This window comes from Arcicella rigui, assembly GCF_034929435.1.
GTDB classification, from domain to species: Bacteria; Bacteroidota; Bacteroidia; order Cytophagales; family Spirosomataceae; genus Arcicella; species Arcicella rigui.
In genome coordinates this window covers 115,343-306,011 of record NZ_JAYFUM010000007.1, presented here as the reverse complement: position 1 = coordinate 306,011, position 190,669 = coordinate 115,343, and the positions used below count along the sequence as shown (strand labels likewise).

Sequence of the window (190,669 nt, the reverse complement as noted above, 5' to 3'; positions counted from 1 at the left end):
GGTGTCATAGAACAGGAAATCGGTACCGAAGTACTTCGATACCGATTTACAGATTAAGAATAGCCATTTACAATATCCTATGGATAAGCTTTGCCCAAAATTCGGGATGACTCATGTTTGTATTTTGATGGTAAAATTTACCTTTGTTTTGAAAACAGAGTTTTTTTAAGTTTTTTGAGAGACTGGTTTTATCATTTATTTTAGGCTCTCTATTTCTTCTTTTGTCAATCCAGTAATTTCAATTATGAAATCAGTATCCATTCCTTTCTCCTTGAGCTTTTTTGCAATTTCAAAAGCCTTTTTTAACTGTCCATTATCAAAGGCTGTATCAATTACGTTTTTCAAATCTCTTGATACTTCCAACTTTTGCTTAGATACTTGAAGTTCATGTTGGGTATTTTCTGCCTTCATATTCTTTAAATTTATTCTACAAATTCACCAATTATTTTATTAGTATTGAACTTGTTAGTCTATTTCTGATACTGAATCTGTTTAAACATTTGAAAAGTATTCCCAAATAAGCGAGAATTTTGTGGTACTAAATCATAAAATATCACAAAATGGGAATACTTAGTAATAATACAATTGATACGTGGATTATCCTACATTTAACTGTTGGAAGTAGAGGGTTTGACCCCACAGTACCAATTCATGAGATAGTTAAAGCATTTCTTCATCGCTTAAAGACGGGTTGTCAATGGCGTGAATTACCCACGAAACAATTTTTTAGTAGTACAATTTTAAACCGGAATACCGTGTTACCGTAAAATATAAAATATTTTTATATTTTACATTTTACAAAATAATCTTTCATTCTATTTAGTATTAAAATAAAAGATTACTACTATTTAATGATAAACCAAAGCTATTTTATGAATTTAAAAAAATACTCAATTGTATTATACTACATTTTACTAACATTATGTTCGGTTAAAAGTAATATATCATTTGCTCAAACGAAGGTTGTAGCTTCTAATGTAGAATTACAAAATGAGATGCTGAAAATAAGCTTTAATATTTCTACTAATTCTATGTGTTTAAACTTGTTTAAAGTCGAATTAATTGAAACCAAAAGCAAAAAGAAAACAGTAATTAATCATATTAGCGGTGAATTGAATAATTTAAATTCTGGTAACCACACGGTATTTTGGGATTTCAAACAAGATGGCATTTTTGTTGATAGTGAGTTTGAGGTAATTATTCAATTAGAACCTTGTGGCGAAACAGAACCTAAACCAAGCCAAAATGAGAATAAATTTGTTTATAAACCTCACAGTGTAGGTATGAAAATTGGAGTCTTAGGAGTCGGAATCTTGTCAGGTTTTTTTGCAAATTCTATTAAAAGAAATTTTGATTCTAAAGTTGAAATTCTGAAGTCGATAGAGAGTAGTTTCCCATTGGTAGACGGATATTTTATTTCAAAAAATGGCATAAATACTTGGAATACAGCTTATACCGACGCTCAGAATGCACAAAAGACAGCTTTATTAAATACAATGGTGGCTGTAAGTGTACTATCTCTTGGTTATGAAGTTCTGTTGCTGACAACAAAAGTAAAAGTACCAGAAAGCAAATTTAGTCTGCAGTTACCATCAAATTCATCAGGATTGTCACTAATATATAAATTTTGATAAAATGAAGCATAAATATTTACAGATTTTATTTTATTTTATTTTCCCAATTGCTGTTTTGGGACAGATTAAAATTAATACGATTCAATTAAAAGAAGTGAAATGGTTTCAGCCAGTATTACTAGATGCTAATAATATTTATATAACAAATGTGAATCAAATTACTGTAGAGTGCAAAGCTATTTGTTTAGTTACTTTACAAAAAGAGGATTTTAGTGTATGGGTAGATAATAAGTTAATAAAAGGTGAATCCGAATGTTTAAATAATCAGTTTAAAGCAGTAATAGAAATCAGTAAAGATGAAAATCATGAAATTTATATTGCTGTAACAAAAGGACAAACGACTGTAAAAACCAGTATATTAAATATCAGTCGTCCTCCTAAGAAGAAACGTATTGCATTGCTTATTGGTAATTCAAAATATCAATATGGTACATCTCTTGGCAACAATCCGATTAATGATGCAAATGATATGGGAGAGAGACTAAAATCATTAGGATTTGAAGCCACAGTAATAATTAATGCGAATTTGCAAACAATCAAAGAATCTATCAAATTATTTCAAATAAAAGTGAAAGATGCTGAAATTGCAACCTTTTTTTATGCTGGGCATGGAGTGGAAATTGATGGGAAAAAATATATAATTCCAGTTGATGCAGAACTAAAATCTCCAATTGATGCAAGAGATGATGCATATAATATTGAGACTCTTTTTGATCGCTTACAATCAGGTGGAGCAATTCATAATTTAATTATTTTAGATGCTTGTAGAGATGATCCATTTCGAGCACAAGAACTATCATATAGTAATACCTCAAGAGGATGGAGTAATGTTAGCCGTGGCTTCACTCCTATAGAGTTAGAAAAAACGGATAATGGAAACACTTATTTGGCAATGGCAACGAGTTGGGGTAAAAAAGCTCAAAATGGGGATGGACGTAATGGTGTGTACACAGCCAACTTACTAAAAAATCTAAGAGCCGGAGAAAGGTTGGAAAAAGTTTTTGATAAAACAGGAATAAATGTCAAGGAAGAAACTCAACAAAAACAAAATCCTCAATTTATCAAAGAAATATCATTAGATAGAGAATTTACTTTTTAGAATTAATAGGAACTATTTAAATTGACTACAATGAATAAACAAATTAGAATCTTCATTTATTTTACATTGATATTGACCAATTTAGGCTGTTCTCTGGAATTACCAATTAACAGAAGTTTTAAACAATGTACTAAGACAGCTAATATAACGTCTGTATCTACTCCATTAACACCACTTGATTTAAGTTTAAATATTATTGGTAATACAACGGATATAGATACTGTTGTGTGGTTCATTACAAAAGGGGGAATGGAAATTTTTCGTAGTAATGCCTTAGCTAATAGTCCTTTTTCTCTTACTACTCCAACATTAACTGAAGACGGTAATTTTACCATTACAGCGAGAATAACAGATAAATGTAGCGATAGATATGAAATTACTACAACTTATAGTTATTTTTCTCCTACAGTGTTGAATATCTCAATGGTTCAAGTGGAAGGTGGAACTTTTCAGATGGGAAGTAGTAGTGGGGAAGCTGACGAAAAGCCTACACATCCTGTTACTTTAAGCAGTTTTAGCATAGGGAAGTATGAAATTACTCAAGCACAATGGAGAGCGGTAATGGGAACAAATCCAAGTGGATTTCCTAATTGTGATAATTGTCCAGTTGAACAAGTCCTATGGGATGAAATACAAGTTTTCATATCTAAGCTAAATAGATTAACAGGGAAAAAATATCGCTTACCAACTGAAGCTGAATGGGAATTCGCTGCAATAGGAGGACTTTTAAGTAAAGGATATACATATTCTGGGAGTAATTTAATTGATGAAGTCGCATGGCATGGTGCAAATAGCGGAAAAAAGACTCATGAGGTAGGACAAAAGAATAAAACTAATGAATTAGGTATTTACGATATGACGGGTAATGTTTGGGAATGGTGTAGCGATTGGTATAGTCCTTATCCAAAAGACCCGAGTACAAACCCTACTGGTCCAAGTTCTGGGACTGTACATGTTTTGCGAGGAGGTGGATGGGATAGTGGACTTCCTAATTCACGTGTACTCAACCGTGAAGGATCAGTTCAAACGGTTTTACGAGATAGTGATTATGGTTTCCGTTTAGTTATGAGTCAAAATTAAAACATAATCAATAATATGACAAATTTGAATATTCAATATGGGACATCCATGATTTTAGGATTGTATCATCCTTAAAAAGCTATGCTAAAAAAAATCTCAAGGCTTACAGCTTAAAAGCTATTTCCCAAACTTCCCTCCAAAGAAATCACCTTTGTTCCATGTTGGGGCGGTGTTTTCGTTGGCGGTAAAATAACCGATTAGGAAATTTACTTTTACGTGTGTTGCCGCTGCTTGGAAGTCGAAAGGCTGATTCATGTCGTCTTGTGGCGTGTGATAAATGGTACTTCGCCAAGCTACGTCCGATTTACTTCTGTCAACGCTATCTTCTGGCACAGTCATAAAGCCACTTTTGATAAATAATGCTGGAATACCTTTTTTGATAAAACTAAAATGGTCGCTTCTTACAAAAACCACTTGCTCAGGGAACGGGTCGGGACTTACCTTTAAATTCAGTACTTTCGTAGCCTGTGCTACTTGTTTTGAAAGACTTGAATGTTGTGCTCCATAAGGCACAATATCTAAAATCGGGTGAAAGAAAAATGGCATATCAATCGCTAAATTGGCTACCATTTTAGCATCTTTGATAGGAAGATTATTAGCGAAATAATCAGAACCTAACAAGCCGTATTCTTCGCCCGTTACCACCGCAATAATAATAGAACGCTTGGGAGCTTTGGGCAAGGCACGATAAGCATGAGCAATTTCTAAAAGAATAGAAACTCCAGAAGCGTTGTCGTGAGCTCCATTATAAATTGAATCATTTTTCACGGCTGCACCAATACCGAAGTGGTCGAGATGGGCGGCATACACTACGTACTCATCTTTTAATTTCGGGTCGCTTCCTTCGATTACTCCTACTAAATTTGAACCTTGCACAAACTGATAAGCCGTTTTTACTTTCAGTTTTGCAGAGATATTTAGCGGAAAAGATTGAGCTTTATTGGCTTTGGCATTGGCGTAAATTTCCTCCGCTTTTTTGCCTGAATTACTGAATAGTTTTTCGGCATATTCATTGTTTAGAGTAACGATTCCTTTCAATTCGGGGAAACCGTCTTTGGCAATATTGTTTTCGTCCAACCATTTAAAAGAGCCTTGTTTCGAGCGACGCACTGTGGCATCCCAAGTACTTCTTTTGTCGGTTGGTACGCTGAAAGTAATTGCTCCAACAGCTCCACGCTTGATTGCCTCGTTGAATTTTACGGTATTGTTGGTAAAGTATGCACGCTCGTTTGAACCAAAAGATTCTGGTGCGGCATTGAGCATTACTACAATCTTACCTTTTACATCAATGTTTTGGTAATCGTCATAATTCAATTCGGGAGCATGAACGCCAAAGCCTACAAAAACCAAAGGAGCTTCGATTTCAGAATTTTCATTAATAAAATTCGGACTGAAAATAAAGTGTTTGTTGTAGTCTAAAACCTCCTCTTTTCCGTTGACGAACAAAGATAAAGTACTTTCTTTTTCTCGAACGATGCCTTTTCTAAGCGGTACTTTTTGCAAATAAGAATTGCCGTTGATGGCGGGCTTCAAACCCAAAGCCATAAATTGTGTTTCGATATACTTTGAAGCCAAAGCAAAACCACGTGTTCCGGGCTGGCGACCTTCCAATAAATCATCTGAAAGATAGGTCATTGTGGCTTTAATCGCATCAGGATTGATGGCTTGAAGGGCTTTTTTAGGAACAGATTGCCCGAATATTTGGGATTGAATACTCAAAAAGCATAAACAAAGCCCAAGAAGTACTTTTGTTTTCATATTGAATGATTGATAAATGTTGATGAATACTACAAAACAAAAACTTATTAGTCAGTTTTCAAAGCTATTCTTTTGTAGTTAATTCAATCTGCGTATTTCGTGGCATCGGCAGTTAGCTTTATCTCAACTACTTTTTTTCATTAAAAAGACTGACAAATCTCATATTTTCCTGTAAAAATGGGGCTTAGTTTTGAATAAAAATAAAGAATATGAACTGGGGTAAATCAATTATATTAAGTTTCGTCGTGTTTGCTGGTTTTATTGGTACGATGGTCTATAAAATGGCTACTGCCAAAGTAGATTTAGTGAACAAAGATTATTATCAAAAAGAGCTAAATTATCAAGAGCAGATTAATAAACGTCAGAATTCCTCTCATTTCAATACGCAAAAAACAATGACTTATTCCTCTGAAAACCAAACGCTAAGAATTGGGTTTCCAACGCACGTTAGTAAAGGAAGTGTTACTTTTTTTCGCCCTTCCGACAAACGTTTAGACTTTACCGTACCTGTACCCAAGTCTTCTATTTTTGATTATTCTACGGAGAAATTAGCAAAAGGCAAGTGGAAAGTACAAGCTACTTGGACAGACGGCATCCGTGAGTATTATTTAGAAGATGATGTAGAAATTAAATAAACCATATTGCCACTTTACACACAAACCATTTTTATGCTTTCCGTAACACGGAATTTCATTTCGTGAAACAAAATTTTTATAATGAACATTCTTTTTTCAATAGCTTTTATGACAGGTCTGGCAGGCAGTTTTCACTGTGTTGGAATGTGCGGCCCGATTGCCCTCGCCTTACCTGTCGGGAAGCTAAGTTATGTTCAAGCTACCCTATCTCGGATTTTATACAACCTTGGTCGAATTATCACTTACAGTACTTTTGGTTATGTTTTTGGCTATTTCGGAAGTCAGCTTTTTGTGGCTGGATTTCAGCAACAGCTATCTATTTCAATAGGATTGTTGATGATACTTTTTATCATTCCAAGCAAATTAGCGGCTTTTAATCCTTTTCTAAAAATTGCACATATTTTACAAAAAAGTCTGGGAGGTTTCTTGTCATCAAAGAGTCTCATTGGTTTTCTGATGCTTGGCATACTGAACGGACTTTTACCTTGTGGGATGGTTTATATCGCTTTAGCAAGTGCAATGGCTACTTCTTCGCCTTTTGAAGGAGCAATTTTTATGGCACTTTTTGGCTTAGGAACAGCTCCGCTGATGTTTTCTGTAAGTATTTTACCCAAATTTTTGAGTTTGAATGCACGCAAAAAAATCAATAAATATTTGCCCGTGTATTCGTTCTTATTGGCTGTTTTTTTTATCGTTAGAGGTTTGAATTTAGGCGTACCATATATTAGTCCTAAATTTGAAAAAACACCTACCAGCCAAAACTTATCGGTTTGTCATGGAAAGATAAATCCATAGTAAATCATAATAATTTCAAATTACAACGTTGTTATTATCCAGAACTATTTGGGAATAATCCTAAAAAACTCAAGCCATGAAAAAGATTCTTGTTCCAACAGATTTCTCAAATCTATCGCTTCTTGCTTTAGATGCTGCCGTAGAAATTGCCAGTCAATCAAACGCAGAAATATTGCTTTTCCATTCACAAGCATTGCATTACTTAATCAGCTCTGACCCATTTCCCGTAACGATGTTACCAAATGTTGATTTAGATTTGTATAAGTATGAATTGGACGAAGCCACCAAAAAATTAAATAATATCGCAGAAGCACCGATTTACAATGGTGTAAAAATTACGCCAGTACTATCGGATAGTTATACGCCTATCGAAGACGTTATTGCTGAAAAATCATTTGAAGTAGATTTAATCGTAATGGGTTCGGCAGGTGCTGATGGATGGAAAGAGCTATTCAGTCGCTCGAATGCTGAATCAGTAATCAGAAATGCTCATTGCCCAGTTTTGATTGTGAAGGAGTCTGATAAAAAATTCAAAATGAAGCGTGTAATGATAGCCGTTGATTTTGAAACCAGAATCAACCCTAATTTTATCACTAAATTACTGAATACTAAAACCAAAATCACTTTTGTATATATCAATACTCCTGATGGTTTTGAAGACAGCCACACTACTACAAGCAAAATGTATAAGCTTGCCGACGAATTAGGCATCAAAGAAGTAGATTTCTTGATTTATAATTATTATGGCATTGCGAAAGGAATTATTGCTTGTGCGAAAGATTTAAAATCCGACATGATTGTCCTAACCACCAATAGCAGAAAGGGCTTGAGCCTACTTTTTGCAGGAAGTGTTACCGAAGACGTAGCTAATCATTCAGAAATTCCTGTTTTAGCTTTAGTTTAAGTAACCTTCCACTTTTTCCCCAAGAGTATTTAAGTAGTGATTTGAAAAAGTAATGGGTGATTAGTTTTTAATCATTAGCTATTTACAAATTCAAAAACGTAGTCTAAATTTCATTCATTACTTAATAAAAAAGGTGGTCAGAAATTAATTTTCTGACCACCTTTTTTATTAAGACAATAAAGACATTACTTAACAGCCTCAACAGATTTCTTTCTGAAATACTTATCTCTGATTCTTTCATTGATGTAATACATACAAGGTACGATTACCAAAGTAAGAATAGTTGAGAAAGTAAGACCATAAATGATTGTCCAAGCCAAAATATTCCAGAACGCTGCACTGTCTGAACCAGTATGAATATGTGGATTCAGTTCAGTAAACATCGCTACGAAGTCGATACTTAAACCAATCGCCAAAGGTACTAAACCTAATACTGCGGCTGCGGCTGTAAGAATTACCGGCGTTAAACGAGTACTTCCTGCTTCAACGATAGCTTGCTTCAATGGATAACCTCTGTGTAATAATTCATCGGTAAATTCTATCAAAAGAATACCATTTTTTACCACAATACCCGCCAAAGCAATAATACCAACACCCGACATAATTACTGAGAAGGTTTGTCCGAATGCCATAAAACCTAACAATACACCGATGAACGAAAGTAAAATAGTAACGAAAATGATAATTGGTTTAGAAATAGAGTTGAACTGCATTACTAAAACCAAGAAAATCAAGATGACTGCCGCTAACAAAGCACCGCCCAAGAAAGTACCTGTTTCTTGCTGGTCTTCTTGCTCGCCACCCATACGAATGGTATAGCCACTTGGTACGTCCATATCGTCAACCAAACTTTGAATATCTGCCACAATTTCATTGGCGTTATAACCTTGTACAACGTTTGAACTTAAAGTAACTACACGTTCTTGGTTCTTACGGTTGATTTGGCTAAATGAAGTTGAATACGAAATATTAGCAATTGAATTTAAAGGTACTTCACGAAGTACGCCACCCATTACCATATCTCTATACACAATATTCATACTCAATAATTTTTCAATCTGATTTCTATCTTCAGATTTGATTCTTAACTGAATTGGATACTCATCCTTATCATCTCTAAATTTAGAAATCTCAGTACCAAACAAAGCAGTACGCACAGCTAATGCTACTTGTGATGAAGAAATACCTTCACGTTGAGCTTTTTCTTTATCAACATCAATGATAATTTCTGGTTTGTTGGTAATCAAATCTGATTTTAATTCTTCAATTCCTTGAATACCAGATTTGTCGATAGCACTACGTACTACTTTTTCTAATCTTGCCAATTCTTTGAAATCATCCCCTGCAATTTCAATCGCAATCGGAGCTCCAGTTGGTGGTCCGTTGTTTTCTCTATCTACCGAAATAGTTGAACCTGGCAATGGCAAGGCTTTAATCGCTTTACGTACTTTATCTAAAATTACTTCTGAAGAAATACCTCCACGATTAATTTTACTTACGAATGCTACTGTTACTTTAGATTTTTGTGGAGTTGGAGCTCTGTCTGGATTGGTAGGGTCACCCGCATTTTTACCTACGTTAGAAATCACCGAGTTTACAATTCCTTCAGCATTTTCTCTTTTCAATACTGCAAAAACCTCTTTCTCAATCACTTTCGTTACAGAATCCGTTACTCTGGCATCTGTACCAATCGGCATATTGTTGTAGATATAGATATAATCTGGGTCGCCACTTGGGAAGAAAATCACTTTTGGTTTCACAATTCCCATCAACACAAATGTGAAAACCAATAAACCAATCATGGCAATTACCGCAAAAACGGGTCTGTAACCTGTAATTACCCAAGAGATTAATTTTTGATAATTATTCTTGAAAGCAGGTAAAGATTTTTCTTGGAATGGAATAATGATTTTTGGCGTTAGGATAAAGTGATTGAAAACATACAAGGCAAGTATAAATACAAAGAAGTTTCCTAAACCAATATTTACTAAATAGCCCAAACCTGCACAAACTGCTAAAATAATAGCTGGTTTTTTCAAGGATTGTACACTTGTATCAACGTGTTCGTTTTCGTCGTGGCGTTCCATGAACGATACTGCAAAGACAGGGTTCATCACATAAGCCACAATCAAAGAAGCAATCAAAGTACAAATCAAGGTAATCGGTAAGAATTTCATAAATTCACCCACAATACCCGGCCAGAAAAGTAATGGCACAAATGGCATTACAGTCGTTACTGTTCCTGATAATACTGGTACAAATACTTCGGAAGCTGCCAACTGTACGGCATCCACAATTGAAATATGACGATAACGGTTGAAAATACGGTGAGAGTTTTCGATTACCACAATGGCATCATCTACCACAATTCCAAGCCCCAAAAGGAAGGCAAAAAGTACAATGGTATTCAGCGTAAAGCCTAAAAAATACAATGGAATAAATGCCAACAAAGCTGATAGAGGTACTGATAAACCTACGAAAATAGCATCACGAACACCCATGAAGAACATCAATACCAATACTACGAAGATAAAACCTAAGATAACGGTATTAATCAAATCGTTGATGTCGCCTTTTGTTCTTTCAGATGAATCGGCTGTGATTTTTACTTCTAAACCTTGTGGTAAACGTGTTTCTTTTGCTTCTTCGATAATTTGTTCAATTTTTTCAGAAGCCGCAATCAAGTTAGCACCACCACGTTTGATAACGTTCAGCGTAACTACTTTTTTGTTGTTCAAACGAGCGAAGTCTTGTTGTTCTTCGCTACTGTCGATGATTTCGGCAACATCGCCCAAACGAATCATTGCACCAGAAGAAGAACGAAGTCTGATGTTTTGAATTTGTTCCATCGACTTAAATTCTCCTTTTACTCTTAGCGTTCTACGAATGCCTTCAACGTTCAGTTCACCGCCCGAAATGTTTACGTTTTCGCCTTGAATAGCCGTCTGAACATCATAGAAAGTAAGTCCAGAAGATTGTGCTTTGTATAAATCAAGGTTTATCTGGATTTCACGAGTTAAAGCACCAACAATATCCACACGAGTAATTTCTGGTAAACCTTCGATTTCGTCTTGTAAATCTTCAGCGAAATCTTTCAATTTTGCCAAAGGAAAATTACCTGCCAAGTTGATGTTCATAATCGGAAACTCCGAGAAGTTTACATCTTGTACAACTGGCTTTTTGGTTAAATCTTTTGGCAACTGAACGATGTCAACTTTGTCTTTTACTTTACGCAAAGCATCATCAACTTTTACGTCAGGATTAAATTCAACCAAAATGATTGAGAAATCTTGTAATGAATTTGATTTTACTCTTTTTACCCCAGCAATCGTCTTGATTTGCTTTTCAATTGGTTTTGTAATGGTGTTTTCAATATCACCGGGAGTTGTTCCAGCATAAATCGTTTGCACATAAATCTGTGGTACTTTAATGTCTGGAAATTGTTCTTTTGGCAAAATATTGTAAATCACAATACCTACCACAAACAATACAACGGTAAAGAGATAAACAGTTTTTTGGTTGGAAGCGAGCCAGCCAATCATATTAAATATAGCCCCAGAACCATGCTTTTCGTTGGTGAGGGCTTCGTTTTCTTCTTGCTCTTTCATGATAAGATTTTGAGTGATGGTAAGGAAAAATGGGTTTAGCTTGCTTGATTAAATATTAATAAGCTACTGGTGTTCCATCTACCAATTCTTGATAACCTTGTGTAATTACCAAATCTCCTGCACTAAGTCCTTCTAAAATTTCAATACTTCCGTTATAAGAAATACCTGTTTTAACTACTTTGCTACGAGCTATTTTTTTACCATTTTCAGTAACAGCTACGTAAACAATATCTCCTAATTCAGTTTTTTGAATGATATTTTGGCTTACAACCAAAGTATTAGGTTTTGTTAAATCATTGATGTTGATTACAGCCAATTGATTTGGTTTTAATGAACCTCCCAAATTTGGAATATTCGCTTCGATACCGAATGTTCTTGAAGCAGGGTCAACTAAGGCATTTACTACCGAAATTTTTGTAGTAATTTCTTTGTTGATGTCTGGGAATTTTACCGTCAAGCTTGCTCCTTGTTTTACAGAACCTACATAAGTATCTGCAACTTTAGCTGTGATTTTCAAATCACCAAGGTTCACAATTTGTCCAATAGCAAAACCTGGAGAACCAATTTCGCCTACTTTCTGATTCACTTTTTCGATAGTTCCCGAAATCGGAGCATATACTTTACTCATCGCCAACTGTGTTTCCATCGTAGCCATGCGTTTCTCCAAAGATTCTTTATTCGCTTTTGCTTGAAGAAACTGTACTTCTGTGCCGATTTGTTGTTCCCAAAGGGCTTTTTGTTTGTTGAAAAGCGTAACGGCTAATTCATGTTGGTTTTTGATTTCAGCCAAAGTTTCTTTCAAAACGGCATTATCAAGCGTAGCTACCAATTGTCCTTTTTTCACAGCTTGGCCTTCTACTACAAAAATTCCAGTAATAGCACCACCCATTTGTGGTGTTATTTGTACAATATTTTTAGAAGTAACTACCCCTTGTGATTCGATGAAGTGTTTGAAATTTTCAGCTTGAATTGGCGAAACAGCTACCGTAATTACTTTCGCTTCTGCTTTTTGTTCGCTTTTGCCTAATTCTTTTTCAAGAGCTTTGATTTTCGTTTCAAGTGCTTTTTGCTCAGATTTCAAGGCTGCTAATTCAGCTTTTTTATCTGGTTTACTGCATGAAGTAAAGAATAAAGAGCTTGTCAGTACGCTTCCGATGAGCAATAATTGAAGCCCCTTTAGTTGAGAGGTATTGTGTGTTTTCTGTAAAGATTTCATGTCGATATGATTATAAATGTCTTGAGTGATGTCGTTTAAAATTATTCGTTGTAAAGTCTTCCCAAAGCTTTGTCTAAATCTACTTTTGCTACTAAAGCATTATAGAAAGTAGTGAAGTAATTGGTTTGAGCTTCCTTGTAAGCAATTTCTGCATTTACTACTTCCAAATTAGAACCAACGCCTTGTTGATACTTTATTTTTGAAACTCTTACTACTTCTTTCGCCAATTCCATATTTGCTTTTTGTTCTTGTAAAGTTTCAAAAGCGTTTTTCAAAGTAATTTGTCCTTGTGAAATTTGTAAGTCGATAGAGTTTTCTAACAATTCAAAACCGTTTTTAACTTTTTGTAAAGTGTTTTGCGACTGTACAATTTTGAATTTCTTCTGGAAACCATCAAAAATCGGAATCTGAATAGAAAAACCTAACGTAGCAGCATTGAACCAAGGTTTTGAAACTAAATCAGAGAATTTCGGACGACCAGCCGAGTAATTATAGCCACCGTTCAACAGTACTCTTGGCAAGTAAGCAACTTTCTGATTTTTCAAATCCAATTCTGCCAAGTGTTTCTGTGTTTCTAAAATAGAGTACTCGATTCGGTTAGCATATTTAAACTCTCCTTGGGTTTCAGGAAGTACCTCTCCTAACTTGATGTCTTCGAGTTTGTCTGTCAATTTAATAACATCACTTACTTTTTTACCCATTTGGAATTTTAGCAATTGGTAGCTCAAGTCTTGTAAACGTTCCACATTTTTTGTTTCAGTTTTCAAGTTACTCATCTGTACTTCAAGGCGTTGCACATCTATTTTTTCAGCAAAACCTTGTACATTCAAAGCTCTTGTATCTTTCAAAAGAGAATCCAAACGACCAATGTTCAACTTCAACAATTTGATTCGTTCGTCATTTACCAAAATGCTATAATAAGCTTTGGTCACATTTTCAGCCGCTTGTTGCTTAGTTTGCGTTAATGTTTTTTTCGATAATTCTTTATAAACATCAGCCGCTTTCAAGCCCAACAAGTACGAGCCATCAAATAAAATTTGGCTAAGGTTTAAGCCCGCTTGTCCACTATTAGCAACCCCAAATTCAGCAGCGATTACGTCGCCTTCTTTAGCAGTTGGGTCAAAAGTTTTAGCAGGAATAAATACTTTTTGGATGATTAAGTTATTGGTATAGTTTACATTACCACTTACTTGTGGCAAGCCAATACCTTTCAATTCGCTCACTCTTGCTTCAGCATTTAGAATATCAATCTGAGCATTTTTGATTGAGATATGATTTTTTATCGTGTAGTCCACTGCTTCACGTAGCGTATAACTTTCTTGAGCTTTTACGTTTAGAGAAGTAAGGAATATACTTAAAATCAGCAGGTTAATCGTAAGGAGTTTTTTCATTGCTTATTACTTTTGTTGGTATTCATTGTACGTTAGAGTTCCTTTTTCTGTCAATACTCCCCTGATAAAATGGTCTAAAAGCTCAAGCTGAACTTCTACCAGTGAGAATTGACTTGGTGAAAATATGTTGGGGTCGAAGCCCATTTCTATTTGTTCTAAGTGCATTCTTGACAAAACTTCTACATTAATGGAAGCCCTGAAAACACCTTGCTTAATTCCCTCAGTTAGGTCGTTTTTGATTTTCTCTAAGATGAAATTTTGCTTATGTTCCAGAAATAAATTCCAAGCTCTTGGATGATATTTCTTAATGTCAAAAAATGTAGAGGGATTGATTTCCGCAAATGCCTGTTTAAACAACTCCATCGACTTTACCATGCGGTCGATAACATCTTTTGAGCTATTTTCCAACTCTTCCCATTCGCATTTGTCTTCGGATATTTCGTTTGAAATCAATTGAAATACAATGTCGTCTTTATCGACAAAGTGTAAGTAAATTGTTTTTTTAGAAATGCCCAGTGCATTGGCAATATCATCCATCGTTACAGATTTTACTCCATAGCGAAAAAATAATTCTCTTGCTTTGCTGATGATTCTTTCTTTTATCTCCAATTGAATTGTTGAATTATTTGTAGTTAGGAAACTTTCGAAACTTTTAAAGTTCTTCTTTTACAAAACTATGGAAACTTTCGTTTCGTTCAAAGTTTTTTATAATTTTTTTGAGAAATGGTTCTATGCTTTGATAAATGGTAGGAATATCCGAGTAGTATTATTGCTTATTACAGTGATGTTTAAGCAGAAAAATAGCCTCAAAGCTGGCTTTGGTATAGAAAAAAATTTTGTATTTTTTTTAGTTACAGTCAAAAAAGACTTAAACAATTAAACAAGATTTCATGTAAAAAGGTTTCTAAAATTTTAAATTAAAGGGATTTTTTTTCATCATTTATTTTTGATAAAACATAGATAACCTTTTTTTAATACTTCACTAACAAGAGGTGGTATAAAACAAAAAGCTCCTACACAAAACGTGTAGGAGCTTTTCAGAAGACAATTTAAAGTACTTTACCAAGGAAATGATACAAGTGACTTTTGTGTAAAGTGAAGTCTTTTTCAAGCACCTCGAAGGCTGAACGCTGGCGTTCATGAATTAGCTCCATTTGCTCGTCAAACAAAAATCGTTTGTCTTGTGCATAATCAGCAAAAAGCTGTTCTTGGATTTGAATGCCAATCGTCAGGTTATCTATCACTTCACCCGTATAAGTAAACTGATGTTCAAAATCTACCAATGTTTTTAGTAGGTCTTCGTCTGTATTTTTCTCTTTTACTTCATTCAACAGCTTCTTAAAATACTGTACTTCGCCTGCATAAAATCTTAGAGATTCCATCCACTTGTTGTTTTCATGATGACATACATCAAATTTCATTTCCTTATTGGTTAAAGTACTTTTGATAAAAACTTATAAAACTCGTGTTTGGTAGTAATAAATTCGTTTTCAAATGCCTGATAACGCTCACGGATTGTGTTGTGATGGTCGTAGATTTCTTCGCCCAAAAGGAAATCTCTTCCTAAAGCATCATCTTCAAAACTCCATTCTTCTTGATTAATGTGTAATAAAAGTTCTTCAGATTCTTTTTGAAGATTGCCTAATCTTACATCAAAAACAAAAACAGGATTAAGCACTTCCAAGGAAGTATTTTTACTTTTAACGTTATCTTGCAATGTTAGAAAATAAGTCAACTCTTCACGATAAAAAGCTAAATTTTGCAACCATTTTACGTTTTCTCTGTGATAAACTCCATACTTAAACACCTGAGTATCATAAATTGCATTTTCTGTAATTTCCATGTTTGTATTAGTTTGATTTTGAATTATTTATATACAAAGCTGGCAATAATTATGACAATTTTATAGCACGAAAATCATATTTAAGTATGAGATATGTCAAGATTTATTTCTTCCTATTAAGCAAATTTGTACCTTTATTTACACAAATAGTAAATCCATGGACTTTCCTTTTAATAAGATTCTTCTAAAAACTATTTTAGAAGATACTTCGGCCTTTATGGGCGTATATAATTTTTCGGAACATCGCTACGAATTTATCAATCAGGTTGGCTTAAAAATGCTTGATGTTTCTGATTTGGATGCTTTTACAGAAAAGTATCCACATGGATTTAGAAAAGATAAACTCAATATTCGTAATCATGATGCTATTTCTACGCATTTAGCAACAGAACATACTTGGATTGAGGAAACGCTTTTTGAAACCCACAATCAAACTCAGTTTTGGGGTACTTTGCAGATTTCAATGTTTGAAGACAGCAACGTCGTTTATTACTTGGTTCGTATTGATGACATTTCTTTCCAGAAAAAAACCGAACAGGAACTCAAAGAAGGCAACGACCGCTTTGAAGCCTTGTTTATGCACGCTGCCATTGGCTTAATTATGGTTGACCTCACGGGCAATATTGTTTTGTCTAACCGATACGCCAATGTAATGTTTGGGTACGAGTACGGCGAATTGGAAGGGAAAAAATTAGAAATACTTATTCCGCAAAATATTCGAGAAAAGCATAAAGTTACTTACAACAAATATACTCAATCCCCGCAGGCTCGTCCGATGGGGATTGGACTCGACTTGAAAGCTCGTAAAAAAGACGGTACACTTTTTCCTGTCGAAATTAGTTTAAGCCATTTTAAGTCTGGCGACCAGCCTTATTTTATCTCATTTATCAACGACGCCACTTTCAAGAAAAAAGCTGAAATGGATTTGTTGATAAAAACCACTGAAATTCAAAAATTGAACGACAGCCTTGAGAAAGAAGTAATCAATCGTACCAATGCTTTGGTAGAAACACTCAAGAATTTAGAGCAGAAGAAAAAAGAGTTGGAAGTAGCCTTGAACAAAGAAAAAGAATTGGGTGAACTGAAATCACGCTTTGTTTCTATGGCTTCACACGAATTTCGTACTCCGCTCACAGCAATACTTTCGGCGGCTTCTTTGATTGAAAAGTACAGCAAAACCGAAGACCAACCCAAACGTGAGCGACATACCCAAAGAATTATGAATGCCGTTGGGAATCTTACGGATATTTTAGAGGAATTTCTGTCGGTTGGGAAACTTGAAGAAGGAAAAATTGAAGCCAAAATGGACATTTTTGATATTCCAAAACTGATTCAAGAAACGATTACTGACCTCAACACGATGGTTAAAAACAACCAACAGTTTGATTATCATCATATTGGCGACCACCACGTTTGTCTCGACAAATCACTTTTCAGGAAAATTGTGCTTAATCTTGGCTCAAATGCCGTAAAGTTTTCAAATGACAGTTCTATCATAAAAATAACGACAGAAAAACTGAAAAATATGTTGATTCTGAGGGTTTCAGACCAAGGAATTGGTATTTCGGAAGAAGATCAAAAGCATCTTTTCGACCGTTTTTTCAGAGGTGCAAATGCCATCAACATTCAAGGCACAGGCTTGGGCTTACATATAGTAGCCCGTTATGCCGAATTACTGAATGGTAAAGTGGTAGTAGAAAGCCAATTAAATTCGGGAACAACTTTCAGTATTCGATTTAGATTGTAATAAATTACGTTGATTTGTTGAAACGGACAAAAATTATTGTCATCTTTAACCTAAAATAGCTATTTTAGCCTGTTCTAATCAATTAGGCTCAACGAAGATTGATTAGAATAGGACATCAACGAGGTCAAAATACAATCACATGAAAACAATACTCTTAATCGAAGATAGTGACGATATTAGAGAAACTACTGCTGAAATTCTGGAGCTTGCCAGTTATAACGTATTAAAAGCTGAAAATGGAAAGATTGGGGTAGAAATAGCCCAGCAAACTAAACCAGATTTAGTAATTTGTGATATTATGATGCCTATCCTTGATGGTTATGGTGTCTTGCATATCTTTAGTCAAAATCCAAGTTTACAAAATATTCCATTTATTTTCCTGACAGCCAAAGCCGAACGCTCTGACCATAGAAAAGGTATGGAAATGGGGGCTGATGACTATCTGACAAAGCCATTTCAAGAAATTGAACTACTCAATGCGATAGAAAGCCGTTTCAAAAAAATTGAAAATCTTTCAAAATCGTTCCAAAATACACAAGAACAACTCGAAGAATTATATCAACAAGCCAAAGAGTATGTGGATATAAATTCGTTGTCAAAAGATAGAAAAGTATCTTCTATCAAGAAAAAACAGCTTATTTATGCCGAAGGAGACGAACCTATCAAGTTTTATTTCTTGAAAACGGGGAAAATCAAAACCTTTCAGTCGAACAGAGATGGCAAAGAGTTCGTCACAGGATTGTACAATTCTGGTGATTTCTTTGGACACATCGCTATTGTAGAAGCAAGCGAATATCAGGAATCAGCAGAGGCTTTAGAAGATTCTGAAATCATTGGTATTCCGAAAAATGATTTTTTAGAGTTAATTACTCGTAATCAATCAGTTGCGAATAAGTTTATCAAAATGCTCGCAAATGACATTCAGGAAAAAGAAAAGCAATTGACACAAATGGCGTATAATTCCCTACGGAAGCGAACAGCCGATGCTTTGGTAATGCTCTCAAAAAAATACAAAACAGAAAATCAGCATAAATTTTCAATTAGAATCTCCAGAGATGATTTGGCTTCATTAGTTGGCACTGCCACTGAATCCTTAATTCGTACTTTAAGCGACTTCAAAGCCGACAAACTTATTGAAGTAAATGGAAGTGAAATTACGATTATTGAAGAACAAAAATTGGCGAATTTGAGAGGTTAAGAGCAATTTGTGCGATGAAGTGCTATTCAATTTATTATTACTAATCTGAATAATACAATGGGAAAGGTAATTAGCAAGAAAGATAAAATTGAAAAAAAAATATCAATTGATATTCATATCGCTCCAGTGCTTGAATATATGTTGAAAAAAGCAAATCTGGATTTAAGTGAATTAAATGATACTTTTATTAAGGTTTGGATAAATCAGAACTTAGATTTATTGACTGACATTGAAAAGGAAAAATTCAATATTTCTTAACGATGGGAGAAGCTATTCTAACAAATGTATTTCTTGATACGAATGTGCTGATTAACGACTTTTTCTATCGGTGCAAACAGCGTAAAGAAAGTAAGTACTCGTCAATGGCAATCCAATTTTTAAAGGCAAACCCAAAAATAACCTTGTACATTGCCAGTTTTTCATTGATTCAACTAATTTCTACTTTAGACAAAGCTAAAGTATCCAAAAATGATATTAATCTTGAAGTAAGTAGAATTATCAGTCGTTACAAGTTGATTGATTTAACGGCGAATGACTTTCAAAAGGCATTATCTATTGAGAGTAAAGATACAGAAGATGCGATTCAATATACTTTGTGTAGAAAAGTGAGATGTTTTTATATTGTTACTGAAAATATAAAAGACTTTAATCTCTTCAAGTTTGTAACAACTATAAAACCTAAGCACATTCGGAAAATTATTGTCTAATCCTTCTCAAAAAAGTAAGTCATTTTTTCGCCTTCGATGTCGTCGTAAGTAAACATTTGTTTAGCTCGGTTTTTCCAGTAATACTTTATCAGAATAAAATCGCCTAAACAACCGTAAGTATGAAAGACTAAAGCACTGACAAACATTGTTTTGTATGAAGGCAGAACGAAAATGCCAAGTATTAAAGCCATAGTAATGATTAAAAAAGGCATCACTGCTACAATGGCGTTTTCTTTGAGTGTCATTACAAATTTCTGAGAATAAGCATAAACCATAAAGCTTTTAGGAGTCCAGCCAAAACCTACTTTTTCTGCTCCTAAAAGCTTGAATACCAATCCATGAATTCCCTCGTGTATCGGTAATAATACTACAAGTAAAAATAAAAACGCCCAACTGATTTGTATCAAAGGAATATCAAATTCTTTAAGTTTCCCTCCAAGTGTATAGCCAACAAAAGCACCAGCACAAGCCATTAGAGCAATTACAATCACTTTCATAACTAATGATTGATTAGTTTTAGGCTTGCTGTTTAGTTCTTTCATCAAGAAAACCATCATCTCGTCTATCTTGAAAGATTCAACGAGGGAGTAAAAATTGGGATTATGCAATTCGTCGATGCTTGGCTTTTTCATAGAAAAGAAAAATGGTCATTAATTTTACAACTAACGACCATCTGGTAATGTTTATAAACTTAATAATTCTTTAAAGCGAATGGCTTGACGACGAGAAATCTCGATTTTATCGCCACTTTCACGCAAAGTAACCTGCAACCCGCCCGAAAACCACGGCTCAATTTTCTGTATATATTTTAAATTAATAATATGTTTACGGTTGGCTCTAAAAAATGTTTTGGGGTCGAGTCTGTCTTCTAAAGCATTCAATGATTTCAAAACCAATGGTTTTTGGTCATCAAAGTACAAGCGTACATAATTGCCCATCGATTCAAACAAACGCACATTTCCCAGACGCACAAACCAACATTTTTCGCCATCTTTTACAAAAACTTGGTCGTTTTCAGTCAGTACTGTCGTACTGTCTTTGGTTGTTTCTGTCAGTTGTTTTTGTCTGTCAAACTCCTCCTCTACTTTTTGTATTGCTTCGCTGAGTCTGTGTAATTCAATTGGTTTTAGCAAATAATCTAAAGCATTAAATTCAAATGCTTTGATGGCGTACTCGTCATAAGCCGTAGTAAAAATCACTTCTGGAACGTTGCCTTCAAGGTCGGAAAGTAAATCAAATCCTGTTTTTCCGGGCATCTGAATATCCAAAAACAACAAATCGGGATGTAATTCATCAATCAATACCACTGCTTCATCAGCATTTGCGGCTTCACCAACGATATTAATTTTTGGAAAATTTTCGAGCAAGCGTTTTAGTTCGTTTCTTGCCAAACGTTCATCATCTACAATTATGGCTTTCATGGTATTATTTAGGATTTGCGACTGACACCAATCTTTACTCCGTTAGATTGTTACTTTAGGTTTTACAATATTGCTTATTTTAGAAAATGGTGTTTCTTTTTCTGGCTCAATAGATGGAATTGGAATCGTAATTTCAGCCGTTACCACATCTTTGGAAGCTTGATAAATTTTAAATTTAGATTCTGGGCCAAAGAGTAATTCTAAACGATGGGCTGTGTTTTCTAAACCAAAACCACCCGAATCTGTACTTTCTAAAACACCTGTATTACTAATAATAATTAATAAATTTTTACCTACCATTTTGGTCTCCAAACTCACAAAACCACCTTTTACAGGTTTTGAAACACCGTGTTTGATGGCATTTTCCACCAATGTTTGTAATAACATCGGTGGAACTTGCACGTGCATTGTTTCTGGATAAATATTTTTACGGACTTGAAGACGTTCTTCGTAACGAATTTTCTCTAAAGCCAAATAATCTTCTACGGTTCTTAGTTCTTCCGAAAGTGAAACAGTTTTGCGTCTGTCCGCCAAAAGTGAGCTTCTCAGAATATTAGAAAGTTGTGTAACTGCTTTTTGAGCTTTGTCAGGTTCTTCTAAAATCAAAGCTCTAATACTATTGAGGGCATTGAACATAAAGTGCGGGTTCATCTGAGCCCGAAGTACTTTAGATTCAGTTTCACGAACAGAAGATTCTAAACGGATTTTATCTACTTCAACTTCTGATTTTCTTTCAAAATAATGAGAAGCATAGTAAAAGAGCGTCCAAATCATAATGGGTTTAGCCCAATTGAAAATGAACTGAATAATAAAAAACAAAGACCACAAATCAGCGTCTTCTTTATCTTTTAGTAGATAACTATCTAAAGGAATGTTTACAAATGCCATAAAAACAGACATCGCTCCCACAGCAATTAATATTCTGGGAATTACTCTGTTGATTGACAACTCTACCCAGCCATATCTTTTAATGACTTTCCGGAAATTATGCGTTACAACGATAACAATCACAAAATTCAATAACGCTGCACCTAACCAATCTAAGATTCCTTCGTAGTGGCTGTCATACAACAAAGCTTCGTTGGCAAGCCAAGCCGACCAACCAAATATTTGTAGTAACCAATATACTTTAGCTCTGGACATATTTCAATACCTTATTCCTCTGTAAGGAAATTTTATTTTCTCTTACTTTCTTTAACGACAAATTAAGGCAATGTAATGAAAACATAGGGAATTATTCAGTAAACGGAAGGTGAACATGATAAACGGACAAAAGAAGGAATGGAAAAAAGGCATTTTAACAAGGGGAAATATTAAAGTTCATGAAGATTGATATTTCCCCTTTGTTCTTTAGTCAATATTCAATTCTGAAAGATGTGAAAGGTCATTTTCAAGCTCTACAAAAAACTTAGCCTTTTCATAATCATAAACCAATTTATACAAACACAAGTTGGCGTGTTCAAAAGTATCCATTTCATGCAATCCCCGTTCGAGCAACAAAGTAAGTAAAATACGAATCGCACGACCGTGCATCGCTACTAAAATTGTTTCTTCGTGTGGGCGTGAAATAATTAAATCAATAACAGGTTTCTGACGATTAATAACATCAATCGGGCTTTCGCCACCTTCAGAAGGCATATCTACTTTCCCCGAAACCCAGCTATCAATTAAAATTTTGTAATACTCATTATCAATATCATTGGGTACTTTTCCTTCACGAACACCCCAGCTAATCTCATTAAGTCCTTCGTGTTGCTCCCAAGGAAGTCCTTTTTCAAGAAATTTTCTTACAGACTGATGCGTTCTTTTTAATGCAGAAGTATAAACTTTGTCGAAAGTAATGTGATGATATTGCTTAAAAAAAGCTTCAGCTTGTGCTTGACCGAGTTCATTTAGGTCTGAATCTACTCCGCTACCCTGTACGATACCCTGACGGTTGAAATCAGTTTCTCCATGACGGATTAAATAAATAGTCTTTGTTTTGGGAATGCTTTGTTGGTCCTTAGACATTGATTCGGATGATTTTATTTTACTTGGCAATTACTTCAATTCTAAAGGTAATTTTTTAGATTTAAAGAAATTATGTAAAATGTAAGGATTATATACTCAATTGTTTGACTAATTTTCCGCAAAAATACAGTTTTTAAAGAATAAACAAACCATAAGAGATGATAAAAACACGCTTAACACTCGAACAACTTAATGCAAGCAGTACTGGAAACATGGTTGGTTTTTTAGGAATCGTATTTACCGAGATTTCAGAAGGTTATATCTGTGCTAAAATGCCCGTTGATGAGCGTACTAAACAACCTATGGGCTTACTTCACGGTGGAGCTTCGGTGGTTTTGGCAGAGTCTATCGGAAGTATTGCTTCGTGGATGACTTTGGAAAATCCTGAAAAGCAAGCTGCCGTCGGAATTGAAATTAATGCTAATCATATTAAATCTGCTCGTGAGGGATTTGTGTATGCCAAATGTACTCCTTTGAAGATTGGAAGAACGCTTCATATTTGGGACATAAAAATCACCGACGAAAAAGGCGATTTAGTTTGTGTAAGTAGATTAACGACTGCTATTATCGACAAAAGAAGTTAAATTAATTGCTTTAAAACACATTTATTTTTAATTTTCTGAAACCGCATTTCTAAACAGAATGTTGATTTATCAAGCGTTTATATTTTCCACCAAAATCATCAGGATATGACCCCGACTTCGGAATTTCATATTTCCCAACAAACTGAAAAACTTGAAAGGCTTTGGCAGATTGCCTTTTCTGAAGGCTTCCCTTTGGCTCTTTGGCAATTGCCTCAAAGTACTGAGAAACAACTCATCATTGACCTTTCTGGAAGTACTTTACGTACCAAAACAGACTTAGAGGAACTCCCTTCGGGCTTCGTAATGAGTCCTTTTCAAGGAGAATCCCTGTTTTTGAGGGGTGATTTATATTATCGTTTCGATAGCAATAACCAAGAAATTGAAGATGAATTACAGGGAAATTCGCTTCAAGCGAGCATTTTCGAGAAAAAATATATTGATTATTCAAAGCCTTTATCAGCGATAAAAGCAAGCAAGGCTAACAAAAGCCAAACCCGTAAAAGTACAATTTCAAAATCAGAGCAAGGTTTTGAAAGTATTTATTCTGAAAGTATTTTTTCAAAAATGGTTTCTGAAGCCATTGAAGTAATTGAAGGTGGTGCTTTACAAAAAGTAGTATTATCAAGAACCAAAACCCATACACTTCCCGAATCTTTTGAAGTAATTGAAGCTTTTCAAAAGCTTTGTCGTGCCTATCCAAACGCTTTTATTTCCTTGGTTTATTTACCCGAATTTGAAGCCATTTGGTTGGGTGCTACGCCCGAAACTTTGGTCAGTGTAGATGCACAGGGAATGTTTAAAACCATGTCTTTGGCAGGTACGCAGTCGGCAATTGCAGAAAATGGAACAATGCTTTCGCCAAACGATATTCGTTGGTCAGGCAAAGAAATTGAAGAACAAGCCTTTGTAAGTCGCTATATTATTGAATGTTTCAAGAAAATTCGTTTGAGAGAGTACTTCGAGCGTGGGCCTAAAACCGTTCAAGCTGGCAATTTGATGCACTTACGCACAGATTACAAAGTAGATACTAAAGCCGTAAATTTTCCTCAGTTAGGTACTGTTATGTTAGAGTTACTTCATCCCACTTCGGCAGTTTGTGGAATGCCCAAACCTTTGGCATTAGAAGTGATTGCTCAACAAGAATTACATCAGCGTGAATTTTACAGTGGTTTCTTAGGGCCAGTAAACATTCAGCAAGAAAGTCATCTTTTTGTCAATCTCAGAACGGTAAAAATTGAAGGCAGTCATGCTACATTTTTTGCAGGTTGTGGCATTACAGGTGATTCAAATCCTTCAAAAGAATGGTTTGAAACCGAAATGAAATGCCAAACCCTAATGAATGTCATTTTATAAAACGATTAGTGCTTCATTGTGAATGATTCGGTTTTCTTCTCAATGTCACCGATGATTATCAACTTCACTGTGTCGATTCTGGCATCCGTCATTTCAATAATTTGAAAACTGAACGGATGCAAAATAATCGTTTCGTTGATTTCAGGAATATCTTCATTCACACTGATAATCATTCCACCTAAAGTATCGTAGTCTCCTTCTGGTAAATTCCATTCGTATTTATCATTCAAATAATCAATTTCTAATCTTCCCGAAAGCAAGTAGGTTTTATCTTCAATGCGTTTTTCGGTGAGGTTCTCATTATCATCGTATTCGTCTTCAATATCACCAAAAATCTGCTCCATTACGTCTTCCATACTTACCAAACCAGCAGTACTTCCGAACTCATCCACTACCAAAGCCAGAGATTTATGTTCTTTAGAAAAACGGAAAAGCAAATCTTTTGCAGGCATTGCTTCCGGAACAATCGGAATCGGCGTTAGAATCGCTTGTATTTCTTTAGGTTTTTTAAACAAAGCCAAAGAGTGACAATAGCCCAAAACGTCTTCCATGGTTTCTTTATAAACCAATACTCTTGAATGACCACTTTCTACAAATACTTTTTTCAGTTCTTCTACGCCACCTTCAATATCCACCGCCACAATGTCTGTTCTCGGAATCATACAATCACGCACTTTTACTTGTTTAAATTCAAGAGCATTATTGAAAATCTTGGTATCTACTTCGGCTTCTTCTTCTGTGGATACTTTTCGATTGAGGTTTTGTAGATAATTATTCAAATCCGTCAAACCAAAAGCGGGTCTTTCTTCTGAATACTCCAAGCGTAATACATTATTGATAAACCATTTAGATAAACCAACAATTGCCCAAACTAATGGGTACATTAAAGTATAGATAATCAGAATTGGAATGGCCAATACTTCTAAAAAGCCGTCGGGATTTAATAAAAAAATACTTTTTGGCGTAAATTCAGAAGTAGCTAAAATGATAATTGTACCAATAAATGAAGCAATTAGCCCAGCCGCAATCCCCGAAATGGGCAAGTAAGCTTCGATTTCATGGTGTAAATATCCTTCCATAAAAATACCGTAAGCCACCAAAGAAAGCGTGTTTCCGATGAGCATTGTACCGATAAATTTTGAAGGATTTTTTAGATAATTAGAAATAATTTGCCCTGTTATTACTCCTTGTTTGGCTTGGAGTTCAAAATAGAGCTTATTAGCAGAAACAAAAGCCATTTCTACGCCCGAAAAAAAGGCAGATGCTACAATGGCAATGATTATACTTAGTGCTTGTTGGGAGTCCATATTTTGGGTTAGGAGCTTAGAGAAATACCTAACAAATTGTGTTTACTTTCTCAAATATAGAAATAAATCTTTAATTATAATTATTTCTTCCCTTTCAATAATGCTTTTCTTTGTGCCTGTTTGTCTTCTTTTTCAGTCACAATTGTTTTCTTTTTTGCCTCCTCTTCTTCTTTTTTCAAACGAATTTGTTTGCTATACTGAAAGTAGAACAGGCAAACCACCGCAAACATTAAGAAAGAATAATGATAAAAAATTTTGTTCCAAACGGTAGGCTCAAGCCCAGCAGGTAAACCAGCACGAAGGTCCAAAATCCACATAATAATAAAACCAACCGCTGCAAAAAGGAGAAGTACTTCTTTCTTACTCATAATTATTCGTGTTTTAATGGTAACAAAAGCGTTACTGGATTGTTCGCAGTAACGCTTTTGTTTATTAAAAACCTTTGTCTCTCATTAATCTAAATTCTCGGTAACGTCTGATTATGGCTAAAGTAAAACCAATAATTAGTACAAAAGTACCCAACCACAATAAGTTGATGAGTGGTTTTTCGATGGCTTTCAATACGATAAAATCACGCTGAGTAGTATTGATAGCAAAAGCGAATTGACCAGTTTTAGGGTCGATAGAAGTGAATTTTGCTCTCACGCCAATTTCATCATTTTCTACGGCTGGCATCGCTACTAAACCATCTTTTATCACAAATATTGGTCTGATTTCGTAAGGTCTAAAATCTTTTCCCATTACTTTAATGGTAGCTTCAACGGCTGCATCATTCGGGCCAAGAGGTTTTCCTTCATAAGTATCAATACGAGTTACTGCATCCAAAACTGCTACGTAATCGTTCAAAAAGAAGGTGTCTTTTACAGCTACATTATAGTTTTCTGTTTTACTCCACTCCTTTTCTTCTAAATTCGGTGCAAGTGCCACATAAGTATAAAGGTCACCACCAGCAGTATGTTTCAAAGCAGGCGAAGGAGCATTTCCCATTTTTTTGTTAATCTGAAATCTTGGGAAGAGTGTCGTAATTTTTCCTTCTTTATCTCTGAAATCAATTTCGTAATATTTATTTTCAGGGAAAACGGGTAAAGTATCACCTTTTGAATAATACTTTTTGCCTTGCTGAACGATGTCTTCTAAAGCAACGGCATGAAAATCATTTTCAATTAATTCAACCTGTTTTGGATGAAGATACTCTGGTAATTCTCTTCCTTCAACTCGTACTCCTTTGTAAGTAAGGGTGTAATCACTCATTTCAGAAGGCGTATTTAACCACAGAATTACGTTTTCTTTATTTTCTTTATCGTCATTCTTGGTAAAAGCTTCGTCTTTATTTGAAATAGCAAAACCACTTTTGTTGATTGAAACTACTTTTGAATAACCCGAAGAAAACAAAATACCAAGCAACATCATTGCTACGCCAATGTGTGTAATGGCTCCGCCAGACAATTTATAATTTCCCTTGAAAATATCTAACAAAATAGAACCATTGGTTATAACCGAGAAAATACTGGCAAAGAGTAAAGTAATATAAGTTGGATTTGAGAAGAAATCGCCAACCTGAGATTTTGTTGTGAAGAAAATTCCCACGAATGTCAATATCAAACTCAATAATAATGGCGTAAGTAAATGCTTACTAACGGTTTCCTTTTTTATTTTTCTCCACCAAAACGCCTGACCAATACCTGAGAAAATAGCAATACCTACTGCAAACCATAATTGGAATTTTGAATAATAAGCAGGGGCGTCAGCAGGCGGAGCTAATTTTGAAATAAAGCCTAAACCTTGTACAATTTTGTTGTAAACAGGTAATGAAGTAGCAGCAATAATCTGGAATGCAGACAAACAAAGTGTAGTTGCTCCCATAAAAATCCAGAATTCACGGCTATAAGTAGATACTTCTTTTTCGTCCGAGGGAATCTCTTTCCATCTGATAATTAAAAAGACAATCGCCACTAACAAGAAAAATAACATATATACCAACAACTGTCCCGAAAGTCCCAAATCTGTAAAAGAGTGAACAGAGGCTTCGCCCAAAATTCCGCTTCTATTCAAGAACGTTGAATATAAAACCAAAATAAAAGTAGCCACTACCAAAATAAATGAAGTACGCAAAGCCGCACCATTATTTTTATAGATAATCATACAGTGAATGGTTGCTACTAATACCAACCACGGCACAAATGAAGCGTTTTCTACGGGGTCCCAGTTCCAATATCCACCAAAATTCAATGTTTCATAAGCCCAATATCCACCCATGATAATACCTACACCCAGTACCAATGCTGATACTAAAGACCAAGGTAAAGCTGGTCGAATCCATTCGCTGTATTCTTTTCTCCAAAGCCCAGCAATGGCATAAGCAAAAGGAATAAGCGTAGTAGCAAAACCTAAGAAAAGGGTTGGCGGGTGAATAACCATCCAATAGTTTTGAAGTAATGGGTTCAAACCATTTCCATCTTCTGGAATAAAGTCTGGTTTCATTGCCCATACTGGTAAATCTGGCATGGCTTCACGCATTAACAAGAATGGAGAAGAACCGATTTTCAAATCAATAATGGGAAGTACAACGCCCAAAATCATTGAGCATAAAAATACTTGTACTGCCCCAAAAACAGCCATTAATGGAGCTTCCCAATGTTTATTGGTATTGATTAGAATTACACCGAGGAATGCGTGCCAAAATATCCAAAGTAAGAAACTGCCTTCTTGCCCTTCCCAAAAACATGAAATGATATAATAAACAGGCAATGCCCTTGATGAGTGCGACCAAGCATAGTGGTACTCGAAGTAATGATTATAGATAATCGTGTACAAAGTAACAATAACACCTACTACGGCTGCTCCGTGTATATAAAAGGCATATCTGGAAAAACGCTTCCAAGATTCTTGTTCTGCTAAATCCGTCGTTTGTACAGATTTGAAGTAGCCAAAAGTTGAAATCAATGATGCCACAAACGACAAAATGATAAACAAATGACCGATATTTCCAATGTTTGTATGTAACATAAAGGGATTGGGGATTTTGGATTTCGGATTTCGGACTAATCTTTCCGAAGCGTTCTTTCCAAAATCTTTAATATAAACTATCGTAATGTTGAATAAGTAGTCTTTATAAGTATGAATGCTGAATTATGAATGACAATTATCGAACTTAAAACGCTGATTTTTTAGCACGTTATAATGTTTAAAATTTAAAATAATTCTACCTGATTACTTAAAATGATGTTTGTATTAAATTATGACAATTATTATAATTCATCATTCAACACAATAGCAAACTACTCATAATTCATAATTCAAAACTCATAAATCAAAAGAGGCTTATGACTGTTTCTCTGGTTTTGCTTCTTTGAATTCTACTTTGCCATCTTGGTATTTAGAAGGACATTTCAAAAGAATTTTTTCACATTTGAACACATTTCCATCCATATTACCAATGATAACCATTTGCTCGGCTCTGCCCATATCTTGTGGTTTTGGAGCATTATAAATTACTTTTTGTTCACGTCCATTGTTATCAATTAGTTTAAATTCTAAGTGATTTGCATCAATGGCAGGATTATAAACCAAGTCTTGAATATTTCCAGCAGCATCTTTTTTCAATTTTCCAACTACGTGTACTTGGTTATTGTCGCCTGCTTTCGCCATATTTTCAGCCACAGAAAAATCAACATAAGTACTTGCTTCTGTACCTGTTGAAACAAGGATTGCAACGGCAATGGCAATCACGATAAGTCCGATGATATGTGTCTTTTTCATATTTATTATTGGTGATTGAGTGAATTGTGAATGAGTGATTTTTGTATTAACAATACTAAAATCTAAAACTCTTAATTACTCATGACTTAAAAGCTCAAAGCTGGAGGCTCAAAGCTTTCCTTATTTTTTTAATTGTTTTTCTAATTTTGAAATTTTACTGTCAAGGTTTATTAAATAAACGATGATTCCTGTAAAAATAGTTGCTACCACAGCTACAACCACATAAATTCTTCCATCCGCAAAAAGTTTATCGGCCATTTCAGGCTCTCCAGCGGCATTATCTTGTGCAAAAAGGCTCACCGAAACCAGCAAGCAAATAAGTAACGAAAGTGCTTTTTTCATGTTATTAATCTTGATTCAATGCTATCAATTTTCTAATTCTTAATCTTAAACTGGTAATCCAAAAGCCCAGACAAATCCAACCGATACAAGCTGGATAAAATACAATTCGCATCGTATGTTCTGTATCCATTGGCTTAAAACCCGGATTACCGCCATTGCCCGGGTGCAACGAGTCCGTCATTCTTGGTAAAATAATCAAGAGGGGTATCAACAAAGCCACTGCAAAGATGTTGTAGATGGCTGAAATTCTTGCCCTTTGCTGTTCATCTGTAAACGAACCTCTGAGAATAATGTAGGCAAAGTAAATTAATAAACCAATGGCTGCACCGTTGAGTTTTACGTCGTTTGTCCACCAAGTTCCCCAAGTATATCTTGCCCAAATACTTCCTGTGGCAATACCAACGATACCAAACATAATTCCAGTATTGGCATATTCAGAAGCTTTGTCATCAAAATCAATTTCGGGTTTACGCAAATATTGAATAGAATTCCAAACCGAAACACTTAACATCGCAAACATAGAAAACCACATCGGCACATGAAAATAAAGATTTCGGGCAGTTTCGTGAAGGACAGGCTGACGAGGAATTCTTCCAAGAAATCCCCAAGTAACCACATAAGCCAATAATACAACGGCTAAAATTTTGTACCAGTTTTGTTTCATTATTTATTTGTGATTGAGTGAATTGTGAATGAGTGAATATTAACTCCCTCCTATTTTAGCACCCAGCTTACTACTATTTATTTTTGATTGAATTTTAAGAATAATTCTACCACTCTTCAATCATCATTTATTTAATTTCAATTTTATGAATCTTCAAAGTAAAATCTTGAATCTTAACTTCTTCTTTCTAAAATCCTAAAGTCCATAATCCTAAAGTCACCAAGTCTAAAATCTTGCTTCTTGCCTCTTTTTTCTTACAGTCCTAAAATCCAAAGTCTTGTATCTTGCTTCTTGTCTCTAAACGTCTATTTCAACTTCTCCACAAAAAAGGAAAAAGAATCACACTCAGCACCAACACGATAGCGTCGATAGCCAAAAGCATCATTACTTCGTCCCAGCTACTACTTCTGTCTAAGCCATCCAAAGCGTTTTTTGAAACTTTTAGTAACATCAACAACATCGGAAGAATAACTGGAAAACTCAAAATAGCCATCAATGTTGCACTATTTTCTGCTTTTGAGGCAATCCCTGCAATCATGGTAAGCGTACTGGCAAAGCCCACCGCCCCCAATACAATACTTAGCAAGTACAAGCCCATGTCGCCTACTGGATTACCCATAATTACAGCATAAACCCCGAAACCAGCCAAAGACAAAACCAACATTAAAAGGGTGTTATAGACAATTTTCGAGAGAATAATACCGACTGGACTGGCTAAAGTGTAGTAATACAACAATCTTCCGTAACGCTCTTGAGTAAAACTCTTGGCGATGGCATTCATGGCTGTAAAAAGTAAAATAATCCAAAAGAGTGTATTCCAAGTGATTTTGTCGATGTGATTCGATTTTAAGCGAAAAGACAAATAACAAACATAAACTGTACTAACAATATATAGCAACATACCGTTAAGTGCATATTTCTGCCGTAATTCAAGGGTAATTTCTTTTTCTATTAAAGCCTTAATCTCTTTGAACATTCCTCTGGATAGGCAAAAGCCTACAATGCGTTGTAATTTTTTTTGCAAAGTTACGACACAAACAAAACGCTTGGTTATGAAACAAAATAATAATTTGACTATCCAAAATGATTTTAGTCATTTATTGTTTCTAATGAAGGAACTCTTTGTTAATTTGCATTTGTTTTGAATAAGTCTAAATAAATCTATAAACTGTAATGATTTTTTTGATTTAGGTGTTATTCAAAAATATAAAAAAGCAAAGCCATGAAAACCATTGCAGATTTAAAAATAGGAGAACGAGGTATTATTGTTAATTTCACGGACGAAGATTTATCTTTGAAATTGCTTGAAATGGGTTGTTTGCCCGGAACACAAGTAACCATGACGCACATTGCTCCTTTCGGTGACCCAGTTGCGGTGAAAGTTTCTGGATACGTACTTTCGATGCGAAAAGACGAAGCCTCAACGATTATTGTTGCTTAATTGAAGCCTTACATTGATTTGTGTTAAATTATGTTGATTGCTCAATAACCTGAGCTTTTGAACTAATAAATTAAAAAATTGAAAAAATCTCCAAAAATAGCTCTCATCGGAAATCCAAACGCTGGGAAATCATCTTTATTCAATTCATTAACAGGACTCCGCCAAAAAACGGGAAATTTCCCTGGAGTGACCATGGATAAACTTATTGGAAAATGGAAATTAGAAACTGGGGACGAAGCAGAAATTCTTGATTTACCCGGAATTTATAGTATTTATCCAAAATCCATGGATGAGCAAGTGGTTATCAATATTTTGGCTAACCCCAAGCATCCTGATTATCCTGATTTAGCCATTGTTGTTGTTGACGCTTCTAACCTAAAGCGTAATTTGTTGCTTTTCAGCCAAGTACGTGACTTGGGCATTCCTACGGTTTTGGCATTGAACATGATTGACGTTGCTGAAAATCAAGGAATTGTGATTAATTCCGTTAAGCTTTCTCGTGAATTAAATGTAGAAATTGCCGAAGTAAATGCCAAAAAAGGCATCGGACTAAACGGCTTACGTTTGGCTGTAAACAAAACTTTGGAGTCGGGCTATAATTCAAATGATACGCTACCGATGAATTACTCTAAAGAATTGGTAGAAGAAATCAAACAAAAATATGGCGAAACCGACGACTACCACGCTTTACTTTGGTTGGCAGAACATGATAATTTACGTCAATTCGATACACAACAAAGAGTAGGTTTTGATGAACTTCAAATAAAGTACGGCTGGAAAACGCAAGAGGCACAGTCGAAAGAAACGATGGCAAGGTATGCACAATTGAATGAAATTGTGGATAACTGTTTGCACGAAATGCCCGTAGAAGAAGAACCTATCAATACTTGGACAGACCGATTGGATAAAATCTTCCTACATCGTTTTTGGGGTTACTTTATCTTCTTAGGCATTTTATTCATTGTTTTTCAAGCCATTTTTACTTGGGCAACTTACCCAATGGATTTGATTGACGGCGGAGTAGCTTCACTAAACGATTTCTTGAAATCAGAATTGCCCAATTCAAAACTGACTGATTTATTAACCGATGGTTTGGTTTCAGGAATTGGTGGTGTACTGATTTTTATTCCACAGATTGCTTTCTTGTTCTTGTTTATTTCTATGTTGGAAGAAACAGGTTACATGTCGAGAGTAATGTTTATCATGGATAAACTAATGCGTCGTTTCGGTTTGAGTGGAAAATCAGTTGTGCCACTTATTTCGGGAATCGCTTGTGCAGTGCCAGCCATTATGAGTACCAGAAGTATCAGTTCTTGGAAAGATAGGCTTATCACCATCATGGTTACGCCCTTGATGTCTTGTTCGGCACGTTTGCCCATTTACACTGTTCTGATTGCCTTGGTTGTTCCTGAAAAAAGTACTTTGTTTGGTATTTTCAATTTACAAGGAGTAGCTCTTTTTGCTTTGTACTTATTGGGCTTTTTTATGGCTTTATTTTCAGCATGGATTATGAAATTATTGCTAAAAGTAAAAGAAAGAAGCTACTTTATTATGGAGTTGCCGTCTTATAAAGGTCCAAGATTTGCCCACGTAGCCCTTACGATTCTAAATTCAACAAAAGCTTTTGTATTTGAAGCAGGGAAAATTATCGTGGCAATTTCTATCGTACTTTGGGTGTTGGCAAGCTATGGCCCGGGCGATGCAATGATTGAAGCCGAAAAGAAAGTAAAAACAGAAAATCCAACCTTAACAGGTATTGATTTAGAAAATAAAATTGCTTCGCAAAAACTTGAAAACTCTTATGCAGGCGTTTTCGGAAAAACGATTGAGCCAGCCATTAAACCCCTTGGCTACGACTGGAAAATCGGTATTGCCCTCATTACTTCTTTTGCTGCTCGTGAAGTATTCGTAGGTACGATGTCCACCATTTATAGTTTAGGTGGCGAAGTAGATGACGAAAACTCAACTGTTATGAACAGAATGCGAGCAGAAATCAACCCAGATACAGGCAAACCCATGTACGATTCAGCACTTGGCTTTTCTTTGCTGATATTTTACGCTTTTGCAATGCAATGTATGAGTACACTGGCAACAACCTACCGTGAAACAAAATCGTGGAGATACCCAGCTATTCAATTATTTTATATGACTGGCTTGGCTTATATTTCTGCTTTTATCGTGTATCAGATTTTGAAATAATTTCACGGGAAATAATGAAATTGAATTTTTAAAGATTAAAATAGATATCGACAAACAAAAAGGCTTCTGAAATCAGAAGCCTTTTTAATGAATACACACCCTAAACTATTATAATATCTCGTCCAAAGCAGCTACTTTACCGATTTTTGAGTTACATTCTTTGTAATATTCATGTTCCCAATCACTCAAATTTTCGATAGTTTTATCTGCAATATTTGTCAAAGCTTCTTGTGTTAAGAAAGCCTGATGTCCTGTTACTAACACATTCTGAAAAGAAAGTAACTCCAACAATAATGGGTCTTTTACTTCATCTTCAGTGTGTTTTTTAAAGAAAATACCTCTTTCATTTTCGTACACATCCAACCCCAAATAGCCTATTTTCCCTGTTTTTAATCCTTCAATAGCATCTTTTGTATTCACGATTCCGCCACGACTGGTGTTGATTAACATTACTCCGTCTTTCATTTGAGCAATCGTTTCTTGATTAATCAAATACTTCGTTTGTGGCGTAAATGGCAGATGTAAACTGATGATGTCTGATTCTGCTAAAAGTTTTTCTAAAGAAACATACGCAAAATGTAGATGTAAAGCTTTTTTGTAATCTTTCACCACATCATATACCAACACTTTACAACCGAAACCATTCAATATTTTGGTAACAATAGAACCTATTTCACCCAAACCAATAATACCTACGGTTTTTCCGTGCATATCATAGCCAATAAGTGGAGCGAGGTCAAATTGATATTGATGTGCGTTCTGATTCGCAAGTATCAATTTTCTATTCAATGTCAGCATCATTCCGATACTGTGCTCGGCAATGGAATAAGGCGAGTACGAAGGCACATTGCCTACTGTTATACTTAACTGTTTAGCTACGGCTAAATCTATATGGTCTGTTCCAACCGAACGAGTGGCGATATGACGTACACCATTTTCTCTGAGTACTTCCAACACTTCTGCTGAGGCATCGTCGTTGGTGAAAACTGAAATGGCGTCATAACCAGCAGCTAAAATGGCTGTATCTATATTCAACGATAAATGACTGTAAGTAACTTCGTGTTGGTCTTGGTTGGCATTTATCAAATACTCTTTTTCAAATTCTTTAATGCTATAAAAAAAGGTTTTCATTATTTCGGAGGTTTTGATTTAGGATATGTTTTTTTGTTGGTTCAAAATTACTTTCCTAAAAGCTCCAAAACTATGACATTTGTCAGCCTAATATTTGAGAGAAAGCATCATTCTGAAGAAGTGCTGAATGATGCTTTCTGAGTTTTGAATACAATCTAAAAATTGTTCTAAATAGGTGATTATACAAGACAAAATGCTAATCACCAATCACTTTTTACTAATCGTTACTTAATTGATAAATTCCCAAGCACTTTGGTAAGCGTTAAGCCGCTCGGCATACTCGATAAAATCAGCATAGAAAGGAAACTGTGCCAGTGTAGCACTATCGCCGATGATGACTAATTTTTTTCTGGCACGAGTCATCGCTACGTTCATTCTGCGGATGTCTGAAAGGAAACCAATCATTCCTTCAGCATTACTTCGGGTCATACTGATATACACAATGTCTCGTTCTTGCCCTTGAAAACTATCAATCGTATTCACCGAAATTTTGTCTGAGTACAATTGTAATGCTGGGCTATGCTCTAATTGTTCTTTGAGTAAATTGATTTGTTGTTTATAAGGAGAAATAATGGCTACCGTCGGGAAGTTTTCGGGGCTATACTCCAATGCCAGTTCATCACTGAACAAACAGAGATGACGCATCAAAAGAGCCGCTTCTTCTGGATTGGTGGAACTTGTACCTTCAATTTTTTCTTCAAATCCACAACCCGCAGTATCAATAAATAATAGTGGCGTAGTATCACTTTTCAGCGTATGATTTGCCACCGAAGTATGTGCTTTGAGTTTATTCTGATAAAATACTTGTGAAGAATAACCCATAATTTGCTCGTGCATACGGTATTGTTCAGCTAATAAAGTAACAGATGCTGGATGTAGAGCGATACATTTTTCAAATAAAGTAACGTTTAACCCATCTTTTGCGGCTTCGTTTGATTTAATCGTTGGCGATAATTGGCAATGGTCACCAGCCAAAATTACTTTCTGTGCTTTTAAAATCGGAATCCAACAAGCAGGTTCTAAAGCTTGCCCAGCTTCGTCGATAATGACGGTATCAAACTTTAAATTTCTTACAGTATAATGCGTAGCTCCGACCAAAGTTGCGGTAATTACTTGAGCTTTCGCCACCAAATCGTCGATGATGTACTGCTCGGTATTGCCGACTTCTTTCATAATTTTATGGGCTTCATCAAAAAGTAATTTGCGTTGGTCACGTTCCGATTTCCCAAAACTTCGCTTATACTTATGAGCCATATTTTTATATTCCTGAGCTTGCTTTTTAAGCCTTTTTGCCTCACGAATCATCGAATGGTCAGCCATTTTATAGTCCAAAGTCAAAGCCATTTGCTTTTCATTTACTTTGGCTGGATTTCCCACACGCAATACATTCAAACCTTCTTCATTCAGTTTTTCACTCAATAAATCAACAGCAGTATTACTCGGAGCAACCACTAAAATTTTCTGATTATCTCTTTGAATCAAGGCTTTTATCGCTTGAATCAAAGTAGTAGTTTTTCCCGTGCCGGGAGGGCCGTGAACGATAGCTAATTCGTTGGCAGATAAAATTTTATCGACCGCTTCATTTTGCCAAGTATTCAAACTGGGAATAGAAACGGTAGTTTTTTGCTCTTGGAAAGTTGGCTGTTTTTCGCCAATCAATACTTGAACTAAATTATTTTCGGATTTTTCAGCCAAGGCAGCGGCTTGTTTGAGTGCCGACTGCATTTCGTCAAAACTGTTGTCGTCAAACAAAACATCAATACCTAATTTGCCATCTCTACTCCACTCAGGCAACTCATCGGTTTTCAACGTAATTTTTAAACGATTGCCGTTTTGATGCGAAATCGTTCCTTCAATTCTATCATTCTGTGGGTCGTGATTACTGAAAAGTACTGCTGGCATTCCAAACCTAAATTGATGAGGAAGGTCTTGATGAGTAGTGCGTTCGATTTCGACCGAAAGATAATCTCCACGACCAATTTCTGAACCTCGAATCGCAATCGGATACCACGTAAGTCCGTTCGCTCGGCGTTCGCTAACGGATGATTTTTCAGTAAGTTGGATGTACTGATTCAGACTTTCGTCTCTTTCTGTTTTTAGTAAGTTGAGTAGTTTTTTGAAATAATCCATACACAAAGGTAATGGATTATTCACTTTTCAGAGAAACGACTTATACAGAAGCTCAAGCAAATTTCTTTTTATGGAGTTTTCGGGCGTATAAATAGGGAAGTATCAACAATGAAGTTAAATAAGTTCCTATACAATAAAGTACATAGTTCAAAGGTAAAAGCAAGACTAAAAAGATTGTAATTAATGCTCCGAAAAACTGAACTTTACCCAAGAATCTCTTCGTCTTTTTTTGAATAATTTCATCTTCAAAAAAAGCACTAAGAGTATCTTCAACAACGATAATATTAGCACGAAAATTTCCAATAATTGCCATTGTTAAAAGATAGAAAGTAAGCATAATTTTAGGGTTTTCAATAGTTTGGTTTGTATATAAGACCAATAAAACCAAGTTGCCCAAACTAATAGTGAGCATTATGTATTGCCAAATTTCAATAGATTTCTCGGCATTAGACTGTTCAGTAAGTTTTAGGTCTCGTTTTGCTCCCCAAAAAATAAAATATGGAGCTAATAATGCACCAGAAGCCGCACCAATTATAAAATCCATTCCTTTACCAAGTCCCCCTTCATAAGTAAAAGAAACATAAAAAGACCCAGCTATAAAAAGTACAATCAAGATTTCGAGCAATACAGATTTAAGTTTCATGTTTTGTTAAATTTAGAAATTGTTATAGAATGAATAGCTTTTAAGCGATATTCCATTTTTTATAAATACCTGATAGTAAGGAGATTAAAATACTAATCACCAATCACTACTTATTGATTTGTAAACGAATACGTGGTTTTTCAACTTTGGGCAAAGCTATTTCTTCTTTCTTTACAGATGATTTGAATTGAACAAACCAAGCCAATACTTCGTCCATAACTGTCATATTCAGAGAGTAAGTAATAAACTGCCCTTGTTTTACAGCCACTACCAAATCGGCTTGTTTCAACAAATCTAAATGATGCGAAATGCTGGGTTTACTCATGTTGAATTTATCCGCAATCTCACCTGCCGTCATATCTCCATCTTTCAGCATCTCCAAAATTTCTCGTCGGGTAGCATCATTAAAGGCTTTAAAAAGAGTATTCATTTTTCTTGATTTTTACTCGTTGATAAATATTTAGACAAATATCTAAATAAAATCAAACATACAAAATTATTTTAAATAAATATTTAGACAAACTTCTAAATACTCATCAAAAATAAAGGCTATCTTTATGCCAGACAGCCTTTATTATGATTTAATCTATCATTTTCTAAGCAGCAATTTCCGTCAATGCCTTCACAAAAGCGTCTAATTCTGCTGTTGTTGTATATAAATGTGGCGTTACTCTTACGCCCATTACATCAGCTTTGGGGTTTGCAATCGCTACCGTGAAGATTTTGTATTTATCAAAAAGTAATTTAGATAATTCTGGAGGTGTTTTTCCTTTTACGCCCACATTGGCAATGCCACAGCAACGGAAAGCTTCTTTTGGCGTATTCAGAATAATATTTGGGTTGTCCCTTACTTTATCTGTCCAGTATTTTTGAAGGAATCGCAAGCGTGCTTCTTTGCGTTGAATACCAATTTTTTGGTGAAATTTAATGGCATCTTGTATCGCCAAATCCGTTGCTACGGGAATTGTTCCTGTATGATTGAGCTTACGAATATCATCATCGGCAAAACCCATATCGCCGTACAGTTGCCAAATTTGTTTGATTTTATCTTTCCTTACATATAAAATTCCAGCTCCAAGCGGATTGCCGAGCCATTTATGCAAACTACTTCCATAATAATCACAACCGCCAAGGTCTTCTATTTTAAAATCTAAATGTCCGAAAGCGTGAGCTCCATCCACCATTACTTCTACACCGTGGCGATGTGCCATTTCCACGATTTTTTTTACTGGCAAAATTTGTCCTGTAATATTGATTAGGTGACAAATCATCAACAAACGAGTTTTAGACGTAATGGCTTTTTCGTAAACCTCCACAATTTCTTCGTCCGATTTTGGATGATTTGGAACAGAAACCATTTTATTGACGATGCCATATCTGCGAGCTTGCAACTTGAACATATCTAACATCGCACCATAATCTTGCTCTGCCATGACGGCTTCGTCGCCTTCTTTCCAAGAAAATCCTGCGATAATCGTGTCCAGAGATTCAGTGGTGTTTCTGGTAATAATCAATTCTTCATGTGAACAGCCCAATAATTCCGCCAACTGTTTTCTGGAAACCAATTTATCATCAAACTGACGAGTACGCATATAATAAGAAGAAACCTTATTTACGTCACGAATATGCTGAATGTAAGCTTCTAATACTTCGTTGGAAGCCAAAGAATAATAGCCATTTTCGAGATGAATAAAATCATGCGTGAAATTGTAGGCAGTTCTGATTTGTTGCCAAAAAGCCTCATCTTCCGCCAATTTTTGGGCTGGAATCTGTGCTGTTTTGGCTAAAAGGTTTTCAATATCAAGCATTGAAACCGCAGAAATACCTGTGAATGTTTTAAGAAACTGACGTTTGGAGAGATTTGGCATTGTTTGAAGTGAAGGATTTTTGGAATTATGAGTTATGAATTTTGAATTATGAGCAGTTTGCCGCTGCGATGATGAAATCAAAGCATTAGGAAATAAATGCCTCTCTTGAAATTACAGAATTTATGTAAGAAGACAAAATAAGTAATCTATGTAAAAAGACTTGATTGTATTGATTCAGCATTTTATAGAGATGTCTAAATTCATAAACGCAACGGCGGACCGCTCATAATTCATAACTCATCATTCATAATTAGCACAAGCTTTCAATAAAAGCGTCGTAAATTGCAGGAATATTTTGTAACCTTATTCTGAATGTCCCAAGAATTTCCGCCACTTCCCATACTTTTTCAAGACGAACATTTTGTTGCTATTAACAAACCGCATAATTTATTAGTCCATCGTTCTTCTATCGCTGCCGATGAAAGTGTTTTTGCCTTGCAATTACTCCGTGACCAATTGAATTGTTGGGTAAGTCCATGTCATAGATTAGACCGTAAAACTTCGGGCGTTTTACTTTTTGCTCTTTCTTCTGAAGCCGACAAAGAAGTAAAAAAACAGTTTGAAGCCCATACCATTCAGAAAAAATACTTGGCTTTGGTAAGAGGTTATTTGCCTGAATCGGGCATGACCGACCGACCATTGGAACGAGAAAAAGGAGGTTTTCAAGATGCCATTACGCACTTTAAATGTTTGCAACAAGTAGAATTGCCGATTATGGTAAGTAGATACCCTACTTCTCGGTATTCATTGGCAGAAATTTCGCCAGAAACGGGAAGAATGCACCAAATCAGAAGGCATTTTGCACAATTGAGGCATTATTTAATTGGTGATAAAACTTACGGGGAATGCAAGCAAAATAAAATGTTTGAAGAGAAATTTGATTTACACACCATGCTACTGCACGCCAGAGAATTGGTTTTTGAACATCCTTTTACCAAAGAAAGTACCCGAATTATTGCTCCGATGAACGAAGAATTTATCCGAGTACTTTCAGCAATTGGTATGGATACCGCAGGACTGTAAGAAAATTTAGATATTCCCGCTTACTTCTTGAATGGTTGCAGCCAAACGAGTGTAGTACAAAGTCGTAGTGGCTTCAAAACCAGAATCAGTTCCCAAAATCATCCAAATGTTACCATTTGCGTCTGTTTTAGCAGAAACTACCCCTGTTTTTCTGATTAATTTGTATTCGCTTTTATCAGTGCCATTAGCAATATTGCCGAATACTTTCATATCATCACCATTAGTAGCTTGTTGCATTTTTTTAATATTCATGGTATAATGCTTTGAAGTACTGTCAAGCACTTTTTTAGGTTCAATGCCCGTAAAGCCTAAACCAAAATAAACACTTTCGCCCGGTGACCCACCTACTCCCATAGCATTTGAAGGAGCATTAGAAGCAAGTTCCACTTCAAAGCTAATGGCATATTTCTGATTTGCTTTCAGCCCCGAATACTTACGTGTGATGAACATAAACAAGTCGTCACTGTGGTTATTGCCCGAAATTCTGAGTGCTTTTTTAGTTGTATCCAAAGGCATTGGTAACTTGGCTTGGCTGAACTTTAATTCATAAAAATTCTCTTCACCAACAGGATAATCAGCGAAGTCACCCTTCCACCCTTCTACTGAAGTATTGAAGTTTTCATTGATATAAAAGGTTGGAATGTAAGGTGTATTTTCCAAGGCACATGAAGATAGAATAGAGGCTACGAATAAACTTAAAATGATTTTTTTCATGGTATTTTTTTAAAGTTTGTTTCACCAATGACCCTACTCTTGTAGAAATAGTTGGAAAATATTTTTATCTTTTTTTAAAAAAAATAGCTATCTTTATGATAATCAACAATATATAAAATATTAATTTTCATACAAATACTGAATTATGGGTAAGCGTCCTTCAATGCACAGTAAATACTTTTAGCGTAGTAATGTCATGTTGTATCTGATTATTCTTTCAAAATAAAGGTATGTTTTACAAAGTTTTTCAGCCACATCCAGCTCTGCGAGAGTTTGTTAATAACATCATGGTTTTTCAATTAGACATTCCTCTACATGAAAAACCACCTACTATTTCGTTTCCTCCTTTGGCTGAACAATGCCTTTATTTTTATCCTTTTGAAGTACCTGAAAGTGAATATTTAACCAGCCACAAAAAAGTAATTCTCCCACAAAGTATTTTGGTTGGGCCGCAAGTAAATCGGATAAAATTGAAAATGCCTCATCGGAATTTTACGATTAAAGTAGGTTTTCAGCCGGGCGGATTATATCGTTTATTGGGAATACCGATGAACGAAATGATTATGGATGAATCTTTAGAAAGTACTTATTTTTTAGACAAAAATATCAAGTTCATAATTGAACAATTACAAGAAACGGATTCTTTAGAAAAGTCACTCGAAATTGTCCAAAACTTCCTTTTGAGCAAGTTGAAAGTGCTAAAACCCAAACTTCCGCTCGACGATGTTTTACCGCTGATAAGTAAAAATGGAGGCTTAGTAAATATTGATACTGTTGCTTCGCAAGCTTGTGTGAGTACTCGTCAGTTAGAACGTTTGTTTTTACAACGCTTGGGACTTCAACCTAAATTTTTTGCCCGAATGACACGCTTCGCAAAGGCTTGGACATTAAAAGAAAAATTCCCTGACACAAAGTGGACAACAATTGCATACCAATGTGGCTATTTTGACCAAATGCACTTAATTCGAGACTTTAAAGCTTTTTGTGGAATATCGCCTTCAGTTATTGAAGATGAATTCAAATACTCTCCATACTATCTCGGAAGTCAATTTTATGACGATTAGCTTATCGCCAAAGATGTCGCATTTGTACTATTCTTAGGCAAAGCCTCAGCCTAATTTTGTAATCATAAACTTAAAAATATGATTATGAAATCTTTACTCCTCTCCTTTTTCTGGGTTGCAAGTCTATCTTTTGGCTTTGCTCAAGACCGTTCACAAGATAAAATTGCTATCGAAAAACAAGTCGATGCCGTAATTAATAGTTGGAATAATCACAATTACGACGACATGAAAGAGTACGCTACCGAAGATGCCGACTGGGTAAATGTGGTAGGAATGTGGTGGAAAAACCGAAAAGAAGTACAATATGCCCATCAGGTTTTTCATAAAGTAATGTTTCAGAACACGCCTTTGAGCAAAACAAGTGTACATACCCGATTTATTACCAACGACGTAGCCGTTGTTCATCTATATTGGCATATTGGAGCTTATACTTCGCCCAATGGTAATTACTACAAAGAAGCTGAAAACTTAGCCCTGATGGTTTTCGTGAATAAAGCTGGTAAATGGCTTTTAAGCTCCGCTGAAAATGTAATTATCAACGAAGCCGCACAACAAAGTAATCCTACCAATAAAATGCCTAAAGAATAATTCAGAATATTTTTTAACCTTATCGTTCTGAATATTAATAAATTCACTAATTTTGCAGTCCCGAAAATGAAGCTAATGGTACTTTCGTTGCGGGAATTACAAATTTTAACGTACCAATACAATGAATCAAAAAATCAGAATCAAATTGAAGTCATTTGACCACACTTTAGTGGACAAATCGGCTGAGAAAATCGTGAAAGCGGTTAAAGCTACAGGTGCAGTAGTTTCAGGTCCAATTCCTTTGCCTACTAAAATTGAGAAATTCACAGTTTTGCGTTCACCACACGTAAACAAAAAAGCTCGTGAGCAATTCCAATTATGTACTTATAAGCGTTTAATTGACATTTTCTCATCATCTCCAAAAACAGTTGATGCGTTAATGAAATTAGAATTGCCTTCAGGTGTTGATGTTGAAATCAAGGTGTAGTTTTCCTTGCTTAGAACATAAAAAAATCCCTTCTAACGCTGTTAGAAGGGATTTTTTAGTTTTAGTCGATTCTTATTTCTTCAAAATCGCTAATTCAGCTTGAACGAAATTCATCAATGAGGCAATATGTTCTTTCGAGAAATCAAAAGGAATATTGGCTGCCGCATAAATTTCTTTCATCGGTTTGGTATAACCCAGTTTCAAAGCGTTTAAATAACCTTCCAAACCTTTTTGCGGATTTTCTTTATAATTTTTCCACACGCCAATCGCTCCTAACTGAGCAATTCCGTATTCGATATAATAGAAAGGCAATTCAAAAATATGCAATTGACGATGCCACATCCAAGATTTATAGTTTTCTAAACCCGACCAGTCCGTTACAGAATCAGCAAATTTCTCATAAATATTTATCCACGCCGCTGTGCGTTCTTCTACGCTATGCGTTGGGTTTTCGTAAATCCAATGTTGGAATTTATCCACCGTTGCTACCCACGGAAGTGTACTGAGAATATCCTCTAAATGTTGAATTTTAGCACGCTTCAATTCTTCTTCGTTATCAAAATACACATTCCAGAAATCCATCGAAATCAATTCCATCGACATCGAAGCCAATTCTGCTACTTCCGAAGGAAAATTACGGAAAGTATTCAACATCAAATCTTTCGTTACGATTGAATGCACCGCATGACCGCCCTCGTGAAGCATCGTAATGACATCACGCATCAGCGATGAAGCATTCATAAAAATGAATGGGAAACCTGTTTCTTCTAAAGGATAATTGTATCCACCAGGTGCTTTGCCAACTCTTGATTCCAAATCCAAACGACCCATTTCTTTCATAATACTTAGGCATTCACCTAAAAATGGATCTAACTGAGTGAAACATTCAATGGTTTTGTTCAATAAATCTTCGCCACCATTGAAAGGATGTAGAGCCGCACGACCTTTTGCATCCACAGATTTATCCCACGGACGTAACTCGCTTACTTGTAAAGCATTTTTACGCTCAGTTGCTACATTGTTTAAAATCGGAACAATGGTTTCAGCCACCGCTTCGTGGAAATTGAAACAATCGGCAGGAGTATAATCAAAGCGTTTTAATGCGGCAAAAGAGTAATCACGATAATTTTCAAAACCTGCATTCAAAGCAATTTGATGACGCAAAGCTGTTAATTTATTGAAAATTTCGTCCATCTTTTCATGGTCTTGAAAACGACGTTCCTGAATTTTTCTATAAACAGATTCTCTTAAAGCACGGTCGGTATTTTCCAAGAAAACGCCCGCTTGTTGAAGCGTTTTAGTTTGTCCATCCAATTCAACCGTCATTGCTCCTACCGTTGCTTGGTATTGGCTTGAAAGATTTTGGATTTCTGTAAAAAGAGCAATGTTTTCATTTCTAAAAATCTCAGTCGATTTTTTCATTCCTCTAATCGTGATGTCAAAACCTGTTTCGGTTAATTCATCCAAGAACGGACTTTCGAGTGTTTTTTTGTTCAACACATCGTCGTACTCAGCCAAATGTGGTTGAATTTCAGTCACAAATTGGTCGAAATGAGCTTTTATTTCCTTATCGCCCGTATCGCAAGTCATTTTGATATAACGCCAAGCGAAGTTTTCAGAAAGGTAACTTTCCAATTCAGAGCGGTCGGTAAAAAATTTGCGTAAATCGTCCACGTCATTAATAGAACGTTCTACCAAATTATCGAATAAAGGTTTTACACTTTCCCAAGTGCTTAATTGAAAATCAGCCGCCAAAAACTTACGAACTGGCGGATTAATGTTTATCGTTTTTGTCATTGTGTTTTATAAAGAAGTAAGCAGCTTTTTCATCACCTTTCAAGCTACACGTATTGAAAATTTTGTTTATCAAAAGTAATAGAACTTTGCTTGATTGCCCCCAATCTTAGCTAAAAATCGCCCGAAAAATGTAAATTGCATTAAAAATGAAATTTAAAATAATCCCTACGTTTCCACAAAATTCATGTCACTCACCAAAGAACAAATCTTAAAACAATATTACGGCTACAATGCCTTTCGTCCATTACAAGCTGAAATTATCGACTGGGTACTTTACGGGCAAGATGCGATGGTATTGATGCCAACGGGTGGTGGAAAATCACTTTGCTTTCAGATTCCAGCTTTAGTGATGCAAGGTTTAACGCTGGTTATATCGCCATTAATTGCCCTGATGCACGACCAAGTACAAGCCCTAAAAGCAAACGGCATTGCAGCAGAGTATATTAATTCTTCCCTGAGTACGCAAGAGCAAAATTTGATAGAACGCCAATGCAGAAACGGCGAGCTAAAACTTTTATATATTTCTCCTGAAAAACTTTTTACACAAGGATATTTAGACTGGATTCTTTCTTTGAACATCAGCCTTTTTGCCGTTGATGAATCTCACTGTGTTTCTACTTGGGGGCATGATTTTCGCCCTGAATACACCAAGCTGAATGTGTTGAAACAAGCTTTGCCTGATGTGCCAATGATTGCTTTGACCGCCACAGCCGACAAAGTAACTCGAAAAGATATTTTGGCTCAATTAGGTATTCCAGAAGCTAAAGTTTTTATTTCTTCTTTTGATAGACCCAACCTTTCACTTTCCGTTCAGGCAGGACGAAATCGTATTAAAATCATTCAGAATTTTATAGCAGAGCGTCCACGACAATGTGGAATTATTTACTGTTTGAGTCGAAAAAATACTGAAACAGTAGCCGAGGCTCTTCGGAAAGTTGGCATCAATGCCAAGTATTATCATGCGGGAATGCCTGCACAAGAGCGTTCGGAAGTACAAAATCAATTTATTCAAGATGATATTCAAGTAATTGTAGCCACAATTGCCTTCGGAATGGGTATTGATAAATCCAATGTGCGTTGGGTAATTCATTATTCGATGCCCTCGAATGTAGAAAGTTTTTATCAAGAAATTGGTCGTGCCGGACGTGATGGGTTAAAATCAGATACGCTGCTTTTTTATTCTTATAATGACCTATTGGTCAGAAAAGAAATGATTGCAGATTCTGGTCTTCCACCCGAAATGAAGGAAGTACAAGTAGCCAAACTTGAACGAATGAAGCAGTATGCCGAAGCAGAAATTTGTCGCAGACGCATCCTTTTGAGCTATTTTAACGAAGAGGTTGTAAACGACTGTGGTAATTGTGACGTTTGCAAAAATCCGCCTATCCGTTTTGATGCTACGCTGATTGCCCAAAAAGCTCTTTCAGCCATTGCCAGAACAGGTGAAAATGTAGCAATGGGGATGCTGATAGATATTCTGAGAGGCTCGAACAACAGACGTATCATAGAGCATAAGTATCACGAAATCAAAACCTTTGGTGCTGGTAAAGAGTTAAAAGCTGACGAGTGGGCAGATTATTTACAGCAAATGTTGAATTCGGGCGTGATGGACATTGCTTACGATGAAGCCCATGCTTATAAACTTAACAATGCGTCTTGGGCGATTTTGAAGGAAGGTAGAAAAGTACAGTTGGTACGTTACAGACCTTTTGAAGAAAAACAAGCTGAACGTGAAGCCAATATTCCGAAAGAAAAATCAAAAAGAGAAATCATTAAAGATGAACTTTTTGAAAGACTACGAGTACTCAGAAAACAAATTGCTGATGAAAAAAATATTCCGCCATTTGTGGTTTTCTCGGATGCTACACTTTCGGATATGGCACAGAAAAAGCCCTTGAATCAGTTAGAAATGTTTAACGTTTCGGGCGTTGGTGAACAAAAGTATCGACAATTCGGAGAAGTATTTTTAAAAGAAATTCGAGATTTTCTGAAAACCGTCGCAAAAAGTTCGGCAGTAAGTACCAAAAATAGTGATACAATTCAAACTACGTATCAGTTGTACAAAGAAGGTTTTTCGGTAGAGGAAATTGCTGAACAAAGGAAACTGAATCCTGCTACAATTTTTTCACATCTATCAAAACTCTATGAAGAAGGCGAAGAAATAAATATTTCAGCTTTCCTTAGCCAAGCCGAATTCAAAGAAATTATTCAAGCCGCAAAAGCCATGAATATCAAAAATGGCGACCCCGTAAAACCTCTATTTGAAGCAATGGATGCTAAGTTTGAATACCATAAAATAAGAATTGCTTTATTGATTGCGGAAAAAGAAGAAAATAGAAGCTAATTGTTACTGTTATTTTAAAAAAAAGACCAACTTTGTTATTTATTCACCGAGTACTCAATTGAGTATTTATCCATATATTCAAAAAAAAGGCTAAATTTCATTGATTTATCAAACAAATCAATTTTTGGAATATTTATTGCGGCAAATAAAATTAGCTTATCAGTGTTTAGATAAATATTTTAATCTTTTGAATACAATTTTCATCATTTTTCTACAAAAAGTAAAAATGATAAATCTCAAAACAAGTATATTTCAGTATTAATATATTTTTTTCGGCCTTTAACATTCCAAAATTCTCTAAATTACTATTAAAAGAATTAGTCAATGTAGTATTTGAATATAGCCCTTTTTGACTGTAAAGTAGGTTAAACGAGAGTATAATACATGTTTATACATATAGATTGGCAAAATAGTACTATATTTAAAAAAGCTATTGATTATTAAAAGATAAAAAAATAGCTGCTTTAAGCAACGACCTTTTTTACCAAATGATAATGCGAGGGTAATACAATTTTGATAGTTAAACAGAATATGGAAGAGATAGAACTCCTCAGACGCCAAGTTGAACAAGAAAAGAAAGCTCATCAAGAAACCGAGATTATCTTGGAAAAAAAGGCATTGGAACTCTATGAGGCCAGTGAACAATTACGACAACTCAATCAAAATTTAGAAAAACAAGTAAAAGCATCAGTGTCAGAATTACAAAAAACCGAAAGAAAATACCGCCAATTGATTGAATCGGTTCAGGATATTATCTACCAAATTTCTGTTGATGGCTATTTTACCTACGTAAACCCCGTAGTAAAAGAGCGTTTGGGCTATTCAGAAGAAGAAATTATTGGGCAGCACTTTACCTTCTTGATTTTACCAGAGTACCAAGAATCTATATTGAATTTTTATTGGGAAATGGTTCAAAACAAGGAAGAAAGTACTTATAATGAATTTCCTGTAAGAGCTAAAGATGGCTCAACCGTTTGGATTGGTCAAACCGTAAGAAGAATAGAAACCGAGGACAATGGCGTAGAATTAGTAGCCGTTGCTCGTGTTATTACAGAACATAAATTAATTCAAGATTCTCTCAAAACCACCGAAGCACGCCTAAGTAACTTAATTGCTAATTTGCAAAAAGGAATACTTGTTGAAGATGAAAATCATAAAATCATCTTAACCAACCAGTTGTTTTGCGATTTATTCGGTGTGACAGCCTCTCCAGAATCACTTGTTGGAATAGATTGTGTTCCACTGGCTGAACAGTCGAAACATCTTTTCAAAGAACCAGAACTTTTTGTGAGCCGAATCAGCAATTTACTTGAAAAAAGAGAAATTGTGGTTGATGAACAAATTGAAATGGCCGATGGAAGAGTGTTAGAGAGAGATTATATTCCGATTTATTTAGACGGCGATTATAAAGGACATCTTTATAAATATTCTGACGTTACCGATAAATTCAAAGCCATTGAGCAACTAAGAAAAAGCGAAGAAAAGTACCGAGGAATCATGGACAATATGGAACTTGGGCTTTTGGAAGTAGATAATAATCATCGCATTATTAGGGCTTATGATAGATTTTGTAAAATGCTCGGCTATGAAAAAGAAGAGCTTATCGGTCAGATTGCCACAGAATTATTCTTGCCTGAAACTGATAAAGAGATTGTTCAAGTACAACAAGAAGTACGTGAAAAGGGAGTTGCCAGTTCTTATGAATTATGCTTAATCAAAAAAGATGGTACACCTATTTGGGTACTTATCAGTGGTGCTCCTATCATGGACGAAAACGGTGAAGTAATAGCTTCAATGGGTATCCATTATGATATTACCGAAAGAAAATTACTGGAAAAAGAACTGGAAAAAGCCAAAGAAATAGCCGAAGAAGCCCGACAAGCTGAAAAGCAATTCTTGGCAAATATGAGTCACGAGATACGAACGCCACTCAATGCCATCATTGGTATGACGCACCTGATGTTCGATACTCGCCCAACCAAACAGCAGTTTGAATACTTGGATATTCTGAAAACCTCTGCTGATTTTTTACACAGTCTCATTTCAGATTTATTAGACATGGCAAAAATAGAAGCAGGACGCATAGAAATCCAAAAACATCCTTTTGACTTGGTTGGTTTACTAAGAACCGTTCAAAGGGTGTTCCAAATTAAACTTGACAGTCGCCCAGTAGAAATAAATCTACTTACCGATGTAAAAATTTCAGGTAATTATTTGGGAGACGACCTTCTGCTCAATCAAATCTTGTTGAACATTATCGGAAATGCAGATAAGTTTACCGAAGAAGGAAGTATTGATGTATATGTAAAACTGAAAAAAGAAGAGTTGGATGTTTGTTGGATTGAATTCAAAATTTCAGATACAGGTATTGGTATTCCAGAGGAGAAATTAGACCTCATTTTCCAAAAATTCAAACAAATTGATTCAGAACAAGGACATAAACATAAAGGAACAGGCTTAGGTTTGGCCATTACCAAACAATTGGTTGAATTGCAAGAAGGTACAATCTCTGTTCAAAGTAAAGAAGGAGAAGGTACAACCTTTACCATTTTGCTACCTTTCCAAAAATCTGATACTGAGGTAGTAAATAATACGCACATTATCCATGAAGCTGACCAGACGATTCAGGCTTGTAAAGTGTTGGTAGCCGAAGATAATGCCATGAATCAGAAGTACATCAGTAGTTTATTGAACAAATGGAATTTTGAATTTACCATTGCCTCAGATGGTAAAAAAGCTGTTGAAAAAGCCCAAAAAGAGCATTTTGATATTATCTTAATGGATATTCAAATGCCAAATATGGATGGTTATGAGGCTACTATTAGCATCAGAAATACGCAGAATCTCAACCAACACACGCCAATTATTGCTCTGACGGCATCGGCATTGCTCGACCAAAAGAACAAAGCTTTCAGTGTGGGAATGAATAATTTCGTAACAAAACCTTTTGCTCCAAATCATTTATTGAGTGTTATTCAGAACTATTTGCCAAAGAAATCTGATAAAGCAGTAGCTCCAGTGATTGAAAAAGAAGTAATACCTACGCCAATAAGCGTAGCAGAAGACACACCACAAAAGCCAATCCAGACCGAAAATGAGATTCAGATTACGATAGATAAAGAACGAATTCTTGAACTCTACGGCAATGATAAAGAATACATGACCGATATTTTTCAAACTTTTTTAGAAGACGTACTTCCCGACTTTGACGAAATTCAAGTACTGATTGATGCTAAAAATTTAGATGGTTTGAAAAAGCTTGCTCATAAATTAAAGCCAACTTTAGGAATGGTTGGATTAACAGATTTAGAAAAAGAGATTATTGCTTTTGAACATCATGTGAAAGACGGTATAGATTTTGAAGAGTTAGATAAACAATGGAAAAGACTCTATCAAGGAATTAAAGCTGGCGTACCAGTTTTACAGCGAGAGTTAGAAAGAGTTCAGAATTTATAAATACAAAAGCGGCGAATGAATTGATTCATTCGCCGCTTTTGTATTTATACTTATGGAAAAATTATCTTCCAAAATCATCTTGTAATCTAACAATATCTTCTTCATCCGAAGGGTTCTCTGGGTCGGTATGTTGCCAAATTTCAGCTACAATTCCCCAACCTGATAAGCCAATTAAACGGTGACGTTCGCCAGTATCCATTTGAATAAAACTTCCAGATTCTAATACTTTCACTTCTTCCGACTCCTCATCTGTATCGCTTATCTTCACGCCTACGGTTGTTCCTGCAATTACTTTCCAGATTTCAGCACGGCGGAAATGATATTGCCACGACAAACGTTTTTCTGGAGCTACTACTAAAATCTTAGGAGATAATTTATTAGTAATCTGAATTTCAGACATTTCCAAATGTGGGAAATATTTCGCTGCAAAGGCAGGAGCTTGTGCTTCATCAATAACAAAGAAACCACCCCACGGACGAGTTTGGTCTTGCTTAACTACTGTAAAATTGTCTTCCGCTAAAGCAAGAGCTATTTGTTCAAAGATAGATGCTTTGTCAGCATCTTGAGAAAGAGTAATATTCATAAGTTTTTACAGATATGTGAAGAACAAATTTAACGAAATTGCATAAAAATTAAGCATTTAAAATCCTTGTTGGCTTAAAGTCTTGATAATATTTAATATTCTATTGTTTTTAACATAAAAAAGAGGTCAATTTTTTAATCGACCTCTTTTTATTTTTTTACTTGGCTGCAAATTTAGCTTTCCCTTCTTCTAGAAAAGCTATAAAGTTATCAACATTCGAATCAAAAGCTTTTGGTGTAGCCAATGTTCCTTTGTCGTCGTTAGGATTTACCAAACAGTAATAAGGCTGTGCATTTCCGTTGAATCTTACAATTTGGAAATCCAAATTTTGGTCACCCATTGAAGTCTTCTCTTGTCCGTCATCCTTTGAAATGTACCATTTTTCTTTTGGTAATTCCGACTTATCATCCACATACAAAGCTACAACTACATAATCTTCTTTCAGACGCTTGAGTACTTCTGGATGAGACCAAACGTTTTCTTCCATTTTTCTACAATTTACACAACCATGTCCTGTAAAATCTATGAAGATTGGTTTATTTACTTTTTTGGCATAAGCCACGGCTTCTTCATAATCGAAAAATCCTTTGATGCCATGTGGCAAAGTCAGGAATTCACTATACTTAGGTTTTGCTGGAAAACCAGCATCAGCAGTTTCTTCCACTTTTCCAGCACCCGACGAAACAAAATCTTGGGTGGTAAGTGGCGGCAACCAACCAGAAAGGGCTTTCAGTGGTGCTCCAAACATTCCCGGAATCATGTAAACAACAAAGGCAAATACCAAAATTGCCAATAACATTCTCGGTACGTTTACTTTTTCCGTTTTACTATCGTGTGGTAATTGTATTTTTCCTAATAAATAAAAACCTATCAAAGAGAAAATCACAATCCAAAGAGCTAAATATACTTCTCTGTCCAAGATTCCCCAGTGATATACTTGGTCGGCTGTACTCAAGAACTTCAAAGCCAAAGCTAACTCTAAGAAACCTAAAATTACTTTGACAGAATTCATCCAACCTCCAGATTTTGGTAGGTTTTTTAACCATTGTGGGAAAATTGCAAACAAAGTAAAGGGAATAGCAAAAGCTAATGAAAAACCTAACATTCCGATAACTGGTTTGATAATTTCGCCTTGTGCCGAAGCAATCAAGATAGAACCTGCCACTGGCCCAGTACAAGAAAATGATACCAACACCAATGTAAATGCCATAAAGAATACGCCAATAATACCTCCTCTGTCTGACTGTGCATCTATTTTATTCACAAAATCGGAAGGAAGAACGATTTCAAACCAGCCCAAAAATGAAATACCAAAAAAGACAAAAATAACAAAGAAGAGAAGATTGGGAAACCAGTGCGTACTTAACCAATTGGCAAAGCCCGGTCCAGCCAAAGCGGCAATTAATGTTCCGAACAAAACATAAATGGCTACAATTGAAAAACCATAAAGAAATGCCAACTTTCTACCTCCTTTTTGTTTGGTAAAAAAGCTAACTGTCATTGGGATTAATGGATAAACGCAAGGTGTTAGCAATGCCAACAACCCAGCCCCGAAAGCAACCCAAAAGAATGCAAAAAGCGATTGTTCGGGAACGGCAGGAGTACTTGTTTCTGAGATTTCTTCTTTGGGAGCTGATGTAGAATCTACAAGTGGAGTACTTGTTACTGCAACAGCGGTATCTTTTGCGGTTGATTTAGTAGCGAGCGTATCTTGTGGTGTTTGTTCGGTTTTTAAAGCTACTTCTTCGGTTTTCTTTTTCTCGGTAGAGGCAGATTCTAACTTGAATACACCACTTACCATCACGCATTGTCCCGTAATATCCGAACAAGACTGGCTTGTGTAAGCACCATCTACAAGTAATTTTTCTTTTAAAACTTTTACAGTCTGACGAAATTCTGCATTGTGTTTGAAGTAAGTGTATTCGCCATTCCAAATTTCTTTATCGAATTTTTTAGAAGGATTAATAGCCTTCAAACCTCCTACGGCTTCAAAACTACTATTGGGATTAAGCTTTATAGAAGTAACCGTTGGGCCTAAATCTTCACTAAAGTCTGAAGAGTATAAATACCAATCGTCAATGATACTTACTTTGAAAATAATATCAACAGTTTGACCAACCGCTGGATTGGCCTTTGAAAACGACCAAGACCATTTAGCAGGAACTATTTTTTGGGCATTAACAGCTATTGAAAATATAAAGAGGGAAAATAGACTTAAAAATATCTTTTTCATCTGAAGATTGATTGTAAAGGATGCGTGTTTTAGTAAACAGAATTTGTTTTCTATGGGTTCTACTCAGCAAATAAAAATACACTAATTGGTATCTTTTTATTGCCTGTTGGTCAAATATAAAAGAAACCCATTGAAGGTGTAGCTAATTGTGCTAATTTTTCAGATGGGTTTCTCTGTTAGGATTAATGTGTTTTCTTCAAATTGTCTTTGAATACTTTTAAAAATTTATCCAATTTAGGTTTTATTACTACTTGGCAATAAGGATTATGTCCGTTTAGCTCATAGTAATCTTGGTGATAGTCCTCAGCAGGATAAAAAACCTTAAATGGTGTAATTTCAGTAACAATCGGATTCGGGAAAACGTGTTCGGCATTCAATTTTGCTTTCCAAGCTTCGGCAGTTGCTTTCTGTGCTTCATTATGGTAAAAAACAGCCGAACGGTATTGTGGGCCTTCGTCAGCACCTTGTCGGTTAAGCGTAGTAGGGTCGTGAGTTTTCCAGAAAATTTCTAAAATTTTATCAAAAGATATTTTCTTCGGGTCATAACTTACCTGAACGACTTCAGCATGTCCTGTCATTCCTGTACACACTTCTTTATACGTTGGGTTTTTCACAAGACCACCCGAATATCCCGATTCTACCTGTAATACTCCCTCTACTTGTTGAAAAATGGCTTCAACACACCAAAAGCAACCAGCACCTAAAGTAATTACTTCTGCTCCTTCAAGATTGTTTTTTTTATTGCTCATTTTATTAGTACTTTTCTGATTATCAGTATTTTGACCACACGAAACATTCACAAATAATGTAAATATTCCAAGAATAAGAAGATTGATTTTTGATTTCATTGTTGATAACATTTAAAACTTAATGTAAGTTTGCATTTTTATTCTGAATCATTTTCAGAACGCCCTTTAATAAAATTTATTCTGAATTAATATCCAAAATTAATACTCTTTAAAAGTACCATTTGTCTGATGAACGACATAGCTACAAAAACAAAACCTCGAATGATTAAAGAAAGTTATACAGCAAGCATCAAAAAACGTTGGCAAACTTCCTTAGCTTCAAGTGAATTTACCATAAAGCTCCTAACTTCTATCATTATCTTTATCATTGGAGCAGTTCAATTATCTACTTATTTCAAAAATATTCAAAAAAGAGAAGGCATTGAACTTTCAGATTTTGTTCTAAATCATATTCCCGCTCTTGATGTTTCAACACCCATTTTTACTACTATTTATGGTATGTTGATTTACATGCTTTGTAAGGTTTTTACAAAACCACAAGTACTCCTGCTGTTTACTTATACATTCGTGATAGAAACTATCTTTCGGATGAGTACGATTTATCTTTTCCCGCTAAATCCGCCTGCAAATTTAGTAATCCTGCATGATACCTTCGCAGAAATAGCGATTTATGGAAATTCAGAACCTATCACCAAAGATTTATTTTTCTCTGGTCATACCTCAACGATGGTAATGATTTGGCTATTCTTAGAAACGCCTCGTGAAAAAGTAATTTCAGCAATTGCCGCCGTAGTGTTGGCTGTTTTATTATTGATTCAGCACGTTCATTATACCATAGATGTTTTAGGAGCTGTATTTTTTACAGTTTTAGCATATTTCTTGGCTCGTTACATTTTGCAGCTTCGTTGGCAAATATCTTGTGTGATTATGGCAGGCTTCTACGCAATCATGCAAATAGTTTTTATTTTGGCTGGAAAAATTATTTAAGTCCAATAATGATAATGCTTTGTATTTTAAGTCATTAATTAAAAAATATACAGGAATCCTTTTAATTTTGTTTCATAAAAAGGTAATTTTATGGTTCTTGTTCATACAAGCAATTCTACTCTTTGTGAATTATAAAGGTAAATTGTAAATTTTCTAATAAAAAATTTACAATTTGATTACATTCTTTTAATTTGCATTGTTTTACCAGAATTGAAAACTAAAAATTATTGATTTTGGTTATTTGTAAAAGTAGTTCTGCCCAACTGCTTCTACGAAACGGTTTAAAAGCCGTCAACTTTATTTTGTACAATTTTTTATAAGCCTGATTTGTATGCACAAATTAGTCTTGTACCAAGAACTTTTAAACAATTTGTTCTTGCAAACCACTTTTAATTTAGGGTAAAAATATGGTAAAGTTTGAGTACAAAACCTTCCAGTTGGGAGATAAGCTAACCCCAGAGCAGAAAGAATATTTCCGCAAGTATGGAGTAATTCAATTTAAAAATTTCATTAGCGCCGAAACTATCAAAACGTTTATCAGCGAATTAGATAAAATTGAAAAGAAATGGTTAGCGGATGGCATTGATAAAATCAACGGCATTCCTTTAAAGTTTGGGAAAGACGAACACGGCAACAAAATGATTCAAAGAATGTGTTTTACTAACAAGTACAGCACAATCTTAGGCGAGTTTTTGAAAGACCCTCGCTTGCAATTATTAGTTGAATTATTAGCTCCTTATGATGGGCGTATTAGCGAAGACGAAAAAGACGGTTTGGTATTCAATCACTATGTAAATGCACCTAATAGCAAGTTTACACAAATGGGATGGCATACAGACAGCCCTCGTGATTTATTCTTAGGACAAAAAATCCTTCCGATGCTAAACGTTGGTGTACATTTGGATACTTGCCCAGTTTCAAACGGTGGATTGAGAGTATTACCAGGAACGCAAAATCAAAGTGTATTGAAATTATTGTTTGGCAAAAAACAATTTATCGACCATACACCAGACGCACGTGAAGTTGGTTTTGAAATTGAAGCAGGAGATTTAACAGTACATGATGGTCGTTTATGGCATCGTGTTGAAGTATCGCCAAATTTTGGTGAAGCTTCTCGCCGTAGAGTGATGTATGTGCCAATTATTACAGGCAAGTATATGCCTAAAAATGAAAATAGTAAAACACCATTCTATCATCGCTTTGCAAAAGTGGTTCAGAAATAATTTTCTGACTCGCTCTCATATAAAAAGGCTATCTCAACCAAGTGTTCAGATAGCCTTTTTTATGTTTTATGGGATTACTTATTTTAAAACTATGATTTTCTTAATCTTCTCAAAACTGTCGGTTTTAAGTTTTACGATATAAGCATTTCCCGTTGAACCCGAAAGGGTTACTTTCTTTGGTCCATCGAATTTATCTATTTTAAATTCTTCTACTAATTTTCCTTCCATTGTGAAAACTTGTAAAGTAGAACCTACCAAATCTTCCACCACTTCAATCGTAACGTCGCCTGTAATACTTGGGTTTGGATAGATGCTCATGCCATCGAAACTTACATCTTGTTTATACTTGAATACCGACGAAGCATTTGAATAACAAACTAATTTACCACTTGGCAACGAAGCAATCGAGTAAGTAATGCTGGCTTGTACTTGGTAGTCGCCATCTTTTTTTACTTTGATTACTCTTGAAGTAAATGCTTTCTGAACTTCGCTATTGTATTTCCATACATAGCCGTTTTCGTCGCCATTGCTTTGGGCATCCAAAGTATAAGTTCCTGCCTGACTCACTTCTGGCACTGTTGGAAGCGGACGAACATCAACAGCAATGGAATTAGACGGAGCAGACAAACAAGTATTCTTGTCTTGAACTCTTGCAAAATAATTGCCCGACACCGAAGCCGTGAGAGAAGTATTGCTATCGCCTACGCCCAATGAATCTGTACTACTTTTCCACCAATAAGCCTTATTGGTACTTGATGAAGTAAAGCGTACTTTGTTTCCATCACAAAATACGGTACTGCCCGATGTTACTGAAATTTGTGGAGCAGCAGGCAAAGGATAAGTACTTAGTGTAATGGCAGGCGAAGGTTTTGATAAACAGCCCAAAGCACTTACCGACTGCACAGTTACATTCCCTGCTTTATTTACTGAAATTGTACTTTTATCACTATTTGAAATACTCCATTTATAAGTGCTGGCTTCTACACCAATTGCATTCAGAATAATGTTTCTGTCGGCACAGAATGGATTTGCTCCAATAATTGTAATAGAAGGCGTAGCTGGTAAAGGATTCACAACGGTAGTCACTACGTCTGAACTACTCACCGCCTTACAACCGTTGGTATCTGTAATGGCTACGGTAATGTTACTGGCTTTCTTCCAAGTGAGTACTCTTACATTGCCTGTTTGAAAAACCTTTCCATCAATCGACCACTGGTACACGTTCTTGTTCTTTGTATCATTTGGCGTTGTATTCGGAAGGCTGGCTTCTAAAACAGTACTGTCTTCGTCGCAGAAATTCACAGGACGCACCAAACGAATAGTTGGTTTGGTTGGTAATGGGTTTACTGTTACTTTGGTTACTTTTGAATAAGCCGAAAAACAACCAAAAGAATCTCGCACTTTTACTGAGAATTTACCCGAAGATTTCACAGTAAATTCCTGAGCAGTGGCTACTTCTAATTTGGTATCTTCATTTCGCCAACTATATTTCTCAACATTTCCGTTGGCAAAAAGTGCTTTTAAGGTAACAGAACCCCCTTCACAAAAAATTGCCGTTGGCGAAGCCAAAATACTGGCAGGTTGAGGGGCTTCACGCACTGATACCGTTACACTTGTTGAAACTTTAGAGATACATTTTTTAGCACTGATTACTTGTAAAGCATACACGCCGGGGTCGCCAACGACTAATGATTTAGTGCTGTCTAATACTGTTTTTGAGGTAAGTTCTGTCCAAACATATTTACTCTGTGTTGCTGATGAAGTTAATGTTACTGTTGAATCAGGACAGAATTTCAGCGGACCATTTGCCACAATTGAAGGCGTTGCAGGCAAAGGATTGGAAATAACCGTTACGACATCCGAAGAATCTTTTGATTTACAACCTTTGTCCGAAACTACTCTAAGAGTGATACTTGCAGAAGAAGTTACCGTTATTTCAGAAGTAGTTGCTCCATTACTCCAAATATATCCCGAAGCCGTTGACCCTCTTAATGTGGTAAAATCACCTGCACAAAACTCTACTGGTCGCACGGCTGTTACTGTTGGTTTGGCAGGTAAAGGATTCACTTTCAATACGGTAAGTGCTGAAGTAGGCGACACACAAGTATTACTATCGGTATAAGCAACGCTGTAATTACCAGCAGTTTTCACATAAATACTTCTTGTTTTTGCCCCAGTATTCCATAAATAAGAACCTGTTCCTTTATTATTAGCATTCAACTTAATACTATCAAGCTGACAAACACTTACAGAAGTACCTTCTGCAATAATTGGAGCAGTTGGATTTGCATTTACCGTTACTTTCACTGAATCTGAAGCTAAGGACAAACAGCCATTTGCATCTTTTGCTTTTACAATAAAAGTATTGGTTTTAAGGACTTTTATTCCAGTAGTCAACACAGTTGTAGTATCAGCACCCGAAGTTCTCGACCATACGTTGCTACTGGCTGTATAAGAAGACGTAAGTGTAACGCTTCCACCTTCACAGAAAGTAGTTTTTCCGCTGGCTGTGATATTAGGTTTTGAAGGCACTGTTGGATATAACTGTAAAGTAACACCCGTAGAATAATCAGAAGCACAACCTACCGAGTTTTGTAAAGCTACGGTAAAAGTATAATTTCCACCTACGGTAGTGTCTCTTCCTGTTACGGTAATGGCACTGCTCGTACTTTTCAGTAATTTATCGCCTCTGTACCAAATATAGGCTGCCCCTCCGCTACTGGCTGTAAGTGTTCTTGAATCTGTTCCACAAACCAATGGTTTAGTAATTGGCGAAATCGTTGGGGTAGCTGGTTTTGGAGATACTTTCAAGGCAACAGCAGATGATTCATCTGAAACGCAACCGAAACTATTTTCCAAAGTAACACTATAATTATAAGTACCTGCCAGAAGTACATCATTTCCTTTTACTAATAAAGTACTGATAGTATCACTCAATACCGTAGTGTTTCTTTTCCAAGTATAATACGCTCCTCCGCTTGTTGCCGTAAGTGTTTTTGTACCTACTCCACAAATCGGGTCTGTAATATTCAAGGCATCAATCACTGGTTTAGCTGGTTTTGGAGAAAGTACAACTTTTACCGTTGCCGATTCGTCTGAAAGACAGCCTACTGAATTTTGAGCAATAACCGAGTATGAATATATTCCTGCCGTGGCTACATCAGCTAAGGCAATCGTTAGTGTATTGGTTGTATTGGCAAGGCTTGTACCGCTACGTTTCCAAGTATAAGCAGTTGCTCCGCTGGTAGCTGTGAGTGTCTTTGTCTCAGTTCCGCACAATAAATTGGATGTCAACGGAGCAATCACTGGCGTAGTAGGTTTTGGCGATAACTTCAAACTTACTACGGCAGATTCATCCGAAGTACAACCGACTGAGTTTTGCAAAACAACTGTAAAATCATATACTCCTGCCGTACTTACATCTGTACCTTTTACGCTAAGGCTATTGGTCGTTGAAGTATTCAAGCTTGTTCCTTCTCGTTTCCAAGTATAGCTTGTACCTCCGCTGGTGGCTGTTAAAGTTTGCGTAGCTGTTCCACAAACTAAATCATTACTTACAGAAGCAATCACTGGCGTAGTAGGTTTTGGCGATAACTTCAAACTAACTACGGCAGATTCGTCAGAAGTACAACCGACAGCGTTTTGCGAAACAACCGTAAAATCATATACTCCTGCAGTACTTACGTCTGTACCTTTTACGCTAAGGCTATTAGTGGTTGAAGTATTCAAACTTGTTCCTTCTCGTTTCCAAGTATAGCTTGTTCCTCCGCTGGTGGCGGTTAAAGTTTGTGTAGCTGTTCCACAAACCAAATCATTACTTACAGAAGCAATCACTGGCGTAGTAGGTTTTGGCGAAACTTTCAAACTTACGGAACTGCTACTAAGCGTGCTACAACCTGTAACACTATTCGTTGAAGAAACAGTATAAACATAAGTACCTGCTGTACTTACAGATGTACCTGTAACATTCAGCGTACTTGTGCTTACGCCCAAAGATACGTTATCTCTAAACCATGTATAATTGCTACCGCCACTGGCTGTTAGGCTTCTGCTGGCAGTGGCACAAACGGGACTAACGATGTCTGAAGGTGCTGTCAGAACGGGTGCTGTGGGTACTATCGAAGTGACAGTAAATGCCGCTACATTAGTAAAGGAAGCATCGCCCACATTTTTCTTGACTTTGGCTGTATATGTGCCGGGCGAAGCAAGATAAGTTTGTGAACTACCTACCGCAACATTATTAGCATCAAGCCATTGATATACAGCATAGCCAGTAGGTAAAGTAAGTTGAGAAGTGCCTTGTCCAGTACAAGTATAAACGCCTGTGGCAGTAATTGTGGGTGTCGTTTGAGCTGATGTTATCGAGTACGATAAAATTAACCAAACCAAAAGAAGAGAAGTACAGATTCTTTTCATTATGTATTGTATTCAGTGCTTGGGTTTGCTACTTAAAACAAAAAATAGATTAAACAGGTAAGTTTGAGTATTGAATTGTGAGATTAGTGTGTACGAAAGTTGAAAGGCTATTACAGATTTAGGATTTCTAATGTTGGAAATTGGATAAAATTATAAAACATTTAATTACCTCATCATAAATTCCAAATCTAAAATTTTCACAGTCTTTCGTACACTACTATTGTGAATGCTAAGTTGTGAATTAAAATTCATAACTCAGTACTCTTGTTATTCTGAATCGAGTTCTTCCTGCGTGGATTCCTCTGAAATATTCGCTGGTTGAGCATTCTGTAAGGTTTTCCAAAGCAAATCTTTTAATTCAACCAAACCTTGTTGCATTACCGACGAAATCAATACATACGGTAAACCTGCTGGAATTTGTTGAATGATTTTTTCTTTATCCTCTTCAGAATTGACTAAATCCATTTTTGAAACTGCCAAAATTCTTTCTTTATCCAACAAAGCTGGATTGTATTTTTTCAGTTCATTCAAAAGGATGAGGTACTCTTCTTCGATATTTTCTACCGAAGCAGGTACAAGAAATAATAAAATTGAATTTCTTTCGATATGGCGTAAAAATCTTGTTCCCAAGCCTTTACCTTCAGCAGCTCCCTCGATAATACCCGGAATATCTGCCATAATAAATGATTTGAAATTTCGGTAAGCCACAACGCCCAAATTAGGTGTTAGGGTGGTAAATGGATAATCCGCAATTTCTGGTGTAGCCGCCGACAATACCGAAAGTAAAGTTGACTTTCCTGCATTTGGGAAGCCCACCAAACCTACGTCTGCCAGTACTTTTAGTTCCAAAATCACCCACATATCTTCTCCCCTTTCGCCGGGTTGTGCATAATGGGGTGCTTGGTTGGTTGAAGACTTAAAATTGGTATTGCCCAAACCGCCTCTTCCGCCTTTCAAAAGGATTACTTCTTCGCCGTCTTTGGTCACTTCTGCCAAAACTTCTCCTGTTTCGGGGTCTTTTACAATCGTTCCGAGTGGAACTTCAATGATAGCATCTTCGCCTTGAAGCCCAGAGCGTCGTCCGCCCTCGCCTCCTTTTCCGTCTTTAGCAAAGATATGTTTTTGATATTTTAAATGCAGTAAAGTCCAGTGCTGAGAATTTCCCTTTAGCACAACGTGACCTCCACGACCGCCATCACCACCATCTGGGCCACCTTTGGGGACGTGCTTTTCACGACGGAAATGGCTTGAACCGCTTCCTCCGTGGCCCGAACGGACGTTAATTTTTACGTAGTCAATGAAGTTGGATGCCATGATATTATTTGGTAATGATTGATTTAAAAAAGGGTAATTTATGTTGGATGTTAAGTAAAACCCAACATAAACTACCCATTTCTTAAATTATTTTACTGCATCAATTGCAGTACAGATATTAGTAAAAATTTCTTCGATATTGCCAATTCCATTTACTTTAGCTACTTTGCCCTGAGCATCATAATAAGGTAATACATGAACTGTTTTAGAGAAGTATTCGTCGATACGCTTCAATAATTTATCCGCATCGTCGTCTGCACGACCCGACACTTTCTGTCTTTCAGCAATTCTGTTTTTGATTTCTTCTTCGTTTACATCCAACTGAACAACGCCATTAATCTTTTGTCCATTTTTACTTAAATAAGCATCTAAAGCCTCAGCTTGTGGTACTGTACGAGGAAATCCATCAAAAATAAAGCCTTTTGCCTCTGGATTATTTTTCACTTCTTCTTCCAACATATCAATCGTAACTGAATCTGGCACTAAAAGCCCATCAGCTAAAATTTGCTTTACTCTTTGCCCAAGCTCAGTGTTGTTGGAAATGTGCATACGGAACATATCACCTGTGGAAATATGAACTAACTGGTACTTCTCAATTAATTTAGCAGATTGTGTTCCTTTACCTGCACCCGGAGGGCCGAATAAGACGAGATTTAACATTGTTACACGGTTATTTTAAAAGTTCTTGATTATTGTTTTGTTATAAGATTACAAATTTACGAGAACCACAGTGAATTATGTGATAAATGTCTGAGAATTTAGTAAATGAGTTGAAGATTAAGTTTATGCCATATTCTTATGCAAGCATACTATTTTGTATTAATTTTACAAAAAACAAAACTTTTCTAAGTCAACATTCATCATTGAAGCATTATGGAAGAACTTTTTGCCACCGAAAAAACTCGTAAAATCTTACCTATCATCAAAGATTTTTTAGTCAATGAAATTTATCCTTTAGAAAATGCTGAAAACCTAACGGGTAAATTCTCTAAAGTGGCGAAAGTATTGGATGAAAAAAGAGCTTTAGTAAAGTCGCTCGGACTTTGGGGTTTACAACATTCCGAAGAAGAAGGCGGACTCGGACTAACACTTTGTGAATTCGGGCAAGTCTCCGAATTACTTGCCTCCACTCCTTTCGGGCATTATACTTTCAATTGCCAAGCTCCCGACATTGGCAACATGGAACTAATCGCTCGTTATGCTTCTGACGACATCAAAAAACGTTTTTTACATCCTTTAATAGAAGGTAAAATTCGTTCTTGCTTTTCGATGACCGAACCCGAATTTGCAGGTTCAAATCCTATCAATTTAGGAACAACCGCCGTTCGTGAAGGCGACGAGTACGTCATCAACGGTCATAAATGGTTTACTTCATCTGCCGACGGTGCGGCCTTTGCGGTAGTCATGGCAATTACAAATCCAGACGCAGCCCCGCACCAAAGGGCGAGCCAAATCATTGTGCCGACAGATACTAAAGGCTTTACTTTGGTCAGAAATATTTCTATTATGGGCGAGGCATCAGACCATTGGGCAAGCCATGCAGAAGTACGATACGAAAATGTACGAGTACCTATCACGAACCTAATAGACGAAGAAGGCATGGGTTTTAAGTTGGCACAAGAACGCTTAGGGCCAGGTAGAATCCACCACTGTATGCGATGGATTGGCATTGCCGAACGTGCTTTTGATTTAATGTGTAAATACGCAGCCAGCAGAAGTATGGGCGACGGCACAGTACTGGGCGAAAAGCAAGCCATTCAATTTTGGATTGCAGAAAGTAGAGCAGAAATTGATGCAGCCCGTTTGTTGGTATTAAGAACAGCCCAAAATATTGATAATTTCGGAGCATCGGCAGTACGGAATCAGATTTCTGAAATCAAATTTTTCTGTGCCAAAATGATGCTTCAAGTACTTGACCACGCCATTCAAATTCATGGAGCGTATGGCATGACGGATGATTTACTTCTTTCATTCTGGTATCGTCATGAACGTGCCGCCAGAATCTACGACGGAGCAGACGAAGTACATAAATCTGCTTTAGCTCGTTCGATTCTTTCAAATTATGGTTTGAATAAAAAGAAAAAATAAGCTCAAATTCTACCAAACAAGAGTAGAATTTGAACGATTTTGGTTTAGCTTTGATAGTTGAAAATTAGCTTTAGGCTGTATGCTATATCCTTTATGCGTAAGCTTTAGGCAAGCACATTTTTTTGCATAAAGCATACAGCTTATAGCCTAAAGCAACCTTACCATAAACAAATTTAAAATGCTCAACGTCGCCCTTATTGGTTTTGGTTTGTCAGGCAGATACCTCCAAGCCCCATTTTATGAAGCCAACCCCAACTTCAATCTAAAAACGATTGTTTCAAATAGCCAGAATCCTAAAGCGTACTTTCCAGCGGTTGAAGTAATGAAAAGTTTGGAAGAAGTATTAGCCGACGATTCTATCGACTTGGTAAGTATTTGTTCGCCAAATGATACGCATTACGATTTTGCCAAAAAATGTTTATTGGCAAACAAACACGTTTTAGTAGAAAAACCATTTACGGCAACTGTAAGCCAAGCGGAGGAATTAATTCAATTAGCTAAAACGCAAGGGAAAGTAATATCCATTTTTCAAAATCGCCGTTTTGATAGCGATTTTATGACCGTACAAAAAATCATCAATGAAGGTTTTATTGGCGAAGTACTCTCTTGTGAAATACTTTTCAACCGCTACAAACCTGTATTGAATGCAAAAAAATGGAAAGAAGTAATGACTCCAGCCAATGGCATTTTGTATGATTTGGGAGCTCACATTATCGACCAGTCGATTGTACTTTTTGGTATTCCGCAAAGTGTTTGGGGGGAAACTTTTACCCAAAGAGAAGGCTCAGAAATTGATGATGCTTTTGATATAAGACTGGATTATGGAAAATTAAAAGTGACGCTAAAGTCCAGTTTAATGGTGCGAGAAGAAGGGCCAAGATATATTTTACACGGTACAAAAGGCTCGTTTGTAAAGTATGGCATTGATGTACAAGAAGACCATTTGAAAGCAGGAATTTTGCCCAACATGGAGGGTTTTGGCATTGAACCTGCCAGTAATCAAGGAATTTTAAACAGCGATGTAAATGGTTTACATTTCAGAGGAACGATAGAGACGCTAAAAGGAGATTGGGGAATACTTTTCCAAAATCTCTACGAAGCCATTACTGGTAAAGCTGAACTTTTGGTAAAACCAGAAGAAGTATTGGAACAAATAAAAATCATGGAACAAGTAAAGCAGCGATAGGTTTTGATAGATTTTCGGTTTTAGTAAGTACAAAAGCAGATCAAACAGATGTCTCATATTGTAAAAAATCCTCACTCACAATTCAGCACTCTTACTTAACATTCTCTTTTTTCAGATTTATATATCAAAAAAGGTCAGGTGTAAAATCCTGACCTTTTTTGATAATTGATATTTATTCTATTGGAATAATGAGTCGCTCGCCTCTTTCTGTAATATCTTTTGTTTTTTTGTTAGCTTCCATAATGGCTTGTTTACTTACGCCATACTTCTGTGCTACTACTCTCAAAATATCTCCCGGCCCAACAGTATGAATAGCTTTTACTTTAACCTTTAATTTTGTAATTCCTACCTTTATTCCTTCTGGTTCAACATCAGGATTTAGTTTTTGAAGAGCCGATTTTCCTAAACGATAACGATTAGCAATGCCATAAAAAGTTTCACCAGCTTGTACAGTATGAATATAAGTTTCGCCTTTGGTCGTAATTACTTCTACTTTTTTCTCAGGTTCTTTCTTTTTTTCTTCTACTTTTTTGGTTTCTTTTTCTTTTTTGCTTTCGGTTACATCTTCGTTTTCAGCCTTAGCGGCGTTTTTTTCTTCATTTTCATCCGACGTTGTTTCTGTGGATGGAGCAGCAACAACATCTTCGTCATTCTGTCCTTTTATCGCAACGGCATCTGGTGGAGTACTTAGTACAATGTCTGTTTTTTCAACGTCATTACTCATCGACTGCCAACCAACATAAAGTAAAGCAATCACCATAGCGATTAACACCATCAGCGTAATCATCGGGACGTTTGAATTTTCTTCTACGGGTTTTGGGTTACGATAGTCTTCCATAATTTTGTAATATTTGGTGAGGATTATTCAATCAAGAAATTTAAAGTTATGTTCTACAAATGCGGAGTTATAATTGCTAATATATATTTTAAATGTTTGCTTTTCAATAATTTATACTAAAAATATTAAAAATAAAATCGCTATGATTAAATTAAATGATTAAGCATAGCGATTTTCAAGAGTACTTTTAAGCCTATTTTTTTAAAGTGTTTTGTGCAAATCGCTCACCATTTCTGCCACTTTATCACTAAGCTCAGTTTTATAAACTTCTAATTTTTCTGCTACTTCTTTGTTTTCAATACCAATCATTTGAACCGCCAAAATGCCCGCATTTTTTGCTCCGTTCAAGGCAACAGTGGCTACTGGCACACCCGAAGGCATTTGTAAAATTGACAGTACAGAATCCCAACCGTCAATAGAGTTAGACGATTTTACAGGCACACCAATAACAGGCAATGTCGTTACCGAAGCAACCATTCCCGGCAAATGAGCCGCCCCGCCAGCACCTGCTATAATTACTTTAATCCCTTTCTCACGAGCAGTTGTGGCGTACTCAATCATTTTCAAAGGTGTTCTATGAGCCGAAACGATGTCAATCTCATAAGCTACTCCAAATTGTTTACAAACTTCGGCAGCTTCTTGCATGACTTTCAAGTCTGAAATACTGCCCATAATGATTCCTACCATTGTAATGGGTTAATTTAATTTTAATAAAATATTCAATTTAGCTTTTCTAAAAGAATGCTATTGAAAGTATGCCGAATAGGATGACTTGAAATTTCATTGTGAAAAGCCACAAAAACTTAGCCAAAAATCAAGAAAATCCATTTTTTAGGAATACTTTACCCTTATTCAATCACAAAAAACTTATGAAATTACTTTCAAAGTCTCTTTTACAGCTTGTACTTTCGCTTTGAGAGAGGTTAAATCTTCATCCACAACCGTAACGTGACCCATTTTACGGAATGGTTTTGTGATTTTCTTTCCATATAAAAATGGAAATACTCCCGAAATTGCCAAAGCTTCTGGCATTCCTACGTACTTGGCTTCGCCAGAGTAACCATCTTCGCCCAATAAATTTACCATTGCGGCTTTAGAATGTGCGGTAGTATCGCCCAAAGGCAAGCCTAAAACTGCTCGCAAATGTTGTTCAAATTGTGAAGTATGATTGGCTCTAATTGTGTGATGTCCGCTATTGTGCGTGCGTGGAGCTACTTCGTTGATTAAGATTTTCCCGTCTTTCGTCAAGAACATTTCTACTGCCAACAAACCTACAATTCCCAATTTTTCAGCCGTTTCAATCGCAATTTTCTTCGCTTCTTCGTGTATTTTTTCACTTACTTCGGCAGGGGCAAATAAGTACTCCACTAAATTATGCACAGGATGGAAAACGCATTCAACCGTTGGGAAAGTTTTCACTTCTCCTTGTTCGTTTCTGGCTACTATTACTGCAATTTCTTTGTCGAAATCAATTGCTTTTTCTAATAAGCTTGGAGCAGTGAACGCCAAAGGCAAATCTGCTGCCGAACTGAGTTTTTGTACGCCTCTTCCGTCATAGCCACCTTTACCCAATTTGTTGAAAGCAGGTAAAAAATCAAGGTTTTGGGCAATATCTTCAACGGTGTCAGTCAAAATAAAATCAGAAGTAGGCAAATTATTATCTGCATAAAACTGTTTCTGAACACGCTTATCTTGAATAATTTCTAATACTTCTGGTTGTGGGAAAACTTTTTTTCCTTCTGAACGAAGTTTTTTTAAAGCCTCCAAATTTACGTTTTCAATTTCAATCGTAATTACCTCGCAGTCTTGTCCGAATTGATACACTGTATCAAAATCCAGAAACGAACCTACTACAAATTCTGGGGCAATTTTAGCACAAGGAGCATCAGGGTCTGGGTCGAGGGCTTTTACGTGTATATCTAAATCAATGGCGGCTTGGAGGAGCATTCTTCCTAACTGACCACCACCTAATAAACCTAATTTGAAGTCTTTTGAAAACATTTGATATTGGAAGTAAATGATTGGGGCTTTAAGATTTTGAGATTTAGGACTTTCAAGAAAAATTCGTCAATGTTCTTTATCCCACAGATTTTCACCTATTTTAAATTTACAACAAAATTACGCTGAAATCTGTAAACCTTAGTAAATTTGTGTATTGATAAATAATAAAAGGACATATTTAGGGAAATACATTCATGAAAAATTCAATAAATCTTCGTTTTGGCTTGTTAGTAGGGATTGTTTTATTGGCGGCAGGAAGCCGTTTCTTAGCAGTTTTATCACCTTCAATGTCCAATTTTTCTCCAGTAGGCACAATGGCTTTGTTTGGCGGAGCGTATTTTACTAAAAAATACTGGGCTTTTGCTGTGCCTATGCTTGCTCTTTGGTTATCTAATTTAGTGTTGAATAATGTTTTTTATAAACAATGGTATCCAACTTTTTCATTTGGTTTTGAAACAGCCGTGTTCATCAGCTTTGCTTTAGTAGTAGCAGTAGGAATTGTTTTCTTGAAAAAAGTGAATCTTACAAATTTACTTTTGGCAAATTTGTTGGGAACATTGGTATTTTTCATCGTATCAAACTTTTTTGTGTGGACAGGCGGAACGATGTATCCACAAACTACTGAAGGATTAGTTTCTTGCTATACAATGGCTTTACCATTTTTGAAAAACACTTTAGTAAGTAATTTACTTTTCTCAGCTATTATGTTCGGGGCATTTGAATATGCAACCGCCAACAACAAGGCTTTACAATTACAGTAATCGCACAAATTTTTAGGAAAAATAGTGTAGGCAAACCTGCACTATTTTTTTATTTCAAGTTCAAAAAGGAGTTTAGCACACCGTTAGTTTACCTAAAAATTCGGTACAAATAATATTTGGTTTTGTTTTCTTTTTGTTCAGAGCCTTGTTAGATTTGCAAAGCAACCTTTATATCAATCTAATCTGATGTATCGAAGCATCAAGTTGGGTCATCGAGGCTAATAATTAATACTTCTACTAAGCATTTTGGCGATGAAGTATTTCGTTTTTTTCTCCTCTTCAATTCACTATGACAGAAATACCTGCTTTTAAAAAAGGTTTACCCACACAAATTGCTGTATTGGGCGGTGGTAGTTGGGCAACGGCTATTATAAAGATTTTAACAGAAAACAATGTTAAAATAAAGTGGTGGCTTCGCCGAAAATCGGACGTTGATTTTATTAAAAAGTATAATCATAATCCAAGTTATTTGACCGACGCACTGCTAAATCCAAGAAAAGTAAAGGCTTATTACAAAATGTATGATGCACTTTATGGGGTCGATTATGTGATTTTGGCAGTACCTGCCGCATTTATTCCTGATGCACTCAAGAACCTTACCCGCAATCATTTTGCAGGGAAAAAGGTGGTTTCTGCCATTAAAGGGATGATTCCAGACGAAAATATGCTGGTGACAGACTGGATGGAAAAAGTATTTGGCGTACCTCTTACGCAAATGTGCGTAATTGCTGGCCCTTGCCATGCCGAAGAAGTAGCTTTAGAAAAACAATCTTACCTGACGATTGGCTCACCCAACATTCATTTAGCACAAGAGTTTTCAAATTTGTTGAGTTGTAGGTACATACAAGCCAACCCGATTGCGGATTTGTACGGCGTAGAATACTGTGCTGTAATAAAAAACGTCGTAGCAATGGCTTGTGGTATTACACATGGCTTAGGTTTCGGCGACAACTTTCAGGCAGTAATGGTTTCTAATGCCATGCAGGAAATTAAACGCTTTTTAGATTTTGCTTATCCACAAGTTTCAAGAGATTTGAATAATTCGGGATACTTGGGCGACTTGTTGGTGACAGCTTATTCTCAGTTTTCAAGAAATCGTACTTTTGGAAACATGATTGGGCGTGGTTACTCTGTAAAATCTGCCCAAATAGAAATGAATATGATTGCCGAAGGCTATTATGCTGTGAAAAGTATTTATCAAATCAATCAAAAATATGGCGTAGAAATGCCAATTATTGATGCGGTATATAAAATTCTCTACGAAAGAGCCGTCCCAATTGCTGAAATTAATATTCTAAAAACGCATTTGAAGTAGATTTTGCAATTTGAAGATATGGTAATTTGAAAATTTGAAGATATTGCTAAGTATAACATTGCTTATTTGAAAATGAGTTGATTATTTTCAAATAAGCAATGTTATTTATACACTTTTCAAAATTTACTTAGATTCAAATCGGAAAACTCTCTAAGTACAACATTTTTAAATTTTCAAATCATCAAATTTTCAAATTTGAAAGCAAAACCTTCAAATTATAAATACCCCTTAATCTTATCTGCCGTAGCCTTCAACTCTTCTTGCGAAGGTTTTAATTTTTCACGGGTAAAATTAATATCGTTCATCGTATTCAGCGGAATTAAATGCACGTGAGCGTGTGGTACTTCTAAGCCAATTACCGACACACCGATTCTTTTACAAGGAACAGCTTGCTGTAAAGCTGGAGCAATTTTTTTGGCAAAAAGCATTAAACCTGCAAGTAAATCGTCGTCTAAATCAAAAATATAATCAATTTCTTTTTTCGGAATAACCAAAGTATGTCCTTCGGCAAGCGGCATGATGTCTAAGAAAGCAAGAAAGTTTTCATCTTCTGCAATTTTGTGACAAGGGATTTCTCCATTAATAATTCTTGTGAATATAGTTGGCATGAGAAAGTTTGTTTAAGCTGTTTAGCTTTTAGCTGTGAGCTATGAGCTAAAAGCTGTAAGTTTAATTAATTGTGATTTCATTTATAAGTAACCATCTAATACAAAAAGCTCAAAGCTCATGGCTCACAGCTAAAAGCTAACAGCTACTTCAACCATTCAGCATACATAATATAATTATTGGCTGTTCGCATAAATACTTCGGCAGCTTCTGGCGATACATTTTTCAGAAATTTTGCTGGATTTCCTGCATAAATTGAACCCGAAGGTACACGAGTATTCTGAGTAACGATTGCTCCTGCGGCAATAATTGAACCTGTTTCTATCACTGCACCATCCATTACGATTGCCCCCATTCCAATCAAAACTTTGTCTTCAATAGTACAGCCATGAACGATAGCATTATGGGCAATTGATACATAATTACCGATGGTCGTTTTAGTTTTTTGATAAGTACAATGAATAACGGCACCATCTTGAATATTAGAATTGTCGCCAATTACTACCGAATTTACATCGCCTCTGACTACTGCATTAAACCAAATTGTACAGTTTTTACCCAGTTTTACATCGCCAACAAGGGTAGCATTTTCCGCAATCCAACAATTTTCACCAACACTTGGCGAGATTCCTTTCACTGGTTTTATTAAAGGCATTTTGATAAAAATGATTAAAAAATGAATATTTCTCCGAGCAACAAATATACAAAATGAAGCAAAGAAGCTACTCCTAAAAACGGGGAAAAGAGCTTTTATTTTGCTTAAAAAGAGATAGTTTTTCTAAAAAATATTTTCCGAAATTATTTGTGCTAATCTATTGATAATCAAATAAAAATCTGTAATTTTGCAAGCTAATTGAAACAATATCAAATCTCAATTAGTTTTTTAAGGTAATTATTTCCGAAACACATCCTTTTTTCGTAGGAAGAATGCAAAGGGGAATAATTTACTCACTTCTACGAGGCTTCATTTTTGCACTTACGCTAACTTGCTGTAAGTCATAGATTTAAAGAATTTTTTAGGTATGATTTTGACTGTAATTGAAAAAGAATTTCAATGTACAAAGCCCAATTATCGGTGCTTATTTAGCACTCAGATAGCTGTGCTTTAATTTTTTTAATTACGGTACAAAAAATACAGATTGTAAACTTCAAAACAGTAACAGCCTTGACACAGATGACAAAAACGGGCAGAATTTCTTTTGCCAAAGTCAAAAACTTACTTGAGTACCCAGATTTCTTGGATATTCAGGTTAAGTCGTTTCAGGATTTCTTCCAGTTGGAAACCGCAGCGGAGAATCGTACTGACGAAGGTCTTTTCAAAGTATTTGCTGAGAACTTCCCAATTGCCGATTCTCGTGAAAACTTTGTCCTTCACTTTATTGATTACTCAGTAGATCCACCGAAATACTCTGTTGATGAGTGTATCGACCGTGGTCTTACGTATTCAGTACCTTTGAAAGCAAAGTTACGCCTTATCTGTAATGATACAGACAACGAAGATTTCGAAACTATCGAACAGGAAGTGTTCTTAGGAAATATTCCTTACATGACTGAGCGTGGTTCTTTCGTAATTAATGGTGCTGAACGTGTAATCGTTTCTCAATTACACCGTTCACCAGGTGTGTTCTTCTCGCAGAGCCGCCACACTAATGGTACGAAATTATATTCAGCTCGTATCATTCCATTCAAAGGTTCTTGGATTGAATTTGCTACTGACGTAAACAACGTAATGTATGCTTATATCGACCGTAAGAAGAAGTTCCCAGTAACGACTCTTTTACGTGCGATTGGTTATGGTTCGGATAAAGACATTTTAGATTTATTCGGTCTTTCAGAAGAAATTAAAGTTGACCGTGCTAATTTGAATAAAGCTGTTGGTCGCCGTTTGGCTGCAAGGGTTTTAAGAACTTGGCAAGAAGACTTCGTAGATGAAGATACAGGTGAAGTAGTTTCTATCGACCGTAACGAAGTATTATTAGAGCGTGATTCTACTATTACTTCTGACGACATCGATACTATCATTGATGCTGATTTAGACACTATCATTCTTCATAAAGAAGATATGAACGTGAATGATTACAACATCATTTATAATACTTTACAGAAAGATTCATCGAACTCAGAAAAAGAAGCGGTTGAGCAAATTTACCGTCAGTTGCGTAATACAGAAGCACCTGATGAGCAGACTGCTCGTGATATTATCCAAAACTTGTTCTTCTCTGACAAACGTTATGATTTAGGTGAAGTAGGTCGTTATAGAATTAACAAGAAATTGGGACATGATATTCCGATGGAAACAAAAGTATTAACGAAAGCAGATATTATCTCTATCGTGAAATACTTAATCGGATTGATTAACTCAAAAGCACTAATTGATGATATTGACCACTTGTCTAACCGTCGTGTTCGTACAGTAGGTGAGCAATTATATGCACAATTTGGTGTTGGTTTGGCTCGTATGGCTCGTACAATCAAAGAACGTATGAACGTTCGTGATAACGAAGACTTCAAACCAGTTGATTTGATTAATGCTCGTACACTTTCGTCGGTAATCAACTCATTCTTTGGTACAAACCAGCTTTCACAATTCATGGACCAAACCAACCCATTGGCAGAGATTACGCACAAGCGTCGTCTTTCAGCTCTTGGACCAGGTGGTTTATCTCGTGAACGTGCAGGTTTTGAGGTTCGTGACGTTCACTATACGCACTACGGTCGTTTGTGTACTATCGAAACGCCAGAAGGACCAAACATCGGTTTGATTTCATCACTTTGTGTGCATGCAAAAATCAACTCGATGGGCTTCATCGAAACGCCTTATCGTACTATCGAAGACGGTGTAGTGCAAGTAGATAAAATTACTTTCTTTACTGCTGAAGAAGAAGACGGCAAAAACATTGTACAGGCAAATGCTCAGTACGACGAAAATGGTGTTTTCTTTTCAAACAGAGTAAAAGCACGTTTTGAAGGTGACTTCCCATTAGTTGACCCTAAGGAAGCTCAATTAATGGATATTGCACCAAACCAAATTGTATCGGTAGCGGCTTCATTGATTCCATTCTTAGAGCATGATGATGCTAACCGTGCCTTGATGGGTTCAAACATGCAACGTCAGGCTGTGCCTTTGTTGCGTCCTGAAAACCCAATTGTAGGTACTGGTCTTGAAGCAAGCGTTGCTTTAGATTCACGTACTTTGGTAGTTGCTGAAGCAGATGGTGTAATTGAATATGTTGACAGTATCAAAATCGTAGTAAAATACGATATGACACCAGAAGAGTACTTAGTAAGTTTTGACGGAGATACTAAAGAGTATAAACTCATCAAGTTCCGTAGAACTAACCAAGATACTACTATCAACTTAAAGCCAATCGTTCGTAAAGGACAGCGAGTTACGAAAGGACAAGCACTTTGTGAAGGATACGCTACTCAGCAAGGAGAATTAGCCTTAGGTCGTAACATGAAAGTGGCCTTCATGCCATGGCAAGGTTACAACTTCGAGGATGCGATTGTAATTTCTGAGAAAGTTGTTCGTGATGATATCTTTACTTCTATTCACATTGAAGAATTTGAGTTAGAAGTACGTGATACAAAACGTGGTGAAGAAGAATTAACGGCTGAAATCCCGAACGTAGCAGAAGAAACTGTGAAAAACTTGGATGAAAACGGTGTAATTCGTGTAGGTTCTGAAGTAAAAGAAGGAGACATCTTGATTGGTAAAATCACACCAAAAGGAGAATCTGACCCTACTCCAGAAGAAAAATTATTACGTGCTATCTTCGGTGATAAAGCAGGTGATGTGAAAGATGCTTCTAAAAAAGCACCTCCATCATTGAAAGGTGTAGTAATTGATACTAAACTTTTCAGCCGTCCTAAGAAAGATAAAGACGAACGTGAGAAAGCGAAAAAAGAAATTGCTTCTTTATCGAAACAATTATCTAAAGATTTGACGGCCATCCGTGCTACGATGATTAGAAAGATGATTGAATTGTTAGAAGGTAAAATTTCTGCTGGTATCAAACATAAATTCGGAACGGTAATTGTCGAAGCTGGCACTAAGTTTACAGGTCGTATTATCGAAGAAGCTTTATTCCCAGCGAAAAACTTGTACCGTGATGATAGTTCATACAGCGTTCCAGAAGAAGCTAACTTATTAGCTGACTTAATTCTTGAAAACGCTACTGAAGAATCAGAAACAAATCTTCTTTTATTACAAATGGTGAAAAACTATAACGTTCGTCGTAACGAAGTAGTAGGTCGCTACAAACGTGAGAAGTTTGTTCTTGAAGTAGGTGATGAATTACCAGCAGGTATCGTGAAATTAGCGAAAGTATATATCGCTAAAAAACGTAAGTTGAAAGTAGGTGATAAAATGGCGGGTCGTCACGGTAACAAAGGGGTTGTAGCCCGTATCGTTCGTGATGAAGATATGCCATTCTTAGAAGACGGAACCCCAGTTGAAATCGTGTTGAACCCACTGGGTGTACCTTCACGTATGAACATCGGTCAGATTTACGAAACCGTATTAGCATGGGCAGGTGAAAAACTTGGTCGTAAATACGCTTCACCAATCTTCGACGGTGGTACTGAGGCAGAAGTTGCTAAAGAATTAGAAGAAGCAGGCTTACCAGCATGGGGACGTACTTACTTATACAATGGTTTAACAGGTGAAATGTTCGACCAACCAGTAACAGTAGGTATTATCTATATGTTGAAATTAGGTCACTTGGTTGATGATAAAATGCACGCTCGTTCAATCGGACCATACTCATTAATTACACAACAACCATTGGGTGGTAAAGCTCAATTCGGTGGTCAGCGTTTTGGTGAGATGGAGGTTTGGGCATTAGAAGCCTTCGGTGCTGCTAACATCTTACAAGAAATTTTAACAGTAAAATCTGATGACGTGATTGGTAGAGCGAAAGCCTACGAAGCTATCGTTAAAGGAGAAAGTATGCCAAAACCAGGTATTCCAGAATCATTCAACGTATTGATTCACGAATTAAGAGGTTTAGCATTAGAAATCACTTTAGAGTAATCTATAAAAATCGGCACACGGTCATCGTGTGCCGATTTCAAAGATAAATGTAAAGGCAAATTGTTTATTTATGACTCAATATTCAAAAAAGACTTCCGTATGGGCTGCTTGGATGTGGATGTTTTTAATGCTTTTGCCATCATTTCAAAATGTACAAGAGTACACCAAAGGACTCGACCCCTCGTGGTGTATTGCACTAAAGGTAGCAATTGAAGATAAATTACTTTTTGGTCAGGATTTTCTGTTTACTTACGGCCCACTGGGTTTTTTGAATACAGGTTATGCCCCAAAAGGTTTTGCTTATCAGCTTGTTGCATTCTTAGTTCATTTATTAATACAAGTCGGTTTTGTTGTATTAATTATTGAAATCGTAAAAAAGTCAGCCTCAAAAGTGATGGCTCTATTTTTTGCGGGACTGTGTTTTTTTCCTTACCGTTTTGTAGGAGATTTATCCTTTTCCTTATTGATACTTCAAGTAGGATTTTTATTTCTCTTCTTACAAAACAAGAAAATTTACAGTTTAGGAATCGTTTCAATTATTACAATTATTGCCTTTTTTATCAAACTAAATTTGAGCCTCGCAATGCTCGTAATATGGTTTGGTTCTTTATCGTTCTTTGGTTTAAGGCGTTATTTATTAGCCAAAAGTGTCGTCACTTTAGCAAGTATAAGTATTCTTTTATTATTGCTTTTGGCATATATCTTACAAACCAATTTAGCTATTTACGTTTCGTCGGGAGTTAAATTGATTGATGGATACATTGATGCTCAGGCAGTAATGAATGATATTTATGGTATTAGACTCGTATTAGCTTTTGGAGTAGTACTTACAGTAATTCTATTTTTTTTATGGATAGCTTGGGACTATTTCTTGGCTCAGAAAAATAAAAATGCAAAAGCCAATCAGTTATATGTATTCTGTTTGGTAGCTCTTTCTTTATTTCTGAGTTATAAACAAAGCTTTTCGTCTTTGTCTTCTACCAATTTGTACGGTTTTCTTTTATTTTTCCCAGTAATCATTTCACTGATTTTACTGGTAGAAAATACTAAAAAAGTACAAGCAAAAGTAATTGTACTTGTATTATTAGGCTTTTTGTTCAGAAATGGACTTCATTGGTATTGGTCAGACGGTACTTTACAAGGTTATGCTTTTTCAGCCTTGCCAACTGCTAAAAAAGATTTAGACAATTGGCAAAACCGAAAATCAAATGTTGAAGGCATTCAGACTTTTATCGGTAGTTCATCATCCATCGGTTTTTTCACGAATGCGTTTAATGAACAAGAAGTTACTTATACAAAGCAAGACGCTCTTGTAAGACAATTTCCAGATGAAGTAAATGCTTATTTGAGAAAAGGAACAGTTGATATTTTGCCTTGGGAAATAGCTTATGTCATGGTGAATAAACTACCATATAATCCAAGACCCATTGTGCAGACTTATCAGGCTTATTCTGGTTATTTAGATAGTTTGAATGCTCAGAAATACAAATCTCAAACAGCACCAGATTATTTACTTTATCAAGAATTACCTTACCGAGAACAGTTTTTCTTCTTTTATGAAGGAGCGACGAAAAGAGCAATTTTAACAAGATTTGATGTTCAAAACTTGATAAAAGTAAAACAAGAAGAAGGCAATGTGGATACTTTGATGGTTTTGAAAAAATCAAACAGAGTAAAAAAAGAAGTCATAATTTCAAAAAGTAGTAAAACCATTGATACTTTTTCAAAGCTTGATTTGCCTCCAACACAAAATATATTACTTATAAAATGGCATTTGAAATACAGTATCTTAGGACAAGCTTCTAAAATACTTTTTCAGCCGCCTTATTTATTTGGTGTTTTTGAATATACTGATGGAAGTTCAGAAAAATTTAGGCTTGTGCCTAATGTACTAAACGGAGGAGTAATTGCTAATAAAAGAGTGAGAAATAATGCTGAAGCTTTTACTTTCTTTAGTACACAAGGACAGAAAAACGTAGGCATTCGTTCCATAAAATTAGTATCTCCTTATCCAAAAGGTTATGAAAAAGCAACCTCAATTGAATTGACAGAGATACAAATTCAGTAAAAATGAAAGCCTACAACCTCTTGCCTGTTTTGTTGGGATTTATTCCTTTGAGCTTATTTATGGGTTTTTACATTTATTTTAGTCAAAACCTTTTCATTTTAGATGATTACAACATGATTGGTACTCCATTTATCGAGAGTATAAAATCACCAAGTATATCAGGAAAATTGAAAGCGGTTTTTTCTCAACAAAATGAATATAGATTTCCATTATTGGCACTGATTAGTTTGATTCAGTATAAATTGTTTGGGCAACTAAACTTTACCTATTATATATTTCTTGGCAACTTGATTATATACAGTATTTGTTTTTTGCTCTTGTTTGTGTGGCGTAAAAAAGTGAAAATAAGTACGTTTTTACCAGTTTTATATTTGGTATTTCCACTGCATATTTTCATTATAATTACTTGGGCAAATGCCTCATGCCAATATTTATGTGCTTTAGGTTTTACGATTTTCACCATTTTTCTTTTATTGAATGAAGGTAAAATCAAATACTTAGCATTTTTAACGGCATTTTTAGCAGTATTTTCTTTTGGAAGTGGTTTGCTGGCTTTGCCTTTTGCCATTATTATTTTAGCCACAAAAGCCAATTACAAACTAATGGCAATTTGGGTTTTGTATGCAGTGGGTATTTATATGTTTTACTTCACTGGCTACATCAAAGGAGATGGCATTGTTACTTTTGCTCTACAATCTATCCAACACAGTGTTTTAAATATTCCGAAAGGATTTTTATGGATACATGGCGGATGGAGCGACCTTTTTATGAATGAAGATAACCCATTGAGATTGAAAGTAGTAGGTTTTTTCGGATTCATTACTTTTCTGTCGTCAGTGTATGTTATCTACCAAAGTTTTTGGAAACTAAAAGAATCTAAAGACTATTTACAAAATGCTTTTTTGTTCTTTGTTTTATTACTGTTAATGGTTGTAATCAGTATGGTTGCAATTGGAAGGGCTGGAATTAATCCAGAAATAAGTTCAATGGTTTCAAATCATCGTTATTACGGTTTTTTAGAGCTATCACTTATTTATTTATACTTTTCATCGAATTTAAACCAAAAAACACAAGGTTTTATTACTATCTGTGCAATGGTTTTATTCTTTTGTGGGTTTTATAAGTACTCAATTTACATGTCTGACAGAGCGAAAGTTGTCGCAGCGGATAGAGCAAATCATTACTTAAACCCCGTACTTGGAACGGATAATGCCTTTCAAAATTTCCAGAATTCAATAGATAAGGATTTGAGCCACTTAGGTGCTTACTCATTTCCAAGTACTGATTTACACCGTGAGTGGAAAGTGATTTCAGGTAAGCGTAATATTGAAGGCGATTTAAAAGTAAATCAAGTACTTGAGTTACAAAAAAATACCTTTATTACCATTACTGATGATAGCTTTGACCAACAGCCAATTAATTATTTAGGGTTAAATGGTATTTATTTTGTATTAAAATCTGATAATAAAACCTTTGTTTTCTCAACAAAGAATATGTTCAGAAACTTTAAATTTTGGCATTCATCCAGAAACAAAGTTTTTACCAATATTGAAAAAGAACTGTTGGGAAAAGGTACATACAAAGTTTATTTATGTTTATATCAAAATAATAGAATCCAGTATTTTACAACGAATAAGATAATTAAAGTTTAGGACTCGTTTAATAAATCAAATATGTCATTCAAAAAGAATAGAAAATTAAACAGTGAGTTCTCTAAGGTAACGATTTCATTAGCGTCACCTGAGTCGATTCTTGAAGGATCACACGGAGAAGTTACACAACCCGAAACAATCAACTATAGAACTTACAAACCAGAAATGGGAGGTTTGTTCTGTGAGCGTATTTTCGGCCCTACAAAAGACTGGGAATGTCATTGTGGGAAATACAAACGTATTCGTTACAAAGGAATTATCTGCGACCGTTGTGGTGTAGAAGTTACGGAGAAAAAAGTACGTCGTGAGCGTATGGGACACATCGAATTGGTTGTGCCTGTTGCACACATTTGGTACTTCCGTAGCTTACCTAACAAAATTGGTTACTTGTTAGGGCTTTCTACTAAAAAACTTGACCAAGTAATCTATTACGAAAGATACGTGGTTGTTCAAGCGGGTATCAAAGCTGAGGATGGTGTAAACAAAATGGACTTCTTAACAGAAGACGAATATTTGGACATCATCGACAAGTTGCCTCGTGAAAACCAATTATTACCAGACGAAGACCCTCAGAAATTCATTGCTAAAATGGGTGCAGAGGCTTTGGATATGTTGTTGAAGCGTACTGAATTAGATAATTTATCTTATGATTTACGTCACTCAGCAGCAAACGATACTTCTCAACAACGTAAGGCTGAAGCCTTAAAACGTTTGAAAGTAGTGGAAGCTTTCCGTGAGGCGGGTACTCGTATCGAGAACAAGCCAGAATGGATGATTATCAAAATGGTACCAGTAATTCCACCAGAATTGCGTCCGCTTGTACCTTTAGATGGTGGTCGTTTTGCGACTTCGGATTTGAACGACCTTTACCGTCGTGTAATTATCCGTAACAACCGTTTGAAACGTTTGATTGAAATCAAAGCTCCAGAAGTAATCTTACGTAACGAAAAGCGTATGTTGCAAGAGGCTGTCGATTCATTATTCGATAACTCACGTAAAATCAACGCTGTTCGTTCAGAAGGTAACCGTGCTCTGAAATCACTTTCAGATATGTTGAAAGGTAAGCAAGGACGTTTCCGTCAGAACTTATTAGGTAAGCGTGTCGATTACTCTGGTCGTTCGGTAATTGTGGTTGGGCCTGAATTGAAAATGCACGAATGTGGTTTGCCAAAAGATATGGCTGCCGAGCTTTTCAAACCATTTGTTATCAGAAAATTGATTGAAAGAGGTATCGTGAAAACGGTAAAATCTGCCAAGAAAATTGTTGATAGAAAAGACCCAGTAGTTTGGGATATTTTGGAAAACGTAATGAAAGGACATCCAGTTCTTCTAAACCGTGCCCCTACGCTTCACCGTTTGGGTATCCAAGCATTCCAACCTAAATTGATTGAAGGAAAAGCAATCCAATTGCACCCATTAACTTGTACGGCATTCAACGCCGACTTTGATGGTGACCAAATGGCGGTACACGTACCACTTGGACAAGAAGCAATTTTGGAAGCATCTTTATTGATGTTAGGTTCACACAATATCTTGAACCCAGCCAATGGTGCTCCTATTACTGTACCTTCACAAGACATGGTTCTTGGTTTGTATTACGTAACAAAAGGACGTAGAAATACACCAGAATATCCAGTTTTAGGAGAAGGTATGAAGTTCTATGGCTTCGAGGAGGTAGTAATCGGTATGAACGAAGGAAAAGTATCGAAACATGCAAATATCGAAGTAAAAGCGAAAGTACGTAAAGAAGATGGTTCATTGGTTGAAGAAATGGTGAAAACTGTTGCTGGCCGTGTATTATTCAACCTTTGCGTTCCTGAAGAAGTAGGATATATTAATGAATTGTTGACTAAAAAGAAATTGCAACAAATCATTGCTACGGTATTTAAAATCTCTGGAGTTGCTCGTACAGCGAAATTCTTAGATGATATTAAAGACTTAGGATACCAAATGGCATTCAGAGGAGGTCTTTCAATGGGTATCGGTGACATCATCGTTCCAGAAGAAAAAGCTGCTTTGGTTGCTCAAGCGAAAGAAAGAGTAGCAGAAGTAACTGACAACTATTTGATGGGTTTAATTACAGATAACGAACGTTACAATGCTGTAATTGACATCTGGACATCAGTAAACAAGAAAATTACTGATACTTTGATGAATCAAATGGAGAACGACAGACAAGGTTTCAATGCTATCTATATGATGATGCACTCTGGAGCTCGTGGTTCTCGTGAACAGATTCGTCAGTTAGGTGGTATGCGTGGTTTGATGGCGAAACCTCAGAAGAACTTACAAGGTTCGGTTGGTGAAATCATCGAAAACCCAATCCTTTCTAACTTTAAAGAAGGTCTTGACGTACTTGAGTACTTTATCTCTACGCACGGTGCTCGTAAAGGTTTGGCCGATACAGCCTTGAAAACTGCCGATGCGGGTTACTTAACTCGTCGTTTGCATGACGTTGCTCAAGATGTAATCGTAAATGAAGAAGATTGTGGTACTTTAAGAGGTATTCAAACTTCTGCATTGAAAGATAACGAAGAAATCATTGAACCTTTATCAGAACGTATCTTAGGTCGTGTATCTATCCATGATGTTTATGACCCAGTTACTGGTAAATTATTAATCAAAGCAGGTGAAGAAATCAGCGAAGAGGCAGCTCTTTCTGTTGATGATACTGCGATTGATTCAATCGAAATTCGTTCGGTATTAACTTGCGAAACTCGTTATGGAGTATGTGCTAAATGTTATGGACGTAACCTTTCAACAGGTAGAATGGTAAGTATCGGTGAAGCTGTGGGTGTAATTGCATCTCAGTCAATCGGTGAGCCAGGTACACAGCTTACGCTTCGTACATTCCACGTTGGGGGTACTGCTCAAAACGTAACATTGGATGCTGCTATCAAAGCTAAATTTGATGGTATCATTAAATTTGAAGAGATGCGTACAGTTTCTTCGGTTGACCCAGAAGGTAAGCCAGTTGAAATCGTAATGGGTCGTTCGGGTGAGGTTCAAATCTTAAATCCAAACAATCCTCAACAAGTATTTATCGCTAATAACGTACCTTATGGTGCTTATTTAAGAGTTAAAGACGGACAAACGATTACAAAAGGAGAAGAGATTTGTGCTTGGGATCCATACAACGCTGTAATCTTATCGGAAGTTGAAGGTACTATTCAATTCGATGCTATCGAAGAAAATGTTACTTACAAAGAAGAAGCCGATGAGCAAACAGGTTTGCGTGAGAAAGTAATTATCGAATCTAAAGATAAAACTAAAAACCCTGCTATCTTGGTTGTTGTGAAAGGTTCTGATGAACCAGTAGCTTACAACGTACCAGTAGCGGCACGTTTATCAGTTGAAAACAAAGCGAAAATTAAACCGGGACAAATCTTGGCGAAAATTCCTCGTGCTGCTGGTAAAACTCGTGACATTACGGGTGGTCTTCCACGTGTAACTGAATTATTTGAAGCTCGTAACCCTTCTAACCCAGCAGTAGTTTCTGAGATTGACGGTGTTATTACTTTAGGTGGTATCAAACGTGGTAACCGTGAAATTTATGTACGTGCAAAAGATGGTGGCGAACGTAAATACTTAGTACCATTATCTAAACATATCCTTGTTCAGAATAATGACTTTGTGCGTGCGGGTGTACCTCTTTCAGATGGTGCTATTACGCCTTCAGATATTTTGGCTATCAAAGGACCAACTGCTGTACAAGAGTACTTAGTAAATGAAATCCAAGACGTTTACCGTTTGCAAGGTGTGAAAATTAACGATAAGCACATCGAGGCTATCGTTCGTCAGATGATGCAAAAAGTAATCATCGTTGAGTCGGGAGATACAATGTTCTTGAACGGACAAAGTGTTGACAGATTCTTGTTCCGTGAGGAAAACGATAAAATCATGGATAAGAAAGTTGTTGTAGATGCTGGTGATTCTGAGAAAATGAAAGTGGGTATGATTGTTTCTGCTCGTGCTTTACGTGATGAAAACTCTTCATTGAAACGTCGTGATATGAAGATTGTTACTGTTCGTGATGCACAACCAGCGGTTTCTCAACCAAACTTACAAGGTATCACTCAAGCATCTTTAGGAACTGACTCATTCATTTCTGCGGCTTCTTTCCAAGAAACAACGAAAGTATTATCTGAAGCATCTATCCGTGCTAAAGCAGATACTTTAGATGGCTTGAAAGAAAACGTAATTGTTGGTCACTTAATCCCAGCAGGTACTGGTATCCGCAAGTATGCTGATTATGTAATTACTTCAAAAGAAGAATTACAACAAGTAGAAACAGCTAAAGAAGCTAAGGCCCAAGAAAAGGTTGGTGGCTATCGTAAAGCTCGTTGGATTGTTTAGTAATGAATATTCAACATATACAAAAAAAGCCCTTAGTTAATTCTGAGGGCTTTTTTTATTGGAATTTTAGAATAGTGGTTAGAAACAAGAGGCAAGAAGAAAGAGACAAGACGTTATGACTTTAGACTTTAGAGACAAGAGACAAGAAGCAAGACGTTAGTAAAATACTTTAGACTTTAGATTAAGGCAAAATAAAAAGGTCAGGTTTTAAAGCCTGACCTTATTTATAAAAAACTTTAAATCTTATACCAAACTTACGCCTGTCATAATTGCTGGTTTTTCGATACCCATCAAATCCAAAATAGTTGGAGCGATGTCTCCCAATTTACCATTTTTGATTGCTTTTTTGTCTTTGTCAATCAAAATACAAGGCACAAGATTTAAACTGTGTTGCGTATTTGGTGAACCATCGTCATTAATCATATAATCAGCATTTCCGTGGTCGGCCAATACAATTACAGAATAACCATGTTCAACACCTGTCGTTACAACTGCTTCTAATGATTTATCAACCGCTTCGCAAGCATCAACTACTGCTTGGAAATCGCCAGTATGCCCAACCATGTCTGGGTTAGCAAAGTTCAAACATACGAAATCTGCTTTTTCATCTGCTAAAGCAGGTACTAAGCTGTCACGTACTTCATAGACTGACATTTCTGGTTGTAAGTCATAAGTAGCCACTTTCGGAGAATTACAAAGAATGCGGCTTTCACCTGCAAACTCTTCGTTACGACCACCCGAAAAGAAGAAAGTAACGTGTGGATATTTCTCAGTTTCAGCAATTCTGATTTGTTTTTTACCTGCTTCAGATAATACTTCACCCAAAGTAGCAGGCAAGTTGCTATCATCAAAAATTACATTTACTCCTACAAAAGATTTGTTGTAATTTGTTAAAGTATAGTACTGAATATCCAATTTCTTCATACCATTTTCAGGGAAATCTTGTTGCGTTAAAGCCTTCGTGATTTCCTGTGGACGGTCTGTACGATAATTGAAACATAATACTACATCACCTTCTTCGATAGTAGCAACAGGTTTTCCGTTTTCAGTTACTAAAAGCGGTTCAATGAATTCGTCCGTTACTCCTGCTTCATAAGAAGCGGCAATTGAAGCCAATACATCTTCTGTTTCAGTTCCGATTCCTTTAACCATTACGTCGTAAGCCTTTTGAATACGCTCCCAACGATTGTCTCTGTCCATGGCAAAATAACGACCTGTTACACTCGCAATTTTACCCACAGAAGTAGTTAAAAAAGAAGATAAATCTTCGATATACCCTTTTCCAGATTTAGGGTCAGTATCACGTCCATCTGTAAAAGCATGGATATATACTTTATCTAAATCATTATCTTTCAATACATTACATAATGCTTTTACGTGATTGATGTGTGCGTGTACGCCACCGTCCGACACTAAACCAATCAAATGAAAAGGCTTGTTATTATCTTTAGCATACTTAATCGCTTTTACTAAAACAGGTTCATGGCGAAGCGTATCTTGTTCAATGGCATCATTTAAGCGAACCAAACTTTGTTTTACAGTACGACCAGCCCCTAAATTCATGTGACCAACCTCTGAGTTACCAAACTGACCTTCTGGCAAACCCACTTCTGGGCCGAAAGTCACTAAAGTACTATTTGGATTATTCGCCAAAATAGAATCATAAAATGGCGTTTTTGCTGCAATGATTGCCGAACGGTCTTCATAACCCTTCTGAGCTATTCCCCAACCGTCAAGGATGATTAAAATTACTTTTTTGTCCACGTGTATTGCTTGATTTATTTTATTAGCGTTAGAAATTAGCTGTAAGCTTTGAGCATTTATTTTTTAAGTAACTTCTGTAAATAAGAGATTTCTGAGTATTAAAATGCTGTTTATCAATATTTTAAATTCATAACTCTTTCCTAATGTTCTTTTCCGAAAGTCTTCTCCCCTGCTTCAATCGTCACCGCTAAGTGGTTTTCTTTGGGTGGAATCGGGCAAGAATATCCATTACTGAAAGCACAATAAGGGTTGTATGCTTTATTAAAGTCTAAAATTACGCTATCATTTTGAATATCGGTAGTTTCAAGGTCTAAATAACGCCCTCCACCATAAGTTTCTTTACCGTTCGTCATGTCTTTGAAAGGAACGAACAAGTAATTTCTATACTTTGGCACTCGCATCAAAGCTAAACTTCGATAAACGTTAAGTATCACAGCTTTTCCCTTTACTTCAAAAATGAAAACACCATATTTGAAATACTCCTGCTTTTGTCCGTCGGAGGTAGCAAAAAACAAAGTACTGGCATCTTCAGCTTTTTTAAAAATTGCTTTTACTCGATAATTGGTATCTGGCTCATAAAATCGTAAGTACTCCAAATCCTTCTTTTTCAAAGGTCCACCGTTTGTCAGAAACTCTTTTTTATAATGTTCACGGTGTTTTGCAATACTTTCTTGGTAGTTCTGAGCCAAAGTTTGTATTGAAATTAGCGTAAGTAATATTAAGCTTAATCTTTTCATTTACAAATGATGTTTATCAACTAAGTAATCTAAAAATGACTCTGCACAACGATTTACAATTTGATAAACCTCCTCAAAATCTTCTGAATTTCCATAGTAAGGGTCTGGTACTTCCAAGCGTTTTCCCTGAGCCAGCGGGTCAAATTTTCTGTATAAAAAACAAATATCTTCGTGTTGATGAATACCTGTTGAGCGAGCACTTATGGTTTGGATATTCTCCATATTATAATTGTCCATCGCAACGATATAATCAAAAACCGAAAAATCTTCTCCCGAAAGTTTTCTACAATGATGGGTAAGTTTCAAGCCATGCGACTCTGCATTTTTACGAGTACGAGGGTCGGGCAAATCGCCAATATGATAGGCATGAGTAGCGGCTGAATCACATTGGATGACACGTTGTAAATCACGAGCCTTTACGGCTCTTCTAAAAGTTTCCTCCGCTATGGGCGAACGACAAATATTACCAGTACAAACAAATAAAATTTTTAACATCATAATTTTAAAACATCATACAACTCGTTTGAGCGGTATGTAATAAGCTTTTTACAAATTTCACAAAAAAACCTGTAAAACACGCTGGTTCGTACAGGTTCAAATGATTTTATTCACCATTTAGAGTGTTTTACTTCTCAATTGGTTGGTTTTCTTCGTCCACAATTACATAAATTTCTTCTTGTGGCTTTTTCATCAAGTACTTTTCACGGGCAAATTTTTCAACCAATTTTGGCGTTCCCATTACTTCTACTTTTTCTTTCTCTACTTCTTTTAGTTTTTCAGCGTAATATGCCGTTTCACTTTCCAAACGGCTAAGTTCACGGTACATTTTGAATTGTACGAAAATATTATTGTCATCAAAAAAAAGCATCCATACCAACAACACCGAAAAAGTAAGGGTATAAAAACGGTATTTTCCTAAAAGTAAATTTTTCATGGCTAAGTAATTAGTAAACTATCTTTAACAGAATAATGACCCTCATAAATTTTTAATGGATCTATGTCCATCTCATCATCGCCCCAGACCAATACTCCAAAATCATCTATCTCTACATGATAAAACTTATCAGTATCTAAGAACTGTTTAATCTGAGGATTAGCACTTTTAGTCAAAAAATCCTCTAAATCTGCAACAACAAACTTACCATCATCAAAGAGTACTTCTATTTGATAAGGCTTAATAATATGAAATGATGAAATTATCATAAGCATTCACACAGAATAACATCCATATTCTTATTCTCCTCGTCAGTACGGGTACTTCAATGTCATTCTTTGCACAAACAGTATCTAAAAAACGTTCAACGCCCCATTGCTTAATATCTTCTGGGCGATAGCTATTGTATTGTCCTTTCTTTAGAAGAGGAATTGGATTATCGTTTTTCTTATGTGACAATTTTTGTGTCATAACTAAAGCTTTTTTACAAATATACTCAATTTGAGCATTCCATGTAGAATTACAAAAAACAAAAAGAGCCTTGCAAAAAACTCTGCAAGGCTCTTTTTATATATGATTTCCAATTAGAAATTCAATCCTGGGAAGTAAGCGTTTGAGCCTAATTCTTCTTCGATACGAAGTAATTGGTTGTATTTAGCCATACGGTCTGAACGAGAAGCCGAACCAGTTTTGATTTGACCTGTGTTCAATGCTACTGCTAAGTCAGCAATTGTAGCATCTTCAGTTTCACCTGAACGGTGCGACATGATGTTTTTGTATGAATTACGTTTTGCTAAGTTGATAGTATCAATTGTTTCAGTTAAAGAACCAATTTGGTTTACTTTTACTAATACAGCGTTAGCAACGCCTTTTTCGATACCCATTTGTAAACGTTTCACGTTAGTTACAAATAAATCGTCACCTACTAATTGGCATTTGCTACCGATTAATTTAGTCTGTTCTGCCCAACCAGCCCAGTCATCTTCAGCCATACCATCTTCAATAGAAATAATTGGATATTTATCAACCCAAGTTTTCCAGTAAGCAGCCATTTCTAAAGAATTCAATTGCTTGCCATCAGATTTCTTGAATGTATAAAGACCAGTTTCTTCGTTATAGAATTCAGAAGAAGCAGCATCCATAGCGATGAAAATTTCTTCACCTGGTTTGTAACCTGCTTTTTCGATTGATTGTAAAACGATTTCGATAGCCTCTTCGTTAGACTTGATGTTTGGTGCAAAACCACCTTCATCACCTACGTTAGTTGAATATCCTTTAGATTTCAATACGCCTTTCAAAGCATGGAATACTTCAGTACCCATACGCAAAGCGTGTGAGAATGACTCAGCTTTTGCTGGCATTACCATGAACTCTTGGAAGTCGATTGAGTTATCAGCATGAGAACCACCGTTCAAGATATTCATCATTGGTACTGGTAAAGTGTTTGCGTTCACACCACCAATATAACGATATAAAGATAAACCTGACTCTTGAGCCGCTGCTTTAGCTACTGCCAAAGAAACCCCCAAAATAGCGTTTGCTCCTAAATTACCTTTGTTAGCAGTTCCGTCTAATTCAATCATCAAACGGTCAATTAAATTTTGCTCAGAAACTTCTAAGCCCCACAATTCTTGAGCAATTTTAGTATTTACGTTTTCAACGGCTTTCAAAACACCTTTTCCTACGTAAACGCTTTTATCTTCATCACGTAATTCAACGGCCTCGTGAATACCTGTCGAAGCTCCAGATGGCACAGCGGCACGTCCGAAAGCACCGTCTTCGGTACGGATATCTACTTCAATTGTTGGATTTCCACGAGAATCCAAAATTTGTCTTGCGTGTACATGTTGAATTGCACTCATTTTGCGTAAATTTTGTTTTTGGTTATAAACGGAGGGAATTATTGTAAATTAGATAATAACTATCGGCATTGTTTGAACAAAATACCAACAATAATAGCCAAGTTTTCGCATTTTATCGTTGATTTCAATACTTTGCTCTAATTATGAGAACAAATTTAAGCCTTTTTTCAAGATTGCTTGTACTTTTCTAATACTTTCACAGTTACTTAACTTTAATACTCAAAAAAATGAAACATATTATTCGCACATTTATATTTTTCACCATACTTTCTTTTGCAAATATAAACATTAGCCTCTCACAAGTTTTGTCGGCTGACGAATTTGAGAAAAAATATTCTGAAAAACCAAATGCTCAACTTCTTGACGTTCGTACAAGTGGCGAATATGGCGGAGGACATTTGCCCAAAGCCACAAATATCGACTATCGCAGCCCTGAATTTATTCAAAAAATCAGTACTTTAGATAAAACCAAACCAACCTTTGTCTATTGTCTTGCTGGCGGACGAAGCAAAGCTGCCGTAGAAGTACTCAAGCAAAATGGCTTTACAGAAGTATATGACTTACAAGGTGGTTATTTAAAATGGTCGGCTGGGAAAAAACCTGTGGAGGGTTCAAAAGAAAATAACGAAGCAAAAGGATATTCTAAATCAGAAATTGATGCACTTCTTAATACCAAAGGTTTGGTAATTTTAGATTTTTTCGCTTCGTGGTGTGGCCCTTGTTTGAAAATGATGCCAACCGTAGATAAACTTAGCCAAGAATTAACAGGTTCAGTAAAGTTTATTAAAGTAGATGCCGATGCCAGCAAAGCAGTTGTAGAGGAGTATAAAGTAGATGAAATTCCTACTTTTATCATTTTTAAAGATGGCAAACAAGTAAAACGCTCTACGGGCTATTTAGAAGAAAAAGCCTTACGCAAAATGATTGACAACCAACTTTAACCGCAAAATCGGTAATATAAGAATACCTTTTCTGATAAAAACATGATTGTACATGATTATAATGATAGTATTTTGTGTAAAATTGTTTGCTAAAAGTCTCTCAGTTGAGTCCTTTCAAAAACACAATCTCAAAATACTATCATTATGATTAAATCACGCTACTGTTTACTTTTTTCATTGCTCCTCAGTTCCTCTGCTTTCTCGCAGGAAGTCACCAAATTGTATGCAGGCAAAGCCCCAGGTTCTGAAAACTGGACTTGGTCGGAAGCCGAAAGTACGAATAACATCTTCAAAACAAGAATAGTCTATAACGTAGCCGAACCAACCATCACGGCTTTTTTACCCGACAAAGACAAAGCGACAGGAACGGCAATGTTGATTGCACCGGGCGGAGCATTTCATACACTTTCAATCGACAGCGAAGGCATTGAAGTAGCCAAGTACTTAAACTCAAAAGGGATTGCCGCATTTGTCTTGAAGTACAGAGTAGCCAGAAGTTTCACCGACGACCCAGTGAAAGAATTGATGGGAAAAATGGGTAACTTCAAAACTTTGGATGAAGAAAACGCTCCAGTGATTCCTTTAGCCATTCAAGATGCTTCAACAGCGATTAAATACATCCGAAAAAATGCAGAAAAGTACGACATCGACCCAAACAAAATTGGGATGATTGGCTTTTCGGCTGGTGCAACCCTTACTTTAGGGGCAACTTACAAGGCGACCGAAGAAAGCAAACCTAATTTTATCGCTCCTATTTACGCTTACACAAAAGCCGTAGAGGAAATCAAAAATATTCCTAAAGAAAAAACGCCCATCTTTATCGCTTTGGCTTCCGACGACCAATTGGGTTTTGCACCAGCAAATGCACAATTATATTTAGATTGGAAAGCCGCAGGACAACCCGTAGAAATGCACATTTACGAAAGAGGTGGACATGGTTTTGGTATGAATAAACAAAAAATCCCGACTGATACTTGGTACGAACGTTTTGGCGATTGGTTGAAACTACAAGGTTATCTCAAGAAACGTTATCCTAATAAATGGGAACAACAATTTAGCGAAGAACAATTAGAGACTTTTGCTAAACAAAATGCTGAAAGAGAAAGAAGAGATTGGGCAAATTTGGTAAAATACAAAAAAGCCAATGCCGAAATCGGTGAGCCAAAACAAGGACAAACAAGAGTAGTTTTTACGGGAGATTCTATCACAGAAGGCTGGGTTGGTGCTGACGCTGACTTTTTTAATAGCAATAATTATGTAGGAAGAGGCATCAGCGGACAAACTTCTCCACAAACTTTATTGCGTTTTCGTCAAGATGTGGTGGATTTGAAACCTAAAGTAGTCATTATCAACATCGGTATCAACGACATTGCAGAAAACACGGGCGATTATATGCAAGAATATACTTTGGCAAACTATAAATCTATGATTGAAATCGCCAAAGCAAATAATATTAAAGTAATTTTGGCTTCGGTGATGCCAGCGGCGGCTTTTCCGTGGAGAAAAGAAATTAAAGATGTACCAAGCAAAGTAATGGCTTTGAACGAAGGCATCAAACAATTGGCGAAACAATACAACTTGGTGTATCTTGATTACTTCACGCCTTTGAAAGATGAAAGAAATGGTTTGAGCAAAGAAATGGCAGAAGACGGCGTACATCCAACAATTGCTTGCTATAAAATCATGGAAAAACTGGCGAAAGAAGCTATTGCAAAAGCTTTGAAGTAGTTTTTTGATTTGAAGATTTGAGATGATTTGAAGATTTGAAAATGAGGTAATTTGAAGATTTGAAAATAATTTTGGGCAATTATCTATCTATGCTATAAGTAATTTTCAAATTACCACATTTTCAAATCTTCAAATTATCATTTTCCCACCATAGAAACAGGTCTGCCACGCAAAGCAGACCAAGTTTCATCAATGGCTACTTGTGAAACCGCTTGAAGTCCGATTAAATCAAAAGCCTTCCAAACAGTTTCACGCTTAATATCACTTTTTATTTTACCTGTTCCTTTCGGATAACAAGCCCAAAATACACAATCAAATTTCCCTGCTTTACTTACAGACTGCATCAAAGTTTCTAACTCAGCTTGCTGAATGGCAAATACTTGTACAAAATCATAGATTCCCCCCGCTTTTGGTTCAGTATCATAATTAGAGCCTGCCAATAACGATAAGTAACTTTCAGGAGCATTCACAATCAAAAGCTGTTTGTCGCTATCCAAACGAAGTTTTTTGAATATCTTTTCAGCAGACATAAGTAATACGTTATTAGTTAAAAGTATATCCGTTATCAGTATTTCTAAAAAATCAGATAATTAAAACCTAATCACTCAATCACAATTCACTAACTCACTAATTATTCAACCCCGCACGAATTTCTTTCAAAATTCTATCTCCGCCTAAACTCAAAATCTTTTCTGCTAAAATTTCGCCTACTTCAATGGCATCAGTTCCTGAAACTCTTTCTTTCAACACTTCTTGTCCATCTAAACTGATAATTCCGCCTGTCATCGTCAATTCACCATTTTCAGCAGTTTGTGCCAAGCCAAAAACAGGAATGCTACAACCACCTTGCAAGCGTCTCAAGTAAGCACGTTCTGCCAATAATTGTTGTTCCGTTTCAGCATGATTACACAATTCACGAATCTTTGCTTTCTTTTCAGCATCCAACGAAACGGCACATTCTATCGCCACAGAACCTTGTCCGACAGCAGGTGTAAATTTATCTAAGGAAATCAATTCTGCAATATGTTCTTCGTAGCCCATGCGATGTACTCCTGCATAAGCCAATAACAAAGCATCGCAAACGCCACTTTCTAATTTGCCCATACGAGTTTGCAAGTTTCCACGCATATCTACTGTTTTGATGTGCGGATAAAAATGCTTCAACATCGCTACTCTTCGGGTCGAAGAAGTACCAACCACAAAAGGTTTTCCACTTTCGAGCGACAAACTTTTATCATAACTGACCAAAACGTCGTTTACTTTTTCACGCTCGGTAAAGGCAATTAATTCTAAATCTTCCGCCAATTCCGATTGTAAATCTTTGGCTGAATGCTGTGCAATATCTATTTCGCCAGAACGAAGTTTTTCTTCTAATTCTTCCGTAAATACTCCTTTTGAGCCAATTTTCGACAAGGAACGGTCTAAGATTTGGTCTCCTTTGGTATTGATAATGACGATTTCAACTGATAAACCGCCTTTTTCTAATGTTTCTTTGATGAAGTACGCTTGCCAAAGTGCTAATTTTGACCCTCTCGTTCCTAATTTTATTGTACTCATGGTTGGATGATTATTAGCTCTGAGCTATAAGCCTTGAGCTGTAAGCTTTTAGTTTTTTGGATAATTCCGTTTAAGTATCGGAAAATATTAAATATCTGTTTACTGAGAAAATACAGATAACTGATATACTGTTAACGAATAACGTCTTTTTTACTTAACTTTTGAACAATCGGGCGATGCTTAGTGATAAATCTAAATGTAATATTTTCGCCCTTGCGTTGCGTTCTAAATAATAGTATACTTGACTGAATTCTTGTACAATCAGTTCAATGGCTTCAACTTTTACGGCTTTTGAAAAATTCTGTACAAAAGTAAGCTCCTCTCCTTCTAATCTTACCAAAACTTCTGCTCCATTTTTCCAAAGTAATAAATCTCTGAAAATATTCAAGCCGTACTCCATCATGCCTTTTTGGTCTTCTTTCGACATTCCGTCAAATTCATCAGCCAATTTTATCAAGGCTGGCACATTGGGTTTGTACGCCATTCGCATCCAATTGGCAAACCATTCGTGCTGTACTTGTCCTTCGTGGGTGGTTAAAGCAACTGCTTTTGAAATATTTCCTTCAGATAAGTACGCAATTTGTTTGGCTCTTTCTGTTGTTACTCCTGTTTTTTCGGTAAGGTATTCAACCGTATTTTCATCTGAAAAAGCAGGAATCATTACTCTTTGCGTTCTGGAAAGTATCGTTGTTAATAACTTGTTGGTATCGTTACATACGAGAATAAACAGCGTTTTGGTAGGCGGCTCTTCTAAAATTTTCAATAAAGAGTTCGCCGACTCGATGTTCATTAATTCTGGTTGCCAAATAATCAGGATTTTGTACTCCGCTTCAAAAGCCTTGAGCGAAATTTTCTCAATAATATTATGAGCTTCCTTGATAGGAATAATTCCTTGCTTATTGCCAGTTGCACCCGTAAACTCCAACCAATCTGTTAAACTTCTGTACGGACTTTCAATCAAAAACTTACGCCAAGTGGGCAATAATTCCAAAATGGTTTCCTTCGCACTCGGAGTCGGGAAAATATGGTGAATATCAGGATGCACCATTTTTGCCATTTTGATACAAGACGCACAACGTCCACAAGCATCAGCTTCGGTCTTATCCTCGCAATTGATATAAGTAGAATATGCCCAAGCCAAAGCCAAGTTTGCTCCACCAACTGCTCCATGAAACAGTTGTGCATGAGCCACATGGTTCATTTGCACCGAACGAATCAGCGTATTTTTGATGGCATTTAAACCTGGGATTTCTTTAAATAACATTAATTTCTAATTTGAAAATTTGAAAATGTGGGAGAATTTGAAGATTTGAAAAAGTAAAAGAATTTGAAAATTTGATGATTTGAAAATAAGTAGCTTACTCATTTTTATTTTCAAATTACCACACTTTCAAACCTTCAAATTAATTTAATGAAATTTCATTTTCAAATTTCCAAATCATCAAATCTTCTCAAAAATTGCTTTTAAAATTTGTTCTTCGACAGCATCAAATTCTTTTCCCCTACGTTCCAAAACAGCACGGGCTACTTGGTTTGCTTTACGCAAATGATAGGTTTTGAAAGTACCATTTCCATTACTCCACGAAAACGAAGGAATATGCTTTGGTTGAAAATCTGCTCCGAAAATATTACAATTCACACCCACAACTGTTCCAGTGTTAAACATCGTATTGATACCACATTTAGAATGGTCGCCCATGATTAAACCCACAAATTGCGAACCTGTATTTTCGTAGCGGTTACTTACATAACTCCACAATTCTACTTTTGAATAGTCATTTTTTAAGTTAGAATTATTGGTATCAGCTCCCCAATTACACCACTCGCCAATCACAGAATTACCCATGAAGCCTTCGTGTCCTTTGTTTGAATTGCCAAAGATAACGGAATTACTGATTTCTCCGCCTACCTTACAATGCGGGCCAATGGTTGTATTTCTACGCATTTTTGCTCCCATATTCACCACAGAATTTTCGCAAATCGCAAAAGGACCTTGAATTAAAGCACCAATACTTAGGCTTACGCCTTTGCCAATATAAATTGGGCCATGTGTAGCATCGAGTACAACAGATTTTAAATCAACGCCTTCTTCAATAAAAATCTGTGATTCATTATAAAAAGCCGTAAAGCGGTCGTTGATGGGTTGCGAGATTCTTCCTGCGGTGATTCTCTGAAAATCATTGATGATTTGCTCGCCGTTGTGTGTATAAATATCTATTGCATGGCGGATGATTCGGACAGTTCCCTCAAAGGTAATCGTATTTTCAAAAGTATCTTTGGCTTCTTTACTTCTGTAAGCAAGAATGGTTTCTCCTTGAAGTAAAGCCGTTTCGGGTGCTAATTGCTGAATGGCTTCTACTAAAGTTTCTGTCGGACAAACGGCACAATTAATAAATACATTGTCGTCTGCCACAATGACGGGGAACTTAGTCTGTAAATAATCTTGCGTATAAAATGAAGTTTCGCTTTGCAAGTAGGCTTGCCATTTTTCGCTGATGGTTTGTATTCCGATACGAATTTCACCGACAGGACGAGTAAAAGTAAGAGGTAACAAAGACTGACGAATCTGGGGGTCATCAAAGAGTATAAAATTCATACATTTAATACGGAGTATCCCATCCGCTGGGCAAGAATATTTAATAATTGATTAGCATACAAAATTAATGAATGTACTACATTTCACTAATTTCCAGTATTATCTGTTAGTAAGTAATCGTACAAAATTATTTTTTACCATTTTGTATTAGGCTGTAAGCTTTAGGCAATAGGGAAAATATTTATTTTTTACGATAAAAAGTATTTCTGCTTACAGCTTATTGTCTAAAGCATTACCATTAATTTAATGTCTCATGATTACTAACAAACAAATAATTGTCACAAATATAAGTTATATATTACCGATAATTAGGCATAAAAAAACCTTTCAGATTGCTCTAAAAGGTTTTTTTTCAAATTTCGACACCTTTGGGTAGAAGAATTATTTCTTGCCACCGAAACGTTTGTAGAATTTATCAACACGACCCGCAGTATCCAACAATACGTTTTTACCTGTATAGAATGGGTGTGATTGAGAAGAAACCTCGATTTTGAATACTGGATAAGTTTCTCCTTCAAATTCAGTAGTTTCAGTAGTTTTAACACAAGATTGTGTTAAAAACTTGTAATCAGCAGACAAATCGTGGAAAACCACTGGTCTGTAATCTGGATGAATTCCTTGTTTCATGATAATATTTTGATTTTGAGACGATTCCCCGCCGTCTCTGAGTTGGTATATAATGAGTCAATGATTCAATTGGGAGATACAGTAATCGAGCTGACTAAAGGTAATCATCGAAATACTGGAAACTATCGACAAAGCACTTTTCTTATTTGAGGGTGCAAAATTACATTTTTTTTGGCGGTTTCAAAAACTTTTTTAAGGTAATTTGCTCAAGCTTTTTCAGAAAAAGTATTCTTAATTTTTCTGAAAAAATTTCAGTATGATTATTCCAAGTTCGATACTTCGTGAAGTGGCATCAGACTAAAAGTACTATTGTACATAACGAAGTAAATGATATTTTTTTAGTTTTTTCATTGCGGATTAGTCATTGCGAATAGATTAAGAAATTGTTATCTTTGAATTACATATCTCAACCACCACAAAAGTCTTTAAGTAATTTGAAGATTTTACTTGTACAAACACGCTCACTTCCTTAGCGGAAATTGTTCTCATAAATTTTCAATATTTTGGACTGAATTTTGCTTCATTTTTCCTCATTGTTATTAACAGTAAATGTAGAAGTTTGAGAAAATTTTGTGGAATTAGTGGAATGAAAAACATATACTTGGTGTTGAACCAAACACTGTGTATTCAAGTTTTAATACGAGTACTTAAACCTTAATTCTTGAATTTCTTAGAAAGGTTATAAAACATCATTCTTCGTTTTTATTTTTGAATTGATCACCCCCCAAAACCCGAGTTATTATGTACGTTATCAAAAGAGATGGCAGACGTGAGTCTGTAAAGTTTGACAAGATTACCGCCAGAATCGAAAAACTTTGCTATAGCCTCGACCCATTCTTTGTGCAGCCCCTCGAAGTAGCCAAAAAGGTTATTACAGGACTTTATGATGGAGTAACCACGAGCGAATTAGACAATTTGGCAGCTGAAACTGCCGCTTCGATGACGACCAAGCACCCAGACTATGCTGTGCTTGCAGCCAGAATTGCTGTTTCCAATTTGCATAAAGAGACTATGAAATCGTTCTCGGCAACGATGAAGCGTCTATATAATTATACTGACCCTAAAACTGGTGAAAATGCTTCTCTTTTATCGAAAGAAGTATATGATGTCATCAAGAAAAACGCTGCTGAATTAGACGCTGCGATTATCTATGACCGTGATTTTGGCTATGACTACTTCGGTTTCAAGACTTTAGAGAAATCTTATCTTTTGAAAATGGAAGGAAAAATTGCCGAGCGTCCACAGCACATGTTGATGCGTGTAGCGATTGGTATTCATGGGGCAGACGTAGAAAGTGCTATCGAAACTTACCATTTGCTCTCTGAGCGTTGGTTTACTCATGCTACTCCTACGCTTTTCAATGCAGGTACACAAAAGCCACAAATGTCTTCTTGTTTCTTATTAACGATGCAAGACGATTCTATCGAAGGCATTTATGATACTTTAAAACAATGTGCTAAAATCTCGCAGTCGGCTGGTGGAATTGGTTTATCAATTCACAATGTTCGTGCTACGGGTTCATATATCAAAGGAACAAATGGTACTTCAAACGGTATCGTACCGATGTTGAAAGTATTCAACGATACCGCTCGTTACGTTGACCAAGGCGGTGGAAAAAGAAAAGGTTCTTTCGCTGTTTATTTAGAACCTTGGCACGCTGATATTTTTGATTTCTTGTCATTAAAGAAAAATCACGGTAAAGAAGAAATGCGTGCAAGAGATTTATTCTACGCATTATGGATTCCTGATTTATTCATGAAACGTGTGAAAGACAATGATACTTGGTCATTGCTTTGTCCACACGAATGCCCAGGTTTGGCTGATACTTATGGCGAAGAATTTGAGAAACTTTATACAAGCTACGAATTAGCAGGAAAAGCACGTAAAGTAATCAAGGCTCAGGATTTGTGGTTCGAGATTTTGGAATCGCAAACTGAAACTGGAACGCCTTATATGTTATTCAAAGACCATGCAAACCGTAAATCAAACCAAAAGAATTTAGGTACAATCAAGTCTTCAAACTTGTGTACTGAAATCATGGAATATACTTCAAAAGACGAAGTAGCGGTTTGTAATTTGGCTTCTTTGGCTTTACCAAAATTCTTGAAAACAAATGCCAAGGGCTATCAAGAATTTGACCACCAAGCACTTTATAAAGTAACGAAAGTAGCAGCCAAGAACTTAAATAAAATCATCGACCGCAACTATTACCCAGTAGAGGAAGCCAGACGTTCAAATATGCGTCATCGTCCGATTGGTTTGGGTGTTCAAGGTTTGGCAGATGTATTTATTTTGTTAAGAATGCCTTTCGAGTCGGCAGAAGCGAAACAATTGAATAAAGATATTTTTGAAACCATCTATTATGCTGCAATGGAAGCATCAATGGAATTGGCAATTCAAGAAGGACCTTATGAAACTTGGGCGGGTTCTCCAATCTCGCAAGGTATTTTCCAATTTGATATGTGGGGCGTAAAACCAGAATCAGGACGTTGGGACTGGGAAGCTTTAAGAGAAAAAGTAAAAACACATGGTGTGAGAAACTCATTGTTGGTAGCTCCTATGCCTACGGCTTCTACTTCACAAATTTTGGGTAACAACGAATGTTTTGAGCCTTATACTTCAAACATTTATGCACGTAGAGTACTTTCTGGAGAATTTGCCGTAGTCAACAAACACCTTCTTCGTGATTTGGTGAAGTTGAATTTATGGAATGATTCAATGAAAAATAAATTGATTTCTGCTAATGGTTCAGTACAAAATATCGCTGAGATTCCACAAGATTTGAAGGATTTGTACAAAACTGTTTGGGAAATCAAGCAAAAAGTAATTATTGAAATGGCTGCCGACAGAGGTGCTTATATTTGCCAGTCGCAATCATTAAATATCCACATTCAAGACCCGAACTTTGGTAAACTTACTTCGATGCACTTCTACGCATGGGAAAAAGGCTTGAAAACTGGGATGTATTATCTCAGAACGAAAGCCGCAGCCGATGCTATCAAGTTTACAGTCGAGAAACAAGCCGAAGTGGCCATTGAGCAAGCAAATGTTGTGCAAGAACATGAGATGAGTTATGAAGCTTATGCCGCACAAGCAGCACAAGCGAAATCATCAGCAGCCTCACTCGTTGTAGGAGGTTTAGACAGCGTAGTCGAACAAAACTGGTCGGCGATGCAATGCTCAATTGATGATCCAGATGGATGCGAAGCCTGCGGGTCTTAATTATTGTAAACCTAAAAAGCCCTCTTTTCTACGAATTGAGGGCTTTTTTTGTGATTCTTCAAAAAATAAGTACTTTCGTTTTAATTTATTTGAACGATGAGTATTACAAATACTTGTCATTTTTCTATTCTAAAATCAAATCATTCAATTATAGAAAATCTTTAGCAATGAAATCTAAACAAAATTTCTTTTTTTCATTTTTACTCAGTCTATTCTTTTTGATAATAGCTCATACAAGCCAAGCACAGTACGGTTACGGAGCTGGCGGTTATGGATATGGCCGTGGTTACGGACGAAGTGCCATTCCTGATGCAGGAGCAAATACACCAAGAAAAGAAGAAAGCTTCGACCCCGAAAAAGTAGCCACCGAAGAAACTCGCTGGATGACGAAAAAGCTAAAACTTACAGAAGAGCAAATTCCAAAAATTGAAACGATTAATATCAATTACGCTTTCAAAAGAATGGATTTTAATGAAGAAGTAAAAAAATTACAGCCTCCGTTTACAGAAGAAATGCGAGTAAAAGTAAGAGAAAAAGCTCTTGCTATTCGAGAAGAAAGAAATAAAGCCATCAAAGCAGTACTTACGGAAGAACAATACCAGACTTTTCTGAAAAAGAAAGAAAATTATTAAGGATGATTCATAAAAAAGCCATCGAAAGTAAATATTCGATGGCTTTTTTTATGAATGAAAAATTATTTGCTAATCTCCAACATCGCTTTTAAGGCTTTCAAGGCTGGTACTCTTACTTCTTCTGGTACTTGAATTTCTGGTAATTCATAAAACATAGCGTTGTATAATTTTTCCATTGTATTCATTTTCATATAAGGACATTCCGAGCAAGCACATGAATTTTTCTCATTGGCTGGTGCTGGAATAATCTTTTTGTTCGGTACTGCCAATTTCATTTTGTGCAGGATTCCCGCTTCGGTAGCTACAATAAATTCCTGGCAATCAGAATTTTGTACAAAACTCAACAAAGCTGTTGTTGAACCTACAAAATCAGCTTGTGAAAGAATTACTTCTTTACATTCTGGGTGAGCAATCAACAAAGCATTAGGATTTTCTTCTTTAGCTTTTTTCAATTTTTCTAAAGAAATATCAATGTGAACGATACAAGCACCGTCCCAAAGTATTAAATCTCTTCCTGTTTTTTTAGCGACGTATTTTCCTAAATTGGCATCAGGAGCAAAAATAATTTGCTTGTCGGCAGGAATTGCTTCTACAATTTTTACCGCATTCGACGAAGTACAAATAATGTCCGTCATCGCTTTAATATCAGCCGTACAGTTGATGTAACTAACCACCACAGCTTCTGGATACTGAGCCTTGAAAGCTGCAAATGCTTCTTTCGGAGCAGCGTCTGCCAACGAACAACCTGCATTCAAATCAGGTAAAACTACTTTTTTATTTGGGTTCAGGATTTTTGCTGTTTCTCCCATAAAATGTACTCCACAGAATACAATCATATCGGCATCAGTTTGTTCTGCGGCCTGAGCCAAGCCTAAACTATCTCCTAAAAAATCAGCAATATCTTGAATCTCAGCATCAACATAATAATGAGCCAAAATAACTGCGTTTTTTTCTTTTTTCAGTTTTAAAATTTGTTCTTTTAAATCTTCTCCTTTAAAAGGAACAGAGCGACTCACGTAGCCTACTCTTTGCGATTCTTCTAATAAATTCATGTTTGAAATTTTAATCGTTTAGATAAAATTATGAATTGTGAAATTGTTGATTTTGGCTTTCTGATGTCAGAATTCGGTTTTGTAAAATACTTTATTTTAAAATATTTTATAAAAACGAAAGTGTTAAAGAGTGATTCGTATTTCAAAAACAAATTAGCAATCACTTTTTACTAATCCCTCTAATAAGCTTTTAAGCTCAAATCTAAGCTACTTACGTGGTGGGTCAAAGCTCCACAAGAAATATAATCTACGCCACAGTCGGCATAAGCACGAATGGTCGTTTCGTTGATACCTCCAGATGCTTCGGTAGCATATTTTCCATCTATTAAGCGAATGGCTTCACGCAAGTTTTCATAAGAAAAATTATCTAACATAATTCTGTGAACTTGCCCGATTGCCAATACTTCTTGAAGTTCAGTTAAATTTCTTACCTCAATTTCAATTTGTAAATCTCGTCCTGTTTGTTTGAGGTACTCATTGGCTTGGTTGATGGCATTTTGAATCCCTCCGGCATAATCGACATGATTGTCTTTTATCAAAATCATATCAAACAAAGCATAGCGATGATTTTCTGCTCCACCGATTTTACAAGCCCATTTTTCACAAAGTCGGAAATTAGGCGTTGTTTTACGAGTGTCCAACAATTTAGTATTTGTCCCTTCCAAGAGTTTTACCATCGAATGTGTATAAGTAGCAATGCCCGACATCCTTTGCATACAATTCAATACCAAGCGTTCGGCTTTTAAAATAGATTGTGAAGAACCTTCAACTGTTAATACGATTTCGCCTTTTTTAATTACTGCTCCATCTTCAAGGATTGTTTTTACCGTCAACTGCTTATCTACTTCTTCAAAAATGAGCTTTGCTAAGGCTACTCCTGCCAAAATGCCATCGTCTTTCACAAGCAATTTTGCTCGCCCTTGAGCAGACGGCGGAATGGTTGACAAAGAAGTATGGTCGCCATCACCAACGTCTTCGGTAAGTGCCGTTTGAATGAAGTTTTTGATGTATGTAGGTTCTAAATAATTGAACATTGTTCTGGGTTTTATTAAGGGCATACTTTATAAGTAGCCGTTGTATCTTTTTGCCAAGCTGGTTTCACTTGGCTGAGACTGTTTACACAAATGGTTTGGATATTATTGTTATTGCAATACAAAGTAGTCAGATCCTTAATATAACTTACATCCAAACTATTAAGTTGATTACCAATACAATTCAACACATCAATTGAGGTGTTTTTTTGAAGCTCTAAATTAACTAATTTATTATCATAACAATTTAGATATCCTAATGCACTATTTTTACTTAAATCGAGCGTTGTCAGATCGTTTGAACTACAATCTAAATATACTAATGCTGTATTGCTACTAAGATCAAGTGCTGCCAATTTATTCAAAGAACAGCTAAGATACATTAGTTCGCTATTGTGACTGATATCTAAGTTTTTAAACTTATTATATTCGCAATTTAACCGCTTTAGAGACGTATTTTGGCTAATATCAAGAAGAGTCAATTTATTAACACCACAACTTAACTCTTTTAATGCTTTATTTTTAGTAATATCTAAGTTTGCTAACTGATTATCTCCACAACGTAATACTTCTAATGCTGTTTGATTACTGACGTCAATATCGACTAATTGGTTACTAGAACACCATAATTCAGTCAGAGCAGTATTTTTACTAATGTCTAATTTTGTTAATTCGTTATGAATACATTTTAGTGATTTCAGATTAACAAATGCTTCGATGCCAGTTAAATCCTTTATTTTTCCATAAGAATTTTTACTATCTTCAAGGGAAGAAGACATATAAAGCGATGTTACTTTAAGTACGTTACTTCTTAGTACTTTACCATCTTGCTCAGAATCAATTTTAAATTGAATTAAGGCTTTTTCAAAATTCACATCAGGTATATCTACATAATCCAAGTCTGGACTTGGGTTTTCAACAGTAGTACAGCTATTCAACAGGTTTACTATTAAAATAAAGCAAAATAGGGACAAAAACATTTTTATTGAACGATTCATACAGTTAATGAGGCTTAATTTTGTATTTGAAAGCCAAAGATAATAATAGAATATTTGAGTTTGTAGGTGTTCTTCATAAATTCACATTAATCAATCATTATACAACTTAGAGCCAAGAACACCAATGAATCACCCAAATTACTAAAGCCAAATACCCAACTCTCTAATTATTTTAAATAAGAATTTGGATTTACCAAACAAAAAGTGATAGTTTTGTAATTCAAAATGCAAAAAAATACTCACATATCTCGTCTCTTTAGCGTCTTTTTGATGTCGCTTGTAATGCTTTTTACTGTTTTCGGTAAAAACATTCATGCTTCGCAAAACCGCCACCAAGAGCTTGGAAAGGTAAAAACAGAGCAATCGCAGGATTCAAAAGCTCCTAAACAATGCTCAGTTTCAGAACTTTCAGTGATGCAGGTTTCAGTACCTATCAATATTGATTTTGCACAAGATTTTATCTTCAAAGTATGCGAATTTGCCTTTTTGAAAGCTGAACCCAACATTCAAGCCGTTCAAAATTTAAGCTTTCGCCTTCCTCATCTCGAAGTACTCTTCGAGCATTTTATCGTTACCAACGCCCCTTAATTTTCTTGTATTTTCTTCTTTTTAGATAGCAATTTTTGTTATCCAAAACCCTTATTTCATATCCTTTGGTATTAAGAATACACTGTTCTTGACCAAGCATTCATTTTTCACAATTTATTTTCTCAAAAAATGCGTTATAAAAGTGCCATTATTTGGCTGACTGGAATTATTTCAGCCTTATGTTTATTTTTCCTTTCATTTACGTGGAAAGCCAATTCGATTCGTGAGGAAGCACTTGCTTATGCTACTTCTTCAACTGGTAAACTTGACCCAGCTAAAAAGACTCATTACATCGACTCTTTGTGGAAACAACCAGTTTACTTAGGTTTTACTTTACAAGAAGTAACTACTTATGCCCTTCATAAAGGTTTGGACTTAGAGGGTGGTCTTCATGCAGTATTAGAAGTATCGCCAGTAGAAATTCTTCGTGCATTATCTGGAAAAAGTAATGACCCGAATTTTGAAAAAGCTATTCAAGAAGCTTCTTTAGCTCAAGCTACTTCAACAAAACCATTCAATGAATTATTCTTTGAAGCTTTTGCGAAAGTTGCTCCAAACCAAAAGTTAGCTACTATTTTCGCTAACTCTGTAAACCGTGACAAACTGAATTCATCTTCATCTGATTCACAAGTAAAGAAAGTAATCAATGAAGAAATTGAAGCAGCCGTTGACCGTGTTTATAAAATTATTCAAGCTCGTATTGACAAATTTGGTGTGGCAAACCCAAATATCCAACGTTTGCCAGGAACAAACCGTATCCAAGTAGAATTACCGGGTATTGATAATCCTGAGCGTGCAAGAAAATTATTATCAGGTGCTGCGAAATTAGAATTTATTGAAGTAGCTGAAATTACTGAGTGGGGTCCGGGCTTAAATGCTTTAGGTGAATACTTAGCAGCAGAAGAAAAAGCGAAGAAAATTTCGGCAGCGACTCCAGCAGCTTCAACAGATACAACAAAAGCTTCTGGATTGGCAGGACAATTATCAGGTGCAGCAAAAGTTGCTAAAAAAGATTCAGCGGCAAAAGATACAACTGCTGGTTCGGCTTTGACAAAATTATTCTTACCATTAGACCAACAAGGTAGAGCTTGGGGTGTATTCCGTAAAGATACTGCTCGTGTAAATGAATTATTCCGTCGTGAAGAAGTAAAATTAATGTTCCCTTCAGGACTTCAATTTACTTGGAACGCCAAAGGAATTCCGGCAAATAATGGTGACGAAATCATCTCTTTTGAATTTTTGAAGAAAGCAGAAGGACAAACTGCACCATTAGAAGGTGATGTAATTACAGACGCTGCACAAGACTATGACCAAAACGGTCGCCCAGAAGTAACCATGAACATGAATGGTACGGGTGCAAGAATCTGGAAAAACTTAACTGCTGCCAATGTTGGTAAGCGTATTGCTATTGTTTTGGATAACTATATTTATTCTGCTCCAAACATCAACGGCGAAATCGCAGGAGGACGTTCTTCAATTTCTGGTTCATTCACAGTTGAAGAAGCAAAAGACTTAGCCAATGTATTGAAAGCTGGTAAATTACCTGCTCCTACTCGTATTGTTGAAGATGCTTTCATCGGGCCTTCTTTAGGTGCTGAGGCAATCAACCAAGGATACTTCTCAATGGCTCTTGGTTTGTTATTAGTAGTAGTATTTATGATTGGTTACTACGGAAACCCAGGTTGGATGGCAAACGCTGCACTTTTATTCAACGTGTTTTTCATTGCTGGTGTATTAGTACAAATTCAAGCGGCTTTAACATTGCCAGGTATCGCAGGTATCGTACTTACTTTAGGGATGGCTGTCGATGCCAACGTATTGATTAACGAGCGTATTCGTGAAGAACTTCATCAAGGAAAAGGTTTGTTAGATGCCATTAAAGCAGGTTATGAAAAAGCACTTTCTGCGATTATTGATGGTAACGTTACTACAATCATCATTGGGGTTATCTTAATTATTTTCGGTTCTGGTTCTGTAAAAGGTTTCGGAGTTACACTTTGTATTGGTTTAGTTACTTCTGTATTTACTGCTGTATTTATTTCACACGTATTGGTAGAGTGGATGGCAAAACGTGCTATCAAAGCAGGAAAAGAAAAGAATGTTACTTTTGAAACCTTTATTTCAAAAGACTTATTCAAAGGAATGAACTTCGACTTTATCGGAAAACGTAAATATTCTTACTGGTTCTCGTGGGGATTAATCGCTTTAGGTGCAATCGTTTTGACAATTCAAGGTGGTTTCAACTTAGGTGTTGACTTCAAAGGAGGTCGTTCGTATGTAGTAGAATTGAGCAAACCAATTCCAGCAGGTACAATTAAAGACGGTTTAGCGGGTAGTTTTGATGGGAAAGGCGTAGAAGTAAAAACATTCAACGGCGATACTAAATTAAAAATCACAACCGCTTACTTAGTAGAAGACGAAAGTATCCAAGCTAACCAAAAAGTACGTAAAGCTTTAGAAACAGGTTTACAGAAATTTGCTGATGCCAAACCAACAATTCTTTCAGAATCTAAAGTAGGAGCAACTATTGCCGATGATATTCTTACACAATCGTTTGTTTCTATTCTTTATGCCTTAGTTGGTATTTTCATTTACATCTTGATTCGTTTCCGTAAATGGCAATACTCATTAGGAGGTATCGTAGCACTTTTACACGATGCTTTGGTAGTATTAGGCATGGTTGGTATTACTCGCCTTTTCGGTTTTGAATTAGAAGTTGACCAAATCTTTATTGCGGCGGTATTAACCGTAATTGGTTACTCTATCAACGATACTGTGGTAGTATTCGACCGTATTCGTGAAGAAATTGGTATTGATGCAGATTTAAGTAATAAAGAATTGATGATTAAAACCATCAACCAATCTATCAACCACACAATGAGCCGTACAGTAATGACGGCAACCACAGTATTCTTAGTAGTAACAGTACTATTAATTTTCGGTGGAGATATTCTAAGAGGCTTCTCTTTTGCGATGTTCATCGGTGTTGTTTTTGGTGCTTACTCTTCAATTTTCGTAGCTGCTCCTATCGTAATTGATTTAGGAACTGGTAAGAAAAAAGTAGAACCAGCAACAAAAGCTTAATAAATAAAAAAAAAGGCCTGTAAGTTTTAACCGACTTACAGGTCTTTTTTTGTTTTAAGACAAAATTTTCAGTATCTTGAAAGATGATAATCCAAAATATATTTTGAATTATCGCTAATGAGTTTCTTTTTGTACCCTAAAACTAAAATTTCTAAAAAGACACGAATTATTTAAAAGCTAAAATTTCACTTCAAATTTACAAAAAACTAAAACCCTATGAGCAACAGTATTTGGCGTAAAAAACCAATGGCAGCCTACGAAGCTGACATGAAAAAATCTGAACTAAAACGAGTTCTGACCAAGTGGGGACTTACTTCTCTTGGTATTGGGGCTATCATCGGTGGAGGGATTTTTACTCTTACAGGTATCGCCGCACACAACCACGCTGGGCCAGCTTTAGCTATTGCCTTCGTTATTGCGGCTATCGGTTGTACATTTGCCTCGCTATGTTATGCTGAATTTTCTTCCATTCTTCCAGTAGAAGGCTCTGCTTATGCCTATTCTTATGGAACTGTCGGAGAAGCTTTCGCATGGTTGATTGGTTGGAACTTAATCCTTGAATACATGATGGGTGCTACTACGGTAGCCGTAGCGTGGTCGGGGTATTTTGAAAAACTTGTCCATCTTTTCGGCATAGAATTACCCGTCAGATTAATGAACGACCCTTACACGGCAGGCGAAAAATTAGGTTTAGAAGGCCCAGTACCAGCTTTCAACCTTGCTGCCTTCTTAATTACTTGGGGGGTAACTTCTGTCTTAGTAAAAGGTATTCAAGAGTCAGCAAAAGCCAACAATGCCATTGTAATCATCAAATTATCTGTTGTATTGTTCGTAATTATTGCAGGAGCATTTTATATTAAAATTGAGAACTGGACGCCTTTCATTCCTCCAGTACAAGTAGGTGCTGATGGCGTTGAACACTTCGGATGGGCTGGTGTAAGAACTGCCGCAACGGTTGTATTTTTCGCTTATATCGGTTTCGATGCTGTTTCTACGCAAGCTGGCGAAGCCATCAATCCTCGTAAAGACGTTCCTTTCGCTATCGTAGCTTCTTTGATTGTATGTACTGTTTTGTACATCTTGGTATCATTGGTTTTAACAGGTATGGTAAAATACGATACACTTGATTTGAAAGCACCAGTAGCCGCAGCATTTGCAGACGTTGGCTTACCATGGGCTGTATTTATTATCACTATTGCAGCAGTAGCAGGTCTTACTTCGGTAATGTTGGTAATGATGCTTGGTCAAACTCGTATTTTCTTAGGAATGGCAAAAGATGGTTTATTACCTGCTTTCTTCAAAGCTATTCACCCAGAATTCAAAACACCGTGGAAAAGTACTATTTTAGTAGGCTTCATCGTATCGGTGGTATCAGCATTAACGCCAATTGATAAAGTATCTGAAATGTGTTCAATGGGAACATTATTGGCTTTCGCTATGATTTCGGGTGCAGTACTATTGTTACGTTACCAACAGCCAGACATCGAACGTCCTTACAAAGCACCACTTATTTGGTTTGTAGCTCCAATGGGCGTTTTCTTTAACTTATACTTGATGACACAAACACAAGCCGCTACTTGGAGAGCATTCCTTATCTGGAGTACGCTGGGTATTATTGTGTATTTTATTTATAGTAGAGGCAAAAGTAATCTAAATCAAAACGACTAATATCACACGCTGATATTTTAAAAAACCTCACAGAAAACAAAATTCTGTGAGGTTTCTTTTTTTATGAGTAATTTTGCAAATTGATTCAAATCCTTTTCAGCATTGAGTAATATTTTGATACTCAATCATTCATTTTTAGATTGACAATGGCAACCATACAAGACGAAATACATAAACGCCGTACTTTCGGTATCATCTCTCACCCCGATGCGGGAAAAACTACACTTACTGAAAAATTACTTTTATTTGGGGGTGCTATCCAAACGGCGGGTGCGGTAAAATCAAATAAAATCAAAAAAGGAGCAACTTCCGATTTCATGGAAATTGAACGCCAGAGAGGTATTTCGGTGGCTACTTCTGTAATGACTTTCGAGTACAATAACTTGAAAATCAATATTCTTGATACACCCGGTCACAAAGATTTTGCCGAAGATACTTATAGAACTTTAACGGCTGTCGATTCGGTAATTTTGGTTATCGACTGCGTAAAAGGCGTAGAAGAGCAAACGGAACGTTTGATGGAAGTTTGTAGAATGAGAAACACACCAGTAATCGTATTCATTAACAAAATGGATAGAGAAGGTCAAAATCCTTTCGACTTATTGGATGAATTAGAACAAAAACTAAACATCAAAGTACGTCCGCTTACTTGGCCAATCAACATTGGTTCAAACTTCAAAGGTGTTTATAATATTTATGAAAAATCTTTGAATTTGTTCAATGCCAACAAAACTAAAATTGAAAAAGAAGTAGTAGCCGTTGATATTTGGTCGGAAGAATTAGATAAAAAAGTAGGCGAAAAAGATGCCAATCAATTGCGTGAAGATATTGAATTGATAGAAGGCGTTTACGGAGATTTTGATAGAAGTGTTTATCTTTCTGGCGAAGTAGCTCCAGTTTTCTTTGGTTCAGCTGTGAATAATTTTGGAGTACAAGAATTGTTAGATACTTTCACCGAAATCGCCCCAAGTACCCAAGCACGCAAAACTGATGTAAGAATTGTAGAACCAGACGAAAAGAAATTCACAGGTTTTATCTTTAAAATCCACGCCAACCTCGACCCAAAACACAGAGATAGAATTGCTTTCTTGAGAGTATGTTCGGGAACATTCGAGCGAAATAAATTTTACAAACACGTTCGTTTAGATAAAAATCTTCGTTTCAACAATCCATATAATTTTATGGCTCAAGAAAAAGAAGTAATTGAAGAAGGCTTCCCAGGCGATGTAGTAGGTTTGTACGATACTGGTAACTTTAAAATTGGTGATACTTTATCCGAAGGAGAAGTATTACAATATCAAGGTATTCCAAGTTTCTCTCCTGAGATTTTTAAAGAATTGATGAACCTCGACCCAATGAAATCAAAACAATTGGAAAAAGGAATTCAACAATTGACCGACGAAGGAGTAGCTCAATTATTTGTTCAGCCACATTTAGGGAACAGAAAAATTGTAGGTACAGTAGGCGAACTTCAGTATGAAGTAATTCAATATCGTTTGGAACATGAGTACGGAGCGAAATGCCGTTTCGACCACCGTGATATTGCCAAAGCTTGTTGGGTAACCTCAGACGACGAGAAAAAACTGACAGAATTTGTAAGATTAAAAGCCCAAAATATCGCACAAGACAAAGACGGGAACTTTGTATTTTTGGCAGAATCAGAATGGATTTTAAGAATGAATATCCAAAATAATCCAGATATTCAATTCCACTTTACCTCTGAATTTAAGCGAGCTGTGGAGGTATAATTGCACTCATAAAAAAAGTTTACCGTAAAATAAGTTTTTGGAGGGGTGTGAGACCAAGAGTTTGTTTTTATCAGTATCTTGTTGAGGATTAATAAATTCTTAGTACTCACTTTAAAACCCCCTTTTTTATGAAAAAGATTTTCATTTTATCCTCTATGCTGTTCTTAACAGTATGCACAAAATCCTTTGCATCAAGCGAATATGAAGTAGATGATGTAGCGATTGAGGCAACCTTAAACAAAGGTGTGGAAGTAGCAAGTATTCAACTCAATGAAACAGCAACTCCATCTTCTGCCAACCTATTAACTGGTACTTCAAACGGTTTACCAACAGCTACTTTGGCTGGAGGAAAAGACCCTGCCGTTGCATTTGTGCTATCATGGTTATTAGGAGCATTAGGTGTTCACCGTTTTTATATGGGAACTGCTACATTGACTGGTGTTGGCTATATCCTAACATTAGGAGGTTGCGGTATCGTTGCCACAGTTGACTGGGTTGTTTTGTTAATTGCCTTGATTAACAAAGAAGGTATTTCCAAATATGAAGATAATCCTAAATTCTTCATGTGGAGCGGGAAATAATATTGCTCTAAAATAGTAAAAGCCGAACTCTATGAAAGGGTTCGGCTTTTTTATTACTGTTATTATAATTACTCTTCTAATTTCATAATCACTTTTGCCATATCCTGAGCATACTTATCTGTTAAGTTTTTGTTGCGTTGCTCTACCAATACTCCAGTTCTTTTTATTCCACCAAAATAAAATGCTTGAAAAAGCCCAAAACCCGAAAAAAAGCCTGAAAAGTAATATCCTTTCCAAATACTATATCCTCCGTAACCCAAAGTTGCTAATTGTAATATTAACGAAGTAACGCCTTCTTTCACTTTCCCCGAATAAATCATACCTGCTCCGGGTAAGAAAGTGGCAAGAGCCTCAGCCTTTTTAGGATTACGAAAACCTGTCTTTTTTTCAAATGAAAATACTTCATCAACATCCATAGAAATATGCTTACGTTCGAGATACTTTTTGAAAATCACTTTAGCTTCTGCATATCTTTTAAGATGGACTAATGATAATATTTCCCAAATATCTGTTTGCTGAGTTAGCGTTGAATCCTTTATAAAAAAACGAATTTGCTGAATTTGACTAAGAGCATCTTCATAAAATCCTGATAAAAAATAACAGACCACGATTTCATTTCTCAACAGCAACTGCCTTGAGTCTGATAAATTATTTAATTCAAAGCGTTGGGCTGTTTTGCTTGCCTCCTCAAATTTTCCCATTGTCTTCAAACAATAGACCTTACGAAGTACACAATTATTTTTTGCTTCTTGCAATGAATTTGAAGACAAGGTGGTGTCGGAGAATTCAGTTATTTCAAAGTAAACTCGTTCATAAGCTAATAAAGCTAAATCATATTGTTTACGCTTCAATAAACTATCTCCTTCTTGAAAATTTTGACCAAATGTTTTAGTTAAAAATGGTACGCAAAGGAATGTGCATATCAAATAGAATCTGTTCATCTATTTTATCGTTAAATTCTTGTCTTTTAATTTTTACACTCAAAGCACTTCCCCAAATATTGCCAAGGTAAAATACACTAAATAAACCTCCATAAATAATAAATCTGGGACTTGATACTCCATCTTTTCGTAAGGCTTCATAAGCCTGTAAGCCTAAAATCGTATTTTGTAAGAAAGTAGAAATTCCTTGTCCTAATTGCCCCCCTACATATAATTTTCCCATACCAGGTACAATGGCAGAAAGCAAGGCGGCTTTAAAGGCAGATTTACTTTGCTGTTTTTTGATAATATCTCGATAAGAATCAAAATTACTTTGTTGTTTTTGTAATGGATAATACTGCGTAGAGAAGTGATTTTTGAGAGAATCAAAACGATACAAATCTCTTTTTAGTAAAGCTATACCTGCCAATTCAAAAGTGCGGGTAGCCAAGTGAATGCTATCGTCTTTGCTGAATATTTTTAATAAAGTATTTTCAGCTTGATTGAAACGACGAAGATAACTGTGGGAGATTCCTGTTAAGAATAATGATTTTTTATAGTATGGACTACTTTGGCTCACTTTAGCCAAGTAATATGAACAGGAGTCTAAACTTCTTAAAGAGTAAAACGATAAGCCTTTCCAATAAGGTATTTCAAATCGGCTTTGAGTAGAGTCGGCATAGCGATTTTGCAACAGTGACAAAAAGGTGATTACATCTCGGTGTTCATCTTTTGCGACTAAGTATTGTAGGAATAAGCTATCTCTTTGAACTTGAGAAAAAGCAAAAACAGGATTAAGAGAAATTATCAAAAATAAAACTAAGCCTTTGAAATTCAATTGTTGTTTGTATAATTTCATTCTTTTATTTTATACATCTTGGGGTCGTCTATTACTTTACCTTGTTCTGTAATTCTCACAGGATTTATAGTGGTAGCACTGATACGATTACACCTTGCCAGTCTGTCTGCGGTAAGTGCTATTCCTTTAAGAACGCCAAACTCTTGAATAGCTCCTTGGCTAAACCTTGAACAGGAAACTTCAAATAAGCAATTAGCTGAAATTTGCGGTGAGATAGTATTTTGATAAAACTTTAATGAACCACCAAGAAACAAAGTAATTGGATTGAATTTTCTCTTCGTACTTACTTTCGAATTTGTGGAAGTAGAGGCTACTAAACTATCTCTTTGAGCTAAGTAAGCAAGGTCGATTTTATGACTTTGAGCTTGGCAATTAAAAACAAAAAGACACAAACACACGAAACCTGTGAGTTTTACACGAAGGCTATTTAAGGATTTTTGCATTGGCGGGTATGGTAAAATCAGCAAGTTTATTACTTACGGCTTCGTTTACTTTAATATCAGAATAAGTAGTCTTAGCAATCACAGAATCTTTTGCAGAGAAGTAATCAATCTGTGTAACTGTTAAAGGGAAATCAAGTCCATTGATGGTTTGATAATTGTAATAGTACACTTTTTTGATGAGCTGTCCATTACTACCAATATATTTTGTGTAAATCGGGTTTGCACCATTATGGACCAATTCAACTTGTTTAATGTCTTTCGCCAATCGAAGCGGTGCAATCCATGTACTTATCATCAGGTTTTTCTCAAACTTTGTATCTCTATTAGTAAAGCCCATAGCTCTTAGTCCTAAATCTACTTTTTGATTATTCAAGAAATAATAAAACTGCGTTGTTTCTGTACTGAATAAATAATTTACTTGCTGGATTACGGTATTTTTTTCTGGATTGTAAATGCTGATTTCCCCTTTAGAAGTATTGACGATATATTGTTCTGTGGGTTGGGTGTAATGACTAATCATTTTTCCACCCGCCAATTGATAAAAAAGTTCAGCTTTAACCGTTAAGGTTTTTCCATTTCTTACAGAACGAGAAAGCATTGAAGCACTAATCTTTTTCGTGTTAGTGGACGAAGTAAAAGCAGTAGCCAAAAGTGTAAGAATAGCGATAAATCTTAATACCGTAGTTTTTTTATACATAGTTTAGCAAGTTAAGAGTAACAAATATAATTGCTCAATAAATATAAGCAAGAGTAAAGCTATATTAAAGCAAAATCCCTACAAAATAATTGTAGGGAAAGCTATCAATCAGCAATGGAAACTACTAAAATTTAAATGCAATCCCCCCTTGCATCCATGAACCTCCATAACCCAATTCAACATAAGCTTTTAGGTTTTGTGTCAATTCCATGGCAGCACCAAATCTTGGATTAAAAAATGGTAATACTCTTTTATTGTACTCAATTTCTAAAGTATTAGCATTAAAATTTATGTCTGTTCTATCAACTACTACCCCAATACTTAAAGCAATATAAGGGTCTATTTTATCATCTTTTATTTTAAATGTTTCTCCTAAATGATAGGCACCTCTTGCCCCAACTCTGTATTGTCCATAACCGTAATCACCATAATAACCGCTTAATAAGCCCGTATTATAATAAGTATAACCAACAATAGGACCAACACCTATATTATTATCCACACCAAATTCTGCACTGGCATAAGCTCCGACAAATAATAGCCCCACTCCTGCATTGAATTGTTTAAAACCCTTTTTATAAGCCTGAGAAAAACTGTTCAACGATGTGAATAACAAAAGAGTAACAATAATTGAATACATTACTTTCTTTTTCATAATGGGAAATGTTAAGGTTTAATATTTGATTTCAACCAAAGTAAATCTTTTTCCCAGTTCTTTTAAAATAAACTTATTTTACGGCTAAAATATAACTTTACAAATATTTAGTTAAACAAAAAAGGACTCACCATTTGAAATGATAAGTCCTTTTACATAAAATTAGTTGAAAAATAACGCTTATTTCAAACCTAAATCTTCTTGAATAGCCGATACTTTTTGTTTCAAGCTTTCTAAAGTATCATCAAAATCTTCTGCTTTTGTCAACGGTGCGTTTACTGAAACATAGAATTTGATTTTCGGCTCTGTTCCTGACGGACGAGCTGATACTTTTGTGCCATCTGCTAATACTAATTGTATTACATTTGAAGATTCCATTCCCAAGCCTGTTGGAATACTGGTTACCGCTCCTGTTTTCAAATCAGTTGAAGTAAGATTTGTATAGTCGAGTACAGTTACTGGCTCTGAACCTGCTACGGTTGCTGGTACATTACTACGTAAATCTGCCATCATTTTTTGGATTTCTTCTGCTCCAGCTTTTCCTTTTTTAGTTAAAGAAATTAAGCCTTCGTAGTAGAAATTATTTTCCATGTACATTGTCGTTAGGAAATCAAACAATGATTTACCGTTGTCTTTTGCATAAGCAGTCAATTCAGCAATCATCGCACAAGAAGCTACTGCATCTTTATCACGTACAGCATCACCGATGAGGTATCCATAAGATTCTTCACCGCCGCCGATAAATGTTTCTTTCCCTTCTAATTCACGAATTACAGCAGCGATAAATTTAAAGCCTGTCAAAGTATTATAACATTTCACGCCTTGTGTTTCACACATTTTGTCGATAATGTTAGTCGTTACGATGGTCTTCGCTACAAACTCTTTACCTGTTAGTTTACCTGCTTTTTTCCAAGCATCTAATAAGTAATAGATAATCAAGCTTGCCATTTGGTTACCGTTGAGCAATACCCACTCTCCTTTTGGATTTTTTACAGCCGCACCTACACGGTCTGCATCAGGGTCGGTAGCAATTACCAAGTCAGCATCAAGGTCTTTTGCCAAATTTACGGCCAAAGTCATGGCTTCTTTTTCCTCTGGGTTCGGATATACTACCGTTGGGAAATCGCCATTGGGTTCAGCTTGTGCTTCTACTACGTGTACATTTTCAAAGCCCAAAAGTGCTAAAGCTTTTGGCACTAAAGTAATACCTGTTCCGTGAATAGATGAGTAAACAATTTTAAGGTCTTTCTGACGAGCAATCACATCAGGATTGATAGAGTTTACTTGAATGGTTTTCAAATATTCTGTATCAATTTCTTCACCGATAAGGGTAATCAAATCAGGATTTCCAGTAAAGTTGATTTCATCTACCGATTGAATTTTATTTACTTCTGCTACAATATTTTTATCGTGCGGAGCAACTACCTGAGAACCATCATTCCAATAAGCTTTGTAACCATTATACTCACGTGGGTTGTGTGAAGCCGTAACTACCAAACCTGCATTACAACCTAAATGACGAACGGCAAAAGAAAGTTCTGGCGTCGGGCGAAGTGCCGAGAATAAGTAAACTTTAATACCATTAGCAGAAAAAATATCTGCTGCTACACGAGCAAAAAATGGTGAATTATTACGAGAATCGTGTGCGATGGCTACGCTAATACTTTCACCAGAAAAATTTGCTTTCAAATAATTGGCGAATCCTTGTGTTGCCGACCCAACGGTGTACTTGTTCATTCGGTTGCAACCTACTCCCATTTCACCACGCATTCCACCCGTTCCAAACTCTAAGTCTTTGTAAAAAGAATCTGTCAATTCTGTTTCTTTCCCTTCGTCTAAAAGCTGTTGGATTTTAGCTTTTGTGTCGGCATCGTAATTTCCAGATAGCCATAAATTGATTTTTTCTTGGGTAAGAGCGTCGAAGCTTGCTGCCATAATTATTTTTAATTTAGTTAAAGTCTGAGATTTTTAGACGAGCAAATATAAAAATTATTTATTGTATTAAACAAAGATAGAAGGCTTTAGTGCTTCTCAAATTATTGAGCGGTATCACTTTCAAAAATATGAATAAAAAATAACGTTTTAAGACAAATTCTTGTCTTAGTAATAAATGAGTTCCCTAAAGTTGATTATGAAAATAATCCAATATTTACTTATTTTAATACCTTTACAAGTATCTAAGTTAATCTATTTTACAAAATAAGATAATTATTTTTCATATAAATTCTATGAAACGAATGTTTCATAGACAAGTTGTGGGCGAAAGCTATACAAGCGGAGGTACTTTTATCGTTAATAATTCAATGATTGTACTTCTATGAAGAATAGTTATTATCTTGTATTCCAAAACTTTCATACTTTAATCCTGTTGAGTCAGTCTGCTAAAATGTTCATAATATGAGAAAAATACTACTTACTACTTTTTTACTTATTGGGAGTTTTTTGGGGTTTTCCCAAAGACTAAAACAAGGCTCTACAAAGGGTAACCAAATTGTGGATTATTCCCCCACACCCGAACAAGCCAAAGAGCGTGTGCTACCAATGGGTTATACCCAAATGATAGAAGCACAGTTGGCGGCAGCCCGAAAACTCTCAGGTAATACTCGCCAAGCAAGTACCAATGCCAACAAAGCCAAGTTTGAAGTGACTTTTGAAAATGCCAATGGCGTAAGTGCTGAAGTAAAACAAATATTTGAAAACGCAGCAGCCATTTGGGCAGACGCTCTCAATTCTGATGTACCCATCCGTATTTATGTGCAATGGAAAAGCCTTGCCACAGGCGTACTTGGTTCGGCAGGTGCTTCTACTTACTATCACGACTTTCAGGGAGCAGCCAAGGCTGGTACTTGGTATCCTGTGGCTTTAGCAGAGAAAATGGCTCGTCAGGAACTAAATGGTGCAAGTGAATATGACATTTATGCAAGTTTTAATTCAGACCGTAACGACTGGAACTACGGAGCAACTGCCCCTACTAAAAACCAATATGATTTACTTTCGGTAGTATTGCACGAGTTCGGTCATGGACTTGGCTTTATTGGTACTTTTGCTGCCAACGAAACCATTGCGGGCTGGGGCGATGGCTCTTATGCAGGTTATGCAGGAATATTTGATAATTATATTGAAAACAATGCAGGACTTTCGCTGATAGATACAAGCCAAATTGAAAATTTCTCGACGGCTCTTCGTAGTTACATTACCAGTAATAGACTGTTTTTGAATAGCCCTTCGGTAGTCAGAGCAAAGCTTTATGCACCGAGTACTTATAGTTCTGGTTCAAGTATTTATCACGTTGACCAAGCTACTTATCCAGTTGGAAACCCAAATGCCTTAATGACACCCACTATTGCCGCTGGCGAAGTTACTCGTGAAATTGGGCCAATCGTTTTAAATTTCTTTAACGACATCGGTTGGGCGAGTAGTTCTATTATCCATACGCCTCTTAAAGACAATGAAGATACCAACAAAGATTATGTACTGACTGCCACCGTTTACAGTGATGCTGGAATTAAAGATGGTACTGTAAAACTTTTTGTAAGTACAACCAATATTTTAGGTGCTACCGAAGTACCCCTAACGAAGGTTGGAAACCAATATTCTTATACTTTACCAAAATCGACAAATAGAAGATTGATTCAGTATTATTGGGCAGGCGAAGACCTTGCTGGTAACAAAATTGCCAGTCCAGCAGAAGCCCCAAGAAGTACAAAAGGCTTTTATAATTATTATAATTTCACCATTGGAGCTGATACGGTAAAACCTGTATTGTCATATCAAAATAATATTTACAATATTTTCAATACAGACACTAAAGTTACCATTCCTACAGGATATACTTATGACAACATTGGTATTGATAGCGTGTACATTGAATACTTGATTAACGGTGTTAAACAAGCCCCTATCATGCTAACAACTGTAACTCAAAATAGTATCGTCGCTTTTGATGGTAGTTTTAATTTTAGTGCAGGGAAAATTAAAAAAGGAGATATTATCACTTATCGTATTGTTGTAAAAGACAAAGCAAAAATCAAAAATGTAAGGTACTCGCCAGAATCTGGTTATTACGAAATTAAAGTAATCCAGTTGTTGAGTGCTGTAAAAACCTATTCAAACAATTTTGATGCGGTTACTTCGCCACCAGAGGATTTCTATCTTAAAGGTTTCTCTTTTACTCAACCTTCGGGCTTTAATAATATTTCTTTAAATTCTGACCACCCATATAAAAATGGTTCGGAAGAAACCTTCCCAGAAGATGGTAATTTGTTTTCTAACTATATTGCTCAATTGCTAAGACCTGTTACGTTGAAAAGTGATAGTGCAAAAATTTACTTCAACGAAATCGTATTAGTTGAACCAGGAGCAGATGGTGCTACTTTTCCAGACCGTGAATTTTTTGATTATGTTGTGGTTGAAGGCTCAAAAGATAATGGAAAAACTTGGCAGTGGTTTCAGGACGGTTGGGATTCAAACGCTGACCCAACTTGGTTGAACGCATGGCAAGGGAATAATATTGACAAAGACCAAAACTCTAAAGTAGTAGGCTCTACTTCTCTTTATAGAAAAAGAGAAATTGATATGCTGAAATCAGGCGATTTTAAGGCTGGAGACAATGTTTTAATTCGATTCAGATTATTAGCTGACCCACTTGCTTATGGCTGGGGCTGGTCTATTGACGATTTGAATATCCAAGTTGCTCCGAAAGTAACCGTTTTAGCCAACGAACCTATCGCTACCATTGACGTAAATATTTCTCCCAATCCTTCTTCGGGTGAATTTCTGTTGAAGGCATCTTTCCAGAAAAACACAAAAGAAATCAATATCAACGTGCATGATATGATTGGCAGAGCGGTATTATCTGAACATCACCTTAATTCTGGAACAGAGTTTTCAAGCTCAATTAACCTTTCGCATCTTCAAAGTGGAGCATATATTTTAAAACTCCAAACTGAAAACGGCGTACTTTTCAAGAAAATAATTTTAACAAAATAATTTATTTCGACGAGTCTCTATGAAAAACATAGAGGCTCGTTTGCTTTTACTCTGACAATTTTTTACAAAAATGTTATAAGTCGAAAAGCATTATCTTATCTTTGCAAAGTTTTTCTCTAAAAAAGAGAAGCAAAACCACGTTATTCATTGCAACTTGATAGTTTCAATTTTTATTAATTGCATTAAGAAATCATAAAATATGTCTTGGTTTACCAGAAAAGATAAGGGTATCTTAACCCCCACAGAATCAAAACGTGAAGCTCCAGATGGGCTTTGGTATCAATGCCCTTCATGTAAAAAAGCAATGCACACTCGTGAACATCGTTTGTTCGCTTATACTTGTTCAAACTGTAATTATCATGAAAAAATTGGCTCACAAGAGTATTTCGAGCTACTTTTCGACCAAACACGATATACAGAATTGGATGCAATGCTTTCTTCTGGTGACCCTTTGAACTTTGTCGATACAAAACGTTATCCAGACCGTATCAAGGCAACAGAAAAGAAAACAGGTTTGAAAGATGCCGTTAGAACTGCCCATGGCAAAATCAATGGCATTGATATTGTTATTTCAGCGATGGATTTTTCATTTATTGGTGGCTCGATGGGTTCGGTAGTAGGTGAAAAAATCGCAAGAGGTATCGACTACGCTCTTCAACACAAAATTCCATTCTTGATGATTTCACGCTCGGGTGGTGCAAGAATGATGGAAGCAGGTTTTTCTTTGATGCAAATGGCAAAAACTTCTGCCAAATTAGCTTTGTTGGCTGAGGCAGGAATTCCATACATTTCATTATTAACAGACCCTACTACTGGTGGTGTTACGGCTTCTTATGCCATGCTTGGCGATTTCAATATCTCTGAACCAGGTGCTTTGATTGGTTTCGCTGGGCCAAGAGTAATTCGTGAAACTATTGGTAAAGATTTGCCAAAAGGTTTCCAAAGTGCAGAGTTCGTATTAGAACACGGTTTCCTTGATTTTATCGTAGATAGAAAAGATTTAAAAGATAAACTTACTTCGCTGTTAAGTATGATAGCGTAATAGCTTTGAGCAATGAGCTTTGAGATTACAAAAGGGTTGTTGATTTTGCATCAGCAACCCTTTTGTATTTTTTGCTATAAAAAAACTCATGCCATGAACTTGATTCATGGCATGAGTAATGACTAATTAACAAATAACGGGTATCGCTTAGTGAGCCGAGCCTCCTTTTTTACAGCAAGAAGGTAATTTTTCATAACCTTTTGCATCTGCTGCTACTTCTTCTGCATCGTAACCTACTTCCGAAATCGCTTTCTTGATTTTGTCAACAGATGTTTTCTTTGGATTGAATGTTACTGTAACCACTTTGTCTTTACTTTCTACGTTCAAGTTCGACTCTGTTACGCCTTTTGTAAAAGCTAATTTTTTCTCAATACGTTCTTTGCACATTTCACAAATGGCAGAAGTTTTGATTTTCACGGTTTCTTTCTTTGGTGTTTCTGCAAAAGTGAACACTGAAACCAATAAAAGGACGAATACTAAAATGCTCTTTTTCATGTTGTTGTTTGTTTAATTGTTTATTATGTTGTTTAAAATTTGTTTCTATTTTATTTCCAGATTTGACAAATTTTAAAATTTGTCAAATCAATTCGAGTATTTAAGCTCTCGCTTTTAGAATATAAGCACCTTCTCGGAGAATATGACCCCCCACTCGAAGAATATAGCCACCCGCTCGAAGAATATAAGCACCTTCTCGGAGAAAATAGCCATCCGCTCGAAGAATGTAAGCACCTCCTCGGAGAATATGACCACCCGCTCGAAGAATATGACCACCCGCTCGAAGAATGTAAGCACCTGCTCGGAGAATATGACCACCCGCTCGAAGAATGTAAGCACCTGCTCGGAGAATATAGCAACTCGCTCAAGGAATGTAAGTATCCGATTGTTAGATTTAACTAAATCTTTTGAAAGTTGATATATCTAACTTGAAATACTAATCGCCAATTACTATTTACCAATCACTCTCTAAATCGCATCAATGGCTTTTCTTTTATGGTGTTGCAGTTCTTTAAAATTACTGGGCGTTAGTCCCGTTACTTTTTTGAACTGATTCGATAAATGCTGAACGCTACTATAATGTAATTGGTCGGCAATTTGGCTTAATGTCAGTTCATCATAAATCAACAACTCCTTTACTTTCTCTATCTTCTGGAAAATCAAATATTGTTCAATCGTCTTTCCTTCTACTTCCGAAAACAGCGTACTTAAATACTTATAATCTCTACCAACTCGCTCAGATATTAGAAAAGAAGGCGTAATTTTATCGACATCCGTACCTGACTGATGTACCATTTCAATCACTACATTCTTTATCTTTTCAACAATCTTTTTACGTTTATCATCCAACAATTCAAAGCCAATACTTGCCAATTGTTTCGCCAAAGTACTTTGGGTATTTTCGTCTAAATCCTGATTGAGTTCTACTTCTCCCAGTTCCATTTGACGTACTTCAATATTGAGCTGAGTAAGTATTTGACTAACCGCCATTTTGCAGCGGTCACAAACCATATTTTTGATGTATAATTTCATGACAGCCTATTTAATTTTATAACGCATTCCCACATAAACCATTCGTCCGATAACTGGCCCCCAAACCATTGAGGCATCGAAATATTTCCCGAAAGGGTCATTAGCCGCTACAATCGGATTACTTTGGGTAAAATTATTTAAGTTTTCACCACCCACATACATTTCCCATTTCAAGAAAGCCTTCGTAACCTGTGCGTTAATATTTGAAAAAGCAGGAGCGAAAACTGACGGTGGTGTAGTGCCATGAAGGTGTTCTATCATATTAGGGATTCTACGCTTGCCGTTCCATTGCCAAGTAAAATCAAATTTCCATTTATTATAAGGCAAAGCATAAGCAATATTGAATAAAACACGCTCACGATTGACAAACTGTTTGGGCAATAAAGTAAGTTCACCACTTGGATTAAGCATATCGTTTTGAACATCAAAAAGGCGATAAGCCAATTTAGTTTCGATACGTTTGCTCGGTGCATAATTCACCTCTGCTTGAAAACTGTTTGAGAACGAACGACCTTTCAGATTATAGAAACGAACATAATTAACACTTTCCATATCGACAATTAATTGATTCTGGAAATTGGTTCTGTACACATCTAAAATGACTGTTCCTTTTTTACCCAAAAGATAAAAATCGTTGCTCAAACTCGCCCCAAAATTCCAAGATTCTTCTGGACGAATCACATCTAACACAGCAAGTTCTCTGGAATTAACCAACATTCCGAAGTTTTCGGCAATGGCATTGGGCATTCTCCAACCTTTTCCTGCACTTAAACGAAGATGTATTTCAGAAGTAATATCATATTTTAAATGTACTCGAGGCGTAAATCGTGTTCCGTAAAGATTATGAAAATCTACTCTTCCGCCCAATACAAGTGTTAGTTTATCAGGAATTGTCTCGGTATATTCTACAAAAGCCCCCGGCACAGATTCAGTTCTTTTGAAAGTAGAATCAATATACTTTTCGTTATAATCGTCTAACAAATAACTTACCCCAGCTTTGTATTGATGATTAGTATTGCCCAAAATGTTTTGATAAATCAAATTGGCATACAGACCTTTTTGAGTTCCAGCATAGTTTTTTAATCCAAAATAAGAAACATTATCATGATAAACACCATTGAGGATAAAGCCCAAACCTTGATAAGGCTTTGTTTGATAGAGTTTGGCGGTTTTACTAAAAAATTCGTAGCGTTTGGTAGTACTTCCGAAACCATACGCTTTGGTGGTATTACGGTCGGTATCAGCATTAAAATTTACCTGTCCACCCAAACGGTCTTCATACAATGCCTTTATCCCAAAAGAAGCCATCATTTTATCACTTTGGTACTTCCAACGATTGATGGCATTGTATTGAGTGTAAAGCGGTAAATCTAAAAAACCATCTTTGTTTTGGTCTAACTTCGTTTGTAAAGTACTGGCGTGCGTCAGTAAACCAACTGACCATTTTTCATTGATTTTATTAGCTAAATTCAAATTGATTTCTCCCCTACCCTGACTATTCAAGTAAGTATTCAAGTACAGTTTTTCAGCTACGTCGGGTTTGGCTAATTCAACATTCAAAGCACCCGTCATCGACTCGTAGCCGCTTACTACCGAACCAGCACCCTTGCCCACATCAATCGAAGAAATCCAAGTACCGGGAATATAATTCAAACCAAAAGTGCTGTTTAATCCACGAATGGCAGGAATGTTTTCGACATTGGTTTGGATATAATTACCCGATAAACCTAATAATTGAATTTGCTTTGCTCCCGTTACGGCATCCGAATAACTTACAGAAACAGAAGCGTTGGTTTCAAAACTTTCGGATAAATTACAGCAAGCCGCTTTGGCAAGAGCCTTTGAAGTAATAATTTCGGTATGAATAGGATTCATTCTATCCATAGAAGTAGCTTCGGCTTTTACAACAACTTCTGCCAAAGCTGCATTTTCTGGAGTGAGATAAATCTCTAAAAATGCTAAGGAATGGACCATCAAAGTATCAGTTCTGTAACCTACCGAACTAACAATTAATTGATGATTTTGTGGGGTTTTTGACAAAGAAAATTCTCCTTTTTCGTCAGATGAAGTACCTCTTTGTGCATTCTGCCAACGGAGTGTTGCACCAATAATGGCTTCTTTTTTTCCGTCAGATTTTTTTTCTAAAACGATTCCACGAACAATTTCTCCATTTTGAGAAAAAGTTTGAAAACTAAATATTATATTACTGATTATAAGGATAGTAAGTCCAGAGAGTCTTTTTAAAACAACAGTAGAATTCATGATTTTAAATGTTAAAATGTTAAAACGAATAGGTATTTTGCTTGAATTCCCAAAAGGTTCGACAAGCCAATCACCTGAAAAAATCGTTCGAGATTTTAACTAAAATCAAATTAAGAAAGACTGAATGAAAATAAGGCGTTCACGCCCAAACAAAGGCGGTGCGGTATTGTAGTAATGAGGAATTTTAAATGAAACAGACTGTGCAACCCAAGAAAATGTAGGCAAAACAGGTGTTTCTGCCAGCCAAGCGAAGGCAGGAAAATGGAAATCTATATTTACTCCTTGTGAAGCATTCGGCGTAATTTTATAATGCGTAACTGCATCAGAACAACACTTCGCTCTTTTGATGGTAGTCTTAGAAGAACCATTGGTCATCTTAGCTTTGCTTGCACAACAAGAGCGTTTGGGCTGAGTATAAGTAATTTTACTTTTGCCACTAATTTTACAAAGATGCTCATACATAGCAAATCCAACGCTTGCGAAAAGCACTTGGAAGGCCATCAAAAGGCAAAATATGCGTATGAGTGTTTTTTTCATTTTAGCTTTGAGCTTTGAGAAGTGAGCTATGAGCTATGAGCTATATTGTGAAATAGTAACTGGTAGCTGAAATCTCAAAATTTACTGCTTTGAGATTTATGTTAAAATAGTAATTTGTAGCTGACAGCTCAAAGCTCATTGCTCATAGCTGATAGCTTCCACAAAGATACACATTTACAACATTACAAGTATTTATATTTGTTTCAGATAATGTTGCATAATTTTCTGATTTATATTTTCATCCTTCAAAACGAAGTATTCACCCATGAAAAAGACAATTGGTGTATAATTATAGTCAATATTCAGAAAATCAATCAACCTTTGATTCACAATGAAACACAAATTCAATATCGAACTTATTTTCTGGCTGGGTGCTTTAATCTGGTTGTTTTTGGATAATCCTCTGGAAAATCATTTTACATTTTGTCCGATAAAAAACTTAGGTTTTTCATTTTGTCCGGGTTGTGGCATTGGGCATTCAATTTCGTTTTTATTACACGGAAATCTAAAACAATCATTTGATAATCATCCACTTGGCGTGTTTGCCTTGATTGTCATCATTCACAGAATTATTACTTTAATAAAAAATACTTACCAACATTTAAACATACAAAACTATGAATCCGAACTTAATGATGATGCTTGCTAACCTTGAAGCTGAGGAAGCCATGTTTATCCAAAATTTAATCAAAGATTATTCAGAAGACCAACAAAAAACCTTTGTGATGATGTACCAAAACAAACGCCGTGACAGCACACTTATTTTGGTAACAACCGTGATTGGCTTCTTTGGTTTTGCAGGTATTCAAAGATTCTTGACAGACCAAATCGGAATGGGAATACTTTATTTCTTTACGGGTGGTTTGTGTTTTATCGGAACTATCGTCGATTTAGTAAACTATAAAAGTCTGGCTTTTGAGTATAATCAAAAAGCTGCTTACGAGACTTTACAGTTGATGAAAACTTGGAATCCCTAAGACATTCCTTATTCAGCCGAAGTAATAATTTCTACTTTCTGATTTTGCAAAACACTTAGTGGAAAAATCGTAGTAGAATCTCCAGTTCTCAGCGTTAGCGAAGTAGTATCTAAGGCAATGATTTCGCCTTGGATACCTTCCAAAACAATTATTTGCCCTTCTCTAAATTTATTTTTACTGTAAAAACTTGATAAAATATTAGAAAGTACATCTTTAGAAGCTACACCATAACCCACAGCAAAAGCGAAAATTACACCTCCAATAATTAAATTAAAGCTGGACTCAAGCAAGCTGGTTTCAATGCCCGATTGTTTCAAAGCGGCAATGAGGGCTATTACCAAAAAGAAAAAGAAAACGATATTTCCCAAAAGTTTGCCCGAATCAATTTTAAATGATTTACAAATATTGACAACCGAGTTTTTGAGTGCATCCGCAATCATTACTCCTGCCAAAAGCATTACAGCCGAAGCAATCAATTTAGGAATCAAGTTTACCAATGAAGAAACCATATCGGTAAGTACTTTCATGCCAAGTGTTTCGGTGGCAGCCGTGATAAAAACCAACATGATAAAATAGTAGAGCGTTTTGGCAACGATAATACTAAGTTTTAGTTCGCCAAAACGTTTGATAACGTCTATCTCGTTGAGTTTATCACCTAATTTATCAAAACCAGCTTTGGCAAGTGCCTTTTGAAGAAGATTGGTAACAATTTTGGCAACAATGACACCTATTAACAGTAGTACGATTGCTCCGACCAATTTGGGTGTAAATAGAAAAAGTTGTTCAATAAGTCGTTGAAAAGTTTGTAATAGAATATCCTGAATATTTGGCATATTTTTATTATTTAAGCTTTGGTAAAGGTAATTTAATCTGTAAAATCTTTTGGTTCGTCAATAGAGATGGCACGAACGATGGTGTCGATAAAACTTCCGATATATAATTCTACAATGACAGAAGTATTACGGATGGTTTCAATCTCAGAGACCAATTCGTTTTTTAAATGCTCGGGGGCGTTCCCTTCAAACTCAATTTGTTTAAATGGATTGTTTTCAGGTACTTTATCGTTAGTCATTGTTTGTAAATAAGACACTCAGCATTTTCGTAATAATGATTCCCCAGAATAATGCACTTTCGATATAGACTTTTTTGAGTCGTTCTTTTGCTCTGAGCAAACGCATTTTCACGGCACTTTCAGAAATAGCCAAAGTACTGGCAATTTCTTTGATACTGAGTTCATCTTGATATTTCATCAATAAGATTGACTTCTCTTCAGGCACAATCTGTTGTAAAGCCTTGCGTAATCGTTGTTCTTCCAACTCAGCGAATTCAGAGTCATCATCTTCGACTAAGTCGAAATCGTAGTCTAATGGATACTCAACATATTTTTTTGAAAGCCGCACTTGGTCGATACAGTAATTATATGTGATGGAATACAACCAAGTAGAAAACTTAGCCGTGGCTTTATAAGTACTGATATTCAAGACCAACTTCATGAAAATATCATGTGTAAAATCTTCCGCTTTGGCTTCATCTTTTACAAAAGACATACATTTTCGATACACTTTATCGGCGTAGCGGTCGTATAGGTGTTCGAAATAAAGATTTTTTTGGGTTTCTATAAATAAAGTAACCAATTGTTCATCACTAAGGCTTTTAGAATTCATTATATCAATTGCTAAATTGGAGAGCATTTTAAAGCCTCAAATCTTGAGCCAAAAAGCTAAAATTTGAAGGCATTCAATATAATTTTAAAAAGGGATTTTGGTGGGCGTGATGCGATGTGTTTGTTCAGAATGCGAAATTAGCGAAAAAAAAATTACTTCTAACTATATTTTTCAAAAGCTAAAAATCCTAAATTAGCTAAATCACAAGGTTTTATATAATATTTTTTATACGAGTGCCGTTCATTTTTTGAATGACTTACCTACATATTCCATGAAAAAATATATTCTGATATTCATAAGTCTCTTTATGATAGGAGCTTGCAAAAGCCAAAAAAAGATAAGTAACTCTGAGCAAAATCAACACTCGGCAATCGCTATTAGTCAACCAAAAATTATTTTTACTTTGGCAACTACTGCTTGTTATGGTACTTGTCCAGTTTTTGAAATGAGTGTTTTTGAGAATGATAGTTTGGTGTACAACGGAGAAAATTATGTAAAAGTAAAAGGACAAATTTCTAAAAAGTTAGCCAAAGGAACAGTTGAAAAACTGCAAAAACAGTTTAGAAACGCTAACTTTTTTGAATTGAAGAATGTTTATGAAATGAACGTCTCGGATTTGCCTACTACTTATATTTCATTTACTGATAATGAAAAAACAAAAAAAATAAAAGACTATGCCGGTAGTCCGGAAACATTGAAGCAGTTAGAAGCCCTTCTTCGAGCTTTAGTTGAAGAAGAAGTGATTTTACAACGTTGAACTATCTTTAATTTAACAATTTTATAATTAGGATTCATCCTGATTCGTTTAACTTTGTTGTAATATGAACGGATTTACTTCCAAATATAAAAAACGTAGCAGAGCCAAGGATTCTCTTATCGGGAATCTTTTTTCCTTTCTAAACAATTTTATGAACACTAAGCAAACGCCAGAGGAGAAACGCCGTCTTGAAAAAGTCATCAATAAATCGTATGATGTAATTGAAAAATCAGACTATATCAGTCGTGATTTAAGTTGGTTGAAGTTTGATGAAAGAGTACTCGACCAAGCACGAGATGTTCGTAGAAATATATTTGACCGCCTAAAGTTTTTGGCAATTACGTCTTCAAATTTAGATGAGTTTTTTACTATTCGTGTGGGTTCACTGTACAATTACATCGACTACGGTAAAGAACGCACCGATTATTCAGGCTTACGAGAATTACCTTTCAAGAAAACCTTAATGGCTACTTCTCAGTCATTTGTATTAGAAACTCAAAGACTGTATAAGGAAGAAATTTTTCCAGAATTTGAAGAAAACGGTTTTAGAGTAATCGGCTTGAGCGACTTGAATGAGGATGAAATGGAGCAAATCCTCGACTACTTCAACCGCACAATTTACCCGATGCTTACGCCGATGGTTTTCGACCATACGCATACTTTCCCAAGCTTATTAGGCAAAACGTTGATTTTCGGTGTTGTTACTAAAAGCGAAGGTGAACGTACAGAAACTAACATCAACGAAAGTCGTAAAATTAGTTTTGTACAAATTCCACAAAATCTAAAACGCTTTTATGTAGTTGAGCGTGAAGATGAAATTCTCTTTTTACCGATTGAAGAAATCATTCGTCACGAAATCTGGAAACTTTATAAAAACGTAGAAATTGAATCTGTTTCTTTGTTCAGAATTACCCGAAATGGTGACTTTGATGTAGTAGAACATGAAGATTCTGAAACCGATTTTATCGACGAAATCAAAAAGAAAATCAAAGACCGCCGTCTCGGACGAGTAACTCGTATCGAAATGGAGGTAGGTTGTTCGGAATGGATGCTTCAAATGATGCTAAAAAGATGGAAATTAGAAAAAAATGACATCTTCTTTAGCGATACTTTAATAGACTTTTCGGCTTTTTGGCAAATCATCAAACATCCAGAATTTAAGGCTAAACAAGCTGCCCCAAGAGCTTCTGTACCAGCTTTGGGACAAGTGACTCAAAAGCCCGAAAATATTTTTGAAACGATGAAGCAAGGTGACATTCTTTTGCATCATCCTTTCAATAATTTTGAACCTGTACTTCAGTTGTTGGAACAAGCTGCCGAAGACCAAAACGTACTGGCTATCAAAATTACTTTATACAGAATTTCAAAACATTCACGTATTGCCGAGGCTTTGCTTAGAGCCGCAGAAAATGGCAAACACGTTTCGGTATTGTTTGAAGTAAAAGCACGTTTTGACGAAGAAAACAACATTCGTGAGGCTCTTCGTTTACAAAAAGCTGGCTGTTTTGTGATTTATGGAATTCCGGGCTTGAAAACCCATACTAAACTTTTGCAAATCATCAGGAACGAAGGCGATAGAGTAGTGAGTTACGCCCACTTATCGTCAGGGAACTACAATGAAGATACAGCAAAACTTTATACTGACATTGGCTTATTAACTACCGATGAAGTATTGACCAGAGATATTTCAGAATTTTTCAATGTTATCACTGGACACTCTCAGCCATATTCTTACGAAAGGTTGATTACTGCTCCGAGAGACATGAGAAAGAGTTTAGTAGCCATGATTAGAAACGAAGCAGAAAATGCTCGTGCAGGTTTACCAAGTGGCATTTGTCTGAAAATCAATTCACTACAAGATAAAATTACGATTGATGAATTGTATAAAGCTTCGCAAGCTGGTGTAAAAATTCAATTGATTGTCAGAGGAATTTGCTGTTTACGTCCGCAAAGAAAAGGTTTGTCCGAAAATATTACAGTACGTTCTATCGTCGGCGATTTCTTAGAACATACCCGTATTTATTACTTCCACAACAACGGCAATCCTAAAGTATATGGTGGTTCGGCGGATGTAATGGTAAGAAGTTTCGACCGTAGAATTGAATCTCTTTTTGAAATTTACGGTACACAAGTAAAACAACAAGCCATTAATATTTTAGCTTGGAACTTAAAAGACAACGTGAATGCCTATACCATGCAAGAAGATGGCTCGTTCAAGCGTTGTGCTTCACCCGTTGAATGCGGAGATGCTACTTTTGATATTCATAAAAAATTCTTTGAAGTAACGATGGCAGACATTATGGATGCTAAATTATTTGAAGAACAAGAAGAAACAATCGACAAAGAGGAAACCGCAGAAGTGTAGCTTTTTGCAAATAAATCTCAGAAAACACGAATAAACTCAAGTTTTGTTCGTGTTTTTTTGCGTCCTTTAAGGTCGCTATGTGTCTTTCATCAAAAAAGGTATTACTATGGTTTTGATTCCTGCTTCCAACAAAGTAAAGTTTAATGATATTTGGCTCAATTTTAGTCGCCCTGTGAAAGAATTCATTCGTAATCAAACGCATAATTCAGACATTACCGACGACCTCCTTCAAGAAGTATTTATCAAAATACATCAACATTTATCACAACTTCAAGACGAAGAAAGGCTGGCTGGTTGGGTTTTTCAAATTGCCCGTAATACGGTTTTGAATTATTTCAGGGCCAAGAAAAACCATTTGGCAGAAGACAACGACGAATACTTGAATGGTTTGGAAGAGACCTATTTCAATGAAAATGAGCTAAATACTTTGGTAGCCAATTGGTTGGAATCGTTCAGAAAAGAACTTGACCCTAAGTATGAAGAAGCCTTGCGTTTGGTGGACATTGAGGGACTTTCGCAAGTACAATTGGCTGAAAAATTGGGTATTTCTGTTTCTGGGGCAAAATCAAGAGTACAGCGTGGTCGTGAACAATTGAAGCAAAAACTCATGGATTGTTGCCCCGTAAAAGTAGATACTTATGGTAATATCGTAGAAGTAAGAAGACAATCTGGCGAATGTCTTTGTATCTAATTTTTTAATTCAAAGAGGCCTGATACCAATTTTTCAACATATTGGTCGTTTTGGCAGCCAATATTTTGTACTGTTCTGTTTTGGCAAAAGAAGGCGTTTTTTCTAATTTCCGTATCAAAAACTTCAAAGGTGTTTCTCTCGAAACAAAGACCAAAGAAATCAGCCAGTCGCCCGACTGTGCATCTATTAAGTATCCAACCAACGATTCCCCAAGCCATTTTTCTTCAAAAACACCCAAATCTCTTTTAGCTCCTTGATAGTTTTCCTGAAAATTGTAATCAAAATGATAGATTTCCATGTGCGTATCGACGTTTAAATTTTATTTTTCCAAGAATATTTTTAAATATAATGATAAATATCATTTTTTGAAATGATTTCTTAAAAAACCTGCGTCCTTTTTCAGACTTTGGGTTCTTTCATATAAAAACAACAAGATTATGAAAACGCAAGAAGAAAATTTAAAAGAAATTGTTAAAGAAAAATATGGCGAAATAGCCCTTCAATCAGCTGAATATAATGCTTCTACTTGTTGCGGTGCTGGGCCTTCGGCTGGTTCATACACCATCATGTCGGAAAGCTACGAGCATTTAAAAGGTTATAATCCTGATGCTGATTTAAGCTTAGGCTGTGGTTTGCCAACACAATTTGCCAATATTCAAGCAGGCGATACTGTGATAGATTTAGGCTCTGGTGCAGGAAACGATTGTTTCATTGCTCGTGCTGAAACTGGTGCAACGGGTAAAGTAATCGGTATTGATTTTACCAAAGCCATGATTGAAAAAGCAAGAAAAAATGCCGAGAAATTGGGCTACAACAATGTTGAATTTCGTGAAGGCGACATCGAAAATATGCCTGTGAACGACAATATTGCAGATGTAATTGTGAGTAACTGTGTGTTGAATTTAGTGCCAAATAAAAGAAATGTTATTCAAGAAATTTTTAGAGTACTGAAACCAAGCGGACATTTTAGTATTTCGGATATTGTTTTGGAAGGCGACCTTCCAGAAGCTTTAAAAACTGCCGCAGAAATGTACGCAGGTTGTGTTTCGGGAGCTATTCAAAAATTAGAATATTTGCAGTTAATCAAAGAAGCAGGTTTTACCAACATTACAGTTCAGAAAGAAAAACCTATCTTTTTACCTGACAATATTTTGATGGAATACCTTTCTATTGATGCCTTGAAAGAATTTTTAGCATCGGGTACTGGTATTTATAGCGTAACGGTTTATGCAGAAAAACCAGCAGTAGAAGGTACGAAAAAAGAAAAAATTAGAATTAATTTAGCTGATGTAGCCAATAGTACTTCTTGTTGTACTCCCGGAAGTGGCTGTTGCTAATTGGTCATAGATAAGTATCAGTTTTACTCAATGATAAAAGATTTGTCATTGAGTAAAACTGATATTTTTGATTTACAAACAACGTATTGAATACAATTCTATTGACTTTTCTATTTTTTACAAATAACTGATAATTAAACAATTAAAATACTAATCACCAATTACTATTGACCAATCACTCCCTAAATGATGAAAATTGCTTTATTCTCAGACATTCACGCTAATTTACCTGCTTTCCATGCTTTTTTAAAAGATGTAGAAAGTAGAGACATCGACGCAATGTATTGTCTCGGAGATTTAGTCGGTTACAATATTTGGCCGAATGAAATTATTAATGAAATCAGAAAGCGGAAAATACCAACTTTAGCAGGCAATCATGATTTTGACATTGCACGTATGAGTCCGATAACTGAGTGGACAAGTGACTATGAACAATCGGGGAAGGTTTCTACTTTATACACCAATTTCTTGGTGAAAGCAGAAGAAAGAAAGTACCTCAGAACTTTGCCTGCACATATTAGATTAAACTTTCAATTGAATGAGGATTCGCTTACTTTATTGCTGGTGCATGGAAGTCCAAGAAAGATTAATGAATATCTTTTAGAAGATAAAGAAGAAGCCTCGATGCTTGAAATCATGGAAGAAGCCGACGCTGATATTTTATGTTTTGGGCATTCGCACAAGCCTTATCACAGAATTTTGTCAACTGAACTTGAAGGTAAAAAGCAGTTTCGTCATGCTATCAATATTGGTTCTGTGGGTAAACCTAAAGACAATGACGCTCGTGGCTGTTATGTGATTTTGAGTATCAACGAAAACAGTACTAAACTTAATGCTGAAAGTATTCAAGTGGAATTTATTCGATTTGAGTATGATATAGAAACGGCAGCAAAAGCCATTGAAAACAGTCCTTTACCCAATAATTTAGCAGAAATGCTCAGAAAAGGTTTTTAAGCCCAAACTCAATATATAAAAATATGTCTCAACCCAAAAAACTTTCATTTTTAGACCAATACCTTACGCTTTGGATTTTCTTAGCGATGGCAATTGGTGTTGCGATTGGCTACTTTTTTCCGCAAACCGAAGCCTTCGTTAATCAATTTAATTCGGGTTCGACCAACGTTCCGCTTGCGATTGGTTTAGTCCTGATGATGTACCCTCCATTGGCAAAAGTAAAGTATGCCGAACTTCCTAAAGTATTTAATAATGTTAAAATTTTAGGTTTATCGCTTGTGCAGAACTGGCTCGTTGGGCCAGTTTTGATGTTTATATTGGCAATTGTTTTCTTGCCAGATAAACCAGAATACATGACGGGACTAATCATGATTGGGATTGCTCGTTGTATTGCCATGGTAATTGTTTGGAACGACTTGGCCAACGGCGACCGCCTTTATGCCGCTGGTTTAGTCGCTTTCAACAGTATTTTCCAAGTACTGTTTTATTCGGTGTATGCTTGGTTTTTTATTACTATTTTGCCTCCGCTTTTTGGTTTACAAGGTTTTGAAGTAAACATTACCATCACTGAAGTAGCCAAAAGTGTATTTATTTACTTGGGAGTACCCTTTTTAGCAGGCTTATTTTCTCGCATAATTCTATCAAAAATATTCAGTACAGCATGGTATGAAGAGAAGTTTTTACCAGCCATCAGTCCTATCACATTGATAGCTTTATTGTTTACCATTGTGGTAATGTTTAGTTTGAAAGGACAATTAATTGTTTCCATTCCTTTAGATGTCCTACGCATTGCTTTACCACTGACAGCATACTTTGCCATCATGTTTTTTTCGGCATTTTACTTATCCAAACGAGCAGGAGCGAATTATGCCAAATCTACTTCTTTGGCATTTACAGCCGCAGGAAATAATTTTGAATTAGGCATTGCCGTAGCCATTGCTGTTTTTGGTGTTAATTCGGGTGCTGCTTTTGCGGCAGTAGTTGGGCCACTGATTGAAGTACCTGTATTGATTTTAATGGTAAACTTTGCCTTGAAACAAGAAAGAAAATTTAGTAATCAATAAGAATATTGTTCTCTTAAATTCATAGTCAAAAAATGAAAAAAGTATTAGTTCTCTGCACAGGTAACTCTTGCAGAAGTCAGATAGCCGATGGTTATTTAAAATTCTTTGCTGGCGAAAAAGCAGCAGTATATTCAGCAGGCGTAGAAACGCACGGAGTAAACCCAAAAGCGATAGCGACAATGGCAGAAGATGGCATTGATATTTCAAAAAACACTTCTAACAATGTATTAGAATACGAAAGTATCGACTTCGACTTTGTGATTACCGTTTGTGACAATGCCCGTGAACGTTGTCCATACTTCCCCACAAAAGCCGTGAAATTTCATTATAATTTTCCAGACCCAGCCAAATTTGTAGGAACAGAAGAAGAAACCAAAGCAGAATTTGCCCGAGTTCGTGAAATGATTAAAAAGTACTGTGAAGACTTTGTTCAGACGAATTTGTAGGGAAAAGTAAAGCCCCAATAACACGTCTGAAGAAGGCTGTGGTATTGGGGCTTTGCTACTCTACTAATCTTCAATCAAAGGAAAATCAGTAAAGTCGGATACATATTTGGAAAAATCAATGCCTGAACACTCTACCCTATCTTCCATATATGAAAAATATAAGGTTAAGTTCCCATTATGCTCAGTACCTATTTTGAAATTTTGTAAATAGTCAAGCAAATAATCCTGTCTAATGATGAGTGGCTTAGTCCATTGTTCATTATTTCTAACAATAAAAACATAGTGAACAGGAATATTAGCAATATTTCTTAATTGAGGAAGAGGAACGTTAAACTTTGCACTAAAACTGTTTTGTCTTTGAGTTGAAGTAGAGGTTTTTACTTGTACTCTTCTCAAAGTTCCATTATCATCTTGAACAACAAAAATATCATCGCCAATATCCACCTCTGGAATAGCAACATTCCAACCACGGGTTAAAAACTCAGACATTACCGTCAGATGTCCTGCTTTTCCTAAATAGAGATGATAATTTTTCTTTACGCTGGTACTTTGTGTGAGTGCAAAATATTACCCGTGTGCGAATCCACAAATTGAATAAAATCTACCTTTTTATTTAATTCGCTTTGATTATCCATACCCAATAACGCTGGATAAATATAAGATTCAAGTTTATTGTAATAAACTTCAAAGTCGCTCTTTGTATCATAAGCAACAAAAATATTGTTGGCTGGATGAGAGTTAGGAAACCAACTCTTAATCAACTGTCTAATAGATGGAGCAATACTGAAAGTATAGCCATCCATTTGTTTACTTACATTAATTCTGATTGCTTCCATTGTACTTATTTTTTATCTATACAAAAATACAAAAAAGCTATTGGCTTTGTAATACCCATTTTACTTTTAGAGTATTAGCATATCATAAAAGGCAGGACAAATTTAACTTCGTCCTGCCTTTATTATTTATGAGAAATACTTGGTCTTACCGGGAATGGCTACCGGATAATTGCCGTTTGCATCGGGTTTCAGAGGCATATCTGCGTCCCAAGCAAAGGTTTTTGGCATAATATCAATGCCCGAGTTAATGGCTTTGTCCCATTCTATTACTTGTCCTGAATAGGTTGCCATTCTTCCTAAAATAGAAGTCATGGTTGACTTTGCTCCGTTTTCTGCATCAGCAAATTTGTATTCGCCTTTGGCTATGGCTGCAAACAATTCGTCGTGTTCAGTTTGGTAAGGCTGATTTTCTTTGGTCTTTTTATCAAAAGCATACAAAGGCTTTCCTTTGTGGTCGGTGATTTTGGCAGCATCGAACTGAATTTTCCCTTTTGTTCCCACTACCAATTCGTCAACTTTTGCCCAAGTACCTTTGATATGTCGGCATTGTGAATTTAAAATTGTACCGTCGGCATATTCAAATTCAACAATGTGGTGGTCGAAAATCTCTCCTGTATCTTTTCCTTTTCTCACTTCACGTCCACCAGTACCTCTGGCTCTTACTGGATAACCATTTTTCGCCCAGTTGATTACGTCGATATTATGAATGTGTTGTTCGGTAATATGGTCGCCACAAAGCCAGTTAAAATAATACCAGTTTCGCATTTGGTACTCCATTTCTGTTTGTCCTGCTACTCTTGGTTTAGTCCAAACGCCATCATTATTCCACCAAGCCGAAGCCGAAACAATATCGCCAACCATGCCATCTTGCAAACGCTTCATTAATTCTCTATAAGAATTTTGATAATGTCTTTGCAAACCTACCACTACATTCAACTTTTTAGCTTTTGCTTTTTCAGCCGCCACTAATACTCTTTGAATACCAGCCGGGTCAGTTGCCACAGGTTTTTCCATAAAAATATGTTTGCCTGCATTCACTGCTGCTTCAAAATGGATAGGACGAAAACCGGGAGGAGTAGTCAGAATCACCACATCAGCCAAAGGAATAGCTTTTTGATACGCATCAAAACCTGTAAATTTATGGTCGTTCGGAACATCAATTTTAGCTTTTAAATGAGCTTGTTCATCACTTGTAATTTCTTCATAGCAACTATCCAGACGGTCTTTGAATGCGTCTGCCATCGCTACTAATTTTACATTTTGCTTGGTACTTAAAGCCTGTACAATCGCACCAGTTCCTCTACCGCCACAGCCAATGAGGGCTACTTTGATAGTATCGTCGGTGTTGCTATTGAAAAAAGAAGCCTCCGATAAAAACGGAGTAGTAAGTATTCCACCTGTAATGATAGAAGTACTTTTCACAAAATCACGTCTATTTAAGTTCATAGTTGTTTAGTTAATTGTTTATTATTTTGATGTCGGATTTCGGATGTCGGTCTTCGGATGTCAGATTTAAGATGATGGTTCTTAGTTCACTTACCATTACATTAAATTGATGTGATGTCAAAGTCTGAAATCCGATGACCGACATCCGAAATCACCAATCCGAAATCTATTTTAACACTTTCTCAAAAAACGCCTCCACTTCTTCTTTGGTTGGCTGTTTTACAGGGCGAATAATTCTGAAACCTACAAAAGGAGAATCGGCATTCCACCATTTACTTTTAGGAATTTGTGGGTCTCTTCTATTCCAAACAGCATCTGATTTCAGACGATTGGCACTTCTTAGTTGCGTAGCCACATCTTGGTAATTGCCACCTTTTACGGTACTTGGATAACGTTTTAGTTTTGTATTATAAGGATTGGTTTCGCCTGCTTGAATTTTCTGATAAAAAGTTTCGTCGTATTGGTCGAGTGTCCATTCTGCTACGTTGCCAAGCATATCATACAAACCCCAAGCATTTGGTTTCTTTTCGCCTACATGATGATACCTATCGCCCGAATTATCTTTAAACCAAGCATATTCCGAGAGTTTTGAAGCATCATTTCCAAAAAAGTACGCCGTATTACTTCCTGCACGACAAGCGTATTCCCATTCGGCTTCGGTGGCTAATCGGTGAAAAATTCCTGTTTTATAATACAACCATTTGCAGTACATCAAAGCAGCGTATTGTTGCATAGAGTTGGCAGGGAAACCGCCTACTTTTCCCATACCCAAAGTAAAATCTATGTACGGAGGACTCGGACGAGTAATGGCATCGGGCTTTGGTTCTGGGTCTCTTTCTTCTTCAAAAAATAATTGATATTCGTCGTAAGTAACTTCATAAGCACCCATCCAAAAGGCTTCAATTTTTACTTTTACTTGTGGGCTTTCGTCTGCTTCATGTCCTTGTTCTGTCTCTGGACTTCCCAAAGTAAATTCACCCGCAGGAATGGGCATCATTTTAAACTTTACAGAGGTATTCGGAATGGTTTGCTCATAAGCTTTGAAATCCTGAGCAATGATATGTTGTGAAAGAATCGTTAAAAAGATTAAGAGTATTTTTCGCATTGTTTTTGTTTTGTGAGCTTTACCAAATTTATAGTAATGTATTTTTTCTTATGTCCTGTTCAATACGACAATTGAGGTACCGTAAATAATAAATCTTGAAATTAAACGATTGATAGACAGAACCTTCATGCAAAAAAATCTTATCAGTCTTCGTTTTGAAAGTACTTTTGAAAGCCTTTTGATTGCCATTGTAAGATTTTACCATCTTTGATTTCAGCAATTAATACTTCACAATTGGGCATAGATTTGATGAGTTTCAAGGCTTTTTTGACTGATAAAACACTACAAGCCGTAGCGAGCCAGTCGGCAGTAGCTCCGTCTGTGGCGATGACGGTCACATTTTTTCTTTCTGTTAAACCCATTCCAGTTTTAGGATTTACGATATGCGAATAATACTTCCCGTTCAATGCTACATACTGATACATATCGCCAGAAGTAGCTACGGATTGGTTTTGTAAGATTAAAAACTTCTGTAATAATTCTTCTGAATCAGGTACATTGATACCGATTTTCCAGCCAGATGTTCCTTCCCAGTGCATTGCCAAATCTCCACCAGCATCTACCAATACTTTCTGAAAACCATTTTTTCGATAAAAATCCACAATTACTTGAGCAATATAGCCTTTGGCAATACCGCCTAAATCCAACAAAGTATTGGCATTTGTAAGCTTTACACCTTTGCATTTTTCATCTAAAATAATGGTTCGATAGCCTACACTTTTGATGGCTTCATTCAAGATAGATACTTCGGGAAGTACTTTTTCTTTGCGAGTTTTCCGCCAAAGTTTTACTACTCTACCGATACTTATGTCAAAAGCACCATTACTTTTTTCTGCTGCTTTTAATGATTGTTGTAAAATATCCCACAAAGCAGGCGATACTTTGGTAAAAGTATTTTGTCCAGATTTAGTACTCAGTAAGTTAAGTTCGCTGTTAGGCAGATAGTCGCTATAAATTAGATTGAGTGAATCTACGATTTGAAAAGCCTGTTGCGTAAGTTGGTAGATTTTTGCAGAGTCTTGTGCATAAACACTAATATTAAAAGGCGAACCCATTTTGGGTTGCGAGAAGTTGAACTTTCGGGTTTGAGCAAAAGAAGAAATGTTAGAAAATAATAAAAAAGCCAAGAGCCATCTCATAGAATTAGAATTTTACAATCATTTAATAAGAATTTTTTCACGAATCTTTTAAAAGTACAAAAAAGGTAGTAATTTTGTCTTGCAAATAACAATATCAACGATATTTGCCATGTTAGATACATCCAAGTTCCTTTTCGAAGCCCTCACTTATGATGATGTGCTTCTTCTTCCCGCTTATTCTGAAGTCCTTCCACGAGATACAAGTACGAAATCAAAACTTACTCGTAACATTATTTTAAATACTCCAATTGTTTCTGCTGCAATGGATACTGTTACTGAAGCTGAATTAGCAATTGCTATGGCTCAGGAAGGTGGTATCGGAATTATTCATAAAAATATGACGATTGCCCAACAGGCAGCCCAAGTAAGAAAAGTAAAACGTTCGGAATCAGGAATGATTATCGACCCAATTACACTTACAGAAGGACAAACTTTGGGAGACGCTCACCGTATCATGCGTGATTTCAAAATTGGAGGTATTCCAGTAGTGAATGATGCAGGAAAACTAATTGGTATTCTTACTAATAGAGACTTACGTTTTCAGAAAGATTTGAACAAATTGGTAACTGAGATTATGACTAAAAATAATCTTATTACTGCCAAAGAAGGTATTTCGCTTGAAGATGCAGAAAGCATTTTACAAGAATATAAAATCGAAAAATTACCAATTATTGATAAAAATGAAACATTAATTGGTTTGATTACTTACAAAGATATTTTAAAGCGAAAAAGTCATCCGAATGCTTCTAAAGATTCATTAGGTCGTTTAAGAGTAGGTGCTGCCGTAGGTGTTACTTATGACTTATTAGACAGAGTTGAAGCTTTAGTAAAAGTTGGCGTTGACGTAGTAAGTATTGATACTGCACACGGGCATTCAAAAGGTGTAATTGATGCTTTGAAATCTGTAAAAGCAAAATTCCCAAATCTTGATGTAATCGTTGGAAACGTAGCTACTGGCGAAGGTGCAAGAGCTTTAGCCGAAGCAGGTGCTGATGCTGTAAAAGTAGGTGTTGGGCCGGGAAGTATTTGTACAACTCGTATCATTGCTGGTGTAGGGATGCCACAATTAACTGCCGTTTATGAAGCGGCTCAAGCGGTGGCAGATTTAGGCGTACCGATTATTGCTGATGGTGGTATTCGTTTCTCTGGTGATATTGTAAAAGCTATCGCTGGCGGTGCAAGTACTGTAATGATTGGTTCAATGTTGGCTGGTACAGACGAAGCACCAGGCGAAATGATTCTTTTTGAAGGACGTAAATTCAAAACATACCGTGGAATGGGTTCGGTGGAAGCAATGGAAGATGGTTCAAAAGACCGTTATTTCCAAGATGCAGAAGACGACATCAAGAAATTAGTTCCAGAAGGTATCGTAGGTCGTGTACCATTCAAAGGTGCTGTGGCTGAAATCATTTACCAAATGGTGGGTGGCTTAAAAGCAGGTATGGGTTACTGCGGTGCAGCGAACATCGAAGCTATGCAAAAAGCTAAATTTGTAAAAATTACTGCGGCTGGTTCAAGAGAGAGCCATCCACACGATGTTACGATTTCTAAAGAAGCACCTAATTACAGTGCCAAATAAGAATGTTTAAATTTAGTCCGTTATTTGCAGAATAACGGACTAAATATTTAAATCAGTTTATGAGAACAAAGATTTCAATCCTATCACTCTTAACCTTGCTATACACTTTTGTAAGTGTAGCTCAAGATGTAAAACCTACACAAGAAGTAAAAAAAGATACTACTTACTGGAAAAAGAAAACCCAATACGGGGCAAATTTTAGCAACGCTGGGTTTAACAACTGGAGTCCGGGCGGACAAAATGCCACAGGTTTTACTATTTTTTTCAATACCAGAGGAGAATACGCCAGAGCCAAAACGACTTGGGTAAACGATTTGCAAATGCAATACGGTTTATTAGACAATGGAAATGGTTTTAGAAAAAGTATCGACCGTTTATTTTTTGACTCAAAAGTTGGTCACAAATTATCGCCAAAAGGTGCTTTAGTAGGAGTATTCAACTTCCAATCTCAGTTTACGTCGGGATATAAATATGGTGATGTACCTGCCAACGACGTAAAAATTTCCAATTTTCTTTCTCCTGCTTTTCTGACCGAATCTATCGGATTTGAATGGAAACCCAAACCTTTCTTTGGTATGGTTTTCTCGCCGGGTGCTATTCGCCAAACCATCGTAACTGATGATGGTGTAAGAGAAAAAAATGCTACTACTGGCGAGTTGCAGAGTGCTTATGGAGTACGTGTAGGTTCTAAGTTTAGAAATGATTTTGCCCTTATTCAAATTGTTTCAAACTTCGATAAAGACATTGCTAAAAATATCAATCTCAAACTTCGTCATCAAGTTTTTATCAATGCCAATTCTTTGGCTCATATTGATAATAGAATTGATGCCAAAGTAGCCGCAAAAATCAATAAGTATGTCAGTGCTACTTTTGATTTAATCGTACTTTATGACGACGATTTAAGTACAAAAATTCAGCAAGCTCGCAATTTAGGTTTAGGTTTTTTATATACTTTTTAAAAGAAATCATTCAGCTAAAAGCCCATTTTTCAGCTAAAGCCCGAAGCGTAATACCTTTGGGCTTTTATTTTTCCATCAAAAATATAAAAAGAGGGCAGAGATTTTGATTACTTTGCATTGTTGAATTCATTGAGATTATTTAAAGGCTGGAATATGAAAAAAATCGCAATTTTAGGCGGAGGTGAAAGTGGCGTTGGTGCTGCATTATTGGCAAAAGCAAAAGGCTTTAAAGTTTTTTTATCGGATAAAGGTGCTTTGTCGGATAAATACAAAGAAATTCTTGCTGAAAACGAAATCCCTTTTGAAGAAGGACAACATACCGAGAGTGAAATTTTGGATGCCGACGAAATCGTGAAAAGTCCGGGAATTCCTGATAAAGTGGCTTTAATTCAGAAATTAAAATCTTTAAAGAAACCCATTATTTCAGAAATTGAACTGGCAGCCCGTTATACTAAAGCAAAAATTGTAGCCATTACAGGCAGTAACGGAAAAACTACTACTACGCTCCTCACCTATCATTTACTCAAAAATGCAGGTTTGAATGTTGGGCTTGCGGGCAACGTCGGCGAAAGTTTTGCCAAACAAGTAATCAATGATACTTTCGATTATTTTGTGTTGGAATTGAGCAGTTTTCAATTAGACAATTGCTTCGATTTCAAAGCGGATATTGCCATACTTCTTAATATTACGCCCGACCATTTGGATAGATATAATTATGAATTTCAAAATTATATCGACTCTAAATTCAGAATTTTACAAAATATGAATTCTGCCGACCACTTTATTTTTTATCAAGAAAGTGAAGCCGTAGCGACAGAATTAGTCAAAAAATCTTTCCCTGTACATTACTTACCAGTTTCATTACTTGAAAAAGTAACAGAAGGTGCTTCTTTGGAAAATGGACAATTGGAAGTAAATTTTCAAGGACAACATTTCTCTTTTCCACAAGCATCATTACCTATCAAAGGCTCGCACAATGCTATTAATGCCATGTCGGCAATTTTGGTGGCTAAAGCTTTGGGTATCGAAAACGAAAAAATTGCAGAGGGATTAGCATCATTCCAAAGCGTAGAACATCGCCTCGAACCTTGTGGCGTAATTGATGGCGTAAAATTTGTAAATGATTCAAAAGCTACCAACGTAGATTCTGTGTTTTATGCTTTAGGGAGTTTCGACGACCCAATCGTTTTAATCATGGGCGGTGTGGATAAAGGCAATGATTATACACAAATTGAACCTTTGGTAAAACAAAAAGTAAAAGCTTTGATTTGTATGGGAACAGACAACCAAAAATTATTAGATTTTTTTGGTGAAAAAGTACCCGCTATTTACTCGGTCGATAGCCTGCTGAAAGCCGTAGAGATGAGTAAACAAGTAGCCGTAGAAGGCGATGTAGTATTGCTTTCGCCTGCTTGTGCAAGTTTTGATTTATTCAAAAATTATGAAGACCGTGGACGACAATTCAAAGCGGCTGTTCAGGCACTCATTGGATAAATTTTAAATGTTTATAAAATGACAACAAATTGGTTAAAAGATAATCTTAAAGGAGACCACCAAATCTGGACGATTGTGGCTACTTTGTCGATGATAAGTATTATCGTAGTATCAAGTGCTTCTGGAAAACTTGCCGTAATGCAAGGTGGCGGAGGTATTTTCATTCACATCTTTAAACATATTATTCTGGTATCGCTCGGTTTGGGTTCAATGTGGTTTTTTCACCGCTTAGACTACCACCGTTTTGCGATGTACTCCAATGCGGGCGTAATTCTTTCGTTTGCGATGCTATTGTATGCCTACAAATTCGAGCAGGGAATCAACCACGCCAACCGTTGGATTCACGTAGGAGGTCTAACTTTTATGCCTTCCGATTTAGCAAAACTTTCCTTAATTACCAATTTGGCAGCCATGTTGGCAAAACGCCAGCACGTGAGTTATTCTTTTGGTGAGATTTTACCGATGATTATCAAAATTATTTTAATCTGTGCAGCCATTGCTCTTACCAACGTTTCTACTTCATTACTACTTTTTGCTACTTGTTTTTTATTGATGTTTTTCGGAAGAGTACCCAGCCAATACTTACTATTGGCTTTGGTCGGGATTTTTATTACTGCTACGCTATTGGTAATGACTGGTACTGGTAGCCGTATCGAAACCGCCCGAAACCGTATCATCAACTTTGTGAGTGGTATAAAAGGCACAAAAATGAAAGATGCTTCACAAACTACAGATTATCAAGTAGAACGAAGTTTTTATGCCATTGCCAACGGTGGAGTAATGGGAAAAGGCCCAGGGAAAAGCCAACAGCGATACTTTCTAACACAATCTGAATCCGATTTTATTTATGCCATCATCATTGAAGAATGGGGAATGGTCGGCGGTGTGTTTGTCTTGAGTTTGTATTTATGGTTTCTGTATCGAGGGATGAAAGCCGTCGATAGCTCCGGACGAGCCTTCGGTGGTTTGCTTTCGGCAGGGCTTACTTTTAGTTTGGTCATACAAGCGATGGTCCACATGGGCGTTGCTACTGGACTTGGGCCCGTAACTGGTCAAAACTTACCACTTTTGAGTATGGGGGGAAGTTCGCTTTTGTTTACAGGTGCAATGGTGGGCATTATTATTTCAGTAAGCCAAGATAAAGTAAAAGACCCTGTACTTTAAATATGAATTATGAATTAGGGGATTTGGGGTTTGGGATGTTGGATTTCAGATGTCAGCTTTCGGATTTCAGCTTTATCAAAAAAGTCAACTTATTTCAGGACAAGACATAATCCTAATCACCAATCACTTTTTACTAATTACTACTTCAATACCACTGTAAGTTTTTAAAAATTTATTGCTTAATAATCAATCAAATGACTAAAGTCATCATCTCGGGTGGAGGAACAGGCGGACATATTTATCCAGCCATTGCTATCGCCAATGCGTTAAAAGAAATCAATCCTGACATTGAAGTACTTTTTGTAGGTGCAGAAGGAAAAATGGAAATGGAAAAAGTACCGAAGGCGGGTTATCCGATTATTGGTTTGCCAATTGCGGGTATCAACCGTTCTAATTTATTTGCCAACATTGGTTTCCCAAAAAAATTAATCACAAGTCTTACAGAAGCTCGTCAAATCATCAAAGATTTCAAACCTGACGTAGCCGTAGGCGTGGGTGGTTATGCTTCGGGGCCATTATTATTGGCAGCTTCAATGATGGGCATTCCTTATTTGATTCAAGAACAAAACTCTTATGCAGGAATTACCAATAAATTATTGGCAAAAAAAGCCCAAAAAATCTGTGTGGCGTATCCTAAAATGGAAACGTTTTTTTCGGCAGATAAAATAAAAATGACGGGCAATCCTGTAAGAAAAGATATTTTAGAAGTACAGTCAAAAAAACAAGAAGCCTTAGCTTTTTTTGGTTTACAAGCTGATAAAAAAACAGTACTTGTCATCGGCGGAAGTCAGGGAGCAAGAACTATCAATGAAGCCATTGACGGCGGACTTACACAATTAGTTGACGCTGGCTATCAAGTAGTTTGGCAAACGGGTAAACTCTATATCGAAAGAGCAAAAACAAGTGCCAGTGTTTTCAAAGGACAAGTATTTGTTTCAGATTTTATTTATCAAATGGATTTGGCATACTCTATTGCCGATGTGGTGGTTTCCAGAGCTGGAGCATTATCTGTTTCAGAATTATGCTTGGCTGCCAAACCTGCTATTTTAGTACCATTGCCCACAGCAGCCGAAGACCACCAAACCATGAACGCCATGAGCTTGGTAAACAACGATGCCGCCATTTTGGTAAAAGATATTAGTGCCAAAGAAAGCTTGGTAAAAGCAACGATTGAACTTTTGAAAGACGAAGCCAAACAAGCTGTGTTGAGTAAAAATATTCATCAATTAGCCAAGCCAGAAGCCGCTAATGAAATTGCCAACGAAGTATTGAAACTCATTGCAAAAGCTTAGTTTCACCAATATCATTCCCAATACATGAATAAAATCTTTGCTTTTTTACTGCTTTTATGTAGTCTTTCGGCTCATGCAGAATCGCCCTTGAAAGGTACTTGGCAACAAAAATTTCCAGACGGACGCACTGCTACTTTGCTATGTTCTGAAAATTATTTGATGCTGGCGGAGTATCATTTTATTCAAAAAAAGTACTTTCGCTCGGCTGGCGGTACGTATCAATTATCAAAAATTGGTCAAAAAAAGGTAATTTCTTTCAAAAAAGATTTCAATACTCAAGACCCCATGACGGCAGGCACAACCATTGCCACACTTTATACTTTGGTCAATAATGTACTGAGTGTTCAGCAAGGGCCATTGGCTGGTACGTGGCAAAAAGTAGTAGAAACAGGTACTTCAAATTTGGCAGGAAACTGGCGACTAAAAGCCAAAGAAGATGCCAATTTTGTGATGCAAACGCAATTGAAAGGTTCGTTGAAGACCATTAAATTACTGACCAAACAGTATTTTCACGAAGTATCTTTTAATATTGATACACAACAGTTTTTTACTTCTTTTGGCGGAACGTATTCACAGAAAAATAAGAAGTATTATGAAAAAATCAATTTCAATGCGATGATTCCTAAACAAGCTGGACAAAGTTTTGAGTATGATTTTATCTTAAACGGCACAGATTGGCTTCATGCCAGACAAAGCAACAAAGGCGAAAGAGTAAACGAAGTATGGGAAAGAATTGAGTAAAAGTATTTGTAAAATTCATTATCAGAGAATCTCCTAAGCGATAGGATTCTCTTTTTTTTATATTTTTTTGAAAGTTACCAATCCAACACGAAAAGCCTTGCGTAGATATGTTAAAATAAGTTGAAAAAGAGATTTAACAAACAAAGCAATGCAAACGCTCAGAAAAATATTCAAGACAAGTGTCATTACTTTTTTGGCTTTATTTACCGCCTTTATGATTTACGCCAATTGGGAAAAGCCGCCACTTTCCGACCAGTTGAATCTAAAACCAATCGCTCTTTCAGTATATAATCTCGACAGAGCGATTACGGTAAATGACAGCATCGAAATTGCTAATATATTATCCATCCAAAAAGGTATCACTGCCGCCACAGTAAACCGATTGGGACAAACCATCAGTATTACGTATCATCCCGACGAGATAGCAGAAACTGATTTAATGAAAACTGTTTCGTTGGGAAATTTAAAAGCTAAGAAAATAGACTTTACAGCCTTCAAAGGACCGCAGTGTCCTGTTCCTTCATCGTACATCGACTTTATATTGAATGCCAAAAAAACATTGTGTTTTAGATAATTACGCTCAATTCCTTTTTGCTCGAATATTCCAAAAAGAATCGTAAAAGTCATTATTTCGAGCATATATGACTTTTACAACCATCTTCATATTTAATTAATTTAACTCGAATCATGAAAAAATCAACACAACTGTGGGGAAGTTTCCTCATGGCAGGAATGCTATTGTTCAGTTCTTGCAAAAAAGACGAAGAAGTAATGCCAGCCAAATCGCTTTACGAACGTTTGGGCGGCAACACAGCTATTTCGGCTGTTATTGACCAATTTATCACCAATGTAGCAGGCGATACTCGTATCAATGCCTTTTTTGCAGATGCCGCTGCCGACCCTGCCCGCTTGACTCGTCTTCGCAACAACCTCATCAACCAAGTAGGTATGGCAACGGGTGGAATGGAAAAGTACTCTGGTCTCGACATGAAAACAGCCCACAAAGGCATGGGTATCGAAGACACACACTTCACCGCTTTAGTAGAAGATTTATCAATGGCATTGGATAAATTTAGCGTACCTGCCACCGAAAAAACGGAATTATTAACAGCTTTGGGAGCAATGAAAGCCGACATCGTAGAAGGCCCAACAACGGTTTATGCACGTTTGGGTGGCAACGCTGCGATTACTGCTGTCATCGACGATTTTATCGGAAAAGTAGCGGCTGATGCTCGTATCAATGCCTTTTTTGCGGCGGCAGCGGCTGACCCTGCTCGTTTGAATCGCTTGAAAATGAACCTTGTCAATCAAGTTGGTCAGGCTTCTGGAGGACCAGAAAAATATACAGGTTTGGATATGAAAACTGCCCACAAAGGCATGAACATCACCGATGCACAATTCAATGCTTTGGTAGAAGACCTAACGGCTTCGTTGGTAAAATATAAAGTAGAATCACGCACAAAAATTCAATTATTAACCGTTTTAGCAAGCCTAAAAGGTGACATTGTTGGTCAGTAATTTTTGGATATTTTAGGTAAAAGGGAGTGAACAAAGATTCAAAACCTTTTACCTTTTTTTAGCACCCTTGTTATAGTTTTTCATTATAATCAAATACAAAATATCAATTTTTATGATAAATATATTTGTCGTAAATTTGATTTTAAAGTTCATCTACGCCAACAACGCTAACAATGTTTAGCTATGAAATTGATAAAAGTCAGTTTTTAAGTTTGAAATCTCTAATACCTTAGAGCCAAATTCAGAGAACCCTAAATGCACAATAAAATTGTACATTTTCAAGAAGTATCAAAGAAAAAAAGCTCTGTTATTTATACGTATTCTAAATTGATGTGAAGTATAAATAATTAGCCAATATTAGAGGCAATCATAATCATTCGTGTTGTAATTTTGCATACTTAAATTTTTTGTAAAATTCGACACCCAGCATATTACAAATAATTTAAATTTTTAGCTCAAGAAGAAAGATTACAAACTTTTTTGTAAGCGAACAGGAATTGTAAGGAGTTATGAAAAATATTTTCAAAGCATTTAGTTTATCATATAAATCTGCTCCCTTAGCGGTGCGTGAACAAGTTGCTCTTAATGAGGATGAAATCAAGAATTTTTCTTTGAAAATCAAAGATTTATTTGGCATTCAAGAAATCCTTGTGGTATCTACTTGCAATCGTACAGAAGTATATTATGTAGCTAAACAAAATCATACTGCCGAATTAATTAAAGTATTATTAATCGACAAAGGAATCACGAATACAGAAATGTATGTGGATTATTTCGAGCAAATGAATACGCAAGCCGAAGCAGTACAACACCTTTTTGAAGTAGCTACGGGTTTACATTCAAAAGTTGTTGGCGATTTACAAATTCCAAATCAAGTAAAACAAGCTTACCAAATTGCAGCCGATTTAAACATGGCTGGGCCTTTTCTTCACCGTTTGATGCACACGATTTTCTTTGCCAACAAACGTGTAGCTCAGGAAACTTCTTTCCGTGACGGTGCCGCTTCTACCTCTTATGCAGCCGTTGCTCTGACGGAAGAAGTAACTCGCAACATCAAAAATCCAAAAGTATTAATTTTAGGTTTAGGTGAAATCGGTATTGATGTTTGCAAAAACATGGCCGACCAAGAATTTGCCGAAATTACGGTAATGAACCGTACTCGTGCAAAAGCTGAAAAAATTGCTGCTGGTCGCAATTTCAGAGTAGCAGATTTAGCGAATTTAGAAAGAGAAGTAAAAAGAGCCGATGTAATTATTTCATCAGTAATGATTGATAAACCAATTGTTACAAAAGCTTTGATTGAAAAAATCGGAATTCTTACTTTCAAATATTTCATTGATTTATCTGTTCCAAGAAGTGTTGAAGACAACGTTGAAGACATTCCGGGAGCATTGGTTTATAATATTGACAGCCTTCGTGAACGTGCCGACGAAGCTTTGAAAACTCGTTTGGCGTCTATTCCACACGTAGAAAGAATCATTGCCGAAGCGATTGTAGGTTTTGATGATTGGTCGAAAGAAATGGTAGTTTCTCCAACGATTAATAAATTGAAAAATGCTCTTGAGCAAATTCGTAAAGAAGAGATGGCTCGTCATTTGAAGAATCTTTCACCAGAAGAATCTGAAAAAGTAGAGAAAATCACGATGGGAATTGTTCAGAAAATTATGAAATTACCCGTAATTCAGTTGAAAGCCGCTTGTAAACGTGGCGATGCCGACCAATTGGTGGACGTACTTACTGAATTATTTGATCTAGAAAAACAAGAAAATCCTTCTGGATATAGTCATTAATAAATAAGAAAAGTCTTTCAAAAACCTGCGAATCATTTCGTAGGTTTTTTGTTTTTAAAAGAATCCTAAACGCTGGCATAACTGTAAAAGCATCTTCTTTTCACTTTTAGATTATACACTACTTAATATCATAGAATATTTTCAAAGTATTGATTCAGAAAGCTAAAAGTTTTATATTTTTAGATGAATGAATAGAATCTATCTTGAAAACATCAATCATTATGAAAAAGCTATCCTATCTGATATTTTTCTTCTCATGCTGTTTTTTGGCTTGCAAAAAGACACTTGAAGAACCTGAATATATATGTAACAATGTTGTTTTAGAAAAGGTAGATTGGACTTACTGTATTATTAATACAGAGTATAATATCTGGACAAAATGTAATGACAGTAGGGATTCTTTAATAATGCCTATAAAACAACATATTGAAAATATTCAAGGACAAGTTTATGAAGAGGAGAAAGGTATTGCTTATTGTTTGATACCAAACTCAGGAGCAAAATTAGGTAGTTTAACACCTATAAATTTACCTTCTTGCTTTAAAAAAAATGGATTAAAAGTGCAATTTAGTGGTGATATCAGAACTCCTCCAAGGCTCAATGAGGCAAACTGTGGAGATTTATTTGAGCTTACAAAAATAGAGATTAGCCAATGATAAAATAAATATTCACAGATTTTAGCCAAAAATAGTCTATTTTTCTAAAAAGGAAATTGTATATAAAATACAGTTTCCTTTTTGTTTTACGCATTTTGCTGACCTTATAAATTCGCTTCTCTATTCCGTTGGAACATCTTTCAAGAAAATCTCTATTTGTTTTCTGGATGTTTTAAAATGCGGTTGCAGGGCATTTGAAGTAATGAAATTTCCTTTGTGGTCAAAAATCATGTATTTCGGTATCGACAAAGATGTTTTTTCATTCTCTCTTCTGGTATATAGAAAATTCTGAAACTTTGTTTTATTCCCTAACCAATAAGCTTGTATTCCATCGCCCGACAATTTGTATTTTGCCAAAGCTTTTTTCCACACTTTTATAGATTTATCCGAACTTATCGAAATAAATACGATAGGTTTGTCTTTCAACGCTTTAGCGTGTTCTTTTACATAAGGTGTCAAGAATATGCAAGGCGGACACCAGCTGGCATAAAAATCAAAGTATATCAGTTTGCCTTTATTTTGTGCTAATAAATCTTTCCAAGTAGTCGTTTGTCCATTTTCATGAATGAGTTTTTGTGTCAACATAAACTCAGGAAAAGTAAAATTTGTATCATCAATTTTATCTTTGACATACTTTAAAAAAGTTTCGTTTTGACAATTCGCATAGAAAATGCCCACGTAATCATAAAAATCTGGCAGGTTCTCAATTTTGTATTTATTCAACAAATAAGCCATCAAAAAGTCTCGATGCTCGCCTTTGAAATTCAGCATGGCTGAGTTAAACTGAACATAAAAGTCTTTAGAACCATTAAGCGAATCTCGACAAAGAAATTGATTATAATAAAATAAAGCACGACGGTACTCTGCTCCTTTGATGAGCGTGTCTGCTCCAAAGATTTCTTCCTTAAATAACTTTACCGAATCGACATACCATTGTGGAAACTTCCGCCAATCTGTACTGCCACTTACAAAAGGTATTAAAACCGAAGACAAAGCAATACTTTTTACTTCCTGAACAGTGCTACGCAACAAAGAACTATCTACGGAAGGATGATAGGTAAAAATGGTAGAAAGCAAACGATTCATTTTCGCTTTAATATCATGAATAACAACAAGATGCTCGCTTTTTGACATATTTTGAATAGAATAGCCTGACACTTGAATCTCAGAGCCATATTGTCTATCAAAATTGGCAAGAGCATTTCTTAAAGAATCCTGTGGAAAAGTACAAGTAATATATCCTTCTTTAGATTTTTCAAGCTCAATACTATCATTTGGGAAAATTAGTATTGGATTTGCTTTTCTTTCTCTGCCCCAAGGATAAATAAAAGTTGGGAAATGATGATTAAAAACATACTTTTCCCCTCCTTTATTCGGCAATATTTTACGTACAGAACCTACATTTTCTAATAAATCATCATAATAATTCATGTGCATGATGAGAGAAGTATCTTTCGTAGTAACAACAGACCTTTGAGCTTTGGTAGCGAAAGAAAGGAATAGGAAAAAACAGAGGTACAGTAAGTTGTTTTTCATATAGATTTTGAGTTTTAAATGTGTAAAAAATTTATTGCTAAAGCATGACGATTTATCAATATTCCATGTAAAAGGCTAATTTGTAAATGATGAATTGCCTTGATTTATTGTGCTTAGATTACAACCTTTAGTTATATTTTTACTTCTGTTACTTTTAGTTTAAGAAGGCATTCAACAAACCAAATAATCAGAAAATGAATTTCAGTAAGTACCTCTCCAGCATCATAAAAAATATTTTTATCAACCTCATTGTATTCAGTGTTTTTATTCTGAATCAAGCGAATGCTCAACATGGATTTGCCAAATGGACAAAAGATGAATTAATACTTAACAATGGTTTGGTTCAAAGAGTAATTAGTCTTCCGAATACTTCATCGGGCAAAATTGGTACTACTCTGTACAAACCAGTTACAGGCGATTTCAACTATTTTGAAAAGTGCAGTCCAGAATTTCAATTTGAGATAAATGGAAAAGTATATTCTGGTGAAGAATCTTGGCAATTAGTCAATATCCAAACTATTACAGATGCCAAACAAGGCGAAGGCGTAGCGGTAAAAATTATCAGCCAAGACCAGCAAATTGAACTTACAATCAAGTACTTACTTTATCCTCACTTGCCTGTAATTCGTAAAAACTTGTTGATAAAAAATTTATCAGAAAAGACGGTCAGGGTAGAATCTGTGGATGTAGAAAAATTTAAAGTACCCAATTATTATGCTACTACTTATAGTTGGATTTGTCATGATTACGGAAGAAGGCGTTCTATCGGGCCTTATGATGGCAATATGCAAGACGCTTTGCTGACGATTCACAACAGCGATTGGCAGCAAGGTTTGGTAATTGGCAACGAAGCCTCTGGGATTATTAAACATACTTCTGCTTTTTGGCAAGAACCCAGTATTTGTAGCGGACTTACCCATAAAGACGCACGTTATCCGTTCAGAAAGTACCTTCAAGAAGGCGAGAGTTTTGAAACGCCACAAGTATTTACCATTGTGTATAATCAACAAAAAGACCCCGATGAAGTACTGAATACAAGCGTAGCCGATTTTACACGTAAACATTTAGGGATTCGACTGTTTGAATTGGTACAAAAACCTACTTTTGTTTATAATACTTGGGAGCCTTTCAATAAAAATATCAATGAAAAATTAGTCATGGAATTGGCGAAATCTGCCGCCGAAGCTGGCATGAAAGAATTTATTATTGATGATGGTTGGAGTGATAATTATGGCGATTGGACCATCGACAAAAAGAAATTTCCGAACGGACTAAAACCTGTTTTCGACTACATCAAATCATTGGGAATGAAACCCGGTTTGTGGGTAAGTGTAGGAAGTGCTTCCACCGAAAGTAAAGTGTATCGTGAACATCCAGAATGGTTTGTTTTAGACGAAAAACAACAACCTTACAATCTTCACTGGGAAGATTCTACGATGGTAACGGCTTGTTTTAGTACAGGTTGGAGCGAATATATTAAAAAAGTATTGATGAAAATGGCTTTGGAGTACGGTTTGGAATACATGAAACTCGACTTTACGGTTGTGACAAGTCCTTATAAATTTGGAAGTAAAAATGCAGGCTGTTTTGCTACAAATCATCCCAGTCATAAAGACCAACAAGCATCTTTTTATGTGAATTATGAAGCCGTTTGGAAACTGTTCGATGAGTTGCACGCAGCCAAACCCAACCTTTTTATCGACTGTACTTTTGAAACAATGGGAGGTTTACAATTGATAGACTACGCCATGCTGAAACACGCAGAAGGCAATTGGCTTTCAAACTTTTCGGGGCCACCGCACGAAAACGTAGATTTAAGAGTACGCAATATGGCTTGGTGGCGTTCGCCTGCTATTCCAGCTACGGCTTTGGTGATTGGAAATCCTGCGATGCAAGATGAAGGTTGGGAAATGCACATCAAATCTTTAGCTGGAGCTTTACCCATCATGCTTGGTGACCCAAGAAAATTGGTCACAAAAGATTTCAACAAGTATAGAATCTATGCCGATTGGTTGCAATCTATGGAAAACAAGTACCAAATTATGGCTTTCCGACAAGACTTAGCGGGTTTTGATGAACCCAAAGAAGGTTTATGGGATGGTTTCCAACGTATCAATACAGATACAAAATCGGGAGGCATTATTGGCGTTTTCAAACATGGTAGCTTAGAAAACGAAAGAAAAGTATTCGTTAAGTATCTACAAAACGATAAAAAGTACATCATCAAAGAAGCGATTTCTGGTAGAATCATTTGCCAAATGACGGGAAAACAATTAGCAACCATAGGCTTTAAAGTAAGGCTTGATGAAAAATATAGCGGAGAGCTTTTTGAAGTGATTGGACAGAAGTGATGGTAGAAACGAATTATTTCCCCAAACTTTTGTTTTTAGAGTAATACAAAACATTCAAATACGTGAATATACTTCGTAAAATCATTCGCCTAATTCCTTTGGTTTTGGTGATACTCTTTGCACTTTGGGCTTGGGAAAAATTCAGAACGTTTAAAAATCCTTTTTTAGAAGCTGAACCCGAAGTATCGCACAATGTGGTATTAGAAAAAATTACTTCAATGGGAAAACTGGAATTGGTGAAATACAATTTCAGAGATGTGGTAGAAAGTAGCATCAAAAAACAAGTATTGCCCGATGCCAAAGCTTTGTTGATTGTGACGGGCGAAGCAACGGGTTGTATTGATTTAACCAAAATTCGACTTGGCGATATTAGTGAAGAAGACAGTATTTTGGTGGTACATCTCCCCGACCCTGAAATTTGTAGTTTTAAAATAGACCATTCAAAATCAAGAGTGTATAATACTGAATATGCTTTTTTAGACGAAGCTCAATTGATTGATGAAGCATTCAAAAAAGCGGAAATACAAGTACAGCAATCAGCTTTGTCAATCGGTATTTTAGAACAAACCAAAGTATCGGCAGAACAGATTTTGAAACCTTTTCTGGAAGAAGTATCTAAGAAAAAAGTAGTGTTAAAGTTTCAAATGAAGGATACAAAACGAGAATTGAAATAAGTAATTGCAAGGCAGGTTTAATTGCCTTGCAATTATTTTGCATTTATGAAGAATAGCGTTCTGACACAACTCCTCATTCCACACTCAAAACCCATCACTCAAAAATTATCGGTGTCCAAAAATAGCTGAACCTACTCTTACCAAAGTAGAACCTTCTTCGGCTGCAATCAGAAAGTCACCAGACATTCCCATTGAAATTTCTTTTAACTGAAAATTATGGGTTTCGCTTCTTTCCGCTTTTAGTTTTTCAAAAAAGGTTTTCAAACTTCTAAACTCCAATCTGATTTGCTCTTGGTCGTCGGTATTGGTTGCCATTCCCATTAAGCCTACAATCTTGATATTGTTCAAATTCTTGAAAGTATTAGTATCTAATAATTCTTCAGCTTCTTCGGGCGACAAACCAAATTTTGTATCTTCTTGAGCAATGTAAATTTGTAACAAACAATCAATCACTCTTTCGTTTTTTGCAGCTTGTTTGTTGATTTCTTGCAAAAGTTTCAAAGAATCCACCGAGTGAATCATGGCTACGAAACTCGCCATATACTTTACTTTGTTGGTTTGTAGATGTCCAATCAAATGCCATTGAATATCTTTGGGAAGAATTTCCCATTTTTCCACCATTTCTTGTACTTTGTTTTCCCCAAAAGTTTTGCAACCAGCATTATACGCTTCTTGCAAATCCGCAATGGGTTTTGTTTTGGTTACAGCGATTAATTTGGCAGAAGTGCCCCTTAATTGCTGATTGATTGTATCTAAATTTTGTCCTATATTCATAAATTTCCGAAAAAGTGACTTTAAGTTCCTCTAATTTTGTGTTATCAAGCTCAATCACTTAGTTTTGCAAAATTAAAGTAATCTTCTAACGTTTGATTTAATAATAAACATAAATTATCAAATACCAGCCAATGGAGCATAATCCAAATAGACAAAGTGAAAATAAGCTTAAAATTGCCGTTGCTGTTTTGATTTTTTTAGTAGCAGCATTGGGATTTTTGTATTTTCGAGAACGCCAACATAATCATGCAAATGAGGAATTGAGTATCGCCCAAGCAAAGGATTTATTGCAAGCCAACACAAAATTAGATTCTATTGAAATCCAATTGAATCAAAAAATTGTAGAAATCAAGCGATTGGGAGGAAGTGTTGAGGAGCTAATTCGTGCTAAAAAACAATTACAAAAAGACAAATTAGCTTTACAGAAAACAGAAGATTTTTCGATGAAAAAATATGAGTCGAAAATCAAAAAGTATTTGGCTTTACTGGGCGAAAAAGATAATGAATTATTGAGGCTCAGAAAAGAAAACGGTATTCTCACGGCAATGAATGATTCTTTGAGCAAAGAAGCACAGGCTTTGTTAGAAGATATTTCTTATGCTAAAAAAGCTTTGAGTGACTCGTCGGTAAATTACACCGTGCGTCAGAAGGAATTAGCAGAACGCAACCGAGAATTATCCGAAAAAGTAAGTTTGGCATCAGCCTTGCGTGCTGAGAGTATTAATGTGTATGCTATTTCTCCGAAAGGAAAAGAAAGTGATGGCGGTGTGTATAAATCTAAGAAAGTGGATAAAGTAAGAATACTTTTCTATTTGCAAGAAAACCAACTGACAACTCGTGAAGCTAAAACTATTTATTTAAGAATTATCGACCCTTCTGGAGCTACCGTAGCTGATATGAGTACTGGTTCTGGCAATTTTACTTTCAAAAATAAAGAGATTACTTACACGGCTAAACAAAAAATTGTTTACGACAACACGCATCAATCCGTTGAATTTGTGTACAGCCGTGGACAAGCCTACAAAGAAGGTAAACATATTATCGAATTATATTCTGAGGGCTTTAAAATTGGCGAAGGTTCGTTTGAAGTAAAATAGATATGAGCTGTGAGCTATCAGCTTTGAGATTTTAGATTTTAGTCATTATCAATAAAAAAAGACTCTGGAGAAATCCAAAGTCTTTTTTTATTGATATTAAAGCTCATGGCTCATAACTCACAGCTTATAGCTACTTCAAACTCGCAATCATTTCTTCCAAAGCTTTAATTTTAGCTTCTGCATCTGCCAGTTTCTGGCGTTCTCTGGCTACTAATTCTGGTTTGGCATTGGCTACAAAACGTTCGTTGGCTAATTTCGCTTCTGTCGATTTCTTGAATCCTAAGTTATACTCTAACTCTTTTTTGGCATTGGCTAATTCTGCTTCTACGTCAATTTCACCTGCAAGATTGATGAAAAATTCATCCGCTTTTACTACAAATGAAATAGCATTCGCCACTTTATCACTTACATATTCAATCGTTTCAGTATTGGCTAATTTTTGAATAATGCCTTCTAAAGTTTGATAACGAGCTTTTTCTTCTGTTTTGATAGACAAAGGCAAAGCTGTTTTCGGAGATATTTGTTTAGCATTACGTATCTCACGGATTTTTGTTACAACGGTAAACATTGCATCAAAGTCCGCTAACAAAGTAGCATTTACTTCGCCTGCCAATGGATATTCAGCTCTACAAATACTTTCATTTGCTCCACGTTCGCTGATTGCCTGCCAAATTTCTTCGGTAATGAATGGCATATATGGATGAGCCAAACACATCAATTTTTCAAAGATAGAAATCGTTGCTTCAAAAGTCGCTTTGTCGATTGGTTGTTCGTAAGCTGGCTTAATCATTTCTAAGTACTTGCCACAGAAATCATCCCAAATCAAATTGTAAATCGACAACAATGCATCTGAAATACGGAACTTCACAAAGTGTTCTTGTACTTCATTAATCGTCTGGCTCAAACGTGATTCAAACCATTTTACCGACAATTCATTTTCTTGCTTTTGTGGAGTATCAGTCGTTGTCCAACCTTCTACCAAACGATAAGCATTCCATACTTTGTTACAGAAATTACGTCCTTGTTCAACCAATTTCTCGTCAAACATCAAGTCGTTTCCTGCTGGCGAACTGAAAAGCATACCAGTACGCACGCCGTCTGCACCGTACTTCGCAATCAAATCTAATGGGTCTGGCGAGTTTCCTAATGATTTAGACATTTTTCTGCCTAATTTATCACGAACGATACCTGTTAAATATACATTTCTGAAAGGTAATTCGCCTCTCCATTCATAACCAGCGATAATCATACGAGCTACCCAGAAGAATAAAATTTCTGGAGCAGTTACTAAATCGTTGGTTGGATAATAATATTTAATGTCTTCGTTATCAGGATTTTCGATACCATCAAAAACAGAAATTGGCCATAACCACGACGAGAACCAAGTATCCAAAACGTCTGGGTCTTGGGTTAAGTCTTCTTCTGTTAAAGCAAATAATTGTAATTCATGTTGAGCTTTGTGCAAAGCCTCACGCTTACTTCTGGCTACGATAACCGTTCCGTCTTGCAAGTAATAAGCAGGAATTTGCTGTCCCCACCACAATTGTCTTGAAATACACCAATCTCTCACATTTTCCATCCAAGAAGAGTACATATTCTTGAATTTTGGTGGATACAATTTGATGTTGTCATTCATTACGTTCTCTAAAGCAGGCTGAGAAATCTCTTTCATTTCCAAGAACCACTGTAAAGATAATTTCGGCTCGATAACCGCACCAGTACGCTCAGATGTTTTAACGATAGATTTGTACTCTTCTACCTTTACTAAATGTCCTGCTTCTTCTAAATCTTTCACGATATTTCTACGAGCCGCAAAACGGTCTTGCCCTACATACAATACCGCTTTTTCGTTCAAGAAACCTGCATCGTCTAAGATGTCTATTACTGGCAATTTATGTTTTAAACCTAATTCATAGTCATTCAAATCATGGGCAGGCGTTACTTTCAAACAGCCCGTTCCGAAGTCCATCGTTACGTACTCGTCCAAAATCACAGGAATTTCACGACCTAACAATGGAATCGTTACAGTTTTGCCATGAAGATGTGTATAACGTTCGTCGTTCGGGTTAATACAAACAGCAGAGTCCGCCATAATCGTTTCAGGACGAGAAGTAGCAATCGTTAAACTTCCTTCTTCCCCAACAACATTATAAGTAATATAATAAAGCTTCGCTTGAATATCTTTGTCGATTACTTCTTCGTCTGATAAAGCCGTTTTCCCTTGTGGATCCCAGTTTACCATTCTTACACCACGGTAAATTTTACCTTTTTCGTACAAACGAACGAAAGTATCAATTACGGCTTGGTACAAAGAAGGTTCCATGGTAAAACGAGTTCTGTCCCAATCGCAAGAAGCACCCAGCTTTTTCAATTGTTCCAGAATAATCCCGCCATACTTGTCTTTCCATTCCATCGCATAAGCCAAGAATTCGTCACGAGTCAAATCCTTTTTCTCGATGCCTCTTTCTTTCAACATCGCCACCACTTTTGCTTCCGTTGCGATAGACGCATGGTCAGTACCCGGCACCCAACAAGCCTCTTTACCTTCCATTCTTGCCTTACGAATCAATACATCTTGAATAGTATTGTTCAACATGTGACCCATGTGGAGTACACCCGTTACGTTTGGCGGAGGAATTACGATAGAGTAAGGTTCTTTGTCTGGATTTGGTTTTGAAGCAAAGAATTTATTTTCGAGCCAATATTGATACCATTTGGCTTCAATGTCTTGTGGAGCGTATGTTTTTGAAATCATTTTATAAGAATTGTGGGTCAGTTTTCAGTCCTGACGAAATTTGTTGCAAAGATACGGATTTTGAAGGAAAGGAATTAATGGAATGAAAAGAGATATTGGAATAGTTGTGGGGAGATTTTTCAAACATCAAAAGCCAACAGAGCAGATTTACTCTTATTCTAAACTTGAAAATCAAAAAAATATCACCGTTAAATAAATAATATTCAGCACTTTACAGAAAATTAATTATTTTTAAATCATTAAATAGCTTCTACCCCTGTCTGAGAAAAGGCATTGTTCTAAACTTTTCTCATGCCCTGAGTAGAACTCTTTAATTATTTTTAATATTTCTACTTAAACCTCCTCGTATCATGGAAAATCGCATCGCTTTCTCCCTGACCGAAGCTGAACAAACTCAGCTCACCCAACATCTCAACGCTATTTTGCAGATTATTGTCCCCAAAAGCATTGTACTAAGTGCTGAGGAAAGACATGATATGCCCAAAATGGCAGATGGCAACTTACCTTTTACCGAAAAAGCCATAGCTTATATGGCATCTGCCCCACAGTTTAAGCCTTACTTTATTGATACAGCAGATGCTGAAATAGATTTAGCAGGCTACAAACTGATTAAACCTCTTTTAACCAGTACGCTACAAATTGCAAAAGCCGTCGAAGACATCTTTATGCTTTCAGGTTCAGAAGCCTACATGGCAGCCTTAGCTTATTACAAAAACGTTAAGTTTTGTGCAAACGCCAAACAACCCGGAGCAAAAGAAATCTACGATGATTTATCTAAACGATTTGTGGGTGGTAACAAACCTAAAAAACCTTAGTAAAACAACACGGTCAGGCAAAATGCCTGACCGTGTATTTCAGTATGTCGAGTTTGCAAACGGCTAAAAATGGTTAGGAATTATTTCTGTCACTATATCTTTTGTAAGCTTTGCTAAAGGTCTTTTATTATGGTCTTTTTCATCAAGATAATTCCCAAAATAAAATTGATACAATTCAGAGTCATTAGTACTTAAAGCTTGATAAAATTGTCTAATATTTTCTTGTTGAGCCTTAAACACCTCTGCTTTTACAACCAACTCCCCTACTAAATCTCTGTGAACTTGGTATATTTTTTCAAGCTTGAAAATGTTTACATTTCCTTCATTTGGATTATCACCAAATATCTGCCTTTGCTTTTCTTTATCTACTTGTTTTTGTTTATTAGAATCTAAAATAATTTTATAATTATCGGGATGACTTTTTTGAGACTGAACTTCAGTGAATTCAAAACTAAATTTAGCATCATCTCCGAAGCCATCAATATATGGGTTTAAGTGTGTTTTAGGAGTAATTATTACCTTATTCTTTTTACCTTCATTATCTTTATCCTTATCTTCATCCTTTTCGCCACCTTTTAAACTTGAATTACAGAAGTAACAAGATGGTATTAAATTATAAAAACTCAAAGCTAAAAAAGGATACTTAGCTTTGGGATAAAAATGGTCTAAAGTGGGTCTAATTAAACCTTTCTGATTCGCTGAATTATCAAAAACAGTTTGAATTGGAGAACGATTACAATATGGGCAAGTATTTACATTTAATCGTTCTGTTAACCAATAAGCAATTAGTTTCTCTGTTTTTTCATTTGGCACAGTATTTTTTAAAATATCATAATCTATTATTTTATTAATTAACAAATGACTCTCTTTATCTTTAGTGGGATTATCTTTATCTTTAGTGAGATTAAATGAATTATTAACCTCAATCACAAAACAATTTACATCTTTATCAGAAGCACTTGCCAAAATAATACGCTTGACTTTATCCTCATTTGATAGAGATTGACACAACTGTAGAACATCATCATTTACCCAATCTTTTTTTTTCCCTTGTTTTAATTTATTTTCTAATTCTTGTCTTCGTTCTTTTTCACCATTCAGCTCATCCGCTTTAAGTAAATTTATTTTATTTTTAAATAGTAATTTTGTAAAGCTTTTAATTGTCCCCCAGTTTTTTTTTGCTAACTCATCCAAGTTATCCCTCTGATTGAGTATTTGCTCTAATATCATCTTAAATATTTTAGCACGATCTGTAATGGTTTCTTTTATAAAGTCAAAGTACTCTTCTGCAATTTTATCAAGTTCTGGATGCTCAATCTTTATCATTTGTTTCCTTCTTTTAAACGTCTTAATTTTTCAATTTCACTTTCTCTATCTTCAATGATTGAATCTATGATTTGTGTATCATTCTTTGATTTTGAAATAATCAATTCCGTAATCTTTTTCCTTAAAAAAGGCTCTCCAATAATATTAATCTTCTTTTGATACTTTTCTTTGAAAGTTGAGAAAGAAATACTTTCCTTTTCATCATTAATATCCTTGATGAGTTTGTTTATTTTTTTCCTCGAAAACTCACCCATCAATCCATCTTGGAGAAAAAAAGAATCTGTAAATAACTCATGAATATTTGTACCAAAAGTATTATGGCTTTTTGCTAACTTTTTTATTTCTAATGCGTTAGTTTCATTCTTGTCTAAAAGTATGACACAATGTTTAGGAATATCAGATAAAATAAAAGGAGAGTGAGAGGTTAATAGGATTTGAATGTAAGGTCTTGTATGTGTAGAGAATTGACTATCAATAAAATCAATTAAATTATTTATAAACTCTTTTTGCCATTGGGGATGAAGACCTAAATCTATTTCATCTAATAATAAAACTACTCCTTCCTTATTTATGTCTTGTACAACTGAATTAAGCCTGCCCCATAAAGTTAATAAAAGATATTCTCCAGCACTTAAAGTACCATCTCCCAAAGCTTGATGACTAAAATGGAAAAAAGAAAAGTTCAAGGTCATTTCACTATTTTGATAGGTTTGAATTAGTGCTTGTAAATCTTTTATACTTTCATCTGATATTGCCCAAGCAATATTATTTCCATTTACATGAGCTAATTCTTTTAATTTTAATAAGAGAGAGACACAAGTTTGTATTGAGGTAAAATAATTTCTAATACTCTGGTACGAAGAATGTACTAAAGATGAAAGTAACCCTATTATTTCTTCAATAAATGTAGATTCATTTGATATTTCTTTCAATTTAACAATCCTATCAATTATTAAATTATAAGCATTCATTACATCTCCATAAAGTTCATTCTGAAAAACAAATCTCTTTGTTTGATAAATATTTCTTATAGACAATTTCACATAACTATGAATAAATCGTTCAAACTCGTCTTTAGGAGTTGAACGCACTAAAACACTTTCAGCTTTTAATATTTCTGGAAGTTCTGGGTCTGAATTATAAATTAGTCTTAAAGTCAAATATTTAGGAATACTAACAGATTTAATCCTGTATAGATTATTCTTTTTGTGAACAATCGAAATTAAATTTACAATTCTACTAATCTCTTCGAATGCAAATGAGTTAAAATGTTTTTCAAATGATTGATTACTTGGTGAAGGGCTTGATTTATCCTCAAGGTTTCTTGATAATAAAAATTGGGTTGATAGGTTTTTCTGCCCCGCCAATTCCATTTTCGAAAAATCAAAAGAGTTAATAGATGTTGGGTCGAAATGAGTGCTAAGAAAAATGGGGTTGTTTAATTTAACTCTATATAAATCAAACTCTTGTTTGTAATCAAAGGAAAGGGAAATCGTAATTTCATTGATATTTGAAAAAACATTAACTCCATTCTGTCCAAAATATACGATAATGGTATCTTCGAAGTCTCTTCCAGCATCAGAAATCTCATATATTAATGATAAAATAGAACTTTTCCCAACTCCATTTCTACCAACAATTGCAGTTAGATTAGTAATTTTTTTACCCCAAAAATTCTTCTCATAATCACTATTTTCAGTAGCAGTAAGCGTTTTTGTTGTTTCTTCAAAGTTAAATGTGTATTGATTACTTAGGTTAATTCCAAGATCTGAAATGCCTTTGTAGCTTTTAATCCAGAGGTATAAAATTTCCATTTTTGATAGGGTTTATTTGAGTCTTTTATTGGCATCTCAAACATAACTTTTATCAAATCAATATCCTATCTGTTGATTCTATTTTTATCAAACGGTAAATACCTTCAACATCACAAGCATTCATTTAAATATTTCACACTCAATCGGCTCTCTCAAAACCTGTCCCGTCAGGGACTATATATCGGTAGAAATAAGATGGATAGTACAACCCAAATGTCGTTCCTACGGAACTCGATTGATTGAAGGGCACTCACTTCTTTACTACCAATATTTTACTCCTAACGGAGTTAAGTTTGTACAATAACTCATCCAAACCTGTCCCGTCAGGGACTATATATCGGTAGAAATAAGATGGATAGTACAACCTAAATGTCGTTCCTACGGAACTCGATTGATTGAAGGGCACTCACTTCTTTACTACCAATATTCTACTCCTAACGGAGTTGAGTTTGTGCAATAACGCATCCAAGCCTGTCCCGTCAGGGACTATATATCGGTAGAAATAAGATGGATAGTACAACCCAAATATCGTTCCTACGGAACTCGATTGATTGAAGGGCACTCACTTCTTTACTACCAATATTCTACTCCTAACGGAGTTGAGTTTGTGCAATAACTTATCCAAACCTGTCCCATCAGGGACTATATATCGGTAGAAATAAGATGGAGCTTTAAACCAACTGAGTTCCGTAGGAACAAAATATATCTTGGTTGGTAGTGGATTCACTTCTTTACTACCAATATTTCACTCCTAATGGAGTTGAGTTTGGGCAAAACTCATGGCATGACTGACAAATCTTTCTTCTACTTCTTAGAAAATAGGATAGTCATGCCATGAGTAAGATTCTTAGGCATTCATCCAAAAGCATCAAGCTCACTAAAAACAAGGACAACGAGGCTTTTTGCTCGGTTAGTGCAGTAAAAAGAAAGGATTGATAGGCTCGGAGAAGGGAAAAGCTCACTAAAAGTGAGGACGAAGGGGCTTTTTGCTCAGTCGATGCGGTAAAAAGGGAGGATTGATAGGCTCGGAGAAGGAAAAACCTCTCTAAAAGCGAGGATGACGGGGCTTTTTGCTCGGTTGATGCGGTAAAAAGAGAGGATTGATAGGCTCGGAGAAGGAAAAACCTCTCTAAAAGCGAGGATGACGGGGCTTTTTTGCGGTTTTTTGCGGTAAAAAGAGAGACTTGATATGCTTGAGTGTATCAAGCCTCTCTTTTTACCGCAATTTTCCGAAATATAACGAATAAAACCGCATTTTTTTATCCTATTATTCTGTGGATTAAAGACTTAATAACAAATTGAATCGTATTTAATTACTTATTAGCCTAATTTGTCCTTGATAATGTCTAAAGTTTTCATCGGCTGAAATGATGGGAATATCTTCACTGAGTGCGGTAGATAAGATTAATCTATCGAAGGGGTCTTTATGAAATGGGATTAGTGGAATATTGTGATAGGCTATAATATGTGCATTCTTTATTGGTAAAATTTCAAAGTTAGCCTCAAGTAGATAAATAATGGTTTTTTCAAGCGATAAATCAAACTCAGGAAGTTTACCTATTTTTTGTTTGATAGCTATTTCGAATAAACTGATTTGGCTCACTTTAATCGTGTTCGTCTCTAATATTTCACGAACAGATAATGAAATTTTATCTGGTGCTATCAATGACCAAATTACAATTTGAGTGTCTATCAGAAATTCTATTACATATAATCTTTTAAATCATCCAATGGCATGTTAAAATCATCTGGAATATTATAGCCTTTATTGGCTAAAACACCCAAACGTACTCCTTTAGCTTTAGTGATTTCTTCGGAAGTATTTGATGTAATTTCCTCCAAAAACATGATTAGTACTTTAGACTTCTTGGTTGTGGGTGGAGTTTCTTGTAAAGTAAATTGTCCATTTTCATAAACTCCGTTGATGGCTGTGTACATATTATATTGATTTAATTTTATATCCTCGGTTTTGTATATAAAAATGCCATTTTAATTAATCTTTTCAAAATATTTATTCATCCATTCTGCCTGATTATTTCAAGATAAGAGCTTTCAATTATCATCATTGCTTAATAAAAAAATGGCACAACCATTAAATTCATAACAGTTATGCCATCCGTAAAATTATTAATCTATCAATAGAATGAAAACTTGATGATTATTCTTTTTTCTTGTTTTTAGCATCAATGATTGCTCCTGTGCCTGCTCCAAGTCCAGCACCGATTGCTCCGCCGATTAATGCTCCTTTCAAGGGTTTGTTGTTTCTTGAAATAATTGCACCAGATACTGCTCCAACGCCTCCGCCAATTAATGCACCTTTCACTGCCCCACTCATTTTTTTCTTTTTAGCTACTGGCGTTGTGCTACTACTTTTAGTACTACTTCCTTCGCTGGCGGCTACTTTGTTGGTTGATGAAGTACTTTTGGCACTTGCTGCGGCATTGGCTGCATTCAATGAATCAATACTTGCCTGTTTAGCAGCTACCACTTTCATCGAGTCGATTGCCTTTTGTTTAGCTTCTATCAACGCACTCTGGTTTTTCATTGAATCTATCGCCATTTGTTTGGCTTGCTCAACTTCGTTTTTATTGTTTTGGTTACAAGAAACCAATGTAACAAAAACCGATAGGATGATTACTATATTTTTCATATTTGTATTTGTTTAAGAATTATTAGTTTGAATCATTTAAGTACTTCGTATGAGTTTTCAGTTAGTATCTGTTTTATTTAATGGTCTATTTTTCAATAAATTAACAGAGATAATAATACTTCAAAATCATTAGTGGTTTACTTAAAGCAACATTTTAGGTTATCGAACCTGTATTCTGTAATATATCAAAAAAATATAAGGAATCTATCCTGTACGTTTGTATCTTCTCTTTTTAGTATTACAAACTATACTCTTTCACGGTATCAATAAAGCATTTTACTTTTTCAGGGTCGGTGTCTGGATATACTCCGTGACCTAAATTGGCAATGTATTTTTGTCCGCCAAACTGTTGAATCATCGAACGAGTATGCGTTTTGATTTCTGCAAATGAGCTATACAATACACATGGGTCGAGGTTTCCTTGTAGGGTTTTGCTGTTGCCAATCAATCTACGAGATTCAGCAATGTCCATATTCCAGTCTAAACCAATGGTTTCGCAATTCAATTTGCCCATTTCTTCACGAGCGAAGAATGCTCCTTTGGCAAACACCGTAACAGGTACTTCGGTGATGGCATCGCAAATCTGAGCGATATAAGGCAACGAATAAATACGGTATTGTTCTGGTGAAAGAATCCCTGCCCAAGAATCAAAAATCTGTACCAAGTTTGCTCCTGCCGCTACTTGTGCTTTTAAATAGGCGATGGTGCTGTCGGTAATTTTCTGTAAAAGAGCGTGCGAAAGTTCAGGTTCAGAATACAAGTATTTTTTGGCTTTCGAGAAAGTCTTTGAACCTCTTCCTTCAATCATGTAGCAAAGCAAAGTGAATGGAGCACCTGCAAAACCAATCAGTGGCACACGTCCGTTCAATTCTTTTTTTACAATCTTGATGGCATCTAATACATATTTCAGTTCTACTTCTGGGTCAGAAACACGCAACTTGTCCACATCCGCCATTGTTTTTATTACTTCTGGGAAGATTGGCCCTACTTTTTCTTCCATGATGTAAGGCAAACCCATCGCTTCGGGAATTACTAAAATATCAGAAAAAATAATGGCTGCATCCACGCCCAAGATGTCAACGGGTTGAATTGTTACTTCGGCAGCTAATTCTGGCGTAGTTGCCAATTTGATAAAACTTCCTGCTTTTTCACGAACGGCACGGTATTCGGATAAAATTCTTCCTGCCTGACGCATCATCCAAACAGGTACACGTTCTACTTGCTCGCCACGGGCGGCTCTTAACAATAAATCATTCTGTAAAATTTCCATATAGAGACTACACGATTTTGAGAATCGTTTGTGGTAATGATAAAAGCGAATCGTCAAATCGCTGTAATTTCCACAAAGATACGATTGTTTCAGCAGACTGGATTTGATACAAGAAGAAATCCATGAGGATTCATCAGATTATGTGATACATTTCCTAACAAAGGACTCAACTTTAATCGCAAAAAGAGAGTAAATTAAGAAGAAACAAGAGAAGTGCTAAATCTTGCGTAAATTTGTGAGAGTTTTTAAAATATAACCTCATCAGTCTCAGCCATTGAGTTTATATTTCGTTATAATATTCATCTTATGAAAGTCACAGAAGCAATATTTTTACAGAGTAATACAGAATACGAAAAATGCCCCAAGCCTGATAAACCTGAATATGCGTTTATTGGTCGCTCGAATGTGGGTAAGTCTTCTTTAATCAATACCATCGTTCAGAAAAAAGGTTTAGCCAAAACTTCGCAAACGCCTGGGAAAACGCAATTGATTAATCACTTTTTGATTGACCAAAAATGGTACTTGGTAGATTTACCGGGTTATGGCTATGCCAAAATTAGTAAAACGGAAAGAGAGAAATTTGAAAGTATGATTCATAATTATCTTTCCAATCGTGAAAACCTACTTTGTACTTTTGTATTAGTAGATATTCGTCACGAACCCCAAAAGATTGATATGGAATTTATCAACCGTTTGGGCGAAGAAGGAATTCCTTTCTGTTTGGTTTTCACAAAAGCTGATAAATTATCTAAAACAGCAGTGGACAGAAATGTGGAAATCTATCAACAAAAAGTATTAGAAACATGGGAAGAAATGCCACAATTTTTTATTAGCTCTTCCGTTAGTGGGACTGGTAGAGAAGAAATTCTTCAATTGATAAGTACTTTAAATAGCGAATTTTAGGCTTTCAATGGGCTACTCAGCAGAGGATTTCGTAATTGGTACTATTTTACTAAGAAGTTATTGAGTAATTTTGTCAAAAAACAAATCATTAATTAAATATGGAATTATTAAAAGAAATAGCCAATATTTCAGGACAAAGCGGTTTATACAGAATTTTAAAACCAACTCGTACAGGAGTAATCGTTGAAAGTTTGGATGGTAAAAAAACACGTTCAGTAGTAGGGGCTAATGCAAGAGTTTCGGTATTAAAAGATATTTCAGTATATATTGAAGACCACCAAGACGCAGCAATGCCTTTAGGAAATATTTTCTTGAAAATCAGAGAAGTTCATGGCGAAAAAGTAGAATTGAACGTAAAAAATGCTACGGAAGCCGACCTTTTCGATTTCTTGGCTTCGGTAGTTCCTAATTTCGACCGTGAGCGTGTTCATGGTTCGGATGTAAAGAAAATGATTAATTGGTATAATATCATTTCTACTAATTTACCAGAAGCTTTTGTTATTGAAGTAGCAGAAGAAGAAGCAAAAACTGAAGAAGCGTAAGTAAATATGAGTTATGAATGTTGAGTTATGAATTTAAAATATTCATAGACAAAACTTAACTTTCACTATCATTAATTTTATACGACCACTTAGAAAGATTTACTTAAAGAAGCCTTGAGTGTTTAATCAACATTCAAGGCTTTTTATTTGGATTTTATTATAAATTGCATCCTATTCTGAACGCAAATATTTAACAAAAACCAAGCATGAAAGCGATACTTTGTAATGAATTTGGTTTGCCCGAAAGTCTTGTCTTAGCGGAAATTCCTTCGCCAAGTCCAGCGAAAGGACAAGTACTTATTTCGGTAAAAGCCTGTGGCGTAAATTTCCCTGATACACTGATGATTCAAGGGAAATACCAAATCAAACCGCCAATGCCCTTTTCTCCTGGCGGTGAAATTTCGGGTATCATTACCGCTGTTGGCGAAGGCGTTGATACTTTTAAAGTGGGCGACAAAGTATTTGCTTTAACAGGTTTTGGTGGTTTTGCAGAAGAAGCAGTGGCAGAAGTAAGCCGTACTTTATTAATGCCCGACGACATGGATTTCATCACGGCATCTTCGGTAATGTACACGTATGGCACTTCGTATCATGCCTTGAAAAATCGAGCAAATTTACAATCAGGCGAAACGTTATTAGTACTGGGTGCGGCAGGTGGCGTAGGCTTGGCGGCAGTAGCTTTGGGGAAAATCATGGGAGCGAAAGTAATTGCGGCGGCTTCAAGTGATGAAAAATTAGCTTTATGCCAAGAATATGGAGCAACCGAATTGATAAATTATGAAAAAGAAAACCTTCGAGAACGCATCAAAACTATTACTAACGACAAAGGCGTTGACGTAATTTATGACCCCGTTGGCGGACATTTCACCGAACCCGCTTTTCGTTCGATTGCTTGGAAAGGAAGATATTTAGTAGTAGGGTTTGCCACAGGAAGTATCGCCAACTTGCCTTTGAATCTGGCTTTACTCAAAGGTGCATCAATTGTTGGCGTATTTTGGGGAGCATTTTCTAATAAAGAACGAGAAGAAAGTATGCTCAATTTTCAGGAATTACTACAATGGTTTGGCAACGGACAACTAAAAACACACGTTCATGCCCATTACTCGTTGGCTCAAGCCTCGGAAGCATTGAACGAAATCATACACAGAAAAGTAATGGGCAAACTGATTGTAATTCCTTAGTTCAATACCATTTTAGGAAAACGATACGACTGCGAATCGTACACCATCAGTTGGTCTATTTCTATTTCAAAGTACTGATACAAAGGCGAACGTTGTAAGTATTTATGAACGCTTTCTTTACTTTTTGCATTGACGATAATCCAGCCACGACTGGCTTCAGCCGAGATAGCATAAGAGTCGATAACGCCTTTCAGAATTAATTCATTGATGACGATACGGTGATTAGGAACAAGTTTCATAAATTCTTCATCTACCCCAAAATAAATAGTTACTTGATATTTGTTCATATATTCAGTTTTGTGCTTTGTTAAAAATAGCAATAAAGTATCAACAAAAAAAATACCTTGACGGTTCTGAAAAGAAGTCAAGGTATTTTTTTTATTGCATTTACTGATTAACCTTTTTTGCTTTTAGCTTTTCCGCCACCAGCTAAAGAGTTAATCCAAGTAGCCAATTTCATTGCATCTTCTTTTGGTACTTTCAAAGCAGCCATTGGAGGATAACCAGGCCAGTTAGAAGGCTTTGGAGCACCGATTAATTCTACGATTTTTTCATTAGAATATTTCTTTTTCGCTACATCTTTATATGCTGGTCCTACTAAACGAGCATCTACTTTATGACAAGCAGAACACGCATACTTGTTCACAAGTGGCTTAATATCCTCTGGGAAATCTTGTTGAGCTTGAGCATTTATTGCCAATCCTGTAAGCAATAGTGCACTGAACATTATTTTTTTCATGATAATAAAGGGTTACTGATAAATTTAAGGAATCTTATAATGATTAATATTAATTGAAAAAGGCTAATGATTAAAAATCAACGCTCTTGGTTTTATTTTGAAAGGTTATGGCTATAACGAAAAATAGTACGCCATGTTTTAATTTTTACAATTGCTTTGCACGATAAGCATCTACTGAAGCTCGAACACTTCCGTATTGTTGTAATAATACTTCTGCTTCTTCACGGGCAATTCCTAATTCTTTTATCAGCATATTTTCGGCTCTGACAATCAGTTTGTAATTACTCAACTGCATATCCACCATTTTATTTCCTCTCACTCTTCCCAGTTGAATCATCACAGAAGTAGAAATCATATTCAGCACTAATTTCTGGGCTGTTCCTGCTTTCATGCGTGTACTTCCTGTAACAAATTCTGGGCCAGTAATTACTTCTATTTTGTATTCGGCAGTTTTTCCGATTTCGCTATCCTGATTACAAGCAATTGCACCCGTTAAAATACCTTGCTCACGAGCCTTCTTGAGTCCGCCAATTACATAAGGAGTACGCCCAGAGGCTGCAATGCCAACGACGGCATCCAGCGGATTGATGTCGTACTGACTTAAATCTTTCCAAGCTTGTTCGGTATCGTCTTCGGCATTTTCTACGGCTTTGCGGATAGCACCATCGCCACCAGCGATTAATCCAACTACTAAATCAAAAGGAACGCCAAAAGTTGGTGGGCATTCAGAAGCATCTACAATTCCCAATCTTCCGCTTGTACCTGCTCCAATATAAAATAGTCGTCCTCCTTGCTTCATTCTTTGCACAATGGCTGTGACTAATTTTTCAATCTGAGGAATAGCCTTTGCTACTGCTTGGGGTACTGTTTGGTCTTCTTGGTTGATACCCTCTAAAATTTCAAGGACAGACTTCTCATCAAGGTTATCGTAATGAGAGGTTTTTTCTGTTGTCAGTGCTTCTAAATTAATTTCGTTCATGATGATTATAATTATTTCAGAAAAGGCTAAAATCAACACTTATACCCCTCTATTATTTTTGATTAAGCGATTAGAGCTAATATAATCAAGAATTTTGGACAAAATAATTGCTATATTTTTTTACAAATATAGCAATTTGATTTTTTAATAAGTAAAGTATTGTAGGCTCAATGCTATTTATTGACCAAGTATTCGGTACTTTCTGTTTTTTTAAGATTCTGCGTAATATTTGAAAAATAATGGAATAGTTTCGATTCCTTTATAGAAATTAAACAATCCATAATGCTCGTTTGGCGAGTGAATGGCATCAGAATCTAAACCAAAACCCATCAAAACTGTTTTCAAACCTAATTCTTTTTCAAACAAAGCTACAATTGGAATACTTCCTCCGCCACGAGTAGGCACCGGTTTCTTACCAAAACTTTCTTCCATTGCTTTTTCAGCGGCTTTGTACTCTTTCGAGTCCGTGGGCGTAACGTAAGGTTCGCCACCGTGATGAGCATGCACGCTCACTTTTACGCCAGCAGGAGCAATTGATAAAAAGTGTTTAGTAAACAGTTCCGTAATTTTATCCGACTGCTGATTTGGCACTAATCTCATCGAAATCTTCGCAGAAGCTTTTGAAGGTAAAACCGTTTTTGCTCCTTCGCCAATATAACCGCCCCAGATACCATTTACATCTAAAGTAGGACGAATAGACGCTCTTTCTAAAGTAGTATAACCTGCTTCGCCTCTTACGTCGTCGATGTCTAAACCTTTTTTGTAAGCATCTAAATCAAATGGAGTAAGAGCCATCGCTGCTCTTTCTTCGGCTGTAAGTTCTACTACGTCGTCATAGAAAGTAGGAATCGTAATACGATTATTTTCGTCGTGCAACGAAGCAATCATTTTACTTAATACATTGATTGGGTTGGCAACTGCTCCGCCATACACGCCCGAATGTAAATCTATGTTTGCTCCAGTTACTTCTACTTCTAAATAGCTCAACCCACGCAAACCTACGTCAATCGAAGGAATATCGTTGGCAATGATAGCTGTATCCGAAATCAAAATTACATCAGCTTGTAATCTTTCTTTATTAGCTTTTACAAAAATGCCTAAGTTATCAGAACCGATTTCTTCTTCGCCTTCAATCATAAATTTCACATTACAAGGCAAAGAATTAGTAGCAATCATCGTTTCTAAAGCCTTGATGTGCATATATACTTGTCCTTTGTCGTCGCAAGCACCACGAGCATAAATTTTTTCGTCTTTTACTACGGGTTCAAAAGGCGGCGAATGCCAGAGATTCAAAGGGTCGGCTGGTTGTACATCGTAATGTCCATAAACTAAAACCGTTGGAAGCGACTCATCAATAATTTTTTGTCCGAAAACAATTGGATGCCCTGCTGTTTCACAAATTTCTACAAAGTCAGCTCCAGCAAGTTGGATTTTTTCACTGATAAATTCAGCCGCTTTGCGTACATCTTCTTTGTATTTACTATCAGCACTTACCGAAGGAATGCGGAGTAAATCAAGCAATTCCGACAAGAAACGCTCTTTGTTTTCTTCAATATAAGTTTTCATGATTGTTGTGATTGTGTATTAAATGAATCATTCTGAGACAATGACTCGCTTTTAGATAATTATTTTCTTGGAATGAATTCAAAAAAATACCTTCTGCTACTTGAGTAACAGAAGGTACAAATATAATATGTTCTGGTGATTTATACGGATTCTTTCTTTGGACGAAGGTAAATTCTGTTTTCTTGTCCTTTGATTAAGCGTACCACATTTTTGCGGTGCGTTATCAAAATCAAAAGGAAAAGGATAAAACCAAAGACGATGACTAAATCATTTTCTTTTCCGAAAGTTTTCAACAATAATAAAATTGGGAAAGAAAATGAAGCGATGATTGCTCCTAAAGAAACATAATGAAATGAGATAAAAACCAAAAAGAAGATGACCATACAAACCAAAGCTGCTTCTGGATGCACAGACATTACCATACCCAACAAAGTAGCTACGCCTTTTCCGCCTTTGAAATTAGAAAATATCGGAAAAACATGACCTAACACTGCCGCAAAGCCAAAGAGTAATTTAAGGTTTTGGCAAGTTGACCAGTCGATTAAATGACCGTAATACATCATCAAAGCTAAAGAAGTAGCAATCCATCCTTTGATGGCATCAATCAATAAAACAATAGTACCTGCTCTTTTGCCTAAAACCCTAAAAGTATTCGTTGCACCTGCATTTCCACTTCCATGTTTTCGTATATCTAATCCAAAGTAGGCTTCACCATACCAAAGAGCCGTTGGGATTGAACCGAGCAAATATGCCATTACTGTGCAAGCAATTATGAGTACTATTAGGGACATTGATTGAGGAATAATTGGTTAATAAATTTGAAAAATCTGTATGTTTAAAAACAAATATATATCAAAATTTATAAAAACAAGAAAGCCTCTAAAACTTCTTTAAATTGTACAAATACGGTCTTTTAAATGTTTTATTTTTCCCTAAAAGGCAAAAAAGCTCTCATACTTTTTAAATATGAGAGCTTTCTGAACTGGTTTTAAAACACGAACTTAGCTTCGGTCTCCACCAATTTTTCGATATACTAAAGTAGCACTGTCTTTTTCTTTATAATAAATACTTCCTTCGATGGCTTTGGTGAACTCGTCGGCATAAGTATCTCCAACGGGTATTCTTACTACTTTATCCAATATTACTTCGTCGCCTTCAATACCTGTAATTTTCTCGGTAGAAATAATATAGGAGCGATGAATACGCATAAATCTATCAGGAGGCAAACGTTTTTCTAAATCCGAAAGCGTAAGATTGGTAGTGATGCGTTCTTCTTTTGTATAAATAGAAGCATAACTTTTTTGGGCTTCCATATACACCACATCTTTGTAAAGTACTTTATGAAATTTACCTTTTACATCTACTTTTACAAAGATAAATTCTTCTCTTTTCACAGGTAATTCTGGGGCAGGTTCTATACTTTTTGGAGCATCCACCAATGTCATATTGAAAGGCATTTTATTGACAGCCTTCAAAAAACGTTGGTATGAAAAAGGCTTTACCAAATAATCTAAAACACCGTACTCGAAGCTCTTGAGGGCATACTCTTGATAGCCCGTCGTCATTACAAATTTTACCTTATTCTCGAACAAGCTTACTAAATTCAAGCCATTCATTCTTGGCATTTGAATATCGGCAAATACTAAATCTACCTCCTTCGACTGTAAAATACCCACAGCTTCCATAGGGTTGGTTGTTGAAGCAACCAAATTAAGAAATGGAGTATCATTAATATAATCCACTACAAGATCTAACGCAGATTGTTCATCATCTACAACAACGCAATTTATCATTTCCTCAGAAGGTTAAAATTTATCGTAAATATTACAGTATAATCCTCGTCTCCGTCTATAATTTCTAAGCTATGGGCTTCAGCGGGATATGTGGTTAAAAGTCTTTTTTTAATATTTTCAATACCTACGCCAGTTTGGCCAGTATCATTTATAAAATTTGGATAAGGATTCTTTTTGTTTTTGGCTGTAAAAACAAAGAACTCATCTATTAAACTTGCATTAATGGTAAAGGCAATTTCTGGGTCATCAAAAATTCCATGCTTAATACCATTTTCTACAATGGTTATCAAAATCATCGGCACAATTCGATGATAACTGAAATCTCCCTCCTCCTCAAAATCTATGTAAACCCTGTAATGATAACGCTGCAAATGCAAATCTATATACTGTTTTACAAAGTCTATCTCGCCTTGCAAGTCCACTTCATCATCTTGTGATTTCGTACTGGTGGCGTATCTCATCATTTCTGCAAAAGCAATCACAATATCTCCTGCTTCTCTTGAGGCTTTTCTTACACGCTCAAAAATCATATTAAGCGTATTGTACATAAAATGAGGATTGATTTGAGCCCTCAGAAAAGCCATTTCAGCCAAGGCTTTTTCTTTTGCTAAGATAGCAATTTCCAATTCCTGTTTTGCAATTTTCGCTTCCTTTTCTGCAAGTGCAATCTTCTGTTCGGCAATTTCTCGGTCCCTCAGAGCAATGTCTTTTTGCTGTTGAATAGACATCTGAGCAAAATAATATCCAAGAGCATAAATAGTATAAATCTGTGCATTCCAAAAATGCGTAATTAGTTCATTTTGATTGAAGTCCACTTTAGGGAAATTGGCGAACAGGTGCGGGAAAATGTAAACGAAAACACTAAGGTTAAGTATGGTTAGTACTGAAACATTTAAGATACATATTGCGAATGTCAACAGGTACTTCTTTTGAGCCAGAAAGTGTGGAAAGATGTATAAAACACAAGTGTAAAAGATAATTATCCAAAAAAAGCAATTCACTAAAATAACAAAACTGGTAGGTACATCGAACTTATCAAGATAGCCAATTATATAGCTGATTTGGTAATAAATCACATATAATATCCAAACACCAACATGAATCTTCTGTTTTTGAGTCATTTTAAAATAATTTATTGAACAAAATTTTAACACCACAAAGAATATATCTTATTGAATGATAGGCAAATAACACATTTATCAAAAAAATTAAAACTTAGAATAAAGGTTTTTAGACTGATAATAAGATGATTAAAACAGACCGTAAATATACGCTCGTTTTTTTACGCAACTTTGGTTCATCAAAAACGGAATAAACAACAACAACATTAAAAATAGACAAAAAGCCATGAAAAATAACAAATTGAATATCTCGAAAAAAACGGTTGCAAATCTTAACAACAAAGCTGTCAACAATGATTTCCAAGCTTTCGTGACTATCATTACTCAGCCTCCAACTCGTTTGTAAGAACTCCATTAACCAACAATAATCATCAATCAAATTCAACTCCAAATAAAGCCATGAAAAATAACAAATTGAATATTTCGAAAAAAACGGTTGCAAATCTTAATAACAAAGCTGTCAACAATGATTTCCAAGCTTTCGTGACTATCATTACTCAGCCTCCAACTCGTTTGTAAGAACTCCATTAACCAACAATAATCATCAATCAAATTCAACTCCAAGTAAAGCCATGAAAAATAACAAATTGAATATCTCGAAAAAAACGGTTGCAAATCTTAACAACAAAGCTATCAACAATGATTTCCAAGCTTTCGTGACTATCATTACTCAGCCTCCAACTCGTTTGTAAGAACTCCATTAACCAACAATAATCATCAATCAAATTCAACTCCAAATAAAGCCATGAAAAATAACAAATTGAATATCTCGAAAAAAACGCTTGCAAACCTTAACAACAAAGCTGTAAACAATGATTTCCAAGCTTTCGTGACTATCATTACTCAGCCTCCAACTCGCTTATAAGTATTTTCTTTATCAACAATAATCATCAATCAAATTCAACTCCAAGTAAAGCCATGAAAAATAACAAATTGAATATCTCGAAAAAAACGGTTGCAAAACTTAACAACAAAGCTGTCAACAACGATTTCCAAGCTTTCGTGACTATCATTACTCAGCCTCCAACTCGCTTATAAGTATTTTCTTTATCAACAATAATCATCAATCAAATTCAACTCCAAGTAAAGCCATGAAAAATAACAAATTGAATATCTCGAAAAAAACGGTTGCAAACCTTAACAACAAAGCTGTCAACAATGATTTCCAAGCTTTCGTGACTATCATTACTCAGCCTCCAACTCGCTTATAAGTATTTTCTTTATCAACAATAATCATCAATCAAATTCAACTCCAAATAAGACCATGAAAAATAACAAATTGAATATCTCGAAAAAAACGGTTGCAAATCTTAACAACAAAACTGTCAACAATGATTTCCAAGCTTTCGTGACTATCATTACTCAGCCTCCAACTCGTTTGTAATTGTATTTTGCTTATTCAAAAAAAAATCCCCTACACAGCTAAACACTGTAAAGCAGGAGATTTTGTAAAACTATATTAAAATTCGCCTTAAAACGAGAAATGAACAGAGGCTTTCAATGCGAAAGGCTTGGGTTCTCTTCCAGAAGGCGAAAGATGGTCAAGGTACGAAAGGCGATGAAATGCCTGTAACCTGAAAATCTTAAAGATATTATCTATCCCATATCCGATTTCGACAAAAGGCTTATTGGGGTCAAGTCCAGAAAAACTATATCTTGGTTGCAAATCACCTTTGATGTGCCTCGGATTAATAACAGGAATTGCATCTTGCATCAATTCTTTATTTTGCTCTCTTTGGCTACCAAAGAGTACATTCGCCGAAGCAATCAAACGCCATTTTAATTGGCGAATGGCAGGAATACGATTGAAAAGTAAACCTTCAAAGTTGTGATTATAATTAAGTGATACATACTTATCACTTACAAATTCAAAATAGTGCATCGTGTTAAAAGCTGCACGGTTGTAGAAAAAGGTTTCGTTTCCTAAATGTGGAAACAGTAAAGGTGCAGGTAAATTTGTGGGTATATAACCTGCTTGAATGGTATAATCAGAACGTCCAAGCGTACCTACTCTGAAAGATTGAAATACTTTGGCCATAAAACGGTCGTAATTAAAATTACCGTTTAAGGTTTTGATACCATGCTGATAAGTCAGCGTAAGCGTTGGAGCTCTCTTACTTCCCAAAGCAATTCGCTCGTTGCCATCCATGATATAAGTTTCATTTTTAGCAAAGCGAGCTTCGAGTGTAAAGAAGGTGTCGTTATAATAGTCTAAAGTTGGTGAATTTTTTCCAGCTTCTGGGTGGGTTCTATACTGAAATTCAAAAAGAGGGTCAAATGCACGAGTAGTAAAAGCCCCAGTAAAAGAAATTCCTTTAGTAGGTTCAGTCTTTAGGAAAATTTCACTTTCTCTGCGATAAAAGGCCCCAGTGTAAGCTCCCCAACGAGTAAAAGCATAAAAGATTTTATTGTCTCCGATAAGTTCGGGGGTAAGTCCAAGCCGTTCGAGGTCGTAACTATGTTTGATACCCAATACCGACCAATGTCTGCGAGAAAGAATATAATCTACTTCACCGCCGTACTTCAATACTTTGTCTTTTGTTCCGAAACCTAACCAGCCTTTTAAAATCCAGTCTTTACTAAAATTAGAATAAGTTTTAAAACCGAGTCTTAGTCGTAAGCCTTCCATTTTGTTTAGGGCAAATGACGTTAAGTAAGGACCAATACCAAACTTATTAAAACGCTTATAGCCACTGGCAATAATTTCGGCTATTTCTACATAGGTTTTTACGATAGGAACATTTCTAACAGTATCTATCAGTTTGGAAGCTAAAATATCTTGTGCAGACAGAGATTCGTGTCGAGCTTCCAACCAAAATTTTGGGTCGGGTTCTTTGGAATCCTCCGCTACTTCAATGGGCAAATCATAAAAGCTTAATTCTTTGGGTTTATTCACCACAAAATCTTTATTGGAAATATACATTTTCAATAACATCCCAGCCGAGTTTTTGGTCAATTCTGCAATATCAATCAAAAAACGTGTTTTAGCTGGTAGCCAAGCACCTTCAGAAGTTTGTTCTAATTCTTGTGAAATTTTTATTTTGTCAATAAAGTTGATGTTGGCTTCTTTCCCAACAGTGGCATCAATTTGCACTAAAGCAAAAGAAGTAGTATCAATATAAGCCTTTCCGACAAAAACTAAATCCTTATCATTTTTCGGGTCGAATTCTAAGCCATAACAAATATGTCCGTCCACATCGGTAGTATCTGCCAAGAACCATTTATAAGTACCTTTCCAGTTTTCACCAAGTGGTGAAATGATGTCTTTGCCCAAGAAAGGGACAAAATTGTCATAGAAATTATAATTGGCAAAAATATTTCCCCCTACCAATTGCGACACAAAACCACCTTCTTTTACACCAACCCCTTTGATATTATTTTTAAGAATAATTTCTTTTTTCCTTGAAGGACTTTCACGGAAGTAAAATTTAGAGAGTGTCTCTGAAATAAAAGTAGGAATTACAGCTTTTCCGTCTTCGCCAGCCAATTTCTCAAACTTAGCAATTGCTCCTTGAATTTGCTTCATCACCTTTCTTTCTTTGAATTTATCCGAAAGGTTATCCACATCCAATTCCATTTTTGAATATGAATTATATTCAAAAGCCGTCAGACGTTTTCTATCATTCTTTTCACGGTTTTCGCTAACTTTTCTAAGAATTTTAAATGCTGGATTTTCGCCAGAATACACTACAACTTCATCCAAGGAACGAGCTTCGCCTTGCAACTGGAAATCTATCGTTTGAGAAAGAGCTTTTTTGTCAAGAACTTTACTACGCTTTTTATAATTTACAGTACTTACATAAATAGAATCTGTTAATACTTTAGATTTTATCACATAAATCCCTTCAAAATTTGTTTGAGCACCCACATTTAGTCCTTTTAGCCCTACCGTAGCAAAAGGAAGTGGGTCACCATTTTTAGCGTCAGTTACTCTACCAGTAATTGTATATTGTGCATAAGTAAATTGATAGGCAATTACAAATATTGACAGTATCAATATTTGTATAAATTTTCGATAAGTCATTCTAATAAGGAATGTTAAGGGTAATAAAAAACAATTTGTGTATCCGAATTTACAATATTTAGAGGCAATATCAAATTCATGCTCTAAACACTGACATTTCATCTACAAAATACCCTCATTGGTAGCTACCTAATTTCTACATAAAATATACTTAGTCAATAGTTTTACTACACTATTGTCATAAGATGTCAAATATCTTATTGTTGATTCAGAAATTGTACCAATTTTTCAAAAGCTCTTCCTCTATGCGAAATTTTCCCTTTTTCTTCCATTGACATTTCAGCAAAAGTACGGTCGAAGCCTTCTGGAATAAAAATAGGGTCATAGCCAAATCCTTCATTGCCACGCAATGTTTCAATGATTTCCCCTTTTACTACACCTTCAAATTGTTCAACTTTTCCATCAATAATCAGCGTAATCACCGTTCTGAACTGAGCCGAACGATCGGTTTTTCCAGAAAGGTTTTTTAACAGTAAATTGATATTATCGCTGTGGCTTCGCTGTTCGCCAGCATAGCGTGCTGAATAAACGCCCGGTTCGCCATTCAAAGCTGTCACTTCTAAACCTGTGTCGTCTGCAAAACAGTTTACCTGATAATTATCAAATAAATAGCTTGCTTTTTGTAAAGAATTAGCTTCTAAAGTATTCCCTGTTTCGGGTAATTCTTCGTTACAGCCAATTTGTTTGAGCGTAGATAGCTCGAAACGATTTCCCAATACAGCTTGTACTTCTTCTACTTTGTGGGAATTATTAGTAGCAAAACATAATTTTTTCATGGTCATATAAATAGTAAAAAGCCTCTTCATGTAGCATGAAGAGGCTCTAATATCTGTTTCTGTATTATTTTACGGCTGTTACTTCAATTTCAAAATTCATTGGAGAATAAGGCGGAATAGTGTAAGCTCCAGTCGAAGAGTCTGTACGTCCGCTTTGTCCATAACCCAAAGACGAAGGGAATACGAATGTTCCTTTATCTCCTAATCTCAATTTAGAAACGGCTTCTTCAAAACCAGCAACCATCGAACCTTGTCCTAAAACAAAACTAATGCTACCAGAATCAAAGGTTTCGTTATAAATATAAAAACCGTTGCTATCTCGCTTTTTGGTAGGATAAAGTAATTTTCCTGTATAAGAAACGGTAATGGTTTGTCCACTTTTAACCAAATCACCAGTAGCGGTCGATTTTGTGATAACGTACTGTAAACCTGTTGAAGTTTTTACTACTTCCAAACCAGCATATTTTGTTTTCACAAACTCATCAATTTGTTCAGTTTCATTACGAGTAGAGACGAACTTTACAGTCAAAATAGTTGGTTCTGTCAGTTGGCTTGTCTGTGGAAAAATAAATACTCCACTTTCACCTTCTTTCATTAAAGCGATAGGCGTATTTAAAATTGTACTGTAAGTTAAATACGACAAACCAAAAGGAATTGTTTTGGTAGTACTATCTAACATTGTTCCATCCAACTTGGTGTATGTATAAAACATTTTTACCAATTCTGTCTGTGCTGCTCCTCTTCCTGTGGCATTAGTTACTGTTTTGTAATAATAAACACCAGAATTAGGGTCTTTTATAAGCGTCAGCCCTTTGTCTTTCCCGTACTGAATTACTGTATTTTCATTTGCTTGATATAATTGTTCAAGGTCTGAGCCACCACTCATACACCCACTGATTAACCCAACTATACCCAGTAAAAATACCCAAATGATAGATTTGTTCATGATTAAATGTTTGATAATATTTGTTTACTTGTCTTTTAATGCAACAATTTCAAGTTCAAAAATTAGTGGAGTAGAGCCTGGTATTCTGCTTGAACCACTTGTACCATAGCCTAAACTTGAAGGGAAAATAATTGTAGCTTTTTCTCCAAGTCTCATTTTATTAACGCCAATGACGAAGCCAGTAACAAAAGATGTTGAAGTAGCCCCTACTGTAATACTTAATGAATCGGTAGTATTAAGATTGGTATCGAAAATCTCGCCATTCAAAAACTTACCCGTATATTTTACCTTAGCCACTTTTCCCGAAATCAAATCAGCAGCACCTTCTTTGGTTTTGATGTATCTTACTCCTTCGGTAGTTTTTTCGGTTACAGTAATATTATTTTTAGCAATATAGTGGTCGATGGTAGCCTCTTCGCCATAAGTATAAAAATAAGTAATATCACAACGAAGTGGAGAATTGGCAGGTAAATTTGGGAAATTGGCACTTCCACCCGCCAAGCTTGAAGGCAAAATAAAAGTAGCTTGTTCGCCTTCTTTCATTTGCGGAAGCATTTTCAAGAAAATGTTGGTATTCACGCCATTATTATAAAAAGTAAATGGCTGATTTTTTAAAACAGAGGAACTATCAATTTTAACATCATCGCTCAAACGAGTAAGTACATAATGTAAACGAACGGTATCACCTAAAAGTAAAGTACGCCCACTGTCATTTTTTTTTGTAATCACGTAGTAAACACCATTTGCAGCTTTTTGCATACTGAGGTTTTTACTGCTGATATACTGTTGTATTTGCGTTTCGTTTTGCTGAACGATTATATCATCTTCCAATACTACTTTTGAAAGACATGAACTGAGCAAACCCACGAGCGCCCCAAGTAATAAAAAGTTAAATAATTTGAACTTCATCATTGCTGACTGTTATTTTTTATTCAGTTCAACGCCATCATATTTTTTACGACCACGAAACTGAACGCTTGTTTGAAACGCAAAATAACGAAATCCATTGTGGCAGATTCGTTAAAAACTGTTAAAATGATAGAAAAGAAGAAGGGTAAGTAAAAAAATAATACAATTCAAATATTCAATAAGATTATACTTACTTCTTAGTGAATGATTGATTGCTTATTTTTTTACTTACCCTTCTAATTACTAATTTCCACCTTTTGTGAAATCTAATGCTTCTACTTCAAAAATCAATACAGAGTTTCCTGGGATTGGCCCTTGAGCTGCCTCGCCATAACCAATTTGTGGCGGAATCAAGAAAGTACCTTTTCCTCCTTTTTTCAACATCGTCAATGCTTCATTGAAACCTGGAATCATTCCACCGATAGGCATATCCATTGGTGAAGTACTCTTATCAAATACTTTTCCATCCAAGAATTTACCTACATACATACATTTACAAACATCGCCAGCTTTTGGATTTTCGCCTGTTCCTTCTTTAGAAATCACATATTGTAAACCTGATGGAGCAGTTTTGAATGGCAAACCAGATTTTTTAACATAATCAGCAATCAACTGTGGAATTTGAGCTTTACGGGCATCCGATTCTACTTTAGCTTTTGCTTGTTCAGCAGCCATATCTTTTTCAAACTCAGCTTTAGATTGTACTTTGATAATCTTCACTGTATATTTCAAATCAGAACCTTTTTTAAGGAATGGAGGTAATTGTTGTCCACCTTTTACTAAAGAATCAACTGGTACATAAATCGTAGCACTATCACCTACTGAAAGTAAACGTAAACCATCTTCAAAAGAACCTTTGAAACCAGATGCACCCGCAGGTTGGCACATTGCACGAGCTGGTTGAGTACTGTTCGACTCTTGTAATACTGAGTCAGCTGAGTTTTGAATTTTAGCTAAAAATGTGATAATATCCCCATCTTTTAATTTTCTTGCTTTATCGTCGTGGCTATGAATTTGGATTTTCACACCCTCTTTTACTTCTACACGATTTTTGTCACAAGCAACCATCATACTGGCAGCAAGCAATACAACACTGATTCTTTTGAACATTTTGTTTGATTTATTGATTTTTATTTAATTACTGTGTCTTTTAATCTATTACGAACGCTTTCAATTAGAAAGGTACTGCTAATAATTCAGATTGATATTCGGGTAAAATACTAATAAATTTCTCAACCGTAGCAGATAAACCTATATTCGTTTTACCTCCAGAAGCATTTTTATGCCCTCCGCCATTAAAATACTTGGTGGCTATTCTATTTACTGCAAATTCCTCTACCGAACGGAAGGACATTTTTACAGCTTCGGGACGGTCAACGATAATTACCGACATCACTACTCCTTCAATTTGCAAACCGTAGTTTACAATACCTTCGGTATCACCTGTTTGTGAATTAAAACGCTTTAATTCTTCGGCAGTAACGGTGAAGTAAGCTACTCTATATTCAGGAAGGATAACCAATTTTTCAGAAAGAATATATCCTAAAAAGCTTAAACGTTCTGGAGTGGTAGTATCGTAAATACGGCGGTGGATAAGGTTTGTGTTCACACCTATATCCATAATATCAGCAACGATACGATGTACGGCAGGCGTTGTACTTGGATGACGAAACGAACCAGTGTCTGTCATAATGCCTGCATACAAACACTCGCAGATAGGAATGTCTAATAAAGCTTTGTCACCCAAAAGTACAATTAATTGAAATATCAATTGTGCCGTTGCGGCTGCCTTAATATCATGATAAACAAACTCAGCAAAGTCTTCTGGGAAAGTATGATGGTCAATCATTACTTTTACAGCTTTTGCTTGACGAACAGGTTCAGTGAGGCTTTCGATACGAGAAAGTACAGAGAAATCAAGGCAAAAAATGATTTCAGCCTCAGCAAGAAGCTTATTTGCTTTATTTTTTGTTTTATAATCTTCGTAATTAATTACCTCCTCATTGTTGGGCATCCAGAACAAGAATTTGGGGTAATCAGAAGGAGTAATTACAGTTACTTGATGTCCCTTTTTTTTCAAGAAACCAGCCAAGCCTAAAGACGAACCCAAAGCGTCGGCATCGGGTTTAAAGTGAGTTGTAATCACTATTTTTTTAGGCGTATTAATCAATTCACGAAAGGCTTCAAGATTTTGCATTATATACAATTGATTATCAAGGTATTATAATTTATTCCAAAAATGAATGGCAAAGTTAGCGAGAATTCTCCACAAAAAAACCTGTGAGCTTTCTAAAACCTTATAAGTTTCTTGTATTTTTACATAAATTGCCAATTTAAAACTCTTTCAAAGGGCTTTAGCAATTTTTCGTCAAACCTTCTTCAATATCATATTTCAACACACATTTAATTTCCAAAACATGGCAACTAATAGAACTTTCACAATGATTAAGCCCGATGCAGTAGCAGAGGGAAACTCTGGGGCAATTATTAAGATAATTGAGGAAGCAGGCTTTCGTATTGTCGCTATTAAAAAAACCTTATTAACTCCTGAAAGAGCTGGCGAGTTTTATGCTGTACACGCAGAGAGACCTTTCTATGCAGATTTGTGTGGTTATATGTCATCAGGACCCATTATTCCGATGATTTTAGAAAAAGAAAATGCAGTGGCAGATTTTAGAGCATTAATTGGAGCAACCGACCCTTCTAAAGCAGCTGAGGGTACTATTCGTAAGCAGTTTGCAAAATCTGTACAGGCTAATGCAATACATGGCTCAGATTCTGATGAAAATGCAGCAATTGAGGGCTTCTTCTTTTTTGCAGGCGTAGAGCAGTTCTAAATCACAAAGGGTATGAACAGTAAACAGATACCCTATTTACTGTTCATACTTGTCATTATCGCCTAAGTCTTCGCCAATCATTCTACTGGCTACTTGTTTGAATTTCCCGAATAAACTCCAACCGCCTTTCTTTTCCACAGGAGGTTCAGCAGCTTTAGAGCTTTCTCTTCCGTTTTTACTACTCAAATTATTATTATTCACGGGCGTAATTGGAATAATAGCTGGTGCTGTTTTTCTCAAAAGCTTATAACCATCTTCTCTTTCATCAATATCTTTGATGCCTCTCCATACCAAACCAACAGCCGTAGAGTAAGTAGGGTTTTTGATTTCTTCTGTAAATGATTTACCCAGATTTTCATTCGGATAGCCAATTCTTACATCACGCTGAGAAACTCTTTCAAAAAGTTGGTCGATATAAGGCATCTGAGCAGTACCACCCGTAATAACAATACCACAATTGATACGATTCAAATAACCCGAACGAGCTATTTCGGCTACCACCAAAGCAATCAACTCTTTTAATCTCTCTTCAATAATAATTGAAACATTCTTTACAGAGATAGTTTTTGGTTTTCTACCGTTTGCACTTGGAATCGTTACTACTTCTTCTAAAGATACTTCGTCAGCAACAGCAGAACCAAACTTGATTTTCAGCTGTTCAGCGTGTTCAGTAGAAACACCACAGCCTTGTTCAATATCCGCCGTAATAGAATCGCCAGCAAAAGGCAATACTGCCACATGACGAACTATGTTTTTATAGTAAATAACAATTTCGGTGATTCCGCTACCAATATCGACTAAAGCTACGCCTGTTTTCTTTTCTTGGTCTGTAAGCACAGCCAAAGAAGCGGCCAAAGGTGAATGCACTAATCCACCTTCTATTTCCATTTTATCTTTCGAGCGTTCTATACAACGCTTAGTTTTATCTAATTCAGCTTGAGGAGAAGTAATCATCAAAAACTCTCCTTGTAGTTTTAAACCACTGATACCAACAGGTTCTTGGATTCCGCTGGCAGAATCTACTAAATACTCTTGAGGTAAAGTATGAACAATAGCGTTTCCCTGCGAAATAAAAGTTCGCTGTGCGTCATTTGCTACTTGGTCAACATCGGTAACTGTAACCTCTTCACCACGAGTTTGGCGAGTGATTACAGCTTTATGTTTAGAGCTATGTATGTTTGGGCCTGCAATACTGGCAATTACTCCACGAATATGGATATTTGCTTGGTTTTCTACCTGTTCTAAAGCAGATTGGACAGCCTCTATGGTTTTATTGACATTGAGAACAACACCCTTGGAAACTCTTCCAGTGGTATCGGCTTTACCCAAACCCAGAATCTCCAACTTGCCTAAACTGTCAAGTCTGCCCGCAACTACACTTACTTGCTTGCTGCCTATGTCAAGTCCAACGATTATTTCATTCATGGAAGGTAGAATTTAAGAAACTTTGGATTAAGAATTAAGTTAAATTTTAGTTTGTTATCAAATTGCTTGCCAATATAAGCACTCTGTTTGGATAATTAGTAACCGCTTAATAAAGTCTAATCTGAAACTTAATATTTTATTCACAAATAATCTGATTTCTGTATTTTACACTCACTTTGTGGTAAGTGTCCCAACCTTTTGCAGGAAGTATTTCTTTATAAAATATTTTGATTTTTTTAAACTTGGCTTCAATATCGATACCCATTCCAAATTCAATTACATGATTTCCGACTTCAGGAATTAGCGTAATTCCACCATCTTTTTCAATAACTAATTGGGTTATTTGTGCTTTCCAGAAGGCATCTTCATTGATAGCTTTAATAAGTTCAAGGATTGGCTTACTTTTTAAATCTGTTAAGTCTTTTACTTCATTAAAATAATTCCCCGAAAGTAATAATACTCTTGGGGTAAAATGCGGAGAAATACCGATAAAATCGCCTTTCTCTGTGACGTAAGTATCTGAACGGTTATTATTAATTACTCGGGCGAGTGGTGTGTGTTCGGTAACATCAATCGTCATTTCACCACTTAAATCTCGATGAACTTGACAAGACTCTATTAATTTATTTAAACAAACTCTTTTCTCAATTCTCTTAAAATCAATTTTATCGTAAGGTTTACCTTCAGGGCTTTCTACCACATTGGGGTTTACAATTTCTAAAATTTCTTCTGCTGTAACTAAATGGCTATCATTATCGCCTTCAATATTAATATTTACTTTCGTACACTTCTGATGGTGATGAATGTTTTCGGCAAGTATCACTATGGCCACTAAAATCAGTGTTAATAGCGTTGGCCAAATCCATCTTTTAGTGTTTCGTAAGAGATTCAAAGTTCTTTAATTAAGGATTATGTTTCAACTTTTTAGCACAAACAATTACATTAGTTTTTCAACAGAGGAATTGTTTTCTATTTTTTCATAAAGTTTCAAGAAAAACATACGAAATTAAAAAAAATAAATGAAACATTAGAAATATTTATTAAAAGGAGATTATATAATGGTGTAAGTAGAAAAAACCTTCTAATCAAATTTGGTCATAAAATTTCAAGATTTCGTCGAGTTTTTAAGTATAAATTGGTGGAAATTTTGATGGATTAAATTCGGTCATCAAAGCATAAGCTGCATCTACTACATTTTCAGCATTGGGCTTCGAGAAGTAATCTCCATCTGAACTATAAGCGGGTCTATGAGGTACTGCCGCCAGACAAATTGGTTTTGAATCTAAATAGCGGTAGGCATTTTGTTCATCTAATACCTGT

165 protein-coding genes (1 of these 165 only partly in view) are annotated in these 190,669 nt (G+C 35.9%); 68 read left to right on the top strand and 97 right to left on the bottom strand.

Features of this window, described 5'->3' with window-relative positions; genetic code table 11:
• Nucleotides 1-195: 195 nt before the first annotated feature.
• Nucleotides 196-411: a hypothetical protein gene (locus VB248_RS07525; RefSeq protein ID WP_323296131.1), complete on the bottom strand. Its 216-nt coding sequence runs from the start codon at nucleotides 409-411 to the stop codon at nucleotides 196-198.
• 461 nt (nucleotides 412-872) lie between these two features.
• Between VB248_RS07525 and VB248_RS07520 the strand changes: the two genes are divergently transcribed.
• Genes VB248_RS07520 through VB248_RS07510 form a run of 3 tightly spaced genes read left to right on the top strand, consistent with a single transcriptional unit; the run spans nucleotide 873 to nucleotide 3,813 of the window.
• On the top strand, nucleotides 873-1,631 hold the full coding sequence (locus tag VB248_RS07520; protein ID WP_323296130.1) for a hypothetical protein: 759 nt from the start codon (nucleotides 873-875) through the stop codon (nucleotides 1,629-1,631).
• 4 nt (nucleotides 1,632-1,635) lie between these two features.
• Nucleotides 1,636-2,733 carry a caspase family protein gene (locus VB248_RS07515; protein ID WP_323296129.1) on the top strand — a complete coding sequence of 366 codons (1,098 nt, stop codon included), beginning with the start codon at nucleotides 1,636-1,638 and terminating at the stop codon, nucleotides 2,731-2,733.
• Nucleotides 2,734-2,763: 30 nt separating this feature from the next.
• The gene (locus VB248_RS07510; protein ID WP_323296128.1) at nucleotides 2,764-3,813 is read left to right on the top strand and encodes an SUMF1/EgtB/PvdO family nonheme iron enzyme; all 1,050 of its coding nucleotides are present in this window, start codon (nucleotides 2,764-2,766) and stop codon (nucleotides 3,811-3,813) included.
• 117 nt (nucleotides 3,814-3,930) lie between these two features.
• Here VB248_RS07510 and VB248_RS07505 read toward each other — a convergent pair whose 3' ends face one another.
• The gene (locus VB248_RS07505; RefSeq protein ID WP_323296127.1) at nucleotides 3,931-5,571 is read right to left on the bottom strand and encodes a M28 family metallopeptidase; all 1,641 of its coding nucleotides are present in this window, start codon (nucleotides 5,569-5,571) and stop codon (nucleotides 3,931-3,933) included.
• Between the two features lie 209 nt (nucleotides 5,572-5,780).
• On the opposite strand from VB248_RS07505, the gene VB248_RS07500 reads away from it, so the two are divergent.
• From VB248_RS07500 to VB248_RS07490, 3 genes are all read left to right on the top strand, one after another.
• The gene (locus VB248_RS07500) at nucleotides 5,781-6,206 is read left to right on the top strand and encodes a FixH family protein (protein ID WP_323296126.1); all 426 of its coding nucleotides are present in this window, start codon (nucleotides 5,781-5,783) and stop codon (nucleotides 6,204-6,206) included.
• 81 nt (nucleotides 6,207-6,287) lie between these two features.
• Entirely contained in the window at nucleotides 6,288-7,001 is a 714-nt protein-coding gene (locus tag VB248_RS07495; RefSeq protein WP_323296125.1) for a sulfite exporter TauE/SafE family protein, read from the top strand.
• A gap of 76 nt (nucleotides 7,002-7,077) precedes the next feature.
• Nucleotides 7,078-7,905, top strand: a complete 828-nt coding sequence (locus tag VB248_RS07490; RefSeq protein ID WP_323296124.1) for a universal stress protein — start codon at nucleotides 7,078-7,080, stop codon at nucleotides 7,903-7,905.
• Between the two features lie 185 nt (nucleotides 7,906-8,090).
• Here the strand turns inward: VB248_RS07490 and VB248_RS07485 are convergent, their stop codons facing one another.
• The 6 genes from VB248_RS07485 to VB248_RS07460 all read right to left on the bottom strand — a co-directional run bounded on the left by VB248_RS07485 (nucleotide 8,091) and on the right by VB248_RS07460 (nucleotide 15,963).
• The gene (locus VB248_RS07485; protein WP_323296140.1) at nucleotides 8,091-11,447 is read right to left on the bottom strand and encodes an efflux RND transporter permease subunit; all 3,357 of its coding nucleotides are present in this window, start codon (nucleotides 11,445-11,447) and stop codon (nucleotides 8,091-8,093) included.
• Between the two features lie 121 nt (nucleotides 11,448-11,568).
• On the bottom strand, nucleotides 11,569-12,729 hold the full coding sequence (locus tag VB248_RS07480) for an efflux RND transporter periplasmic adaptor subunit (protein ID WP_323296123.1): 1,161 nt from the start codon (nucleotides 12,727-12,729) through the stop codon (nucleotides 11,569-11,571).
• Nucleotides 12,730-12,770: 41 nt separating this feature from the next.
• Nucleotides 12,771-14,120, bottom strand: a complete 1,350-nt coding sequence (locus tag VB248_RS07475; protein ID WP_323296122.1) for a TolC family protein — start codon at nucleotides 14,118-14,120, stop codon at nucleotides 12,771-12,773.
• A 6-nt stretch (nucleotides 14,121-14,126) separates the two neighbouring features.
• Nucleotides 14,127-14,729, bottom strand: coding sequence for a TetR/AcrR family transcriptional regulator (locus tag VB248_RS07470; protein ID WP_323296121.1), 603 nt, complete (start codon nucleotides 14,727-14,729; stop codon nucleotides 14,127-14,129).
• A 440-nt stretch (nucleotides 14,730-15,169) separates the two neighbouring features.
• A complete protein-coding gene (locus VB248_RS07465; protein WP_323296120.1) occupies nucleotides 15,170-15,502 on the bottom strand; it encodes a hypothetical protein in 333 nt (110 codons plus the stop codon).
• Nucleotides 15,503-15,552: 50 nt separating this feature from the next.
• Nucleotides 15,553-15,963, bottom strand: coding sequence for a hypothetical protein (locus VB248_RS07460; protein WP_323296119.1), 411 nt, complete (start codon nucleotides 15,961-15,963; stop codon nucleotides 15,553-15,555).
• A 157-nt stretch (nucleotides 15,964-16,120) separates the two neighbouring features.
• On the opposite strand from VB248_RS07460, the gene VB248_RS07455 reads away from it, so the two are divergent.
• The 4 genes from VB248_RS07455 to VB248_RS07440 all read left to right on the top strand — a co-directional run bounded on the left by VB248_RS07455 (nucleotide 16,121) and on the right by VB248_RS07440 (nucleotide 19,615).
• On the top strand, nucleotides 16,121-17,710 hold the full coding sequence (locus VB248_RS07455; protein WP_323296118.1) for a sensor histidine kinase: 1,590 nt from the start codon (nucleotides 16,121-16,123) through the stop codon (nucleotides 17,708-17,710).
• 139 nt (nucleotides 17,711-17,849) lie between these two features.
• Nucleotides 17,850-18,908 (top strand): response regulator, encoded by a 1,059-nt coding sequence (locus VB248_RS07450; protein ID WP_323296117.1) that lies wholly within the window; start codon nucleotides 17,850-17,852, stop codon nucleotides 18,906-18,908.
• A 57-nt stretch (nucleotides 18,909-18,965) separates the two neighbouring features.
• Nucleotides 18,966-19,166, top strand: coding sequence for a hypothetical protein (locus tag VB248_RS07445; RefSeq protein WP_323296116.1), 201 nt, complete (start codon nucleotides 18,966-18,968; stop codon nucleotides 19,164-19,166).
• Nucleotides 19,167-19,168: 2 nt separating this feature from the next.
• Complete coding sequence (locus VB248_RS07440) at nucleotides 19,169-19,615, top strand: type II toxin-antitoxin system VapC family toxin (protein WP_323296115.1); 447 nt, start codon at nucleotides 19,169-19,171, stop codon at nucleotides 19,613-19,615.
• Here the strand turns inward: VB248_RS07440 and VB248_RS07435 are convergent.
• From VB248_RS07435 to VB248_RS07420, 4 genes are all read right to left on the bottom strand, one after another.
• Nucleotides 19,612-20,247, bottom strand: a complete 636-nt coding sequence (locus tag VB248_RS07435; protein ID WP_323296114.1) for a DUF3267 domain-containing protein — start codon at nucleotides 20,245-20,247, stop codon at nucleotides 19,612-19,614. The two genes, VB248_RS07440 and VB248_RS07435, sit on opposite strands and share 4 nt — an antisense overlap.
• Nucleotides 20,248-20,298: 51 nt before the next feature.
• Nucleotides 20,299-21,036: a LytR/AlgR family response regulator transcription factor gene (locus VB248_RS07430; protein ID WP_323296113.1), complete on the bottom strand. Its 738-nt coding sequence runs from the start codon at nucleotides 21,034-21,036 to the stop codon at nucleotides 20,299-20,301.
• A 42-nt stretch (nucleotides 21,037-21,078) separates the two neighbouring features.
• Nucleotides 21,079-22,179: a sensor histidine kinase gene (locus VB248_RS07425; protein ID WP_323296112.1), complete on the bottom strand. Its 1,101-nt coding sequence runs from the start codon at nucleotides 22,177-22,179 to the stop codon at nucleotides 21,079-21,081.
• 207 nt (nucleotides 22,180-22,386) lie between these two features.
• Entirely contained in the window at nucleotides 22,387-23,046 is a 660-nt protein-coding gene (locus tag VB248_RS07420) for a histidine phosphatase family protein (protein WP_323296111.1), read from the bottom strand.
• Between the two features lie 158 nt (nucleotides 23,047-23,204).
• Here VB248_RS07420 and VB248_RS07415 point away from each other — a divergent pair, with 158 nt between their 5' ends.
• Together VB248_RS07415 and VB248_RS07410 are read left to right on the top strand one after the other, a co-directional pair.
• The gene (locus VB248_RS07415) at nucleotides 23,205-23,630 is read left to right on the top strand and encodes a hotdog fold thioesterase (RefSeq protein ID WP_323296110.1); all 426 of its coding nucleotides are present in this window, start codon (nucleotides 23,205-23,207) and stop codon (nucleotides 23,628-23,630) included.
• Nucleotides 23,631-23,735: 105 nt separating this feature from the next.
• Complete coding sequence (locus VB248_RS07410; RefSeq protein ID WP_323296109.1) at nucleotides 23,736-24,983, top strand: isochorismate synthase; 1,248 nt, start codon at nucleotides 23,736-23,738, stop codon at nucleotides 24,981-24,983.
• 5 nt (nucleotides 24,984-24,988) lie between these two features.
• Here the strand turns inward: VB248_RS07410 and VB248_RS07405 are convergent, their stop codons facing one another.
• The 7 genes from VB248_RS07405 to VB248_RS07375 all read right to left on the bottom strand — a co-directional run bounded on the left by VB248_RS07405 (nucleotide 24,989) and on the right by VB248_RS07375 (nucleotide 32,031).
• Entirely contained in the window at nucleotides 24,989-26,290 is a 1,302-nt protein-coding gene (locus VB248_RS07405) for a hemolysin family protein (protein ID WP_323296108.1), read from the bottom strand.
• Nucleotides 26,291-26,370: 80 nt separating this feature from the next.
• Complete coding sequence (locus tag VB248_RS07400; protein ID WP_323296107.1) at nucleotides 26,371-26,658, bottom strand: hypothetical protein; 288 nt, start codon at nucleotides 26,656-26,658, stop codon at nucleotides 26,371-26,373.
• Between the two features lie 64 nt (nucleotides 26,659-26,722).
• Entirely contained in the window at nucleotides 26,723-29,296 is a 2,574-nt protein-coding gene (gene ccsA, locus VB248_RS07395; RefSeq protein ID WP_323296106.1) for a cytochrome c biogenesis protein CcsA, read from the bottom strand.
• Nucleotides 29,297-29,611: 315 nt separating this feature from the next.
• A complete protein-coding gene (locus VB248_RS07390) occupies nucleotides 29,612-30,049 on the bottom strand; it encodes a cytochrome c maturation protein CcmE domain-containing protein (RefSeq protein ID WP_323296105.1) in 438 nt (145 codons plus the stop codon).
• A gap of 120 nt (nucleotides 30,050-30,169) precedes the next feature.
• Nucleotides 30,170-30,391 carry a CcmD family protein gene (locus VB248_RS07385; RefSeq protein WP_323296104.1) on the bottom strand — a complete coding sequence of 74 codons (222 nt, stop codon included), beginning with the start codon at nucleotides 30,389-30,391 and terminating at the stop codon, nucleotides 30,170-30,172.
• Between the two features lie 4 nt (nucleotides 30,392-30,395).
• The gene (locus VB248_RS07380) at nucleotides 30,396-31,055 is read right to left on the bottom strand and encodes a cytochrome c biogenesis protein (RefSeq protein WP_323296103.1); all 660 of its coding nucleotides are present in this window, start codon (nucleotides 31,053-31,055) and stop codon (nucleotides 30,396-30,398) included.
• A gap of 310 nt (nucleotides 31,056-31,365) precedes the next feature.
• Nucleotides 31,366-32,031 (bottom strand): heme exporter protein CcmB, encoded by a 666-nt coding sequence (locus VB248_RS07375; RefSeq protein ID WP_323296139.1) that lies wholly within the window; start codon nucleotides 32,029-32,031, stop codon nucleotides 31,366-31,368.
• A 246-nt stretch (nucleotides 32,032-32,277) separates the two neighbouring features.
• Between VB248_RS07375 and VB248_RS07370 the strand changes: the two genes are divergently transcribed.
• Together VB248_RS07370 and feoB are read left to right on the top strand one after the other, a co-directional pair.
• The gene (locus VB248_RS07370; RefSeq protein ID WP_323296102.1) at nucleotides 32,278-32,496 is read left to right on the top strand and encodes a FeoA family protein; all 219 of its coding nucleotides are present in this window, start codon (nucleotides 32,278-32,280) and stop codon (nucleotides 32,494-32,496) included.
• Nucleotides 32,497-32,574: 78 nt separating this feature from the next.
• A complete protein-coding gene (gene feoB / locus VB248_RS07365; protein ID WP_323296101.1) occupies nucleotides 32,575-34,695 on the top strand; it encodes a ferrous iron transport protein B in 2,121 nt (706 codons plus the stop codon).
• Between the two features lie 108 nt (nucleotides 34,696-34,803).
• On the opposite strand, the gene VB248_RS07360 is transcribed toward feoB, so the two are convergent.
• From VB248_RS07360 to VB248_RS07340, 5 genes are all read right to left on the bottom strand, one after another.
• Entirely contained in the window at nucleotides 34,804-35,826 is a 1,023-nt protein-coding gene (locus VB248_RS07360; protein WP_323296100.1) for a 2-hydroxyacid dehydrogenase, read from the bottom strand.
• A 228-nt stretch (nucleotides 35,827-36,054) separates the two neighbouring features.
• Nucleotides 36,055-37,956, bottom strand: a complete 1,902-nt coding sequence (locus tag VB248_RS07355; protein ID WP_323296138.1) for an AAA domain-containing protein — start codon at nucleotides 37,954-37,956, stop codon at nucleotides 36,055-36,057.
• Nucleotides 37,957-38,008: 52 nt separating this feature from the next.
• Complete coding sequence (locus tag VB248_RS07350) at nucleotides 38,009-38,599, bottom strand: hypothetical protein (protein ID WP_323296099.1); 591 nt, start codon at nucleotides 38,597-38,599, stop codon at nucleotides 38,009-38,011.
• 106 nt (nucleotides 38,600-38,705) lie between these two features.
• On the bottom strand, nucleotides 38,706-39,029 hold the full coding sequence (locus VB248_RS07345) for an autorepressor SdpR family transcription factor (RefSeq protein ID WP_323296098.1): 324 nt from the start codon (nucleotides 39,027-39,029) through the stop codon (nucleotides 38,706-38,708).
• 166 nt (nucleotides 39,030-39,195) lie between these two features.
• Nucleotides 39,196-40,467 carry an aminotransferase class V-fold PLP-dependent enzyme gene (locus tag VB248_RS07340; protein WP_323296097.1) on the bottom strand — a complete coding sequence of 424 codons (1,272 nt, stop codon included), beginning with the start codon at nucleotides 40,465-40,467 and terminating at the stop codon, nucleotides 39,196-39,198.
• A gap of 312 nt (nucleotides 40,468-40,779) precedes the next feature.
• Between VB248_RS07340 and VB248_RS07335 the strand changes: the two genes are divergently transcribed.
• The gene (locus VB248_RS07335) at nucleotides 40,780-41,490 is read left to right on the top strand and encodes a pseudouridine synthase (protein WP_323296096.1); all 711 of its coding nucleotides are present in this window, start codon (nucleotides 40,780-40,782) and stop codon (nucleotides 41,488-41,490) included.
• A 6-nt stretch (nucleotides 41,491-41,496) separates the two neighbouring features.
• On the opposite strand, the gene VB248_RS07330 is transcribed toward VB248_RS07335, so the two are convergent.
• A complete protein-coding gene (locus tag VB248_RS07330; protein WP_323296095.1) occupies nucleotides 41,497-42,204 on the bottom strand; it encodes a hypothetical protein in 708 nt (235 codons plus the stop codon).
• A 230-nt stretch (nucleotides 42,205-42,434) separates the two neighbouring features.
• On the opposite strand from VB248_RS07330, the gene VB248_RS07325 reads away from it, so the two are divergent.
• The 3 genes from VB248_RS07325 (at nucleotide 42,435) to rpsJ (ending at nucleotide 44,283) form a co-directional block, all read left to right on the top strand.
• Nucleotides 42,435-43,268 carry a helix-turn-helix domain-containing protein gene (locus VB248_RS07325; protein WP_323296094.1) on the top strand — a complete coding sequence of 278 codons (834 nt, stop codon included), beginning with the start codon at nucleotides 42,435-42,437 and terminating at the stop codon, nucleotides 43,266-43,268.
• 84 nt (nucleotides 43,269-43,352) lie between these two features.
• Nucleotides 43,353-43,856 carry an SgcJ/EcaC family oxidoreductase gene (locus tag VB248_RS07320; protein ID WP_323296093.1) on the top strand — a complete coding sequence of 168 codons (504 nt, stop codon included), beginning with the start codon at nucleotides 43,353-43,355 and terminating at the stop codon, nucleotides 43,854-43,856.
• 121 nt (nucleotides 43,857-43,977) lie between these two features.
• Complete coding sequence (rpsJ, locus tag VB248_RS07315; protein WP_184135098.1) at nucleotides 43,978-44,283, top strand: 30S ribosomal protein S10; 306 nt, start codon at nucleotides 43,978-43,980, stop codon at nucleotides 44,281-44,283.
• A 72-nt stretch (nucleotides 44,284-44,355) separates the two neighbouring features.
• Here the strand turns inward: rpsJ and VB248_RS07310 are convergent, their stop codons facing one another.
• Nucleotides 44,356-46,080 (bottom strand): M3 family oligoendopeptidase, encoded by a 1,725-nt coding sequence (locus tag VB248_RS07310; RefSeq protein ID WP_323296092.1) that lies wholly within the window; start codon nucleotides 46,078-46,080, stop codon nucleotides 44,356-44,358.
• Between the two features lie 184 nt (nucleotides 46,081-46,264).
• Between VB248_RS07310 and recQ the strand changes: the two genes are divergently transcribed.
• Nucleotides 46,265-48,424, top strand: a complete 2,160-nt coding sequence (gene recQ / locus VB248_RS07305; RefSeq protein WP_323296091.1) for a DNA helicase RecQ — start codon at nucleotides 46,265-46,267, stop codon at nucleotides 48,422-48,424.
• Between the two features lie 531 nt (nucleotides 48,425-48,955).
• Nucleotides 48,956-51,880 (top strand): PAS domain S-box protein, encoded by a 2,925-nt coding sequence (locus tag VB248_RS07300; RefSeq protein WP_323296090.1) that lies wholly within the window; start codon nucleotides 48,956-48,958, stop codon nucleotides 51,878-51,880.
• A gap of 61 nt (nucleotides 51,881-51,941) precedes the next feature.
• Here VB248_RS07300 and VB248_RS07295 read toward each other — a convergent pair whose 3' ends face one another.
• The 3 genes from VB248_RS07295 to msrA form a co-directional block, all read right to left on the bottom strand.
• A complete protein-coding gene (locus VB248_RS07295) occupies nucleotides 51,942-52,463 on the bottom strand; it encodes a cupin domain-containing protein (RefSeq protein WP_323296089.1) in 522 nt (173 codons plus the stop codon).
• Between the two features lie 157 nt (nucleotides 52,464-52,620).
• Nucleotides 52,621-54,696, bottom strand: a complete 2,076-nt coding sequence (locus VB248_RS07290) for a protein-disulfide reductase DsbD family protein (protein WP_323296088.1) — start codon at nucleotides 54,694-54,696, stop codon at nucleotides 52,621-52,623.
• 182 nt (nucleotides 54,697-54,878) lie between these two features.
• A complete protein-coding gene (gene msrA, locus VB248_RS07285; RefSeq protein ID WP_407652881.1) occupies nucleotides 54,879-55,544 on the bottom strand; it encodes a peptide-methionine (S)-S-oxide reductase MsrA in 666 nt (221 codons plus the stop codon).
• Nucleotides 55,545-55,706: 162 nt separating this feature from the next.
• Here msrA and VB248_RS07280 point away from each other — a divergent pair, with 162 nt between their 5' ends.
• On the top strand, nucleotides 55,707-56,432 hold the full coding sequence (locus tag VB248_RS07280) for a phosphatase PAP2-related protein (RefSeq protein ID WP_323296087.1): 726 nt from the start codon (nucleotides 55,707-55,709) through the stop codon (nucleotides 56,430-56,432).
• Nucleotides 56,433-56,839: 407 nt separating this feature from the next.
• Complete coding sequence (locus VB248_RS07275) at nucleotides 56,840-57,655, top strand: phytanoyl-CoA dioxygenase family protein (RefSeq protein WP_323296086.1); 816 nt, start codon at nucleotides 56,840-56,842, stop codon at nucleotides 57,653-57,655.
• A gap of 78 nt (nucleotides 57,656-57,733) precedes the next feature.
• Here VB248_RS07275 and VB248_RS07270 read toward each other — a convergent pair whose 3' ends face one another.
• The 3 genes from VB248_RS07270 to VB248_RS07260 form a co-directional block, all read right to left on the bottom strand.
• Complete coding sequence (locus tag VB248_RS07270; RefSeq protein WP_323296085.1) at nucleotides 57,734-62,071, bottom strand: T9SS type A sorting domain-containing protein; 4,338 nt, start codon at nucleotides 62,069-62,071, stop codon at nucleotides 57,734-57,736.
• Between the two features lie 267 nt (nucleotides 62,072-62,338).
• Nucleotides 62,339-63,388 (bottom strand): GTPase ObgE, encoded by a 1,050-nt coding sequence (obgE, locus tag VB248_RS07265; protein WP_323296136.1) that lies wholly within the window; start codon nucleotides 63,386-63,388, stop codon nucleotides 62,339-62,341.
• A gap of 84 nt (nucleotides 63,389-63,472) precedes the next feature.
• Nucleotides 63,473-64,045, bottom strand: a complete 573-nt coding sequence (locus VB248_RS07260) for an adenylate kinase (RefSeq protein ID WP_323296084.1) — start codon at nucleotides 64,043-64,045, stop codon at nucleotides 63,473-63,475.
• 213 nt (nucleotides 64,046-64,258) lie between these two features.
• Here VB248_RS07260 and VB248_RS07255 point away from each other — a divergent pair, with 213 nt between their 5' ends.
• The gene (locus VB248_RS07255; RefSeq protein WP_323296083.1) at nucleotides 64,259-65,473 is read left to right on the top strand and encodes an acyl-CoA dehydrogenase family protein; all 1,215 of its coding nucleotides are present in this window, start codon (nucleotides 64,259-64,261) and stop codon (nucleotides 65,471-65,473) included.
• A 178-nt stretch (nucleotides 65,474-65,651) separates the two neighbouring features.
• A complete protein-coding gene (locus tag VB248_RS07250; protein ID WP_323296082.1) occupies nucleotides 65,652-66,659 on the top strand; it encodes a Gfo/Idh/MocA family oxidoreductase in 1,008 nt (335 codons plus the stop codon).
• A 172-nt stretch (nucleotides 66,660-66,831) separates the two neighbouring features.
• On the opposite strand, the gene VB248_RS07245 is transcribed toward VB248_RS07250, so the two are convergent.
• The 3 genes from VB248_RS07245 to VB248_RS07235 form a co-directional block, all read right to left on the bottom strand.
• A complete protein-coding gene (locus VB248_RS07245) occupies nucleotides 66,832-67,497 on the bottom strand; it encodes a LysM peptidoglycan-binding domain-containing protein (RefSeq protein WP_323296081.1) in 666 nt (221 codons plus the stop codon).
• Nucleotides 67,498-67,698: 201 nt separating this feature from the next.
• A complete protein-coding gene (gene purE / locus VB248_RS07240) occupies nucleotides 67,699-68,184 on the bottom strand; it encodes a 5-(carboxyamino)imidazole ribonucleotide mutase (RefSeq protein WP_323296080.1) in 486 nt (161 codons plus the stop codon).
• 180 nt (nucleotides 68,185-68,364) lie between these two features.
• The gene (locus tag VB248_RS07235; protein ID WP_323296079.1) at nucleotides 68,365-69,498 is read right to left on the bottom strand and encodes a 5-(carboxyamino)imidazole ribonucleotide synthase; all 1,134 of its coding nucleotides are present in this window, start codon (nucleotides 69,496-69,498) and stop codon (nucleotides 68,365-68,367) included.
• A gap of 194 nt (nucleotides 69,499-69,692) precedes the next feature.
• Between VB248_RS07235 and VB248_RS07230 the strand changes: the two genes are divergently transcribed.
• Together VB248_RS07230 and VB248_RS07225 are read left to right on the top strand one after the other, a co-directional pair.
• Nucleotides 69,693-70,259, top strand: a complete 567-nt coding sequence (locus tag VB248_RS07230; RefSeq protein WP_323296078.1) for a DUF6580 family putative transport protein — start codon at nucleotides 69,693-69,695, stop codon at nucleotides 70,257-70,259.
• 289 nt (nucleotides 70,260-70,548) lie between these two features.
• Complete coding sequence (locus VB248_RS07225; RefSeq protein WP_323296077.1) at nucleotides 70,549-71,574, top strand: NAD(P)H-dependent glycerol-3-phosphate dehydrogenase; 1,026 nt, start codon at nucleotides 70,549-70,551, stop codon at nucleotides 71,572-71,574.
• 215 nt (nucleotides 71,575-71,789) lie between these two features.
• Here VB248_RS07225 and VB248_RS07220 read toward each other — a convergent pair whose 3' ends face one another.
• Both VB248_RS07220 and VB248_RS07215 read right to left on the bottom strand, forming a co-directional pair.
• Nucleotides 71,790-72,182 (bottom strand): HIT family protein, encoded by a 393-nt coding sequence (locus VB248_RS07220; protein WP_323296076.1) that lies wholly within the window; start codon nucleotides 72,180-72,182, stop codon nucleotides 71,790-71,792.
• A gap of 143 nt (nucleotides 72,183-72,325) precedes the next feature.
• A complete protein-coding gene (locus tag VB248_RS07215; protein ID WP_323296075.1) occupies nucleotides 72,326-72,835 on the bottom strand; it encodes a gamma carbonic anhydrase family protein in 510 nt (169 codons plus the stop codon).
• A 519-nt stretch (nucleotides 72,836-73,354) separates the two neighbouring features.
• Between VB248_RS07215 and rpoB the strand changes: the two genes are divergently transcribed.
• The 4 genes from rpoB (at nucleotide 73,355) to rpoC (ending at nucleotide 85,291) form a co-directional block, all read left to right on the top strand.
• Nucleotides 73,355-77,215: a DNA-directed RNA polymerase subunit beta gene (gene rpoB / locus VB248_RS07210; protein ID WP_323296135.1), complete on the top strand. Its 3,861-nt coding sequence runs from the start codon at nucleotides 73,355-73,357 to the stop codon at nucleotides 77,213-77,215.
• A gap of 70 nt (nucleotides 77,216-77,285) precedes the next feature.
• A complete protein-coding gene (locus VB248_RS07205) occupies nucleotides 77,286-79,283 on the top strand; it encodes a hypothetical protein (protein WP_323296074.1) in 1,998 nt (665 codons plus the stop codon).
• 2 nt (nucleotides 79,284-79,285) lie between these two features.
• On the top strand, nucleotides 79,286-80,935 hold the full coding sequence (locus VB248_RS07200) for a hypothetical protein (protein WP_323296073.1): 1,650 nt from the start codon (nucleotides 79,286-79,288) through the stop codon (nucleotides 80,933-80,935).
• Between the two features lie 21 nt (nucleotides 80,936-80,956).
• Nucleotides 80,957-85,291 carry a DNA-directed RNA polymerase subunit beta' gene (gene rpoC, locus VB248_RS07195; RefSeq protein ID WP_323296072.1) on the top strand — a complete coding sequence of 1,445 codons (4,335 nt, stop codon included), beginning with the start codon at nucleotides 80,957-80,959 and terminating at the stop codon, nucleotides 85,289-85,291.
• Between the two features lie 243 nt (nucleotides 85,292-85,534).
• Here the strand turns inward: rpoC and gpmI are convergent, their stop codons facing one another.
• The 7 genes from gpmI to eno all read right to left on the bottom strand — a co-directional run bounded on the left by gpmI (nucleotide 85,535) and on the right by eno (nucleotide 90,588).
• Nucleotides 85,535-87,055 carry a 2,3-bisphosphoglycerate-independent phosphoglycerate mutase gene (gene gpmI, locus VB248_RS07190; RefSeq protein WP_323296071.1) on the bottom strand — a complete coding sequence of 507 codons (1,521 nt, stop codon included), beginning with the start codon at nucleotides 87,053-87,055 and terminating at the stop codon, nucleotides 85,535-85,537.
• A gap of 140 nt (nucleotides 87,056-87,195) precedes the next feature.
• On the bottom strand, nucleotides 87,196-87,792 hold the full coding sequence (locus VB248_RS07185) for a DUF1684 domain-containing protein (RefSeq protein ID WP_323296070.1): 597 nt from the start codon (nucleotides 87,790-87,792) through the stop codon (nucleotides 87,196-87,198).
• Nucleotides 87,793-88,290, bottom strand: a complete 498-nt coding sequence (locus VB248_RS07180; protein WP_323296069.1) for a low molecular weight protein-tyrosine-phosphatase — start codon at nucleotides 88,288-88,290, stop codon at nucleotides 87,793-87,795.
• Between the two features lie 127 nt (nucleotides 88,291-88,417).
• Nucleotides 88,418-88,726: an FtsB family cell division protein gene (locus VB248_RS07175; RefSeq protein ID WP_323296068.1), complete on the bottom strand. Its 309-nt coding sequence runs from the start codon at nucleotides 88,724-88,726 to the stop codon at nucleotides 88,418-88,420.
• 2 nt (nucleotides 88,727-88,728) lie between these two features.
• On the bottom strand, nucleotides 88,729-88,995 hold the full coding sequence (locus VB248_RS07170) for a DUF2442 domain-containing protein (RefSeq protein ID WP_323296067.1): 267 nt from the start codon (nucleotides 88,993-88,995) through the stop codon (nucleotides 88,729-88,731).
• The gene (locus VB248_RS07165) at nucleotides 88,967-89,197 is read right to left on the bottom strand and encodes a hypothetical protein (RefSeq protein ID WP_323296066.1); all 231 of its coding nucleotides are present in this window, start codon (nucleotides 89,195-89,197) and stop codon (nucleotides 88,967-88,969) included. Before VB248_RS07165 ends, VB248_RS07170 begins: the two co-directional genes overlap by 29 nt.
• Nucleotides 89,198-89,310: 113 nt before the next feature.
• Nucleotides 89,311-90,588, bottom strand: a complete 1,278-nt coding sequence (eno, locus tag VB248_RS07160; protein WP_323296065.1) for a phosphopyruvate hydratase — start codon at nucleotides 90,586-90,588, stop codon at nucleotides 89,311-89,313.
• 227 nt (nucleotides 90,589-90,815) lie between these two features.
• On the opposite strand from eno, the gene VB248_RS07155 reads away from it, so the two are divergent.
• Together VB248_RS07155 and VB248_RS07150 are read left to right on the top strand one after the other, a co-directional pair.
• Complete coding sequence (locus VB248_RS07155; RefSeq protein WP_323296064.1) at nucleotides 90,816-91,529, top strand: thioredoxin domain-containing protein; 714 nt, start codon at nucleotides 90,816-90,818, stop codon at nucleotides 91,527-91,529.
• Between the two features lie 144 nt (nucleotides 91,530-91,673).
• A complete protein-coding gene (locus VB248_RS07150) occupies nucleotides 91,674-93,257 on the top strand; it encodes a GDSL-type esterase/lipase family protein (protein WP_323296063.1) in 1,584 nt (527 codons plus the stop codon).
• Nucleotides 93,258-93,394: 137 nt separating this feature from the next.
• Here the strand turns inward: VB248_RS07150 and VB248_RS07145 are convergent, their stop codons facing one another.
• From VB248_RS07145 to VB248_RS07125, 5 genes are all read right to left on the bottom strand, one after another.
• Entirely contained in the window at nucleotides 93,395-93,787 is a 393-nt protein-coding gene (locus VB248_RS07145; protein WP_323296062.1) for a hypothetical protein, read from the bottom strand.
• A 97-nt stretch (nucleotides 93,788-93,884) separates the two neighbouring features.
• Nucleotides 93,885-94,814 (bottom strand): hydroxymethylbilane synthase, encoded by a 930-nt coding sequence (gene hemC / locus VB248_RS07140; protein ID WP_323296061.1) that lies wholly within the window; start codon nucleotides 94,812-94,814, stop codon nucleotides 93,885-93,887.
• 154 nt (nucleotides 94,815-94,968) lie between these two features.
• Entirely contained in the window at nucleotides 94,969-96,078 is a 1,110-nt protein-coding gene (locus VB248_RS07135; RefSeq protein ID WP_323296060.1) for a DNA polymerase III subunit, read from the bottom strand.
• Nucleotides 96,079-96,255: 177 nt separating this feature from the next.
• Nucleotides 96,256-97,410, bottom strand: coding sequence for a GlmU family protein (locus tag VB248_RS07130; RefSeq protein WP_323296059.1), 1,155 nt, complete (start codon nucleotides 97,408-97,410; stop codon nucleotides 96,256-96,258).
• Between the two features lie 381 nt (nucleotides 97,411-97,791).
• Nucleotides 97,792-98,037, bottom strand: coding sequence for a type B 50S ribosomal protein L31 (locus VB248_RS07125; protein ID WP_309913032.1), 246 nt, complete (start codon nucleotides 98,035-98,037; stop codon nucleotides 97,792-97,794).
• Between the two features lie 741 nt (nucleotides 98,038-98,778).
• Here VB248_RS07125 and VB248_RS07120 point away from each other — a divergent pair.
• Together VB248_RS07120 and VB248_RS07115 are read left to right on the top strand one after the other, a co-directional pair.
• Complete coding sequence (locus tag VB248_RS07120) at nucleotides 98,779-101,259, top strand: ribonucleoside-diphosphate reductase subunit alpha (RefSeq protein WP_323296058.1); 2,481 nt, start codon at nucleotides 98,779-98,781, stop codon at nucleotides 101,257-101,259.
• A gap of 167 nt (nucleotides 101,260-101,426) precedes the next feature.
• Nucleotides 101,427-101,891: a hypothetical protein gene (locus tag VB248_RS07115; RefSeq protein ID WP_323296057.1), complete on the top strand. Its 465-nt coding sequence runs from the start codon at nucleotides 101,427-101,429 to the stop codon at nucleotides 101,889-101,891.
• Between the two features lie 62 nt (nucleotides 101,892-101,953).
• Here the strand turns inward: VB248_RS07115 and nadA are convergent, their stop codons facing one another.
• The 3 genes from nadA to VB248_RS07100 all read right to left on the bottom strand — a co-directional run bounded on the left by nadA (nucleotide 101,954) and on the right by VB248_RS07100 (nucleotide 104,972).
• Nucleotides 101,954-102,943: a quinolinate synthase NadA gene (nadA, locus tag VB248_RS07110; RefSeq protein WP_323296056.1), complete on the bottom strand. Its 990-nt coding sequence runs from the start codon at nucleotides 102,941-102,943 to the stop codon at nucleotides 101,954-101,956.
• A 179-nt stretch (nucleotides 102,944-103,122) separates the two neighbouring features.
• The gene (gene nadC, locus VB248_RS07105; RefSeq protein WP_323296055.1) at nucleotides 103,123-103,977 is read right to left on the bottom strand and encodes a carboxylating nicotinate-nucleotide diphosphorylase; all 855 of its coding nucleotides are present in this window, start codon (nucleotides 103,975-103,977) and stop codon (nucleotides 103,123-103,125) included.
• Nucleotides 103,978-103,991: 14 nt separating this feature from the next.
• Nucleotides 103,992-104,972, bottom strand: coding sequence for a leucine-rich repeat domain-containing protein (locus VB248_RS07100; protein ID WP_323296054.1), 981 nt, complete (start codon nucleotides 104,970-104,972; stop codon nucleotides 103,992-103,994).
• Between the two features lie 225 nt (nucleotides 104,973-105,197).
• On the opposite strand from VB248_RS07100, the gene VB248_RS07095 reads away from it, so the two are divergent.
• The 5 genes from VB248_RS07095 (at nucleotide 105,198) to VB248_RS07075 (ending at nucleotide 112,641) form a co-directional block, all read left to right on the top strand.
• Complete coding sequence (locus VB248_RS07095; RefSeq protein ID WP_323296053.1) at nucleotides 105,198-105,560, top strand: hypothetical protein; 363 nt, start codon at nucleotides 105,198-105,200, stop codon at nucleotides 105,558-105,560.
• A 129-nt stretch (nucleotides 105,561-105,689) separates the two neighbouring features.
• Nucleotides 105,690-108,644 (top strand): protein translocase subunit SecDF, encoded by a 2,955-nt coding sequence (secDF, locus tag VB248_RS07090; RefSeq protein ID WP_323296052.1) that lies wholly within the window; start codon nucleotides 105,690-105,692, stop codon nucleotides 108,642-108,644.
• 216 nt (nucleotides 108,645-108,860) lie between these two features.
• Nucleotides 108,861-110,312, top strand: coding sequence for an APC family permease (locus VB248_RS07085; RefSeq protein ID WP_323296051.1), 1,452 nt, complete (start codon nucleotides 108,861-108,863; stop codon nucleotides 110,310-110,312).
• A 146-nt stretch (nucleotides 110,313-110,458) separates the two neighbouring features.
• Nucleotides 110,459-112,060 carry a peptide chain release factor 3 gene (locus tag VB248_RS07080; protein WP_323296050.1) on the top strand — a complete coding sequence of 534 codons (1,602 nt, stop codon included), beginning with the start codon at nucleotides 110,459-110,461 and terminating at the stop codon, nucleotides 112,058-112,060.
• 128 nt (nucleotides 112,061-112,188) lie between these two features.
• Nucleotides 112,189-112,641 carry a TM2 domain-containing protein gene (locus VB248_RS07075; protein WP_323296049.1) on the top strand — a complete coding sequence of 151 codons (453 nt, stop codon included), beginning with the start codon at nucleotides 112,189-112,191 and terminating at the stop codon, nucleotides 112,639-112,641.
• Between the two features lie 68 nt (nucleotides 112,642-112,709).
• On the opposite strand, the gene VB248_RS07070 is transcribed toward VB248_RS07075, so the two are convergent.
• The 6 genes from VB248_RS07070 to VB248_RS07045 form a co-directional block, all read right to left on the bottom strand.
• Entirely contained in the window at nucleotides 112,710-113,582 is an 873-nt protein-coding gene (locus VB248_RS07070; RefSeq protein WP_323296048.1) for a hypothetical protein, read from the bottom strand.
• The gene (locus VB248_RS07065) at nucleotides 113,530-114,420 is read right to left on the bottom strand and encodes a hypothetical protein (RefSeq protein ID WP_323296047.1); all 891 of its coding nucleotides are present in this window, start codon (nucleotides 114,418-114,420) and stop codon (nucleotides 113,530-113,532) included. The genes VB248_RS07070 and VB248_RS07065 overlap by 53 nt, the downstream gene beginning before the upstream one ends.
• Entirely contained in the window at nucleotides 114,417-114,863 is a 447-nt protein-coding gene (gene yidD / locus VB248_RS07060; RefSeq protein ID WP_323296046.1) for a membrane protein insertion efficiency factor YidD, read from the bottom strand. Before yidD ends, VB248_RS07065 begins: the two co-directional genes overlap by 4 nt.
• Nucleotides 114,844-115,560 carry a hypothetical protein gene (locus VB248_RS07055; protein WP_323296045.1) on the bottom strand — a complete coding sequence of 239 codons (717 nt, stop codon included), beginning with the start codon at nucleotides 115,558-115,560 and terminating at the stop codon, nucleotides 114,844-114,846. Before VB248_RS07055 ends, yidD begins: the two co-directional genes overlap by 20 nt.
• A gap of 124 nt (nucleotides 115,561-115,684) precedes the next feature.
• Nucleotides 115,685-116,215: a hypothetical protein gene (locus VB248_RS07050; protein WP_323296044.1), complete on the bottom strand. Its 531-nt coding sequence runs from the start codon at nucleotides 116,213-116,215 to the stop codon at nucleotides 115,685-115,687.
• Nucleotides 116,216-116,395: 180 nt separating this feature from the next.
• Nucleotides 116,396-118,150 carry a phospho-sugar mutase gene (locus VB248_RS07045; RefSeq protein WP_323296043.1) on the bottom strand — a complete coding sequence of 585 codons (1,755 nt, stop codon included), beginning with the start codon at nucleotides 118,148-118,150 and terminating at the stop codon, nucleotides 116,396-116,398.
• A 462-nt stretch (nucleotides 118,151-118,612) separates the two neighbouring features.
• Here VB248_RS07045 and VB248_RS07040 point away from each other — a divergent pair, with 462 nt between their 5' ends.
• Together VB248_RS07040 and accD are read left to right on the top strand one after the other, a co-directional pair.
• Nucleotides 118,613-121,204 carry a T9SS type A sorting domain-containing protein gene (locus VB248_RS07040; RefSeq protein WP_323296042.1) on the top strand — a complete coding sequence of 864 codons (2,592 nt, stop codon included), beginning with the start codon at nucleotides 118,613-118,615 and terminating at the stop codon, nucleotides 121,202-121,204.
• Between the two features lie 199 nt (nucleotides 121,205-121,403).
• Nucleotides 121,404-122,246, top strand: coding sequence for an acetyl-CoA carboxylase, carboxyltransferase subunit beta (accD, locus tag VB248_RS07035; RefSeq protein ID WP_323296041.1), 843 nt, complete (start codon nucleotides 121,404-121,406; stop codon nucleotides 122,244-122,246).
• 147 nt (nucleotides 122,247-122,393) lie between these two features.
• Here the strand turns inward: accD and VB248_RS07030 are convergent, their stop codons facing one another.
• The 5 genes from VB248_RS07030 to VB248_RS07010 form a co-directional block, all read right to left on the bottom strand.
• The gene (locus tag VB248_RS07030) at nucleotides 122,394-122,741 is read right to left on the bottom strand and encodes a heavy-metal-associated domain-containing protein (RefSeq protein WP_323296040.1); all 348 of its coding nucleotides are present in this window, start codon (nucleotides 122,739-122,741) and stop codon (nucleotides 122,394-122,396) included.
• Between the two features lie 114 nt (nucleotides 122,742-122,855).
• The gene (locus VB248_RS07025; protein ID WP_323296039.1) at nucleotides 122,856-123,080 is read right to left on the bottom strand and encodes a hypothetical protein; all 225 of its coding nucleotides are present in this window, start codon (nucleotides 123,078-123,080) and stop codon (nucleotides 122,856-122,858) included.
• A gap of 129 nt (nucleotides 123,081-123,209) precedes the next feature.
• A complete protein-coding gene (locus tag VB248_RS07020; protein WP_323296038.1) occupies nucleotides 123,210-123,773 on the bottom strand; it encodes a helix-turn-helix domain-containing protein in 564 nt (187 codons plus the stop codon).
• A gap of 6 nt (nucleotides 123,774-123,779) precedes the next feature.
• The gene (locus VB248_RS07015) at nucleotides 123,780-126,035 is read right to left on the bottom strand and encodes a TonB-dependent receptor (RefSeq protein ID WP_323296037.1); all 2,256 of its coding nucleotides are present in this window, start codon (nucleotides 126,033-126,035) and stop codon (nucleotides 123,780-123,782) included.
• Between the two features lie 105 nt (nucleotides 126,036-126,140).
• Nucleotides 126,141-126,572: an HYC_CC_PP family protein gene (locus VB248_RS07010; RefSeq protein ID WP_323296036.1), complete on the bottom strand. Its 432-nt coding sequence runs from the start codon at nucleotides 126,570-126,572 to the stop codon at nucleotides 126,141-126,143.
• Between the two features lie 331 nt (nucleotides 126,573-126,903).
• Between VB248_RS07010 and VB248_RS07005 the strand changes: the two genes are divergently transcribed.
• Both VB248_RS07005 and VB248_RS07000 read left to right on the top strand, forming a co-directional pair.
• The gene (locus tag VB248_RS07005; RefSeq protein ID WP_323296035.1) at nucleotides 126,904-127,221 is read left to right on the top strand and encodes a DUF2752 domain-containing protein; all 318 of its coding nucleotides are present in this window, start codon (nucleotides 126,904-126,906) and stop codon (nucleotides 127,219-127,221) included.
• Nucleotides 127,190-127,549 carry a TM2 domain-containing protein gene (locus VB248_RS07000; RefSeq protein ID WP_323296034.1) on the top strand — a complete coding sequence of 120 codons (360 nt, stop codon included), beginning with the start codon at nucleotides 127,190-127,192 and terminating at the stop codon, nucleotides 127,547-127,549. The genes VB248_RS07005 and VB248_RS07000 overlap by 32 nt, the downstream gene beginning before the upstream one ends.
• Before the next feature lie 8 nt (nucleotides 127,550-127,557).
• On the opposite strand, the gene VB248_RS06995 is transcribed toward VB248_RS07000, so the two are convergent.
• From VB248_RS06995 to VB248_RS06985, 3 genes are read right to left on the bottom strand one after another with little or no spacing between them, the layout of a single operon-like run.
• Entirely contained in the window at nucleotides 127,558-128,382 is an 825-nt protein-coding gene (locus VB248_RS06995) for a mechanosensitive ion channel family protein (RefSeq protein ID WP_323296033.1), read from the bottom strand.
• A 32-nt stretch (nucleotides 128,383-128,414) separates the two neighbouring features.
• Entirely contained in the window at nucleotides 128,415-128,621 is a 207-nt protein-coding gene (locus VB248_RS06990) for a hypothetical protein (protein WP_323296032.1), read from the bottom strand.
• On the bottom strand, nucleotides 128,614-129,213 hold the full coding sequence (locus tag VB248_RS06985; RefSeq protein ID WP_323296031.1) for an RNA polymerase sigma factor: 600 nt from the start codon (nucleotides 129,211-129,213) through the stop codon (nucleotides 128,614-128,616). The genes VB248_RS06990 and VB248_RS06985 overlap by 8 nt, the downstream gene beginning before the upstream one ends.
• Nucleotides 129,214-129,484: 271 nt before the next feature.
• On the opposite strand from VB248_RS06985, the gene VB248_RS06980 reads away from it, so the two are divergent.
• The 3 genes from VB248_RS06980 (at nucleotide 129,485) to sigZ (ending at nucleotide 133,026) form a co-directional block, all read left to right on the top strand.
• Complete coding sequence (locus VB248_RS06980; RefSeq protein WP_323296030.1) at nucleotides 129,485-129,970, top strand: DUF6438 domain-containing protein; 486 nt, start codon at nucleotides 129,485-129,487, stop codon at nucleotides 129,968-129,970.
• A gap of 151 nt (nucleotides 129,971-130,121) precedes the next feature.
• A complete protein-coding gene (gene ppk1 / locus VB248_RS06975) occupies nucleotides 130,122-132,335 on the top strand; it encodes a polyphosphate kinase 1 (RefSeq protein ID WP_323296029.1) in 2,214 nt (737 codons plus the stop codon).
• Between the two features lie 79 nt (nucleotides 132,336-132,414).
• Complete coding sequence (gene sigZ / locus VB248_RS06970; RefSeq protein WP_323296028.1) at nucleotides 132,415-133,026, top strand: RNA polymerase sigma factor SigZ; 612 nt, start codon at nucleotides 132,415-132,417, stop codon at nucleotides 133,024-133,026.
• Between the two features lie 4 nt (nucleotides 133,027-133,030).
• On the opposite strand, the gene VB248_RS06965 is transcribed toward sigZ, so the two are convergent.
• On the bottom strand, nucleotides 133,031-133,324 hold the full coding sequence (locus VB248_RS06965) for a hypothetical protein (RefSeq protein ID WP_323296027.1): 294 nt from the start codon (nucleotides 133,322-133,324) through the stop codon (nucleotides 133,031-133,033).
• Between the two features lie 139 nt (nucleotides 133,325-133,463).
• Here VB248_RS06965 and VB248_RS06960 point away from each other — a divergent pair, with 139 nt between their 5' ends.
• The 4 genes from VB248_RS06960 to VB248_RS06945 all read left to right on the top strand — a co-directional run bounded on the left by VB248_RS06960 (nucleotide 133,464) and on the right by VB248_RS06945 (nucleotide 136,827).
• On the top strand, nucleotides 133,464-134,363 hold the full coding sequence (locus VB248_RS06960) for an arsenite methyltransferase (protein ID WP_323296026.1): 900 nt from the start codon (nucleotides 133,464-133,466) through the stop codon (nucleotides 134,361-134,363).
• Between the two features lie 186 nt (nucleotides 134,364-134,549).
• Nucleotides 134,550-135,317 carry a metallophosphoesterase family protein gene (locus VB248_RS06955; protein ID WP_456062050.1) on the top strand — a complete coding sequence of 256 codons (768 nt, stop codon included), beginning with the start codon at nucleotides 134,550-134,552 and terminating at the stop codon, nucleotides 135,315-135,317.
• A gap of 23 nt (nucleotides 135,318-135,340) precedes the next feature.
• Nucleotides 135,341-136,381 (top strand): ACR3 family arsenite efflux transporter, encoded by a 1,041-nt coding sequence (gene arsB / locus VB248_RS06950; protein ID WP_323296025.1) that lies wholly within the window; start codon nucleotides 135,341-135,343, stop codon nucleotides 136,379-136,381.
• A 32-nt stretch (nucleotides 136,382-136,413) separates the two neighbouring features.
• A complete protein-coding gene (locus VB248_RS06945; protein ID WP_323296024.1) occupies nucleotides 136,414-136,827 on the top strand; it encodes an arsenate reductase ArsC in 414 nt (137 codons plus the stop codon).
• A gap of 63 nt (nucleotides 136,828-136,890) precedes the next feature.
• Here VB248_RS06945 and VB248_RS06940 read toward each other — a convergent pair whose 3' ends face one another.
• From VB248_RS06940 to VB248_RS06920, 5 genes are all read right to left on the bottom strand, one after another.
• Nucleotides 136,891-137,316 (bottom strand): hypothetical protein, encoded by a 426-nt coding sequence (locus VB248_RS06940; protein ID WP_323296023.1) that lies wholly within the window; start codon nucleotides 137,314-137,316, stop codon nucleotides 136,891-136,893.
• A 47-nt stretch (nucleotides 137,317-137,363) separates the two neighbouring features.
• A complete protein-coding gene (locus VB248_RS06935) occupies nucleotides 137,364-137,663 on the bottom strand; it encodes a hypothetical protein (protein WP_323296022.1) in 300 nt (99 codons plus the stop codon).
• Between the two features lie 126 nt (nucleotides 137,664-137,789).
• On the bottom strand, nucleotides 137,790-139,109 hold the full coding sequence (locus tag VB248_RS06930) for a Gfo/Idh/MocA family protein (protein ID WP_323296021.1): 1,320 nt from the start codon (nucleotides 139,107-139,109) through the stop codon (nucleotides 137,790-137,792).
• A gap of 166 nt (nucleotides 139,110-139,275) precedes the next feature.
• Nucleotides 139,276-140,214 carry a formylglycine-generating enzyme family protein gene (locus VB248_RS06925; RefSeq protein ID WP_323296020.1) on the bottom strand — a complete coding sequence of 313 codons (939 nt, stop codon included), beginning with the start codon at nucleotides 140,212-140,214 and terminating at the stop codon, nucleotides 139,276-139,278.
• 143 nt (nucleotides 140,215-140,357) lie between these two features.
• Nucleotides 140,358-141,353 carry an FAD:protein FMN transferase gene (locus tag VB248_RS06920; RefSeq protein WP_323296019.1) on the bottom strand — a complete coding sequence of 332 codons (996 nt, stop codon included), beginning with the start codon at nucleotides 141,351-141,353 and terminating at the stop codon, nucleotides 140,358-140,360.
• Between the two features lie 109 nt (nucleotides 141,354-141,462).
• On the opposite strand from VB248_RS06920, the gene guaB reads away from it, so the two are divergent.
• The 10 genes from guaB (at nucleotide 141,463) to VB248_RS06870 (ending at nucleotide 152,546) form a co-directional block, all read left to right on the top strand.
• Nucleotides 141,463-142,932 carry an IMP dehydrogenase gene (guaB, locus tag VB248_RS06915; protein WP_323296018.1) on the top strand — a complete coding sequence of 490 codons (1,470 nt, stop codon included), beginning with the start codon at nucleotides 141,463-141,465 and terminating at the stop codon, nucleotides 142,930-142,932.
• A 59-nt stretch (nucleotides 142,933-142,991) separates the two neighbouring features.
• On the top strand, nucleotides 142,992-143,891 hold the full coding sequence (locus tag VB248_RS06910; protein WP_323296017.1) for a DUF3078 domain-containing protein: 900 nt from the start codon (nucleotides 142,992-142,994) through the stop codon (nucleotides 143,889-143,891).
• A 153-nt stretch (nucleotides 143,892-144,044) separates the two neighbouring features.
• Nucleotides 144,045-145,385, top strand: coding sequence for a UDP-N-acetylmuramoyl-L-alanine--D-glutamate ligase (gene murD, locus VB248_RS06905; RefSeq protein WP_323296016.1), 1,341 nt, complete (start codon nucleotides 144,045-144,047; stop codon nucleotides 145,383-145,385).
• Between the two features lie 18 nt (nucleotides 145,386-145,403).
• A complete protein-coding gene (locus VB248_RS06900) occupies nucleotides 145,404-146,549 on the top strand; it encodes an FtsW/RodA/SpoVE family cell cycle protein (RefSeq protein WP_323296015.1) in 1,146 nt (381 codons plus the stop codon).
• A gap of 194 nt (nucleotides 146,550-146,743) precedes the next feature.
• Nucleotides 146,744-147,841 carry an undecaprenyldiphospho-muramoylpentapeptide beta-N-acetylglucosaminyltransferase gene (gene murG / locus VB248_RS06895; RefSeq protein ID WP_323296014.1) on the top strand — a complete coding sequence of 366 codons (1,098 nt, stop codon included), beginning with the start codon at nucleotides 146,744-146,746 and terminating at the stop codon, nucleotides 147,839-147,841.
• 24 nt (nucleotides 147,842-147,865) lie between these two features.
• Entirely contained in the window at nucleotides 147,866-148,582 is a 717-nt protein-coding gene (locus VB248_RS06890; RefSeq protein ID WP_323296013.1) for a hypothetical protein, read from the top strand.
• A gap of 148 nt (nucleotides 148,583-148,730) precedes the next feature.
• Nucleotides 148,731-149,156, top strand: coding sequence for a hypothetical protein (locus VB248_RS06885; RefSeq protein ID WP_323296012.1), 426 nt, complete (start codon nucleotides 148,731-148,733; stop codon nucleotides 149,154-149,156).
• A 113-nt stretch (nucleotides 149,157-149,269) separates the two neighbouring features.
• Nucleotides 149,270-150,100, top strand: a complete 831-nt coding sequence (locus tag VB248_RS06880; RefSeq protein WP_323296011.1) for a group I truncated hemoglobin — start codon at nucleotides 149,270-149,272, stop codon at nucleotides 150,098-150,100.
• A gap of 509 nt (nucleotides 150,101-150,609) precedes the next feature.
• A complete protein-coding gene (gene hemA, locus VB248_RS06875; protein ID WP_323296010.1) occupies nucleotides 150,610-151,890 on the top strand; it encodes a glutamyl-tRNA reductase in 1,281 nt (426 codons plus the stop codon).
• Nucleotides 151,891-152,111: 221 nt separating this feature from the next.
• Nucleotides 152,112-152,546 carry a hypothetical protein gene (locus tag VB248_RS06870; protein ID WP_323296009.1) on the top strand — a complete coding sequence of 145 codons (435 nt, stop codon included), beginning with the start codon at nucleotides 152,112-152,114 and terminating at the stop codon, nucleotides 152,544-152,546.
• A gap of 120 nt (nucleotides 152,547-152,666) precedes the next feature.
• On the opposite strand, the gene VB248_RS06865 is transcribed toward VB248_RS06870, so the two are convergent.
• Complete coding sequence (locus VB248_RS06865) at nucleotides 152,667-154,082, bottom strand: TlpA family protein disulfide reductase (protein ID WP_323296008.1); 1,416 nt, start codon at nucleotides 154,080-154,082, stop codon at nucleotides 152,667-152,669.
• A gap of 194 nt (nucleotides 154,083-154,276) precedes the next feature.
• On the opposite strand from VB248_RS06865, the gene VB248_RS06860 reads away from it, so the two are divergent.
• On the top strand, nucleotides 154,277-156,433 hold the full coding sequence (locus tag VB248_RS06860; protein ID WP_323296007.1) for a glycoside hydrolase family 36 protein: 2,157 nt from the start codon (nucleotides 154,277-154,279) through the stop codon (nucleotides 156,431-156,433).
• A gap of 62 nt (nucleotides 156,434-156,495) precedes the next feature.
• Nucleotides 156,496-157,107, top strand: coding sequence for a DUF4230 domain-containing protein (locus VB248_RS06855; RefSeq protein WP_323296006.1), 612 nt, complete (start codon nucleotides 156,496-156,498; stop codon nucleotides 157,105-157,107).
• Nucleotides 157,108-157,212: 105 nt separating this feature from the next.
• On the opposite strand, the gene VB248_RS06850 is transcribed toward VB248_RS06855, so the two are convergent.
• Nucleotides 157,213-157,881 (bottom strand): YggS family pyridoxal phosphate-dependent enzyme, encoded by a 669-nt coding sequence (locus VB248_RS06850; protein WP_323296005.1) that lies wholly within the window; start codon nucleotides 157,879-157,881, stop codon nucleotides 157,213-157,215.
• Between the two features lie 131 nt (nucleotides 157,882-158,012).
• Here VB248_RS06850 and VB248_RS06845 point away from each other — a divergent pair, with 131 nt between their 5' ends.
• The gene (locus VB248_RS06845) at nucleotides 158,013-158,978 is read left to right on the top strand and encodes a hypothetical protein (RefSeq protein ID WP_323296004.1); all 966 of its coding nucleotides are present in this window, start codon (nucleotides 158,013-158,015) and stop codon (nucleotides 158,976-158,978) included.
• Between the two features lie 130 nt (nucleotides 158,979-159,108).
• Here the strand turns inward: VB248_RS06845 and VB248_RS06840 are convergent, their stop codons facing one another.
• A complete protein-coding gene (locus VB248_RS06840) occupies nucleotides 159,109-161,733 on the bottom strand; it encodes a valine--tRNA ligase (RefSeq protein WP_323296003.1) in 2,625 nt (874 codons plus the stop codon).
• 350 nt (nucleotides 161,734-162,083) lie between these two features.
• Here VB248_RS06840 and VB248_RS06835 point away from each other — a divergent pair, with 350 nt between their 5' ends.
• Nucleotides 162,084-162,548, top strand: a complete 465-nt coding sequence (locus VB248_RS06835) for a hypothetical protein (protein ID WP_323296002.1) — start codon at nucleotides 162,084-162,086, stop codon at nucleotides 162,546-162,548.
• Between the two features lie 63 nt (nucleotides 162,549-162,611).
• Here the strand turns inward: VB248_RS06835 and VB248_RS06830 are convergent, their stop codons facing one another.
• From VB248_RS06830 to hemE, 6 genes are all read right to left on the bottom strand, one after another.
• Nucleotides 162,612-163,874: a hypothetical protein gene (locus VB248_RS06830; protein WP_323296001.1), complete on the bottom strand. Its 1,263-nt coding sequence runs from the start codon at nucleotides 163,872-163,874 to the stop codon at nucleotides 162,612-162,614.
• A complete protein-coding gene (locus VB248_RS06825; RefSeq protein ID WP_323296000.1) occupies nucleotides 163,871-165,688 on the bottom strand; it encodes an AAA family ATPase in 1,818 nt (605 codons plus the stop codon). The genes VB248_RS06830 and VB248_RS06825 overlap by 4 nt, the downstream gene beginning before the upstream one ends.
• Before the next feature lie 1,309 nt (nucleotides 165,689-166,997).
• Nucleotides 166,998-167,381, bottom strand: a complete 384-nt coding sequence (locus VB248_RS06820) for a type II toxin-antitoxin system VapC family toxin (RefSeq protein ID WP_323296133.1) — start codon at nucleotides 167,379-167,381, stop codon at nucleotides 166,998-167,000.
• A gap of 11 nt (nucleotides 167,382-167,392) precedes the next feature.
• Nucleotides 167,393-167,626, bottom strand: a complete 234-nt coding sequence (locus VB248_RS06815) for a hypothetical protein (protein ID WP_323295999.1) — start codon at nucleotides 167,624-167,626, stop codon at nucleotides 167,393-167,395.
• A gap of 220 nt (nucleotides 167,627-167,846) precedes the next feature.
• On the bottom strand, nucleotides 167,847-168,338 hold the full coding sequence (locus VB248_RS06810; protein ID WP_323295998.1) for a YMGG-like glycine zipper-containing protein: 492 nt from the start codon (nucleotides 168,336-168,338) through the stop codon (nucleotides 167,847-167,849).
• Nucleotides 168,339-168,576: 238 nt separating this feature from the next.
• Nucleotides 168,577-169,608, bottom strand: coding sequence for a uroporphyrinogen decarboxylase (hemE, locus tag VB248_RS06805; RefSeq protein WP_323295997.1), 1,032 nt, complete (start codon nucleotides 169,606-169,608; stop codon nucleotides 168,577-168,579).
• Between the two features lie 306 nt (nucleotides 169,609-169,914).
• Between hemE and yihA the strand changes: the two genes are divergently transcribed.
• The 3 genes from yihA to VB248_RS06790 all read left to right on the top strand — a co-directional run bounded on the left by yihA (nucleotide 169,915) and on the right by VB248_RS06790 (nucleotide 172,234).
• Nucleotides 169,915-170,511 carry a ribosome biogenesis GTP-binding protein YihA/YsxC gene (gene yihA, locus VB248_RS06800; protein WP_323295996.1) on the top strand — a complete coding sequence of 199 codons (597 nt, stop codon included), beginning with the start codon at nucleotides 169,915-169,917 and terminating at the stop codon, nucleotides 170,509-170,511.
• Between the two features lie 98 nt (nucleotides 170,512-170,609).
• Nucleotides 170,610-171,053: a DUF5606 family protein gene (locus tag VB248_RS06795; protein WP_323295995.1), complete on the top strand. Its 444-nt coding sequence runs from the start codon at nucleotides 170,610-170,612 to the stop codon at nucleotides 171,051-171,053.
• A gap of 206 nt (nucleotides 171,054-171,259) precedes the next feature.
• Nucleotides 171,260-172,234, top strand: a complete 975-nt coding sequence (locus VB248_RS06790) for an NADPH:quinone oxidoreductase family protein (protein WP_323295994.1) — start codon at nucleotides 171,260-171,262, stop codon at nucleotides 172,232-172,234.
• Here VB248_RS06790 and VB248_RS06785 read toward each other — a convergent pair.
• The 13 genes from VB248_RS06785 to VB248_RS06725 form a co-directional block, all read right to left on the bottom strand.
• The gene (locus VB248_RS06785; RefSeq protein WP_323295993.1) at nucleotides 172,231-172,521 is read right to left on the bottom strand and encodes a muconolactone Delta-isomerase family protein; all 291 of its coding nucleotides are present in this window, start codon (nucleotides 172,519-172,521) and stop codon (nucleotides 172,231-172,233) included. The genes VB248_RS06790 and VB248_RS06785 overlap by 4 nt on opposite strands.
• A 107-nt stretch (nucleotides 172,522-172,628) precedes the next feature.
• The gene (locus VB248_RS06780) at nucleotides 172,629-172,961 is read right to left on the bottom strand and encodes a c-type cytochrome (protein WP_323295992.1); all 333 of its coding nucleotides are present in this window, start codon (nucleotides 172,959-172,961) and stop codon (nucleotides 172,629-172,631) included.
• 157 nt (nucleotides 172,962-173,118) lie between these two features.
• Nucleotides 173,119-173,952: an N-acetylmuramic acid 6-phosphate etherase gene (murQ, locus tag VB248_RS06775; protein ID WP_323295991.1), complete on the bottom strand. Its 834-nt coding sequence runs from the start codon at nucleotides 173,950-173,952 to the stop codon at nucleotides 173,119-173,121.
• Nucleotides 173,953-174,162: 210 nt separating this feature from the next.
• Complete coding sequence (locus VB248_RS06770; RefSeq protein WP_323295990.1) at nucleotides 174,163-175,518, bottom strand: dipeptidase; 1,356 nt, start codon at nucleotides 175,516-175,518, stop codon at nucleotides 174,163-174,165.
• Nucleotides 175,519-175,658: 140 nt separating this feature from the next.
• Nucleotides 175,659-176,309: a glycerol-3-phosphate 1-O-acyltransferase PlsY gene (gene plsY / locus VB248_RS06765; RefSeq protein ID WP_323295989.1), complete on the bottom strand. Its 651-nt coding sequence runs from the start codon at nucleotides 176,307-176,309 to the stop codon at nucleotides 175,659-175,661.
• A gap of 210 nt (nucleotides 176,310-176,519) precedes the next feature.
• Complete coding sequence (locus VB248_RS06760; protein WP_323295988.1) at nucleotides 176,520-177,311, bottom strand: LytR/AlgR family response regulator transcription factor; 792 nt, start codon at nucleotides 177,309-177,311, stop codon at nucleotides 176,520-176,522.
• Nucleotides 177,308-178,126, bottom strand: a complete 819-nt coding sequence (locus tag VB248_RS06755) for a sensor histidine kinase (RefSeq protein WP_323295987.1) — start codon at nucleotides 178,124-178,126, stop codon at nucleotides 177,308-177,310. The genes VB248_RS06760 and VB248_RS06755 overlap by 4 nt, the downstream gene beginning before the upstream one ends.
• 1,777 nt (nucleotides 178,127-179,903) lie before the next feature.
• Nucleotides 179,904-182,429, bottom strand: coding sequence for a DUF5686 and carboxypeptidase-like regulatory domain-containing protein (locus VB248_RS06750; RefSeq protein WP_323295986.1), 2,526 nt, complete (start codon nucleotides 182,427-182,429; stop codon nucleotides 179,904-179,906).
• Between the two features lie 224 nt (nucleotides 182,430-182,653).
• Complete coding sequence (locus VB248_RS06745) at nucleotides 182,654-183,232, bottom strand: non-canonical purine NTP diphosphatase (protein WP_323295985.1); 579 nt, start codon at nucleotides 183,230-183,232, stop codon at nucleotides 182,654-182,656.
• Between the two features lie 64 nt (nucleotides 183,233-183,296).
• Nucleotides 183,297-184,178 (bottom strand): FKBP-type peptidyl-prolyl cis-trans isomerase, encoded by an 882-nt coding sequence (locus tag VB248_RS06740; RefSeq protein WP_323295984.1) that lies wholly within the window; start codon nucleotides 184,176-184,178, stop codon nucleotides 183,297-183,299.
• Between the two features lie 24 nt (nucleotides 184,179-184,202).
• Nucleotides 184,203-185,090 carry an FKBP-type peptidyl-prolyl cis-trans isomerase gene (locus VB248_RS06735; protein WP_323295983.1) on the bottom strand — a complete coding sequence of 296 codons (888 nt, stop codon included), beginning with the start codon at nucleotides 185,088-185,090 and terminating at the stop codon, nucleotides 184,203-184,205.
• 240 nt (nucleotides 185,091-185,330) lie between these two features.
• Complete coding sequence (locus VB248_RS06730) at nucleotides 185,331-186,197, bottom strand: FKBP-type peptidyl-prolyl cis-trans isomerase (protein WP_323295982.1); 867 nt, start codon at nucleotides 186,195-186,197, stop codon at nucleotides 185,331-185,333.
• A gap of 64 nt (nucleotides 186,198-186,261) precedes the next feature.
• A complete protein-coding gene (locus VB248_RS06725; RefSeq protein ID WP_323295981.1) occupies nucleotides 186,262-187,284 on the bottom strand; it encodes a DHH family phosphoesterase in 1,023 nt (340 codons plus the stop codon).
• Between the two features lie 220 nt (nucleotides 187,285-187,504).
• Between VB248_RS06725 and VB248_RS06720 the strand changes: the two genes are divergently transcribed.
• Entirely contained in the window at nucleotides 187,505-187,924 is a 420-nt protein-coding gene (locus VB248_RS06720; RefSeq protein WP_323295980.1) for a nucleoside-diphosphate kinase, read from the top strand.
• A 36-nt stretch (nucleotides 187,925-187,960) separates the two neighbouring features.
• Here VB248_RS06720 and ftsA read toward each other — a convergent pair whose 3' ends face one another.
• From ftsA to VB248_RS06705, 3 genes are all read right to left on the bottom strand, one after another.
• Nucleotides 187,961-189,349, bottom strand: coding sequence for a cell division protein FtsA (gene ftsA, locus VB248_RS06715; protein ID WP_323295979.1), 1,389 nt, complete (start codon nucleotides 189,347-189,349; stop codon nucleotides 187,961-187,963).
• A 136-nt stretch (nucleotides 189,350-189,485) separates the two neighbouring features.
• The gene (locus VB248_RS06710) at nucleotides 189,486-190,241 is read right to left on the bottom strand and encodes a cell division protein FtsQ/DivIB (RefSeq protein WP_323295978.1); all 756 of its coding nucleotides are present in this window, start codon (nucleotides 190,239-190,241) and stop codon (nucleotides 189,486-189,488) included.
• Between the two features lie 232 nt (nucleotides 190,242-190,473).
• Nucleotides 190,474-190,669: the end of an alpha-ketoacid dehydrogenase subunit alpha/beta gene (locus tag VB248_RS06705; RefSeq protein ID WP_323295977.1), read on the bottom strand. Its footprint extends 2,216 nt past the window's final position; only the last 196 of its 2,412 coding nucleotides appear in the window; the start codon falls outside the window, past its right edge; the stop codon is at nucleotides 190,474-190,476.

Coding starts and splice junctions, on each gene's coding strand:
- VB248_RS07525 (WP_323296131.1), bottom strand. CDS start 411: ATGAAGGCAGAAAATACCCAACATGAACTTCAAGTATCTAAGCAAAAG.
- VB248_RS07520 (WP_323296130.1), top strand. CDS start 873: ATGAATTTAAAAAAATACTCAATTGTATTATACTACATTTTACTAACA.
- VB248_RS07515 (WP_323296129.1), top strand. CDS start 1,636: ATGAAGCATAAATATTTACAGATTTTATTTTATTTTATTTTCCCAATT.
- VB248_RS07510 (WP_323296128.1), top strand. CDS start 2,764: ATGAATAAACAAATTAGAATCTTCATTTATTTTACATTGATATTGACC.
- VB248_RS07505 (WP_323296127.1), bottom strand. CDS start 5,571: ATGAAAACAAAAGTACTTCTTGGGCTTTGTTTATGCTTTTTGAGTATT.
- VB248_RS07500 (WP_323296126.1), top strand. CDS start 5,781: ATGAACTGGGGTAAATCAATTATATTAAGTTTCGTCGTGTTTGCTGGT.
- VB248_RS07495 (WP_323296125.1), top strand. CDS start 6,288: ATGAACATTCTTTTTTCAATAGCTTTTATGACAGGTCTGGCAGGCAGT.
- VB248_RS07490 (WP_323296124.1), top strand. CDS start 7,078: ATGAAAAAGATTCTTGTTCCAACAGATTTCTCAAATCTATCGCTTCTT.
- VB248_RS07485 (WP_323296140.1), bottom strand. CDS start 11,447: ATGATTGGCTGGCTCGCTTCCAACCAAAAAACTGTTTATCTCTTTACC.
- VB248_RS07480 (WP_323296123.1), bottom strand. CDS start 12,729: ATGAAATCTTTACAGAAAACACACAATACCTCTCAACTAAAGGGGCTT.
- VB248_RS07475 (WP_323296122.1), bottom strand. CDS start 14,120: ATGAAAAAACTCCTTACGATTAACCTGCTGATTTTAAGTATATTCCTT.
- VB248_RS07465 (WP_323296120.1), bottom strand. CDS start 15,502: ATGGAATCTCTAAGATTTTATGCAGGCGAAGTACAGTATTTTAAGAAG.
- VB248_RS07460 (WP_323296119.1), bottom strand. CDS start 15,963: ATGGAAATTACAGAAAATGCAATTTATGATACTCAGGTGTTTAAGTAT.
- VB248_RS07455 (WP_323296118.1), top strand. CDS start 16,121: ATGGACTTTCCTTTTAATAAGATTCTTCTAAAAACTATTTTAGAAGAT.
- VB248_RS07450 (WP_323296117.1), top strand. CDS start 17,850: ATGAAAACAATACTCTTAATCGAAGATAGTGACGATATTAGAGAAACT.
- VB248_RS07445 (WP_323296116.1), top strand. CDS start 18,966: ATGGGAAAGGTAATTAGCAAGAAAGATAAAATTGAAAAAAAAATATCA.
- VB248_RS07440 (WP_323296115.1), top strand. CDS start 19,169: ATGGGAGAAGCTATTCTAACAAATGTATTTCTTGATACGAATGTGCTG.
- VB248_RS07435 (WP_323296114.1), bottom strand. CDS start 20,247: ATGAAAAAGCCAAGCATCGACGAATTGCATAATCCCAATTTTTACTCC.
- VB248_RS07430 (WP_323296113.1), bottom strand. CDS start 21,036: ATGAAAGCCATAATTGTAGATGATGAACGTTTGGCAAGAAACGAACTA.
- VB248_RS07425 (WP_323296112.1), bottom strand. CDS start 22,179: ATGTCCAGAGCTAAAGTATATTGGTTACTACAAATATTTGGTTGGTCG.
- VB248_RS07420 (WP_323296111.1), bottom strand. CDS start 23,046: ATGTCTAAGGACCAACAAAGCATTCCCAAAACAAAGACTATTTATTTA.
- VB248_RS07415 (WP_323296110.1), top strand. CDS start 23,205: ATGATAAAAACACGCTTAACACTCGAACAACTTAATGCAAGCAGTACT.
- VB248_RS07410 (WP_323296109.1), top strand. CDS start 23,736: ATGACCCCGACTTCGGAATTTCATATTTCCCAACAAACTGAAAAACTT.
- VB248_RS07405 (WP_323296108.1), bottom strand. CDS start 26,290: ATGGACTCCCAACAAGCACTAAGTATAATCATTGCCATTGTAGCATCT.
- VB248_RS07400 (WP_323296107.1), bottom strand. CDS start 26,658: ATGAGTAAGAAAGAAGTACTTCTCCTTTTTGCAGCGGTTGGTTTTATT.
- ccsA (WP_323296106.1), bottom strand. CDS start 29,296: ATGTTACATACAAACATTGGAAATATCGGTCATTTGTTTATCATTTTG.
- VB248_RS07390 (WP_323296105.1), bottom strand. CDS start 30,049: ATGAAAAAGACACATATCATCGGACTTATCGTGATTGCCATTGCCGTT.
- VB248_RS07385 (WP_323296104.1), bottom strand. CDS start 30,391: ATGAAAAAAGCACTTTCGTTACTTATTTGCTTGCTGGTTTCGGTGAGC.
- VB248_RS07380 (WP_323296103.1), bottom strand. CDS start 31,055: ATGAAACAAAACTGGTACAAAATTTTAGCCGTTGTATTATTGGCTTAT.
- VB248_RS07375 (WP_323296139.1), bottom strand. CDS start 32,031: ATGTTCAAAGAGATTAAGGCTTTAATAGAAAAAGAAATTACCCTTGAA.
- VB248_RS07370 (WP_323296102.1), top strand. CDS start 32,278: ATGAAAACCATTGCAGATTTAAAAATAGGAGAACGAGGTATTATTGTT.
- VB248_RS07360 (WP_323296100.1), bottom strand. CDS start 35,826: ATGAAAACCTTTTTTTATAGCATTAAAGAATTTGAAAAAGAGTATTTG.
- VB248_RS07355 (WP_323296138.1), bottom strand. CDS start 37,956: ATGGATTATTTCAAAAAACTACTCAACTTACTAAAAACAGAAAGAGAC.
- VB248_RS07350 (WP_323296099.1), bottom strand. CDS start 38,599: ATGAAACTTAAATCTGTATTGCTCGAAATCTTGATTGTACTTTTTATA.
- VB248_RS07345 (WP_323296098.1), bottom strand. CDS start 39,029: ATGAATACTCTTTTTAAAGCCTTTAATGATGCTACCCGACGAGAAATT.
- VB248_RS07340 (WP_323296097.1), bottom strand. CDS start 40,467: ATGCCAAATCTCTCCAAACGTCAGTTTCTTAAAACATTCACAGGTATT.
- VB248_RS07335 (WP_323296096.1), top strand. CDS start 40,780: ATGTCCCAAGAATTTCCGCCACTTCCCATACTTTTTCAAGACGAACAT.
- VB248_RS07330 (WP_323296095.1), bottom strand. CDS start 42,204: ATGAAAAAAATCATTTTAAGTTTATTCGTAGCCTCTATTCTATCTTCA.
- VB248_RS07325 (WP_323296094.1), top strand. CDS start 42,435: ATGTTTTACAAAGTTTTTCAGCCACATCCAGCTCTGCGAGAGTTTGTT.
- VB248_RS07320 (WP_323296093.1), top strand. CDS start 43,353: ATGAAATCTTTACTCCTCTCCTTTTTCTGGGTTGCAAGTCTATCTTTT.
- rpsJ (WP_184135098.1), top strand. CDS start 43,978: ATGAATCAAAAAATCAGAATCAAATTGAAGTCATTTGACCACACTTTA.
- VB248_RS07310 (WP_323296092.1), bottom strand. CDS start 46,080: ATGACAAAAACGATAAACATTAATCCGCCAGTTCGTAAGTTTTTGGCG.
- recQ (WP_323296091.1), top strand. CDS start 46,265: ATGTCACTCACCAAAGAACAAATCTTAAAACAATATTACGGCTACAAT.
- VB248_RS07300 (WP_323296090.1), top strand. CDS start 48,956: ATGGAAGAGATAGAACTCCTCAGACGCCAAGTTGAACAAGAAAAGAAA.
- VB248_RS07295 (WP_323296089.1), bottom strand. CDS start 52,463: ATGAATATTACTCTTTCTCAAGATGCTGACAAAGCATCTATCTTTGAA.
- VB248_RS07290 (WP_323296088.1), bottom strand. CDS start 54,696: ATGAAAAAGATATTTTTAAGTCTATTTTCCCTCTTTATATTTTCAATA.
- msrA (WP_407652881.1), bottom strand. CDS start 55,544: ATGAAATCAAAAATCAATCTTCTTATTCTTGGAATATTTACATTATTT.
- VB248_RS07280 (WP_323296087.1), top strand. CDS start 55,707: ATGATTAAAGAAAGTTATACAGCAAGCATCAAAAAACGTTGGCAAACT.
- VB248_RS07275 (WP_323296086.1), top strand. CDS start 56,840: ATGGTAAAGTTTGAGTACAAAACCTTCCAGTTGGGAGATAAGCTAACC.
- VB248_RS07270 (WP_323296085.1), bottom strand. CDS start 62,071: ATGAAAAGAATCTGTACTTCTCTTCTTTTGGTTTGGTTAATTTTATCG.
- VB248_RS07260 (WP_323296084.1), bottom strand. CDS start 64,045: ATGTTAAATCTCGTCTTATTCGGCCCTCCGGGTGCAGGTAAAGGAACA.
- VB248_RS07255 (WP_323296083.1), top strand. CDS start 64,259: ATGGAAGAACTTTTTGCCACCGAAAAAACTCGTAAAATCTTACCTATC.
- VB248_RS07250 (WP_323296082.1), top strand. CDS start 65,652: ATGCTCAACGTCGCCCTTATTGGTTTTGGTTTGTCAGGCAGATACCTC.
- VB248_RS07245 (WP_323296081.1), bottom strand. CDS start 67,497: ATGGAAGACTATCGTAACCCAAAACCCGTAGAAGAAAATTCAAACGTC.
- purE (WP_323296080.1), bottom strand. CDS start 68,184: ATGGTAGGAATCATTATGGGCAGTATTTCAGACTTGAAAGTCATGCAA.
- VB248_RS07235 (WP_323296079.1), bottom strand. CDS start 69,498: ATGTTTTCAAAAGACTTCAAATTAGGTTTATTAGGTGGTGGTCAGTTA.
- VB248_RS07230 (WP_323296078.1), top strand. CDS start 69,693: ATGAAAAATTCAATAAATCTTCGTTTTGGCTTGTTAGTAGGGATTGTT.
- VB248_RS07225 (WP_323296077.1), top strand. CDS start 70,549: ATGACAGAAATACCTGCTTTTAAAAAAGGTTTACCCACACAAATTGCT.
- VB248_RS07220 (WP_323296076.1), bottom strand. CDS start 72,182: ATGCCAACTATATTCACAAGAATTATTAATGGAGAAATCCCTTGTCAC.
- VB248_RS07215 (WP_323296075.1), bottom strand. CDS start 72,835: ATGCCTTTAATAAAACCAGTGAAAGGAATCTCGCCAAGTGTTGGTGAA.
- rpoB (WP_323296135.1), top strand. CDS start 73,355: ATGACAAAAACGGGCAGAATTTCTTTTGCCAAAGTCAAAAACTTACTT.
- VB248_RS07205 (WP_323296074.1), top strand. CDS start 77,286: ATGACTCAATATTCAAAAAAGACTTCCGTATGGGCTGCTTGGATGTGG.
- VB248_RS07200 (WP_323296073.1), top strand. CDS start 79,286: ATGAAAGCCTACAACCTCTTGCCTGTTTTGTTGGGATTTATTCCTTTG.
- rpoC (WP_323296072.1), top strand. CDS start 80,957: ATGTCATTCAAAAAGAATAGAAAATTAAACAGTGAGTTCTCTAAGGTA.
- VB248_RS07185 (WP_323296070.1), bottom strand. CDS start 87,792: ATGAAAAGATTAAGCTTAATATTACTTACGCTAATTTCAATACAAACT.
- VB248_RS07180 (WP_323296069.1), bottom strand. CDS start 88,290: ATGATGTTAAAAATTTTATTTGTTTGTACTGGTAATATTTGTCGTTCG.
- VB248_RS07175 (WP_323296068.1), bottom strand. CDS start 88,726: ATGAAAAATTTACTTTTAGGAAAATACCGTTTTTATACCCTTACTTTT.
- VB248_RS07170 (WP_323296067.1), bottom strand. CDS start 88,995: ATGATAATTTCATCATTTCATATTATTAAGCCTTATCAAATAGAAGTA.
- VB248_RS07165 (WP_323296066.1), bottom strand. CDS start 89,197: ATGACACAAAAATTGTCACATAAGAAAAACGATAATCCAATTCCTCTT.
- eno (WP_323296065.1), bottom strand. CDS start 90,588: ATGAGTGCAATTCAACATGTACACGCAAGACAAATTTTGGATTCTCGT.
- VB248_RS07155 (WP_323296064.1), top strand. CDS start 90,816: ATGAAACATATTATTCGCACATTTATATTTTTCACCATACTTTCTTTT.
- VB248_RS07150 (WP_323296063.1), top strand. CDS start 91,674: ATGATTAAATCACGCTACTGTTTACTTTTTTCATTGCTCCTCAGTTCC.
- VB248_RS07145 (WP_323296062.1), bottom strand. CDS start 93,787: ATGTCTGCTGAAAAGATATTCAAAAAACTTCGTTTGGATAGCGACAAA.
- hemC (WP_323296061.1), bottom strand. CDS start 94,814: ATGAGTACAATAAAATTAGGAACGAGAGGGTCAAAATTAGCACTTTGG.
- VB248_RS07135 (WP_323296060.1), bottom strand. CDS start 96,078: ATGTTATTTAAAGAAATCCCAGGTTTAAATGCCATCAAAAATACGCTG.
- VB248_RS07130 (WP_323296059.1), bottom strand. CDS start 97,410: ATGAATTTTATACTCTTTGATGACCCCCAGATTCGTCAGTCTTTGTTA.
- VB248_RS07125 (WP_309913032.1), bottom strand. CDS start 98,037: ATGAAACAAGGAATTCATCCAGATTACAGACCAGTGGTTTTCCACGAT.
- VB248_RS07120 (WP_323296058.1), top strand. CDS start 98,779: ATGTACGTTATCAAAAGAGATGGCAGACGTGAGTCTGTAAAGTTTGAC.
- VB248_RS07115 (WP_323296057.1), top strand. CDS start 101,427: ATGAAATCTAAACAAAATTTCTTTTTTTCATTTTTACTCAGTCTATTC.
- nadA (WP_323296056.1), bottom strand. CDS start 102,943: ATGAATTTATTAGAAGAATCGCAAAGAGTAGGCTACGTGAGTCGCTCT.
- nadC (WP_323296055.1), bottom strand. CDS start 103,977: ATGTTCAATTATTTAGAACCTACATACATCAAAAACTTCATTCAAACG.
- VB248_RS07100 (WP_323296054.1), bottom strand. CDS start 104,972: ATGAATCGTTCAATAAAAATGTTTTTGTCCCTATTTTGCTTTATTTTA.
- VB248_RS07095 (WP_323296053.1), top strand. CDS start 105,198: ATGCAAAAAAATACTCACATATCTCGTCTCTTTAGCGTCTTTTTGATG.
- secDF (WP_323296052.1), top strand. CDS start 105,690: ATGCGTTATAAAAGTGCCATTATTTGGCTGACTGGAATTATTTCAGCC.
- VB248_RS07085 (WP_323296051.1), top strand. CDS start 108,861: ATGAGCAACAGTATTTGGCGTAAAAAACCAATGGCAGCCTACGAAGCT.
- VB248_RS07080 (WP_323296050.1), top strand. CDS start 110,459: ATGGCAACCATACAAGACGAAATACATAAACGCCGTACTTTCGGTATC.
- VB248_RS07075 (WP_323296049.1), top strand. CDS start 112,189: ATGAAAAAGATTTTCATTTTATCCTCTATGCTGTTCTTAACAGTATGC.
- VB248_RS07070 (WP_323296048.1), bottom strand. CDS start 113,582: ATGAACAGATTCTATTTGATATGCACATTCCTTTGCGTACCATTTTTA.
- VB248_RS07065 (WP_323296047.1), bottom strand. CDS start 114,420: ATGAAATTATACAAACAACAATTGAATTTCAAAGGCTTAGTTTTATTT.
- yidD (WP_323296046.1), bottom strand. CDS start 114,863: ATGCAAAAATCCTTAAATAGCCTTCGTGTAAAACTCACAGGTTTCGTG.
- VB248_RS07055 (WP_323296045.1), bottom strand. CDS start 115,560: ATGTATAAAAAAACTACGGTATTAAGATTTATCGCTATTCTTACACTT.
- VB248_RS07050 (WP_323296044.1), bottom strand. CDS start 116,215: ATGAAAAAGAAAGTAATGTATTCAATTATTGTTACTCTTTTGTTATTC.
- VB248_RS07045 (WP_323296043.1), bottom strand. CDS start 118,150: ATGGCAGCAAGCTTCGACGCTCTTACCCAAGAAAAAATCAATTTATGG.
- VB248_RS07040 (WP_323296042.1), top strand. CDS start 118,613: ATGAGAAAAATACTACTTACTACTTTTTTACTTATTGGGAGTTTTTTG.
- accD (WP_323296041.1), top strand. CDS start 121,404: ATGTCTTGGTTTACCAGAAAAGATAAGGGTATCTTAACCCCCACAGAA.
- VB248_RS07030 (WP_323296040.1), bottom strand. CDS start 122,741: ATGAAAAAGAGCATTTTAGTATTCGTCCTTTTATTGGTTTCAGTGTTC.
- VB248_RS07020 (WP_323296038.1), bottom strand. CDS start 123,773: ATGAAATTATACATCAAAAATATGGTTTGTGACCGCTGCAAAATGGCG.
- VB248_RS07015 (WP_323296037.1), bottom strand. CDS start 126,035: ATGAATTCTACTGTTGTTTTAAAAAGACTCTCTGGACTTACTATCCTT.
- VB248_RS07010 (WP_323296036.1), bottom strand. CDS start 126,572: ATGAAAAAAACACTCATACGCATATTTTGCCTTTTGATGGCCTTCCAA.
- VB248_RS07005 (WP_323296035.1), top strand. CDS start 126,904: ATGAAACACAAATTCAATATCGAACTTATTTTCTGGCTGGGTGCTTTA.
- VB248_RS07000 (WP_323296034.1), top strand. CDS start 127,190: ATGAATCCGAACTTAATGATGATGCTTGCTAACCTTGAAGCTGAGGAA.
- VB248_RS06995 (WP_323296033.1), bottom strand. CDS start 128,382: ATGCCAAATATTCAGGATATTCTATTACAAACTTTTCAACGACTTATT.
- VB248_RS06990 (WP_323296032.1), bottom strand. CDS start 128,621: ATGACTAACGATAAAGTACCTGAAAACAATCCATTTAAACAAATTGAG.
- VB248_RS06985 (WP_323296031.1), bottom strand. CDS start 129,213: ATGAATTCTAAAAGCCTTAGTGATGAACAATTGGTTACTTTATTTATA.
- VB248_RS06980 (WP_323296030.1), top strand. CDS start 129,485: ATGAAAAAATATATTCTGATATTCATAAGTCTCTTTATGATAGGAGCT.
- ppk1 (WP_323296029.1), top strand. CDS start 130,122: ATGAACACTAAGCAAACGCCAGAGGAGAAACGCCGTCTTGAAAAAGTC.
- VB248_RS06965 (WP_323296027.1), bottom strand. CDS start 133,324: ATGGAAATCTATCATTTTGATTACAATTTTCAGGAAAACTATCAAGGA.
- VB248_RS06960 (WP_323296026.1), top strand. CDS start 133,464: ATGAAAACGCAAGAAGAAAATTTAAAAGAAATTGTTAAAGAAAAATAT.
- VB248_RS06955 (WP_456062050.1), top strand. CDS start 134,550: ATGATGAAAATTGCTTTATTCTCAGACATTCACGCTAATTTACCTGCT.
- arsB (WP_323296025.1), top strand. CDS start 135,341: ATGTCTCAACCCAAAAAACTTTCATTTTTAGACCAATACCTTACGCTT.
- VB248_RS06945 (WP_323296024.1), top strand. CDS start 136,414: ATGAAAAAAGTATTAGTTCTCTGCACAGGTAACTCTTGCAGAAGTCAG.
- VB248_RS06940 (WP_323296023.1), bottom strand. CDS start 137,316: ATGTCTGAGTTTTTAACCCGTGGTTGGAATGTTGCTATTCCAGAGGTG.
- VB248_RS06935 (WP_323296022.1), bottom strand. CDS start 137,663: ATGGAAGCAATCAGAATTAATGTAAGTAAACAAATGGATGGCTATACT.
- VB248_RS06930 (WP_323296021.1), bottom strand. CDS start 139,109: ATGAACTTAAATAGACGTGATTTTGTGAAAAGTACTTCTATCATTACA.
- VB248_RS06925 (WP_323296020.1), bottom strand. CDS start 140,214: ATGCGAAAAATACTCTTAATCTTTTTAACGATTCTTTCACAACATATC.
- VB248_RS06920 (WP_323296019.1), bottom strand. CDS start 141,353: ATGAGATGGCTCTTGGCTTTTTTATTATTTTCTAACATTTCTTCTTTT.
- guaB (WP_323296018.1), top strand. CDS start 141,463: ATGTTAGATACATCCAAGTTCCTTTTCGAAGCCCTCACTTATGATGAT.
- VB248_RS06910 (WP_323296017.1), top strand. CDS start 142,992: ATGAGAACAAAGATTTCAATCCTATCACTCTTAACCTTGCTATACACT.
- murD (WP_323296016.1), top strand. CDS start 144,045: ATGAAAAAAATCGCAATTTTAGGCGGAGGTGAAAGTGGCGTTGGTGCT.
- VB248_RS06900 (WP_323296015.1), top strand. CDS start 145,404: ATGACAACAAATTGGTTAAAAGATAATCTTAAAGGAGACCACCAAATC.
- murG (WP_323296014.1), top strand. CDS start 146,744: ATGACTAAAGTCATCATCTCGGGTGGAGGAACAGGCGGACATATTTAT.
- VB248_RS06890 (WP_323296013.1), top strand. CDS start 147,866: ATGAATAAAATCTTTGCTTTTTTACTGCTTTTATGTAGTCTTTCGGCT.
- VB248_RS06885 (WP_323296012.1), top strand. CDS start 148,731: ATGCAAACGCTCAGAAAAATATTCAAGACAAGTGTCATTACTTTTTTG.
- VB248_RS06880 (WP_323296011.1), top strand. CDS start 149,270: ATGAAAAAATCAACACAACTGTGGGGAAGTTTCCTCATGGCAGGAATG.
- hemA (WP_323296010.1), top strand. CDS start 150,610: ATGAAAAATATTTTCAAAGCATTTAGTTTATCATATAAATCTGCTCCC.
- VB248_RS06870 (WP_323296009.1), top strand. CDS start 152,112: ATGAAAAAGCTATCCTATCTGATATTTTTCTTCTCATGCTGTTTTTTG.
- VB248_RS06865 (WP_323296008.1), bottom strand. CDS start 154,082: ATGAAAAACAACTTACTGTACCTCTGTTTTTTCCTATTCCTTTCTTTC.
- VB248_RS06860 (WP_323296007.1), top strand. CDS start 154,277: ATGAATTTCAGTAAGTACCTCTCCAGCATCATAAAAAATATTTTTATC.
- VB248_RS06850 (WP_323296005.1), bottom strand. CDS start 157,881: ATGAATATAGGACAAAATTTAGATACAATCAATCAGCAATTAAGGGGC.
- VB248_RS06845 (WP_323296004.1), top strand. CDS start 158,013: ATGGAGCATAATCCAAATAGACAAAGTGAAAATAAGCTTAAAATTGCC.
- VB248_RS06840 (WP_323296003.1), bottom strand. CDS start 161,733: ATGATTTCAAAAACATACGCTCCACAAGACATTGAAGCCAAATGGTAT.
- VB248_RS06835 (WP_323296002.1), top strand. CDS start 162,084: ATGGAAAATCGCATCGCTTTCTCCCTGACCGAAGCTGAACAAACTCAG.
- VB248_RS06830 (WP_323296001.1), bottom strand. CDS start 163,874: ATGATAAAGATTGAGCATCCAGAACTTGATAAAATTGCAGAAGAGTAC.
- VB248_RS06825 (WP_323296000.1), bottom strand. CDS start 165,688: ATGGAAATTTTATACCTCTGGATTAAAAGCTACAAAGGCATTTCAGAT.
- VB248_RS06815 (WP_323295999.1), bottom strand. CDS start 167,626: ATGTACACAGCCATCAACGGAGTTTATGAAAATGGACAATTTACTTTA.
- VB248_RS06810 (WP_323295998.1), bottom strand. CDS start 168,338: ATGAAAAATATAGTAATCATCCTATCGGTTTTTGTTACATTGGTTTCT.
- hemE (WP_323295997.1), bottom strand. CDS start 169,608: ATGGAAATTTTACAGAATGATTTATTGTTAAGAGCCGCCCGTGGCGAG.
- yihA (WP_323295996.1), top strand. CDS start 169,915: ATGAAAGTCACAGAAGCAATATTTTTACAGAGTAATACAGAATACGAA.
- VB248_RS06795 (WP_323295995.1), top strand. CDS start 170,610: ATGGAATTATTAAAAGAAATAGCCAATATTTCAGGACAAAGCGGTTTA.
- VB248_RS06790 (WP_323295994.1), top strand. CDS start 171,260: ATGAAAGCGATACTTTGTAATGAATTTGGTTTGCCCGAAAGTCTTGTC.
- VB248_RS06785 (WP_323295993.1), bottom strand. CDS start 172,521: ATGAACAAATATCAAGTAACTATTTATTTTGGGGTAGATGAAGAATTT.
- VB248_RS06780 (WP_323295992.1), bottom strand. CDS start 172,961: ATGTTCAGTGCACTATTGCTTACAGGATTGGCAATAAATGCTCAAGCT.
- murQ (WP_323295991.1), bottom strand. CDS start 173,952: ATGAACGAAATTAATTTAGAAGCACTGACAACAGAAAAAACCTCTCAT.
- VB248_RS06770 (WP_323295990.1), bottom strand. CDS start 175,518: ATGAAAACTTATATTGAAGAAAACAAAGAGCGTTTCTTGTCGGAATTG.
- plsY (WP_323295989.1), bottom strand. CDS start 176,309: ATGTCCCTAATAGTACTCATAATTGCTTGCACAGTAATGGCATATTTG.
- VB248_RS06760 (WP_323295988.1), bottom strand. CDS start 177,311: ATGATAAATTGCGTTGTTGTAGATGATGAACAATCTGCGTTAGATCTT.
- VB248_RS06745 (WP_323295985.1), bottom strand. CDS start 183,232: ATGAAAAAATTATGTTTTGCTACTAATAATTCCCACAAAGTAGAAGAA.
- VB248_RS06740 (WP_323295984.1), bottom strand. CDS start 184,178: ATGAACAAATCTATCATTTGGGTATTTTTACTGGGTATAGTTGGGTTA.
- VB248_RS06735 (WP_323295983.1), bottom strand. CDS start 185,090: ATGATGAAGTTCAAATTATTTAACTTTTTATTACTTGGGGCGCTCGTG.
- VB248_RS06730 (WP_323295982.1), bottom strand. CDS start 186,197: ATGTTCAAAAGAATCAGTGTTGTATTGCTTGCTGCCAGTATGATGGTT.
- VB248_RS06725 (WP_323295981.1), bottom strand. CDS start 187,284: ATGCAAAATCTTGAAGCCTTTCGTGAATTGATTAATACGCCTAAAAAA.
- VB248_RS06720 (WP_323295980.1), top strand. CDS start 187,505: ATGGCAACTAATAGAACTTTCACAATGATTAAGCCCGATGCAGTAGCA.
- ftsA (WP_323295979.1), bottom strand. CDS start 189,349: ATGAATGAAATAATCGTTGGACTTGACATAGGCAGCAAGCAAGTAAGT.